The 229,228-nt window shown below is 71.9% G+C and carries 186 protein-coding genes, 3 rRNA genes and 4 pseudogenes (2 of these 193 only partly in view); 115 read left to right on the top strand and 78 right to left on the bottom strand.

The annotated features are described in order from the left end of the window. The 3 genes from wrbA to ACQ9ZG_RS14270 form a co-directional block, all read right to left on the bottom strand. A protein-coding gene (gene wrbA, locus ACQ9ZG_RS14280) for an NAD(P)H:quinone oxidoreductase (RefSeq protein WP_109916368.1) crosses the window boundary here: on the bottom strand, positions 1 to 320 show its 5' portion. 304 nt of this gene lie to the left of the window's left edge; only the first 320 of its 624 coding nucleotides appear in the window; it begins with the start codon at positions 318 to 320; its stop codon lies beyond the left edge, outside the window. A 185-nt stretch (positions 321 to 505) separates the two neighbouring features. Further along, entirely contained in the window at positions 506 to 1,804 is a 1,299-nt protein-coding gene (locus ACQ9ZG_RS14275) for an ion channel protein (RefSeq protein WP_499280618.1), read from the bottom strand. Between the two features lie 323 nt (positions 1,805 to 2,127). Continuing rightward, positions 2,128 to 2,493, bottom strand: coding sequence for a YbjQ family protein (locus ACQ9ZG_RS14270; RefSeq protein WP_018489367.1), 366 nt, complete (start codon positions 2,491 to 2,493; stop codon positions 2,128 to 2,130). 151 nt (positions 2,494 to 2,644) lie between these two features. Here ACQ9ZG_RS14270 and ACQ9ZG_RS14265 point away from each other — a divergent pair, with 151 nt between their 5' ends. After that, a complete protein-coding gene (locus tag ACQ9ZG_RS14265; RefSeq protein WP_499280617.1) occupies positions 2,645 to 3,355 on the top strand; it encodes a DedA family protein in 711 nt (236 codons plus the stop codon). A 124-nt stretch (positions 3,356 to 3,479) separates the two neighbouring features. Here the strand turns inward: ACQ9ZG_RS14265 and ACQ9ZG_RS14260 are convergent, their stop codons facing one another. Together ACQ9ZG_RS14260 and ACQ9ZG_RS14255 are read right to left on the bottom strand one after the other, a co-directional pair. Continuing rightward, positions 3,480 to 5,183: a threonine/serine exporter family protein gene (locus ACQ9ZG_RS14260; protein ID WP_028416107.1), complete on the bottom strand. Its 1,704-nt coding sequence runs from the start codon at positions 5,181 to 5,183 to the stop codon at positions 3,480 to 3,482. Positions 5,184 to 5,359: 176 nt separating this feature from the next. After that, positions 5,360 to 5,854 carry an inorganic diphosphatase gene (locus tag ACQ9ZG_RS14255; protein ID WP_018489364.1) on the bottom strand — a complete coding sequence of 165 codons (495 nt, stop codon included), beginning with the start codon at positions 5,852 to 5,854 and terminating at the stop codon, positions 5,360 to 5,362. 86 nt (positions 5,855 to 5,940) lie between these two features. Here ACQ9ZG_RS14255 and dacB point away from each other — a divergent pair, with 86 nt between their 5' ends. The 6 genes from dacB to folE all read left to right on the top strand — a co-directional run bounded on the left by dacB (position 5,941) and on the right by folE (position 13,645). After that, positions 5,941 to 7,425, top strand: coding sequence for a D-alanyl-D-alanine carboxypeptidase/D-alanyl-D-alanine endopeptidase (gene dacB / locus ACQ9ZG_RS14250; RefSeq protein WP_499280615.1), 1,485 nt, complete (start codon positions 5,941 to 5,943; stop codon positions 7,423 to 7,425). Positions 7,426 to 7,518: 93 nt separating this feature from the next. Then, a complete protein-coding gene (locus tag ACQ9ZG_RS14245) occupies positions 7,519 to 8,655 on the top strand; it encodes a zinc-dependent metalloprotease (protein ID WP_032754581.1) in 1,137 nt (378 codons plus the stop codon). A 187-nt stretch (positions 8,656 to 8,842) separates the two neighbouring features. Then, positions 8,843 to 9,985: a tRNA lysidine(34) synthetase TilS gene (gene tilS, locus ACQ9ZG_RS14240; RefSeq protein WP_028416110.1), complete on the top strand. Its 1,143-nt coding sequence runs from the start codon at positions 8,843 to 8,845 to the stop codon at positions 9,983 to 9,985. 102 nt (positions 9,986 to 10,087) lie between these two features. Next, entirely contained in the window at positions 10,088 to 10,627 is a 540-nt protein-coding gene (hpt, locus tag ACQ9ZG_RS14235; protein WP_032754715.1) for a hypoxanthine phosphoribosyltransferase, read from the top strand. 186 nt (positions 10,628 to 10,813) lie between these two features. Then, positions 10,814 to 12,874, top strand: a complete 2,061-nt coding sequence (gene ftsH / locus ACQ9ZG_RS14230; protein WP_028416111.1) for an ATP-dependent zinc metalloprotease FtsH — start codon at positions 10,814 to 10,816, stop codon at positions 12,872 to 12,874. Between the two features lie 165 nt (positions 12,875 to 13,039). Then, positions 13,040 to 13,645 (top strand): GTP cyclohydrolase I FolE, encoded by a 606-nt coding sequence (folE, locus tag ACQ9ZG_RS14225; protein ID WP_018489358.1) that lies wholly within the window; start codon positions 13,040 to 13,042, stop codon positions 13,643 to 13,645. Positions 13,646 to 13,699: 54 nt separating this feature from the next. Here folE and ACQ9ZG_RS14220 read toward each other — a convergent pair whose 3' ends face one another. From ACQ9ZG_RS14220 to folB, 3 genes are all read right to left on the bottom strand, one after another. Continuing rightward, the gene (locus ACQ9ZG_RS14220; RefSeq protein WP_026237768.1) at positions 13,700 to 14,191 is read right to left on the bottom strand and encodes a DUF3180 domain-containing protein; all 492 of its coding nucleotides are present in this window, start codon (positions 14,189 to 14,191) and stop codon (positions 13,700 to 13,702) included. 82 nt (positions 14,192 to 14,273) lie between these two features. Beyond that, positions 14,274 to 14,885, bottom strand: coding sequence for a 2-amino-4-hydroxy-6-hydroxymethyldihydropteridine diphosphokinase (folK, locus tag ACQ9ZG_RS14215; RefSeq protein ID WP_018489356.1), 612 nt, complete (start codon positions 14,883 to 14,885; stop codon positions 14,274 to 14,276). Further along, positions 14,882 to 15,241, bottom strand: a complete 360-nt coding sequence (gene folB, locus ACQ9ZG_RS14210) for a dihydroneopterin aldolase (RefSeq protein ID WP_019762424.1) — start codon at positions 15,239 to 15,241, stop codon at positions 14,882 to 14,884. Before folB ends, folK begins: the two co-directional genes overlap by 4 nt. Positions 15,242 to 15,525: 284 nt before the next feature. On the opposite strand from folB, the gene ACQ9ZG_RS14205 reads away from it, so the two are divergent. Continuing rightward, positions 15,526 to 16,974, top strand: coding sequence for a DUF7927 domain-containing protein (locus ACQ9ZG_RS14205; protein WP_499280613.1), 1,449 nt, complete (start codon positions 15,526 to 15,528; stop codon positions 16,972 to 16,974). Between the two features lie 16 nt (positions 16,975 to 16,990). Here the strand turns inward: ACQ9ZG_RS14205 and ACQ9ZG_RS14200 are convergent, their stop codons facing one another. The 3 genes from ACQ9ZG_RS14200 to ACQ9ZG_RS14190 are packed head-to-tail and all read right to left on the bottom strand — an operon-like array spanning position 16,991 to position 20,178. Then, positions 16,991 to 17,464: a nuclear transport factor 2 family protein gene (locus ACQ9ZG_RS14200; protein ID WP_109914214.1), complete on the bottom strand. Its 474-nt coding sequence runs from the start codon at positions 17,462 to 17,464 to the stop codon at positions 16,991 to 16,993. Next, positions 17,461 to 18,321, bottom strand: coding sequence for a dihydropteroate synthase (folP, locus tag ACQ9ZG_RS14195; RefSeq protein ID WP_499280611.1), 861 nt, complete (start codon positions 18,319 to 18,321; stop codon positions 17,461 to 17,463). Before folP ends, ACQ9ZG_RS14200 begins: the two co-directional genes overlap by 4 nt. Before the next feature lie 33 nt (positions 18,322 to 18,354). Then, positions 18,355 to 20,178, bottom strand: coding sequence for a phosphatidylglycerol lysyltransferase domain-containing protein (locus ACQ9ZG_RS14190; RefSeq protein WP_109916833.1), 1,824 nt, complete (start codon positions 20,176 to 20,178; stop codon positions 18,355 to 18,357). Positions 20,179 to 20,369: 191 nt separating this feature from the next. Here ACQ9ZG_RS14190 and ACQ9ZG_RS14185 point away from each other — a divergent pair, with 191 nt between their 5' ends. Beyond that, complete coding sequence (locus ACQ9ZG_RS14185) at positions 20,370 to 21,491, top strand: alpha/beta hydrolase (RefSeq protein WP_109916834.1); 1,122 nt, start codon at positions 20,370 to 20,372, stop codon at positions 21,489 to 21,491. 134 nt (positions 21,492 to 21,625) lie between these two features. Here the strand turns inward: ACQ9ZG_RS14185 and ACQ9ZG_RS14180 are convergent, their stop codons facing one another. Further along, positions 21,626 to 22,792, bottom strand: coding sequence for an ABC transporter ATP-binding protein (locus tag ACQ9ZG_RS14180; RefSeq protein ID WP_018489350.1), 1,167 nt, complete (start codon positions 22,790 to 22,792; stop codon positions 21,626 to 21,628). A 191-nt stretch (positions 22,793 to 22,983) separates the two neighbouring features. On the opposite strand from ACQ9ZG_RS14180, the gene ACQ9ZG_RS14175 reads away from it, so the two are divergent. The 4 genes from ACQ9ZG_RS14175 to ACQ9ZG_RS14160 all read left to right on the top strand — a co-directional run bounded on the left by ACQ9ZG_RS14175 (position 22,984) and on the right by ACQ9ZG_RS14160 (position 26,748). Further along, the gene (locus tag ACQ9ZG_RS14175; protein ID WP_084994318.1) at positions 22,984 to 23,790 is read left to right on the top strand and encodes an ABC transporter permease; all 807 of its coding nucleotides are present in this window, start codon (positions 22,984 to 22,986) and stop codon (positions 23,788 to 23,790) included. A gap of 3 nt (positions 23,791 to 23,793) precedes the next feature. Beyond that, positions 23,794 to 24,468, top strand: a complete 675-nt coding sequence (locus ACQ9ZG_RS14170) for an ABC transporter permease (protein WP_028416119.1) — start codon at positions 23,794 to 23,796, stop codon at positions 24,466 to 24,468. A gap of 72 nt (positions 24,469 to 24,540) precedes the next feature. Then, positions 24,541 to 25,506, top strand: coding sequence for an ABC transporter substrate-binding protein (locus ACQ9ZG_RS14165; RefSeq protein ID WP_028416120.1), 966 nt, complete (start codon positions 24,541 to 24,543; stop codon positions 25,504 to 25,506). Positions 25,507 to 25,647: 141 nt separating this feature from the next. After that, positions 25,648 to 26,748, top strand: coding sequence for a hypothetical protein (locus tag ACQ9ZG_RS14160; protein ID WP_168356892.1), 1,101 nt, complete (start codon positions 25,648 to 25,650; stop codon positions 26,746 to 26,748). A gap of 18 nt (positions 26,749 to 26,766) precedes the next feature. On the opposite strand, the gene ACQ9ZG_RS14155 is transcribed toward ACQ9ZG_RS14160, so the two are convergent. Together ACQ9ZG_RS14155 and ACQ9ZG_RS14150 are read right to left on the bottom strand one after the other, a co-directional pair. Further along, entirely contained in the window at positions 26,767 to 27,909 is a 1,143-nt protein-coding gene (locus ACQ9ZG_RS14155) for an NADH-quinone oxidoreductase subunit D (protein ID WP_109914376.1), read from the bottom strand. A 97-nt stretch (positions 27,910 to 28,006) separates the two neighbouring features. Beyond that, the gene (locus ACQ9ZG_RS14150; protein WP_499280608.1) at positions 28,007 to 28,981 is read right to left on the bottom strand and encodes an SAM-dependent methyltransferase; all 975 of its coding nucleotides are present in this window, start codon (positions 28,979 to 28,981) and stop codon (positions 28,007 to 28,009) included. A gap of 96 nt (positions 28,982 to 29,077) precedes the next feature. On the opposite strand from ACQ9ZG_RS14150, the gene ACQ9ZG_RS14145 reads away from it, so the two are divergent. Further along, positions 29,078 to 30,280, top strand: a complete 1,203-nt coding sequence (locus tag ACQ9ZG_RS14145) for a sensor histidine kinase (protein WP_109916374.1) — start codon at positions 29,078 to 29,080, stop codon at positions 30,278 to 30,280. A gap of 62 nt (positions 30,281 to 30,342) precedes the next feature. Continuing rightward, positions 30,343 to 31,017 (top strand): response regulator transcription factor, encoded by a 675-nt coding sequence (locus tag ACQ9ZG_RS14140; RefSeq protein WP_084994338.1) that lies wholly within the window; start codon positions 30,343 to 30,345, stop codon positions 31,015 to 31,017. Positions 31,018 to 31,046: 29 nt separating this feature from the next. Here the strand turns inward: ACQ9ZG_RS14140 and ACQ9ZG_RS14135 are convergent, their stop codons facing one another. Next, positions 31,047 to 32,159: a DUF5937 family protein gene (locus ACQ9ZG_RS14135; protein WP_018489341.1), complete on the bottom strand. Its 1,113-nt coding sequence runs from the start codon at positions 32,157 to 32,159 to the stop codon at positions 31,047 to 31,049. Between the two features lie 104 nt (positions 32,160 to 32,263). Here ACQ9ZG_RS14135 and ACQ9ZG_RS14130 point away from each other — a divergent pair, with 104 nt between their 5' ends. Next, positions 32,264 to 32,458: a hypothetical protein gene (locus ACQ9ZG_RS14130; RefSeq protein WP_028416126.1), complete on the top strand. Its 195-nt coding sequence runs from the start codon at positions 32,264 to 32,266 to the stop codon at positions 32,456 to 32,458. Between the two features lie 84 nt (positions 32,459 to 32,542). Here ACQ9ZG_RS14130 and ACQ9ZG_RS14125 read toward each other — a convergent pair whose 3' ends face one another. Beyond that, positions 32,543 to 33,703, bottom strand: coding sequence for a threonine aldolase family protein (locus tag ACQ9ZG_RS14125; RefSeq protein WP_499280606.1), 1,161 nt, complete (start codon positions 33,701 to 33,703; stop codon positions 32,543 to 32,545). 180 nt (positions 33,704 to 33,883) lie between these two features. Between ACQ9ZG_RS14125 and ACQ9ZG_RS14120 the strand changes: the two genes are divergently transcribed. The 10 genes from ACQ9ZG_RS14120 to ACQ9ZG_RS14075 all read left to right on the top strand — a co-directional run bounded on the left by ACQ9ZG_RS14120 (position 33,884) and on the right by ACQ9ZG_RS14075 (position 42,453). Then, entirely contained in the window at positions 33,884 to 34,834 is a 951-nt protein-coding gene (locus ACQ9ZG_RS14120) for a Rossmann-like and DUF2520 domain-containing protein (protein WP_028416128.1), read from the top strand. Between the two features lie 155 nt (positions 34,835 to 34,989). Beyond that, the gene (gene panC / locus ACQ9ZG_RS14115; RefSeq protein ID WP_499281602.1) at positions 34,990 to 36,159 is read left to right on the top strand and encodes a pantoate--beta-alanine ligase; all 1,170 of its coding nucleotides are present in this window, start codon (positions 34,990 to 34,992) and stop codon (positions 36,157 to 36,159) included. Then, positions 36,156 to 37,847, top strand: a complete 1,692-nt coding sequence (locus tag ACQ9ZG_RS14110) for an L-aspartate oxidase (protein ID WP_109916590.1) — start codon at positions 36,156 to 36,158, stop codon at positions 37,845 to 37,847. The genes panC and ACQ9ZG_RS14110 overlap by 4 nt, the downstream gene beginning before the upstream one ends. Positions 37,848 to 37,960: 113 nt before the next feature. Beyond that, complete coding sequence (nadC, locus tag ACQ9ZG_RS14105) at positions 37,961 to 39,016, top strand: carboxylating nicotinate-nucleotide diphosphorylase (protein WP_109916591.1); 1,056 nt, start codon at positions 37,961 to 37,963, stop codon at positions 39,014 to 39,016. Next, positions 39,016 to 39,813 (top strand): type III pantothenate kinase, encoded by a 798-nt coding sequence (locus tag ACQ9ZG_RS14100; RefSeq protein WP_018489334.1) that lies wholly within the window; start codon positions 39,016 to 39,018, stop codon positions 39,811 to 39,813. Before nadC ends, ACQ9ZG_RS14100 begins: the two co-directional genes overlap by 1 nt. 161 nt (positions 39,814 to 39,974) lie before the next feature. Then, a complete protein-coding gene (locus tag ACQ9ZG_RS14095) occupies positions 39,975 to 40,556 on the top strand; it encodes a hypothetical protein (RefSeq protein ID WP_028416132.1) in 582 nt (193 codons plus the stop codon). Between the two features lie 92 nt (positions 40,557 to 40,648). Next, positions 40,649 to 40,828 (top strand): hypothetical protein, encoded by a 180-nt coding sequence (locus ACQ9ZG_RS14090; RefSeq protein WP_018489332.1) that lies wholly within the window; start codon positions 40,649 to 40,651, stop codon positions 40,826 to 40,828. 132 nt (positions 40,829 to 40,960) lie between these two features. Then, positions 40,961 to 41,368, top strand: a complete 408-nt coding sequence (locus tag ACQ9ZG_RS14085) for a BlaI/MecI/CopY family transcriptional regulator (protein ID WP_019764901.1) — start codon at positions 40,961 to 40,963, stop codon at positions 41,366 to 41,368. A gap of 10 nt (positions 41,369 to 41,378) precedes the next feature. Next, positions 41,379 to 41,948: an amino-acid N-acetyltransferase gene (locus tag ACQ9ZG_RS14080; RefSeq protein WP_084994353.1), complete on the top strand. Its 570-nt coding sequence runs from the start codon at positions 41,379 to 41,381 to the stop codon at positions 41,946 to 41,948. 169 nt (positions 41,949 to 42,117) lie between these two features. After that, positions 42,118 to 42,453: a histone-like nucleoid-structuring protein Lsr2 gene (locus ACQ9ZG_RS14075; RefSeq protein ID WP_018489329.1), complete on the top strand. Its 336-nt coding sequence runs from the start codon at positions 42,118 to 42,120 to the stop codon at positions 42,451 to 42,453. Here the strand turns inward: ACQ9ZG_RS14075 and ACQ9ZG_RS14070 are convergent. After that, complete coding sequence (locus ACQ9ZG_RS14070; RefSeq protein ID WP_099218425.1) at positions 42,432 to 43,037, bottom strand: SCO3374 family protein; 606 nt, start codon at positions 43,035 to 43,037, stop codon at positions 42,432 to 42,434. The two genes, ACQ9ZG_RS14075 and ACQ9ZG_RS14070, sit on opposite strands and share 22 nt — an antisense overlap. A 450-nt stretch (positions 43,038 to 43,487) precedes the next feature. Here ACQ9ZG_RS14070 and ACQ9ZG_RS14065 point away from each other — a divergent pair, with 450 nt between their 5' ends. Together ACQ9ZG_RS14065 and ACQ9ZG_RS14060 are read left to right on the top strand one after the other, a co-directional pair. Further along, a complete protein-coding gene (locus tag ACQ9ZG_RS14065; protein WP_028416136.1) occupies positions 43,488 to 46,016 on the top strand; it encodes an ATP-dependent Clp protease ATP-binding subunit in 2,529 nt (842 codons plus the stop codon). A gap of 1,009 nt (positions 46,017 to 47,025) precedes the next feature. Beyond that, positions 47,026 to 47,715, top strand: a complete 690-nt coding sequence (locus ACQ9ZG_RS14060) for a M23 family metallopeptidase (protein ID WP_028416137.1) — start codon at positions 47,026 to 47,028, stop codon at positions 47,713 to 47,715. Positions 47,716 to 47,992: 277 nt separating this feature from the next. Here the strand turns inward: ACQ9ZG_RS14060 and cseC are convergent, their stop codons facing one another. From cseC to ACQ9ZG_RS14035, 5 genes are all read right to left on the bottom strand, one after another. Beyond that, entirely contained in the window at positions 47,993 to 49,330 is a 1,338-nt protein-coding gene (gene cseC / locus ACQ9ZG_RS14055; protein WP_018489325.1) for a two-component system sensor histidine kinase CseC, read from the bottom strand. Between the two features lie 280 nt (positions 49,331 to 49,610). Further along, entirely contained in the window at positions 49,611 to 50,324 is a 714-nt protein-coding gene (gene cseB / locus ACQ9ZG_RS14050) for a two-component system response regulator CseB (RefSeq protein WP_018489324.1), read from the bottom strand. 18 nt (positions 50,325 to 50,342) lie between these two features. After that, positions 50,343 to 50,993 carry a hypothetical protein gene (locus ACQ9ZG_RS14045; protein ID WP_018489323.1) on the bottom strand — a complete coding sequence of 217 codons (651 nt, stop codon included), beginning with the start codon at positions 50,991 to 50,993 and terminating at the stop codon, positions 50,343 to 50,345. 158 nt (positions 50,994 to 51,151) lie between these two features. Next, positions 51,152 to 51,949: a SigE family RNA polymerase sigma factor gene (locus tag ACQ9ZG_RS14040; RefSeq protein ID WP_499280602.1), complete on the bottom strand. Its 798-nt coding sequence runs from the start codon at positions 51,947 to 51,949 to the stop codon at positions 51,152 to 51,154. Positions 51,950 to 52,107: 158 nt separating this feature from the next. Next, on the bottom strand, positions 52,108 to 53,046 hold the full coding sequence (locus tag ACQ9ZG_RS14035; protein WP_499280601.1) for an HhH-GPD family protein: 939 nt from the start codon (positions 53,044 to 53,046) through the stop codon (positions 52,108 to 52,110). Between the two features lie 242 nt (positions 53,047 to 53,288). On the opposite strand from ACQ9ZG_RS14035, the gene ACQ9ZG_RS14030 reads away from it, so the two are divergent. Next, a complete protein-coding gene (locus ACQ9ZG_RS14030; RefSeq protein ID WP_181398327.1) occupies positions 53,289 to 54,137 on the top strand; it encodes a hypothetical protein in 849 nt (282 codons plus the stop codon). Positions 54,138 to 54,433: 296 nt separating this feature from the next. Here ACQ9ZG_RS14030 and disA read toward each other — a convergent pair whose 3' ends face one another. Together disA and radA are read right to left on the bottom strand one after the other, a co-directional pair. Next, complete coding sequence (gene disA / locus ACQ9ZG_RS14025; protein WP_028416141.1) at positions 54,434 to 55,558, bottom strand: DNA integrity scanning diadenylate cyclase DisA; 1,125 nt, start codon at positions 55,556 to 55,558, stop codon at positions 54,434 to 54,436. A gap of 81 nt (positions 55,559 to 55,639) precedes the next feature. After that, the gene (gene radA / locus ACQ9ZG_RS14020) at positions 55,640 to 57,061 is read right to left on the bottom strand and encodes a DNA repair protein RadA (protein ID WP_028416142.1); all 1,422 of its coding nucleotides are present in this window, start codon (positions 57,059 to 57,061) and stop codon (positions 55,640 to 55,642) included. A 239-nt stretch (positions 57,062 to 57,300) separates the two neighbouring features. On the opposite strand from radA, the gene ACQ9ZG_RS14015 reads away from it, so the two are divergent. Continuing rightward, positions 57,301 to 59,289, top strand: coding sequence for a BACON domain-containing protein (locus tag ACQ9ZG_RS14015; protein ID WP_499280599.1), 1,989 nt, complete (start codon positions 57,301 to 57,303; stop codon positions 59,287 to 59,289). A 65-nt stretch (positions 59,290 to 59,354) separates the two neighbouring features. On the opposite strand, the gene ACQ9ZG_RS14010 is transcribed toward ACQ9ZG_RS14015, so the two are convergent. Further along, entirely contained in the window at positions 59,355 to 60,197 is an 843-nt protein-coding gene (locus tag ACQ9ZG_RS14010; protein ID WP_109917576.1) for a DUF3109 family protein, read from the bottom strand. Between the two features lie 39 nt (positions 60,198 to 60,236). Here ACQ9ZG_RS14010 and ACQ9ZG_RS14005 point away from each other — a divergent pair, with 39 nt between their 5' ends. From ACQ9ZG_RS14005 to ilvD, 4 genes and pseudogenes are all read left to right on the top strand, one after another. Continuing rightward, positions 60,237 to 61,187, top strand: a complete 951-nt coding sequence (locus ACQ9ZG_RS14005; protein WP_109917577.1) for a Ppx/GppA family phosphatase — start codon at positions 60,237 to 60,239, stop codon at positions 61,185 to 61,187. 279 nt (positions 61,188 to 61,466) lie between these two features. Then, positions 61,467 to 62,279 (top strand): annotated as a pseudogene (locus tag ACQ9ZG_RS14000) (sugar phosphate isomerase/epimerase family protein); the annotation flags it as partial. A gap of 215 nt (positions 62,280 to 62,494) precedes the next feature. Continuing rightward, positions 62,495 to 63,118, top strand: coding sequence for a TetR/AcrR family transcriptional regulator (locus ACQ9ZG_RS13995; protein WP_018489313.1), 624 nt, complete (start codon positions 62,495 to 62,497; stop codon positions 63,116 to 63,118). Positions 63,119 to 63,244: 126 nt separating this feature from the next. Next, positions 63,245 to 65,095, top strand: a complete 1,851-nt coding sequence (gene ilvD, locus ACQ9ZG_RS13990; protein WP_028416146.1) for a dihydroxy-acid dehydratase — start codon at positions 63,245 to 63,247, stop codon at positions 65,093 to 65,095. A 536-nt stretch (positions 65,096 to 65,631) separates the two neighbouring features. Here ilvD and ACQ9ZG_RS13985 read toward each other — a convergent pair. Then, positions 65,632 to 67,902 (bottom strand): protein kinase domain-containing protein, encoded by a 2,271-nt coding sequence (locus tag ACQ9ZG_RS13985; protein ID WP_499281601.1) that lies wholly within the window; start codon positions 67,900 to 67,902, stop codon positions 65,632 to 65,634. Between the two features lie 134 nt (positions 67,903 to 68,036). Here ACQ9ZG_RS13985 and ACQ9ZG_RS13980 point away from each other — a divergent pair, with 134 nt between their 5' ends. The 16 genes from ACQ9ZG_RS13980 (at position 68,037) to ACQ9ZG_RS13905 (ending at position 84,765) form a co-directional block, all read left to right on the top strand. Continuing rightward, a complete protein-coding gene (locus ACQ9ZG_RS13980) occupies positions 68,037 to 68,384 on the top strand; it encodes an SH3 domain-containing protein (protein WP_028416148.1) in 348 nt (115 codons plus the stop codon). A 234-nt stretch (positions 68,385 to 68,618) separates the two neighbouring features. Beyond that, positions 68,619 to 69,173: a hypothetical protein gene (locus tag ACQ9ZG_RS13975; RefSeq protein ID WP_084994390.1), complete on the top strand. Its 555-nt coding sequence runs from the start codon at positions 68,619 to 68,621 to the stop codon at positions 69,171 to 69,173. Positions 69,174 to 69,267: 94 nt separating this feature from the next. After that, complete coding sequence (locus ACQ9ZG_RS13970) at positions 69,268 to 70,083, top strand: ABC transporter ATP-binding protein (RefSeq protein ID WP_109916129.1); 816 nt, start codon at positions 69,268 to 69,270, stop codon at positions 70,081 to 70,083. Next, positions 70,080 to 70,847 carry an ABC transporter permease gene (locus tag ACQ9ZG_RS13965; protein WP_028416151.1) on the top strand — a complete coding sequence of 256 codons (768 nt, stop codon included), beginning with the start codon at positions 70,080 to 70,082 and terminating at the stop codon, positions 70,845 to 70,847. The genes ACQ9ZG_RS13970 and ACQ9ZG_RS13965 overlap by 4 nt, the downstream gene beginning before the upstream one ends. Positions 70,848 to 70,956: 109 nt before the next feature. Next, positions 70,957 to 71,766 (top strand): pyrroline-5-carboxylate reductase, encoded by an 810-nt coding sequence (proC, locus tag ACQ9ZG_RS13960; RefSeq protein WP_018489306.1) that lies wholly within the window; start codon positions 70,957 to 70,959, stop codon positions 71,764 to 71,766. A gap of 710 nt (positions 71,767 to 72,476) precedes the next feature. Beyond that, positions 72,477 to 74,002: ribosomal RNA gene (locus ACQ9ZG_RS13955) — 16S ribosomal RNA — on the top strand. 300 nt (positions 74,003 to 74,302) lie between these two features. Beyond that, positions 74,303 to 77,428: ribosomal RNA gene (locus ACQ9ZG_RS13950) — 23S ribosomal RNA — on the top strand. Between the two features lie 78 nt (positions 77,429 to 77,506). Further along, positions 77,507 to 77,623 (top strand): 5S ribosomal RNA (rrf, locus tag ACQ9ZG_RS13945). The 16S, 23S and 5S rRNA genes sit together here, the layout of an rRNA operon. Positions 77,624 to 77,694: 71 nt before the next feature. Then, positions 77,695 to 78,339, top strand: coding sequence for an HAD family hydrolase (locus tag ACQ9ZG_RS13940; protein ID WP_028417342.1), 645 nt, complete (start codon positions 77,695 to 77,697; stop codon positions 78,337 to 78,339). A 162-nt stretch (positions 78,340 to 78,501) separates the two neighbouring features. Next, positions 78,502 to 79,695 (top strand): MFS transporter, encoded by a 1,194-nt coding sequence (locus tag ACQ9ZG_RS13935; RefSeq protein WP_109915730.1) that lies wholly within the window; start codon positions 78,502 to 78,504, stop codon positions 79,693 to 79,695. After that, positions 79,664 to 80,833 (top strand): acetoin utilization protein AcuC, encoded by a 1,170-nt coding sequence (locus ACQ9ZG_RS13930; protein WP_099217698.1) that lies wholly within the window; start codon positions 79,664 to 79,666, stop codon positions 80,831 to 80,833. The genes ACQ9ZG_RS13935 and ACQ9ZG_RS13930 overlap by 32 nt, the downstream gene beginning before the upstream one ends. 148 nt (positions 80,834 to 80,981) lie before the next feature. Then, positions 80,982 to 81,797, top strand: coding sequence for a phosphatase (locus ACQ9ZG_RS13925; protein ID WP_028417345.1), 816 nt, complete (start codon positions 80,982 to 80,984; stop codon positions 81,795 to 81,797). A gap of 128 nt (positions 81,798 to 81,925) precedes the next feature. Further along, the gene (locus ACQ9ZG_RS13920; RefSeq protein ID WP_018489204.1) at positions 81,926 to 82,138 is read left to right on the top strand and encodes a helix-turn-helix domain-containing protein; all 213 of its coding nucleotides are present in this window, start codon (positions 81,926 to 81,928) and stop codon (positions 82,136 to 82,138) included. Between the two features lie 140 nt (positions 82,139 to 82,278). Then, positions 82,279 to 82,377 carry a 30S ribosomal protein bS22 gene (locus ACQ9ZG_RS13915; RefSeq protein WP_003948845.1) on the top strand — a complete coding sequence of 33 codons (99 nt, stop codon included), beginning with the start codon at positions 82,279 to 82,281 and terminating at the stop codon, positions 82,375 to 82,377. A gap of 171 nt (positions 82,378 to 82,548) precedes the next feature. Further along, a complete protein-coding gene (locus tag ACQ9ZG_RS13910; RefSeq protein WP_109915729.1) occupies positions 82,549 to 83,637 on the top strand; it encodes an NAD-dependent epimerase/dehydratase family protein in 1,089 nt (362 codons plus the stop codon). A gap of 15 nt (positions 83,638 to 83,652) precedes the next feature. Next, entirely contained in the window at positions 83,653 to 84,765 is a 1,113-nt protein-coding gene (locus ACQ9ZG_RS13905; protein WP_499280595.1) for a lysophospholipid acyltransferase family protein, read from the top strand. Between the two features lie 147 nt (positions 84,766 to 84,912). Here ACQ9ZG_RS13905 and ACQ9ZG_RS13900 read toward each other — a convergent pair whose 3' ends face one another. The 3 genes from ACQ9ZG_RS13900 to ACQ9ZG_RS13890 form a co-directional block, all read right to left on the bottom strand. After that, positions 84,913 to 86,145, bottom strand: a complete 1,233-nt coding sequence (locus tag ACQ9ZG_RS13900; RefSeq protein WP_109916958.1) for a DUF5667 domain-containing protein — start codon at positions 86,143 to 86,145, stop codon at positions 84,913 to 84,915. Between the two features lie 226 nt (positions 86,146 to 86,371). Next, entirely contained in the window at positions 86,372 to 87,148 is a 777-nt protein-coding gene (locus ACQ9ZG_RS13895) for an ECF subfamily RNA polymerase sigma factor, BldN family (protein ID WP_026237742.1), read from the bottom strand. A 248-nt stretch (positions 87,149 to 87,396) separates the two neighbouring features. Further along, positions 87,397 to 88,365, bottom strand: a complete 969-nt coding sequence (locus ACQ9ZG_RS13890) for an HAD family hydrolase (RefSeq protein WP_028417349.1) — start codon at positions 88,363 to 88,365, stop codon at positions 87,397 to 87,399. Positions 88,366 to 88,545: 180 nt separating this feature from the next. Here ACQ9ZG_RS13890 and ACQ9ZG_RS13885 point away from each other — a divergent pair, with 180 nt between their 5' ends. From ACQ9ZG_RS13885 to hemB, 6 genes are all read left to right on the top strand, one after another. After that, a complete protein-coding gene (locus ACQ9ZG_RS13885; RefSeq protein WP_084997121.1) occupies positions 88,546 to 88,836 on the top strand; it encodes a glutaredoxin family protein in 291 nt (96 codons plus the stop codon). 257 nt (positions 88,837 to 89,093) lie between these two features. Then, complete coding sequence (locus ACQ9ZG_RS13880) at positions 89,094 to 89,861, top strand: redox-sensing transcriptional repressor Rex (RefSeq protein ID WP_018489212.1); 768 nt, start codon at positions 89,094 to 89,096, stop codon at positions 89,859 to 89,861. Next, the gene (locus tag ACQ9ZG_RS13875) at positions 89,858 to 91,378 is read left to right on the top strand and encodes a glutamyl-tRNA reductase (RefSeq protein WP_499280594.1); all 1,521 of its coding nucleotides are present in this window, start codon (positions 89,858 to 89,860) and stop codon (positions 91,376 to 91,378) included. Before ACQ9ZG_RS13880 ends, ACQ9ZG_RS13875 begins: the two co-directional genes overlap by 4 nt. Further along, the gene (hemC, locus tag ACQ9ZG_RS13870; RefSeq protein ID WP_084994411.1) at positions 91,375 to 92,361 is read left to right on the top strand and encodes a hydroxymethylbilane synthase; all 987 of its coding nucleotides are present in this window, start codon (positions 91,375 to 91,377) and stop codon (positions 92,359 to 92,361) included. The genes ACQ9ZG_RS13875 and hemC overlap by 4 nt, the downstream gene beginning before the upstream one ends. Then, on the top strand, positions 92,358 to 94,028 hold the full coding sequence (locus tag ACQ9ZG_RS13865) for a bifunctional uroporphyrinogen-III C-methyltransferase/uroporphyrinogen-III synthase (RefSeq protein WP_084994415.1): 1,671 nt from the start codon (positions 92,358 to 92,360) through the stop codon (positions 94,026 to 94,028). Before hemC ends, ACQ9ZG_RS13865 begins: the two co-directional genes overlap by 4 nt. A 182-nt stretch (positions 94,029 to 94,210) precedes the next feature. Beyond that, entirely contained in the window at positions 94,211 to 95,218 is a 1,008-nt protein-coding gene (gene hemB / locus ACQ9ZG_RS13860) for a porphobilinogen synthase (protein WP_028417354.1), read from the top strand. 6 nt (positions 95,219 to 95,224) lie between these two features. Here hemB and ACQ9ZG_RS13855 read toward each other — a convergent pair whose 3' ends face one another. From ACQ9ZG_RS13855 to ACQ9ZG_RS13840, 4 genes are all read right to left on the bottom strand, one after another. Further along, positions 95,225 to 95,704, bottom strand: coding sequence for a hypothetical protein (locus tag ACQ9ZG_RS13855; RefSeq protein WP_018489217.1), 480 nt, complete (start codon positions 95,702 to 95,704; stop codon positions 95,225 to 95,227). Between the two features lie 18 nt (positions 95,705 to 95,722). Next, positions 95,723 to 96,064 carry a hypothetical protein gene (locus ACQ9ZG_RS13850; RefSeq protein WP_028417355.1) on the bottom strand — a complete coding sequence of 114 codons (342 nt, stop codon included), beginning with the start codon at positions 96,062 to 96,064 and terminating at the stop codon, positions 95,723 to 95,725. 114 nt (positions 96,065 to 96,178) lie between these two features. Next, positions 96,179 to 98,254, bottom strand: a complete 2,076-nt coding sequence (locus tag ACQ9ZG_RS13845) for a serine/threonine-protein kinase (protein WP_499280593.1) — start codon at positions 98,252 to 98,254, stop codon at positions 96,179 to 96,181. Then, positions 98,233 to 99,105: a DUF4253 domain-containing protein gene (locus tag ACQ9ZG_RS13840; protein WP_499280591.1), complete on the bottom strand. Its 873-nt coding sequence runs from the start codon at positions 99,103 to 99,105 to the stop codon at positions 98,233 to 98,235. Before ACQ9ZG_RS13840 ends, ACQ9ZG_RS13845 begins: the two co-directional genes overlap by 22 nt. 247 nt (positions 99,106 to 99,352) lie before the next feature. On the opposite strand from ACQ9ZG_RS13840, the gene ACQ9ZG_RS13835 reads away from it, so the two are divergent. Next, on the top strand, positions 99,353 to 100,030 hold the full coding sequence (locus ACQ9ZG_RS13835; RefSeq protein ID WP_109916838.1) for a DNA alkylation repair protein: 678 nt from the start codon (positions 99,353 to 99,355) through the stop codon (positions 100,028 to 100,030). Beyond that, positions 100,027 to 100,626: a dihydrofolate reductase family protein gene (locus tag ACQ9ZG_RS13830; RefSeq protein ID WP_109916839.1), complete on the top strand. Its 600-nt coding sequence runs from the start codon at positions 100,027 to 100,029 to the stop codon at positions 100,624 to 100,626. The genes ACQ9ZG_RS13835 and ACQ9ZG_RS13830 overlap by 4 nt, the downstream gene beginning before the upstream one ends. A 34-nt stretch (positions 100,627 to 100,660) precedes the next feature. Here the strand turns inward: ACQ9ZG_RS13830 and ACQ9ZG_RS13825 are convergent, their stop codons facing one another. The 4 genes from ACQ9ZG_RS13825 to ACQ9ZG_RS13810 form a co-directional block, all read right to left on the bottom strand. Beyond that, positions 100,661 to 100,903: a DUF397 domain-containing protein gene (locus ACQ9ZG_RS13825; protein ID WP_109916840.1), complete on the bottom strand. Its 243-nt coding sequence runs from the start codon at positions 100,901 to 100,903 to the stop codon at positions 100,661 to 100,663. Between the two features lie 58 nt (positions 100,904 to 100,961). Then, positions 100,962 to 101,204, bottom strand: coding sequence for a DUF397 domain-containing protein (locus ACQ9ZG_RS13820; RefSeq protein ID WP_109916841.1), 243 nt, complete (start codon positions 101,202 to 101,204; stop codon positions 100,962 to 100,964). Then, positions 101,201 to 101,986 (bottom strand): helix-turn-helix domain-containing protein, encoded by a 786-nt coding sequence (locus tag ACQ9ZG_RS13815; protein ID WP_109916842.1) that lies wholly within the window; start codon positions 101,984 to 101,986, stop codon positions 101,201 to 101,203. The genes ACQ9ZG_RS13820 and ACQ9ZG_RS13815 overlap by 4 nt, the downstream gene beginning before the upstream one ends. A 171-nt stretch (positions 101,987 to 102,157) precedes the next feature. Further along, a complete protein-coding gene (locus ACQ9ZG_RS13810; protein WP_109916843.1) occupies positions 102,158 to 102,871 on the bottom strand; it encodes a DUF4232 domain-containing protein in 714 nt (237 codons plus the stop codon). 197 nt (positions 102,872 to 103,068) lie between these two features. Here ACQ9ZG_RS13810 and ACQ9ZG_RS13805 point away from each other — a divergent pair, with 197 nt between their 5' ends. After that, positions 103,069 to 104,628 carry a helix-turn-helix domain-containing protein gene (locus ACQ9ZG_RS13805; RefSeq protein ID WP_499280589.1) on the top strand — a complete coding sequence of 520 codons (1,560 nt, stop codon included), beginning with the start codon at positions 103,069 to 103,071 and terminating at the stop codon, positions 104,626 to 104,628. A 130-nt stretch (positions 104,629 to 104,758) separates the two neighbouring features. On the opposite strand, the gene ACQ9ZG_RS13800 is transcribed toward ACQ9ZG_RS13805, so the two are convergent. Continuing rightward, entirely contained in the window at positions 104,759 to 105,910 is a 1,152-nt protein-coding gene (locus ACQ9ZG_RS13800) for an acyl-CoA dehydrogenase family protein (RefSeq protein WP_499281600.1), read from the bottom strand. Positions 105,911 to 106,011: 101 nt separating this feature from the next. Next, on the bottom strand, positions 106,012 to 107,907 hold the full coding sequence (locus ACQ9ZG_RS13795) for a CoA transferase (RefSeq protein WP_499280588.1): 1,896 nt from the start codon (positions 107,905 to 107,907) through the stop codon (positions 106,012 to 106,014). 304 nt (positions 107,908 to 108,211) lie between these two features. Here ACQ9ZG_RS13795 and ACQ9ZG_RS13790 point away from each other — a divergent pair, with 304 nt between their 5' ends. Continuing rightward, positions 108,212 to 109,474, top strand: coding sequence for a phospholipase D-like domain-containing protein (locus ACQ9ZG_RS13790; RefSeq protein ID WP_109916267.1), 1,263 nt, complete (start codon positions 108,212 to 108,214; stop codon positions 109,472 to 109,474). A gap of 106 nt (positions 109,475 to 109,580) precedes the next feature. After that, entirely contained in the window at positions 109,581 to 110,021 is a 441-nt protein-coding gene (locus ACQ9ZG_RS13785; RefSeq protein ID WP_018489230.1) for a GvpU-like protein, read from the top strand. A 73-nt stretch (positions 110,022 to 110,094) separates the two neighbouring features. Here ACQ9ZG_RS13785 and argS read toward each other — a convergent pair whose 3' ends face one another. Next, positions 110,095 to 111,876 (bottom strand): arginine--tRNA ligase, encoded by a 1,782-nt coding sequence (gene argS / locus ACQ9ZG_RS13780; protein WP_109916268.1) that lies wholly within the window; start codon positions 111,874 to 111,876, stop codon positions 110,095 to 110,097. Between the two features lie 138 nt (positions 111,877 to 112,014). Here argS and lysS point away from each other — a divergent pair, with 138 nt between their 5' ends. Further along, positions 112,015 to 113,772 (top strand): lysine--tRNA ligase, encoded by a 1,758-nt coding sequence (lysS, locus tag ACQ9ZG_RS13775; RefSeq protein ID WP_099217681.1) that lies wholly within the window; start codon positions 112,015 to 112,017, stop codon positions 113,770 to 113,772. A gap of 80 nt (positions 113,773 to 113,852) precedes the next feature. On the opposite strand, the gene galU is transcribed toward lysS, so the two are convergent. The 5 genes from galU to ACQ9ZG_RS13750 form a co-directional block, all read right to left on the bottom strand. Continuing rightward, complete coding sequence (galU, locus tag ACQ9ZG_RS13770) at positions 113,853 to 114,758, bottom strand: UTP--glucose-1-phosphate uridylyltransferase GalU (protein ID WP_018489233.1); 906 nt, start codon at positions 114,756 to 114,758, stop codon at positions 113,853 to 113,855. A 91-nt stretch (positions 114,759 to 114,849) separates the two neighbouring features. Next, entirely contained in the window at positions 114,850 to 117,147 is a 2,298-nt protein-coding gene (locus ACQ9ZG_RS13765) for a bifunctional glycosyltransferase/CDP-glycerol:glycerophosphate glycerophosphotransferase (protein WP_109916269.1), read from the bottom strand. A 297-nt stretch (positions 117,148 to 117,444) separates the two neighbouring features. Continuing rightward, positions 117,445 to 118,935: a DUF2637 domain-containing protein gene (locus tag ACQ9ZG_RS13760; protein WP_109916270.1), complete on the bottom strand. Its 1,491-nt coding sequence runs from the start codon at positions 118,933 to 118,935 to the stop codon at positions 117,445 to 117,447. A 182-nt stretch (positions 118,936 to 119,117) separates the two neighbouring features. Further along, positions 119,118 to 119,960, bottom strand: a complete 843-nt coding sequence (locus ACQ9ZG_RS13755) for a DUF3558 domain-containing protein (RefSeq protein ID WP_109916271.1) — start codon at positions 119,958 to 119,960, stop codon at positions 119,118 to 119,120. A 194-nt stretch (positions 119,961 to 120,154) separates the two neighbouring features. Beyond that, positions 120,155 to 121,024: a hypothetical protein gene (locus ACQ9ZG_RS13750; RefSeq protein WP_109916272.1), complete on the bottom strand. Its 870-nt coding sequence runs from the start codon at positions 121,022 to 121,024 to the stop codon at positions 120,155 to 120,157. Between the two features lie 184 nt (positions 121,025 to 121,208). On the opposite strand from ACQ9ZG_RS13750, the gene ACQ9ZG_RS13745 reads away from it, so the two are divergent. Then, positions 121,209 to 122,402 (top strand): RtcB family protein, encoded by a 1,194-nt coding sequence (locus tag ACQ9ZG_RS13745; RefSeq protein ID WP_109916273.1) that lies wholly within the window; start codon positions 121,209 to 121,211, stop codon positions 122,400 to 122,402. A 105-nt stretch (positions 122,403 to 122,507) separates the two neighbouring features. On the opposite strand, the pseudogene ACQ9ZG_RS13740 reads toward ACQ9ZG_RS13745, so the two are convergent. Both ACQ9ZG_RS13740 and ACQ9ZG_RS13735 read right to left on the bottom strand, forming a co-directional pair. After that, positions 122,508 to 123,437: pseudogene (locus tag ACQ9ZG_RS13740) on the bottom strand (hypothetical protein). Positions 123,438 to 123,614: 177 nt separating this feature from the next. Further along, a complete protein-coding gene (locus ACQ9ZG_RS13735; protein ID WP_109916274.1) occupies positions 123,615 to 124,373 on the bottom strand; it encodes an SDR family NAD(P)-dependent oxidoreductase in 759 nt (252 codons plus the stop codon). 249 nt (positions 124,374 to 124,622) lie between these two features. Here ACQ9ZG_RS13735 and ACQ9ZG_RS13730 point away from each other — a divergent pair, with 249 nt between their 5' ends. Together ACQ9ZG_RS13730 and ACQ9ZG_RS13725 are read left to right on the top strand one after the other, a co-directional pair. Beyond that, entirely contained in the window at positions 124,623 to 125,246 is a 624-nt protein-coding gene (locus tag ACQ9ZG_RS13730) for a hypothetical protein (RefSeq protein ID WP_499281599.1), read from the top strand. An 18-nt stretch (positions 125,247 to 125,264) separates the two neighbouring features. Then, the gene (locus tag ACQ9ZG_RS13725) at positions 125,265 to 125,972 is read left to right on the top strand and encodes an AAA family ATPase (protein ID WP_028417377.1); all 708 of its coding nucleotides are present in this window, start codon (positions 125,265 to 125,267) and stop codon (positions 125,970 to 125,972) included. A gap of 106 nt (positions 125,973 to 126,078) precedes the next feature. On the opposite strand, the gene ACQ9ZG_RS13720 is transcribed toward ACQ9ZG_RS13725, so the two are convergent. Further along, positions 126,079 to 126,819, bottom strand: coding sequence for a Mut7-C RNAse domain-containing protein (locus tag ACQ9ZG_RS13720; RefSeq protein ID WP_109916943.1), 741 nt, complete (start codon positions 126,817 to 126,819; stop codon positions 126,079 to 126,081). A gap of 50 nt (positions 126,820 to 126,869) precedes the next feature. Further along, complete coding sequence (locus ACQ9ZG_RS13715) at positions 126,870 to 127,730, bottom strand: AraC family transcriptional regulator (RefSeq protein ID WP_109916944.1); 861 nt, start codon at positions 127,728 to 127,730, stop codon at positions 126,870 to 126,872. A gap of 85 nt (positions 127,731 to 127,815) precedes the next feature. Between ACQ9ZG_RS13715 and ACQ9ZG_RS13710 the strand changes: the two genes are divergently transcribed. Next, positions 127,816 to 128,394, top strand: coding sequence for a TIGR03086 family metal-binding protein (locus tag ACQ9ZG_RS13710; RefSeq protein ID WP_084994472.1), 579 nt, complete (start codon positions 127,816 to 127,818; stop codon positions 128,392 to 128,394). Positions 128,395 to 128,652: 258 nt separating this feature from the next. On the opposite strand, the gene ACQ9ZG_RS13705 is transcribed toward ACQ9ZG_RS13710, so the two are convergent. Next, positions 128,653 to 129,237: a hypothetical protein gene (locus ACQ9ZG_RS13705; RefSeq protein WP_073780093.1), complete on the bottom strand. Its 585-nt coding sequence runs from the start codon at positions 129,235 to 129,237 to the stop codon at positions 128,653 to 128,655. 331 nt (positions 129,238 to 129,568) lie between these two features. On the opposite strand from ACQ9ZG_RS13705, the gene hemL reads away from it, so the two are divergent. From hemL to ccsB, 8 genes are all read left to right on the top strand, one after another. Next, a complete protein-coding gene (gene hemL / locus ACQ9ZG_RS13700) occupies positions 129,569 to 130,840 on the top strand; it encodes a glutamate-1-semialdehyde 2,1-aminomutase (protein ID WP_109916539.1) in 1,272 nt (423 codons plus the stop codon). Then, a complete protein-coding gene (locus ACQ9ZG_RS13695; protein ID WP_028417381.1) occupies positions 130,837 to 131,544 on the top strand; it encodes a histidine phosphatase family protein in 708 nt (235 codons plus the stop codon). Before hemL ends, ACQ9ZG_RS13695 begins: the two co-directional genes overlap by 4 nt. Positions 131,545 to 131,945: 401 nt before the next feature. Beyond that, the gene (gene fes, locus ACQ9ZG_RS13690) at positions 131,946 to 133,583 is read left to right on the top strand and encodes an enterochelin esterase (RefSeq protein WP_499280584.1); all 1,638 of its coding nucleotides are present in this window, start codon (positions 131,946 to 131,948) and stop codon (positions 133,581 to 133,583) included. A 201-nt stretch (positions 133,584 to 133,784) separates the two neighbouring features. Next, the gene (locus ACQ9ZG_RS13685; protein WP_109916381.1) at positions 133,785 to 135,068 is read left to right on the top strand and encodes a polysaccharide deacetylase family protein; all 1,284 of its coding nucleotides are present in this window, start codon (positions 133,785 to 133,787) and stop codon (positions 135,066 to 135,068) included. Between the two features lie 67 nt (positions 135,069 to 135,135). Further along, positions 135,136 to 135,738 carry a TlpA family protein disulfide reductase gene (locus ACQ9ZG_RS13680; RefSeq protein WP_109916382.1) on the top strand — a complete coding sequence of 201 codons (603 nt, stop codon included), beginning with the start codon at positions 135,136 to 135,138 and terminating at the stop codon, positions 135,736 to 135,738. 4 nt (positions 135,739 to 135,742) lie between these two features. Then, a complete protein-coding gene (locus ACQ9ZG_RS13675) occupies positions 135,743 to 136,552 on the top strand; it encodes a cytochrome c biogenesis CcdA family protein (protein ID WP_078562579.1) in 810 nt (269 codons plus the stop codon). Positions 136,553 to 136,556: 4 nt separating this feature from the next. Then, entirely contained in the window at positions 136,557 to 138,563 is a 2,007-nt protein-coding gene (gene resB / locus ACQ9ZG_RS13670; RefSeq protein WP_109916383.1) for a cytochrome c biogenesis protein ResB, read from the top strand. Beyond that, positions 138,560 to 139,645 carry a c-type cytochrome biogenesis protein CcsB gene (gene ccsB, locus ACQ9ZG_RS13665; protein WP_109916384.1) on the top strand — a complete coding sequence of 362 codons (1,086 nt, stop codon included), beginning with the start codon at positions 138,560 to 138,562 and terminating at the stop codon, positions 139,643 to 139,645. Before resB ends, ccsB begins: the two co-directional genes overlap by 4 nt. Before the next feature lie 109 nt (positions 139,646 to 139,754). On the opposite strand, the gene ACQ9ZG_RS13660 is transcribed toward ccsB, so the two are convergent. Then, positions 139,755 to 140,093 (bottom strand): PLD nuclease N-terminal domain-containing protein, encoded by a 339-nt coding sequence (locus tag ACQ9ZG_RS13660; protein ID WP_109916385.1) that lies wholly within the window; start codon positions 140,091 to 140,093, stop codon positions 139,755 to 139,757. A 201-nt stretch (positions 140,094 to 140,294) separates the two neighbouring features. On the opposite strand from ACQ9ZG_RS13660, the gene ACQ9ZG_RS13655 reads away from it, so the two are divergent. Then, entirely contained in the window at positions 140,295 to 141,752 is a 1,458-nt protein-coding gene (locus ACQ9ZG_RS13655; protein ID WP_028417388.1) for a menaquinone biosynthesis decarboxylase, read from the top strand. Continuing rightward, positions 141,749 to 142,672, top strand: coding sequence for a menaquinone biosynthesis prenyltransferase MqnP (gene mqnP / locus ACQ9ZG_RS13650; RefSeq protein ID WP_109916386.1), 924 nt, complete (start codon positions 141,749 to 141,751; stop codon positions 142,670 to 142,672). The genes ACQ9ZG_RS13655 and mqnP overlap by 4 nt, the downstream gene beginning before the upstream one ends. 145 nt (positions 142,673 to 142,817) lie before the next feature. Here the strand turns inward: mqnP and ACQ9ZG_RS13645 are convergent, their stop codons facing one another. After that, positions 142,818 to 143,450, bottom strand: a complete 633-nt coding sequence (locus tag ACQ9ZG_RS13645) for a rhomboid family intramembrane serine protease (protein ID WP_018489272.1) — start codon at positions 143,448 to 143,450, stop codon at positions 142,818 to 142,820. Between the two features lie 121 nt (positions 143,451 to 143,571). On the opposite strand from ACQ9ZG_RS13645, the gene ACQ9ZG_RS13640 reads away from it, so the two are divergent. After that, positions 143,572 to 144,255, top strand: a complete 684-nt coding sequence (locus ACQ9ZG_RS13640; RefSeq protein WP_028417390.1) for a UbiX family flavin prenyltransferase — start codon at positions 143,572 to 143,574, stop codon at positions 144,253 to 144,255. A gap of 16 nt (positions 144,256 to 144,271) precedes the next feature. Here the strand turns inward: ACQ9ZG_RS13640 and ACQ9ZG_RS13635 are convergent, their stop codons facing one another. After that, entirely contained in the window at positions 144,272 to 144,418 is a 147-nt protein-coding gene (locus tag ACQ9ZG_RS13635) for a hypothetical protein (protein WP_181398304.1), read from the bottom strand. Positions 144,419 to 144,539: 121 nt separating this feature from the next. Here ACQ9ZG_RS13635 and ACQ9ZG_RS13630 point away from each other — a divergent pair, with 121 nt between their 5' ends. From ACQ9ZG_RS13630 to ACQ9ZG_RS13560, 15 genes are all read left to right on the top strand, one after another. Then, complete coding sequence (locus ACQ9ZG_RS13630; RefSeq protein WP_028417391.1) at positions 144,540 to 144,995, top strand: Lrp/AsnC family transcriptional regulator; 456 nt, start codon at positions 144,540 to 144,542, stop codon at positions 144,993 to 144,995. Between the two features lie 91 nt (positions 144,996 to 145,086). Continuing rightward, positions 145,087 to 146,250: an aminofutalosine synthase MqnE gene (mqnE, locus tag ACQ9ZG_RS13625; protein ID WP_018489276.1), complete on the top strand. Its 1,164-nt coding sequence runs from the start codon at positions 145,087 to 145,089 to the stop codon at positions 146,248 to 146,250. A 107-nt stretch (positions 146,251 to 146,357) separates the two neighbouring features. Further along, positions 146,358 to 146,894, top strand: a complete 537-nt coding sequence (locus tag ACQ9ZG_RS13620; protein ID WP_109916387.1) for a GNAT family N-acetyltransferase — start codon at positions 146,358 to 146,360, stop codon at positions 146,892 to 146,894. A 131-nt stretch (positions 146,895 to 147,025) separates the two neighbouring features. Continuing rightward, positions 147,026 to 147,319: a DUF4229 domain-containing protein gene (locus tag ACQ9ZG_RS13615; RefSeq protein WP_026237753.1), complete on the top strand. Its 294-nt coding sequence runs from the start codon at positions 147,026 to 147,028 to the stop codon at positions 147,317 to 147,319. Positions 147,320 to 147,721: 402 nt separating this feature from the next. Then, positions 147,722 to 149,113, top strand: a complete 1,392-nt coding sequence (locus ACQ9ZG_RS13610) for a dicarboxylate/amino acid:cation symporter (protein ID WP_109916388.1) — start codon at positions 147,722 to 147,724, stop codon at positions 149,111 to 149,113. A gap of 387 nt (positions 149,114 to 149,500) precedes the next feature. After that, complete coding sequence (locus ACQ9ZG_RS13605) at positions 149,501 to 152,959, top strand: amino acid adenylation domain-containing protein (RefSeq protein ID WP_499280581.1); 3,459 nt, start codon at positions 149,501 to 149,503, stop codon at positions 152,957 to 152,959. Next, positions 152,956 to 159,117, top strand: a complete 6,162-nt coding sequence (locus ACQ9ZG_RS13600) for an amino acid adenylation domain-containing protein (RefSeq protein WP_499280579.1) — start codon at positions 152,956 to 152,958, stop codon at positions 159,115 to 159,117. The genes ACQ9ZG_RS13605 and ACQ9ZG_RS13600 overlap by 4 nt, the downstream gene beginning before the upstream one ends. Next, positions 159,114 to 160,664 (top strand): class I adenylate-forming enzyme family protein, encoded by a 1,551-nt coding sequence (locus tag ACQ9ZG_RS13595; protein WP_499280578.1) that lies wholly within the window; start codon positions 159,114 to 159,116, stop codon positions 160,662 to 160,664. The genes ACQ9ZG_RS13600 and ACQ9ZG_RS13595 overlap by 4 nt, the downstream gene beginning before the upstream one ends. Beyond that, positions 160,661 to 163,828: a non-ribosomal peptide synthetase gene (locus ACQ9ZG_RS13590; RefSeq protein ID WP_499280576.1), complete on the top strand. Its 3,168-nt coding sequence runs from the start codon at positions 160,661 to 160,663 to the stop codon at positions 163,826 to 163,828. Before ACQ9ZG_RS13595 ends, ACQ9ZG_RS13590 begins: the two co-directional genes overlap by 4 nt. Further along, positions 163,821 to 164,093 carry an MbtH family protein gene (locus ACQ9ZG_RS13585; RefSeq protein ID WP_084994509.1) on the top strand — a complete coding sequence of 91 codons (273 nt, stop codon included), beginning with the start codon at positions 163,821 to 163,823 and terminating at the stop codon, positions 164,091 to 164,093. The genes ACQ9ZG_RS13590 and ACQ9ZG_RS13585 overlap by 8 nt, the downstream gene beginning before the upstream one ends. Further along, positions 164,090 to 164,374, top strand: a complete 285-nt coding sequence (locus ACQ9ZG_RS13580; RefSeq protein WP_028417398.1) for an acyl carrier protein — start codon at positions 164,090 to 164,092, stop codon at positions 164,372 to 164,374. Before ACQ9ZG_RS13585 ends, ACQ9ZG_RS13580 begins: the two co-directional genes overlap by 4 nt. Further along, entirely contained in the window at positions 164,367 to 165,992 is a 1,626-nt protein-coding gene (locus tag ACQ9ZG_RS13575; RefSeq protein ID WP_499280574.1) for a condensation domain-containing protein, read from the top strand. The genes ACQ9ZG_RS13580 and ACQ9ZG_RS13575 overlap by 8 nt, the downstream gene beginning before the upstream one ends. Continuing rightward, positions 165,989 to 168,067, top strand: coding sequence for a N,N-dimethylformamidase beta subunit family domain-containing protein (locus ACQ9ZG_RS13570; protein WP_499280573.1), 2,079 nt, complete (start codon positions 165,989 to 165,991; stop codon positions 168,065 to 168,067). Before ACQ9ZG_RS13575 ends, ACQ9ZG_RS13570 begins: the two co-directional genes overlap by 4 nt. A gap of 123 nt (positions 168,068 to 168,190) precedes the next feature. Next, positions 168,191 to 168,841 (top strand): TetR/AcrR family transcriptional regulator, encoded by a 651-nt coding sequence (locus tag ACQ9ZG_RS13565; protein ID WP_026237756.1) that lies wholly within the window; start codon positions 168,191 to 168,193, stop codon positions 168,839 to 168,841. A gap of 178 nt (positions 168,842 to 169,019) precedes the next feature. Then, a complete protein-coding gene (locus tag ACQ9ZG_RS13560; protein ID WP_109914174.1) occupies positions 169,020 to 170,813 on the top strand; it encodes an acyl-CoA dehydrogenase family protein in 1,794 nt (597 codons plus the stop codon). 176 nt (positions 170,814 to 170,989) lie between these two features. Here ACQ9ZG_RS13560 and ACQ9ZG_RS13555 read toward each other — a convergent pair whose 3' ends face one another. Beyond that, entirely contained in the window at positions 170,990 to 171,880 is an 891-nt protein-coding gene (locus ACQ9ZG_RS13555) for a MaoC family dehydratase (RefSeq protein ID WP_499281598.1), read from the bottom strand. A 5-nt stretch (positions 171,881 to 171,885) separates the two neighbouring features. After that, the gene (locus ACQ9ZG_RS13550) at positions 171,886 to 173,334 is read right to left on the bottom strand and encodes a 3-oxoacyl-ACP reductase (RefSeq protein WP_499280571.1); all 1,449 of its coding nucleotides are present in this window, start codon (positions 173,332 to 173,334) and stop codon (positions 171,886 to 171,888) included. A 109-nt stretch (positions 173,335 to 173,443) separates the two neighbouring features. On the opposite strand from ACQ9ZG_RS13550, the gene ACQ9ZG_RS13545 reads away from it, so the two are divergent. Then, positions 173,444 to 174,745, top strand: a complete 1,302-nt coding sequence (locus ACQ9ZG_RS13545; protein WP_109916044.1) for an acetyl-CoA C-acetyltransferase — start codon at positions 173,444 to 173,446, stop codon at positions 174,743 to 174,745. 77 nt (positions 174,746 to 174,822) lie between these two features. Continuing rightward, positions 174,823 to 176,742 carry an AMP-dependent synthetase/ligase gene (locus ACQ9ZG_RS13540; protein ID WP_109916043.1) on the top strand — a complete coding sequence of 640 codons (1,920 nt, stop codon included), beginning with the start codon at positions 174,823 to 174,825 and terminating at the stop codon, positions 176,740 to 176,742. A 73-nt stretch (positions 176,743 to 176,815) separates the two neighbouring features. Here ACQ9ZG_RS13540 and ACQ9ZG_RS13535 read toward each other — a convergent pair whose 3' ends face one another. Further along, the gene (locus ACQ9ZG_RS13535) at positions 176,816 to 178,228 is read right to left on the bottom strand and encodes a phage baseplate protein (RefSeq protein WP_109916042.1); all 1,413 of its coding nucleotides are present in this window, start codon (positions 178,226 to 178,228) and stop codon (positions 176,816 to 176,818) included. A gap of 457 nt (positions 178,229 to 178,685) precedes the next feature. On the opposite strand from ACQ9ZG_RS13535, the gene ACQ9ZG_RS13530 reads away from it, so the two are divergent. Continuing rightward, complete coding sequence (locus ACQ9ZG_RS13530; protein ID WP_109916040.1) at positions 178,686 to 178,967, top strand: hypothetical protein; 282 nt, start codon at positions 178,686 to 178,688, stop codon at positions 178,965 to 178,967. Between the two features lie 131 nt (positions 178,968 to 179,098). After that, positions 179,099 to 179,719 (top strand): TOPRIM nucleotidyl transferase/hydrolase domain-containing protein, encoded by a 621-nt coding sequence (locus tag ACQ9ZG_RS13525; RefSeq protein WP_499280569.1) that lies wholly within the window; start codon positions 179,099 to 179,101, stop codon positions 179,717 to 179,719. 16 nt (positions 179,720 to 179,735) lie between these two features. Here the strand turns inward: ACQ9ZG_RS13525 and ACQ9ZG_RS13520 are convergent, their stop codons facing one another. From ACQ9ZG_RS13520 to ACQ9ZG_RS13505, 4 genes are all read right to left on the bottom strand, one after another. Further along, positions 179,736 to 180,341, bottom strand: coding sequence for a hypothetical protein (locus ACQ9ZG_RS13520; protein WP_109915451.1), 606 nt, complete (start codon positions 180,339 to 180,341; stop codon positions 179,736 to 179,738). Further along, complete coding sequence (locus tag ACQ9ZG_RS13515) at positions 180,328 to 181,626, bottom strand: DUF7224 domain-containing protein (protein ID WP_109915450.1); 1,299 nt, start codon at positions 181,624 to 181,626, stop codon at positions 180,328 to 180,330. The genes ACQ9ZG_RS13520 and ACQ9ZG_RS13515 overlap by 14 nt, the downstream gene beginning before the upstream one ends. After that, positions 181,623 to 182,396, bottom strand: coding sequence for an ATP-binding cassette domain-containing protein (locus ACQ9ZG_RS13510; RefSeq protein WP_181398240.1), 774 nt, complete (start codon positions 182,394 to 182,396; stop codon positions 181,623 to 181,625). The genes ACQ9ZG_RS13515 and ACQ9ZG_RS13510 overlap by 4 nt, the downstream gene beginning before the upstream one ends. Positions 182,397 to 182,460: 64 nt before the next feature. Beyond that, positions 182,461 to 182,805: a hypothetical protein gene (locus ACQ9ZG_RS13505; protein WP_146225697.1), complete on the bottom strand. Its 345-nt coding sequence runs from the start codon at positions 182,803 to 182,805 to the stop codon at positions 182,461 to 182,463. A 586-nt stretch (positions 182,806 to 183,391) separates the two neighbouring features. Between ACQ9ZG_RS13505 and ACQ9ZG_RS13500 the strand changes: the two genes are divergently transcribed. Further along, the gene (locus ACQ9ZG_RS13500; RefSeq protein WP_109915448.1) at positions 183,392 to 184,267 is read left to right on the top strand and encodes a M23 family metallopeptidase; all 876 of its coding nucleotides are present in this window, start codon (positions 183,392 to 183,394) and stop codon (positions 184,265 to 184,267) included. 92 nt (positions 184,268 to 184,359) lie between these two features. Here the strand turns inward: ACQ9ZG_RS13500 and ACQ9ZG_RS13495 are convergent, their stop codons facing one another. Genes ACQ9ZG_RS13495 through ACQ9ZG_RS13485 form a run of 3 tightly spaced genes read right to left on the bottom strand, consistent with a single transcriptional unit; the run spans position 184,360 to position 185,593 of the window. Next, positions 184,360 to 184,878, bottom strand: a complete 519-nt coding sequence (locus ACQ9ZG_RS13495; RefSeq protein ID WP_109915447.1) for a hypothetical protein — start codon at positions 184,876 to 184,878, stop codon at positions 184,360 to 184,362. After that, entirely contained in the window at positions 184,875 to 185,192 is a 318-nt protein-coding gene (locus ACQ9ZG_RS13490; RefSeq protein WP_258312162.1) for a hypothetical protein, read from the bottom strand. Before ACQ9ZG_RS13490 ends, ACQ9ZG_RS13495 begins: the two co-directional genes overlap by 4 nt. Positions 185,193 to 185,230: 38 nt before the next feature. After that, positions 185,231 to 185,593, bottom strand: a complete 363-nt coding sequence (locus tag ACQ9ZG_RS13485) for an ATP-binding protein (RefSeq protein WP_109915446.1) — start codon at positions 185,591 to 185,593, stop codon at positions 185,231 to 185,233. Positions 185,594 to 185,827: 234 nt separating this feature from the next. Between ACQ9ZG_RS13485 and ACQ9ZG_RS13480 the strand changes: the two genes are divergently transcribed. Together ACQ9ZG_RS13480 and ACQ9ZG_RS13475 are read left to right on the top strand one after the other, a co-directional pair. Continuing rightward, the gene (locus ACQ9ZG_RS13480) at positions 185,828 to 186,697 is read left to right on the top strand and encodes a helix-turn-helix domain-containing protein (protein WP_165273151.1); all 870 of its coding nucleotides are present in this window, start codon (positions 185,828 to 185,830) and stop codon (positions 186,695 to 186,697) included. A 48-nt stretch (positions 186,698 to 186,745) separates the two neighbouring features. After that, a complete protein-coding gene (locus ACQ9ZG_RS13475) occupies positions 186,746 to 186,916 on the top strand; it encodes a DUF397 domain-containing protein (protein ID WP_309076623.1) in 171 nt (56 codons plus the stop codon). 526 nt (positions 186,917 to 187,442) lie between these two features. On the opposite strand, the pseudogene ACQ9ZG_RS13470 reads toward ACQ9ZG_RS13475, so the two are convergent. The 4 genes and pseudogenes from ACQ9ZG_RS13470 to ACQ9ZG_RS13455 all read right to left on the bottom strand — a co-directional run bounded on the left by ACQ9ZG_RS13470 (position 187,443) and on the right by ACQ9ZG_RS13455 (position 192,859). Beyond that, a pseudogene (locus ACQ9ZG_RS13470) lies at positions 187,443 to 188,209 on the bottom strand (IS5 family transposase). A 747-nt stretch (positions 188,210 to 188,956) separates the two neighbouring features. Beyond that, positions 188,957 to 189,722, bottom strand: a pseudogene (locus ACQ9ZG_RS13465) (transposase). 105 nt (positions 189,723 to 189,827) lie between these two features. After that, positions 189,828 to 192,575: a S1 family peptidase gene (locus ACQ9ZG_RS13460; protein WP_146225696.1), complete on the bottom strand. Its 2,748-nt coding sequence runs from the start codon at positions 192,573 to 192,575 to the stop codon at positions 189,828 to 189,830. After that, positions 192,572 to 192,859: a trypco2 family protein gene (locus ACQ9ZG_RS13455; protein WP_109915443.1), complete on the bottom strand. Its 288-nt coding sequence runs from the start codon at positions 192,857 to 192,859 to the stop codon at positions 192,572 to 192,574. The genes ACQ9ZG_RS13460 and ACQ9ZG_RS13455 overlap by 4 nt, the downstream gene beginning before the upstream one ends. Before the next feature lie 263 nt (positions 192,860 to 193,122). Here ACQ9ZG_RS13455 and ACQ9ZG_RS13450 point away from each other — a divergent pair, with 263 nt between their 5' ends. Next, positions 193,123 to 194,049: a hypothetical protein gene (locus tag ACQ9ZG_RS13450; RefSeq protein WP_109915442.1), complete on the top strand. Its 927-nt coding sequence runs from the start codon at positions 193,123 to 193,125 to the stop codon at positions 194,047 to 194,049. A 55-nt stretch (positions 194,050 to 194,104) separates the two neighbouring features. Here ACQ9ZG_RS13450 and ACQ9ZG_RS13445 read toward each other — a convergent pair whose 3' ends face one another. Together ACQ9ZG_RS13445 and ACQ9ZG_RS13440 are read right to left on the bottom strand one after the other, a co-directional pair. After that, positions 194,105 to 194,764 carry an MSMEG_1061 family FMN-dependent PPOX-type flavoprotein gene (locus tag ACQ9ZG_RS13445; RefSeq protein ID WP_109915441.1) on the bottom strand — a complete coding sequence of 220 codons (660 nt, stop codon included), beginning with the start codon at positions 194,762 to 194,764 and terminating at the stop codon, positions 194,105 to 194,107. Positions 194,765 to 194,878: 114 nt separating this feature from the next. Next, the gene (locus tag ACQ9ZG_RS13440) at positions 194,879 to 195,733 is read right to left on the bottom strand and encodes a helix-turn-helix transcriptional regulator (protein ID WP_109915440.1); all 855 of its coding nucleotides are present in this window, start codon (positions 195,731 to 195,733) and stop codon (positions 194,879 to 194,881) included. A gap of 287 nt (positions 195,734 to 196,020) precedes the next feature. On the opposite strand from ACQ9ZG_RS13440, the gene ACQ9ZG_RS13435 reads away from it, so the two are divergent. Together ACQ9ZG_RS13435 and ACQ9ZG_RS13430 are read left to right on the top strand one after the other, a co-directional pair. Further along, complete coding sequence (locus ACQ9ZG_RS13435) at positions 196,021 to 196,755, top strand: SDR family oxidoreductase (RefSeq protein ID WP_109915439.1); 735 nt, start codon at positions 196,021 to 196,023, stop codon at positions 196,753 to 196,755. Between the two features lie 55 nt (positions 196,756 to 196,810). Beyond that, the gene (locus ACQ9ZG_RS13430; RefSeq protein ID WP_109915438.1) at positions 196,811 to 197,305 is read left to right on the top strand and encodes a nuclear transport factor 2 family protein; all 495 of its coding nucleotides are present in this window, start codon (positions 196,811 to 196,813) and stop codon (positions 197,303 to 197,305) included. Positions 197,306 to 197,307: 2 nt separating this feature from the next. Here ACQ9ZG_RS13430 and ACQ9ZG_RS13425 read toward each other — a convergent pair whose 3' ends face one another. From ACQ9ZG_RS13425 to ACQ9ZG_RS13410, 4 genes are all read right to left on the bottom strand, one after another. After that, a complete protein-coding gene (locus ACQ9ZG_RS13425; protein WP_109915437.1) occupies positions 197,308 to 197,826 on the bottom strand; it encodes a nuclear transport factor 2 family protein in 519 nt (172 codons plus the stop codon). A gap of 289 nt (positions 197,827 to 198,115) precedes the next feature. After that, positions 198,116 to 199,240, bottom strand: coding sequence for a glycoside hydrolase family 43 protein (locus ACQ9ZG_RS13420; protein WP_109914574.1), 1,125 nt, complete (start codon positions 199,238 to 199,240; stop codon positions 198,116 to 198,118). A gap of 359 nt (positions 199,241 to 199,599) precedes the next feature. Then, entirely contained in the window at positions 199,600 to 200,760 is a 1,161-nt protein-coding gene (locus ACQ9ZG_RS13415; RefSeq protein ID WP_499280564.1) for an NAD(P)H-dependent flavin oxidoreductase, read from the bottom strand. A gap of 26 nt (positions 200,761 to 200,786) precedes the next feature. Continuing rightward, entirely contained in the window at positions 200,787 to 201,437 is a 651-nt protein-coding gene (locus ACQ9ZG_RS13410) for a flavodoxin family protein (RefSeq protein WP_499280563.1), read from the bottom strand. A gap of 122 nt (positions 201,438 to 201,559) precedes the next feature. On the opposite strand from ACQ9ZG_RS13410, the gene ACQ9ZG_RS13405 reads away from it, so the two are divergent. Continuing rightward, positions 201,560 to 202,165: a TetR/AcrR family transcriptional regulator gene (locus ACQ9ZG_RS13405; protein ID WP_109917416.1), complete on the top strand. Its 606-nt coding sequence runs from the start codon at positions 201,560 to 201,562 to the stop codon at positions 202,163 to 202,165. Positions 202,166 to 202,243: 78 nt separating this feature from the next. On the opposite strand, the gene ACQ9ZG_RS13400 is transcribed toward ACQ9ZG_RS13405, so the two are convergent. Next, on the bottom strand, positions 202,244 to 203,293 hold the full coding sequence (locus ACQ9ZG_RS13400) for an aldo/keto reductase (protein WP_109917417.1): 1,050 nt from the start codon (positions 203,291 to 203,293) through the stop codon (positions 202,244 to 202,246). A gap of 191 nt (positions 203,294 to 203,484) precedes the next feature. Then, on the bottom strand, positions 203,485 to 204,825 hold the full coding sequence (locus ACQ9ZG_RS13395) for a peptidase (RefSeq protein ID WP_499280561.1): 1,341 nt from the start codon (positions 204,823 to 204,825) through the stop codon (positions 203,485 to 203,487). A 665-nt stretch (positions 204,826 to 205,490) separates the two neighbouring features. Between ACQ9ZG_RS13395 and ACQ9ZG_RS13390 the strand changes: the two genes are divergently transcribed. From ACQ9ZG_RS13390 to ACQ9ZG_RS13365, 6 genes are all read left to right on the top strand, one after another. Continuing rightward, positions 205,491 to 206,408, top strand: a complete 918-nt coding sequence (locus ACQ9ZG_RS13390; RefSeq protein ID WP_018490036.1) for an LLM class F420-dependent oxidoreductase — start codon at positions 205,491 to 205,493, stop codon at positions 206,406 to 206,408. Between the two features lie 11 nt (positions 206,409 to 206,419). After that, entirely contained in the window at positions 206,420 to 207,217 is a 798-nt protein-coding gene (locus tag ACQ9ZG_RS13385; protein WP_109916565.1) for an SDR family NAD(P)-dependent oxidoreductase, read from the top strand. A 166-nt stretch (positions 207,218 to 207,383) separates the two neighbouring features. Then, positions 207,384 to 208,508, top strand: coding sequence for an LLM class flavin-dependent oxidoreductase (locus ACQ9ZG_RS13380; RefSeq protein WP_084994577.1), 1,125 nt, complete (start codon positions 207,384 to 207,386; stop codon positions 208,506 to 208,508). Positions 208,509 to 208,711: 203 nt separating this feature from the next. Then, positions 208,712 to 210,451: an N-acyl-D-amino-acid deacylase family protein gene (locus ACQ9ZG_RS13375; protein WP_109916566.1), complete on the top strand. Its 1,740-nt coding sequence runs from the start codon at positions 208,712 to 208,714 to the stop codon at positions 210,449 to 210,451. Further along, positions 210,448 to 211,914, top strand: coding sequence for an aldehyde dehydrogenase family protein (locus ACQ9ZG_RS13370; protein WP_499280560.1), 1,467 nt, complete (start codon positions 210,448 to 210,450; stop codon positions 211,912 to 211,914). Before ACQ9ZG_RS13375 ends, ACQ9ZG_RS13370 begins: the two co-directional genes overlap by 4 nt. A 239-nt stretch (positions 211,915 to 212,153) precedes the next feature. Then, a complete protein-coding gene (locus ACQ9ZG_RS13365; protein WP_109916002.1) occupies positions 212,154 to 213,734 on the top strand; it encodes an APC family permease in 1,581 nt (526 codons plus the stop codon). Between the two features lie 106 nt (positions 213,735 to 213,840). Here the strand turns inward: ACQ9ZG_RS13365 and ACQ9ZG_RS13360 are convergent, their stop codons facing one another. Continuing rightward, positions 213,841 to 214,569, bottom strand: a complete 729-nt coding sequence (locus tag ACQ9ZG_RS13360) for a siderophore-interacting protein (protein ID WP_109916004.1) — start codon at positions 214,567 to 214,569, stop codon at positions 213,841 to 213,843. Positions 214,570 to 214,694: 125 nt separating this feature from the next. Here ACQ9ZG_RS13360 and ACQ9ZG_RS13355 point away from each other — a divergent pair, with 125 nt between their 5' ends. Next, positions 214,695 to 217,940: a GNAT family N-acetyltransferase gene (locus ACQ9ZG_RS13355; RefSeq protein WP_499280558.1), complete on the top strand. Its 3,246-nt coding sequence runs from the start codon at positions 214,695 to 214,697 to the stop codon at positions 217,938 to 217,940. Positions 217,941 to 218,082: 142 nt separating this feature from the next. On the opposite strand, the gene ACQ9ZG_RS13350 is transcribed toward ACQ9ZG_RS13355, so the two are convergent. Beyond that, positions 218,083 to 218,538, bottom strand: coding sequence for an SEL1-like repeat protein (locus ACQ9ZG_RS13350; RefSeq protein WP_032755462.1), 456 nt, complete (start codon positions 218,536 to 218,538; stop codon positions 218,083 to 218,085). A 139-nt stretch (positions 218,539 to 218,677) separates the two neighbouring features. Between ACQ9ZG_RS13350 and ACQ9ZG_RS13345 the strand changes: the two genes are divergently transcribed. From ACQ9ZG_RS13345 to ACQ9ZG_RS13325, 5 genes are all read left to right on the top strand, one after another. Beyond that, a complete protein-coding gene (locus ACQ9ZG_RS13345; RefSeq protein WP_109915302.1) occupies positions 218,678 to 219,523 on the top strand; it encodes an LLM class F420-dependent oxidoreductase in 846 nt (281 codons plus the stop codon). Between the two features lie 150 nt (positions 219,524 to 219,673). Next, positions 219,674 to 221,158: a peptidoglycan D,D-transpeptidase FtsI family protein gene (locus ACQ9ZG_RS13340; RefSeq protein WP_026237879.1), complete on the top strand. Its 1,485-nt coding sequence runs from the start codon at positions 219,674 to 219,676 to the stop codon at positions 221,156 to 221,158. A gap of 215 nt (positions 221,159 to 221,373) precedes the next feature. Then, positions 221,374 to 222,501, top strand: coding sequence for a PQQ-dependent sugar dehydrogenase (locus ACQ9ZG_RS13335; RefSeq protein WP_109915301.1), 1,128 nt, complete (start codon positions 221,374 to 221,376; stop codon positions 222,499 to 222,501). Between the two features lie 413 nt (positions 222,502 to 222,914). Beyond that, positions 222,915 to 226,406: a hypothetical protein gene (locus tag ACQ9ZG_RS13330; protein WP_109915300.1), complete on the top strand. Its 3,492-nt coding sequence runs from the start codon at positions 222,915 to 222,917 to the stop codon at positions 226,404 to 226,406. A 127-nt stretch (positions 226,407 to 226,533) separates the two neighbouring features. Further along, positions 226,534 to 229,128, top strand: coding sequence for a bifunctional FO biosynthesis protein CofGH (locus ACQ9ZG_RS13325; RefSeq protein WP_109915299.1), 2,595 nt, complete (start codon positions 226,534 to 226,536; stop codon positions 229,126 to 229,128). 54 nt (positions 229,129 to 229,182) lie between these two features. On the opposite strand, the gene ACQ9ZG_RS13320 is transcribed toward ACQ9ZG_RS13325, so the two are convergent. Continuing rightward, positions 229,183 to 229,228 carry the 3' portion of a hypothetical protein gene (locus ACQ9ZG_RS13320; RefSeq protein WP_258312146.1) on the bottom strand. 356 nt of this gene lie beyond the right edge of the window, so only the last 46 of its 402 coding nucleotides appear in the window; the start codon falls outside the window, past its right edge; the stop codon is at positions 229,183 to 229,185.

Raw genomic sequence — 229,228 nt, 5'->3', positions numbered from 1 at the left:
TGCCAGAGCCCGCCGAGCGTGTCGATGAACTGCTTGAGCTGCGCGGTGACGTTCCCGTACCGGGTCGGCGTACCGAAGACCACCGCGTCCGCCCAGACCATGTCGTCCGGCGAGACCTCGGGGACGGAGGCGGTCGCCTCGGCGTTGGCGGCCCAGGCCGGGTTGGAGTCGATGGCCTCCTGCGGGGCGAGTTCCGCCGCCTTGCGCAGCCGCACCCGCGCCCCGGCACGCTCGGCGTCCTCGGCGATGGCCCGGGCGATCGTGGCGATGGTGCCGGTGGACGAGTAGTAGATGACGGCGACGTTGACGGGCGTGGACATGCGGGGACCTCCGTCGGAACAGCGACAGCGCTGCATATGCGCACATTTCGGTACGCATCAGACGATACGGAGGTTCGCGAGGTCCGGCGCGCCGGACGGAGCCACCCGCTCCCGTACGCGTACGCCTTCCCCTTCCGTACGCGTACGCCTTCGATTCCCGGTACGCGTACGGGGGCCGGGAAGCCTCACCGCAGCGCCCGGCCCTCCCGGTCCAGCTGCATCTGGGCCCGCCCGGTCACCAGCAGCCAGGCCGGCAGGGTGGCGGCGCAGAGCAACGGCAGCACGGACGCGTCGCTGACCATCACCGCCGCAGTGAACAGGCTCACCCACCCCTGCCGGGTCACCGCGAGCAGCACGCCCAGCACCCCGCAGGAGACGGCGAGCGCCGGCGGCACGGCGTCGACCAGGGCGTGGGCGCAGAGTCCGAGCGCCACGCCCGCGAAAACCGCCGGGAAGATCCGCCCGCCCCGGAAACCGCAGGCCGCCGCGACCACCACGGCGGCCATCTTCACCACCGCCATCACCGCGAACTCGCCGGCCGACCACCCGTCCGGGTCCCCGGCGATCTCCTTGACCTCGTCCAGCCCCTTGAAGAGGGTGAGATGGCCGCCCAGCGCCCCGAGCAGCCCCAGCCCCAGCCCGCCGAGCGTCAGCGCGAGCACCGGGTACCGCAGCGCCCGGAAGGCCCGGTGCGCCCACGGGAACGCGTACACCGCCAGCAGGCCGAGCACCGCGCCCGCCGAGGCGATCAGCAGGGCGGCGAGGAGGTCGCCCCAGTGCGGGCCCGAGTAGGCGGGGAGCGAGAGGTCGAAGCTGGGCTCCGCGATCAGCGACATGGTCAGCGCACCGGCCGTACCGGAGGCGAGCGGGGCGAAGAGCCGGTCCCAGAACGCCCCGGGGCCCGGCTGCGAGGCCAGCGTCTCGGAGAGGATCAGCGCGGCGGCGACCGGTGTGCCGAAGAGCGCCCCGATCGTCCCGGCCGCCGCGAGCGCCACCCACAGCTCGGCCGGTGCGCCGGGCGCGGCCCGCCGGCCGAGCCAGTAGGCGAGCGCGATGTTGGCGGCGGTGATCGGGTTCTCCGGCCCGAGGCTCACCCCGCCCGCCAGCGCGAGCACGGTCACCAGGAGCAGCCCGGGGACGATGCCCGGCCGCATCGGGGCGTCCACCAGCCCGGTGGTGGCCGGGTCGGGTCCGCCGTGCCCGGGGACCGCCCGCAGGACCAGGCCCACCGCGAGACCGGTCGCGGTGAGCATGACGATCATCCAGAGCGAGGAGAACCGCCCCACGCCGAGCGCGTCGGGCAGGGTCTCCCAGAGCACGTCCTGCAGCTGCTCGGCCAGCAGGCTGACCCCCAGCAGGATCAGCGCGCAGACCACGCCGACGGCGACGGCGGGCAGTACGAGCAGCGCCAGCCGCCGGGAGGGGGCGGCGGCGGGGTGCGGGGCGGCGGGGGACGGGGGCGCGGAGGGTTCAGAGGCAGCCACCGGCTCACCATAGATTCACAAGGTTCGCGAAACGGGCATCACGCCTTCATGGCGGCCCGGATGGCGCCACCCCTGCCGAGCCGCTCCCGGCCGCCGTCACGCCGAGCGGCTCCTGGCCGCTGTCACGTTGAGCGCTCCGCGCCGCCGTCATGCCGAACCGCGCCCCGCTGCCTCACGCCGAGCGTTCCCGGCAACCGTCACGCCGACCCGCGCCCCACCGTCACGCCGAACGTTCCCCGCCACCGTCACGCCGAGCCGCGCCCGGCCGTCACGCCGAGCCGCGCCCGGCCGTCACGCCGAGCGGCTCCCGCCCCCCGGGGGCGTCACACCTTGCTGATCACCGCCGCCGTCCCGTACGCGCAGACCTCCGTCCCCACGTCCGCCGCCTCCGTGACGTCGAACCGCATCATCAGCACCGCGTTGGCGCCCCGCGCCCGCGCCTGCTCCACCAGCCGCTCCATCGCCTGGTTGCGGGTCTCGACCAGGGTCTTGGTCAGACCCTTCAGTTCGCCGCCGATCATCGACTTCAGCCCGGCGCCGATCTGGCTCCCGAGGTGGCGCGACCGCACGGTCAGTCCGAAGACCTCGCCGATGATCTGCGTCACCTGGTAGCCGGGTACGTCATTGGTGGTGACGACCAGCACGTCCGCCTGGGCGGTCTGCCCGCCGCCGAATTCCTCAATGCCCATGTTTGTGGCACCTCCTGGGATCAGCTTCCGCCCGCTTCGCAGGATGCGCATTCCCGCTGTGCGCCACTGGAACCCAGGGCGTTCACCGGGCGTTGGTAGCTTGGGTTGCTACGCAGCCGCCATCGCACACATCATCCTGGAGCCCGGACCCTTGAATACGCTTGCGCTCGGCCCGAGCTGGCTGGACCCGGACTATCTGCTCAACACGTTCGGCCTCCCCGGCCTCCTTCTCATCGTCTTCGCCGAGTCCGGACTCCTGATCGGCTTCTTCCTGCCCGGCGACTCCCTGCTCTTCACCACGGGGCTGCTGGTCACCACCGGACAGCTGAAGTACCCGCTCTGGCTCGTCTGCACCCTGATCGCCATCGCCGCGATCCTCGGCGACCAGGTCGGCTATCTCTTCGGCCGCAAGGTCGGTCCGTCCCTCTTCAAGCGCCCGGACTCCCGCCTCTTCAAGCAGGAGAACGTGGAGAAGGCCCACGTCTTCTTCGAGAAGCACGGCCCGAAGTCCCTGGTCCTGGCCCGCTTCGTGCCCATCGTGCGTACGTTCACGCCGATCATCGCGGGCGTCTCCCGGATGAACTACCGCCTCTTCGTGATCTACAACATCGTGGGCGCGCTGCTCTGGGGCGTGGGCGTCACGGTGCTCGGCGCGATGCTCGGCAAGATCGACTTCGTGCACGAGCACATCGAGAAGATCCTCATCCTGATCGTGCTGCTCTCCGTGCTGCCGATCGTGGTCGAGGTCCTGAAGGCCCGCAGCCAGAGCAAGAAGGCCGCGGCGGCCGAGGCCCTGGCGGGCGGCCCCGACGGCCCGCCGGCCCCCCCGGCCACCGGCCGCGGCCGCCACGCCAAGCGCTGACCCTCCTGGCGTCCGTTCCCGCAGGAGATCCGTACACGCAGCAGAGGAGCCCCTCCCCGCACCGGGGAGGGGCTCCTCCCGTACGGCCACGGGCCACCGGCCCGGTCCCGTACGGACGAAGGGGTCAGAACCCCCGGGTCCGCTTCGCCGCCCGACGGCGCTCCCCGCCGACCGACCCCGGCGCCCCCATGAACAGCCGGGAGATCTCGCTCCCCAGGTTCACCCCGATCGCGATGGCCAGCGCGGTCGCGACCGCCGTCGACAGCGAGGTCAGCCCCCGGGTCACATCGTTCTGGGCCACGCCCAGCAGACCGAAGTACGTCGCCGAACCGGGCAGCAGCGGACCGATCGCCGCCGTGATGTACGGCAGCGAGGAGGTGAACCGGTAGCGCGAGAACAGCTGGCCGAACAGGCCCACCAGACCGGCCGCCACCGCCGTCGCCGCGACCGGCGAGATCCCCCCGGTCCGGGCCATCGCCCCGAAGATGATCCAGGCCACCCCGCCGTTCAGGGTCACCGCCAGCACCGTCGAGCGCTCCTGCTGGAGCAGGACCGCGAAGGCCAGGCTCAGCCCCATCGCGGCCAGAATCTGCAGCGCCGGCTCGTTGTACGGCGTGAACTGCGCCTCCGGGTTGAGCTGGGCGCCCAGCTGCACCCCCAGGTACAGGACGATCAGCACGCCCGCGACGATCCCGATGAAGAAGTACATGACCTCCAGCAGCCGGGCCGCGGCGGTGATGTAGTAGCCGGTCAGCCCGTCCTGCACCCCCGCCACCAGGGCCCGCCCGGGCAGCAGCGCGAACAGCCCACCGGTGATCACCGCTGAGGGCCGGACGTCCGTGGAGTGGGTCAGCGTCAGCGCCACCCCCAGCGCGGCGGGCGGCATCGCGGCCACCGTGAACTGGTAGAACTCCGGCAGCCCGCGCCCGGCGCACAGCCACGCCAGCCGGTCGCCCAGCATCGCGCCCGCCGCCGCCACGAGGAAGACCAGCACGCCGCCGCCGACCAGCACGGAGGCCGAACCGGCCAGCAGCCCGGCGGCGGCCGTCAGCACCCAGCCGGGGTACGGGTGCCGGTTCCTGCGGATCTCCGCCAGCCGCCGGTAGGCCTCCTCCAGGGAGATCTCGGTGTCCTCGCTGGTGATGTCGTCCACCAGCCGGAAGACCGCCGCCAGCCGGGTGTAGTCGGTGCCCCGGCGGCGTACGGTACGGCTCGCCGTCACCGGGTCGTCGACCAGCGACGGCTGGTGCGAGATGGACAGCAGCGTGAAGGTGACCGTCGGCTCGCTGCGGTCCAGCCCGTACGAACGGGTCACCGCGAACATCGCCGCCTCGACGTCCTCGGCCCCCTCGCCGCCCGCCAGCAGCAACTCCCCGATACGGAGCGTCAGGTCGAGCACGCGCGGCACGGCGGGGCCCGTGTCGTCGTCCGTGCGCTGGATCGACTCCGGGGCCGGGCGCTCGGTCACCGGCATCCGCAGCATCGTGCGCATCCGGTCCTGCCAGGGCGCCTCCTTGGTCAGCTTGACCATCGGAATGCCCTGCGCCGGGGTGAACGCGGGCGGCGCCTGCTGGGCCCGGTAGGTCTTCGGCGGGGTGAAAGCGGAACTCAGCGTGTCGGAGGGGGAGCCGCCCCCGGACCCGCCGCCGGAACCCTGCGTACCACCCGGCTCGGGGTGCACCCCGGTCGGGATCGCGAACTCCGACGTCGGATGGTCCTCCTCGGGCGGCGGCACCGGCTGCATGGTCCCGGCAGGCGGGGCGAAAGCGCTCCGTGCCTCGTCGGACTGGGGCTTCTGGTCCTCCGGACCGCCCGATTCCGCCACCACTCGACCTCGCTCCTCCTCGGCTGCTCCTCCGGGCGCACGTCTGCCCAGTATGGCCACGGACATGGCCACCGCATGACGGGCGGGGGCGGACACGGGAACGGGCGGCACACCCGTGAAGGTGTGCCGCCCGTTCCCGTACGGCCGTCCGGCTCACAAACGGAACCGGAAGAGGGACGTCAGTGCTTGCCGCCCTGGGCCTCAAGACGCTTGTACGAGGCCTCGATCTCGGCCTCCGCCTCGGCGCGGCCGACCCAGTCGGCGCCCTCGACGGACTTGCCGGGCTCCAGGTCCTTGTAGACCTCGAAGAAGTGCTGGATCTCCAGACGGTCGAACTCCGACACGTGGTGGATGTCGCGCAGGTGCTCCACACGCGGGTCGGACGCCGGGACGCAGAGCAGCTTGTCGTCGCCGCCGGCCTCGTCCGTCATCCGGAACATGCCGATGGCGCGGCAGGTGATGAGGCAGCCGGGGAAGGTCGGCTCGTCCAGGATGACCAGCGCGTCCAGCGGGTCGCCGTCCTCGCCGAGGGTGTTCTCGACGAAGCCGTAGTCGGCCGGGTAGCTGGTCGAGGTGAAGAGTCGACGGTCCAGGCGGATCCGACCGGTCTCGTGGTCCACCTCGTACTTGTTCCGCGAACCCTTCGGGATCTCGATGGTGACGTCGAACTCCACGGGTGGCTCCTCCATGATCAACACATACGACTGGTGGTTAAGTGTCCCCCACGCAGAAGAGTGCTCGCGAAAGGGGCTGGTCAACGGTGGCCGAGCCGGTGGAAGAACCGTCGAACCGCCCGTCGGACCCGTGGGGCCGGATCAAGAACCTGAAGAGCAAGCGCAACGGGTCCAACACCTGGCAGGTCGTCGCAGGCTCCGCCGTGCTCGGCCTGGTCGTGGCCACCGGCGCCGTCCTCGCCGCCGGTCCCTGGGACAACGGTCAGCGTAAGGCCGAGCGGCAGCTCGCAGCCGCCGAGCACCCCACAGGTGGCGTACATCACGGTCGCAGGCTCCCCGGCGCCCCCGAACCGGCCCCCAGCGCCCCCGCCGTCCTGGGCGCGCTCGACACCGTCACCCGTTCCGCCCCGCAGGATCCCGCGAGTCTGCGCACCGCCCTCGCCCCGCTCATCGGCGCACCCGAACTCGGCACCCGGGTCGCCGCCTCCGTCGTCGACGCCGCCACCGGCGAGCAGCTGTACGGGCGCGGCGCGGCCACCCCGATGACCCCGGCCTCCACCGTCAAGATCGCCACCGCCACCGCCGCGCTCTCCGCCCTCGGCCCGGACCACCGCATCGCCACCACCGTCCGGCTCTCCGAGGACGGCCGCACCCTCACCCTCGTCGGCGGCGGCGACCCCACCCTGGACACCGCCGCCCTGCGCTCCCTGGCCACCGCCGCCGCCAAGGCCCTGGGCGGGGACGGCGAGGACCCCGTACGGCTCGCCTACGACACCTCCCGCTACACCGGGCCCGTACGCCACCCCATCGGGAAGAACCCCAACATCGCGCCGGTCACCGCCCTGATGGTCGACGAGGGCCGGCTCGACGATAGCGACCGCGGGCCCGCCGACCGCAGCAAGGACCCGGCCGGGGACGCCGCCCGCGCCTTCGCCGCCGAGCTGACGGCGGCGGGCGTCACGGTCGGGGGCGAGCCCCGCGCGGCCCGCCCGGCCGCCGGGTCCCGTACCGTCGCCACCCACCACTCCGCCCCGCTCTCCGCCCTCGTCGAGCGCACCCTCACCAACAGCGACAACGACATCGCCGAGGCCCTCGCCCGGCAGACCGCCATCGCCAAGGGGGAGAGCGCCGACTTCGCGGGCGCCCGCCGGGCCGTCACCACCGAGCTGAAGAAGCTCCAGGTGCCGACCGCCGGAGCCCGCCTCGCGGACGGCAGCGGACTCGACCGCGAGGGCCGGGTCACCCCGGCCCTCCTCACCACCCTCCTCGCCCGCGCCGCCGACCCCGAGCGGCCCGGACTGCGCCCCGTCCTCACCGGTCTCCCCGTCGCCGGTTTCACCGGCACCCTCAGCACCCGCTACCAGGACGGCACCGGCACGCCCGGCCTGATCCGCGCCAAGACCGGCACCCTCACCGGCGTCAACTCGCTCGCCGGAACCGTCGTCGACCCGCAGGGCCGGCTGCTCGCCTTCGCCTTCCTCGCCTCCGGCTCCACCGCGCCCGCCGACGCCGAGGCCTCCCTCGACGCCCTGGCCGCGGCACTCACCGGCGCGGGAGGAGCGGCGGGCTGAGGCAGGACGATCACGGGTGCCGGGGAGCCCCCGGCACCCGAAGAGCCGTCCAACACCCCACCACCGGGCGACCCCCTCACGTACGGTTGACGCATGACGAGCATCGGTGGTGCAGGGATGGTCGACTGGAACCTCGCGGTCGCGACCGCGACCCGACTGGTCCGGCCCGGACCCGAGATCAGCCGCGAGGACGCCCGAGCCGTCGTCGCGGAGCTGCGTCGGCACGCCAAGGCCTCCGAGGAGCACGTCCGCGCCTTCACCCGGATGATCCCCGAGGGGACCGAACCGGAGGACACCCCCGTCCTGGTCGTCGACCGGGCGGGCTGGATCAAGGCCAACGTGGCGGGCTTCCGCGAACTGCTCCGCCCGCTGCTCGCCAAGATGGAGAGCCGTCGCCCCGGCGGACCCGGCGGTGCCGTTGTCGGCGCGGTCGGCGGCAAGGTCACCGGCGTCGAGCTGGGCATGCTGCTCTCGTTCCTCGCCTCCCGGATCCTCGGCCAGTACGAGACCTTCGCCCCCGCCACCCGGGAGCTGCCCGGCTCCGCCGAGGGCGGCGGACGGCTGCTCCTGGTCGCCCCGAACATCGTCCACGTCGAGCGGGAACTCGACGTCGACCCGCACGACTTCCGGCTCTGGGTCGCCCTCCACGAGGAGACCCACCGCACCCAGTTCACCGGCGTCCCCTGGCTCCGCGACCACCTCCGGGGCGAGATCCAGACGTTTCTCGACGAGACGGACGTCGACCCGATGACCTTCCTGGAGCGGCTCCGCGAGGCCGCCCAGTCCCTCTCCGGCGCGGGCCGCCCCGAGGGCGAGAAGGGCGAGGACGGCGGACGCAGCCTCGTCGACGTCGTACAGACCCCCGCCCAGCGCGAGGTCCTCGGCCGCCTCACCGCCGTCATGTCCCTCCTCGAAGGCCACGCGGACTACGTGATGGACGGCGTCGGCCCCGAGGTCGTCGGATCCGTGGCCGAGATCCGCGAGAAGTTCCAGAAGCGCCGCGCCCAGGGCGCCGGCCGACTCGACCAGGCGCTGCGCAAGCTGCTCGGCCTGGACGCCAAGCTCCGCCAGTACAAGGACGGCGAGAAGTTCGTACGATCGGTCGTCGACGAGGTCGGCATGGACGGCTTCAACCGCGTCTGGACCTCGCCCAACACCCTCCCCACCAAGGCGGAGATCGCCAAACCCGCGGAGTGGGTCGCAAGGGTGCACCGCAAGGCGGAATCGTGACCCTTTTCCGGCCCACGTCCGGGAATCTGCCCTCCAATCACCCATCCGAGGGACCATGAGGGCATGGGAAGGCGTGCAATGCTCGATGAACAGCTTGCCTCTGTCACCATCGACGCACTCTGAGTGACGGGACTCACGCGTTCCGGCGCTCGGCGCTCCTCCCGAAACTCCACGAAGGGCACCGGACATGGGTCCCCATCCTGCGGTCGCGGCGATACGCCTGGCGGTCCGCCGCGTACTCCACGACGTCCTCACCGAACTCCACCGCCACGACGGCCACGGCGCTTCCGCCCCGGAGCCCCGGCGCACCACCGCGTCCGTCCCGGCCCTCGCCCCCCGCTACGCCGAAGTCGGCAGCCCCGGCCTCCCCGACCGGCCGGCCCTCGCCGACGGGCCCGCCCCCTCCGGCCGGACGGCCGCCCCGCTGGTCCTCGTCGCCTGCTCCGGCGGTGCCGACTCCATGGCGCTCGCCTCGGCCCTCGCCTTCGAGGCCCGCAAGCTCGGCGTCCGGGCCGGCGGCATCACCGTCGACCACAACCTCCAGCCGGGATCCGGTCTCCGCGCCGCCGAGGTCGTCACCCGGCTCGCCGCCATGGACCTCGACCCCGTCGAGGCCGTCGCCGTGCACGTCGGACGCGAGGGCGGCCCCGAGGCCGCCGCCCGCGACGCCCGCTACGCCGCGCTGGACGCCGCCGCCGAGCGCCACGGAGCCGCCGCCGTACTCCTCGGCCACACCCGCGACGACCAGGCCGAGACCGTCCTCCTCGGCCTCGCCCGCGGCTCCGGCATCCGCTCGCTCTCCGGCATGGCCGCCGCCTCCGGACCGGCCGGCCGCTACCGCCGCCCCTTCCTCCAGCTCGACCGGCAGACCGCCCGCAAGGCCTGCCTGGTCCAGTCGATCCCCGTCTGGGACGACCCGCACAACATCGACCCCGCCTACACCCGCTCCCGCCTCCGCCACGAGGGCCTGCCCGCCCTGGAGAAGGCGCTCGGCAAGGGCGTCGTCGAAGCCCTCGCCCGGACGGCCCAGCTCTCCCGCGACGACGCCGACGCCCTCGACACCTGGGCCGCCGAGGCGGAGCGCTCCGTACGGGACGAGAGCGGCCAGCTGGAGTGCGCCAAGCTCTACGTCCTGCCGCCCGCCGTGCGCCGCCGGGTGCTGCGCCGGGCCGTCATCGAGGCCGGGGCGCCGGCCGGCTCCCTCTTCGCCCGCCATCTCGAAGAAGTCGACCGCCTGATCACCGGCTGGCGCGGCCAGCGGGCCATCAACCTGCCCGGCCGCGTCGAGGCCCGGCGGCAGGGTGGCAGACTGGTCATTCGGCAGAGCTGACGCGCGAGCGGCACAAACGCAGGCGAACAGCCGGGCCGGGCCCCGGGGGCGCACCCCCGGGGCCCGGCAGGCGAGAAAGAGACGCGGGTGAACGAGAAGGACATGGGCAGCGACCTCCAGTCGGTGCTCCTCACCAAGGAAGAGATCGACGCGAAGCTCGTCGAGCTGGCCGCGAAGATCGACGCGGAGTACGCGGGCAAGGACCTGCTGATCGTCGGCGTCCTCAAGGGCGCGGTGATGGTCATGGCGGACCTGGCGCGCGCGCTGTCCACCCCCGTCACGATGGACTGGATGGCCGTCTCCTCGTACGGGGCGGGCACCCAGTCCTCCGGTGTCGTGCGGATCCTCAAGGACCTGGACACCGACATCAAGGGCAAGCACGTCCTGATCGTCGAGGACATCATCGACTCCGGCCTGACGCTGTCCTGGCTGCTGTCCAACCTGGGCTCCCGGGAGCCGGCCTCGCTGGAGGTCTGCACCCTGCTGCGCAAGCCGGACGCCGCCAAGGTCGCCATTGACGTGAAGTGGATCGGCTTCGACATCCCCAACGAGTTCGTCGTCGGCTACGGGCTGGACTACGCGGAGAAGTACCGCAACCTCCCCTTCGTCGGAACGCTCGCCCCGCACGTCTACGGCGGCTGACCGCCGGGGAACCCTTGCGGCCCGCGAGCCGTTGAAGCTGCGAAAGCGGGTTTCTCCGCCGCACGCAGCGGTCGCGGGCCTCCATGCTGGGGTACCGTCCGAAGAGCACTCTTTTCAAGCAGAGCTTTCCCACACAGCAGCATTTACCTACGGGCAGGAGGGACGGGGCGTCTTCGCTCCGTATGGATGGACGTGAAGCGATACTTCCGTGGGCCGGTCATGTGGATCGTGCTGGCCGTCCTCGCCGTGGTCGTGTTGATGCAGGTCGTCGGCTCGTCGGGCGGCTACAAGACGGTGGACACCGCCAAGGTGATCCAGGCGATCAGCAAGGACCAGGTGGAGCAGGCCAAGCTGACCACCGGTGACGAACAAATCCTCAAGATCGAGCTGAAGAAGGGCCAGAAGCTGGCCGGCGAGTCCGGCACCAAGTTCCAGGCGAGCTACATCGGCAACCAGGGCGTCCAGCTCGCCGACACGCTCCAGCAGAAGTTCGAGGCGGGTGACATCGAGAAGGGTTACACCGTCTCGCCGTCGAAGCAGTCGCCCTTCATCTCGATCCTCCTCTCGCTGCTGCCCTTCGTCCTGATCGTCGTCGTCTTCCTGTTCCTGATGAATCAGATGCAGGGCGGCGGCTCCAAGGTCATGCAGTTCGGCAAGTCCAAGGCCAAGCTGATCACCAAGGACACCCCGAAGACGACCTTCGCCGATGTGGCCGGGTCCGAGGAGGCCGTGCAGGAGCTCCACGAGATCAAGGAGTTCCTCCAGGAGCCGGCGAAGTTCCAGGCCGTCGGCGCCAAGATCCCCAAGGGCGTCCTGCTCTACGGGCCGCCCGGTACGGGCAAGACGCTGCTCGCCCGTGCCGTCGCCGGCGAGGCCGGGGTGCCGTTCTACTCGATCTCCGGCTCCGACTTCGTCGAGATGTTCGTCGGTGTCGGTGCCTCCCGGGTCCGCGACCTCTTCGAGCAGGCCAAGGCCAACGCCCCGGCGATCGTCTTCGTGGACGAGATCGACGCCGTCGGCCGCCACCGCGGCGCCGGCATGGGCGGCGGTCACGACGAGCGCGAGCAGACGCTCAACCAGCTGCTCGTCGAGATGGACGGGTTCGACGTGAAGGGCGGGGTCATCCTGATCGCCGCCACGAACCGCCCCGACATCCTCGACCCCGCACTCCTGCGCCCGGGCCGCTTCGACCGGCAGATCGCCGTCGACCGCCCCGACATGCAGGGCCGCCTGGAGATCCTCAAGGTCCACCAGAAGGGCAAGCCCGTCGCGAAGGACGTCGACCTCGGCGCCGTCGCCCGCCGCACGCCCGGCTTCACCGGTGCCGACCTGTCGAACGTGCTGAACGAGGCCGCGCTCCTGACGGCGCGCAGTGACAAGAAGCTCATCGACAACGAGAGCCTCGACGAGGCCATCGACCGGGTCGTGGCCGGTCCGCAGAAGCGGACCCGGATCATGTCCGAGAAGGAGAAGAAGATCACCGCGTACCACGAGGGCGGACACGCCCTGGTCGCGGCGGCCTCTCCCCAGTCGGACCCGGTCCACAAGATCACGATCCTCTCCCGCGGCCGCGCCCTCGGTTACACGATGGTGCTCCCGGAGGAGGACAAGTACTCCACGACCCGCAACGAGATGCTCGACCAGCTGGCGTACATGCTGGGCGGGCGCGCGGCCGAGGAGCTGGTCTTCCACGACCCGACCACCGGCGCCGCCAACGACATCGAGAAGGCCACGGCCACGGCCCGCGCGATGGTCACGCAGTACGGCATGACGGAGCGGCTCGGCGCGATCAAGTTCGGCGGCGACAACTCGGAGCCCTTCCTGGGCCGCGAGATGGGCCACCAGCGCGACTACTCGGAAGAGGTCGCGGCGCTGGTCGACGAGGAGGTCAAGAAGCTCATCGAGACCGCCCACAACGACGCGTGGGAGATCCTCGTCGAGAACCGCGACATCCTCGACGCCCTCGTGCTCGAACTCCTGGAGAAGGAGACGCTCAACAAGGAGGAGATCGCGGAGATCTTCGCCCCGATCGTCAAGCGTCCCGCCCGCCCGGCGTGGACCGGATCCGCCCGGCGCACCCCGTCGACGCGGCCCCCGGTCCTCTCCCCGAAGGAGCTGGCCCTCACCAACGGCGCCTCCACCGCCAACGGCTCGGCCACCCCGCCGGAGATCGCCCCGACGACGGACCTCACCAAGGGCGTCACTCCCACCCCGGAGCCGCACCCCGAGGAACGCCCCGAGAGCTAGCCCCTTCCTCCCGCTCTGCTGAGACCTCCGTCACGGAGGCCCCGCCAGGCTCGGAATGGATGCCGCGCCCCCCAGGTTTTAGCCTGTGGGGGCGCGGCTTTTCCGTATGCCTGCGATGTCCACGTGCGAACCGCGCACGGGGCAGCACAGAGGAACGAGGCACAGATGACCGACCCGGTGACGCTGGACGGCCAGGGACCGATCGGCGAATTCGACGAGAAGCGGGCCGAGGCGGCCGTACGCGAACTCCTCATCGCCGTCGGCGAGGACCCGGACCGCGAAGGCCTGAGGGAGACACCGGGGCGGGTGGCGCGGGCGTACAAGGAGATATTCGCGGGCCTGTACCAGCAGCCCGAGGACGTCCTGACGACCACGTTCGACCTGGGCCACGACGAGATGGTGCTGGTCAAGGACATCGAGGTGTTCAGCACCTGCGAGCACCATCTGGTGCCGTTCAGGGGCGTCGCGCACGTCGGCTACATCCCGGCGGCCACCGGCAAGATCACCGGCCTGTCCAAGCTGGCCCGCCTGGTCGACGTCTACGCCCGCCGCCCGCAGGTCCAGGAGCGGCTGACCACCCAGATCGCCGAGTCCCTCATGGCGATCCTGGAGCCGCGCGGCGTCATCGTCGTGATCGAGTGCGAGCACATGTGCATGTCCATGCGCGGTATCCGCAAGCCCGGCGCGAAGACCCTCACCTCGGCCGTACGCGGCCAGCTCCGCGATCCCGCGACGCGCGCCGAGGCGATGAGCCTCATCATGGCGGGCTGAACCCGCCTCGTACCGCCACCGCCACCGACCACGGAGGCACGGGCCCGGACCGCTCTACGCGGCCGCCGCCCCCGTGCCGTCGTGGTCGGTGTCGCCGTTCTCGGGGAGGCGGCAGACGCGCTCCAGGAAGAAGGCGGCGGCGATGACGCCGATGCCCGCCACCACCGCCGCGCCCGCGTAGATGGCCTGGTCGCGGCGGGGCGGGACGTCGAGGAAGGAGAGCAGGAAGACGCCCGTGCCGCCGTACATCCCGGCGACCAGGGCGGTGACCAGGGCGCTCGCCTGGCCGAAGACGACCGCTCGCGCGGCCATCAGCGGTTCGACGGCCTTGGCGCCGGGGCGGCGTTCGCGCTGGGCGCGGAGGCGGGCCCGGAGGGAGAGGGCGGTGGCCAGCAGGATCACCGCGATCACGGCGAGCACGATGGAGGCGGCCAGCGGGACGCTCGGGAGCGTGCCGAGGGAGTCCCAGAGGCGGGCGCCGCCCCAGGAGAGGACGCCGGCGGCGGCGAAGAGGCCCACCAGCACCCCGAGCCGTAGTTGCTTCACCGCGTGAGCCGCCCTTCGTCGCCTGTTCGCCTGTCGCCTGGTGCCGGCTGCTGTCTCAGCTCGTGCCCGTCGAGCCTAACGATTACTCCGGCAGGCGCAGTTCCAGGTCGGCGCGGTGCTGGACGCCTTCGCGGCCGACGCCCGTGAGCAGGTCGGCGACCGGGCCGGCGCCGGGGAGCTGGGCCTCGGGGTCCATGTCGTGCCAGGGGGCGAGGACGAAGGCCCGCTCGTGGGCGCGGGGGTGGGGGAGGGTGAGCACCGGGTCGTCGGAGAGGACGTCGGCGTACGACACGATGTCGACGTCGATCGTGCGCGGGCCCCACCGCTCCTCGCGGACCCGGTCGAAGGCCTCCTCGACGGCCTGGCCGCGCTCCAGCAGGGAGGCGGGCGGCAGCGTGGTCTTCACGAGGATGACCGCGTTGAAGTAGGACGGCTGGGAGTCCGGGGCGACGCCCCAGGGCTCCGTCTCGTAGACCGGGGAGACGGCCTTGACCCGCAGGCCCGGGGTGTCCTCCAGCGCGTCCACGGCACCCTGGAGGGTCTCCAGCCGGTTGCCCAGGTTGGAGCCGAGGGCGATCACGGCCATCTTGGGGTTGGAGAGGGTGATGTCGGCGGCGTCCACCTGCTTGACGACGGCGGTGGGCACCGGCTGTACGGTCGGGTCGCTCTGCCCCTCCGTGGAAAACGCGGTCATGCTCGGCTCCGGGTGATGGTGATGGTCACGTCGTCGAAGGGGACGGTGATCGGTGCGTCCGGCTTGTGCACCACGACCTCGACCTCCTGGACCCCTTCGTGCTTCAGGCACCGCTGGGCGATGCGCTCGGCGAGCGTCTCGATCAGATCGACCGGCTCGCCCGTCACCACCTCGACGACCTCCTCGGCCACCACGCCGTAGTGCACGGTGCGGGCCAGGTCGTCGGTGGCTGCCGCGGGGCGGGTGTCGAGGCCGAGCACCAGGTCGACGATGAAGGTCTGGCCCTCTTCCCGCTCCTTGGGGAAGACGCCGTGGTGCCCACGGGCCTTGAGGCCGCGCAGCGCGACACGATCCACGCGAATCACTCCTGCTGTCGTTGGTCCAAGGGCGTCCGGCCGCGTGCGGGCGACGGGACGCTCCTTCCGAATCTACCCGCGCACACCGACAGCCCTGCTCCGTGGGGGGCCGCGGTCGGGCCCCTCCGGGGGTGATACCCGCCGGAGGGGCTGTGCACCTGTGCGAGTGAAGCCGGTCTTCACCCCGCGTACCGCGTGGGAGGCATACAGCAGTTCGGCCCGGTGCCGACGGAGGCGCGCCGACGCGCCGACGACAAGACGGAGGTCTGATGAGGCGGAATTCGATGTCTCCCGGCAGGGGGCGGTTGCTGGGTGCGGCGGTCGCTCTCGCGCTCGCGGTGACGGCGTCCGGCGGGGCGGCGGTGGCGGCGGGGCCGTCGGCGGGGTCCGGGCAGGTGACTGGGGCGGCACTCGCGGAGTGCCCGCCGGGCCCGGTGTGGGCCAACACCGGCGGCGCCGACCCGCAGCTGGTGCAGTACAGCCCCGACGGGGACGTCCTGTCCTCCGCGCCGCTCGCCCGCGACTACGGAGACATCGCCTTCGGCCCGGACGGATCGACGTTGTACGGGGTCAACTTTCCCGGGGCCGACATGACCACGCTCTACACCATCGACACCGTCACCGGTGCCGAGACGGCGTCGGTGCCGGTCACCGGGCCGCTCGACGATCTGCGGGTGTCGGAGGGGAGCTCCGCCGTCAACGGTCTGACCGCGCGGGCGGACGGCATGCTGATCGCCGGGTCCTTCGTCTCCGCGCAGATCTTCCTGATCGACCCGGCGACCGGGGTGAGCAGCCTGTACCCCGCCTCGTTCCCCGCCGGGTTCGTCTCGGCCGGTGACTTCCTGACGCTCGACGACGGGGACGTCCTGGCCTTCGCCACGGCGGCGGGTTCGGCCGCCGGCGACCCGTCGGCGGTCTTCCGCATCCATCCGGACAACACCGTCACGCAGATCGGCACCGTGCCGCAGGTCTTCGGCGGGGCCCTCTCGGGCGGCAGCGTGTACGGCTTCGGGTCGAACGGGGACATCTACCGGCTCACCGACGTGCCGACGGAGGCCTCGACCGCCCCGCTGCCCGTCACGGTGGTCGAGGCGACCGGCAACGGCTTCTACGGCGCGACGGCCGTTCAGGACGCCGGGGAGTGCCCCGAGCCCTCGTACACGGTCGAGAAGTCGGCCTCGTCCGCCGGGCCGGTGAACCCCGGCGACACCCTCACGTACACCGTGACCGTGGTCAACACCAGCACGGTGACGGTCAACGCCGACTTCACCGACGATCTGGCCGGAGTGCTGGACGACGGCCAGGTGGTGCCCGGCTCGGTCACCGCGTCGACGGGGACGGCCGCGCTCACCGGCACCTCGCTGAACTGGAGCGGTGTCCTGGCGCCGGAGGGCACCGCGACGGTGACCTACCAGGTGCGGGTGGACGACCCGGCCACCGGTGACCGGGTCCTGCGGAACACGGTCACCCCGACCTCCGAGGGCGGTACCTGTGTGGCGGAGGGCCGCTGCGCGGTCGAGGTTCCCGTCGCGGACGACTGCGACAAGCCCCACAAGCCGCATGGGAACCACAAGCCCCATGAGAACCAGAAGCCGCATGAGAACCAGGAGCCGCACGGGGCCCACACCCCCCACGCGGCCTTCAAGCCCTTCAAGCCCTTCAGCGGCGATCTCTTCGCCGGGAAGCCGCTGACCGTGCCCGGCGTCCCCGGCCTCCCGGCACGGAACCGCTGAGCCGCCGGCCATCGGGTCAGGAGGACGGCTCCTCGTCGTCCTCCTCGCCGGTCTCCGCCAGGACGGGCGAGCCGTGGTGCGACCAGAGCTTCCAGCCGTCGGGCGTGCGCCGGAACACGTTCGTGGCGACCACCAGCTGGCCGACCAGCGGGCCCAGGGCGTCGCCGTCCTCGGCGGGGCCGCCGCTGAGGATGTTCTCGGTGCAGGTCACCAGGGCGGTGTCGCCGGTCATGGCGACGCTGACGTCGGTCAGGAAGAACTGGATGTACTCGGTGTTCGCCATGATCAGCGCATAGCTGCGGAGCACGTCGCCCCGGCCCGTGAGCACCGGCCACCCCGGGTGGACGCAGGAGATGGTGAGGTCCTCGCCCGGCAGCCAGAGGCCGGAGAGGGCCTCGTGGTCGCCGCGCTCCACCGCCTCGTAGAACGCGGTGTTGGCCGCCTCCACCTCCGCGATGTCGGCGGCGGCCCGCGCGTGCTCCTCGTTCACGCGGCTCCCTCGACGGCGCGGGCGACCCGTACGGCGTCGGCGGTGGCCCCCACCTCGTGGACCCGGACCGCCCAGGCCCCGGCCCGGGCGGCGAGGGCGGAGACGGCCGCGGTCGCCGCGTCCCGTTCGCGGGCGGGCGGCGGGGTGGCGCCGGGCCCGGCCAGCACATGGCCGAGGAAGCGCTTGCGGGAGGCGGCCACCAGCAGGGGCCGGCCCAGCGCGTGCAGCTCCTCCAGGCGCGCGACGAGGGCCAGGTCGTGCGGGGCCAGCTTCGCGAAGCCGAGGCCCGGGTCGATCACCACCCGGTCCGGGTCGAGTCCGCCCGCGACCACCGCGTCCATCCGCTGCCGCAGCTCCGCGAGGACCTCGGCGACCACGTCCTCGTACACCGCGAGGCTGTTCATCGACTCGCTGAAGCCGCGCCAGTGCATCACCACGAACGGCACCCCGGCGGCGGCGACGGCCGGGATCATGTCCGGGTCCGCGAGGCCGCCGCTCACATCGTTGACCAGGACGGCCCCGGCCGCGACGGCCTGTTCCGCGACCCGGGCGCGCATGGTGTCCACGGAGACGGTGACGCCCTCGGAGGCGAGCCCCTTGACCACCGGGACGACCCGCCGCAGCTCCTCGGACTCGTCCACCCGGGTGGCGCCCGGCCGGGTCGACTCACCGCCGACGTCGACCAGGTCGGCGCCCTCGGAGACCAGGTCCAGGCCGTGCTTGACCGCGACCGTTGTGTCGAACCAGCGGCCCCCGTCGGAGAAGGAGTCGGGCGTCACGTTGACGACGCCCATGACCGCACAGCGGTCCCACTCCGGCAGCCCTCGGACCGTGCCCCGCGCGCGTGTCGTACTCATGCCACCAGCGTAGGCGCCCGTCCGGTCCGCCCGTCACGCCGCGCGTACCTCGTGCTCCTGGGCCGTACGCAGCGTGTGACCGCAGGGACGCCGGGCGCGCGAGCGGAAGGGGCGGGGCAGCGAGAAGTTGACGAACCCCTCCGCCTGCATCGCCGCGATCCCGATCCGGGGCAGGTCCCGGCTGGAGCGGAAGACCATGAAGCGCGGCTCCCAGCGCGGCCGGAACTTGGCGTTGAACTTGTACAGCGACTCGATCTGGAACCAGCGCGAGAGGAAGATCAGCAGCCCGCGCCAGCAGCGCAGCACCGGTCCCGCGCCGAGCCGCTCGCCACGGGCCAGGGCCGAGCGGAACATCGCGAAGTTCAGCGAGACCTGCCGGACGCCGAGCTTCCCGGCGGCCTGGAGCGAGGCGACGATCAGCAGCTCGTTCATACCGGGGTCGGCCGAGCGGTCGCGGCGCATCAGCTCCAGCGACATCCCGTCGCGCCCCCAGGGGACGAAGTGGAGGACCGCCTTCAGGTCGCCGTGCGGGCCGTCCTCGGAGCCGGGCAGGTGGGCGGTGGCTATCACGCAGTCGCCGTCGGCGGGGTCGCCGATCCGGCCGAGCGCCATGGAGAAGCCGCGCTCGGTGTCGGTGCCGCGCCAGTCGGCGGCGGCCCGGCGGATGCGCTCCAGCTCGGTGGCGCCGATGTCACGTGCCCGCCGGACCCGGGTCTCGTAGCCGTTGCGTTCGATGCGCCCCACCATCTGGCGGACGTTCCGCATGGCCCGCCCGGCGAGCGAGAAATCCGCGACGTCCACCACCGCCTCGTCGCCCAGCTCCAGGGCGGTGAGCCCGGTCTCGCGGGTCCAGACCTCACCGCCGCGCTCGCTGCACCCCATCACGGCCGGGGTCCAGGAGTGCGCCTTCGCCTCGTCCATGAACCGCTCGATCGCGCCCGGCCAGGCCTCCACGTCCCCGATCGGGTCCCCGCCGGCCAGCATCACCCCGGAGACGACCCGGTAGCAGACGGCGGCCTTGCCGCTGGGGGAGAAGACGACGGCCTTGTCGCGGCGGAGCGCGAAGTGGCCGAGCGAGTCCCGCCCGCCGTGGGTGGCGAGCAGCGCCCGCAGCCGGCTCTCGTCGTCCTCGGTGAGCCGGGCGGCCGGGTGCTCGGGCCGGAAGGCGAGGTAGATCGTCGTGACGGCGGTCAGCAGGCCGAGCGCGCCCAGCGAGTACGCCACGGTCCAGCTGGTCGCCCCCGCGTAGTCGACCGGCCCCTCCACGCCGAACAGGCCGTACAGCACGTGCTGGAGCCGGTCCGCGATGGACGGGTCACCGACGACCCGGCCGGGGTGGACGGAGACGATGACCAGGCCGAGCGCCAGCGAAGAGGCCCCGAGCAGCACGAAGTTGGCCAGCGCCCGCCAGCGGCTGCGTGGGTCGGGCAGCGCGCGGAACTGGTCGCGGTGGCGGATCAGGAGCGCGCAGAGCGTCAGGGAGACCAGTACGCCGACGATCGAGTGGCGGTACGCGAACTGCGCCACGGCCCCCGCCGGGAGCAGCACCACCGCCGCCCGCCAGGCCCGCCGCTTGTGCCGCTTCAGCCCGTGCGCGAGCAGGAGCAGCAGGATGCCCGCGCTCAGCGAGAGCGCGGCGGCGAACGGGCCGAGCGCCCCGGGGAGCACCTCGGCCAGGGAGTGCATCCGGCTGTGCCGGAAGCGCGGGAAGACCCCGGCCGCGACGTCGATCAGCCCGACGACGGTGCAGGCGGTGCCGACGACCGCCGGCACCGATTCGGGGCGGGGACCGCGCAGCAGCCGCCGCAGACGTGGTGGAACCGACACCGATTTATCCCCATCTACCGTGACAGACATCGCTTCCCGTGGCTCCAGATGAGATTGCAGAGATTTCTTCGGTCCGCCGGCGTGGCCCTACGGACGATGTGCGCTCTGTAGGACGGGCGTTGGATGGCGAGGGTTCATCCACATTCCGGAAATTTCCTGCCCACCCGGTGCGGAGAGCGCCCGCCGGGGGCGTCGATGAGAACGTGGAGAGAAGCTCACTCATGGGTCTCACCAGCAAGGTGGTTCTGGCGGTCGCGATCGCCTCGGCCGCGGCGTTGTTCGCCGCCACGGTCTGGCTCTGGCCACGCCTGGCCCGGCGGAGCGCCGCGGCCGTGACGGGCCGGGTGGGGCTGCTGCTGGCGACCCAGCTGACGCTGTTCGCCGCGGTCGGCCTGGCCGCCAACAACGCGTTCCTCTTCTACGGTTCCTGGGCCGACCTCCTCGGCCAGGAGCAGGAGCTGGGCGTGGTCACCGACCACCGGGACGGGGCGGCCGGCTCGCGCCACATGACGCGGATCGGCACGCAGAAGCCGGACGTCCCCGGCGGCGGGGTGCCGTCGGCGGGCGGGCGGATCGACCAGGTGGTGATCTCGGGGCGGCGGTCGGGCATCGAGTCACCGGCGTACGTCTACCTCCCCCCGGAGTACTTCCAGCCCGCCCACGCCGACCGGACCTTCCCGGCGGTCGTGGTGCTGACCGGCTACCCGGGGACGGCGGAGAACCTCCTCAAGGGCCTGCACTACCCGCGCACGGCGCACGAGCGGGTGAAGGCGGGCACGGCGCAGCCGATGATCCTGGTGATGCTGCGGCCGACGGTGGCCCCGCCCCGGGACACCGAGTGCGTGGACATCCCGAAGGGGCCGCGGACGGAGACGTTCTTCGCGGAGGACCTCCCGGAGGCGGTCGCGCAGACGTACCGGGTCGGGAAGCAGGCCCGTAACTGGGGGATCATCGGCAACTCGACCGGCGGCTACTGCGCGCTGAAGATCGGCCTGCACCACACGGACCGGTACGCGGCGAGCGCCGGGCTGTCGGCGTACTACAAGGCGGCCGAGGACCCGACGACCGGCGACCTGTTCCACGGGAACCAGGCGCTGCGGGACCGGGCGGACCTGATGTGGACGCTGGAGAACCGGCCGCCGTCCGGGGGGTCGTTCCTGGTGACGACGTCCAGGAAGGGCGAGGGGAACCTGAGGAGCACGATGGCGTTCATCGGCAAGGTGAAGGCGCCCGCGCGGGTCTCCTCGATCGTGCTGGAGAGCGGCGGGCACAACTTCACGACCTGGCGGCGGGAGATCCCGCCGGCCCTGGAGTGGCTGAGCGCGCGCCTCAGCGCGCGGTGACGCCCCCGGCCGCGCACGGAGGTCTCCGCGCGCGGCCACCGTCTCCCGCTCTCGCCCCGGCGTGCGGTGGGGTCCCGGGCGCCCCGGCTCTGGGGCCGGGCGTCCGCGCGGCAGGCGGCAGTCCGACGACGGTCCTACGCCGTGGCCACCGTCTCCACCGCCACCTCCGCGCGCGGCAGCGCCTGGGCGTCGGCGTCGATCGAGCGGCGCAGCGCCTCGTGCAGCCGGGCGGGGGTCAGGACGCCGAGGAACCGGCCCTCGCCCCCCTCGTCGATGACCGCGATCCACCCGGCGTCGTGCTGGAGCATGGTGGCGAACGCCTGCTTCAGCGGGGCGCCGAGCGGGAGCCAGGCCTCCATGCGGCGGGCGTGCTCCCGTACGGAGGCCGTGCCGTCGGCGGGGGTGTCGGCCGGGATCCAGCCGTGCAGGTTCTCCCGGCCGTCCAGGACCACCGCCCAGCGCGCGCCCTCGGAGCGGAGCCGGGCGGTGGCCTCCGCGAGGGTGTCGTCGAGGTGGACGACCGGGGGCCGGTCGAGGTCGCTCTCCTCGATCGGGGTGACCGAGAGCCGCTTGAGCCCCCGGTCGGCGCCGACGAAGTCGGCCACGTACGGGGTGGCGGGGGCGCCGAGGACGGTGGCGGGGGAGTCGAACTGCTCGATGCGGCCGTGCCCGTAGACGGCGATCCGGTCACCGAGGCGGACGGCCTCCTCGATGTCGTGGGTGACGAACAGGACGGTCTTGCGGACCTGGGCCTGGAGTTTCAGGAATTCGTTCTGGAGCCGCTCGCGGACCACCGGGTCGACCGCCCCGAAAGGCTCGTCCATCAGCAGGACGGGCGGATCGGCGGCCAGGGCGCGGGCCACACCGACGCGTTGGCGCTGTCCGCCGGAGAGCTGTTCCGGATAGCGGTCCCCGTATACGGAGGGGTCGAGTCCGACGAGGTCGAGGAGTTCGGCGGCGCGGGCGCGTCCCTTTCCGCGTTTCCAGCCCAGGAGGTGGGGGACGGTCGCGGTGTTCTCCAGGACGGTCTTGTGCGGGAAGAGGCCCACCTGCTGGATCACGTAGCCGATACGGCGGCGGAGTTCGACGGGGTCGATGGCGGATATGTCGTCCCCGTCCAGGAATATCGTGCCCTCGGTCGGTTCGATCAGCCGGTTCACCATCTTCATGGTGGTCGTCTTGCCGCAGCCGGAAGGTCCGACGAGCGTGACCAGTTCGCCCTCGGCGACCTCGAAGGAAAGGTCGTCGACGGCGGTGGTGCCGTCCGCGTACCGCTTGGTGACGTGCTCGAAACGGATCATGGGTCCCCATTGTGGCGGGCGTTTCGTGAAGGGCGTGTTGCCGGAATGCGACAGCCTCCGCGATTGTCAGTGGTCGAGGATAGGCTCGCCAGACATCCGTTCGACATCGGGCGCGACGGGGAACACGGCGGAACGCGCCGCGGAATACGGGCGCCACGGGGCATCACAGGGAATCGGGAGGTGGGGGCCGGATGGCCGGAGCGAACTGCCTGGCGACGAACGACTGGATCTGCGGCGAGTATCTGCGCTCCCGCAGCCAGGAGTTGACCGACGCCACCGTGCAGCACATCGGGATCACCGTGGTCTCGGTGCTCATCGGGCTCGCGGTCGCCTTCCCGCTGGCGCTGCTCGCCCGCCGGGGCCGCGGCTTCGCGGGGCCGGTGCTCGGGCTGACGACGGTCCTCTACACGGTGCCCTCGCTGGCGATGTTCTCGCTGCTGCTGCCGCTGTTCGGGCTCTCCGCCGCGCTCGTCGTCACGGGCCTGGTGCTCTATTCGCTGACCATCCTCGTGCGGAACATCCTGGCCGGTCTCGAAGCGGTCCCCCAGGAGGCCAAGGAGGCTGCCCGGGGCATGGGGTACGGGCCGTGGCGGCTGCTGTGGGAGGTGGAGCTGCCGCTCGCGCTGCCCGCGCTGATGGCGGGGCTGCGCATAGCCACCGTGTCGACGGTCGCGCTGACCACGGTCGGTTCGCTCGTCGGCAAGGGGGGCCTCGGCAATCTCATCGAGGACGCGCTGCCGAGCTTCTTCAAGGCCCAGGTGCTCACCGCCTCCGTGCTCTGCGTCCTCCTCGCGATCACCGCCGACCTGCTGCTCCTGGGCCTTCAGCGGCTGCTGACGCCCTGGACGCGTATACCGGCGGCGACGGGGGAGACGCGTACGGGCGGCGTGGGCGGGCCGAAGGGCTCGCCCGGTGCTCCGGGCGGTGCCGCAGGCGGTCCGGGCGGTTCCGGCGGTCCGGCGGGGATACCCGCCCCGGCGAAGGTGGAGGCGGGCTGACCCGTGGGAGTCATCGGCGACGCCTGGACCTGGCTCACCACCGGGACCAACTGGTCGGGCGACGGCGGCGCCGCCCAGCGCCTCGGCGAGCATCTGTTCGTGAGCGGGGCCGCCCTCGCGGTGGCCTGCGCCATCGCCCTGCCGATCGCCCTCTGGCTGGGCCACATCGGCAAGGGCGGCGCGCTCGCGGTCAACATCTCCAACGTGGGGCGGGCCGTCCCGGTCTTCGCGGTGCTGGCCCTCTTCATGCTCACGCCCCTGCGCAACTCCGGGTACTGGCCGACGGTCATCGCGCTGGTGCTCTTCGCCGTACCGCCGCTGCTGACCAACGCCTACGTGGGGATGCGGGAGGTGGACCGGTCCGTGGTGGAGGCCGCCCGGGGCATGGGGATGTCCGGCGCGCAGCTCTTCGTCCGGGTCGAGCTGCCGCTCGCCTACCCGTTGATCATGACCGGACTGCGCTCCGCCGCCGTCCAGGTCGTGGCCACCGCCTCGATCGCCGCCATGGTCGGCCTCGGCGGCCTCGGCCGGATCATCACCGCCGGGTTCAACACCTACGACACCGCCCAGGTCTTCGCGGGCGCGGTCCTGGTCGCCGCGCTGGCCCTGCTGGTGGAAGGGGCGCTGGTGGCGCTGGACCGGGCCCTGTCCCCGCTGCGCCGCCGCCGGCCCGCCTGAGCACGCACCCCGCGCCCCACCCCCCACTTCTTCAACTGGTCACTTTTCCTCTGTTCGGACGGAGAGCAACACATGAGCAGGACCTCGCGGATAGCCGGAGCGGTCATCGGCATGGTGGCGCTGGCAGGGTCGTTGGCGGCCTGCGGCGGCGACACCCTGGAGCAGGAGGGGAGCGGCTCCTCGGGCGGCGACGGCAAGAAGGGCTCGCTCGTCGTCGGCTCGGCCGCCTTCACCGAGTCCAAGGTGCTCGCCGAGCTGTACGCCCGGATCCTGGGCGACGCCGGATACAGCACCTCGGTCACCACGGTGAAGAACCGTGAGCTGTACGAACCCTCCCTGGAGAAGGGCGAGATCGACGTCGTCCCCGAATACGCGGCCACCATCACCGAATTCCTCAACGCCAAGGTGAACGGGGCGGACAAGGCCCAGAACAACCCCCTCGCCTCCCCCGACACCGCCGCCACGGTCGCCGCCCTGGAGAAGCTCGCCGGTCCGCTGGGTCTCAAGGTGCTCCCGGCCGGTAAGGCCGTCGACCAGAACGCCTTCGCGGTATCCGAGGAATTCGCCGCGAAGCACAACCTCAAGACCCTTTCCGACCTCGGGAAGTCGAAGCTCAAGGTGAAGATCGCGGCGGGCGACGAGTGCGAGGTGCGGCCCTTCTGCGCACCCGGTCTGAAGAAGACGTACGGCATCGACGTGACGGGTATCGACCCCAAGGGCGTCGGCACCCCGCAGTCCAAGCAGGCCGTCCGGGACGGCAAGGTCGAGCTGGTCCTGACGACGACCACCGACGCGGTGCTGGACGGGCTGGTGTTCCTGGAGGACGACAAGAAGCTCCAGAACGCCGACAACGTCCTGCCGGTCCTCAACGCCGAGGACGCGGGTGCCCCGGAGATCGCCGCCGCGCTGCAGAAGCTCACCGACGCGCTCACCACGGAGGATCTCGCCGAGCTGAACCGCAAGGTCGACGCCGAGCGCGCGAAGCCCGCCGATGTGGCCAAGGAGTATCTGGAGTCGAAGGGTCTGATCGAGAAGTAGGCGCGGCCCGGCCGCGGTGTGCTTGATCGACGGCTTTTTCGATCAAGGAACAGGGGGTTTCGGGGGGCCGTCGGGTAACCACCCGGGAAAGATTGCCGGGCGGCCCCCCAAGTAGCGCGTACACACGGTAAATTTCAGGCCATGCCACGAGGACGCCACCGCCATTCGCCGCCCCTTCACAGAATCCTGCCGCCCTCCGTGGTGGCGGGAGTGTCGGTCGTCGGCGCCACCGGCGCCTGGTTCCTGGCCGAACCCCTCGTGCTGCGCGGTCTGGTGGCCGCCGTGGCCGCCGCCGCGCTGACCGGCGCGTACCTGATGCGCAGCTGGGACCGGGCCGCGGGGCTGCGGGTCGCCGAGCTGACCCGGGCCCGCACCCGGGACGAGTGGCGGGCCGAGGAGCGCATAGCCGAGCTGGAGCAGGACCTGGAGGAGTCGCGCGAGCTGCGCACCCGTCTGGAGACCAAGCTCCGCCGCAAGCGCGTCGAACTGGCCGGACTGCGCGGCGAGCACGCGGGGCTGCTCCGCCGGTACGCCAACGCCGAGACCGAGCGGGCCAGCGCGCTGGAGGGCCGCAGGCAGCTCGCCATCGAGTCGTCCGCCCCGGCCCCCGAGCTGACCGCCGGACGGTCGACGCCCACCCCGGACGCCTACCGCCGCGCCGACGAGGCCCTGCGGAACCTCAGCCGTAACGCCGCCCGCCAGGAGGCCCGCCGCGCCGCGGAAGTGGCCCAGCAGCTGCTCGCCTCGAAGCAGGCCGCGAAGAAGGACCCGGCGCAGGGTCCGGAGAAGCGCGCGGAGGGGGAAGGCCCGCAGGGGAAGGACGCGGCGGCCACCGGGGCGGACGAGCACCGCCAGAGCCGCCCGTCGACCGCCCCGCCCGCCCCGGCCCCGCAACTCCCGGCCCCGGCCCCCGCCTCCCCGCTCCCGGCCTCCGCCGCACCCGTCCACGTACCGCGTACGGTCCCCGCCGCCTCGGCCGTCGTGCCGTACGCGGCGGCCCGCCGCCACCTGGTCCCCCAGGGCAGCTTCGACTTCTTCGGCACGCAGAACGGCCAGAAGGCGAAGGCCGCCATCGAGTCCGTGCAGAACGAGGACCTCGCGGACGTCGTCGGCGAGGAGGCGCTCGCCGTCCACCGCACGGGTGCGGCGCAGCACCGGGCCGTCGGCAAGGTCATCGACCTCACCGCGCACGACGAGACCGAGCAGATCGACGTGGCGGAGCTGCGCGGCGCGGTCTCCTGAGGAACCCGCCGGCCGCTCCTACTTGTCGATGTCCCCGACGACGAAGAAGAGCGAGCCCAGGATCGCCACCATGTCGGAGACCAGCGTCCCCGGCAGCAGTTCGGTGAGCGCCTGGATGTTGTTGAAGGACGCCGAGCGCAGCTTCAGCCGGTACGGGGTCTTCTCGCCCTTGGAGACCAGGTAGTAGCCGTTGACGCCGAGCGGGTTCTCCGTCCAGGCGTACGTGTGGCCCTCGGGCGCCTTCAGCACCTTGGGCAGCCGCTGGTTGACCGGCCCCGGCTCCAGCCCGGCCAGCCGGTCCAGGCAGGCGTCGGCCAGCTCCAGGGAGTTCAGGGTCTGCTCCAGCAGGCATTCGAACCGGGCCAGGCAGTCGCCCTCGGACCGGGTCACCACCTCCAGGGTGTCCAGCAGCTCCCCGTAGGCGAGATACGGCTCGTCGCGCCGCAGGTCGAAGTCGACGCCCGAGGCGCGCGCGATCGGCCCCGACACCCCGTACGCGTGCACCGCGCCGGCGGAGAGCACGCCGATCCCGCGGGTACGGCCCCGGAAGATCTCGTTGCCGAGGACCAGGTCCTCGTACACGTCCATCCGGGAGCGGACCGAGGCGACGGCCTCGCGGACCCGGCCGGTCCAGCCCGCCGGGACGTCCTCCTTGAGCCCGCCGACCCGGTTGAACATGTAGTGCATCCGGCCGCCGGAGACCTCCTCCATCACCGTCTGCAGCTCCTCGCGCTCGCGGAAGGCGTGGAAGACCGGGGTGATGCCGCCGAGTTCGAGGGGGTAGGAGCCGAGGAACATCAGGTGGTTGAGGACCCGGTTCAGCTCGGCGAGCAGCGTCCGCGTCCAGACCGCGCGCTCGGGGACCTCCATGCCGAGCATCCGCTCGACGGCCATCACGACGCCCAGCTCGTTGGAGAAGGCGGAGAGCCAGTCGTGGCGGTTGGCGAGCATGACGATCTGCCGGTAGTCGCGCGCCTCGAAGAGCTTCTCCGCGCCCCGGTGCATATAGCCGATGACCGGCTCGGCGTGCTGGATCCGCTCACCGTCCAGGACGATCCGGAGCCGGAGCACGCCGTGCGTGGAGGGGTGCTGCGGGCCGATGTTCAGCACCATGTCGGTGCTCTCCGCCGCGCCGCCGATGCCGATGGTCGTCTCCGTCATGGGGCCAGTATTCCCTGCCCGGCCCCGCGGCAGGGGCGGTCACCCGGTCCCGCCGTCACCCCCTCGCCGTGCGCTCACCCGCCCCTGCCCCCAGGGGTCACCCCACCCGGTGCAGCAGCCACCCGAAGTCGCCCAGGCCGCCGCGCGCGGTCAGCTCGGCCGCCTCGCCCGCCGCCGCCAGCGCCCGTACGTACGCCGCCGGGTCGGAGGCGGCCAGGGCGAGCGCCGGGCGCTCCCCGGAAACCCCCAGCCGCCCGAGCGCCGTCCGCTGGTCCGTCAGCTCCACCGCCCCCGGGCCCGCCCCCGCCGCGCACGCGTCCAGCGCCACATGGGCGGTCAGGTCGCAGGAGCCGTCCGGCACCGGGCGCACCTCCCGCCCGCTCCGGAAGCCGGTCAGCGTCCCGAACGGCGGCCGTTCGCCGCGTACGTGCGCGTAGTCCACCGCCACCGCGAGCCCGGCCTCCAGCGACCCCACCGCCCCCGCCCACGCCGCGTCCCGGGGCCGCCCGATCTCCGCCCGCTCGCCCGGCGCCGACAGCGGCCACCACCGCTCCAGCCACTCCGCGTCCGCCCCGGTCACCGGCGCACCCAGCCGCTCGGCCCCGTCCGAGGTCCGCACCCGGACGTACCGGGCGACCCCCTCCCCGTCCACCTCCGCCACCTCGACCGGCACGTTGTCCAGCCACTCGTTGGCGAACAGCAGCCCGCGCACCCCCCGGGGCGGCTCGGCGCACCAGCGCACGCGCGGGTCGAGCCCCGGCGGACGGGCGGCGACCTCCACCCCGTACGGGATCACCTCCAGCCCCTCGGGGGCGGCGGCGAGCACCCCGGTCAGCAACTCACCGCGCCCCGCGCCCACATCGACCAGCGCCACCGTCCCCGTGCCCAGCTCCGCCGCGGTCGAGGCCAGCAGCCGGGCCACCGCCCGGGCGAAGAGGGGTGAGGCGTGGACCGACGTACGGAAGTGGCCCGCCGGCCCCTCCGGGCTGCGGACCGGGCTCCGGTAGAAGCCCTCGTCCCCGTAGAGCGCGGTCCGCGCCGCCGCCCGCCATCCGCGCCACTCCTCCGTCATGTGGGCAAGTCTCCACCTTGGGGAGTACGGTCCCAGGATCTGGATCGGCCCTCCGGTTGACCCGGGCACCTATCCGCTGTCCTTACGCTGGGCTACGTGCAGCGCCTCTACGATTTTCTCCGCAGACACCCGACGGGCGTCGACGTCTTCTGGGCGGTCGTCCTCCTCGGGCTCTCCGGCATGTCGCTGGCGTCGGGCATGTACGACGCCGGGCGCGAGGAGATCGTGGCGATCCCGGTCGCGTTCGGGCTCTCCACGGTGGTGGCCCTGCGCCGGCGGCTCCCGGAGAAGATGCTGCTGCTCGCCATCGCGGTGGGGCTCTGCCAGCTGCTCTTCGACGTCCGGCCGGGCATCGGCAACTTCGCGATGCTGGTGATCACCTTCACGGTGGCGACGATCGGGGAGCGCTGGGCCTCCCGGCTCGCCCTGGTCTGCTCCCTGAGCGCGGCCGCCCTGTCGCAGCTGCGCTGGGAGGCCGAGCCGGGCGGCTCCTGGCCGCAGCAGGTCTTCGTGACGGTGATCATGACGGTGCCGTTCGTGCTGGCCTGGGTGATGGGCGACTCGCTGCGCACCCGGCGGGCCTACTTCAGCCAGCTGGAGGAGCGGGCCGCCCGGCTGGAGCGGGAGCGCGAGGCGCAGTCCAAGGTCGCGGTCGCCGCCGAGCGGGCCCGGATCGCCCGGGAGCTGCACGACGTCGTCGCGCACAACGTCTCGGTGATGGTGGTCCAGGCCGACGGCGCGGCGTATGTGATGGACACGGCCCCCGACCAGGCCCGGCAGGCGCTGACCACGATCTCCTCCACCGGCCGGCAGGCGCTGGCCGAGATGCGGCGGCTGCTGGGGGTGCTGCGGACGGGGGACGCCCCGGAGAGCGGGGAGTACGTCCCGCAGCCCGACGTGGAGCAGATCGAGGAGCTGATCGAGCAGGTCCGCAGGACGGGCCTGGCGGTGGACTTCAAGGTGGAGGGCACCGCCCGTCCACTGCCGAGCGGCGTGGAGCTGACCGCGTACCGCATCGTGCAGGAGGCCCTCACCAACACCCGCAAGCACGGCGGCCCGGACGCCGGGGCCAGCGTCCGGCTGGTCTACTTCGACGACGGCCTCGGGCTGCTGGTCGAGGACGACGGCCGGGGCGCGGCGCACGAGCTGTACGAGGACGGCGGCGCGGACGGGGCCGGGCACGGGATGATCGGGATGCGGGAGCGGGTCGGCATGGTCGGCGGCACCCTGGACGCCGGGCCGCGGCCCGGCGGCGGCTTCCGGATCAGCGCGCTGCTGCCGCTGAAACCGGCCGAGTAGCATCCCGCCCCACCCGTTCCCGGCGACTTCTCGCCACCCATACAGGACAGGACACAGACCCCATGGCCATCCGCGTGATGCTCGTCGACGACCAGGTGCTTCTCCGTACGGGCTTCCGCATGGTCCTGGCCGCCCAGCCGGACATGGAGGTGGTGGCGGAGGCCGGGGACGGCGCCGAGGCGATCGAGATCCTGCGCTCGACGGCCGTGGACGTGGTGCTGATGGACGTCCGTATGCCCCGGCTGGACGGGGTGGAGGCGACCAGCCGGATCTGCGCGCGGCCGAACCCGCCGAAGGTGCTGATCCTGACGACGTTCGACCTGGACGAGTACGCCTTCTCCGGGCTGAAGGCGGGGGCCAGCGGCTTCATGCTCAAGGACGTGCCCCCGGCCGAGCTGCTCTCCGCGATCCGCTCGGTGCACAGCGGTGACGCGGTCGTCGCGCCCTCCACCACCCGTCGGCTGCTCGACCGGTTCTCCCCGATGCTGCCCAGCAGCGAGAAGGAGCCGAGGAACAAGCACATCGAGAAGCTCACCGAGCGCGAGCGCGAGGTGATGCTCCTGGTGGCGCAGGGCCTCTCGAACGGCGAGATCGCCTCCCGCCTGGTCCTCTCCGAGGCCACGGTCAAGACCCACGTCGGCCGCATCCTCACCAAGCTGAGCCTGCGCGACCGGGTCCAGGTCGTCGTCCTCGCCTACGAGACGGGGCTGGTCCGCGCGGGCGGCGGCGCGGGCTGACCCCCCCCCGGGGGGGCGTGGGGCCCGGCTCACCGCAGCACGCCCTCCAGGAAGTCGCTGCCCAGGCGGGCGACGACCGTGACGTCCAGCTGGTGCAGTACGTAACGGCCCCGGCGGCGCGTCGTGATCAGCCCCGCCTTCTTGAGCACCGACAGATGCCGGGAGACCTCGGGCGCGGTGATGCTGTGCGACTCGGCCAGTTCGCCGGTGGTGTACGGGGAGCGGGCGAGGTTGCGGCACAGCCGCATCCGCATCGGGTGGGCCAGGGCCTCCATCCGGCGCTGGAGCAGCTCCACGGAGGCGGGGGTCGGCAGGTCGGGCATCCGGACCGGGTAGTGGAGCACCGGCCGCCAGCCGGGGGCGTGCAGCACCATCAGATGGGGCCAGCCGAAGGTGCTGGGCATCAGGGTGAGGCCGGAGCCGACGTCCGGGTCGACGGCGGTGGTGCGGCCCTCGGCCAGCTTGTCGACGGTGATCCTGCCCGCCTCCTCGTCCACGGTGAGCGCGGCGGAGACCGCCCCGACCGCCTCCGCGAGGCCCTTGTGCCGCAGCAGCTCCGTCTTGTGCCGGGCGTCCGCGACCAGCTGGACCGAGACCCGGCGCCAGGTGTCCGCGAAGAACGCCTGGTCCAGGTCCTCGAAGAGCCGCCGCAGCCAGCGGCGTACGGGAGCGGGGTCGGCCAGCAGCCGCTGGGTGAAGTCCACCTGGCGCGGGCCCCGGGCGGCCGCCATGTCCAGGGCGCGGGTCCGCATCGCCGGGTCCGAGAGCGGGGATGCGGCGCCCGCCCCGTACACACAGCTGCAGGTGAACTCCAGGGCCGCCGTCACGAACCGCTCGTCGTCCAGCCGGTCCAGGAGGTCCAGGTCCTCCGCCAGGGTCGCCCCGGTCCGGCCGTCGCCCCCGCGGATCCCGGCGAACGGCATGAAGACGTCCGAGAAGGTGTTCCGCCAGAGGAACTCCGCCTCCATCAGCCGGTCCGCGAGATCGGGCTCCAGCCCGGCCGCCGTCGCGGTGGCCCAGCCGTGCACCCCGGGGTGGTGCCCCGGCTCGGAGAGCGCGTGCAGGGCGACGCCCAGCTCGGCCAGGGGCGAGGTCGCGAATTCGATGCGGTCGGGGGTCAGGCCCGCGATGTCTATGTGCACGCTCACCCGTCCATGGTGCGGGTACGGGGACCGGGCCGTCGTTCCGTTTGACGGTGGCCGTCAATCAACGCGCGGACCCGCCGTGACCTGCGCACGCTGGATGCATGGACGCCATCCAGCAGCACATGCTCGACACCTACCGCGCGGCCCGGCTGGGCGAGCCCGCCCCGCCCCCGCCGGGCCGCCACGACCGCAGGACCCTGCGCGACCTCTACCGCCACTGGCTGACCCACCCGCCGACACAGGACAGGCCGGTGCGGGGATCGAGGCCGGGGAGATCCAGCCCGTCCGGTGCTTGAGGCCGGGGAGATCCAGCCAGTCCGGCGTTTGAGGACGGAACCCGAGGGCGGGGACCGTCCACTCGGCAAGGCCCCGGCAACCCCCTACGCCGGTAGCAGCTCCACGAACCCGGCCACCGCCTCCCGCACGTCCTCCGCCGACCACTCCAGCCCCGCCCCGGCGACCGTCACCTCCGTGACCGACACCCCCGGCGGCAGCCCGGCCGCCCCCGGAGCCCCCTCCGACCAGCTCCGGAAGAGCGTCACGCCGGTCTCCTCCGCCTGCCGCAGCGACGCCTCGTCCAGCACCCCGGCCCCGTACGGCAGCCAGACCTGGAACTGGTGCGTGTGCGGCGGCTCCGGGTTGACCCGGAACCACGGCACCCCGGCCGCCGCGAACCCCTCCGCCATCGCCCCGGCCACCACCTTCGCGTGGGCCACGTACGACGGCAGCCGGGGCAGCTCCCGGTCCAGGCCGATGAGGGCGGAGAGCGCAGCGGGGTACTGCTGGAAGAGCTGCCCCCCGTACCGGTGACGCCACACCCGGGCCTCCTCCACCAGCGCCGAGGGCCCCGCCAGCGCCGCCCCCGACAGCCCGTCGAGCGACTTGTAGAAGGACACGTACACGCTGTCCGCGAGCCCCGCGATCTCCTCCAGGCCCCGCCCGAAGTGCGGACCGCACTCCCAGAGCCGCGCCCCGTCCAGGTGGACCACCGCGTCCCGCTCCCGGGCCGCCGCCACGGTCGCCTCCAGCTCGTCCCAGGTGGGCAGCGCGAACCCGGCGTCCCGCAGCGGCAGCTCCAGCATCAGTGTGCCGAACGGCTCCGGGTGGTCCCGCACCTCCTGCGCGCTCGGCATCCGGGGCGCGGAGGTCGGGTGGACCGTGCGCAGCCCGCTCACGGCCGCCAGCGCCCCCTGCTCGTGCAGCTCCGGGTGGGCCAGCGGGTGCAGCGCCACCGTGGCGTCGCCCGTCCGCCCCGCCCAGCACCGCAGCGCGACCTGCTGGGCCATGGTCCCGGTCGGGAAGAACGCCGCCGCCTCCGTCCCCAGCAGCCCGGCCACCCGCCGCTCCAGCTCCGCGACGACCCCGCCCCCGTACACATCCACCGCGCTGTCCGGATCGTGTACGGAACCGGCCCCGGCCGCCAGCGCCGCGAGCCCCTCGCCCACCGTGCCGTCCGTGGACCGGCGGGCCAGCACCCGGTGGGATCCGCGCCAGGCGGCGAGTCGGCGCCGCCGCTGCTCCTGCTCATCGATGGCTGTCATGGGACGATCATCCCCCGGACCCCGCACGGCACGCCCGTGTGTTTCTCCGACCGGTCCGCCCCGCCCCGCGGAGTTATCCACAGGCTGTGGGCGGCGGGCGTGCTCCGTCGAAACGCTGGCGTAGCATGCAGAGAAATCGTCCGGTACCCCCCGCGGACTGGAACGGAAGGCCATCGCCGCGTGAATACGACAGTTCCGAAGGAACCCCTCGACGCGAGGGACCGCCCCGCCCGCCTCACCGTCGGCGTCGTGGGAGCGGGCCGCGTCGGTCCCGCACTCGCCGCCGCGCTCCAGCTGGCCGGCCACCGCCCGGTGGCCGTCTCCGGGGTCTCCGACGCCTCCCGGCGCCGGGCGGCCGCGCTTCTCCCCGATGTGCCCGTCGTGACGCCCGCCGAGGTGCTGGCCCGCGCCGAGCTGGTCCTGCTGACCGTCCCCGACGACGCGCTGCCGGGGCTGGTGGAGGGGCTCGCGGAGACCGGGGCCGTACGGCCGGGACAGCTCCTCGTCCACACCTCCGGGCGGTACGGGGCCCGGGTCCTGGACCCCGCGCTGCGGGCCGGGGCCCTGCCGCTGGCGCTCCACCCGGCGATGACGTTCACCGGCACCTCCGTCGACGTCCAGCGGCTCGCGGGGTGCTCCTTCGGGGTCACCGCCCCCGATGAGCTGCGGCTCGCCGCCGAGGCGCTGGTCATCGAGATGGGCGGCGAGCCCGAGTGGATCGCGGAGGAGTCCCGTCCGCTCTACCACGCGGCTCTCGCCCTGGGCGCGAACCACCTGGTCACCCTGGTAGCGGAGGCGATGGAGCTGCTGGCCAAGGCCGGGGTCACCGCCCCGGACCGGATGCTCGGCCCACTCCTCGGCGCCGCCTTGGACAACGCCCTGCGCTCCGGCGACGCGGCGCTGACCGGCCCGGTGGCCCGGGGCGACGCGGGCACGGTCGCCGCCCATGTCTCGGAGCTGCGCGCCCACGCCCCCCAGATGGTCGGCGGCTATCTCGCGATGGCCCGCGCCACGGCCGACCGGGCCCTGGCCCACGGCCTGCTCAAGCCGGAGCTGGCGGAGGACCTGCTCGTCGCCCTGGCCGACCAGGAGAGCCGGCCGGGCTCCACCGGACCGGGGGAGACCCGATGACGACCACCGGGCACGACCCCCAGGACGCGGACCCGACGGACACGGCAGGCCTGACGGGTGCCACGGTCTCCCGGGACGCGGACACGACGGGTACGGCAGGCCTGATGGGTGCCGCGGTTCCCCGGGGCGCGGGCACGACGGGCCCGACGGGTGCCATGGTCTCCCGGGGCTCGGACACGACGGGCGTAACGGTCCCCCGGGACGCGGACACGAGGGGCACGACGGGCGCCGCGGTCTCCCGGGGCTCGACCCCCGAGGCCTCCGGAGATCCGGACACCGAAAGCCACACCGCCCCCGCCCCCGCCCCTGCGCCCGCCACCGCCCTCCTCCGCACCGCCGCCGAGCTGGACGCGCTGCCCCGTCCCGCCGGGGCCGAGCGGGTCGTCGTCATGACCATGGGCGCCCTCCACGAGGGGCACGCCACCCTCGTCCGGGCCGCCCGGCAGGCGGCGGGTCCGGACGGGCAGGTCGTGGTGACCGTCTTCGTCAACCCGCTCCAGTTCGGGGAGGCGGCCGACCTCGACCGCTACCCGCGCACCCTGGACGCCGATCTGGCCACCGCCTCCGCCGCGGGCGCCGACGCGGTCTTCGCCCCCGGCGTGGACGAGGTCTACCCCGGCGGCGAGCCCCAGGTCCGGATCACCGCGGGCCCGATGGGCGAGCGGCTCGAAGGGGCCTCCCGCCCCGGCCACTTCGACGGCATGCTCACCGTCGTCGCCAAGCTCCTCCACCTCACCCGCCCCGACGAGGCGCTCTACGGGCAGAAGGACGCCCAGCAGCTCGCCCTCATCCGCCGCATGGTCCGCGACCTGAACTTCCCGGTCCGGATCACCGGCGTGCCCACCGTCCGGGACGCGGACGGCCTCGCGCTCTCCAGCCGCAACCGTTTCCTCTCCCCGCAGGAGCGGCACACCGCCCTCGCCCTCTCGCACGCCCTGTTCGCCGCGCGGGACCGCCTCGCCGCCCAGCAGGCCCTGCACGAACGCGCCCTGGCCACCGCCCCCGGCTCCGGCGCCGACCGGGCCGCCGGGCTCAACCGGCTCGGTGAGGCGCGGGCCGCCGCCGACGCCCAGGCCGTGGCCCTGGCCCGGCCCAACGGGGCGCCCGCCGCCGTCCGGGCCACCGCCCGCGCGATCCTGGACGAGGCGGCGGCCCGCGACCGGCACCCGCTGGTCCTGGACTACCTGGCGCTGGTGGACCCGGCGGACTTCACCGAGATCCCCGACGACCGCGAGAGCGGGGAGGCGGTCCTCGCCGTCGCCGCCCGGGTCGGGGAGACCCGCCTCATCGACAACATCCCCCTCACCTTCGGAGCCCTCACGTGACCGGAATACGGCTGACCGCCCCCGCCCCCGGCTGGGCCATCGACGCGGACGTCGTGGTGGTCGGCTCCGGGGTCGCCGGTCTCACCACCGCCCTGCGCTGCGCCGCCGCCGGCCTGGACACCGTGGTCGTCACCAAGGCCCGGCTCGACGACGGCTCGACCCGCTGGGCCCAGGGCGGCATCGCCGCCGCGCTCGGCGAGGGCGACACCCCCGAGCAGCATCTCGCCGACACCCTGGTCGCGGGCGCGGGCCTCTGCGACGAGGAGGCCGTACGGACCCTGGTCACCGAGGGCCCCGACGCCGTCCGCAGACTGATCACCACCGGCGCCCACTTCGACACCACCGACAGCGGCGACATAGCGCTCACCCGCGAGGGCGGCCACCACCGCCGCCGCATCGCCCACGCGGGCGGCGACGCGACCGGCGCCGAGATCTCCCGCGCCCTGGTCGAGGCGGTCCGCGCGGCCGCCCTCCGCATCATCGAGAACGCGCTCGTCCTGGACCTCCTCACCGACGCCGAAGGCCGTACGGCGGGGGTCTCGCTCCACGTCATGGGCGAGGGCCAGCACGACGGCGTCGGCGCGGTCCGGGCCCCCTCGGTCGTCCTCGCCACCGGGGGCATGGGCCAGGTCTTCTCCGCCACCACCAACCCGTCGGTCTCCACCGGCGACGGCGTGGCGCTGGCGCTCCGGGCCGGGGCGGAGGTCTCGGACCTGGAGTTCGTCCAGTTCCACCCGACGGTCCTCTTCCTCGGCGCCGACTCCGAGGGCCAGCAGCCGCTGGTCTCCGAGGCGGTACGGGGCGAGGGCGCCCACCTCGTCGACGCCACCGGCACCCGCTTCATGCTGGGGCAGCACGAGCTGGCCGAGCTGGCCCCGCGCGACATCGTCGCCAAGGCCATCACCCGGCGGATGCACGAGCACGGCACCGAGCACATGTACCTCGACGCCCGGCACTTCGGCGCGCGGATGTGGGAGCAGCGCTTCCCCACCATCCTGGCCGCCTGCCGGGCCCACGGCATCGACCCCGTCACCGAGCCGGTCCCGGTCGCCCCCGCCGCGCACTACGCCTCCGGCGGCATCCGCACCGACCTGCGCGGCCGCACGACCGTCCCCGGTCTGTACGCCTGCGGCGAGGTCGCCTGCACGGGCGTGCACGGGGCCAACCGGCTGGCGTCGAACTCCCTCCTGGAGGGCCTGGTCTTCGCCGAGCGCATCGCCGCCGACATCGCGGAGACCCGCCCGCCCCGTACGGAACCGGCCGAGGCCCCCGGCGACGCGGACGCCCCCGTCCCGCTGCTCGCCCCCGAGGCGCGTACGGCGATCCAGCGCACCATGACCCGGGGCGCCGGAGTCCTCCGCTCCGCCGAGAGCCTGGCCGCCGCCGCCGAGGAGCTGGAGGCCCTGCACCGCAGCGCCGCCGCCGACGCGGACGACCCCGAACCCAAGGTCGCCGTCCCCGGCGTCGACACCTGGGAGGTCACCAACCTGCTGCTGGTCTCCCGGGTCCTGGTCGCCGCCGCCCGGGAGCGCGAGGAGACCCGCGGCTGCCACTGGCGCGAGGACCGGCCCGACCGCGACGACGAGCACTGGCGCCGCCACCTGGTCGTCCGGACCGCCGCCGACCGCACGCCGGTCGTCCGCCGTACGGAGACCGCCGCATTCCCGCCCGTACGCCCGGCGGATTGACCAGACTGCTGAACGGAAGCAGCCGCACCGGAACAGCGGCCGCCCCCGGACAGCAGCCGCAGCCGAACAGAGAAGCACCCGCACCACCCGCCACGCCCCGAGGAGCCGCAACCGTGTCCACGCCCGAAGAGAATCCGCGCCCCACACCCGTGGACGTACCGCTGATCCGGGTCGGCGCGCCCGCCCCGTCCGCGCCCTCCGAGGGCTGCGGCGACGACTGCGGCTGCGGTGACGGCTACGACGCCGACGCCCTGGAGTGCGGCCTGGACCCGGGTCTCGCCCTGCTCCTCGCCGAGGCGGGTCTCGACCCCGTCCAGGTCGAGGACGTCGCCCATGTGGCGATCGAGGAGGACCTGGACGGCGGGGTGGACGTCACGACCGTGGCGACCGTCCCCGAGGACGCCGTGATCACCGGTGACTTCACCGCCCGCGAGGCCGGGGTGGTGGCCGGGCTGCGGATCGCGGAGGCGGTGCTGTCGATCGTCTGCACCGAGGAGTTCGAGGTCGAGCGGCACGTCGAGGACGGCGAACGCGTCGCGCCCGGCCAGAAGCTGCTGACGGTCACCACCCGCACCCGGGACCTGCTGACCGGCGAGCGCAGCGCGCTGAACCTGCTCTGCCGCCTCTCCGGCATCGCCACCGCCACGCGTGCCTGGGCGGACGTGCTGGAGGGGTCGAAGGCCCAGGTCCGCGACACCCGCAAGACGACGGCGGGGCTGCGCGCGCTGGAGAAGTACGCGGTGCGCTGCGGCGGCGGCGTCAACCACCGGATGTCGCTCTCCGACGCGGCCCTGGTCAAGGACAACCACGTGGTCGCGGCCGGCGGGGTCGCGGAGGCGTTCAAGCGGGTCCGCGCCGAGTTCCCCGACCTGCCGATCGAGGTGGAGGTCGACACGCTGGAGCAGGTCCGCGAGGTGCTGGACGCGGGCGTCGACCTGATCCTGCTGGACAACTTCACCCCGGCCCAGACCGCCGAGGCGGTGGCCCTGGTCGACGGCCGCGCGAACCTGGAGTCCTCCGGCCGCCTCACGCTCGACTCGGCCCGCGCCTACGCGGACGCGGGCGTGGACTACCTGGCCGTCGGCGCGCTCACCCACTCCTCGCCGATCCTCGACATCGGCCTGGACTTCCGCGAGGCATCCACCACCAGCGACGGGGCCGAAGCCTGATGCTGCTCACCATCGACGTCGGCAACACGCACACGGTCCTCGGCCTCTTCGACGGCGAGGAGATCGTCGAGCACTGGCGGATCTCCACCGACGCCCGCCGCACCGCCGACGAGCTGGCGGTCCTGCTCCAGGGGCTGATGGGCATGCACCCGCTGCTCGGCATGGAGCTGGGCGACGGCATCGAGGGCATCGCGATCTGCGCGACCGTCCCCTCGGTCCTGCACGAGCTGCGCGAGGTCACCCGCCGCTACTACGGGGACGTGCCCGCCGTCCTCGTCGAGCCCGGCGTCAAGACCGGCGTGCCGGTCCTGATGGACAACCCCAAGGAGGTCGGCGCGGACCGCATCATCAACGCGGTCGCCGCCGTCGAGCTGTACGGGGGACCGGCGATCGTCGTCGACTTCGGCACCGCCACCACCTTCGACGCGGTCTCCGCGCGCGGGGAGTACACGGGCGGGGTCATCGCCCCCGGCATCGAGATCTCCGTCGAGGCGCTCGGCGTCAAGGGCGCCCAGCTCCGCAAGATCGAGCTGGCCCGGCCGCGCAGTGTGATCGGCAAGAACACCGTGGAGGCCATGCAGTCCGGCATCGTCTACGGCTTCGCGGGCCAGGTCGACGGGGTGGTGGCCCGGATGAAGAAGGAGCTGACCGCCGACCCGGACGACGTCACGGTCATCGCGACGGGCGGCCTTGCTCCGATGGTGTTGGGGGAGTCCTCCGTCATCGACGAGCACGAGCCGTGGCTGACGCTGATCGGGCTGCGCCTGGTCTACGAGCGGAACGTCTCCCGCGCGTAAGGGGTGCGGCGCGGGACCCCGGCGTACCTGCGGGAAGGGCCGGGGCGGGGCCGGACCACCGCTCTCGGCCGCGCCGCGCCACCGGCAGCCAGTTAAGAGGATTTTGTCCATTTAGCACGTATTGTCGCGTCATGCCCACGCCCTACGGTTCACGAGGCGGCATGGCGTTCAGCGCGGACGAGCTGCGGGTGCTCCGACGTGCCCTCGCCATCGCCCTCCACCCCATGCCCCTGTCCGACGAGGACGTCCAGGACTGCCTGCGGCTCGCGGGCTCCGTGGACGAGGCGGTCGGGGAGGCTGGCCGGCTGCGAGCGTTCCTCCTCGCCGACCTGGCCCGCTACCGCGACGCCCTCCCCGGCTCCGTCACCGGCTATCTGGAACTGCTCCAGGACGCCCTGGCGGCCGGATACGACCCCCGCCCCGACGATCTGGCGGCCCTGCGGGCGCTCCGCGGCAGACCTGCCGCCGCGGCCCTCCTGGAGCGCTGCCAGATCCTCGCGGAGCGCTCCGTACGGGCCCGGCTCGCCGGCCGCACGCCCGCCCCGGCGGCCCCCGCTCCGCGCGGCCGGCTGCTCGCCCTCCCCGGCGGCCGGGTGGCCGACCGGGAGCCGGACCGCCCCAAGGCCCCGGCTCCGGGCCGTACACCTGCCCCGAAGCGCCCGGTGCCCACGCCCGGCGAGGTCTTCCCGCCCCGCCGCCGCCCCACGCCGCCCCCGGCGGAGGAGGAGCGCGCCGCGGGCTGATCCCCGCCCCTTGCACGCCCGGACGCGGCGGCCTCCCGAAGAGACGGGAGGTCGCCGCGTCCCGCCGTCCGGGGCTCGCTACTCTGGACGGCATGGACTACGTATCCGCGCTCGTGCCCCCCGTGGTGATGGCCATCTTCTTCATCGGTGTGGTCGTGACGATCGTCAAGAGTCAGGGCGGTCCGAACAAGACCAAGGAGGACGACGCCGTGGACGCGGCGATGGCGCGCGCGGAATCGGTAAAGCAGACCGCTCGTCCGGAGAACGCCTGACGGCTGCGGCGGCCCCTCCGCACCGCGGAACCCGTCGCCCGCCCCTCGGAGCGCACGGCTCATCGGAGTCGTGCGCTCTTTTGGCTCCGTAAATAACCAGCCATTCGGGACATCTAGCACTAAAGTGATCCCGTGCCCCGCCAATTGGGAGAGCTGGAAGACGCCGTGATGACACGCGTCTGGCAATGGAACCGTCCGGTCACGGTGCGGGAAGTCCTTGAGGACCTCCAGCAGGAACGGTCCATCGCCTACACGACCGTGATGACGGTAATGGACAATCTCCATCAGAAGGGCTGGGTCCGCAGGGAAGTGGACGGCCGGGCATATCGATATACGGCCGTCTCCACCAGGGCCGCCTACTCGGCCGCACTGATGAACGAAGCCTGGTCCCAGAGCGACAACCCGGCCGCCGCCCTTGTCGCGTTCTTCGGGATGATGTCGCCCGAGCAGCGCGAAGCACTTCAGGACGCCGTTCGTATGGTTTCCCCGGGCCCCGTGGAGACCCCGGCCGATGACACGGAGTCCGAGAGCGGGCGATAGCGTCGGGGCCATGTCCTCCGAGCAGCCGCAAACCGAAGCGGATACCGACTTTCATACCGACCCGTCGGTAAATAAGCCCGCCATCACCGTCCGCCGCGCCAGGACCGGTGATGTGCCATCCGTACGCCGCCTCCTCGACGGGTACGTGTCCGGTGGCATCCTGCTCGACAAAGCCACCGTCACCCTTTACGAGGACATCCAGGAGTTCTGGGTCGCGGAACGCGACGAGGACGCCCGGGTCGTCGGCTGCGGCGCTCTCCACGTGATGTGGGAAGACCTCGCGGAAGTCCGGACCCTCGCCGTCGACGCCGGCATCAAGGGGGCCGGGGTGGGGCATCACGTACTGGAGAAGCTCTTGCAGACCGCCCGTTGGCTCGGGGTCCGCAGGGTTTTCTGCCTCACCTTCGAAGTGGACTTCTTCGCCAAGCACGGGTTCGTCGAGATCGGAGAGACACCGGTCGACACCGATGTCTACAGTGAGCTGCTGCGTTCCTACGACGAGGGTGTCGCCGAGTTCCTCGGTCTCGAACGGGTGAAGCCGAACACCTTGGGCAACAGCCGGATGCTTCTGCACCTGTGATGCGCGGATGAAGCACTCAAGCCGTGCCCTCATCCCCGCATCCCTATGTCCGAATCGCGCACGTTTCCCGTGTTCTCGCGCTCCTGAACCTCTCCCGGGGGTTTGTGTTTTCCGGAGAAAAGCGGTTTCCTTTCCGCGTACTCCCTTTTCTTCGATGAAAGGAAATCCCGTGGCACAGAAGGTTCAGGTCCTTCTTGTCGATGACCTCGACGGTGTCGAGGCGGACGAGACCGTGACGTTCGCCCTCGACGGCAAGACCTACGAGATCGACCTCACCACGGCCAATGCGGACAAGCTTCGCGGTCTTCTCGAGCCCTACACCAAGGGTGGCCGCCGCACCGGTGGCCGCGCCGCGACGGGCCGCGGCAAGGGCCGCGCCGTCTCCGGTGGCAACAAGGACACCGCGGAAATCCGCCGGTGGGCGCGGGAGAACGGCCACAACGTGAATGACCGCGGCCGCGTTCCCGCCGAGATCCGCGAGGCTTACGAGAAGGCCAACGGCTGATCCGACGCACTGCCGTCACGCAGCCCGGCCCGGGCACGCGACAACCGGACCCGATGGCACTCCGTCGCCGCCGCGTCCACCAGGCGTACGAGATCGGGGGCATCCCCACCGCTCCCGAAGCCCGCGAGAGCGGGAAGCGCCGGCCCGGGCGGAAGCCCCGGCTCGGGGGGCCGCAGCCACAGAGCGGCCCCCGGCGAGCCCGCACCGCCCCGGAGCGCCGGAGCGGTGATGCGGCCCCCGGCGCCCAGGGCGGTCAGATCGGGCGCGACGGGACCCCATTCCAGCCAGTCGAGCAGCCCCGGCAGCTCGTCGGCGCCGCCCGGGGCGACCAGCAGCCCCATCCGGTCACCGCTCAGCAGCACCGGCCCGGTCCGCACAGGGCGGCGCAGCAGGGCACGGCCCGCCTCGGCGGGAAGCTCCAGCACGTCGAAGCGGACCCCGGTGAGCAGCCGCACCGGAGCGCGCCCCTCGGTCGCCCAGCCGAGCTTCCGCTCGTACCAGCGGGCGAGAGCGGCGGGCCCGGGACCGAAGGAATCCGGACCGGTGCCGGGTGACGATCGGGGCGGCGGGACGGGGAGGGCCATGTCCGATGAACCCCCGAAGCGACAGCGAAGTTACGCACCGTCCCTGAATGGACACTTTGCGTCCCTTTTTCCGGGGCGCGCGGGAGTGTTCGGCAGCGCAAGGTTGTTCGCCCGTAGCGGAGGGAACCGGGGCGCGCCGCATGGACTGTCAGTGATTGCGGGTAAGACTTTCCTAGTGGGAAGGGGCGACACGCAGGCCGAGGCGTCTCACGTTCGCCATCGGCGTACTGGCGATAGGGGTATCTGCCTGGCCTGCGGGAACATCGTCTCGCACCATCGGGTTGGAGCAGTTGTCAGCTGTTCGGCAGTAAGAATCCCCGCCCGGTGCGGGGTGATCCGGACGGATGTCGGCAGTTGGAATGAGCTGTCCCGTCCTGCGGGACTAGCATGCGGAAGGACTGGGAGGGGACCGACCCCTCACTGACCGACCGCTCTGAGGAGCGATTAACGATGTTCGAGAGGTTCACCGACCGCGCGCGGCGGGTTGTCGTCCTGGCTCAGGAAGAAGCCCGGATGCTCAACCACAACTACATCGGCACCGAGCACATCCTCCTGGGCCTGATCCACGAGGGTGAGGGTGTCGCCGCTAAGGCCCTGGAGAGCCTCGGGATTTCGCTCGAGGCGGTCCGCCAGCAGGTGGAGGAGATCATCGGGCAGGGCCAGCAGGCTCCGTCCGGGCACATCCCCTTCACTCCGCGAGCCAAGAAGGTCCTGGAGCTGTCGCTCCGCGAGGCCCTTCAGCTGGGCCACAACTACATCGGCACCGAGCACATCCTGCTCGGCCTGATCCGCGAGGGCGAGGGCGTCGCCGCCCAGGTCCTCGTGAAGCTGGGCGCCGACCTGAACCGGGTCCGGCAGCAGGTCATCCAGCTGCTTTCGGGCTACTCGGGCGGCAAGGAGACGGCGGCCGCGGGCGGCCCCGCGGAGGGCACGCCCTCCACCTCCCTGGTGCTCGACCAGTTCGGCCGGAACCTCACCCAGGCCGCTCGTGAGTCCAAGCTCGACCCGGTCATCGGGCGCGAGAAGGAGATCGAGCGGGTCATGCAGGTGCTGTCCCGCCGGACCAAGAACAACCCGGTCCTCATCGGCGAGCCCGGCGTCGGCAAGACGGCGGTCGTCGAGGGCCTGGCCCAGGCGATCGTCAAGGGCGAGGTGCCCGAGACCCTCAAGGACAAGCACCTCTACACCCTGGACCTCGGCGCCCTGGTCGCCGGTTCGCGGTACCGGGGTGACTTCGAGGAGCGCCTGAAGAAGGTCCTCAAGGAGATCCGCACCCGCGGCGACATCATCCTGTTCATCGACGAGCTGCACACGCTGGTCGGTGCGGGTGCCGCCGAGGGCGCCATCGACGCGGCGAGCATCCTCAAGCCCATGCTGGCGCGAGGCGAGCTGCAGACCATCGGTGCCACCACGCTCGACGAGTACCGCAAGCACCTGGAGAAGGACGCGGCCCTCGAGCGCCGCTTCCAGCCGATCCAGGTCGCGGAGCCGTCGCTGCCGCACACCATCGAGATCCTGAAGGGTCTGCGCGACCGTTACGAGGCCCACCACCGGGTCTCCATCACGGACGAGGCCCTCGTCCAGGCCGCGACCCTGGCCGACCGGTACATCTCGGACCGCTTCCTGCCGGACAAGGCGATCGACCTGATCGACGAGGCCGGATCGAGGATGCGCATCCGCCGGATGACCGCGCCGCCGGACCTCCGCGAGTTCGACGAGAAGATCGCGGGCGTCCGCCGCGACAAGGAGTCGGCCATCGACTCCCAGGACTTCGAGAAGGCAGCCTCCCTCCGCGACAAGGAGAAGCAGCTGCTGGCGGCGAAGGCCAAGCGGGAGAAGGAGTGGAAGGCCGGCGACATGGACGTCGTCGCCGAGGTCGACGGCGAGCTGATCGCCGAGGTCCTGGCCACCGCCACCGGCATCCCCGTCTTCAAGCTGACGGAGGAGGAGTCCTCCCGTCTGCTGCGCATGGAGGACGAGCTCCACAAGCGCGTCATCGGCCAGAAGGACGCCATCAAGGCCCTCTCGCAGGCGATCCGCCGTACGCGAGCCGGTCTGAAGGACCCGAAGCGCCCCGGTGGCTCGTTCATCTTCGCCGGTCCGTCCGGTGTCGGTAAGACGGAGCTGTCCAAGACGCTCGCCGAATTCCTCTTCGGCGACGAGGACGCGCTGATCTCCCTCGACATGTCGGAGTTCAGCGAGAAGCACACGGTTTCCCGCCTCTTCGGTTCGCCCCCCGGCTACGTGGGCTACGAGGAGGGCGGCCAGCTCACCGAGAAGGTGCGCCGCAAGCCGTTCTCCGTCGTCCTCTTCGACGAGGTCGAGAAGGCCCACCCCGATATCTTCAATTCCCTGCTCCAGATTCTGGAGGACGGTCGCCTGACCGACTCCCAGGGCCGGGTCGTGGACTTCAAGAACACGGTCATCATCATGACGACCAACCTCGGGACCCGGGACATCTCCAAGGGCTTCAACCTGGGCTTCGCCGCCCAGGGCGACGTCAAGACCAACTACGAGCGCATGAAGGTCAAGGTCAACGAAGAGCTCAAGCAGCACTTCCGGCCGGAATTCCTCAACCGTGTCGACGACACGGTGGTCTTCCACCAGCTGACCGAGGAAGACATCATCCAGATCGTCGACCTCATGCTCGCCAAGGTCGACGAGCGGCTCAAGGACCGCGACATGGGCATCGAGCTCAGCTCCGAGGCCAAGTCGCTCCTGGCGAAGAGGGGCTACGACCCCGTGATGGGCGCCCGGCCGCTGCGCCGGACGATCCAGCGTGAGATCGAGGACGTCCTCTCCGAGAAGATCCTCTTCGGTGAGCTGCGCCCCGGTCACATCGTGGTCGTCGGCGTCGAGGGCGAGGGCGACGACGCGAAGTTCTCGTTCCGCGGCGAGGAGAAGTCGGCCCTGCCCGACGTCCCCCCGATCGAGCAGGCGGCAGGCGGCGCCGGCCCGAACCTGTCGAAGGACGCGTGACGCGGATGTAGGGCGTGAGCCCGAGCGCGTGTGAGGGGCTGCCCCGGAATCGGCTTTACGGCCGGTCCGGGGCAGCCCCTTTTCCGCGTGCTCCATCGTGGCCTCCCTGCGGACGGACCGGCTCATGTACCGGGGGCCCCGCCACCGAACCTTGCCACCGAACCCGCCGTCGATCCGTTGCTGTTGCTGTTGCCCGGTCGGCCCGTTGCCCCGTTGCCCCGTTGTCCTCCGGGCCGATCTCCGGGCCGATCGCCCACGCCTCCCCGGGCGCCGCGTTCCGCGGGCTCAGGGCGAAGGCAGCCGTGCGCGTACGGCCCTGTACCCGGGTCGTGCCCGTTCCCGCACGCGCCTCGGTCCCCAGGCCCTCCCCTTGCCGCCCGCCTCGGCCCCTCTTGCGCGGTTCGCGGGGGACTCCATCCGGATGTCCCCGACCGCGAAGGCGAGCAGGCGGTCCGGGGCCCGCGAAAGCCGCCTCCACCAGCCCGTTACGGAGGGATTCGACGGCGGCGGGCGGCTCGATGCCGTCCGGGACAGGGGGTGTTTCCGGCGGTCCTGGCGGTCCCTCCGGGCGCCGTCCCCCTTCCCGTCAGCGCAGTGACGTAGCGGGCCGAAGGTCCCGAATCGGAAGGACCTAGGTCCCACCGGCGGTGACAAGGCGCACAGGCCGAAACAGGCCTACTACCCGGGGCCGTAGCCGGTGCCCGGCCCGGTGGAGGGACCTTCGCCCCGGCGGGCGGGCGCCCCGCCCGCGCTTCGGGCGATACGGCCCGTTCGCGGCGCCATGTCCGGGAAAGTGCCCGCAGAACAGCGTTTAAACCTCGTTCGGGTGAGGGATTTCGTCGCCTCCCCGAGGCCCCGAAACAGGACAACCGAGACGAATTCCCGGGCCCCTCTCTACGGCTTTTCTTCGTAGATGGGGTGTTTGAGCACCGGCGGGGGTGCGGGTTACCAAGGTTGAGCAAGCCCGGACAGCACGCCGGGTCCACTCACCTTCGGAGGACTTCACCGTATGAAGCGCGCAACGAACCAGCTCACCAACCGCCCGTCCGCCTCCCGCATCCGCGGCGCCGTTCTGGCCGCCGGCCTGGGGGCGTCCGTGGTGCTGGGTGCTGGCACGGCGTTCGCCTCGGGCACCACCGGTACCGCCGCCCTCGCCGCGGGCACCACCGCCGAGTCGGTCGCCCAGCAGGCCACCGCGCAGAGCAAGGCCGCCGTCAAGAAGGCGTCGGACGCCAAGAAGAAGGCCGAGGACAAGAAGAAGGCGGCGAAGAAGAACGCCGCCTCCTGGAAGTCCCCGGTCAAGAAGTACACGCTGACCGCCAGCTACGGCACCGGCGGCGCCCGCTGGGCCGCCAAGCACTCCGGCCAGGACTTCGCCGTGCCGGTCGGCACCCCGGTCTCGGCCGTCCACACCGGCACCGTCGTCAAGGCCGGCCCGAACGGCGCCGGCGACGGCCCCGCGTACGGCAACGCCGTCGTGATCAAGCACGCCAACGGCAAGTACTCGCAGTACGCGCACCTGTCGAAGGTCAACGTCAAGATCGGCCAGAAGGTCAAGACGGGCCAGAAGATCGCCCTGTCCGGCAACACCGGAAACTCCAGCGGCCCGCACCTGCACTTCGAGATCCGCACCACCCCGAACTACGGCTCGGCGCTGAACCCGGCCGCGTTCCTCCGCTCGGTGCACGTCTCCATCTGATCCGGCCGGCGTAACCGCGCGGTCCGCAGCCGGAGACCAGGCGCCCAGCGCCGCCCGGCGGCCGCGCAGCACAACCGAAGAGCGTTCAGTGGACCCGTTACACCCCGGTACCCGGGGCGTGCGCCCGGGTCACCCGACCGACGGCGACGTCGAGGACAGCCTCATGGCTCACTCCTCGGGGTCGCCGTCGGCGTTGCCGGACGCCCTCCGCGGACGCGCCCTCCGCAGACGCGCCCTCCACGGTCGCCCTCCACGGCCGCGCCCTCCACAGGCGCTCTCACGCCTGCGGCTGCCGCTCCTCCGCGCTCCGCAGCGTCGGGAAGCTGCCCGTGTTCGTCGGCGCGTGCTCCGGCAGCCACAGCACCGCGATCGCCCCGCCCGTGCCCTCCGCCGCACCCGAGGGCGCCGCGTTCCGGAAGGTCAGCCGGGCCCCCAGGACCCGTGCCTGGCCTGCCGCGATCGTCAGGCCCAGGCCGTGTCCGTGCCCGGCCCGGTCCACCGACCCCGTACGGAACCGGCTCGGCCCGTCCCGCAGCAGCTCCTCCGGGAATCCCGGACCGTGGTCCCGCACCCGGACCACCCGGCCCTCCACCGTGACCTCCACCGGCGTGGAGCCGTGCTTGGCCGCGTTGCCGAGGAGATTGCCGAGGATCCGCTCCAGACGGCGCGGGTCCGTGGAGACCCACGACTCGTGCACCACCCGCACGGTCACATCCGGGTCCAGCAGCCCGATCCGGCGGCTGACGAACTCCCCGAGCGGCAGCTCCTGGAGCTCCGCCCGCTCCGAAGCGCTGTCCAGGCGGGCCACCTCCAGCACGTCCTCGACCAGCGTCCGCATCGCCTGGGCCCGGTCCCGTACCAGCTCGGTCGGGCGGCCCGGCGGCAGCAGCTCGGCCGCCGTGAGCAGCCCGGTCACCGGGGTGCGCAGCTCATGGGCGATGTCGGCGGTGACCCGGCGCTCCGCCTCGATCCGCTCGTTCAGGGCGTCGGTCAGCGCGTCGACCGCCCGCGCCAGCTCGTCCGTCTCGTCCCGCACGACCCCGCCGACCGCTTCGCGTACCCGGACGTCGGTCTGGCCCTGGGCGACCAGGCCCGCCGCGGCCGCCGCCTTGCGCAGCCGGCGCGAGAGCTGGCCGCCGATGAGGACGCCGAGCGCGCAGCCGCCGAAGACGACCGAGACCGAGCCGATGATCAGCGCCCGGTCCAGGTCGTCCATGATCGTGGCGGACCGGTCGGCGAACCGGGTGTGCAGCGAGAGCACGTCCCCATTGGCCAGCGGGACGGCCGCCCAGACGTCGGGCACCCCGTCGGGCGTCTCGGCCACATGGGTGGCCCGCCGGTTCTTGCGGACCTCGTCGCGGAGGCTGGGCGGGATCGCCGGGTCGTTGAGCTTCGCGCCGAACTTCGGCAGGTTCTTCTGCGTGCTCGCCGCCTCGTAGAACCGCTGGGCACCGAGGAGCCGCTCCAGCTGTACCTCGCGGGCGTTCTCGATCATCGAGACCCGGGCCGCGTTGTGGACGACGAGGCTCAGCGCCACCGCGATGAGCGCGCCGACCGCGGCGATGGCGATGCTGATCTTCCAGCGGACACCGGTCCGCAGGGCCAGCCGCTTCATACGCCCCCCACCGGCCGCTCCGTCCGTATCCGCATGCGTTCCGTCCCCGTGGCCAGGCGCGGCCGCGCAGTGTGCAGCCGCCCCGCCCCCGCTGTCCGCCCTGTCCCTGCAGCCGGTCCCGCTCCTGCAGCCGGTCCCGCTCCTGCAGCCGGTCCCGCTCCTGCGGCCCGTTCCACTCCTGCGGCCGGTTCTGCTCCTGCGACCCGTCCCGCTCCCGCAGCCGGTCCCGTCCCCGCAGCTCGTCCGATCCCCGCGGCCCGTTCCATCCGCGCCGCCCGTCTCATCCGCGCAGCTTGTAGCCGAAGCCGCGGACCGTCTCGATCCGGTCCTGGCCGATCTTCGTGCGCAGCCGCTGGACGTGGACGTCCACGACGCGGGTGTCCCCGCCCCAGCCGTAGTCCCAGACCCGCTCCAGGAGCTTGTCGCGGGAGAGCACGGTGCCGGGCGCGGCAGAGAACTCCAGCAGCAGCCGCATCTCGGTGGGCGTCAGCGCCACCTGCTCGCCGCCGCGCCGGACCTCCATGCCCTCCGTGTCGACCTCCAGGTCGCCGAAGACCAGCACCCCGGCCAGCCCCTCGGCCTCCCCTTCCGTGCCGCCCTGGCCCGTCCCCTCCGGACCGGCCGCGTGGCCGAAGCGGCGCAGCACGGCCCGGATGCGGGCGACCAGGACCGCGCCGTCGAACGGCTTGGTGACGTAGTCGTCGGCCCCGGCCTCCAGGCCGAGCACCACGTCGATGGAGTCGGCCCGCGCGGAGAGCATGATCACGGGCACGGTCGACTCGTCCCGGATACGGCGGCAGAGGCTCACTCCGTCGAGCCCCGGCACCATCACGTCGAGCAGCGCGATGTCCGGCCGGTCGGCCCGGAAGGCCTCCAGGCCCTGGAGCCCGTCGGGCATCGCGGTGACCGTGAAGCCGACCCGTTCCAGGGCGAGCTGGGTGGCCTCACGGATGACGTCGTCGTCCTCGACGAAGAGGACGTGGGTCTCGGCCATGGGGGTTGGGTCTCGCTTTCAGTTCCCGCTCGGTCCGGGCCGCCGGCCCGGTTCCGACTGCGGGGGCAGGTCGTCGTCCGTCGCGTCGACGGGGCTGCTGAAGTCGTTGTGCACCCGGTCGTGCTCGGTGAAGCGCTCGTCGGTCCAACGGTAGGTGACCACCTCGGAGCCGGACGGGGAGGTCATCGGGTCCTCGGCCTGGTAGATCTGCGTCGTCACCACCAGGTCGCCGCGGTCGATGGTGCCGTAGACGGCGGGCACCTCGACCGTGAAGACGTTCTCGTACGAGCCGTCCTCGCGGGCCCGGTAGACATACGTCCCGAGCCCCACCGAGTCGGCGCAGCTCATCACGTTGACCAGGACGTCGGCGGACCGGCCGCCGGTCATGGAGCCGTAGGAGGTGTCGACGGGGTAGGCCTTGCCCGCGCAGGGCTCCAGGACCTCCCGGACCTCCTTGCCCACCTTGGGGTCGGCCTTCAGGAGCCGTACGGCGTCGACCCGCCGGACCGCCGGGGCGGTGCCGGAGGGGGCGGAGCGGGGGGAGACCTGGGCGACCGGCTGGCTGCCGGCGGGGCCCTCGTCGCGGGTGCCGGTGCCGCCGGTGGCGCAGCCGACGCAGAACAGCCCGAAGGCGGCGAGTCCGGCCAGGGCCGTACCACTCGCCGCCATACCTGCCCGGAACCCACGGTTCCGTCGGGGTCTGCCGGGGGCGCCGCCGTCGTCGGCGCTCGTCCCGCCGGTGCGGCCCCCGAGGCCCGTACCGGCTCCGGCTCCGCTGCCGCTCCGGGGTGCCCCGCGGTCTCCGCCGGTCCCGTCGCTACTGGCTGTCAGGCCGCGCACCGCTCCCGCCCCCGCTCGTCGTGACGCCCGCCGTGGAGCGCCGGTGTGTTGGCCCGCGCCGCCGTCACGGAGGTGACCGACGCCGGGGCGGCGGAGGCCTTCGACCGCTGGGCCGGGACCCGGCCGGAGGGAGTGACGGGCGCCGCGCCCCGATGACTACCGGGACGGCCCGCGGCCTGCTGATGGTTCCCGGGCCGGCTCACGGCCTCCCGGTGGTTCCCGGTCCGGCCCGCGGTCTCCGGGCGACCGCCGGTCCGCCGCCCGTGCTCGCGGGCGACCGCCTCGCGGCTGGTCAGCTCACGGCTCTCCAGCTCCTGCCGCAGCCGGGCCAGCGCCCGGTGCAGCGTGCTCTTGACCGTGCCCGCCGACATCCCGAGAGCCGCGGCCGTCTCCTCCGTACTCATCTGCTCCCAGTGTCGCAGCACGACCACGCTGCGCTGCTTCGGAGCCAGGATCCCGAGGACGTCCATCAGCAGCGCCCGGTCGGCGCGCTGCTCGCTGCCGTCGTCGACGCTCGCGTCGGGCAGCTGCTCGGTGGGCACCTCGTCCAGCTTGCGCGCCCGCCACCACTCCGTACGAGTGTTGATCATGACGCGGCGCAGATAGGCGTCGGCCAGGGACTTGTCGGCGATGCCGTCCCAGCGGCCGTACGTCCGCACCAGGGCGGTCTGGAGCAGGTCCTGTGCGTCGACGGGGTCGGGGACCAGACGCCGTGCGCTCCGCAGCAGCGCCTCCTGCCGTGTGCGTACGTAGTCCTCGAATGCGAGCACCTCGCCCTGCGCCATGACAACCGCCTCCGTCCCCGTTGGATCCCCGTGTACTGCTGTCGGAGACGCTACGGAGGCGTTGTCACGAGGTTGTGCGGAGCAGCCGTAGGCGGATGCACGGCTGCCCATCGGTTGTGTAACAGCGGGGGGCGGGTACGGCCCCGGGGCCGTACCCCTCAGGTCAGCGGCAGCCGGTACCGGCCGTCCGCCAGCGGTTCGACCAGCCCGTCCGCGACCAGCCCGTCCAGCGCCCGGGCCCGCTGCACCGGCTCGTCCCACACCGCGTCCAGCGCGGACTGGGGGACGGGGGTGAGCGCGTCCCGCAACACCGCGAGCAGCCGCCCGCGCACCTGCCGGTCGGTCCCCGCGTACGTCTGGCCCTTGCGCGGCGGCCCCTCGTGCGCGGGCTTCCCGGCCAGCCGCCAGGCGCACTGGGCGGAGATCGGGCAGCGCTCACAGCTCTCGTTGCGGGCGGTGCACACGAGCGCGCCCAGCTCCATGGTGGCCGCCGCCCACTTCGCCGCCCGCTCGTCCGCCTCCGGCAGCAGGGCCCGGGCGAGCTTGCGCTCGGCGGCGGTGGTCGCGTTCGGCGGGTACTGGATGCCGTTCGCGGCGCGGGCGAACACCCGGCGGACGTTCGTATCGAGTACGGCGTGCCGCTGCCCGTAAGCGAACGAGGCCACGGCGGCCGCCGTGTACTCCCCGATCCCGGGCAGCGCCAGCAGCTGGGCGTGCTCGCTCGGTACGTCACCGCCGTGCCGTTCCGTTATCGCCTGCGCGGCCCCGTGCAGCCGCAGCGCGCGGCGCGGGTAGCCGAGCCGGCCCCAGGCGCGGACCGCCTCCCCGGGCGCCTCGGCGGCCAGGTCGGCGGGGCGGGGCCAGCGGGCCAGCCACTGTTCGTAGACCGGGAGGACCCGGCTCACCGGGGTCTGCTGCAGCATGAACTCGCTGACCATCACGCCCCAGGCGCCCGCCTCGGGGCGGCGCCAGGGGAGATCGCGGGCATGCTGCTCGAACCACCCGATGACGGGGGTGTGGAGAGAGTCGGCGGTGGGCGTCTGCGGCCCCTGGGGCGAGCGGGGCGTCTGGGAGGAAGTCGAAGTCATGGCAGTCATGGCACTGACGATCCTGGCACGGAAGCGGGGAAGGGCGTCACGGGTGCGGGGGTGTCGGCCCGCGCGGCTGCCCCGAGAGGCGGGAACGCCACCCGTTCTGTCCCCTGGGACCGGGTCCCCGCGACCGGCCGCCGTGGTGATCATCGGCAGAACTTGATGATGATCGGCAAAAACTGTGACCGGAGCGGCGGGTGGGGGTCGGGACCGCTTCGATCTCTCGTAGAGTTCGACCCGTGGGATCTATGCGCAATCCGGTCGGTCCGCTTCCCTCCAGCATCTACTGGCGCCGAAGGGCGGTAGCGGGGCTTCTGGTTGCGCTGCTCGCGGCGCTGATCGCCTGGGCCGTCACCTCCGTCAACGGCGGCGGGACGAAGGACGACGGCAAGCCCGGCGGCTCCGACCCGGTCGAGTCGATCACTCCCGGTCCCGGCAGCTCCGGCCCGAGGATCACCCAACGGCCGGGCGGGCGGGACGAGTCGGAGGACTCGGAGGGTTCCGAGGGCACGGGCGGCTCCGGCGGCGGCAGCGGCGACACGTCCGGCGCGGGCTCGGAGGGCGACTCCGGCTCAGGATCCGGATCCGGCGGTACGTCAACAGGCGGTGCGGACACGGCCGGTGCGGGTGACGGTGGTACGGGCTCCGGCGGCTCCACGGCCGGCCGGCAGGTCCCGGCCAACTCCCCGCTCCCCGAATGCAAACCGGGCGCACTGGAGTTGACCCTGCGCACGAAGGTCAGTTACGGCCCCGACGACCGGCCCAAGTTCGAGATCATCGCCCGCAACACCTCGTCGGCGGCGTGCAAGACCGACCTCGGCCCGAAGAACGTCGTGCTCACGGTCACCGAGGCCAGCGAGGACAACGACGACGTGATCTGGTCCTCGAAGGACTGCCCGGCGGCCCCGGGCCCGCTCTTCTTCCAGGTCCCGGCCGGTGCGACGATCGTGCACACGGTGGACTGGAACCGGGCCCGCTCCGCCCCCAACTGCGCCACCCCGCCGCCCGGCAAGGCCGCCCCCGGCACGTACCTCCTGGAGGCGAAGGCCCCGGACACCCCGCTCCGCCGGGCGTCGTTCGTCCTGAAGAAGGACTAGCCGCACTTCCCGCCGGTCCGGCGGGCCACTCCCAGCCCGCCCGCAGCACTTCCAGCCCGTTCGCACCACTTCCCGCCCGTCCGGCGTTTGAGGACGGAACCGTGCACGTGGTTGGGCGTCGCCTTCACGGGCCCGGGTGAGCCGGGGGAACCTCAGCCCGTCCGGCGTTTGAGGACGGAACCCTGTACGTGGGCGGGCGTCGCCCTCACGGGACCGGGTGAGCCCTGTGCGTACCGCCCGCCTCGGCCGAGGCTGCCGTCCTCACACGCCGGACGGGCCGGGTGGGTGCGGCCGGCTCAGACGTACCGTTCCAGGATCGACGACTCCGCCAGCCGCGAGAGCCCCTCACGCACGCTGCGCGCCCGCGCCTCGCCGACTCCGTCCACGGTCTGGAGGTCGTCCACGCTCGCGGCCAGCAGCTTCTGCAGGCCCCCGAAGTGCTCCACCAGCCGCTCGATGATCGCCCCCGGCAGCCTCGGCACCTTCGCCAGCAGCCGGAAGCCGCGCGGCGAGACCGCCGAGTCCAGGGTCTCCGGCGAGCCGCTGTACCCCAGCGCCCGCGCCACCACCGGCAGCTCCAGCAGCTCCGTGTGGCTGAGGGAGTCCAGCTCCGTCAGCGCCTCCGCCACCGTGCGCGACCGTTTCGCCGTCGGCTCGGGCACATAGTCCCGGACCACCAGCTCCCGCTCCGGCTCCACGCCCGCGATCAGCTCGTCCAGCTGGAGCGAGAGGAGCCGGCCGTCGGTGCCCAGCTCCACCACGTACTCCGCGATCTCGGTCGCGATCCGCCGGACCATCTCCAGCCGCTGCGCCACCGCCGTCACGTCCCGGACGGTGACCAGGTCCTCGATCTCCAGCGCGGAGAGCGTGCCGGCCACCTCGTCGAGGCGGAGCTTGTACCGCTCCAGCGTGGCGAGGGCCTGGTTGGCCCGGGAGAGGATCGCGGACGACTCCTCCAGGACCCGCCGCTCCCCGTCCACGTACAGCGCGATCAGCCTCATGGACTGGGAGACCGAGACGACGGGGAAGCCGCACGCCTTGGAGACCCGGTCCGCCGTGCGGTGCCGGGTGCCCGTCTCCTCCGTGGGGATCGAGGCGTCCGGGACCAGCTGCACCCCGGCCCGCAGGATCTTGGTGATGTCCTTGTCGAGGATCAGCGCCCCGTCGAGCTTGCACAGCTCCCGCAGCCGGGTCGCGGTGAACTCCACGTCCAGCACGAACCCGCCGGTGCACATCGACTCGACGGTCTTGTCCATGCCGAGGACGATCAGCCCGCCGGTGTTGCCGCGGAGAATGCGCTCCAGGCCGTCCCGCAGGGCCATTCCGGGCGCGACCGCGCTCAACGAGGCGCGCATCAGCGCTTCGTTGCCGGTGCCTTGGCCGGACTTTCCGGGCGCTGCCGCCCGGTCGTTGGCTGCCACTGCACTCCTCCGGTCAACAGGTTTGCGGTGCCCTTGCGTCCCCCATGCCGTGTCCACGGGCGGGCGAGACCAGGGCAAAGTCTACCGGCGCGCGTTCTCATCCTGACGAGGCTGCGGCGCCTCCTGACGAGACCGGCGCGGGAGGACCCGCAGAGCATCCCCCATGTCGGCGACTTCTGTGACCTTCATACCCGAAGGAACCCGCCCCGGGTCGGTCGGCACCAGGGCGTGGGTGAAGCCGAGGCGGTGGGCCTCCGCCAGCCGCCGCTGCACCCCGGTGACCCTTCTGACCTCGCCCGCGAGCCCCACCTCGCCGATCGCCACCAGGTTCTTCGGGAGCGGGGTGTCACTGGCGGCGCTGGCCAGCGCCAGCGCGACCGCGAGGTCGGCGGCGGGCTCGGTGAGCTTCACGCCGCCGACCGTCGCGCTGTAGATGTCCCGCTTGCCGAGCGCGCTGATCCGGCCGCGCTGCTCCAGCACGGCGAGCATCATCGAGACCCGGGAGGTCTCCAGACCGGAGGTGGTGCGCCGGGGCGAGGGGATCTGTGAGTCGACCGTGAGCGCCTGCACCTCCGCGACCAGGGGCCGCTTGCCCTCCAGCGTCACCGTGAGGCAGGTGCCCGGGACGGCGACGTCGCGCCGGGTCAGGAAGAGGCCCGAGGGGTCGGCGAGGCCGGTGATGCCCTCGTCGTGCAGCTCGAAGCAGCCGACCTCGTCGGTCGCCCCGTAACGGTTCTTGACGCCGCGCACCAGGCGGAGCCGCGCGTGCCGGTCGCCCTCGAAGGAGAGCACCACGTCCACCAGGTGCTCCAGCAGCCGGGGCCCGGCGATCGCGCCGTCCTTGGTGACATGGCCGACGAGCAGCGTGGCCATCCCGCGCTCCTTGGACGCCCGGATCAGCGCCCCGGCCACCTCCCGGACCTGGGCCATCCCGCCGGGCGCGCCGTCGATCTCGGGCGAGGCGACCGTCTGCACCGAGTCCAGGATCAGCAGCGACGGCTTGACCTCGTCCAGATGCGCGAGCACCGCCGAGAGATCGGTCTCCGCCGCGAGGTAGAGGTGGTCGCTGATCGCCTTGATCCGGTCGGCCCGCAGCCGGACCTGGCTGGCGGACTCCTCGGCGGTCACATAGAGCGTGCGGTGGTCGTCGCTCGCCGCCTTGGCCGCCACGTCCAGCAGCAGCGTCGACTTGCCGACGCCCGGCTCACCGGCCAGCAGCACGACGGCCCCCGGCACCAGCCCGCCGCCGAGCACCCGGTCCAGCTCCCCGACGCCGGTCGAGCGCGCCGTGGCCGTACGGCTGTCGACCTGGCCGATCGGCAGCGCGGCGGTGGAGACCCGCCCGGCCGCGGTCGTGCGCACGGCGGGCGCGCCGCCGAACTCCTCGACCGTCCCCCAGGCCTGGCATTCGGGGCAACGGCCGAGCCATTTGGCGGTGGTCCAGCCGCACTCGGTGCAGCGGTAGGACGGCCGGTCCTTCGCGGATTTCGTACGGGCAGCCATGGCGTCACCGTATCGGTGGGGTCCGACAACGCCGCGCGCGCAGGGCGGGAACGCGGCCGCGCAGGGCCGGGAATCCGGGCGGAGAGGGGGCGCGGGGGCTCCACGCACAGAGGGCGCACGGAAGCATCGGGGGCGGAATGCGTGGCCCCCCACCCCTTTCGAGGGATTCGTTCACCCGTAAGGATTAAATGTCCTCAAGGGGCGCCAAGGGGGCGTACTCCTCTGCCTACGGTCGCCGGGTGACGAGCAGCAGGCTGCAGACCTCCACGCACACCACCGGCGCACACCGGGCGCACCGGCGAGCACCGCACGCCTCGGCCCAGCGCCCGGCCGCACGTTACGAGCCGTATCTCGACGGACTCTTCACCTACTGCCTCTCCGTGCTCTGCGACCACGACGCGGCGACCGAGGCCCTCGGCGCGGTTCTGGCGGTGGCCGAACGGCACGAGGCCCGGTGCCCCGAGGGCGAGGAGGAACGTACATCCTGGCTCTACGCCCTGGCCCGCTGGATCTGTCTGCGCACGCTCACCGCGCGCAGGCGCGGCCGCCAGGCCCACCGCAGGCCGTCGGCGGCGGCCGGAAGCACGTCACCGGCCGGGTGCCCACCGGCAGCCCTCACCACCGAGGGCACCGGAACCACGGGCTCCGGAACCACGGGCTCCGCCGCCACCGGCCGCTCCGCCGCCACCGACGTCTCCGCGGCCACCTCCATCGCCGGGACCGCTCCCCACCCCACCCGTACCGGCCCGCACGCCGACCCCCGCCCGGTCCCGCCCACCACCCCCGAGGACGCCGCCGCCCCCGCCCCCGCCGAGTCCCCGGCCGCCGAGGCGCGCCGCCGGGAGCTGGCCACCCTCGCCTGGCCCGAGGCCGCGGGCACCACCCCGGAGCAGCGCGAGGCGCTCGAGCTGGCCGTACGCCACCGGCTCACCCCGCGCGCCGTCGCCTCCGTGCTCGGCCTGGAACCGGCCGCCGCCCGCGAACTGCTCGCCGCCGCGGCCTGCGAGGTCGAGCGCACCCGGGCCGCGCTCACCGTCGTGGAGACCGCCGGCTGCCCCACCGTCGCCGGGCTCACCGGCGACCACCGGGTGCTCCTCTCCGCCACGCTCCGCCGTGAACTGGTCCGGCACGTCGACGACTGCCCCCGCTGCCGCCGCGCCGCCGAACGCGTCGACGCCGCAGGGCCCTGGCCCGGGGCCACCGTCACCCCGGTCACCGCCCGGCTGCCGCTCGTCGAGGCCCCGCGCCCCTCGGTCCACGTCGCCCTGGTCCAGGCCCGCCGCTCCCGTGCGGGCCACCCGCGCTTCGGCCGTACCGGCTATCCGCTCGACCCCAAGGACGACGCCGCCCGCCGGGACCGGCTGCGCGCCCGGGTCGTGACGACGACGGTGGTCGCCACCGTGGTCGCCGCCCCCGTGATCGCCCTGTGGGCCGCCTACCGGGGCGCCCCGCTCACCGGCGAGGGCCACGACGGCTCCAAGGTCACCGCCACCGAGATCGAGGGTGCGGGCGAGCGGACCGACGACCCGGGATCGGCCTACGAGAAGGCGGGCAGCGCCCACCCCGGCGACCGGCGCGGGGTCCACTCCCCGGACGTCACGGCCGAGGTCGTCAGCGTCGGCGGCGACCGGGGGAGCGCGGGCCGCCTGACCGTCACGGCCAGGACCTCCGGCGCGCTCACGACGATCACGCTGACCGCGTCCGCCCACGGCCCGGTCGACTGGACGGCCGCCACCGACGCGCGGTGGCTGCGCCTCAGCCGTACGGCGGGCACGCTCGCGGCCGGCCGGTCCACCACCGTCACGGTCGCCGTCGACCACGCGGTGGCCCCGCGCGGCCCGTGGCGGGCCCGGATCGCGCTGGACCCCTCGGGCTCCGCCGTGATCATCGAGGGCCGGGGCACGACCACCCCGCCCACCACCACCGACCCCACCCGCCCGGGCCCCGGCACCCCCCGTCCCACGGACCCGCACCCGACCGACCCCGGCCCGACCGATCCGGGTCCGGGTCCGGGGCCCGGACCTGGACCCACGGACCCGGGCCCGACCGATCCCGGCCCCACGGACCCGGGTCCGAGTCCGACCGACCCGGGCCCCACCGACCCCGGCCCCACGGACCCGACCCCCACCGACCCGGCCCCGACCGACCCCACGGACCCACCGGACCCGGACCCCACGGACCCGCCCCCGACGGACCCGGCCCCGAGCGATCCGACGCCGACGGACTGACGACGCAGACCCGCTGGCTTCCGCGCACCCGAGGGTTTCCGCGCACCCGAGACCCTCCGGGCCCCTCAGCTCTCCGGGTCCGCCGGATGCGGGGCCATCGGCAGCAGCGAGGCCAGCCGCTCCTCGCACAGCTCGACGAGCCGGTCGTACCCCTCCTTGCCCATCAGCTCGACCAGCTCCGGCCGGTAGGAGACGTACACCGGCTCCCCGGCCCCGTGCGCCGAGGTGGCCGACGTGCACCACCAGTGCAGGTCATGGCCGCCCGGACCCCAGCCCCGGCGGTCGTACTCCCCGATCGTCACCTGGAGCACCCGGGTGTCGTCCGGCCGGTCGATCCAGTCGTACGTACGCCGTACCGGAAGCTGCCAGCAGACGTCCGGCTTGGTCTCCAGCGGCTCCTTGCCCTCCCGCAGCGCCAGGATGTGCAGCGAGCAGCCCGCCCCGGCGGCGAAGCCGGGCCGGTTCTGGAAGATGCAGGACCCCTCCCAGCGGCGCGTCTGGCGTTCGCCGTCCTCGTCGACACCGACCCAGCCCGTCTCCGTGCCGACGTCGTGGAACTGCCACAGCTCCGGGGTGAGGCGTGCCACGTGTCCCGCGACCCGTTTCTCGTCGTCCTCGTCGGAGAAGTGCGCGCCCAGCGTGCAGCAGCCGTCGTCGGCGCGGCCCGCCTGGATGCCCTGGCAGCCGCTGCCGAAGATGCAGGTCCAGCGGGAGGTGAGCCAGGTCAGATCGCAGCGGAAGACCTGCTCGTCGTCGCCCGGGTCGGGGAACTCCACCCAGGCCCGTGCGAAGTCGAGGCCCTTCTCGTCGGACGGATCGGGTCCGTTCGCCTCCGGCCGTGCTGCCTGCTTGTTCGACTTCTGCTTCTTCGTGGCTTTGTCCTGCTTAGCCTTTTTCGTCTTTGGCACGCGCCCAGAGTAAGTCGCGCGGCGCAGTAGCGTTCCCGTATGAGACTCGGAGTCCTCGACGTGGGATCGAACACGGTTCATCTGCTGATGGTCGACGCCCACCCCGGCGCCCGCCCGCTGCCCGCCCACTCGCACAAGGCGGAGCTGCGGCTCGCCGAACTGCTCGACGAGGGCGGCTCGATCGGCCCGCTGGGCGTGGACCGGCTCGTCTCGACGATCGCCGACGCGGTCCAGGCCGCCGAGGACAAGGGGTGCGAGGACGTGCTGCCGTTCGCCACCTCCGCCGTGCGCGAGGCGACCAACGCGGACGAGGTCCTGGAGCGCGTACGGGTCGAGACCGGGGTCGACCTCGCCGTCCTGAGCGGTGAGGAGGAGGCGCGGCTCACCTTCCTGGCCGCCCGCCGCTGGTTCGGCTGGTCGGCGGGGAAGCTGCTGGTCCTGGACATCGGGGGCGGTTCGCTGGAGATCGCCTTCGGGATCGACGAGGAGCCGGACACGGCCGTCTCCCTCCCGCTCGGCGCGGGCCGCCTCACGGGCGCCTGGCTGCCGGACGACCCGGCCGACCCCGAGCAGGTCCGGGCGCTGCGCCGGCACGTACGGGCCACCATCGCGCGGACGGTGGGCGTGTTCAGCCGCTCCGGCCGCCCGGACCACGTGGTCGCCACCTCCAAGACGTTCAAGCAGCTCGCCCGGATCGCCGGCGCCGCCCGCTCCACCGAGGGCCTCTACGTGCAGCGCTCGCTGAGCCGCCGGGCCCTGGAGGAGTGGGTGCCGAAGCTGGCCGCGATGACGGTGGAGGAGCGCGGCCGGCTGCCCGGCGTCTCCGAGGGCCGTGCCGCCCAGCTGCTGGCGGGGGCGCTGGTGGCGGAGGCCGCGATGGACCTGTTCGGGGTGGAGGAGCTGGAGATCTGCCCGTGGGCCCTGCGCGAGGGCGTCATCCTGCGCCGCCTGGACCACCTCCCGGTGGAGCGGGCCGCACTGCCGGGGTGACGTACGGCGGGAGCCGCGACACCGGCCGGGCCCCTTGGACACCGGCCGGACGGCTCGTACGCCGGCCGACCGGCATACGGGGCGGCAGCGGGCGGGGGCACGGCCCGACCGGCATACGGGGCGGCAGCGGGCGGGGGCACGGCCCGGCAGGAGTGCGGGGGCAGCGGGCCGCACTGCCGGGGTGACGTACGGTCACCGGCCCATGGCCCTGATCACTTTCCGCCAGGGCCCCTCCGCCTTGCGCACCGGTGCCCGTAGGCTGTCCAGGTGGCAGAACCAGTGGTGCGCATCCCCGATGCGAAGGTCGCCCTGTCTACGGCCTCGGTCTACCCCGAGTCCACCGCGACGGCCTTCGAGATCGCCGCGCGTCTGGGGTACGACGGCGTCGAGGTCATGGTCTGGACCGACCCCGTCAGCCAGGACATCGAGGCCCTGCGCCGGCTCTCCGACTACCACCAGGTCCCGATCCTGGCGGTCCACGCCCCCTGCCTCCTGATCACCCAGCGGGTCTGGTCCACCGACCCGTGGGTCAAGCTCCAGCGGGCGAGAGCCGCCGCCGAGAAGCTGGGCGCCTCCACCGTCGTGGTGCACCCGCCGTTCCGGTGGCAGCGCAACTACGCCAAGGACTTCGTGACCGGCATCTGGCGGATGGCGGACGAGACGGACGTCCGGTTCGCCGTCGAGAACATGTACCCGTGGCGCTACCGGGACCGCGAGATGCTCGCGTACGCCCCCGACTGGGACGTCACCAACGACGACTACCGGCACTTCACGGTCGACCTCTCGCACACCGCGACCGCCCGCACCGACAGCCTCGCCATGGTGGACCGGATGGGCGACCGGCTCGCCCACGTCCACCTCGCCGACGGCAAGGGGTCGGCCAAGGACGAGCACCTGGTGCCCGGCCGGGGCGACCAGCCGTGCGCGGAGCTGCTGGAGCGGCTGGCCCGTACGTCGTTCGACGGCCATGTCGTCATCGAGGTCAACACCCGCCGAGCGATGTCCTCCGCCGAACGCGAGGCCGACCTCGCGGAGGCCCTGGCCTTCACCCGCCTCCACCTGGCCACGTCCGCGACGACGACGGCCGCCCCGGGCGCACCTCTCCGGGCGTCCTCCGGCCGTGCCGCCCCTGCCCCGGCCGCTCCCGACCTGGCCTCCTCCACCGACCCGGCCGTCACCTCCGTCCAGGGCCCCGCCGACCCTGCCGCGTCCTCCGTCCAGGGCCCTGCCGACCCTGCCGCGTCCTCCGACCAGGGCCCTGCCGACCCTGCCGCGTCCTCCGACCCGGCCCCCGGCACCCGCCGCCCGTGACCGACGACGCCCCCGCACCCGCCCCCCGCCGCCGGGGCCGCCCCTCCCGCAAGGCCGCCGCCGACGGTCCCGACACCCGTACGCGGATCCTGCGGGCGGCCCGTACGGAGTTCGCGGAGCGGGGCTACGACAAGACCTCGATCCGGGGCATCGGCAAGGCCGCCGGGGTGGACGCGGCCCTCGTCCACCACTACTTCGGCACGAAGGACGAGGTCTTCGCCGCCGCCGTCGAGCTGACCTTCGAACCGGCCCTGGTCCTCCCCGCCGTGGTGGGCGGCCCGCCGGAGGCGCTGGGGGAGCGGCTGGCGCGCTTCTTCCTCTCCGTGTGGGAGGACCCCGGCACCCGTACGCCCCTGCTGGCGATCCTGCGGTCGGCGGTCACCCACGAGGCGGCGGCCAACGTCCTGCGGGACTTCGTGCTGCGGCGGCTGCTGGAGCGGATCGCGGCCGAGCTGGACGTGCCGGACCCCACCCTCAGGGCCGAGCTGGCCGCCTCGCAGATGCTGGGCATCGCGATGCTGCGGTACGTGGTCCGCGCCGAGCCGCTCGCCTCGGCGGAGCCCGAGGAGATCGTGGCGATGGTGGCGCCGACGCTCCAGCGATACTTGGGCGGGGTCTGACAGCCCCGTCCGGCCCGGCGACCACCCACCGACCGCCGTGTCCCGTATTCCGGACAGCCTGTCCAGATCTTGGATTCGGGGCGTACGCTCGAAAGACAGTCTTTTCTGCCGAAGGAGCGAGCGACGATGCCCCAGCTGAGGTCCCGCACGGTCACCCACGGACGCAACATGGCGGGCGCGCGCGCCCTTATGCGCGCGTCGGGCGTAGCGAGCGCGGACATCGGCAAGCCGATCGTCGCGGTCGCCAACTCCTTCACCGAGTTCGTCCCCGGCCACACCCACCTCGCCCCGGTCGGCCGGATCGTTTCCGAGGCGATCCAGGCGGCGGGCGCGGTCCCGCGCGAGTTCAACACCATCGCCGTGGACGACGGCATCGCGATGGGCCACGGCGGCATGCTCTACAGCCTGCCCTCGCGCGACCTGATCGCCGACTCCGTCGAGTACATGGTCGAGGCGCACTGCGCGGACGCGCTGATCTGCATCTCCAACTGCGACAAGATCACCCCGGGCATGCTGATGGCCGCCATGCGCCTCAACATCCCGACCGTCTTCGTCTCCGGCGGCCCGATGGAGGCCGGCAAGGCCACCCTCGTCGACGGCACCGTGCGAAAACTCGACCTGGTCAACGCGATCAGCGACGCCGTCGACGAGTCCATCTCCGACGAGGACATCCTCCGCATCGAGGAGAACGCCTGCCCCACCTGCGGCAGCTGTTCCGGCATGTTCACCGCCAACTCGATGAACTGCCTGACCGAGGCCCTCGGCCTCTCCCTCCCCGGCAACGGCTCGGTCCTCGCCACCCACACCGCCCGCAGGGCGCTGTACGAGAACGCGGGCCGCACGGTCGTCGACATCACCAGGCGCTACTACGAGCAGGACGACGAGACGGTCCTGCCCCGTGCCATCGGCACCCGCGCCGCGTTCGACAACGCCATGGCGCTGGACATCGCCATGGGCGGCTCCACCAACACGATCCTCCACCTGCTGGCCGCCGCCCAGGAGGCCGAGCTGGCCTACGACCTGGCCGACATCGACGCCGTCTCGCGCCGCGTCCCGTGCCTCTCCAAGGTCGCCCCGAACGTCGCCCCCGGCGGTACGTACTACATGGAGGACGTCCACCGCGCCGGTGGCATCCCCGCCCTCCTGGGCGAACTGCACCGCGGCGGCCTGCTCAACGAGGACGTCCGCTCGGTCCACTCCGACACCCTCGCCGAGTGGCTGAAGAACTGGGACGTGCGCGGCGGCTCCCCGTCCGCCGAGGCCGTCGAGCTGTGGCACGCGGCCCCCGGCTGCGTCCGGTCGGCCACCGCCTTCTCCCAGTCCGAGCGGTGGGACACCCTCGACCTGGACGCGGCGGGCGGCTGCATCCGCGACGTCGAGCACGCCTACTCCAAGGACGGCGGCCTCGCCGTCCTCAAGGGCAACCTGGCCGAGGACGGCTGCGTCGTGAAGACGGCCGGGGTCGACGAGTCGATCTGGACCTTCGAGGGCCCGGCCGTCGTCTGCGAGTCCCAGGACGAGGCCGTCGACAAGATCCTCCGCAAGGAGATCACGGCGGGCGACGTCGTCGTCATCCGTTACGAGGGCCCGCGCGGCGGCCCCGGCATGCAGGAGATGCTCTACCCGACGTCCTTCCTCAAGGGCCGGGGCCTGGGCAAGGTCTGCGCCCTGGTCACCGACGGCCGCTTCTCCGGCGGAACGTCGGGCCTCTCCATCGGCCATGCCTCGCCCGAGGCGGCCTCCGGCGGCACGATCGCCCTCGTCGAGAACGGCGACCGCATCCGCATCGACATCCCCAACCGCTCCATCGAGCTCCTGGTCGACGACACCGAACTGGCCACCCGCCGCACCGCCCTCAACGGCGTGTACGCCCCCAAGAACCGCGAACGCAAGGTCTCGGCCGCCCTGCGCGCGTACGCGGCGATGGCGACGAGCGCCGACCGAGGCGCGGTCAGGGACGTCACGAAGCTGGGCTGACGCCTTGGGGGAGCCGCCTCCGGCTCCCCCAAGGCCCGCCCTTCCCCCCGCCGCTTCCTCCCGCGCGCCCGCTCTCCGGCTCCCCGCTCCGTCGGCGACTGGGCCGACCCTTCCCGTTCTTCGGGGGCCTTCGTGCTCCCGCCCGGTCAGCGGCTGGGCAGTCCGTCAGCTCCTCCGGCGCGCCCCAGCCGCTGCTCGATCAGCGGCTGGGCCTGCCGTTCAGCCCCTCCGAAGCGCTGGCCTCCCCGGTGTCTGGCCCACACGTTCAGCCCCTCCGGAGCGCCCGCGTCTCCGCCTTCCCCTCCGGCGGCTGGGCCCGCACTTTCAGCCCCTCCGGCGTTTGAGGAGCGGGGTCCGGGGCGGAGCCCCGGGGGTAACCCGCGCCGGGCCCGCTCCCCGGCAGACCCGAGAGGGCCTCGCCCCCAAGGCGCGCCCGAACCGTGCGGAGGCGAGCACCCAGGGCGGCCCGCGCCCGGCAGAGGCAGAGGCAGGACTCCCACCCCCAGCCCCCGAGACCCGGCGCCAAGGGCGCCCCCTCACCAACCCCCCGGCGCCAGCCCGTCCACAGCGAAGACCGACCCGTCCGGTGCCGTCCCCACGACGGCCCGCCCCGCCGTCACCGGGGCGGGCAGGTCGGAGGCGTACGTCAGCTTCCCCCCGCTCAGCCGCGCCCGGGTCTGCCCCACCACCGCCCCCCGGTCCGTGTCCACGGCCAGCAGCCGACCGTCCGAGGCGGAGAAGTACAGGTGCCCGCCCTCCCCGAGCACCGGCGCGGACCCCCGCCCCACCCCGGTCTCCAGCCGCCACAACTCCCCGGCCCCGCCGGAAGCCTTCGCCCCGGCCCCGCCGGAAGCCTTCGCCCCGGCCCCGCCGGAGGCCTTCCCACCGGCCCCTGCCCCGGCTCCCGCGTCCGCCCCCGTGTCCATGGCCAGCAGCGACCCGCCCCGGGCCAGCAGATACGCCGCGTCCCCGGCCATCGCCACCTGCGGCTCGTCCATCCGGAAGGGCAGCGCGATCCGGGTGGCCGCCCGCTTCCCGGGCGCGTACCGCACCAGCGCGACGGTCTCCGCGTCCCGGTTCATCGCCGTGAGCACCAGCTCCCCGGCCCCGGCGGTGGAGACCGGGGTCAGCATCCCGTCCAGCCGCCGCTGCCACGCGACCCGGCCGCTCGTCGCGTCCACGGCGGTGACCAGGGTGGAGCCCCCGCTCGCCGCGTGCTCGACGGCGTACGCGAGACCGGACGCCTCGTCGTACAGCCCGAAGTCCGGCCGGGTGTGCCCGGCGAGCGCCCGCTCCCACCGCTCGGTCCCGCTGCCGCCGTCCAGCGCCGTCACCGTGCCGTCGTCCGCGACGACCAGCAGCGTGGAACCGGCGGCGAAGGCGGACCCGGGGCTCGCGGAGAGGCCGGTCTCCCGGACCGGTGCGCCCTTGACCGGGTCGTACGCGCGCAACTTCCCGTCCGGCCCCGCCGAGAGCACCACCCCGCCCGAGACGACGGGCGCCGAGGCTTCGCGGAGGGCGGTGTTCCGGTCCGACCAGAGCACCCGCCCGTCGGCGGGATCGATCCGTACGGTCCCGGTCCCGTCCACCGCGCAGTACAGGGCCGCGCCGACCCCGGCCGAGGAACAGACGGGGGTGGCGTTCCCGGAGGTCCGCACCACGGTGCTCCACGGCGAGAACGCCTCCGCCGGACCCGACTCCGTACCCTTCCCCTCGGTCATACGCCCCGGAGCCTCCGCGGCCCCACCGCCACCGCCGCCCCACAGCGCGAACCCCCCGGCGCCGACGCCCGCCACCACCAGGAGCAGCGCGGCCGCCACCACCAGCCGCCCACGCGACCCTCCACGCCCCCAGCGCCGCCCCGGAAGGCCTCCGCGTACATGCGTGGCGTCCTCGGCCCCCTCCCGCTCGCCGCCCGCCACCGCCGTGCCCGTGACCGCCACCGCACGCCGCTGAGCCGGTATGAACGCGGCGGCCTCGTACGACGGCGGACGCAGCTCCGCCATCACCTCGTCCGGCGTCGGCCGCGCGGCCGGGTCCTTCGCCAGGCACCGCCCGACCAGCTCCGCGAGATCCTCCGGCACCCCGCTCAGATCCGCCTCGTCGTGCACCACCTGGTACGCCACGATGTACGGGCTGTCCGAGTCGAACGGCCCCCGCCCCGTCGCCGCGTGGACGAGCACCGCCCCCAGCGCGAACACGTCGGCGGCCGGCCCCACCTCACGCGGCCGCTGGAACTGCTCGGGCGCCATGTAGGGCGGCGAGCCGATCAGCTTGCCGGTCTCGGTGCGCAGATCACTGTCGTACGGGCGGGAGATGCCGAAGTCGATGACCTTCGGGCCCGCGTCGGAGAGCAGCACGTTGCTCGGCTTGAGGTCGCGGTGGATGACCCCCGCGCGGTGGATGTCCCGCAGCGCCTCGGCCAGTCCGGCGGTCAGCCTGCGCAGCTCGGCGGGGGCCAGCGGCCCGTTCCGCTTGACCTGCTCGGCGAGGGTCGGCCCGGGGACGTACAGGGTGGCCATCCAGGGCCGTCCGGCGTCCGGGTCGGCGTCCACGACGGGTGCGGTGAACGCCCCGCTCACCCGCCGCGCGGCCGCCACCTCCTGCCGGAACCGGGCCCTGAACTCGGGGTCCGCCGCATACGGCCGGTGCACCACCTTCACCGCGAGCTGGAGCCCGGAGGCGGAGCGCGCCAGATGGACGACACCCATGCCGCCCGAACCGAGACATGCCTCAAGGCGGTAGGTACCCGCGTATTCCGGAAACTCCGCTTCCGGATGCGCTCCGGTCCCTGGCAGCGGCGGCATCGCCCACCCCCGTGTTGTGATGCGCAAGCGCGACGCACGGAGCCTAGTCGATGGTGCGTGCGAGTGGCGCGGGGCTTGTTAGCCTGCGCGTCGTACGGCTTCGTACGCATCGTTTCTCGACGGGGGAGGCCCTCATGGGCGCTGACGAGCAGACCATCGAACCGCCGGCGGAGAGAGCCGCGGAGGCACCCGAAGCGGTGACCGCCCCGGCCGCGACCGCGGCGACCGCCTCGCTGCGCAAGTACCCGATCGCCCCCGGCTACCGGGTCAACGTCCGCTCCGGCCCCGGCACCGGCTACCGGATCGTGCGCACGCTCCCGCTCGGCATGAAGGTCCCGATCTACTGCCAGAAGCCGGGCGAGCGGGTCACCGGCCCGTACGGCACGTCGAACCTCTGGTGCAACATCGCCAACGGCGAGTTCGTCTCGGACACGTACGTCTACACCGGCAGCGACGGCTACGTGGCCCCCCGCTGCGACTGAGGACACCACGATCCCGGCGGGCCCACGGGATCACCGGTCCGGGCGGGCCCACGGGATCACCGGTCCGGGCGGGCCCACGGGATCACCGGTCCGGGCGGGCCCACGGGACCACCGGTCCGGGCAGGCCCACCCGGACCGCACCAGTCCCCGGCCACCGCCCGACGTCTCACACAGGCCACAGGCCGACGCCCCACGCTCCGCCACCTCACCCCCCGCCCGGGGATAATCGACCCCGTGAGCGAGAACAGCGAAGCACCCGGAACCCCGCCCGCCGCCGCAGCGACCGGCTCCGGATCCGGCGGCGGCGCCCCCACACCCCCCGGCCCGCAGCCCGAGCCGATCCGCTTCTTCGGCACGACCTGGGTCGACCACGACGGCGGTTACGGGCTCCGCCGCGCCGGCGTCGCGGCCGGTTCGCTCGCCGCCGCCGTGGGCAGCTGCCTCGCCCTGCGCTTCGCCTATCAGGGCCTGGCGATCGCCGAGGTCGACAGCATCGTGGGGATGCTGGTGATCGTGATGTTCGCGGTCTGCAGCGCCATCGCGTTCCGCAAGACCTGGGAGTCCTTCGGCGCCCGCCCGAAGGACCCGGCCCGCGAGGACAGCCTGCGCGGCCTGAAGTCGATCGGCTTCATCGGCTCGCTGCTCGCCTACTTCTTCCGCTCGCTCATCGAGGCCCCGGGCGAGAAGCTGCACCGCGCGGAGTACGAGAGCGCCCGTACGCAGTTCGAGAAGCGCCGCGCGACCCGCACCGGCAACCCGGCGGCCCGCAAGCGCCCCAAGCGCCGCTGACCGCACACGCCACCGACCGCACCGCCCCACACCACCCGCTCCACATCACCGCGCCCCCTTGACGGGCGGCCTCCTCGGGTCTCTAATTCATCACATGGTGAATTACGACTCCGGGGAAACACACCCACCCCCGCACCCCGCGCAACCTCCGCCCCCCACCATCGAGGCCCGGGGCCTCACCGTCGTACGAGGTGACCGCACGGTCCTGCGCGGCCTCGACTTCACCCTCGAACCCGGCACGATCACCGGCCTCCTCGGCCCATCGGGCTGCGGCAAGACCACCTTGATGCGGGCGGTCGCCGGCACCCAGGCCAAGGTGACGGGCACGCTCACCGTTCTCGGCCACCCCGCCGGAGCCCCGGCCCTGCGCCCCCGCATCGGGTACGTCACCCAGGCGCCCTCCGTCTACACGGACCTCACCGTCCGCCAGAACCTCGACTACTTCGCGGCCGTCCTCCACCCCGGCCGCGCCCACCGGGAGACCCGCCGCACCGCCGTCACCCGCGCCGTCCAGGACGTCGACCTCACGAGCCACGCCGACGTCACGGCCGGTGCGCTCTCCGGCGGCCAGCGCAGCAGGGTCTCGCTGGCGGTGGCCCTGCTCTCCACCCCCGACCTGCTGGTCCTGGACGAACCGACGGTCGGCCTGGACCCCGTACTCCGCCGTGACCTGTGGGACCTCTTCCACCGCCTGGCCGCCGACCGGGGCGCCACCCTCCTCATCTCGTCCCACGTCATGGACGAGGCCGAACGCTGTCACCGCCTCCTCCTGATGCGCGAGGGCCGCATCCTCGCCGAGGACACCCCCGAGGCACTCCGTACCCGCACCGGCACGGAGACGGTGGAGGCGGCCTTCCTCCACCTGGTCGACGAGGCGGCAGCCAACCAAGGGAAGGAGCCGCGGCCATGACGGCGACGGCGACCGCAACCAGTCCCCTCTCCCTCTCCCGTACGACGGCGACAGCCGCCAGGGTCCTGCGCCAGCTCCACCACGACCCGCGCACCATCGCCCTGCTGCTGCTCGTCCCGGTCCTGATGATCACGCTGCTCCGGTACGTCTTCGACGGCGCACCCGGGACGTTCGACTCGATCGGCGCCTCGCTCCTCGGCATCTTCCCGCTGATCACGATGTTCCTGGTGACCTCGATCGCCACCCTGCGCGAACGCACCTCGGGCACCTTGGAGCGCCTCCTCGCCCTCCCGCTCGGCAAGGGCGACCTGATCGCCGGGTACGCCCTCGCGTTCGGCGCGGTCGCCGTTGTCCAGTCCGTCCTGGCCACCGCCGTCTCGGTCCGGCTGCTCGGCCTGGACGTCACCGGCTCACCGTGGCTGCTCCTGCTGGTCGCGCTGCTCGACGCCCTGCTCGGCACGGCGCTCGGCCTCTTCGTCTCGGCGTTCGCCGCGTCGGAGTTCCAGGCGGTCCAGTTCATGCCGGCGGTGATCTTCCCGCAGCTCCTGCTCTGCGGCCTGTTCGTCCCGCGCGACCGGATGCACCCGGTGCTGGAGGCGATCTCGAACGTCCTGCCCATGTCGTACGCCGTCGACGGCATGGACCAGGTCGTGCGCCACTCCGACCTCACCGGCGCCTTCCTCCGGGACGTCGCGGTCGTCGCGGGCAGCGCCCTCCTGGTGCTCTGCCTGGGCGCGGTCACCCTCCGCCGCCGCACCCCGTGAGACGCCTCCGCACACCCGGGGACCCCGGTGCGAGGATGACGGCGCACGGCAAGACGACGGCCACGCATCCGACGCGCCACGGCCCCAGCACCGCCCGGAGGGTGAACACATGACCCAGACAGTCGCAGTCCTCGGTACCGGAAAGATCGGGGAGGCCCTCCTCAGCGGCATGATCCGGGCGGGCTGGCGACCGGCCGACCTCCTGGTGACCACCCGCCGCGGCGACCGCGCCGAGGAACTGCGCACACGGTACGGAGTCGAGTCGGTCGGCAACGCCGAGGCGGCGAAGGCCGCGGACATCCTCATCCTGGCGGTGAAGCCGCAGGACATGGGGAAGCTCCTCGACGAGCTCGCCCCGCACGTCGGCACCGACCGCCTGGTGATCAGCGCCGCCGCCGGCATCACCACCACGTTCATCGAGGAGCGCCTCACCACGGGCACCCCGGTCGTCCGGGTCATGCCCAACACCCCGGTCCTCGTGGACGAGGGCATGTCCGTCATCTCGGCCGGCAGCCATGCCACCGGCGCCCACCTCACCACCACCGAGGAGATCTTCGGCGGCGTCGGCAAGACCCTGCGCGTCCCGGAGTCCCAGCAGGACGCGGCCACCGCCCTCTCCGGCTCGGGCCCCGCCTACTTCTACTTCCTGGTCGAGGCCATGACCGACGCGGGCATCCTGCTCGGCCTGCCCCGCGCCCAGGCCCACGACCTCATCGTCCAGGCCGCGATCGGCGCCGCCGTGATGCTCCGCGACAGCGGCGAGCACCCGGTCAAGCTCCGCGAGGCCGTCACCAGCCCGGCCGGCACCACGATCAGCGCCATCCGAGAGCTGGAGAACCACGGCGTACGGGCCGCCCTCATCGCCGCCCTCGAAGCCGCCCGCGACCGCAGCCGCGCCCTGGCCTCCGGCAACGGCTGACCCCCGCCCCGGCCGGGGGTTGACACGCCCCGGCCGGAACCGTAATGTGCTCCGAGTTGTCCGACGTGAGCGCCGACCCCGGTCGGTCCCCGGACAACCATTCCGCAGTGACCACGATCAGCGAGCGACTCCGTGTCGCCTGCTTTTTCGTGCGCATTCGCGAAATGAGGAATCCGCGTTCGAAGGGACGCACCCCGATTAGCGTCGGGGCGCAGGATTCCGCTAAAGTCTCACTCGTCGGAACGGCCCAACGGCCGGGATGGCAAGCCCCGCTGACTGGAAGTCAGGCCCGAAAGGATCTGATAGAGTCGGACTCGCCGGAAAGGGAAAAGCGCGAAAGCGAAGAGCCCTGGAAAGCGAGGAGCAGGACCCGCTTCGACCGGGATCGGACGCTGGAAAACGTCTGATAGAGTCGGAAACGCAAGACAGCAGGACAAAGAAGTAAATGAAGGGAAGCGCCCGGAGGGCCCCGGTGATACGGGACCGAAGGAAGCGTCCGTTCCTTGAGAACTCAACAGCGTGCCAAAAGTCAACGCCAGATATGTTGATACCCCGGCCTGCTTCGGCAGGTTGGTGGTTCCTTTGAAAAGTCCTACGGCCACCGTGTGGTGGTGGTAGGCGATACACAGCGAGGACGCTGTGAACGACGGGTCTTATTCCGACCTTGTTGTTCCGCTCTCGTGATGTGTGCACCCGATTACGGGTAAACATTCACGGAGAGTTTGATCCTGGCTCAGGACGAACGCTGGCGGCGTGCTTAACACATGCAAGTCGAACGATGAAGCCTTTCGGGGTGGATTAGTGGCGAACGGGTGAGTAACACGTGGGCAATCTGCCCTTCACTCTGGGACAAGCCCTGGAAACGGGGTCTAATACCGGATAATACTTCTGCCTGCATGGGTGGGGGTTGAAAGCTCCGGCGGTGAAGGATGAGCCCGCGGCCTATCAGCTTGTTGGTGGGGTAATGGCCTACCAAGGCGACGACGGGTAGCCGGCCTGAGAGGGCGACCGGCCACACTGGGACTGAGACACGGCCCAGACTCCTACGGGAGGCAGCAGTGGGGAATATTGCACAATGGGCGAAAGCCTGATGCAGCGACGCCGCGTGAGGGATGACGGCCTTCGGGTTGTAAACCTCTTTCAGCAGGGAAGAAGCGCAAGTGACGGTACCTGCAGAAGAAGCGCCGGCTAACTACGTGCCAGCAGCCGCGGTAATACGTAGGGCGCAAGCGTTGTCCGGAATTATTGGGCGTAAAGAGCTCGTAGGCGGCTTGTCACGTCGGATGTGAAAGCCCGGGGCTTAACCCCGGGTCTGCATTCGATACGGGCTAGCTAGAGTGTGGTAGGGGAGATCGGAATTCCTGGTGTAGCGGTGAAATGCGCAGATATCAGGAGGAACACCGGTGGCGAAGGCGGATCTCTGGGCCATTACTGACGCTGAGGAGCGAAAGCGTGGGGAGCGAACAGGATTAGATACCCTGGTAGTCCACGCCGTAAACGTTGGGAACTAGGTGTTGGCGACATTCCACGTCGTCGGTGCCGCAGCTAACGCATTAAGTTCCCCGCCTGGGGAGTACGGCCGCAAGGCTAAAACTCAAAGGAATTGACGGGGGCCCGCACAAGCAGCGGAGCATGTGGCTTAATTCGACGCAACGCGAAGAACCTTACCAAGGCTTGACATATACCGGAAAGCATCAGAGATGGTGCCCCCCTTGTGGTCGGTATACAGGTGGTGCATGGCTGTCGTCAGCTCGTGTCGTGAGATGTTGGGTTAAGTCCCGCAACGAGCGCAACCCTTGTTCTGTGTTGCCAGCATGCCTTTCGGGGTGATGGGGACTCACAGGAGACTGCCGGGGTCAACTCGGAGGAAGGTGGGGACGACGTCAAGTCATCATGCCCCTTATGTCTTGGGCTGCACACGTGCTACAATGGCCGGTACAATGAGCTGCGATGCCGCGAGGCGGAGCGAATCTCAAAAAGCCGGTCTCAGTTCGGATTGGGGTCTGCAACTCGACCCCATGAAGTCGGAGTTGCTAGTAATCGCAGATCAGCATTGCTGCGGTGAATACGTTCCCGGGCCTTGTACACACCGCCCGTCACGTCACGAAAGTCGGTAACACCCGAAGCCGGTGGCCCAACCCCTTGTGGGAGGGAGCTGTCGAAGGTGGGACTGGCGATTGGGACGAAGTCGTAACAAGGTAGCCGTACCGGAAGGTGCGGCTGGATCACCTCCTTTCTAAGGAGCATCTAAGTCCCTTTCGGGGGATTCAGAGCCACTACGTCGGCAAATGTTCGACGGTGGTCAGCTCATGGGTGGAACGTTGACTATTCGGCACGGTTGGCACGGTTTCGTTAGTACTGCTTCGGCGTGGAAAACGGGATCGGGTTGATTGTGTCGGGCACGTTGTTGGGTGTCTGAGGGTGCGGCCGTTTGGTCTGCCTTCTGATCCGGTCCCAGTGAACTTGCCCCTGTTGGGGTGGGGTGGTGGGTGGCTGGTCGTTGTTTGAGAACTGCACAGTGGACGCGAGCATCTGTGGCCAAGTTTTTAAGGGCGCACGGTGGATGCCTTGGCACCAGGAACCGATGAAGGACGTGGGAGGCCACGATAGTCCCCGGGGAGCTGTCAACCAAGCTTTGATCCGGGGGTTTCCGAATGGGGAAACCCGGCAGTCGTCATGGGCTGTCACCCGCTGCTGAACACATAGGCAGTGTGGAGGGAACGAGGGGAAGTGAAACATCTCAGTACCCTCAGGAAGAGAAAACAACCGTGATTCCGGGAGTAGTGGCGAGCGAAACTGGATGAGGCCAAACCGTTTACGTGTGATACCCGGCAGGGGTTGCGTATGCGGGGTTGTGGGAGTTCTCTTTCACAGTCTGCCGGCTGTGAGGCGAGTCAGAAACCGTTGGTGTAGGCGAAGGACATGCGAAAGGTCCGGCGTAGAGGGTAAGACCCCCGTAGCTGAAACATCAACGGCTCGTTTGAGAATCACCCAAGTAGCACGGGGCCCGAGAAATCCCGTGTGAATCTGGCGGGACCACCCGCTAAGCCTAAATATTCCCTGGTGACCGATAGCGGATAGTACCGTGAGGGAATGGTGAAAAGTACCGCGGGAGCGGAGTGAAATAGTACCTGAAACCGTGTGCCTACAAGCCGTGGGAGCGTCGCTGGCAGCACTTGTGCTGTCAGTCGTGACTGCGTGCCTTTTGAAGAATGAGCCTGCGAGTTAGCGGTGTGTAGCGAGGTTAACCCGTGTGGGGAAGCCGTAGCGAAAGCGAGTCCGAACAGGGCGTTTGAGTTGCACGCTCTAGACCCGAAGCGGAGTGATCTAGCCATGGGCAGGTTGAAGCGGAGGTAAGACTTCGTGGAGGACCGAACCCACCAGGGTTGAAAACCTGGGGGATGACCTGTGGTTAGGGGTGAAAGGCCAATCAAACTCCGTGATAGCTGGTTCTCCCCGAAATGCATTTAGGTGCAGCGTCGTGTGTTTCTTGCCGGAGGTAGAGCACTGGATAGGCGATGGGCCCTACCGGGTTACTGACCTTAGCCAAACTCCGAATGCCGGTAAGTGAGAGCGCGGCAGTGAGACTGTGGGGGATAAGCTCCATGGTCGAGAGGGAAACAGCCCAGAGCATCGACTAAGGCCCCTAAGCGTACGCTAAGTGGGAAAGGATGTGGAGTCGCAGAGACAACCAGGAGGTTGGCTTAGAAGCAGCCACCCTTGAAAGAGTGCGTAATAGCTCACTGGTCAAGTGATTCCGCGCCGACAATGTAGCGGGGCTCAAGCGTACCGCCGAAGTCGTGTCATTCCAGCATGTACCCCCAACGGGGGCTGGGATGGGTAGGGGAGCGTCGTGTGCCGGGTGAAGCCGCGCCGGAAGGCAGTGGTGGACGGTTCACGAGTGAGAATGCAGGCATGAGTAGCGATACACACGTGAGAAACGTGTGCGCCGATTGACTAAGGGTTCCTGGGTCAAGCTGATCTGCCCAGGGTAAGTCGGGACCTAAGGCGAGGCCGACAGGCGTAGTCGATGGACAACCGGTTGATATTCCGGTACCCGCTTTGAAACGCCCAGTACTGAATCAGGCGATGCTAAGTCCGTGAAGCCGGCCCGATCTCTTCGGAGTTGAGGGTAGTGGTGGAGCCGATGAACCAGACTTGTAGTAGGTAAGCGATGGGGTGACGCAGGAAGGTAGTCCAGCCCGGGCGGTGGTTGTCCCGGGGTAAGGGTGTAGGACGCACGGTAGGCAAATCCGTCGTGCATATAGTCTGAGACCTGATGCCGAGCCGATTGTGGTGAAGTGGATGATCCTATGCTGTCGAGAAAAGCCTCTAGCGAGTTTCATGGCGGCCCGTACCCTAAACCGACTCAGGTGGTCAGGTAGAGAATACCGAGGCGTTCGGGTGAACTATGGTTAAGGAACTCGGCAAAATGCCCCCGTAACTTCGGGAGAAGGGGGGCCACGCCTGGTGATCGGACTTGCTCCGTGAGCTGGGGGTGGCCGCAGAGACCAGCGAGAAGCGACTGTTTACTAAAAACACAGGTCCGTGCGAAGCCGTAAGGCGATGTATACGGACTGACGCCTGCCCGGTGCTGGAACGTTAAGGGGACCGGTTAGCTGCTCTTCGGGGTGGCGAAGCTGAGAACTTAAGCGCCAGTAAACGGCGGTGGTAACTATAACCATCCTAAGGTAGCGAAATTCCTTGTCGGGTAAGTTCCGACCTGCACGAATGGCGTAACGACTTCTCGACTGTCTCAACCATAGGCCCGGTGAAATTGCACTACGAGTAAAGATGCTCGTTTCGCGCAGCAGGACGGAAAGACCCCGGGACCTTTACTATAGTTTGATATTGGTGTTCGGTTCGGCTTGTGTAGGATAGGTGGGAGACTGTGAAGCGGCCACGCCAGTGGTTGTGGAGTCGTCGTTGAAATACCACTCTGGTCGTGCTGGATGTCTAACCTGGGTCCGTGATCCGGATCAGGGACAGTGTCTGATGGGTAGTTTAACTGGGGCGGTTGCCTCCTAAAGGGTAACGGAGGCGCCCAAAGGTTCCCTCAGCCTGGTTGGTAATCAGGTGTTGAGTGTAAGTGCACAAGGGAGCTTGACTGTGAGACCGACGGGTCGAGCAGGGACGAAAGTCGGGACTAGTGATCCGGCAGTGGCTTGTGGAAGCGCTGTCGCTCAACGGATAAAAGGTACCCCGGGGATAACAGGCTGATCTTCCCCAAGAGTCCATATCGACGGGATGGTTTGGCACCTCGATGTCGGCTCGTCGCATCCTGGGGCTGGAGTCGGTCCCAAGGGTTGGGCTGTTCGCCCATTAAAGCGGTACGCGAGCTGGGTTTAGAACGTCGTGAGACAGTTCGGTCCCTATCCGCTGTGCGCGTAGGAATATTGAGAAGGGCTGTCCCTAGTACGAGAGGACCGGGACGGACGAACCTCTGGTGTGCCAGTTGTTCTGCCAAGGGCATGGCTGGTTGGCTACGTTCGGAAAGGATAACCGCTGAAAGCATCTAAGCGGGAAGCCTGCTTCGAGATGAGTATTCCCACCTCCTTTGAGGGGTTAAGGCTCCCAGTAGACGACTGGGTTGATAGGCCAGATGTGGAAGCCCTGTGAGGGGTGGAGCTGACTGGTACTAATAGGCCGAGGGCTTGTCCTCAGTTGCTCGCGTCCACTGTGTTAGTTCTGAAATAACGAACGGCCGTGTTTATGTCCGGTGTTCATAGTTTCATAGTGTTTCGGTGGTCATTGCGTTAGGGAAACGCCCGGTTACATTCCGAACCCGGAAGCTAAGCCTTTCAGCGCCGATGGTACTGCAGGGGGGACCCTGTGGGAGAGTAGGACGCCGCCGAACAATTTTTGTGGGAAAGCCCCGCACCGTATGGTGCGGGGCTTTTCTGCGTTCTGAACGTCTAGGGTCGGACCATGCGCTACGAACTGGTCATCTTCGACAACGACGGTGTGCTCGTCGACAGTGAGCCCATCGCCAACACCATCCTGGCCGGCTACCTCACCGAACTCGGCCACCCCACCTCGTACGAGGAATCGCTCCGCGACTACATGGGGGCCGCCATGCACCGGGTGCACGACCTGGTGCAGGAGCGGAGCGGTGAGAAGCTGCCCGCCGACTTCGAGAGCACCTACTACGCTCGCACCTTTGCCGCCTTCCAGGAGGAACTGGCCGCGGTGGACGGGGCCGAGGAGCTGCTCGGCAAGCTCGTCGCCGACGGTGTCGACTACTGCGTCGCCTCCTCCGGAAGCCACGAGAAGATCCGGGTCGGGCACCGGAAGACCGGGCTGGACCAGTGGTTCGAGGAAGAGTGGATCTTCAGCTCGGAGGATGTCGGGCGGGGCAAGCCGGCGCCGGACCTGTTCCTGCACGCCGCCGAGCGGATGGGCGTCGCTCCGGAGCGGTGCGTCGTCATCGAGGACAGCCCGCTCGGCGTCGAGGCGGCCCGGGCCGCGGGGATGGACGTGTACGGGTTCACCTCGATGATGCCCGCCGACCGGCTGACCGGAGTGACCGGGTACTTCTCGGACATGTCCCAACTTCCGGAACTGCTCGCCTGATCCATCTACCCACGGGTAGAGCGGGGGCTTACGCTCGCCGCCATGACAGACGCGGGCATGACACGTCCGGGCGGGGCGGACTGCGGTGGGACGGACTCCGGCGGTGCCGACTCCGGTCGTGCTGACTCCGGCGGTGCGGGCGTCGGCAGAACCGATCCGGCACTGCGGCGCGGCAGGGTCGCTCTGGCGCTGAGCTTCGGTGTCCAGGGGGTGGCGTTCGCGCTCCTGGTGACGCGCATACCCGCCCTCCAGGACCAGTACGGGATATCCGACGGGCTGCTGCCCGCCTTCCTGGCCGCCGTTCCGATCCTGGCCGGCGTCGGCAGCGTACTCACCGAGAAGGCGGTCACCCGGGTGCGGCCGGGGACCGTTCTGCGGTGGGCCCAGCCGCTCGTCCTGCTCGCCCTGCTCGGGGCGGGAGCCGGGCGGGAGATGTGGCACGTCGCCGTCGCGCTCGGCGTCTTCGGGCTGGCGGTCGGGGCGCTCGACGCCTCGATGAACATGCTGGGCGTCAGCCTTCAGCGGGCGTACGGGCGGAGCATCATGCTCGGGTTCCACGCCGCGTTCAGCCTCGGCGGGATCGTGGGGGCCTCCCTGGCGTGGGCCGGGGCGCGGTGGGAGCTGTCGCTGTTCGTCTCGTACCTGCCGGTGGTGGCCGTGCTGCTGCCCGCCGCGCTGGTGGGCAGCCGGTGGTACACGGAGGGGAGAGGGAAGGCGCCGGAGCCCGGCGGTGACGGTAGCGGCGGGGCGGGTGGGGCGCTGTCCTTCAAGCTGCTGCTGCCGCTCTGCCTGGTGATGTGCTTCGCGTACATCGGTGACTCGACCGTCTCCAACTGGAGTGCCAAGTACCTCCAGGACGTGCTCGGCAGTTCGGAGCAGCTGGCGACGGTCCCGTACAACGTCTACATGGTGACGACGCTGCTGGGGCGGGCCGTCGGGGACCTCGGGGTGCGGCGGTTCGGGGCGGTGGCCGTGGTGCGGGCCGGGAGCCTGCTGGCGGCCGGGGGGTTCGCGGTGGTGGCGGTGGCGCCGGGTGCCTGGGTGGGGATGGCCGGATTCACCCTGCTGGGGCTCGGGCTCTGTGTGATCGTGCCGCAGACCTTCGCGGCGGCGGGGCGGCTCTTCCCGGGGAACAGCGACGCCGCCGTGGCGCGGCTCAATATCTTCAACTATGTGGGATTCCTGGTGGGTTCGCCGCTGGTGGGGGTTCTGGGCGACGCGTGGAGTTATCGGGGCGCCATGCTCGTGCCGATGGTCCTGGTGCTGGTGACGCTGGTGTATGCCCGCTCGTTCGCGGCGGAGGGCGCCCGATACGGTGGCGGGCATGAGCGGCCGCGCACAGCTGATGTGGGATGACGCAGTTACGGGTTACGACTTCGGGGAGAGCCACCCCATGGACCCGGTCCGGCTGGCCCTGACGATGGGGCTGGTGCGGGCGTTCGGGCTCGATGAGGCGGTGGAGGTGCGGGGCGCGAAGCCCGTGGGGGACTCGACCCTGCGGCTCGTGCACCGGCAGGACTACGTCTCGGCGGTCCGGGCCGCCTCGGCCGATCCCCGGGCGGCCGACCAGGCGTACGGGCTGGGGACGGTCGACGACCCCGCCTTCGCCGGGATGCACGAGGCGTCGGCGCTGATCGCCGGGTTGTCCGTGGGGGCCGCCGAGGCCGTGTGGCGGGGCGAGACCGATCACGCGGTGAACTTCACCGGGGGGCTGCACCACGCCATGCCGGGGGCGGCCGCCGGGTTCTGCGTCTACAACGACCCGGCCCTCGCCATCGCGCGGCTCCTGGAGCTGGGCGCCGAGCGGGTCGCGTACGTCGATGTGGACGTCCACCACGGGGACGGGGTGCAGGCCGCGTTCTGGGAGGACCCCCGTGTGCTGACCGTCTCGCTGCACGAGCACCCGCGCACGCTCTTCCCGCAGACCGGGTGGCCGGAGGAGACCGGGTCCGGGGCGGGCGAGGGCTCGGCGGTGAATCTGGCTCTGCCCGCCGGGCTCGGGGACGCCGGGTGGCTGCGGGCCTTCCACGCCGTCGTCCCGGAGCTGATCGCCGACTTCCGGCCCCAGGTGCTCGTCACGCAGCACGGGGCCGACACGCACTTCGAGGACCCGCTGGCCCATCTCGCGGTCTCGCTGGACGCGCAGCGGGCGGTCATGGAGTCCTGCCACGAGCTGGCCCACCAGTACGCGGACGGGCGGTGGGTCGCGCTCGGCGGGGGCGGGTACGCGGTGGTGGACGTCGTACCCCGGTCGTGGACGCATCTGGTCGGGATCGCCGCGCACGCGCCCGTCGACCCGGAGACGGTGGTGCCGCCGTCATGGCGCGATCTCGTCTACGCCCGTACGCGGCAGCTGGGCCCCGGCCGGATGACCGACGGGCGGACGCCCGCCTGGCAGTCCTGGGAGGACGGGTACGACCCGGCGGACCGGCTCGACCAGGCGGTCATCGCGACCCGCAAGGCGGCCTTCCCGCTGCGGGGGCTGCTCGCCTGAGCTGGCGTACGGGCCCGCATCCGCGTACCGGGCCTGGACCGGCGTACCTGCATACCGGCGGGGGCATTGTGCCGGGCGGTTACGCCAACGGTGGGGTGAAAGCGGGAATCCGGCCGCCCGGCCGGTGCGATACGGCAGCATCCGTGGGGTGTTGAGCACCGGGGCGTTGCGCGCCCATCTGCTGGCGGCCCGGCTGGCCGGGCCCGTGGCCACCTCGCGCGAGAACAGCCTGCGCAGCTACCGGCTGTTCGCCGCGCGTGATCCGCGGGTGCTGCTGGGGCTGACCCCCGAGCGGACCTGGGACGAGCCCGAGGTCCTGCGGCTGATGGCGGAGCGGTGCGGGGTCTCGGCCGATCCCGCGCATGTGTCGGGGCCGGACGCGATCGACCCGGAGCGGACGGTGGCGGCGCTGGACGCGTTCGCTGAGCGGCTGGGGCGGGTGGCGGCGCTGCGGGCGCCGGTGCTGCTGGGGACCGGGCATCCGCACCGGCTGCTGGGCTTCTACGCCGGGCTGGCAGACGCCTTGTCGGCGGCAGGGTGCGCTGTTCTCACCCCGGCGCAGGGGAGATGTATCGACATAACGACCCGGTTCGGCGTACGCACGTACCGTCTCGACTACGTACGGGGGGTCGCGCTGGTCCGTGAGCCCGGGGGGCGGCCCTCAGGTGGTGAAACCGGCGCACACACGCATTCGCCGTTACCGGTCCGGGTGGCGCTCCAGGACGCGGCCGAGCGGTACGGGGTGCTTCCGGAGTTGGTGGTCGGCGACCATGGGTGGGTCTGCGGCGCAGGTCAGCTCGGTATCGAGGCGATCGGACCGGCGGATACGGACGATCCCGCGCTCTTCGTGGGCGAGGCCGAAGGGCGGGTTTCGGTCGCCGTGCCGCTCGACGACGGGGTCCGCTCGCACTACTACCGGCCACTGACGCGCTATGTGCTCCACCGGGCAGGCCTGTCCTCGTAGCCGCCCGGTCGCCCCTCCTCTTCCCCACTCGCATCACCCGCCCCTAATCTGGGGAGTGAGCGCACAGCGACGAAGAGTCACCGGAGGGGAAGCCGGTGCGCGTCCGGTGCGGAAGGTACAGGTGGGTCATGGCTGCTGACAGCGAAAGGCCTCTCAACGAGGTCAGGTTTCTGACCGTGGCGGAAGTCGCCTCGGTCATGCGAGTGTCGAAGATGACCGTGTACCGCTTGGTGCACAGCGGTCATCTGCCGGCGATCCGGGTGGGCAGGTCCTTCCGGGTGCCGGAGCAAGCGGTTCACGCGTATCTCCGCGAGTCCTTTGTGGGGGTGGAATCGGCCTGAGGCCCTGAGGACAGGCCTCGGACGCCTGGGGTTTGCCCTCGGATTACGTCCCTCACGCGGTGGCGGGTAGGCTAGGCCGACGTAGGTCGTGTGGGCCCAGACGCCCCGCACCAGTGAAGAAGAAGTGAGCGAGGGTAGTCGTGGGCTCTGTTATCAAGAAGCGGCGCAAGCGGATGGCCAAGAAGAAGCACCGCAAGCTGCTCAAGCGCACGCGCGTTCAGCGTCGCAACAAGAAGTAGGCGAACGCAGTTCGTGAGATCCGCAGCCCTCCCGCCGTTCCGGCGGGAGGGCTGCGGTGCGTTTCGGGGCACGGGGTCGTCACAGGACGGCGTCCACCCGCTACGGTGACGGCCAGGGAAGTTACCGCGGGAAGCAGGTCTCGTTTCCCGGTCCGAGGGAAGGCGCGGGTCGTGGGGAAGGTCGTCCTCGTCACAGGAGTGGCCCGGCAGCTGGGGGGCCGCTTCGTCCGGCGCGTCCAGCGGGAGCCGGGGGTGGACCGGGTGATCGCGGTGGACGCGGTGGCGCCCGCGCATCCGCTGGGGGACGCGGAGTTCGTGCGCGCGGACATCCGGCAGTCGGCCCTGGCCCGCATCCTGGCCCGGCACGCCGTGGACACGGTCGTGCACCTGGACGTCTCCGGCAAGGCGCTCGGCGCCGGCGGCCGTACGGGGATCAAGGAGACCAACGTCATCGGCACCATGCAGCTGCTCGGTGCCTGCCAGAAGTCCCCGACCGTGCAGCGGCTGGTGGTGAAGTCCAGCACCAGCGTGTACGGGTCGGCGCCCCGCGATCCGGCGGTGTTCACCGAGACCACTCCGCCCAAGTCGCTGCCGAGCGGCGGGTTCGCGAAGGACGCGGTGGAGGTCGAGGGGTACGTACGGGGCTTCGCCCGGCGCCGCCCGGACGTCGCGGTCTGTGTGCTGCGGTTCGCCAACATCCTCGGGCCGCGGCCGGACTCGCCGCTGGCGGACTACCTCTCGCTGCCGGTCCTGCCGACCGTCTTCGGCTACGACCCCCGGCTCCAGTTCGTGCACGAGGACGATGTGATCGAGGTCCTGGGGATCGCCGCGCGCGAGCCCCGGCGCGGGACGCTGAACAGCGGCACGTTCAACATCGCGGGGGACGGGGTGCTGCTGCTCTCGCAGTGCTCGCGGCGGCTGGGGAAGCCGACCGTGCCGGTGCTGCTGCCCGCCGTGACGTGGGTCGGCTCGGCGCTCCGCACGATCGGGATGACCGATTTCTCGCCGGAGCAGATCCGGCTGCTGACCCATGGCCGGGTGGTCTCGACCGTGCAGATGCGCGAGACCCTCGGTTTCCGGCCGGAGTTCACCACGGCCGAGACCTTCGCGGAGTTCGCGCGGAGCCGGGGCCCCGGACTGCTGCCGCCGGAGACGGTGGGCAGAGCGGTGGACCGGCTGGCGGAGCTGCCGCTGCCGGGGGGTGCCGGAGCGCGGAAGCGCGGGGCCGGTGCGGTAGAGACGATTCACGGCGGCAGGTAGAGGAGCGCGGTCACGATGGCGGACGCCAAGGTCATTCCGTTCGACGACGACCGTTCGCGGTCCGGTGGCGGCTCGCGTCCGGCCCGGCGCCGGACGGGGGCGGCGGGTTCCGGGGCCCGGGGCGACGGCTCCTCGGCCGCCGTGAGCGCCCTGCCGGGCGGCCGGCTCCCCGAGCCGCCGGAAGGCGCTCCGGAGGTCCCGGAGGGGGCTGTGGCGGGGGCTCAGCAGCCTCGGCAGCCCCAGGAGGCCCAGGAGGCGGCGACCTCCCCCGCGGATGAGGCGGGCGGCGGTGGCTGGGACCGGCGGATCGCGGGCGGGCTCGCGTTCCTGCGGCGGCGGGTCACCGGCGAGTACGAGGTCGACGAGTTCGGCTACGACAAGGAGCTGACCGACCAGGTCCTGATGTCGGCGCTGCGTCCGCTGGCGGAGAAGTACTTCCGGGTCGAGGTGAAGGGCGTCGAGAACATCCCGTCGGAGGGCGGGGCGCTCATCGTGGCCAACCACTCCGGGACGCTGCCGCTGGACGGGCTGATGCTCCAGGTCGCGGTGCACGACCACCACCCGGCCGAGCGCCATCTGCGGCTGCTCGCCGCCGATCTGGTCTTCCATCTGCCGGTCGTCAACGAGCTGGCGCGCAAGGCCGGGCACACGCTGGCCTGTGCGGAGGACGCGCAGCGGCTGCTGGAGCTGGGCGAGATCGTCGGGGTGATGCCGGAGGGCTTCAAGGGGATCGGGAAGCCGTTCGGTGACCGGTACAAGCTCCAGCGGTTCGGGCGGGGCGGGTTCGTCTCGACGGCGCTGCGGGCGGGGGCGCCGATCGTGCCGTGCTCGATCGTGGGCGCCGAGGAGATCTACCCGATGATCGGCAACGCGAAGACGCTGGCCCGGCTGCTGGGCTTCCCGTACTTCCCGATCACGCCGACCTTCCCGTGGCTCGGGCCGCTGGGCGCGGTGCCGCTGCCGACGAAGTGGACGATCCAGTTCGGTGAGCCGATCCCGACGGAGGCGTATCCGCCGGAGGCGGCGGAGGACCCGATGCTGATGTTCAACCTGACGGACCAGGTACGGGAGCAGATCCAGCACACGCTGTACAAGCTGCTGGTGCAGCGGCGGTCGGTCTTCTTCTGAGCCGCGCCTCTTCCGGGCCGCGCTTCTTCCGGGCCGCTCCGGTTCCGGGCCGCGCTTCTTCCGGCCCGCTGCCGATTCCGGGCTGCTCCGAGGTGTGCGGAGGGGCCGGTACGCGGAGTGCGTACCGGCCCCTCCCCATGCCCGTGGTTACGGCTTGGGCTTGAGGTTCTCCCCGTCGATGCCCAGGCCCGGCAGGAGGCCGGGGAGCAGCGGCGGCAGGGTGACGTCCGGGGCGGGGCGGGGCGTGGTGCTGGGCCGGTCTTCCGGGGACGGCTGGGTGAGCCCGTCGGTGGGAAGGTCGTCGAGCAGTCCGTCCGTACCGCCGCCGAGGAGGCCGTCGGCCGGGGCCGAGCCGGAGGGGTCGGAGGAGTCCGACGGTCCGGAGGGCTTCGGTGCGGTGCTGGAGTCGGCGCTTCCCTCGGACTGGGAGGGGGGCGCGGGGGAGGGGCCGTCGGTCCTGGGGGAGCCGGGGGCCGGGGTGGTGGTGTCGGAGCGCTCGGTGCTCTCCTTGCCGCCGCCCGGGGGGCGGGGGAGGAGGGACTGGAGCGGGGCGACGTCGTCCTCTATGGCTTCGAAGACGGAACTCACCTGGTCGCGGATGTCGGTGAGCTGGACGGGGAGCCGGTCGCTGAGGCTGCTCCAGGTGGCGCGGTGCGAGCGCGAGAAGGTGTCCAGGGCCTGGATGGGGCCGATGGAGCCGTCGCGCTGGTAGGCGGAGTGGAGGAGGCGGTGGCCTTCGGAGGCGTCGTGCGACATGCCGTTGAGCGCGCGTCTGACGGCGCCGAGGGATTCGTGGTCCAGCTCTCCGGCGCGGCCGCGCTCCATGAGTCTGCGGGCCTCGTTGAGGCGGGTGGAGGCCTGGTCGAGATAGGCCTCGCCGCGGTCGGTGTCGCCCTTGGTCATGCCGAGGCTGATGTCCTCCATCCCGCGCTTCAGCCCGTACAGCGAGTCACCGGGCAGGGCGTCGGAGCTGGCAGCGGCCACTCCGCCGAAGGCGCCGGCCGCCACACCCACGGTGAGGCCGCCGGCGGTGAGCCCCTTCGCCCAGCGGGAGCGGGGACGCAGTCTGCGCAGTGGAGAGGCCCGGTGGGCCCCCTTGCCCCGTTGCACGGGCACCGTAGGGCCCGTCGATGCGCCGCCCTCGGCGAACATGGCCTCCATGGCGGCGACGAGCTGGGCTCGCTGCACCTCTTTGACCTCGGGGTCCAACTGCGGCTTCGGTAGCTCACCGAGGCCGTTCGCCAGGGCCAACAGCGGTCCGCGGTCGGCCTGGTCGGCCGGCTCCTCGGGCTGTACGGCCGCCGCACCCTGGGGCGTCTGCTCCTCCAGGGCCTGGGCGAAGGCGTTCGCCCGCCGGTGTGCCGAAACGTTTGCGATCACTGGCGGCACCTCCTCTCGTCATGACGGTCGACTCCCCTGGCGGTCCGGAAGTTGCACACCTTGAGCGTTTCCACTCGATGGAGTGAGTGGCGACGGACATGGGGTGACGGCAGGGGGCCTGCAACCGGCACAACGAGTGGCGCGGCACTTGGGTTACGCACGAAAGATGATCGGACCAGTGCGTGAGGGGACGGTCACTCACCGGCGCCGGATGCGCCGGTTCCGGTCAGCGGGCGTCGTCCGGCAGCAGCCGGGCGAGCGTCCGTACGGCGCGGTACTGCAGGGTCTTGATCGCGCCCTCGTTCTTCCCCATCACCCGGGCCGTCTCGGCGACCGAGAGGCCCTGCAGGAAGCGGAGCGTGACGCACTCCTGCTGCTGCGGATTGAGCCGGCGCACGGCCTGGAGCAGCGCGGCGTTGGAGAGGGACTCCAGGACGGAGTCCTCGGGGGAGCGCTCCACCTCGTTGGCGTCGAGCATCTCACCGGTGGTCACTTCCAGTCGGAAACGACTGGATTTGAAGTGGTCCGCGACCAGGTTGCGAGCGATCGTGACCAGCCAGGCGCCGAAATCGCGGCCCTGCCAGGTGAACGTGGAGATCCGGCGGAGCGCGCGCAGGAAGGTCTCGCTGGTGAGGTCCTCCGCGGTCGCCCTGCCGCCCACGCGGTAGTAGATGTACCGGTACACGGTGTCGCTGTACTGGTCGTAGAGGCGGCCGAAGGCGTCCGCCTCACCGGCCTGGGCGCGCTCGACGAGATCCATCATGCGCGCGCTGTCGCTGTCGGCCGTGGGACGGCGGACGGTCGACGTGGCCGAGGCCGCGCGGGTGCTGCGTCTTCCGACCGCCGCACTCCGCTCGGCCATCGCGTAGCAGGGGCCGACAGGTGCAGGGGTGGCAAAGGCGGGGACGGCGTACGCGGTGGGGACGAAGCCGCGCAAGCGGTCGATGACCGATGCACGCAGCGTAGCCAGGCCCGAGGCGTCAACCCCGACGTGTGGGTACACGGGACTCCCAGAGGCAGAGCTTCCATCACGAGCAGTTCGAAAAACGTCACTCGTCGTAGCGAGCGGCGGTCTCCGTGATGCGTCTGAGGAGAATAACGCTTCGTGCAGGCGGCACTACACCCAGTTGTCTAAATCACCGATTACGTCGTTTCTTGCATCGCTAAGTGATGCAACGGGTAGCGCATAGTGATCAGTTATTGATCGAATTGCTTCGTGATCTGTCGATCTGCCGCCCCTGCGGCGGTGGTTCAGCGGCGGCGTCGGTGCAGCGCGAGAGCGGCGGCCGTACCGCCCGCCAGGGCGCCGACCCCGGCCGCGGCGGGGATGCCGACCTTGGCCGCCTTGCGGCCGGTGCGGTAGTCGCGCAGCCGCCAGTCGCGGGCGCGGGCGTGCTTGCGGAGCTTGGTGTCCGGATTGATCGCGTAGGGGTGGCCGACCAGCGAGAGCATCGGGATGTCGTTGTGCGAGTCGCTGTAGGCGGCGCACCGCTCCAGGTCCAGCCCCTCGGCCGCCGCCAGGGCGCGTACGGCCTCGGCCTTGGCGGGGCCGTGCAGGGGCTCGCCCACCAGGCGGCCGGTGTAGACGCCGTCGACCGACTCCGCGACGGTGCCGAGCGCGCCGGTCAGGCCGAGGCGGCGGGCGATGATGGTGGCCGTCTCGACGGGGGCGGCGGTGACCAGCCAGACGCGCTGGCCGGCGTCGAGGTGGGCCTGGGCCAGGGCGCGGGTGCCGGGCCAGATGCGGTCGGCCATGTACTCGTCGTAGATCTCCTCGCCGATGGACATCAGCTCGGAGACGCGGTGGCCCTTGACGATGGAGAGCGCGCTGTCGCGGGCGTCCTGCATGTGCTCGGGGTCCTCGACGCCGGCCAGCCGGAACCAGGCCTGCTGCCAGGCGAACCGGGTCAGCTCGCGGCGCTCGAAGAACTTCCGCTTGTACAGGCCCCGGCCGAAGTGGAAGATCGCGGCGCCCTGCATGACGGTGTTGTCGAGGTCGAAGAAGGCGGCGGCGCGGTCGTCCCCGGCGACCGGGAAGGCGGGCTCCTCGGGAGCCTGCTCGGGCGGTTCGCCGGGGGTCTCTTCGGGGGTCCCGGTCAGAAGGGCGGACTCGTCCTCGGCCGAGGTCTTGCGTGCGGCCTCGGCCGCGGCCTCGCCTGCCAGGACGCTCCGTGCAGTCGCGGAACGCCTACGGGGGGTGAGCCATCCAAGAGCGGCCATGCGGTGAGCATAGCCAGTCCGTCCGTACCTGCCCGACCTGCCGGGATGCGACGGCGTGAACTCTGCGGGGCCGAACCGTTAATCGGGCGATACCGGGCGGTCCGGTGCCGGGCGGGCGATGCCTAGTTACTAGGCATCGCAGGCCCAGTAACTAGGCATCGTGGGCGCAGAATGGAGAGCATGAGTCCGCTGCTGCGCCGTACGAAGAAGAAGCCCGCCGACCGGGTGGTCACCCTGGTGGGGAAGCCCGGCTGCCATCTGTGCGAGGACGCCCGGGCGGTGGTCGGCGCGGTCTGCGCCGAGACCGGGGCGTCATGGGTGGAGAAGGACATCACCGAGGACGAGGAGCTGTACAAGGAGTACTGGGAGCAGATTCCGGTGGTGCTGATCGATGGCGAACAGCACACGTTCTGGCGGGTGGACCCCGCGAGGCTGCGCAAGGCGCTGGGGGCGGACGTGAAACTCGGTTAACATCATGGGCGTTTTGAGTGGTCTCGGGGGAGTGGACGTGAGGAGTGTGTACCGCTTTGCCCCCTTCGAGGCTGCAACGGGATGATGCGGTCCTTGGTTCCGGGATCGCGCGGGGAATGTGCGTGACCCCGGTCACTTTGACCGGACAAAACGGACACCATCTTTGTGCACGCGTTCACAAAGACATAGCCTGCATTCGACGGGGCGGTCTTGGGACATACGGCCGCCTGCAGCCCCGCTCATCCCGCAGGAGCACCGTGGCAACTGGCCGAACACACCGACCGGCGACCCGTAGCCGAGGAATTCCCGAGGCCACCGTCGCCCGGCTTCCGCTGTATCTGCGCGCCCTCACCGCGCTCTCCGAGCGATCCGTACCCACGGTCTCCTCGGAGGAACTGGCCACCGCCGCCGGGGTCAACTCCGCGAAGCTCCGCAAGGACTTCAGCTACCTGGGCTCCTACGGCACCCGCGGTGTCGGGTACGACGTCGAGTACCTCGTCTACCAGATCTCCCGCGAGCTGGGCCTCACCCAGGACTGGCCGGTCGCCATCGTCGGCATCGGTAACCTCGGCGCGGCCCTCGCCAACTACGGCGGCTTCGCCTCCCGCGGCTTCCGGGTCGCGGCGCTGATCGACGCCGACCCCGCCATGGCCGGTACGCCGGTGGCCGGGATCCCCGTCCAGCACACGGACGACCTGGACCGCATCATCAGCGACAACGGTGTGTCCATCGGGGTGATCACCACCCCGCCCGGCGCCGCCCAGCAGGTCTGCGACCGGCTCGTGGCCGCCGGGGTGACCTCCATCCTGAACTTCGCGCCGACCGTTCTCTCGGTGCCCGAGGGCGTCGACGTGCGCAAGGTCGACCTCTCCATCGAGCTGCAGATCCTGGCCTTCCACGAGCAGCGCAAGGCCGGCGAGGACGCGCCCGCGGAGGGCGAGGACCCCGAGGCCCCGCCGATGCGTGCCACGCCCGCGAGCCGGAAGGGACCCGACGGGGACATGCCCGCCGTGATGCCCGCATGAGCCTCCTCGTCGTCGGACTGAGCCACCGCAGCGCCCCCGTCTCCGTACTGGAGCGGGCCTCCCTCGCTGCCGACACCCAGGCCAAGCTGCTCCAGGACACCCTCGCCGCGGAACCCGCGACCGAGGCCGCCGTGCTGGCCACCTGCAACCGCATCGAGCTGTACGCCGACGTGGACAAGTTCCACGCGGGCGTCGCGGAGCTGTCCACCCTGCTCGCCCAGCACAGCGGCGTCGGGCTGGAGGAGCTGACTCCGTATCTCTATGTGCACTACGAGGACCGGGCCGTCCACCACCTCTTCTCGGTGGCCTGCGGACTGGACTCGATGGTCGTCGGCGAGGGCCAGATCCTCGGCCAGATCAAGGACGCGCTCGCCCGCGGCCAGGAGCTGCACACCGCCGGGCGGCTGCTCAACGACCTCTTCCAGCAGGCCCTGCGGGTCGGCAAGCGCGCCCACAGCGAGACCGGCATCGACCGGGCCGGGCAGTCGCTCGTCACCTTCGGGCTCCAGCAGCTCGCCGCCGGGGCCGATCCGGGGCTCTGGGCCCAGGGCAAGCGCGCCCTGGTGATCGGCGCCGGCTCGATGTCCTCGCTGGCCGCCGCCACCCTGGCCCGTACCGGCGTCGCGGAGATCGCCGTCGCCAACCGGACCCGGGCCCGCGCCGACCGGCTGGTCGAGATCCTCCGGCAGGGCGACGACACCACCGTGCGCGCCCGGGCCGTCGAGATGTCCGCGGTCGGTGACGAACTGACACGTGCCGACATCGTGGTCTCCTGCACCGGCTCCACCGGCCTCGTCCTCACCGCCGACACCCTCGCGGACGCCCTCGGCACCACCCTGGACGCCCCGGCCGAGGCCCCCGCCGTCGCCCTCGCCCCGATCCCGGCCCCGGCCGACGTCGACCAGCACGCCGCCTGGGTGGAGAACGGTTCCGCCACCTCCGCCCCGCAGGCCCCGGCAGCCCCGGCCGCCGCACCGCGCCGCGTCACGCTGCCCGCGCAGTCCACCGGGCCGGTGAAGCTCGCCCTGCTCGACCTCGCCATGCCGCGCGACATCGACGGCGCCGCCCACCGCATCGACGGGGTCCGCCTCGTCGACATCGAGTCGCTCGCGGACGCCTCCGCCGACGCGCCGATGGCCGCCGACGTGGACCGGGTCCGCACGATCGTCGCCGACGAGGTGGCCGCCTTCGGCGCCGCCCAGCGCGCCGCCCATGTCGCCCCGACCGTGGTCGCCCTGCGCACCATGGCCGCCGACGTGGTCGCCGGCGAGATCGCCCGGCTGGACGGCCGCCTCCCCGACCTGGACGAGAAGCAGCGCGCCGAGATCACCCAGACCGTGCGCCGCGTCGTCGACAAACTCCTGCACGCGCCCACCGTGCGGGTCAAGCAGCTGGCCAGCGAGCCCGGCGGCGCCGGGTACGCGGACGCGTTGCGCGAACTCTTCGACCTCGACCCGCAGACGGTGGCCGCCGTCTCCCGGGCCGACCTGAACGACCCGAATAGAGGGCGGTCATGACCGACAACTCAACGCCGGACGCGCGGAGCGCCGCGCCGCTCCGGCTGGGCACCCGGCGCTCCCAACTGGCCATGGCCCAGTCCGGCATGGTGGCCGAGGCGGTACGCGAGGTGACCGGGCGCGCCGTCGAGCTCGTCGAGATCACCACGTACGGGGACGTCTCCCGCGAGCACCTGGCGCAGATCGGCGGCACCGGTGTGTTCGTCGCCGCCCTGCGCGAGGCGCTCCTGCGGGGCGAGGTGGACTTCGCCGTCCACTCGCTCAAGGACCTCCCCACCAGCCAGCCCGACGAGCTGGTGCTGGCCGCCGTGCCGCAGCGCGAGGACCCCCGCGACGCCCTGGTGGCCCGCGACGGGCTGACCTTCGAGCAGCTGCCCGACGGTGCCCGTGTCGGCACCGGCTCGCCGCGCCGCATGGCGCAGCTCAACGCGCACGCGCGCTCCCACGGCCTGCGGATCGAGACCGTCCCCATCCGGGGCAACGTCGACACGCGGATCGGGTTCGTGCGTGACGGGGAGCTCGACGCGGTGGTCCTCGCCGCCGCCGGGCTCAGCCGTCTCGGCCGGACCGGCGAAGTCACCGACTTCCTGCCGGTCGACACCGTCCTGCCCGCTCCCGGCCAGGGAGCACTGGCGATCGAGTGCGCCGCGTCCAGCGCCGACCTCGCCGCCGCGCTCGCGGAACTCGACGACCCGTACACCCGGGCCGCCGTGACCGCCGAGCGCGCCCTGCTCGCCGCCCTGGAGGCCGGCTGCTCCGCACCCGTGGGTGCGCTGGCCGACCTCCTGGTCGACGGACAGGTTGTCAACGAACTGCGCCTGCGCGGAGTCGTCGGTACCACCGACGGTTCCTCGCTGGTACAGCTGTCCACCACCGGTCCCGTCCCCACGTCGTACGACGACGCGGCGGCCCTCGGTCGCGAACTCGCGGCCGAGATGCTCGCCAAGGGTGCGGCCGGTCTTATGGGGGAGCGAGCACTTTGAGCCCCACCGGCCCCGCCGCATCCGACTTTCCGCCCCTGTCCCCCCAAGGTCAGGTCACCTTCCTCGGCGCCGGTCCCGGCGACCCGGGACTGCTGACGCTGCGCGCCGTCGAGGCGCTTGCGAGCGCGGACGTCCTTGTCGCCGAGCCCGATGTGCTCGATGTCGTTCGCGGCCATGCGCGGGCAGGCGTGAGCACGCCTGAGCTGACGGTTGTTGACGTGGCGTCAACAGCCGCCGGAGTACCCGTTCTCAGGGATGCGGCCAATCTTGTCATGGAGGCTGCGAAGGGCGGCAGGCGGGTGGTCCGTGCCGTGGCGGGCGACCCGGGCCTGGACGGGGACGCGGGCGCGGAGATGCTCGCCTGCGCCGCCGCCGGGGTGCCCTTCGAGGTCGTCCCGGGCGTGGCGAACGCCGTCGGCGTGCCCGCGTACGCCGGAGTGCCGCTGCGCGACGCGCAGGGCGCCGACGTCCGCTTCGTCGACGCGCGTACGGCCACCGACCGGTGCTGGAGCGAGGTCGGCGCGAGCGACGCGACCGCCGTCGTCTCCACCACGCTGGACGCGGTCGCGGCCGCCGCCGGTGAGCTGGTCTCGGCCGGGCGCAAGCCCGACACCCCGCTCACGGTGACGATCGCGGGCACCACCACCCGCCAGCGCACCTGGACGGCGACCCTCGGGACGATCGCCCAGGTCTTCAAGCAGGCCAAGGTGCTCCCCTCGCCGGAGGGGCACCGGCCGGTCATAGCCGTGGTCGGTGAGCGCAGCGCCGCCGCCCAGCGCGACCAGCTGGCCTGGTTCGAGTCGAAGCCGCTGTTCGGCTGGAAGGTGCTCGTCCCGCGCACCAAGGAGCAGGCCGCCTCGCTCTCCGACCAGCTGCGTTCGTACGGTGCCGTGCCGCACGAGGTCCCGACGATCGCCGTCGAGCCGCCGCGTACGCCCCAGCAGATGGAGCGCGCGGTCAAGGGCCTGGTCACCGGCCGCTACGAGTGGATCGCCTTCACCAGCGTCAACGCCGTCAAGGCGGTCCGGGAGAAGTTCGAGGAGTACGGTCTCGACGCCCGGGCGTTCGCCGGGATCAAGGTCGCGGCCGTCGGTGAGCAGACCGCCGCCGCCCTGGTCGACTTCGGTGTGAAGCCGGACCTGGTGCCCTCCGGTGAGCAGTCCGCCGCCGGGCTGCTGGAGGACTGGCCGCCCTACGACCCGGTCTTCGACCCGATCGACCGGGTGTTCCTGCCGCGCGCCGACATCGCCACCGAGACCCTGGTGGCCGGGCTGATCGAGCTGGGCTGGGAGGTCGACGACGTCACCGCCTACCGCACGGTCCGCGCCTCGCCGCCGCCGGCCGACACCCGCGAGGCGATCAAGGGCGGCGGCTTCGACGCGGTCCTGTTCACCTCGTCCTCGACCGTCCGGAACCTGGTCGGCATCGCGGGCAAGCCGCACAACGTGACCGTCATCGCGTGTATCGGCCCGGCCACCGCGAAGACCGCCGAGGAGCACGGCCTGCGCGTGGACGTCCTGTCCCCGGAGCCGTCCGTGCACAAGCTCGCCGAGGCGCTGGCCGCCTTCGGCGCGCAGCGGCGGGACGCGGCGAAGGAGGCCGGTGACCCGGTGACCCGGCCGAGCGAGCGCCGCCCGGGCGCGCGCAGGCGCCGGACGACGACGTAGCGGAGTTACGGCGGTGAACGGGCCCGGTCGCTTCGGCGGCCGGGCCCGCTGCCGTGGGCGGGGCGGTGTCGTCGGGTGCCGTTGCCGTGGGCGGGGCGGTGTCGGCGGGTGCCGCTGCGGGGGTGTCTTTGCCGGTATCGGTGTCGGTAAGACCGTGCTGCGTACGGGTCTATCGTCGAAGGATGACTGCGTACGGAAACTTCCCCGGCTCCCGCCCCCGGCGGCTGCGGACGACCCCGGCGATGCGGCGGATGGTCGCCGAGACCCGGCTCGACCCGGCGAACCTGATCCTCCCCGCGTTCGTCCGGGAGGGCATCGACGCCCCGGTCGCCATCTCGGCCATGCCCGGTGTGCACCAGCACACCCTGGACACCCTGCGGAAGGCGGCCGTCGAGGCGGTGACGGCCGGGGTCTCGGGGATCATGCTCTTCGGGGTGCCGGAGGACGCGAAGAAGGACGCCCGGGGGACGGCGGGCACCGACCCGGACGGGATCCTCCAGGTCGCCCTGCGGGCGGTGCGCGAGGAGGTCGGGGACGACCTGGTCGTCATGTCGGACCTGTGCCTGGACGAGTACACCGACCACGGGCACTGCGGGGTCCTCACCGACGACGGCCGGGTGGACAACGACGCGACCCTGGAGCGGTACGCGGAGATGGCCCAGGTCCAGGCGGACGCCGGGGCCCATGTGGTGGGCCCCAGCGGGATGATGGACGGTCAGGTCGGCGTGATCCGGGACGCCCTGGACCAGACCGGCCACGAGGACGTGTCGATCCTCGCCTACACCGCGAAGTACTCCTCCGCCTTCTACGGCCCCTTCCGCGAGGCCGTCGGCTCCTCGCTCACCGGCGACCGCAAGACCTACCAGCAGGACCCGGCCAACGCCCGGGAGTCGCTGCGGGAGCTGGCGCTCGACCTGGCGGAGGGCGCCGACATGGTCATGGTGAAGCCCGCCGGACCGTATCTGGACATCCTCGCCAAGGTCGCGGAGTCGGTGGACGTGCCGGTCGCGGCGTACCAGATCAGCGGCGAGTACGCGATGATCGAGGCCGCCGCCGAGAAGGGCTGGATCGACCGGGACAAGGCGATCCTGGAGAGCCTGACCGGGATCCGGCGGGCCGGGGCGCAGATGATCCTCACCTACTGGGCGACCGAGGTCGCCCAGTGGCTCGGAGCGCCCGGCAGGAGCTGAGAGTCCTCAGGGGCCGCCGGCTCCGGCCTCCTGGAGCCGGTGGGCCTCCATGATGGAGAAGCGGGCGCTGTCCCGGACGAGCGGGTCCTGGTCCGCGCGGGCGGTGGAGTCCAGGGCCATCGCGACCAGCGGGTCGGAGGTGTAGGGCGCCAGGGACATCGCCGCGTACTGGCGGACGAGGTCCTCCTCCGGCTCCCGCAGGGCGGTGAGCAGGGCGCGGCCCGCACGGCGGCGGAGGTCGGGGTCGGCCGGGGGCCAGACCCGCAGGACGGTGGCGCTCTCGACGCGGGCGAGGTCGTACTCCTCGGCGTCCGCGACCACCGAGACGAGGAACGGCAGCGCCTGCGCGTTGGCGTCCAGCTCGGTGATGATCTCGCGCTTGCGGTCACTGCCCGGGGGCAGCGACCGGTACTCGGCTATCAGGCGCTCTGCGGCTTCGGCCGCTGCGGTGGCAGCTGCCGTGGTCGGGGGGTGTGTGTCGTTCATGGGGGTGGACACTTTCTGTCAGGGCCAGTCGACCAGTGCCATGAATGCTACGAAAGTGACCATCGTGGTGGCAGGTGCGGCCAGGGACAGGCCCACGCGGCGGCCCGTGTTGCGGACCTGCCAGGGCATGGCCCAGCTCGCGACCAGCACCATCAGGGTCAGCAGCAGGCCCACGCAGAGCACGGTCCACGCCGGGGCGAAGCTCGCGTCGAAGCGGGCGGCCTCGGCCCCGTCGCACGCGTCGCACGCCATCGGGGTGAGCCCGCCGATGAAGAGGGCGACGAGCCCCATCGGCAGCGTGACGAGCGTGCAGACCAGCGGGGCGATCCAGGCACGGGGGTCGCGTGTGGTGTCGGGCATGCGTACGAGTGAACCGTGCGGGGACGGGGCCCCGCATGAGTACGGGGACTCAGTCGGGGCTCGGCCGGCCGCCGGGCGTTCGTGTCGGTGCCGTGGGCTCTCCGGCCCTCCTGTTCAGTCCGTTCCCGCCGTTCTCGCTGCGAGCCAGGCGCGGGCCCCGGTCAGCTCGCCGTCCGTGAGGGGCGGGCGGACCTGGTCCGGGTGGCGCGTGACGTAGTGCTCCCGGGCCGCCTTCATCCCGATCGCGCGGGCCTCGGCGGGGAGCCGGGGGTCGTCCGCCACCTCCTGGGCGCGCCGCCACCAGCTGTGGCTGCGCGGGTCGACGGCGTAGTGCCAGAGGGGCTGGGCGGGGTCGGCCACGCCGATCAGGACCCGGTGCAGGACGTACTCCCGGACGCCGGGCTCCCCGATCAGCCGCTCGGCCACGAGCAGGGGGTGGGTGCCGTCGAGCCGGGCGCGGAGCAGGACCCAGGTCATCAGGTGGCCGGTGTCGTGGCCGCCGGAGACCACGAACTCCCACAGCTCGGCGGCCTTCGCCTCGTCGGGGGCGCCGAGGTGGGTGAGCAGCCGGAGGGGATCCTTCCAGAGCGGCTTGGGCTTCGCCCACCAGGCCAGCAGTTCGTCGGCGGCCGGGTGGGCCAGGTCCTGGGCGAGACAGGTGAGGGTGACCAGGGGGTGGCGCCACTCGGTGTAGGTGGTGCGGTACTGCTTGGCCAGCTCCTTCTTCCAGCGCGGCAGGAGGGCCCGGACCTCCGCCTCGCCCGCCGCGCCGTGGGCGTACAGCAGCTCCAGGCAGAAGGCGATGCCCTGGACGCCGGTGGCGGGGTCGGCCACTTGGTCCCGCAGCCACCCGGTGTCGGCTGGGGAGAGCGTGCGGTAGCGGTGCCAGAGGTCCCCGAGCGCCCCTTCGTAGCTGGTCAGGTCCGGGCCGGTGCCCGCCAGCAGCTCGTCGCGGACGGCCTCGTACCGGTCGGCGGCGGCCAGCGCCTCGGCCGCTTCGGGGCCGGTGGCGCGGGCGGCGCGCTCGCGGACATGGGCGACCTGGTCGTACGCCGCCCGTGCCGCCGCCACGCGCAGGGGGCGGGGCAGCCGGCCGTCCGTGGTGAGCCGGACGGCGGTGAGGGCGGCGGCGGACCGGGCCAGCTCCTGGTCCGCGTCCGGGTGGGCGGTGCGCCACTCCTCCGTCACGGCGGTGCGCACCGCGCCCAGCAGCGCGGCCCGGACGGTCTCCCGGTCGGGCAGCTCCGCGCAGAGCGCCCGGGCGGCGGCGTACGGGTCGGGTTCGTGGAGCGTCCGGTACGTACGGAACCAGGCGCGGACGGCCTCGTCGTGACCGGCGAGCACCAGGGCGCGCAGGGCGTCCAGGGCCCGTGGGGAGGGGTGCTCGGCCAGGGTGTCGGCCGGGGCCGGGCCGAGGGCGGCGGCCAGCTCCCAGGCCTCCTCGCGACCCTGGCGCAGCAGCGCGTTCAGTACGGGCCACCAGCCGCGCCACGCGGCCGGCCGCCCGGCGTACTCCTCCTGCCCGGCGGCCAGCAGCCGTGAGGCCTCCTCGGGCGTCAGCGCCTGCCGCAGCTCCAGGGCGGTGGCGAAGCGGTCGGTGGCGGTGACCGGGTCGGTGGCGGCGAAGGGGCCGGCGGCGGTGACCGGCCCGGTCGGTCCGGCCAGGCGGTCGTGCAGCCAGCGCTCCTCGGGGCCGGTGAGCGGGGAGGCGGGGTGGCCGTGGCGGTCGGCGCCGATCCGGTCGAGGAACTGGCGCACGCCTGCCTCGTCCTGCGGGTCGGGCAGCCCGTCGGGGTCCGTCGCCGTGACCCGGTCCAGCTCGAACGCGCCGCGCGGCCCGTTGCCGACGAGCCGGTAGCCGTCCGGGCCCGGCCCGAGGCCCCCGGCGACCGTGGCGTGGTCGCCGCCCCAGTGCAGATACAGCGGGCCCCGGAGCGCGCCGGCGCGGTCGAAGGCGGCGTGGGACTGCCAGTGCCAGTACGCGAAGGAGGCGCGCCCGGTGATCCCCCGGGCCGCGAACAGCTCGGCGGCGTCCTCGTGGCCGTCGGACTGGGTGTAGCGGCTCCGGGTGGGCGGGGGCAGGGCGACGAAGTCCGCGCCGCCCAGCCCGCGCCACCACTTCTTGATCCGGGTGAGGTCCGAGCGCTCTCCGGCCCCGCGGTCCGAGGTCAGTCCCACCAGAACGACCACACTTCCTGGTCGAGCAGCCGCTTCTGCGCGTAGACCTCCAGGTCGTACGGCGGGGACTGGTCGATGTTGTCCGGGCAGAACGCGTAGTGCTCGGCGGCGAGCGCGCGGGCCTCCTCCGGGGTGGTCGGCGGGCGCCCCACGGAAACGATCATGGTGTCGAAGCCGAGCGCCACGACGCGGGCGTCGTACCGGTCCTCCCAGGAGCGGAGCACCGCGCAGAGCCGGGCCACGTCGTTCTCGTGGTTCATCGGTCCCGACCAGCCGATCGACGCCGGTATGTCCGCGCTGCGGCGGGCCGGGACGAGCGCCATCCGGGCCCCGCCGAGCCAGCTGTCCGGGTCGGCGGTGATCACGCCCGCCAGGCCCGCGGCGGCCTCGTCCGGGTCCTCGCCGGACTCCGCCGCCGGGGCCGGGGCGAGACCGGGCCAGGAGCCGCGGCCGTCCTCGTCGCCGGAGCCGGCGGCGGTGACCCCGGTGCCGGAGCCCGCGGCGGCCTCGGAGCCGGAGCCGTCGGAGTCGAGGTCCACCTCCTCGTGCGCGTAGTCCGTCCAGTACCCCGCCAGCACCTCGTCGGCGTCGTGGTCGCCGGGATACGACGTGCCGCCCGGGTGCAGGTCCCACGCGTCGGGCCACTGGTCGCGCGCGCCGCCGGTGACCAGCACCGGCAGCAGCCCCAGCCGCCGCCCGGCCGTGCGCAGGACCGTCCAGTCGCGGGGCGCGGCGGGCCCGTCCGCGTACCAGAGCAGCGGTTCGTGCCAGGGGCCGTCCAGCGTCCCGTCCACCAGGGAGCCGGGCGGGAGATCCAGGCCGGAAGAGGCCAGATCGGGCAGGGGGTTCGGAAGCGTCGCCATGAACCAGACCTTAGGCGGCCCCACTGACAACGCCTTGTGCCGGAGCACGCGGAGACCACGCCCGATGCCGGAGCGCGGAGGCCACGCCCGGGCGCCGAGGCGCTGAGGCCATGCCCGGGTCGCCGGAGCGAGCGCGCGGGGCCTCGCGCCCGGTCCCGGAGCCCGGAGGACAACGCCTTGCGCCGCCGAGGTGCGCAGGCCGCCACCCGCTCTAGGCTGGACCCACGTGTGGACGACGGGAGACCCGATGGCCGGGACAGCGGTGGCGGAGGTCATGGCCGAGCTGGCCGGACTCGACGATCCGAAGACGCGCGCAGTCAACGAGCGGCACGGCGACGACCACGGCGTCCACCTCGGCAAGCTCCGCGCCGTCGCCAAGCGGCTGAAGACGCAGCCCGACCTCGCCCGCGAACTCTGGGCCACCGGCGACACCGCCGCCCGGCTCCTGGCCGTCCTGGTCTCCCGGCCGAAGGCCTACGGCCGGGACGAGCTGGACACCATGCTCCGCGAGGCCCGCGCCCCCAAGGTGCACGACTGGCTCGTCAACTACGTCGTGAAGAAGAGTCCGTACGCCGAGGAACTGCGCCTCGCCTGGACCGCCGATCCCGACCCGGTGGTGGCGAGCGCCGGATGGGCGCTGACCACCGAGCGGGTGGCGAAGAAGCCCGAGGGCCTCGACCTCGACGGGCTGCTGGACACCGTCGAGGCGGAGATGAAGGGCGCCCCGGACCGTCTCCAGTGGGCGATGAACCACTGCCTGGCCCAGATCGGCATCCACCACCCCGAGCGCCGCGCCCGTGCCGTCGCCATCGGGGAGCGGCTGGAGGTGCTCAAGGACTATCCGACCCCGCCGAACTGCACGTCCCCGTACGCACCCGTCTGGATCGCCGAGATGGTCCGGCGACAGGAAGGAACCCCCTCATGAGCCACTCCACGGACGGCTCCGGGCCCCGCCCCGCCAGGATCATCACGTCCATCTCGCTCTCCCTCGACGGATTCTTCGAGGGGCCCGACCACGACATCGACTGGCACACCGTCGACGAGGAGCTGCACCAGCACTTCAACGACTACTTCCGGACCATGGGCGGCTTCGTCGAGGGGCGCGTCACCTATGAGCTGATGGAGGAGTTCTGGCCGACCGCCGATCAGGACCCGGCCAACGAAGGTGTGATGGCCGAATTCGCCGGCATCTGGCGGGACATGCCGAAGTTCGTCTTCTCCCGGACGCTGGAGAGCGTGGGGCCGAACGCGACCCTGTTCCACGAGGTCGACCCCGAGCAGGTGCGCGGTCTGCGGGACGCCGCCCGGGGGGATTTGGCGGTCGGCGGGGCGGACCTTCTGGAGTCGTTCCGGCGGGCCGATCTGATCGACGAGTACCGGGTCTACGTCCACCCCGTCATCCTCGGCCGGGGCCGCCGCTTCTTCCGGGACAGCGAGGAGCGGCAGAGGCTCCGGCTGGTGGAGACCCGGACCTTCGGGAACGGGGTTGCGATGCTCCGTTACGAGACGGTCCGGGGATGAGGCTTACGGTGATGGGCAGGGGCAGCGACGGGGGTCAGGCGGTGGCCGCGTAGGCGGCGAACGCCGACCAGGCCTGGGGTGTGACGGTGAACGTCGGGCCCTCGGTGTCCTTCGAGTCGCGGACGTGGACGGCGGCGGGGTGCGCGGCGATCTCGACGCACTGCCCGCCTTCGTCGGAGCTGTGGCTCGACTTCTGCCAGTGGTAGGCGACTTCGACGCATGCCCCGCCTTCGCTGCCGCTGTAGCTCGACTTGAACCAGTTAAGTGCTGTGCTCATGTCTCTCCCAGTGAACGGGCCGGCAAGCGCAGGGTCTCAGAAGGGGTGACGGCGGTCGTCAGGCGGTGGCCGCGTAGGCGGCGAACGCCGACCAGGCCTGGGGTGTGACGGTGAACGTCGGGCCCTCGGTGTCCTTCGAGTCCCGGACGTGGACGGCGGCGGGATGCGCGGCGATCTCGACGCAGGCCCCGCCTTCGTCGGAGCTGTAGCTCGACTTCCGCCAGTCGTACGCGACTTCGAGGCACTGGCCGCCTTCGTCGCCGCTGTGGCTCGACTTGAACCAGTTCAGTGCGGTGCTCATGTCTCTCCCAGTGAACGGGCCAGCAGGCGCAGGGTCTTGAAAGGGGTGAGCGCCTGGGCTCGCAGCATCGCATATTTCTGGGCGAGGATGCTGATCTCGTTCCGGTCGGAGATCAGGTGGCTGCCGCGCTGGGTCTCGGTGTAGGCGATGTGCTGGTGGTCCGGTGTCTCCAGGAGGGTGAAGGGGCCGTTGAGGCCCGCGTGGGCCGTGCTGTCGAGCGGGAGCACCTGGAGGCAGACGCCCGGGAGTTGGGCCACCGCCTGGAGGTGGCGCAACTGCTCCCGGTGGTCCTCGTCCGACGTCAGTTTCATCATCAGCACCGGCTCCCAGATCACCATGCTGATCGTCGGCGGCTTCTTCCGGTCCAGGATCTGCTGGCGTTGCAGCCGCGTCGCCGTGTGCGTCTCGATCTCCTCCGGGCTGTACACGGGGATCCTGTTGCGGAACACCGCGTCCGCGTACGCCTTCGTCTGGAGCAGGCCCGGGATGACTTGGTTGTCGTACCAGGAGAGCGCCAGCGCCTCGTGCTCCATGTTGAGGTAGTGCTCGGCCCACAGCGGGATCAGGTCGAACTCCGGCATGTTGTCGACCGCCGTCGACAACGCCCCCTTGGTGTCCAGCAGATCGTCGACCGTCTCCGCCAGATCCGGTACGAGCGAGCGTCTGCCCTGCTCGATGGAGGCGATCGTGTCCTCCTGTACGCCTGCTGCCAGGGCCAGTTCGGCCTGGGTCATGCCCGCCTCGGTGCGGAACCGGGCCAGGAGCTTGCCCACGAGCTTCATCGTCGACGCGTTCTTACGCTGTCGCTTTCTGGGGTGCATACGGTTCCCCCTCCCACCCCGGAACCCCCTTCACGCCTGCGCGACCCGTACAACAAATCTGTACGGGTCGCGCGGTGCTACGGCACGTCAGGTGCTGGCCAGCGGTGTTCCGGGGGGTGAGTCCCCAGGGGGTCAGAACGTGAGGGCCGTCGCCCGGTCCGACTGCCAGTAGGTGACGAAGCCGTTCCCGTCCCAGGACGTCTCGGCCGGGAGCTTCAGCGTGGCGGGCTTGTCGTAGGTGGAGCCGTTCCGCTTGGCGAAGAACACCCTCAGGTTCTTGCTCTTGTACAGCTTGCTCTGGCCGGGCTCGCCGGTGAGGCCGATGCCCGCGTACGCCTCCTCGCCCGGCGCGAGCGTGACGACCGCCTGCGGCTTGCTGTCCTCCAGGATCGGGAAGACGGACTGGGCTCCGTCGAAGCCGAGATGCGGTGCGTAGTAGGCGTCGCAGAGGCCGGAGCCGGTGTTCTTCAGGGTGAGCAGCAGGTGGTTGATCGGGCGGGAGACCTGGGTGACCGTCACCCGGGTGTTCGCCGTCGTGCAGGCAGTGCGGGCCGCGGAGGCGGCCGGGGTCGCCTTGGTCGCCTGCGGCGCCTTGGTGGTGGCGCTGTGGGGCGCGGTGTTCTCGCCGGAGGAGGCCGGGGCCTCGGGGGACGCGGAGGACTCCGGCGTCTCCGACGCGGCGGGCCCCGGGGTGGCGTCCGTGCCCGTCGCCGCCGGGGTCGAGGCGGCGGCGGGGGCCGGGCCCGCGCTCTTCGTGCCCTCGTTCCCGGCGCAGGCGGTCAGCGAGAGGGCGGCCACGAGTGCGGTGGCGGCGAGCGTGGTGGTGCGGAAGCGGTGGGTGCGCATGGCGGTGGTACTCCCCGTGTTCGGTGGTGCGGACGGTGCTGTGGATCGGTCGGTCCGAGCTTGTGGCGTGGCCGGTTCCGGACGCAACGCCCGGCGAACCATTGGGGATGCCGGAACGTCTACGCATACGGTGACCTGCGGGAATTCCGCGTCCCTGGAACGCCGTTCCGGGACGGACCAGGGAGGGGAACGCCGTCGTGGCGACGCCGGAGGCCGAGCATTTCGCGGCCCTGCTGAAGGAACTGAAGGGCCGTTCGGGGCGTAGCTACGGGGTGCTCGCCGGAAGACTGCACGTCAGCACGTCGACCCTGCACCGCTACTGCAACGGGGACGCGGTGCCCAACGAGTACGCCCCCGTCGAGCGGTTCGCCCGGCTCTGCGGCGCGAGCGGCGACGAGCTGGTGGAGGTGCACCGGCGGTGGATCGTGGCGGACGCGGCCCGGCGGAGGCCTCCGGGGGCGGCGGTGGGCGGGAGGGTCACGGAACCGGCCGCCCAGCAGCAGACCGCTCCGGAACCGGTCGCTCCGGTGTCTGCGGCCGAGCACGGGACCGGGACGGGTACGGGGACCGGGACCGGGCCCGGCGCTGTGCCTGGGCCCGTACCGGGGAGTGGGCCCGCGCCCACCCTCGTACCGGAGACCGGGCCCGCGCCTGTACCGGCAGCCGGGCGCGCGCCCGCGCCCGCTTCCGTACCGGAACCCGAGCCCGCGTCCGCGCCGGCCGCCCTCGTCACCGGCCCGCCGCCGCCCGCCGGTGACGGACGTGGCCGCCCGGCCCGCTGGTCCCGGCTCTCCCGGCGTACGCGGGTCCTGATCGCCGCCGCCGGGGTCGCCGCCCTCCTCGTGCCGACCGCCGTGGTCGCCGCCGATCTCGCCGGGTCGCGGTCCGGGGGTGCGGCCGCCGCTCCGGACCGGGGCGCACCGGAGGGGGACGCGCCCCTCGCGCCCCCGGACCGCACCCCGGCCACGCCCCCCTCCTCGCCGTCCCCGGGCTCCCCGTCCTCCCCGGGCGCTTCCCCGTCGTCGCTGTCCTCGTCCTCCGGTACGCCGTCGGCCGGGTCCTCGGAGAGCGGGGGCGGGCCCGCGAGTTCCGGTTCCGGTGGGGGAGGGGCGGAGGGCGGTGGTACGGGGCTCGGTGCGCCGCCCGCCGTCACCATCTCCTCGTACAACTGGGACGAGCCCTGCGGCCAGTTCTATCTGCTGGACCGGGGGCCCAAGGGGGTCTCCCCGCCTCCCCCGCCGCAGGACCGGCGGGCCTGGGCCGAGTCGTACGGCGGGGTCGACGCCGGGAACATGCTGCTCCAGCTGACCGTGCAGGGGACCTCGCGCGAGGCGGTCGTCCTGAAGGGCCTGTACGTGCGGGTGCTCTCCCGCAAGGCGCCGCTGCCCTGGTCGGCGTACCTCATGGGCAACGGCTGCGGCAGCGGCATCGCGCCGCAGACCTTCGCCTCCGACCTCGACACGCGGCACCCCATCATCACGCCCGTACCGGGGACGCAGGGCGACCGTTCGATCCCGGCCAGGCCCTTCCCGTTCAAGGTGACCTCCGAGGACGTGGAGGTCTTCAACCTGGACATGAAGGCCGTGGGGTACGACGTGACCTGGTACCTGGAGCTGAGGTGGAGCAGCGGCGGGCGTGAGGGGATGCTGCGGATCGACGACCACGGGAAGCCGTTCCGGACGAGCGGGATGCGGGGGCGCCCGGCGTACACGTACGGCAACGACGAGGTGAAGTGGGAGCCGTACGAAAGCGGTTGAGCCCTGGGTGCGGTCGGGTGCGGTCAGGTGCGCCGGTCGGCGGGCGGTCCGGGCGGTGGCCCGGTGGGAGGGTCCGGCCGCTGTCCATGGCAGCGGCCGGACCCCGTTCGGGTGCCCGTCCGGGCGTTCCTCATGCGGGGGACGCGCCCCAGCGGCGGAGGTCGAACGTGGGGTGCTGGGCGGCCGCGTTGGCGTCCCGCCAGATCCGCTGGACCGGCGCGTCGTCGTAGATCACGGCCGAACCGGACGCCTCGTACACCGCGTTGACCACCTCGCGGCACCGCGTCCCCGCGTACGCGATGTCCCGGCGCATCCGGGCCCGCTCCTCGGCCGTCCCGCCCGGGGTGCCGGAGACGGCGAGCGTCTCCAGGTCGGCCAGGAGCAGCGCCCGTGCGGTGTCGACGGTGGCGGTGAGCGCGGCCGTGTCCAGCCGGGCGCCGCCGCCCGGACCCGCCGAAGAGCCCGTGTAGGCGTCCAGGGCCGCCCGGGCCGTGCCCAGGAGGACGCCCGCGAGCGCCACCGTGCCGACGGCCGTGAACGCCATCCGGTACGGGGCCGTCCGGGGGCGGCCGTAGGGCGCGGGTGCGACGGGGTCCAGGGCGGTCAGCGGGAGCACGCGGTGGTCGGGGACGAGGAGTTCGGGGACCGTGAACGAGCGGCTGCCCGTGCCGCGCAGACCGCTCGTGTGCCAGTCGTCGATGGGGACCGTCCGCTCCTGCGGGATGAGGACGAGGTGGGGTTCCGGTTCGGCGCCCGGCGCGGGCGGGGCGCTCACCTCGGCGACGATCCACTCGGCGTGGTCGATGCCCGAGCAGAAGCGGCCCCACATCCCGCGCAGCAGATAGCCGCCCGGGACGCGCTGGGCGGGCGGGCCGGAGAGGCGGAGCTGGAGGGCGATCCGGCTGGAGGGGGCGGCGAAGACCTCCTGGCGGGCCTCCAGGGGGAACTGCGCCACGATCCAGGTGTTGCCGCCCATGACCGCGCGCAGCCAGCCGGCCGACGCGCAGCTCCGGGACAGCTCCTCAGTGGTGCGGAGCGCGGTGGCGAAGCCGTGTCCGCCGCCGCCCCAGACGCGCGGGGTCAGGACGTCGAAGAGGCGGGCGTCGTCCAGGAGGCGGACCGCCTCGGCGGGCAGGGTGCGCAGCCGGTCGGCCTCGGCCGCGTACGCCGCGAGCCGGCGCGCGACCGCGCGGGCGGCGGCCACCGCGTCGTCGTGGGAGAGGGCCGGACGGGGGTCGTCGTCGGTGGCGTACGGGAGGGGCGTGGCCGGTGGCCCGGACACGGCAGTGGCCGTGGCAGCGGTGGTGGCGGTGGCGGCTGCGGGGATGGTCGGTACGGGGACGGTGGGTGCGGTGGCTGTCGGTACGGGGGCGGTGGCGGCGGTCACGAGAAGCTCCAGGGGGGTGTGGGGCGGGCGTAGCCGTCGTGGGTGAAGTACGGGGAGAGCGCGGGGTCCTGGGGGAGCGCGGCCAGGTCGGTGATGACCGCGCGGGCGGGGACGCCGGCCGCGTGGAGCCGCTTGAGCCAGGTGGCGGTGGGCGCGGTGGCGAGTTCTGCGGGGGTCACCCCGGCCGCCGGGCCGACCGCGATCAGGCCGTCGGCGGTGGGGGCGACGAGACCGGCGGGCGCCGGAGGGGCCCCCGCCGGGTCGTCCAGGCCGCGCAGCAGGGGCCGCAGCAGCACCCGGGAGGCGCCGAGCAGGGAGGTGTCGACGCGCAGCCTGCCCGTCGCCGCCCCGGACTCCCGGGCGAGCAGGGCCGCCAGGACGGATTCGGCGGCGAGCTGGCCGCCCAGCAGGTCGAGCACGGTGACCAGGGAGGGGGCCGGGTTCCCGTCGGGGGTCCGTACGGTGTCGGCCACGCCCGACCACGCCTGGACCATGGGGTCGGTGCCCGGCGGGCGGGGGCCGTCGGGGGCGCGGTCCCAGGCGGAGGCCCAGGCGTGGACGAGGCCGGGGCGGGCGCGGGCCAGGTCCTCCTCGTCGAGCCGGAGCCGGGCCGCCTCGCCGGGGGCCCAGGTGTGCAGGAAGACGTCGGCCTCCGCCACGGTCTCCGCGACCGCCCGGCGGCCCGCCGCCGTACGGATGTCGATCTCGCGGACCTCCTTGCCCGCGTTGAGCGCCGCGAACCGGGCGGAGACCCCGCCCGCCAGGGGTGCCGCCCCGCGCGCGGGGTCGCCGCCCGGCTGCTCGATCCGGATCACGCGGGCCCCGAGCGCCCGCAGGACGGAGGTGGCCAGCGGGCCCTGGAGGTGGCGGGTGGACTCGACGACGGTGAGGCCGGTGAGGGGGAGCGGGAGGGAGCCGGGGCGGGCGGCGCGGCGGGGTGCGGGGTGCGGGGCGCCGGGGTCCCGGGGGAGTTCGCGCAGCTCCCAGGGGTCGTCGTCGTACCGTACGTCGCTGTCGGCGCGCCGGTCCGCGAGGGTGCGCAGGGCGCAGATGCCCATCCCGGTCCGCTCGGCGAGGAGCTGGAGGTCGGCGAAGCGGTGGCGGCCGGCGCTCTGGGCGAGGGTCGTGATCAGCGGGGAGGCGGCGCGGGCGGGCCGGGCGGAGAAGGCCCGCCAGCTGTTGGCGATGTCCTTGGCGGGGGCGCCGACCGCCCGCCAGAAGTCGCGCCAGGGCTGGACCGCCAGGGCCTCCACCTCGAACCGCACCCCGTCGGAGGAGGTGAACGGGGGGCGGGCGGCCCGGCGGTAGGGCGGGCTGGGGACCTCCTCGGGCTCCTCGCCGGCCGTCGCGGCGGCCACGTACGGCCCGAGCGAGAACAGGGCCGCCCGCACCACGCTGACGCGGGCCGAGCGGACGGGGGTGCCGCGCAGGCCGGAGAGGGCGGCGGCCAGCAGGGCCTGGGAGGCGGCGACTCCGCCGAGGGTGGAGAGGAGGTCGACGCCGAGGGGGCGCGGGCCGCCGTTGGCGCGGCCGTGGAGGGCCATGAGGCCGGTGGCCGCCTGGGCGGTGGTCTCGTCGAAGGGCGTCGGGTCGCCGGTGGGCCAGCCCCGCAGGGTGAGATCGGTGCCGGGGGCGGAGTGCGGTCCGCCGAGGCCGATGACGGTCTCCGGGCCGGGGGTGGCGTACCGGTCGCGGACCGGGCCCGTGCCGCCGCCGTGCCAGGGGCCCGAGCCGGGGCCGAACCGGGCGCCGAGCCGGGTGAGGTGGTCGCGGACGATCCCGGTGGCGGTGGCGAGAGAGGCGGGCGGGGCGGGCGGCAGGTGGATCAGGTGGCCGTCGAGCGGGAGGGTGTCGCCGGTGGTGAGCGGGGCGAGCGGTGGCGCGGACGTCAACGGGTCCTCCGGGAGGGTGGGTGTCCGGGGGCGGGGCGGCGCGTTTCGGACGACCGGAGACGAGCCGTTACTTAGGTTAGGCTAACCATACTCACCCCGGAGGCGAGGTGAAGGGTTTCGGCCGGATCGGGCCGCGTGGCGGGGGAGTTCGGGCCTCTCGGGCCTGTCCTGGGGGCCGAAGGCGTACGGGGGGCTGAGCCCGGCCCGTACCGAGGAGTACAGTCTCCGACGCCCTCACCAGCCCACCCCGGCGGGGCACCGCTCCGAACGGTCGGCGGCCCGCCCCTACCACCCCAGGTGACCGATGTCCGGTATAGCCGAAGCCTCCGAACAGGCCGAGCGGGATCCCAGCGACGGCGAGCGGAGCACGCCCGCGCGGACGCCGGAGGCGGCGCTCGACCCCGACGTCTGCGCGGAGCGCTCCCAACGGCTCAGACGCAGACTGGAGCGGCTGATCGGCATCGCCGCGACCGAGGGCAACGCGCTCCTCCCGCTCCGCAACGGCGACCAGATCTTCGGCGCGATGCTGAAGGCGATCCGCACCGCCGAGCACACCGTCGACATGATGACCTTCGTCTACTGGCGCGGCGACATCGCGCGGGAGTTCGCCGAGGCGCTCGCCGAGCGGGCCCGCGCCGGGGTGCGGGTGCGGCTGATGCTCGACGGCTTCGGCTCCCGGCTGATCGAGAAGGACCAGCTGGCCATGATGGACGAGGCCGGCGTGACGGTGGCCTGGTTCCGCAAGCCGCTCTACCTCTCGCCCCTCAAGCAGAACCACCGCTGCCACCGCAAGGTCCTCATCACCGACGAGACCACCGCGTTCACCGGCGGCGTCGGGATCGCCGAGGAGTGGTGCGGCGACGCGCGCAACGAGCACGAGTGGCGCGACACCCACGTCCAGGTCCGCGGACCCGCCGTCGACGGCCTGGCCGCCGCCTTCGCCCAGAACTGGGCCGAGTGCCAGGACGAGCTGTTCGACGAGCACGACCGGTTCGTCCCCAGCGACCAGCACGGCGACGCGGTCGTCCAGGTGGTGCGCGGCTCCTCCTCCTTCGGCTGGCAGGACATGCAGACCCTGATGCGGGTCGTCCTGGAGTCCGCCGAGGAGCGCATCCGCCTCACCACCGCCTACTTCGCCCCCGACGACTACTTCACCGCCCTGCTCTGCGCCGCCGCCCGGCGCGGGGTGGAGGTCGAGATCCTGCTGCCGGGGCCGCACACCGACAAGCGGGTCTGCCAGCTCGCCGGGCAGCGGCACTACGAGGAACTCACCGCGTGCGGGGTGAAGATCTACCAGTACCAGCCCACGATGATGCACACGAAGACGGTCACCGTGGACCGGGTCGCCTCGCTCATCGGCTCCACCAACTTCAACCGGCGCTCCCTCGAACACGACGAGGAGGTCATGCTCGCGGTCCTGGACTGCGACTTCACCGACGCGCTCGACGCCGACTTCGACGAGGACCGGGAGAAGAGCGTCCGCATCGAGCGCGGCCGGTGGAAGCGGCGCGATCTCGTCCAGCGGGCCAGGGAAGCGGCCGTCGTGCCCATCCGCCGGTTCCTCTGATCCCGCCGGACCCGGCCCATGGGGCGTGTGCCCGCGCCTTCACCGGGCAGGCGGTGAGCACGGCCGTCGTACGCCATTGGTCGTACGCCATTGAAGGGAAGGGCCCATGAGCGCCACCGCCGAGACCTCGCCGGCACCGTCCGCCGCGGTGATCACCGAGCCCCTGCCCGATCTCCAGCTCCAGCTGCTCATCCAGCTCCTGGACGAGGACCCGCGCGCCGGTCTGCCCATGACCCTCACCCACCCGGGCGGACTGCTGCACGGCGACGCGATCGGGCACGAGCAGTGGAAGGCCGAGTGGGCCAGGTCGCTGCGCCAGGTCGAGGGCGAGGGCGCCAACCTGCTCGCCGAGTTCCCGGAGACCGTCGACCAGGGCGTACGGGAACTGCGCGCGGAGGAGCACGCGTCGGGGGCGGCCCGGCTGCCCCGCTGGATCCACCTGCGGGACGTCACCCTCGTCTCCGGGGCCATGACGCCCGTCTCCCTGCCGCTGTGGCGCGGACGCCTCTCCGACGTGTCGGGGTGGGCGCTGGGCCGCCCGCAGTGACCTGACCCGTACGTACACGTCGGCCCCGGCACCCTCGCAGGTGCCGGGGCCGACGTACGTACGGCTGGTGGCGTCAGAGGCGGCCGGGGGTCCGGATGCCGAGCAGCTCCATGCCCCGGTGCAGGGTCCGGGCGGTGAGGTCCACCAGGAAGAGCCGGTTCTCGACCACCTCGGGCGCGTTGTCCGCGCTGAGCACCTGGCACTGGTCGTAGAACGTGGTCAGGTGGGACGCCAGCTGGTACAGATACGCGGCCAGCTTGTGCGGCTCGTAGCCGGACGCGACCTCCGCGAGCACCTCGCCGAACTGGTCCAGGTGCAGCCCGAGCGCCCGCTCGGCCGGGGCCAGCGCCAGCTCCGGGTGGGCGGCCGGGACCGCGTCGCCCGCCTTGCGCAGGATCGACTGGATCCGGGCGTAGGCGTACTGGAGGTAGACCGACGTGTCGCCGTTGAGCGACACCATCTGGTCCAGGTCGAACTTGTAGTCCCGCACGGCGGAGGTCGACAGGTCGGCGTACTTCACGGCGCCGATGCCGACGTACCGGCCGTTCTCCACGATCTCGTCCTCGGACAGGCCCACCTTCCCGGCCTTCTCCCGCACGACCGCGGTGGCCCGCTCGACCGCCTCGTCGAGCAGGTCCTCCAGCCGGACCGTCTCGCCCTCACGGGTCTTGAACGGCTTGCCGTCCTTGCCGAGGACCGTGCCGAAGGCGAGCTGCACGGCCTTGACGTCCTCGTTCAGCCAGCCCGCCCGGCGGGCCGTCTCGAAGACCATCTTGAAGTGCAGCGACTGCCGGGCGTCGACCACGTACAGCAGGGTGTCGGCCTTGAGGTTCCGCACCCGGTCGCGGATGGCGGAGAGGTCGGTGGCCGCGTAGCCGTAACCGCCGTTGGTCTTCTTCACGATGAGCGGGACCCGGTTGCCGTCCGGGCCCTTCACATCGTCGAAGAAGACGCAGAGCGCACCCTCGGAGCGGACTGCGACACCCGTCTCCTCCAGGATCCGGCAGGTCTCCTCCAGCATGTCGTTGTAGCCGGACTCACCGACGATGTCCGGGTCGCGGACCTCCATGTCGAGCTTGTCGAAGACGGAGTGGAAGTAGATCTTCGACTCGTCGACGAAGCCCTGCCACAGCTCCAGCGTCTGCGGGTCCCCGGCCTGGAGGGCCACCACCCGGTCCCGGGAGCGCGCCTTGAACTCCTCGTCGGCGTCGAACAGGGCGCGCGAGGCCTTGTAGACCCGGTTCAGCGTCGACATGGCGGCCTCGCCGTCGCTGGCGCCGCCCTCGTGCTTCAGGGCGCCCGGGTGCTCGATCAGATACTGGATGAGCATGCCGAACTGGGTGCCCCAGTCCCCGATGTGGTGGCGCCGGACGACGTCCTCGCCGGTGAACTCCAGGATCCGGACCATCGCGTCACCGATGACCGCCGACCGCAGGTGGCCGACGTGCATCTCCTTGGCCACGTTGGGCTGGGCGTAGTCGATGACGGTGGTGCCGGCGGCCGGGTCGACCGGGACGCCGAGGCGGCCCTCGGGGTCGGCGGCGCGGGCGGCCAGCGTCTCGACGATCGCCCGGTCCGCGAGGGTGATGTTGAGGAAGCCGGGGCCGGAGACCTCGATGTCCTTGATCAGCTCACCCGCCGGGAGGGCGGCGGTGACCCGGCCGGCCAGCTCCCGGGGGTTGCCCTTGAGCTTCTTGGCGAGCGCCAGGATGCCGTTGGCCTGGAAGTCGGCCCGGTCGCTTCGGCGCAGCAGCGGGTCCGCGGTGCCGGCATCCGGCAGGGCTGCCGTCAGGGCGTCCGCCAGCTGCTGCTGGAGCGTGGAAGCGAGGGAGGGGACCGAGCCGTGCTCAGGCATGGGACGGGCTGCCGTTTCCGTAGGGGTACAGGGGATTCGGTCCAGTATCCCACGGGGTGCAAAGCCGTTTTCGCGCTACGGGGGGTAGCTGGGAGAATGGTCGGTAACCCACTGGGAACCGACAGACGAGAGAAGGACGTGCCGACCGTGGCCGAGAGTCAGACCAGCACCGAGACCGACTGGGTCTCCCGCTTCGCGGACGATGTCATCGCCGAATCGGAGCGTCGTGCGCCTGGCAAACCGGTCGTCGTCGCCTCGGGCCTCTCCCCCTCGGGCCCGATCCACCTCGGCAACCTCCGCGAGGTCATGACCCCGCACCTGGTCGCGGATGAGATCCGGCGCCGCGGGTACACCGTGCGCCACCTGATCTCCTGGGACGACTACGACCGCTACCGCAAGGTCCCGAACGGCGTCCCGGGCGTGGACGAGTCCTGGGCCGAGCACATCGGCAAGCCGCTGACCTCGGTGCCCGCCCCGGCCGGATCGGCGTATCCGAACTGGGCCGAGCACTTCAAGGCCGCCATGTCGGCCGCCCTGGACGAGCTGGGCGTCGAGTACGACGGGATCAGCCAGACGGAGCAGTACACCGCCGGGACCTACCGCGAGCAGATCCTGCACGCGATGAAGCACCGCGCCGACATCGACGCCGTCCTCGACCGCTACCGGACCAAGAAGGACCCGGCGGCGGCCAAGGGCGGCAGGAAGCCGCAGCAGAAGAAGGTCGACGAGGCCGAGCTGGAGGCCGCCGAGGGCTCCGGCGCCGCCGCCGAGGACGACGGCAGCGGCAACAGCGCCGGCTACTTCCCGTACAAGCCCTACTGCGGCAACTGCGAGAAGGACCTCACCGTCGTCACCTCCTACGACGACGACACCACCGAGCTGAACTACACCTGCTCGGCCTGCGGCTTCGCCGAGACGGTCCGGCTGAGCGAGTTCAACCGCGGCAAGCTGGTCTGGAAGGTCGACTGGCCGATGCGCTGGGCGTACGAGGGCGTGATCTTCGAGCCCAGCGGCGTCGACCACTCCTCGCCCGGCTCCTCCTTCGTCGTCGGCGGCCAGATCGTCCGCGAGGTCTTCGACGGCGTGCAGCCCATCGGGCCCATGTACGCCTTCGTCGGCATCTCCGGCATGGCCAAGATGTCCTCCAGCAAGGGCGGGGTCCCCACCCCGGCCGACGCGCTGGAGATCATGGAGGCGCCGCTGCTGCGCTGGCTCTACGCGCGCCGCAAGCCCAACCAGTCGTTCAAGATCGCCTTCGACCAGGAGATCCAGCGGCTGTACGACGAGTGGGACTCGCTGGTCCGCAAGGTCGAGGACGGCACGGTGCTCCCCGCCGACGCCGCCGCGTACGCGCGGGCCGTCCGCACGGCGGCCGGGGAGCTTCCGGGCACCCCGCGCCCCCTCCCGTACCGGACGCTCGCCTCGGTCGCGGACATCACGGCCGGCGCCGAGGACCAGACGCTGCGCATCCTGACCGAGCTGGACCCGGAGAACCCGCTGACCTCGCTGGACGAGGCGCGTCCGCGGCTCGACCGGGCCGAGAACTGGATCACCACCCAGGTCCCGGCCGAGGCCCGCACCATCGTCCGCGACGAGCCCGACAAGGAGCTGCTGGGCTCGCTCGACGACCAGGGCCGCGACTCGCTGCGCCTCCTCCTGGAGGGGCTGGACACGCACTGGTCCCTGGACGGGCTCACCACGCTCGTCTACGGCGTGCCGAAGGTGCTGGCGGGGCTGGAGCCGGACGCCAAGCCGACGCCCGAGCTGAAGGCCGCCCAGCGGTCGTTCTTCGTGCTGCTCTACCGCCTGCTCGTCAGCCGTGACACCGGGCCGCGGCTGCCCACGCTGCTGCTCGCGGTGGGGGCGGACCGGGTGCGCAGGCTGCTGGGCGCGTAGGACCCCGCCGTACGTGCGAAGGGCCGCCGCCCGGGATCCCCTCCCGGGCGGCGGCCCTTCGCCGTGCGGTGCTTGTGGTGTCAGCCCGCCGCGGCCTCGTCCTCGTCGACGAAGGTCCGCAGCCAGGAGCGGAACTCCGGCCCCAGGTCCTCGCGTTCGCAGGCGAGCCGGACAATGGCGCGCAGGTAGTCGCCCCGGTCGCCGGTGTCGTAGCGGCGGCCCTTGAAGACGACGCCGTGCACCGGGCCGCCGATCTTCTCGTCCGCGGCGAGCGCCTGGAGGGCGTCGGTGAGCTGGATCTCGCCGCCGCGCCCCGGCTCGGTCTGCCGCAGCACGTCGAAGACGGCCGGGTCCAGGACGTACCGGCCGATGACCGCGTAGTTGGACGGCGCGTCGGCCGGGTCCGGCTTCTCGACCAGGTCGGTGACCTTGACGACGTCGCCGTCCTCGGTGGTCTCCACGGCGGCGCAGCCGTACAGGTGGATCTGGGAGGGCTCGACCTCCATGAGCGCGACGACGCTGCCGCCGTGCCGCTCCTGGACCTCGATCATGCGGGCCAGCAGCGGGTCGCGCGGGTCTATGAGGTCGTCGCCCAGCAGCACGGCGAAGGGCTGGTCGCCGACGTGCGGGGCGGCGCACAGCACGGCGTGACCGAGGCCCCTGGGGTCGCCCTGGCGCACGTAGTGCGTGGTCGCCAGCGAGCTGGACTCCTGCACCCGTGCGAGCCGGTCGGCGTCGCCCTTCTTCTGGAGGGCCGACTCCAGCTCGTAGTTGCGGTCGAAGTGGTCCTCCAGGGCGCGCTTGTTGCGGCCCGTGATCAGGAGGACGTCCTCCAGACCGGCGGAAGCGGCCTCCTCGACCACGTACTGGATCGCCGGCTTGTCGACGACCGGCAGCATCTCCTTCGGGGTCGCTTTCGTGGCCGGCAGGAACCGGGTGCCCAGGCCCGCGGCAGGGATGACGGCCTTGGTGATGCTGGTGTGCATGATGTGGATTCCCCGAGGTGTGGTGGAGATGGGCGCGCACCACGGCGCCGCCGTAGCCGAGCGGCATCCATGGTGCGCGTGGGAGGGTCGGTCAGGTGGTGACGCGGTCGCCGCTCGCCTGTGCCGGGATGAGCACGGCGGCCCCGACCGCCTCCGGCGCGGGTGCGGGGGTGCGCTGGTCGAGGGGGATGACCGCCGGGGTGGCGTCCTGCCCCAGGAAGACCTTGCGTACGACACGCTCGGCGGCGTGGCCGTCGTCGAACTGGACGAAGCGCTTCCGGAACGCGGCGCGCAGCTCGGTGGACCGCTCGTCCTTCCAGGCGCCGCTGCGGAAGACCTCGATGAGCTGGTCCTCGTCGGTCGCCGTGGCGCCCGGGGTCTGCCCCGGCTCCTGGGAGAGCAGGTCGAAGTAGACGCCGCGGGCCTGGCTGTAGACCTCCCAGTCGTCCACGTAGGCGACGATGGGCCGGTCCAGGCAGGCGTAGTCGAACATGATCGACGAGTAGTCCGTGATCAGCGCGTCGGCGGCCAGGCAGAGATCCTCCACCACCGGGTACGCGGACACGTCCTTGATCAGACCGCGGTCCTGGAGGGCCTGGAGCTGCGGGTCGGCGTTGTGGAGGTAGTGCGCGCGCACGAGGAGGACGTGGTCGGGGCCGAGTTCACGGCTCATCCGCTCCAGGTCGATCCGGGGCACGAAGCCCTTCTGGTAGTCGCGCACCGTCGGGCAGTACAGCAGGGCGGTCCGGCCCTCCTCGATCCCCAGCTCGGCGCGGATGCGCGCGACGTCCTCGGCGGTCGCCCGGAAGTAGACGTCGTTGCGCGGGTAGCCGGAGTCGATCGGCTCGAAGGCGCAGGGGTAGACGCGCTCCCAGATCTCCGTCGAGTACTGGTTGGCGGAGAGGCTGTAGTCCCAGCGGTCCACCCGTTCGAGCATCTTGCGGAAGCTCATGCCCTTCGCGGCGGCGGGGAACCGCTGCTGGTCGATGCCCATCTGCTTCAGCGGCGTGCCGTGGTGGGTCTGCAGGTGGACCTGCCCCGGCCGCTTGACGACCTCGTTGGTGAAGTTGGCGTTGTTGACGAAGTACTTGGCCCGGGCGATGACCTCCCAGTAGCGGGGCGAACGCTCCACCACGTGGTCGACCCCCGCGGGCACGTTCTTCTCCTCGCCCGGGCGCACGATCCATACGCCGTGGATGTGCGGGGCGAGCTCCTTGGCCTTCTCGAAGATCGCGGCGGGGTTGCAGGTGACGCCGCGGTTCCAGTAGGCGCTGTAGACCGCGAGGTTCTCGTCGATCGGGCGGCGCAGGTGCATCTGGTAGAGCTGGTCGTACGCCTTCCGGCCCAGCCGGGTCCTGACCTTGGCGGCCCGCTTGCGCAGCTTCGTCCGGGCGGTGCCAGCGAAGACGGCAGCCGCGTACGCGGAGTAGGAGCCGCGCTCCAGGAGATCGAACCGCAGCCCGGTCCCGCCCTGGGGCTTCTTGAAGCCGACGGGCTTGAACCGCTTGTACTGCTCCGACGCCCGCTTGAAGAAGGCGGGGCGGTCCTGGGGAAGGACGCGGTTCTCGCGGGCGAGGGTGAACAGGAAGTGGTTGGCCATGCGCTGGAACAGCAGTGCGCGTACGGGTTCGAGGTGCGGCCGCTCGTCGAGGAAGTCGAAGAGGCGGGCGTACTGCTCGAAGATCCCGAAGTGCTCGCGCCCCGGGGTCCGCATCGAGTTGCCCTGGCGCCGCTGCCGGTACCGCACGCAGACGTGGTCCAGGCCCGCGACGGTCTCCGCGGTGAGCATGGTCTTGTAGACCATCAGCGCGTCTTCGTAGATGCCGTCGGTGAAGGTGAACCCGTTGCCGACGTAGAACTCGCGGCGGTACACCCGGTTCCACACCACGGCGAACATCGTGAGGTACTCGGGCCGCTCCAGGGCCGTGAACACGTCGGTTCCCGCCGAGGCGAGCAGCTCGCCGGCGGCACTGACCTGCACACGGTTCGTCCAGTACGTACGGACGTGGTCGAGGAGCAGGATGTCCGGGTCCCCGACCCGCTCCAGCCGGTCGGCGACGGCCTGCAGGGCGCCCTCGGCCAGGGTGTCGTCACTGTCCAGGAAGAACAGGTAGTCCCCGGACGCACGCTGGACACCGAGATCGCGGGCCTTGCCTATGCCCCGGTTCTCGTCGAGGTGGACGGGGCGCACCCGGCTGTCCCGTGCCGCGTATTCGTCGAGTATGCGCCCACAGGAATCCGGGGAGTGGTCATCGACGGCGATGATCTCGAAGTCGGTGAACGACTGCTCCAGGATGGAGTCCAGACACGCGCGCAGGTAACCCTGAACCCGGTACACAGGAACGACAAGGCTTATCCGGGGGTTCGCCGGGTTCTGCGTGTGACTCATGCGTGGGGCTTCCTTGGGAGTGGGGGGAGCCGCACACGACTCCGCACCTCATATAAGCACATAAGCTATATAGGGCTATTACGGGGTTACAGGGTGCAGAAGGAGTGGCCCCCTTCCGGGATTCGGCCGATATGGCCTGGTGAAGGGCGCAGCCGACACCAATTACTTGACCCGCGTGCCCGCGGGATGGTTGCACGCGCTTGATGAACGTGATGTACACCATGCTAATCAAGGGTGTCGCCCGGGTGGCGCACGGCCGTACGTCAGCGGTACGCCACCGTGTGCGCCGGCCGTACCTCAGGCGCTCTGGTCGGCCGTCGCCTGCGCCGGGACGTACGCCTTCCTGAACTCCGGCATCAGACGCTGGAGAAGCTCGGTCGAGCGGGGGTGCCGTACGTTGCGGGTGTCCGCGAGGTGGATGTCCAGGATCTCCACGCTCGGGTACTGACCCTCCTGGTCCGTGTACGAGGTGAACACCTCGAAGGCCAGATCGGCGTACTCCGCGTCCTCCTGCGGCCACTCCTCCAACTGCGGGGCCTCCTCGGGCCCGGGGTCCGGGACGCGGGCCGCCTCGGGCGCCTGCGCGCTGACCTGGGGCCGCTCCTCCTGGACCCGGGGCCGCTCCTCCTGGCGGGGATGCGGGACCGCGCCGATCGTGCCGACGTCACCGAGCGGGCGGGTGCGGCCGGGGCCCAGGGGGACGGCGGCGGGCGTGGGCTCCAGGCCCTCGGTGTACTCCGGGTCGTACGCGCTGGAGTGCGGGCCCTCCGGCAGCTTCTGGGCGGCGAACCAGGGGCTTTCATGGGTGGGCGGTGCCTGGGGGGTCTCCGGGACCTGTGAGGATTCCGGGGCGACCGGGACCCCTGGGGCGGCGGGGGCTTGGGCGGTCTGCTCGGCGGGGTGGTGCTGCTGTTGCTGGGGTGCCTGCTTCTGGAGCGACGGGGGCTGCTGCTGCTCCGCCTGGGCCTGCGGACCCGGCTGCGGCTGGGCCTGGATCTGCCCCTGCTGTTCCCGTTCCCGCTCCTGATCCTGCCCGGGGTCGTACGACAGCTCCGGCCGCTCCGGCAGTCCGGCCTTCGGGGCGGGCGGCAGCAGAGCAGGTTCGATACCGGCGGCGGCGAGCCCGGCCGGGGCGGTCTCGGCGAGCGGGACGCCGTACTTCGCCAGCCGCAGCGGCATCATCGACTCGACCGGGGCCTTGCGGCGCCAGTTGCGGCCGAACCGGGCCTGGAGGCGCGCCTGGTAGATCAGCCGCTCCTGTTCGAGCTTGATGACCTGCTCGTAACTGCGCAGCTCCCACAGCTTCATGCGCCGCCACAGCTTGAACGTCGGTACGGGGGAGAGCAGCCAGCGGGTGAGGCGCACGCCCTCCATGTGCTTGTCCGCCGTGATGTCCGCGATCCGGCCCACCGCGTGGCGGGCGGCCTCCACGGAGACGACGAACAGGACCGGGATCACCGCGTGCATCGCGGTGCCGAGCGGATCGGGCCAGGAGGCGGCCCCGTTGAACGCGATGGTCGCGGCGGTCAGCAGCCACGCGGTCTGGCGCAGCAGCGGGAACGGGATCCGCATCCAGGTGAGCAGGAGGTCCAGGGCGAGCAGGACGCAGATGCCCGCGTCGATGCCGATCGGGAAGACCAGGGAGAACTGGCCGAACCCCTTGGCCTCGGCCAGCTCGCGCACGGCCGCGTAGGAGCCCGCGAACCCGATCGCCGCGATGATCACCGCACCGGCGACGACGATCCCGATGAGTATCCGGTGCGTGCGTGTCAGCGGTATGGCGGCCACCGGCGCTCCCCTCCCCGACTTCTTCTCTCCCGGACCGGCATCCATGTCCGGCGCTGGCACAGCCTGGCACATGTGTGCGAGTTCCGTTGCGCGGGGAGGGGGAGGCCCGGCCCTCGGCGGAGGGTCGGGCTCCGGAAGAACGCCGTACGGCCTGGGAGTTCGGCCGGCCGGGCCCGCTCAGGTCACGACTTGGGCGTGGCCTCGGCGTCGTCCTTCTTCGCGTCCTTGTCGCCGTCCGACTTCTCGTCCTTCTTCTCGTCGGACTTGCCGTCCGACGGGCCGTCGGACTTCGAGGCCTCGGCGGTCCTGCCGACCGCGGCGACCGCTTCCTTCGCCGCCTTCTGGGCGTCCTTGAGGATGTCGGCGGCGGACGGGGTCTTCGCCCCCGCGAAGCCCGCGCCGTTGTACGTCAGGGTGACGACGACATTGCCCGTACGGGCGACGACCGTGCTGTTCTCGAACTTCTCGTCCGACTTGTCGAGGCCGTACGTGATCGCCGTCGCCTCGTCGCCGATGCCGGCGGCGTCGGCGGTGGCGACCTTCTGCGCGCCCTCGGTCGCCTTCTCCTTGGCGACCTGCTTCGTGTAGTCCTCGGCGGCGCGGTCGGCCCCGCTGCCCAGGGACTGGTCGGAGTCGAAGCGGGTGAGGGCGACGGAGAGCCAGCGGTACTGCGAGCCCTTGACGCCGTTGTCCTTGAGACCGTTCCACGAGCAGCTGCCGCGCACCGAGAGATCGCTGGAGCGGCCCGCCGTGCCGCCCTTCTTCTTGGCGTCGGGCACCAGGTCCTCGATCGTGCCCTTCCCGATCGAGGAGCAGGGGTCGGGCAGGTCACCGAACTTCGCCGGCTCGACCGCGGGCTTCGTCGGTTCGGTGGAGGCGGCGCCGGACGACGAGGAGTCCGCACTCTTCTTGGCGTCGGACCCGGAGCCGGAGCCGGAGTCCGAAGAGCAGCCGACGGCGACGAGCATCACCGGAACGGCGGCGCAGGCGAGGATGCGGGACAGGCGCGGAGCTGAACGGTGCATGGTTCCTTCACTCGGATGGCACGGAGGTCTCGGTCGTGGAGGCTCGGTCGGTACGTCTGTGTCGGCATACATGTGGGGGTAGGTGTCTGCGTCGGTACCTCTCTGCCGGTACGTCTGCAGGGGAGCCACGTTACGACGGACGACGGTTTCCCGGCGCCCCGGTCACCGAGGGCCTCCGGCTCCGCGGAGCGGCTCTACCCGCTGATCGCCTCGGCCAGCTTCCGGGCCAGTGACCGGGCCTTTTCCTGCAGTTCCCTGCTGTCGGGCACCTTGGTGACGAGGGCCGGCTGCTCCCCGTACCGGACCGTCACGAGCACGTTCGATGTGCGGAATACCACGCTCACCGTGCGGTGCTGTGCGGTGGAACCTGCCCGAGTGAGGAGATCGTCCAGAAATGCGGCATCTCCGAGTCCGTCGAGCACTCGCGGCCGCAGGTCCTCGTCACCGCTGCCGGAGGGGCCCGGGGCGCCGGAGGTGGAGGTGGACGGGGAGGGCGGGGCGGAAGAGGAGGAGGAAGACGAAGAGGCGGAGGGGTCCGTCGCGTCCTGGTCGTCACCGGGCTTCGGTGTCCCCTTCTCCCCTCCTCCCGCGCTCGCCGTCGCGCCCTTGCCCTTCTCCGGGGTGCCGCCGCCCGTCCCCGGCAGTTCGGCCGCGTTCTCCTTCTTCACGTACAGGGCGCGGGCGCGGTCCTCGTCGCTGACGGCGGGGTCGTACGACACGACGCGCTCGAAGTCGATCGTCAGGTTGCGGGAGGAGTCCGGCGCGGTGGACTTCCAGCTGCAGCCGACCTTGCGGTCGGTGTCGTACGTGATGGTCGCCGCCCCCCGCAACGCCTTCTCCTGCTGCTGCCGGGAGAGCTGGGCGATGCCCGGCAGCAGGTCCTTGAGCGTGGCGTCCGGCACGGCCCGGCAGGGTGCGGGCAGGGTGCGGTACTTGCCCGGGGGTGCGGTGGTCACGGCGGGGTTGCCCGGCTTGCTGTCGGCGTCGCTCGCGCCGCCGCCGGAGCCGGCACTGCAGCCGACCGCGAGCGCCGCGAGGAGTGCGACGCCGGGTACGTAGGCCATGTGTCGCACCGTCCCAGGCTCCCTTCGGTACGGAAAAACGTGTTGCCGCCGAGAGGCGGCCGATGGACACAATGTGTATCGCACGCGCCGCTGTGAATGCCGGTCGGCCGACTTGTTTGCCGACCTTGGCACCGGTTTTGCGCTTTCAGTCTTTTCGGGGGAATCGCGGGGGAATCGAGGAGCTATGTCGTACGTAGAGGTGCCGGGGGCGAAGGTCCCCATCCGGATGTGGACCGATCCGGCGTCCGTCGAGGACGTGGCGATGCAGCAGCTGAGGAACGTCTCCACGCTGCCGTGGATCAAGGGTCTCGCCGTCATGCCGGACGTCCACTTCGGCAAGGGGGCCACGGTCGGTTCGGTGATCGCGATGCAGGGCGCGGTCTGCCCGGCCGCGGTCGGGGTCGACATCGGCTGCGGGATGTCCGCGGTCAGGACGTCCCTGACGGCGAACGATCTTCCCGGCGACCTGTCACGGCTGCGCTCCAAGATCGAGCAGGCCATTCCGGTGGGCCGCGGGATGCACGACGAGACCGTGGACCCGGGACGGCTGCACGGGTTCCCGACGGCGGGGTGGGACGACTTCTGGGGGCGGTTCGACGGGATCGCGGAAGCGGTCAGGTTCCGTCAGGAACGTGCCACGAAGCAGATGGGAACGCTCGGATCGGGCAACCACATGATCGAGTTCTGTCTCGACAGTGACGGGAGCGTGTGGCTGATGCTGCACTCCGGTTCCCGGAACATCGGCAAGGAACTGGCCGAGCACCACATCGGGATCGCGCAGAAGCTGCCGCACAACCAGGGCGTCATCGACCGGGACCTGGCGGTGTTCATCTCGGACACTCCGCAGATGGCCGACTACCGGAACGATCTGTACTGGGCTCAGGAGTACGCCAAGTACAACCGCGCGATCATGATGGCGCTCTTCAAGGACGTGGTCCGCAGGGAGTTCAAGAAGGCGAAGCCGGTCTTCGAGCAGGAGATCTCCTGCCACCACAACTACGTGGCTGAGGAGCGGTACGACGGCGCCGACCTGCTGGTCACCCGTAAGGGAGCGATCCGCGCGGGCTCCGGTGAGTACGGCATCATCCCCGGCTCGATGGGCACCAGCTCGTACATCGTCAAGGGTCTCGGCAACGAGAAGGCGTTCAACTCGGCCTCCCACGGAGCCGGTCGCCGGATGAGCCGGAACGCGGCCAAGCGCCGCTTCACCGTGCGGGACCTGGAGGAGCAGACGCGGGGCGTGGAGTGCCGCAAGGACTCCGGCGTCCTGGACGAGATCCCGGCCGCGTACAAGCCGATCGAGCAGGTCATGGAGCAGCAGCGCGACCTGGTCGAGGTGGTCGCGAAGCTCAAGCAGGTCATCTGCATCAAGGGGTGAGCTACTGAGGCGCTGCGGTGAGGGGCCCGTCGTCGTGGGGCGGCGGGCCCCTCACCGCCCTTCCAGGCGTCTACAGGGCGGTTCCCTCACCGTCCTCCAGGGCGTCTACGGGCTGGGCGGCAGGTCCTCGGGGCGCCGGACCTGTCCGGTCCTGAGCCGCCAGAGACGTACCGAACAGGAGGCCTCACTGCGGCCCAGCTCGGCGGCTGCCGCGTTGGTGTCCTCCGAATTCAGCAGAGTGCGGTCCTCCCATGGCTTCCAGCGGCGGCCCGGCGGACGGACACGCATGGTCGCGGGACGCTCTCAGGAGGCCAGGGACGCGGCCGCCGTGCTCTTGCGGGCGAGGGAGAGGCAGTCCGGGTAGTAGAGGTGCGCGGCCAGCTGGACCGCCGCCTCCTTCGCGTAGACGACGTTGTAGACCCCGTCGCGGGTGTTGCGCCCGATCCGGCGTGCGGTTCCCGTGACCGCTTTGGCGTACCGGCAGAGGTAGGCGCCGACGGCGGCGCTCGCGGTGGTCAGCGAGACGAACGGCAGCCCCTGTCCCGTGTAGCCGATGGATCCGTCCGCGTCGACGATTCCGCGCAGATAGTCGCGGCGGGAGAACTCCACCCGAGGTGGGGTGATCCTCTTCGACTTCCGGCCGTAGGGGAGCCCCAGATCGTTGACCTTTGCCCTGGCCTCCCGATCGCAGAGAGTCCAGACGGCGGAGTGGTGCCGCTCCGCGAAATTCGTGGACCGTACGCGCTCGGTGATGCTGCTGTTGTACGGAGTCAGCTGCTGGAACTCGCGGAGGATGGCGATGTCCCGCACGTTGATCTCGACGGAGAGACGGCCTTTGTGCCCGGTGCCTGACGCGAGATGCCCGTCGGCCTGGAGGAAGCCGAACATGTAGGCGTAACGCGGATCTTCGAGATCCATGAAGGCCGGGACAGGGCGCGGCGTCGGTGAGCCTGCTGACGCGGATGGTGGGGGTGGGGCGGGTGCGAGAGCGCCGATGTCGAAGAGCGCGGGCGCGTTAGGGTCGTGTCCAGCCACGGGGAAGCCCTACTTCCTTGGTGGTGAGGCCCTCGGCCGGGACGGGAATCCTGGCCGGGGGCTGCTCTGCGTTCGTTGCGAACGACCCTAGGCAGCGGTTTCGGCGACCGGGCGGGTGATCGACGCTGATCACCCGTACGAGTGGCCGACAGGGTTGCGTGGCAGGGGCGGGACGCCTCAGAGCACGCGGTGGACCTTCGAGTTGGAGGCCTGGGCGCGGGGGCGGACCACCAGGAGGTCGATGTTGACGTGGCTGGGGCGGGTGACGGCCCAGCCGATCGTGTCGGCCACGTCCTCGGCGGTGAGGGGGGCGTCCACGCCCGCGTAGACCTTGGCGGCCTTCTCGGTGTCGCCGCGGAAGCGGGTGGTGGCGAACTCCTCGGTCTTGACCATGCCGGGGGCCACCTCGATCACGCGGACCGGGGTGCCGACGATCTCCAGGCGCAGGGTCTCGGCCAGGACGTGTTCGCCGTGCTTGGCGGCCACGTAGCCGCCGCCGCCCTCGTAGGAGGAGAGTGCGGCGGTGGAGGAGAGGATCACGACGGTGCCGTCGCCGCTCGCGGTCAGGGCGGGGAGCAGGGCCTGGGTGACGTTGAGGGTGCCGATGACGTTGGTCTCGTACATCCGGCGCCAGTCGTCCGGGTCGCCGGTCGCCACCGGGTCCGCGCCCAGTGCGCCGCCCGCGTTGTTGACGAGGAGGGCCAGCGAGCGGAAGGCGGTGGCGAACTCGTCGACGGCCGCGCGGTCGGTGACGTCGAGGGTATAGGCCGTCGCCTCGTGGCCGGCCTCGACGATTTCGGCGGCGAGCGCCTCGATGCGGTCCTTGCGGCGCGCGGTGAGGACGACCCGGAAGCCGGCCGCGGCCAGCGTGCGGGCGGTCGCGGCGCCGATGCCGCTGCTCGCGCCGGTGACGACGGCGATGGGGGTGGCGGTCATGGCGATCTCCTCGGGCAGTTGATCGGTAACGGGAAAAGGATAGGCAGCCGTTGCCCGCCCGGTCTGCCCCGCCTCCACGGAGCGGACGGAGCGGGGCGGAGTGGGCGGGGCGGGGCGGGCCGCACCGGGGCGGGGGCTCCGCCGTGGGCTGTGCGGGTGGGGGAGAGCGCGTCGGACTCGTCTTTTAATAGGGTTAATCGCCCTTGTCGGTATCTTCCGGCCATGGGACTGACGCGTAGAGGACTGCTGATGCCGTTGTCCGCCGCCGCGGCGATGGCGGCGACGATGACCGTACTGGTGGCGGCCGCCGTGCCCGAGGCCGCCGCCTCACCCGAGACCCGCCGCGAGGCCCCGGCCGGCCGTGCGGCCCCGGGTGCCCCTGTCGCCCCGGGTGCCCCTGTTGCCCCGGCCGCGGAAGCCGTGCCGGTCGGGGACGTCGCTCCGGCTGCCGGATCGGTGGACGCCGTACCCGCCGCTCCCGCTCCGGCTCCCGCGGCGGATCTCACCCACCACGGGTACGTCTCCGTCGGGGGCGATCACGTCGCGATCCGCATCCGGAGCGAGAACCTGGGCCCCTCCGACGTCGCCGCCTCGACCGTACGGCTGCGCTTCTCCGAGCCGCTGGCCGTGCGCCAGGAACTGCCGCACGGCTGCCTCCGGAGCGGCCGGGCCACCGTGCTCTGCGAGACCGGCGCGCTGCGGTCCCGTGGCGGGGCCCGGCAGACCGCGCTCGACCTGCGGCTGGCGGGCGGCCACGACGAGGTCGTCGTACGGCTCGACACCGTCTGGAACGGCGGGGTGCGGGACGCCGACCGCACGAACGACGCGCACGAGGTGCTCGCGCCCGCCACGGGAGATGCGTACGCCTTCTGAACCGGTGATCATGGTGCGGTGATCGTCGAACGCGCGTATGCCCATGTGGATTCCCCCGATCCGGGGGAGTGGCCCTGGTCGGTGCCGTGTGTACGGCAGTTCCTCGGCGAGGGGCTGCGGTTCGAGGCCCCGGTGACCTTTCTCGTCGGGGAGAACGGTTCCGGAAAGTCCACGCTGGTGGAGGCGCTGGCGGAGGGGTTCGGGCTGGACAGCTACGGCGGCTCGGCCGACTGGAAGTACGCGACCTCGCGGGGCAAGTCCCTCCTCGGCGAACGCGTCCGCTTCGACGCCGCGCCCCGGGGCCGGCGCATGGCCTACAGCCGGTCCGCGCGCAAGGGGTTCTTCCTCCGGGCGGAGACCGCCCTCGACGCGCTGGAGCGGGAGAGCCTGGCACCGGACACCCGCAGCCACGGCGAGGGGTTCCTCGCCGCCTTCCGGGAGAAGTTCGTGGTGCCGGGGCTGTACGTCATGGACGAGCCGGAGGCCGCGCTCTCCTTTGCCTCCTGCCTCGAACTCCTGGGACACATCGACCAGTTGGTGAAGGCGGGCGGCCAGGTGGTGTGCGCCACCCACTCACCGCTGCTGACCGCGCTGCCGGGCGCGGACATCGTGCAGGTGGGAGAGGACGGGATGGAGCGGGTGCGGTGGGCGGACCTGGAACTCGTCGACCACTGGCGCCGCTATCTGGCCGACCCGCAGGCGTACCTCCGCCACGTCCTGGGCTGACCGGCGGCCAGGCGCACCTCCGCCGCGCCCTGGGCCGGCCGACCCGCAGGCGTACCCCCGCCCTGCCCTGGACTGACAGCCGCCCAGCCGCACCCGCCGCACCGTCCTACGTCTGCGCCGCCGCGCCGCCGAACTCCCGTACCGCCTCCGCGACGATCGCCTCCAGATGGCCGTGGTGTGCGCCCCGCCAGTACACCCGGTCGCACGCCGTGCACTGGGCGAACACGTCGTACGCCTGTTGCGTGCCGTGTTCCAGCAGATCGCTCACCGCGTCCTTGTCGGCCCGGGCCAGCGTGCCGTTGCAGGCCGTGCAGCGGGTCCACGGGGCGAGGGCCGGGGCGAAGCGGCCGAGGACGTCCCGCAGCTGCTCCTGGGGGCGGTCGCTGTAGACGTACGCCCCCGCCCAGATCTCCCGCCGGCGCAGCAGCCCGCGGTCCCGGGAGAGCAGGACGCGCCGCTCCCGCGCGGAGAGGGCGGCGAGCGCGGGGTCCCCGATGTCCTCGCTCTCGTACGCCGTGTCCAGGCCCAGCAGCCGCAACCGGCGGGCCAGCGTGCCGAGATGGACGTCCAGGAGGAAGCGGAGCGGGGCGCCGGGGACCCCCTGGGGGCGCTCGACCGCGGTGACGTCGACGTGCTCGCCCGGTCCCGGGATGTGCGAGCGGTCCGCCGGGGCGCCGTCCACCAGGAGCGTGCCGGCCTCGGTGAGCGGGATGCCGAGGGACTCGATGACATGGCCGAGGGTGGAGGCGCCGTCGGTGGTGAGCGGCGTGCGGCCCGCGCGACGCTCATGGGGGACGAAGAGCCGCAGCTCAGGGGCTACTTCGAGGGTGATCTCGGGTCCGTTCACCCGGCCAGGATGCCACCGGGGAGCGGCGGACTGCCAGGGAATTGGGGCGCCTACGGAGGCGGTGGCGGGGCGAACGCCGTCGGGGGGACGCCCACCGTCGCGGTGAAGTCCCGCACCAGGTGGGCCTGGTCGCTGTAGCCGAGATCGGCGGCCAGCCGCGCCCAGTCCACGGCCGGGTCCGACTCCGCCCGCTCCAGCGCCTCGTGGATCCGGTAGCGGAGGATGACCCACTTGGGGCCCACCCCGACGTACGCGGCGAAGAGCCGTTGCAGCGTCCGGGGGGAGAGGCCCGCGTCCCGGGCGAGCTGCCCGGTCCGGCGCACCGAGCGGTCCGTGCGCACCCGGTCGACCAGCTCCATCGCCAGCGCGGCCTGCGGGTCCGGGCGGGGTTCCAGGGCGAGCAGGCAGGCGTCCAGCGCGGCGACCCGGGCGTCCTCGTCGTCCGGGTCCAGGACCGCGTGGAGGTCCGGCGGGGTACGGAGCACCTCGGCGGCGTCGACCCGGCGCCCCGTCAGCTCGCTCAGTGCGTGCTCCGGCGCGAACGGGCGGAAGCCTCCTGGCCGGAACTGCACCCCGCAGACCCGGCCGCGCCCGGCCAGCTTCCGGGTGAAGAGCCCGAGGGCGATGCCCGCCACCTCGGCGTACCCGGCCCGTTCCCGGTCCGCCTCCCCGGCCTCGTACCGCTGCGCGACGAGGTTGACCGACGGGTGCGGGACGACATGGGCGGCGTACGGCTGGTCGAGCCGCCAGTCGATGAGCCAGTAGTGCTCCAGGTACGGGCGCAGCGCGGGGGCGGGTTCGCGGCGGCGGAAGCGTACGTGCGTGAACAGGTCCGGGGCGTCCACGATGCCCCGGGTGTCCCGACGCGGTCCGGGGCCGTGTTCGGGGCCGGGGCCCGGTCCGGTGGCCATGGTGCTGATCCTAGAGGGCGGTGCTCCGGCCGGCCTGTCGCGTTTCTTCAAGACGCGGGCGGTCCGGAGGGGGAGCGTGGGATCCATGACCCAGAAGATCAGTGAACTGCTGGAAGCCGCCGCGGCCCGGGCGCTGCCCGTGGTGCGCGGCATCGACGACGCGCAGCTGGCGAACCGTACGCCCTGCGCCGAATACGACGTACGGGCGCTGCTGAACCACCTGTTCCTGGTGGTCGTGAACTTCCAGGCGCTCGCCGCCCGCGAGGAGGCGGATTTCGGCCAGGAGCCGGATTTCGTGGCGGACGGCGACTGGCGGGCCCGGTTCGAGGAGGAGACCGCCCGTCTGGTGGCCGCGTGGGACGCGCCCGGCGCCGAGGAGGGCACGACGGGGCAGATGGGGATGCCGGCCCGGACGGTGGGGCTGATGGTGCTGGGCGATCTGACCGTGCACCCGTGGGACCTGGCGCGGGCGACCGGCACCGACTTCGTGCCCGCCCCCGAGGTCGTCGGGGAGGTGGGCCCGGGGCTGGCCGCGCTGGCCCCGCAGGGCCGGGAGATGAAGGTGTTCGGCGAGCCGGTCCCGGTGGGCGCCGACGCCACGGCCTTCGACCGACTGCTGGGGCTGACGGGCCGCGACCCGGGGTGGCGGCCGGACGCGGGGTGAGGGGGCGGGGTCGGACGCGGGGTGAGGGGGCGGGCCGGCGGGGAGCCACCGGGCCACCCAGCCGCAGGAGCCACGGGGGCGCGGGGCCGTCGGCCGGCGAACCGCTGGACCGCCGACTCGCGGGGACCCATCGGGCCGCGGGGGCCACGGGCTCCGTCCGCGCCGCCCGGCTGTGCGAGCCGCCGGGGCACGCTCCAACGGGACCCGCCGCGCCGCCGGATCACGGGACTCGCCGCGCCGCCGGTCCGGTGCTCTTCGTCAGGGCCAGACCAGGCAGTACGCCTGATGTCCCGCGTCGTGCAGGCGGTGGGAGAAGTCCTGCCACTCGTGGAGCAGCTGGTAGACGTTGAACGCGTCGCGCGGGCCGCCGCGGTCGGGGACCGTGGACCAGATGAAGGCCGCCGCGCCGACCGACTCCTCGCCGACGCCGCGCAGCGGGTCGACCACGGTCATGGGGAGCTTGACCACCGCGTAGTCGGGGTGGAGGACGACCAGCTCCAGCGGGGGGACCTTGTGCAGGGGTATGCCCTGGATGCCGGTGAGGACCATGGCGGCCACCGTCTCCGGCTTGATCTTGGTGAACATGCCGCCCATGCCCAGCTCGTCGCCGCCCAGCTCCTCCGGGCGCATCGAGATGGGTACGCGTGCGGCGGTGGCCCCGTCCGGGGCACCGAAGTACTTGTAGGTCACCCCCATCCCGCCCCCGCTCCTGGTCCCGGGGGGCGGTGTGCTCTCCGCGCCCCTGCTCTGGGCCCGCTCGGCCCTGCGCCGGTGCCGCCCTCGCCGGGCAGGCTCGGGCCCCAGGTCGTCGGTCCCTTCGCCCACTCCGCCACCGCGATGCATATCTCATCCACCCGACTACTTCTTAGGAGGCACAGCCCCCGCCGCGCAACCCGATCATCGTGTCAGTGACCTCCCCCGCGGGCGTGCGGTGAAACACCTGTCCGCAAGACCGTCCGTGCCTCTGACACCATGGCATGTGTGAGCTTTCCCTGTGTCGCCCCAGTTTCGCAGACGTGAGGGGGCCGACGCTCTTCCGTGATACGAGGGGAGCGCGCTCCCTGCTCACCGGTGGCCGGGACTACCTTGGATTCTCCGGCCCGGCCTCCCGATACCCGAACCGCAGATCAGGACCAAAGTGGCGTATTCATACGAAGCCCCAGTTTCGCAGTCGCTGTTCGACCGGGCGTCCGTCGTGACGCCCGGCGGCGTGAACTCACCCGTGCGTGCCTTCCGGGCCGTGGGCGGTACGCCCCGGTTCATGGTGTCCGGCACCGGTCCGTACCTCACCGATGCCGACGGGCGGGAGTACGTCGACCTCGTCTGCTCCTGGGGGCCGATGATTCTCGGCCACTCTCACCCGGAGGTCATCGCCGCCGTCCAGGAAGCGGTCGCCCGCGGCACCTCCTTCGGTACGCCGGGTGAGGGCGAGGTCGCGCTCGCCGAGGAGATCGTGGCGCGGATCGAGCCCGTCGAACAGGTGCGGCTGGTCTCCTCCGGCACCGAGGCGACGATGTCCGCGATCCGGCTGGCCCGCGGCTTCACCGGCCGGGCCAAGGTCGTGAAGTTCGCCGGCTGCTACCACGGCCACGTGGACGCCCTGCTCGCCGCCGCCGGCTCCGGCCTCGCCACCTTCGGGCTGCCCGACACCCCGGGCGTCACCGGCGCCACGGCCGGGGACACCGTCGTGCTGCCGTACAACGACCTGGACGCCGTGCGCGCGGCCTTCGCCGCACACCCCGGCGAGATCGCCTGTGTGATCACCGAGGCCTCGCCCGGCAACATGGGCGTCGTCCCGCCCGCCGACGGCTTCAACGCCGGGCTCAAGGAGCTGTGCGCGGCCGACGGCGCCCTGTACATCTCCGACGAGGTCATGACGGGTTTCCGTACGTCGAAGGCCGGCTGGTACGGCGTCGACGGCGTCCGCCCCGACCTGATGACCTTCGGCAAGGTCATGGGCGGCGGCTTCCCCGCCGCGGCCTTCGGGGGCCGTGCCGACGTGATGGCGCACCTCGCCCCGGCCGGCCCGGTCTACCAGGCGGGCACCCTCTCCGGGAACCCGGTCGCCACCGCCGCCGGGCTGGCCCAGCTGCGGCTGCTGGACGACGCCGCGTACGCGAAGATCGACGCGGTCTCCGCCGAGCTGCGCACCCTGGTGGGCGACGCGCTCACCAAGGAAGGCGTCGCGCACACCGTCTCCTCGGCGAGCAACATGTTCTCCGTCTTCTTCACCGACCAGCCGGTGCGGAACTACGAGGACGCCAAGCGGCAGGAGGCCTTCCGCTTCACCGCCTTCTTCCACGCGATGCTGGAGCAGGGCGTCTATCTGCCGCCCTCGGCCTTCGAGTCCTGGTTCGTCTCCACCGCCCACGACGAGCGGGCGGTCGAGCGCGTCGCCGCCGCCCTGCCCGCCGCCGCCCGCGCCGCATCGGAGGCCACCGCATGAGCAACGGAAGCAACGGGAACGCGGGCCGCGACGAGCAGCTGACCGTGGTGCACCTGATGCGCCACGGCGAGGTGCACAACCCGGACGGCGTGCTGTACGGGCGCCGCCCCGGCTACCACCTCTCCGAGCTGGGCCGGCAGATGGCCGACCGGGTCGCGGACCACCTGGAGAAGCGCGACATCACCCATGTCGTCGCCTCCCCGCTGGAGCGCGCCCAGGAGACGGCCGCGCCCGTCGCCAAGTCGCACGGCCTGGACCTGGCCACCGACCCCCGGCTCATCGAGGCCGCCAACGTCTTCGAGGGCAAGACCTTCGGCGTCGGTGACGGGGCGCTGCGCAAGCCGGACAACTGGAAGCACCTCACCAACCCGTTCCGGCCGTCCTGGGGCGAGCCGTACATCGAGCAGGTCGTCCGCATGATGGGCGCGCTGGACGCGGCCAAGGACGCGGCGCGCGGCCATGAGGCGGTCTGCGTCAGCCACCAGCTGCCGATCTGGATCGTCCGCTCCTTCGTGGAGCGCCGCCGGCTCTGGCACGACCCGCGCAAGCGGCAGTGCACGCTGGCCTCGCTGACCAGCTTCACCTACCGGGGCGACACGATCGTCTCCGTCGGCTACTCGGAGCCCGCCCGGGACCTGGTGCCCGCGCATCTGCTGGCGGGGGCCAAGCCGGTGAAGGGGAAGTCGAAGGCCTTCGGCGCGTAGGCCGCCGGCCGCCGTACGCGGGTGCCGTGATCAGACGGGACGCGGGTGCGGTGACCATACGGGACGCGCGTGCCGTGAACATACGGGACCGACCGCCACCGCGGTCGGTCCCGTTCCCGTTTCTCCTCCATGGCAGGCCCCACATGGCGGTGCGTTAGATTAGGTTAGCCTAAGCTAAGTTCGCTGTGACGAGAGCGGTGGAGCAATGACGCGTACTGCCCCGGCCAACGCCCCCGACCAGAGACCGGCACCGCGCTCCGGGCCGGTGAGGCGGCACGCCGATGAGTGACTGTCCGCCCCTCGAAGGCCGTACGGCTCCGGGTGACCCGGCGGGCCTCACCACCCCCGTAACTGCGGGACATCCCGCAGACCCCGCGCCTCCGGCACATCCCGCAGACCCCATGGCCCCGGCGAGCGCCACCGATCTCACCGATTCCACCGACCTCACCGATTCCGTCGACCTGTTCGGCCCCACCGGCCTCCCGGATCTGACCGGTCTGGACGCCACCCCCCGCCCTGTCACCGGCCCCCGCGTGGCCCGGCTCGCCCGGCAGCTCCAGAGCGCCCGGGACGCCGCCGCCCGGGACGCCCTCACCGAGGCCTTCTGGGCCGAGGCCGCCCGGAGCGGCACCCCACTCGTGGAGGAGCTGGACGACGCGCCCGGCCACCGGGCCGTCACCTTCCTCTGGCGCGGCCACCGCGCCACCCGCCGGGTCCTGCTGCTGGCCCGGGGCATCACTGACCGCGACCGGCTCGCGGACTCGCTGCTGCACCACCTGCCGGGCACCGACATCTGGTATCTGGGCCACCGGCTCCGCGCCGACCACCGCGGCTCCTACCGGATGGTGGCCGACATCTCCGCCGGGGCCGTCCCCGTCGATCCCGCCCTGCTCCAGCGGCGGCTGCTGGCCCTGCGGGCCCACGCGGGCGCCGACCCGCTCAACCGGGACCGGGTACCGGCTCGTTGGCGCGATGCGGAGGACTCGGTCTTCGCCCTGCCCGCCGCCCCACCCCAGCCCTGGACCGGCAGCCCGCATGCCGATGGCCCGGGGTCAGGTGCCCCGAGTTCCGATGTGCCGCCTCCCGGCAGCCTGCCTTCCGGCGGTCGGCGCTCCGGTGTCCCGCTCGCCGTCATCCCGCGCGGCACGGTCGAGCGGCACACCCTCGCGGCCGGTGTCCTGGGGGCCGAGCGGGACGTCTGGGTCTACCTGCCGCCGGACGCCGTCCCGTACCGGCCGGCGCGCGGGCCCGGGGAGCGGGACGGCCACCGGCTGCCCCTGCTGGTGCTCTGCGACGGCGACATGTGGTTCGGGCGGCTCGGCCTCCGGGACACGGTGGACGCGCTGATCGCGGACGGGGTCCTTCCGCCGCTGGCGGTCCTCGCCCCGGACGCGGTCGGCACCGCCACGCGCCGACTGGAGCTGGGCGGGCGGGAGAGCTACGTCTCCTTCCTGGCCGACGAGGTGGTGCCCTGGGCGAGTGCCCGGTGGCCGCTGACCGGGCGGCCGGAGCGGACGGTGGTGGCCGGGCAGGGGCTCGGCGGGATGACCGCGCTGTACGCGGGCCTCACCCGGCCCGAGCGGTTCGGCGCGGTCGTCGCGCAGTCGCCCTCGCTCTGGTGGCGGCCGGGACTGGAGCCGGGCACCGTCGCGCCGGACGCGGTCGGCACCCCCTGGCTGGCCACGCTCGCCGCCGGGCTGCGCGACGGACTCCCGTCCGGGCGGGACGGGGTGCGCGGGGCCGTCGTCCACTTCGACGTCGGCCTGCACGAGGGAGCCCTCGCCGAACACACCGAGGCCCTCCGCGCGGTGCTCCGGGCCCGGGGGCACCGGGTCACCCGCACCGTCCACAACGGCGGCCACGACTACGCCTGCTGGCGGGGGCTCCTGGTCGACGCCCTGGTGGAGCTGGTGGGCACGGGGGCCGGCGCGAGCACCGGTCCGGGGGCCGGTCCAGGCATCGGCACCGGCACCGCCCTTGACGTGGCCGCGGCAGGGTCCCAGGGTGGAAGCGGTCCGGCCCGCGGCTCGGCCGGGTAACCCTGAGGGTTCCGGGCGGCCCCCGGGCCCGGCCTGCCCGGAGGGCGCCCGCCGGCCCCGTACCCCTGCCCGCGGTGCCCCGCCGCAAGGTAAAGCGTAAAGAAAGTCCCCAATTGCACGGAACCTTCGTGTTGCCCAAGGCCTCTCACTCTTCAGCAGTTTGTATGGCCTTGAGATAAAACGACCGCAGATGGGGACGGCATGCGCGACATCAATCGAAGGGGACTGCTCGGCGCGGGGCTCGGCACGGCGGCGGCGATCGGACTCGCCGGTTGTGGCTTCTCCGGTTCCTCCGGCTCCGCCCAGGGCGGCGGCGACAAGGGTGACACCGGCAAGGGGGAGACCGGCAAGGGGGACGCCGGGGACGGCGGCACCGGCGGCGGAAACGGTTCTTCGAAGAGCGAGGCCCGCCTGATCGGTGACGGCTCCACCGCCGACACCGGGAAGCAGCCCCACCAGCCCGATGCCCCCGTCCGGCTCGAACCCGGCCAGACACCCCCGCAGTTCGTGATCTTTTCCTGGGACGGGGCGGGTGAGGTCGGCAACGGCCTCTTCCCGCGCTTTCTGAAACTGGCCAAGGATCACGACGCGGCGATGACCTTCTTCCTCTCCGGGCTGTATCTGCTGCCCGAGTCGAAGAAATCCCTCTACCGTCCCCCGAACAACCCCCGCGGCGCCTCGGACATCGGCTATCTCACCGATGGTCATGTCAAGGACACGCTGAAGTACGTACGTCAGGCCTGGCTGGACGGCCACGAGATCGGCACCCACTTCAACGGGCACTTCTGCGGCGGTTCGGGTTCCGTCGAACGCTGGACCCCCGCGCAATGGCAGAGCGAGATCGATCAGGCTGTGTCCTTCGTCACGGAATGGCGGACCAACACCGGCTGGAAGGACGAGGACCCGCTCCCCTTCGACTACCGAAAGGAGCTGATCGGCGGACGCACTCCCTGTCTGCTCGGCCAGGACAATCTCCTGCCCACCGCGAGCAAACTCGGGTGGCGCTACGACGCCAGCTCACCCGGCGGCCGCCAGATGTGGCCCGTCAAGCGCGGTGGCGTCTGGGACCTGCCGCTCCAGGCCATGCCGTTCCCCGGCCATTCCTTCGAGGTTCTCTCGATGGACTACAACATCCTCGCCAACCAGTCGAAGAATTCGACCAAGGGCATGCCCTCGCGTTATCCGGGCTGGCGCAAGCAGGCCACCGGGGCCTATCTCGCCGGATTCGAGCGCGCCTACACGACGAATCGCGCACCCTTCTTCATCGGCAACCACTTCGAACAGTGGAACGGCGGTATCTATATGGACGCCGTGGAAGAAGTGATCAAGAAGACCGCCGGTAAGAAGGACGTACGGCTCGTCTCCTTCCGGCAGTTCGTCGACTGGCTCGACGTACAGGATCCCGCCGTCCTCGCCAAGCTCCGTACCCTGGAGGTCGGACAGTCGCCCGCAGGTGGCTGGAACTCCTTCTTTAAACAGGCTTGACAAGGGGCTTTACGGGCACCGAGGGGGGTGCGAGAGATCCCCGGAACTGCCATGCGAAACTTTTCACATGAGCTTTGGCCGCGCATCCCGACGCCGCACCACCCTGCTCGCCGCCGTCGCCGTGGCGGGTGCCCTGACCCTCTCCGCGTGCGGGGACGGCAACAAGGCCCAGGGCGGCGGGAACACCAACTTCATCACCGGCACCGGGGGCATCGCCACGGTCCCGAAGGGGGAGCGGCCCGACGCTCCGAAGCTCCAGGGCGAGAGCCTGGAGGGCAAGCCGCTCGACCTCGCCGACTACAAGGGCAAGGTCGTGGTGCTCAACGTCTGGGGCTCCTGGTGCGGCCCCTGCCGGCTGGAGGCCAAGTACTTCGCGCAGGTCTCCGAGGAGACCGCCGACCAGGGCGTGCAGTTCCTCGGCATCAACACCCGGGACGCGCAGCGGGACCCCGCCGTGAACTTCGAGAAGGACTACGGGATCACCTACCCGAGCTACTTCGACCCGATCGGCAAGCTCATGCTCCGCTTCCCCAAGGGCACCCTGAACCCGAAGGCCATCCCGTCCACCGTGGTGGTCGACCGGGAGGGGAAGATCGCGGCCCGCACGCTCCAGTCGCTGGACGCGGACCAGCTGCGGAAGATGATCGCCCCGATCATCGCGGAGAAGTGACCCGGTGATCCCGCTCGCCGCCCTCCCCGGGAGCACCCTGCTCGCCGGGCCCGACAGCCCCGTCACGCTGGCCTCGTACAACGACACCGTCGTGAGCGGGGCCCTGCTGCTGGCGGTGCCCATCGCCCTGCTGGCCGGGCTCGTCTCCTTCTTCTCGCCCTGCGTCCTGCCGCTGGTCCCCGGCTATCTGAGTTACGTCACCGGGGTCAGCGGCACCGACCTGGCCGAGGCCCGGCGCGGCCGGGTGGTGGCGGGCGCCGCGCTCTTCGTGCTCGGCTTCACCGTCGTCTTCGCCTCCACCGGGGCGCTCTTCGGCTACTTCGGCAACGAGCTCCAGCTCCACGCCGACGTCCTGAACAAGGTGCTCGGCGGTCTGATGATCCTCATGGGGATTTTTTTCATGGGGCTCCTGCCGGGGGTGACGCAGCGCGAGTTCCGCCTCCACAAGAAGCCGGTGGCGGGACTGGCGGGCGCGCCGCTGCTCGGGGCCCTGTTCGGGATCGGGTGGACGCCGTGCATCGGCCCGACGCTCTCCTCGGTGCTGTTCCTCTCCGCCGAGAGCGCCACCGCCGGGCGGGGGGCGATACTGACCGTCGCGTACTGCCTCGGGCTCGGCGTCCCGTTCATCCTGGCCGCCGTCGCCTTCCGCAAGGCGCTCGGCGCGTTCGGCTGGGTCAAGCGCCACTACGCATGGGTCATGCGGATCGGCGGCGGAATGATGATCGTGACCGGCATCCTGCTGCTGACCGGCGTGTGGGCCACGCTGATGCAGCACATGCAGGGCTGGTCCAGCGGCTTCGTTGTGGGGATCTGAGTTCATGAGCAAGGCGAACAGCAGCACGGACACGGGCGCCGACGGGCGTACGGACGCCTCCGCGCGCCAGGACACCGGTGCCGGAACGCGTACGGACACCGGCGCCGGAACGCGTACGGACACCGGCGCCGACGAGCGCGCGCAGCGGCGGGCCGACCGCGCGGCCGGTGAACGGCTCTCCACCGCACCCCGCGAGGAGGGCTCCGAGCCCGGCAGCGGGAGCGGCGGGGGCGTTCCCGCCATGGGGGTGGTCGGCTGGATCCGCTGGTTCTGGCGCCAGCTCACCTCGATGCGGGTCGCGCTGATCCTGCTCTTCCTGCTCTCCCTCGGCGCCATCCCCGGCTCGCTGATCCCGCAGACGAGCGTCGACGACTTCAAGGTCCAGGAGTTCAAGGACCAGCACACCACCCTCACGCCGATCTACGAGAAGCTCCAGCTCTTCGACGTCTACAGCTCGGTGTGGTTCTCCGCGATCTACATCCTGCTGTTCGTCTCCCTCATCGGCTGCATCGTCCCGCGCACCGGCCAGTTCGTCGGCCAGCTCCGCTCCCGCCCGCCGGGCGCCCCCAAGCGGCTGATCCGGCTGCCCGCGTACACCACGTGGCGCACCGAGGCCGACCCCGAGCAGGTCCGCGAGGCGGCCCTCGGGGTGCTGGGGAAGCGGCGGTTCCGGGCGCACACCGTGGGCGACGCGGTCGCTGCGGAGAAGGGCTTCCTCCGCGAGGCCGGGAACCTGGTCTTCCACGTCGCCCTGATCGTCATGCTGGTGGCCTTCGCCACCGGGCAGCTCTTCAAGTCCGAGGGCGGCAAGCTGGTCGTCGAGGGCGACGGCTTCGCCAACACGCTCACCCAGTACGACGACTTCAAGTCCGGCTCGCTCTACGACTCGGACACGCTGGCACCCTTCAGCTTCGTCATGGACAAGTTCGTCGGTACGTACGAGGAGAGCGGCCCGCAGCGCGGCACGCCCCGGACCTTCGAGGCCCGCGTGACGTACAACGAGGGCGCCGACGGCCCCGACCGCAAGGCCGTCATCCGCGTCAACGAACCCCTCGTCGTGGACGGCACCAAGATCTATCTCATCGCCCACGGCTACGCCCCGGTCGTCACCGTCCGGGACGGCAAGGGCAAGGTCGTCTCGCGCAACGCCGTCCCGCTGCTGCCGATCGACAACAACATCACCTCCACCGGCGCGATCAAGGTGATGGACGGCTACCGCGACAAGAACGGCGAGAAGACCCAGCTCGGCTTCAAGGCCTTCTTCGTGCCCACCTTCGCGGGCCACGGCAAGGGCGAGATGTTCTCGCAGTTCCCCGGCGCGGAGTTCCCGGTGCTGGCGCTCAGCGCCTACCACGGCTCCCTCGGGGTGGACTCCGGGCTGCCGCAGAACGTGTACCAGCTCGACACCTCCAAGATGGAGGAGTTCAAGGACGAGAACGGCGAGCTGCTCAAGAAGATGCTGCGCCCCGGCGAGAGGCTGGACCTCTCCGACGGGGAGGGCTCGATCACCTTCGAGGGCATCGAGGAGTGGGCCAGCTTCCAGATCTCGCAGCAGCCGGGCAACGGCCTCGCGCTCGGCGGCGCCATCGCCGCCATCGCCGGACTCGCCGCCTCCCTCTTCATCCAGCGCCGCCGGGTGTGGGTGCGGGCGGTCCGGGGCGCGGACGGGGTGACCGTCGTGGAGATGGCGGGCCTGGGCCGCAGCGAGTCCGCGAAGCTCCCCGAGGAGCTGGGCGACCTCGCCGGCGCCCTGCTGGCCACGGCGCCGGTCGCTCAGGAGAAGCCGGGGAAACCGGAGAGCCCGGGGAAACCGGAGAACCCGGAGAACCCGGGCGGGCCGGAGAATCCAGGTGATCCGGAGAAGCCCGGGACGCCGGAGAACGCGGAGGAGCCGGATGCCCCGGCCCCGGCCGACCGGCCCGCCGCCACCCACGAGGACGACGCCACCAACGAGGCCGGGAGCCGGCCCGTACACCCTGCTGAAGCACCTGCCGAAGGGGCTGAGAAGTGAATCTCGCCGCCGCAACCAACGAGAACCTGGCGCAGATCAGCAATGTGCTGATCTATTCGTCCATGGCCGTCTACACCCTGGCCTTCTTCGCGCACATCGCGGAGTGGGTCCTCGGCAGCCGCAGCAAGGTCGGCCGCACGGCCGCCGCGCTGGCCGGCTCCGCCTCCTCCGGCACCCCGGCCGCCGCGGCCCCGGTGGTCGTCCAGGGCGGGTCCACCACCGTGCTGGAGCGGCCGAAGGTCGTCACCCGGGCGGCCTCCGGCACCCGTGACGTGCCCGACGGGCCGGGGGCCGCGGGCGGCTCGTTCAAGGGCGACATGTGGGGGAGGATCGCGGTCTCGATGACCGTGATCGCCTTCGTCGTGGAGGCGGGCGGCGTCCTCACCCGCGCCCTGTCGGTGCAGCGGGCCCCCTGGGCCAACATGTACGAGTTCTCCATCACCTTCTCCACGGTGGCGGTCGGCTCCTACCTGGTGCTGCTCGCGCTGAAGAAGAACGTCCGCTGGATCGGCCTCCCGCTGGTCACCACCGTCCTGCTGGACCTCGGTCTCGCCACGACGGTCCTCTACACCGACAGCGACCAGCTGGTGCCCGCGCTCCACTCGTACTGGCTGTGGATCCACGTCTCGACCGCGATCCTCTGCGGTGCCGTCTTCTACCTCGGCGCGGTCGGCACGATCCTCTACCTCTTCCGCGACAGCTACGAGAACAAGCTCGCCTCCGGTGGTACGCCGGGGAAGTTCGCCACCTCCGTCATGGAGCGGCTGCCCTCCGCCTCCTCGCTGGACAAGTTCGCGTACCGGATCAACGCGGCGGTCTTCCCGCTCTGGACGTTCACGATCATCGCGGGCGCGATCTGGGCGGGCGACGCCTGGGGCCGCTACTGGGGCTGGGACCCCAAGGAGGTCTGGTCCTTCATCACCTGGGTCGCCTACGCCGCCTATCTGCACGCCCGCGCCACCGCCGGGTGGAAGGGCCGCAAGGCCGCCTACCTGGCGCTCATCGCCTTCGCCTGCTGGCTGTTCAACTACTACGGCGTGAACATCTTCGTCTCCGGCCTGCACTCCTACGCCGGGGTCTGAGTCCTTCGGGGCCTTCAGGAGCCCTGAAGGACATCGACCGCACGCACAGCGCCCCCGGACGGTTCTCCGTCCGGGGGCGCTCCACTGCGTACGCCGGTGGCCTCGCGGCTCAGGAGGCGGGCGGGATCTTGTCGTCCGGGCCCTTGCCGCCCTCGCGGCGCTCCTGCTCCTCGCGCTCCTGGTCCTTCAGCGAGTTCAGGAAGTCGGGGTTGTCGTCCGGGGCCACCCACTGCTGCCGCCGGCTGCGCTGCCATCCCGCCGGGCCCGTGCCACCGGCCGCGTTCTGGCGGGTCTTGCCCGCGACGAGCCAGACGACCGGGCCGACGATCCAGAACAGCAGGATGATGAAGACCCAGGCGATCTTCGGCAGATGCTTGGTGTCCTCCTCCGAGGTGTTCAGGCAGTCGATGAACGCGTAGATCGTCAGAGCCAGCGGAACGATGAACATCAGGGCTCTCAACATGGTGCGTCCCCCAGTGAGTGGTGGTGGGGCTCGGTGTTTCCCCGGTGTCGCGGCCAGGGTACCGGCTCGTCACCTTCGATCCCCGGCCCGGAGCAGCACTTTCCGGGCAACCGTCCGGACTTTCGGGGTGCGGTGGCGGGGGAGCCCCGGCGGGGCGGCGCGGACGGGGATGACAAACTGGACCGCATGGCTTACGAGGATCTCCGCTCCCTGCTCCGGGCTCTTGAACGCGATGGTGATCTCAAGCGCGTCAAGGCCGAGGTCGACCCCCACCTGGAGGTCGGCGAGATCGTCGACCGGGTGAACAAGGCGGGCGGCCCCGCCCTGCTCTTCGAGAACGTCAAGGGGTCCTCGATGCCCCTCGCCATGAACGTCTTCGGCACCGACCGGCGGCTGCTCAAGGCGCTCGGGCTGAAGTCCTACGGCGACATCAGCGACAAGATCGGCGGGCTGCTCAAGCCGGAGCTGCCGCAGGGCTTCGTCGGCGTGCGGGAGGCCTTCGGCAAGCTGGGCTCGATGGTCCACGTGCCGCCGAAGAAGGTGAAGGCCGACGACGCGCCCGTCCAGGAGGTCGTGCTGAAGGGCGACCAGGTCGACCTGGACGCGCTGCCCGCGCTCTTCACCTGGCCCGGTGACGGCGGCTCCTTCTTCAACCTGGGCCTCACCCACACCAAGCACCCCGAGAACGGCGTGCGGAACCTGGGCCTCTACCGCCTCCAGCGCCACGACAAGCGCACGATCGGGATGCACTGGCAGATCCACAAGGACTCCGCCAACCACTACCAGGTCGCTGCCCGGCGCGGGGAGCGGCTGCCCGTCGCCATCGCCTTCGGCTGTCCGCCCGCCGTGACGTACGCCTCCACCGCCCCGCTGCCCGGGGACATCGACGAGTACCTGTTCGCCGGGTTCGTCCAGGGCAAGCGGATCGAGATGGTCGACTGCAAGACCGTGCCGCTCCAGGTCCCCGCCCAGGCCGAAGTGGTCCTGGAGGGCTGGCTGGAGCCGGGCGAGATGCTGCCTGAGGGCCCGTTCGGGGACCACACCGGCTTCTACACCCCGCAGGAACCGTTCCCCGCACTGACCATCGACTGCGTCACCATGCGCAAGCGCCCGCTGCTCCAGTCCATCGTGGTCGGCCGTCCGCCGACCGAGGACGGGCCGCTGGGCCGGGCCACCGAGCGGTTCTTCCTGCCGCTGCTGAAGATCATCGTGCCGGACATCGTGGACTACCACCTCCCCGAGGCGGGCGGCTTCCACAACTGCGCGATCGTCTCGATCGACAAGAAGTACCCGAAGCACGCCCAGAAGGTGATGAGCGCGATCTGGGGCGCGCACATGATGTCGCTGACCAAGCTGATCGTGGTCGTCGACGCCGACTGCGACGTCCACGATCTGCACGAGGTGGCCTGGCGGGCGCTCGGCAACACCGACTACGCCCGCGACCTCATGGTCACCGAGGGCCCGGTCGACCATCTGGACCACGCCTCCTACCAGCAGTTCTGGGGCGGCAAGGCGGGCATCGACGCCACCCGGAAGCTGCCCACCGAGGGGTACACCCGGGACGGCGGCTGGCCGGAGATGGTCGAGTCCGACCCGGAGACGGCGGCCAAGGTGGACCGCCGCTGGAAGGAGTACGGGCTGTGAGCAGCGCGGCAGAAGCGGCCGGGACGGTCTCCGGCTCCACGCCCGCCGGCAGCAGGGTCAAGTCCTTCCTGCGGCTCGTGATGATCGAGCACTCGGTCTTCGCGCTGCCCTTCGCCTACATCGCCGCGCTGACCGCGATGTTCCGGCTGGACGGCACGATCCACTGGGGCGTCCTGCTGCTGGTGACGCTCGCGATGGTGGGGCTGCGGACCTTCGCGATGGCCGCCAACCGGATCATCGACCGGGAGATCGACGCCCGGAACCCCCGCACGGCCGGGCGGGAGCTGGTGACCGGGGCGGTGTCGGTGAAGTCGGCGTGGACGGGGGCGCTGGTCGCGCTCGCCGTCTTCCTGGGCGCCGCCGCGCTGCTCAACCCGCTCTGCCTGGTGCTCGCGCCCGTCGCGGTGGTGCCGATGGTGGTCTATCCGTACGGCAAGCGGTTCACCAACTATCCGCACGCCATCCTGGGGCTGGCGCAGGCCATCGGGCCGATCGGCGCCTGGCTCGCGGTGACCGGCAGCTGGTCGTGGGACGCGGTGATCCTGGGGCTGGCCGTCGGCATCTGGATCGGCGGCTTCGACCTGATCTTCGCCTGCCAGGACGTGGCCGCGGACCGGGCGCACGGGGTGCTCTCCTTCCCGGCGCGCTTCGGCATCCCGGCGGCGCTCTGGGGCGCGCGGGTCTGCCATGTGGTGACGACCGGGCTGCTGGTCTGGTTCGGCCTGGCGACGGACGCCGAGGTCTTCTACTGGATCGGCATGGTGGTCGTCGCGCTGGCGTTCGTCTACGAGCACCGCGTGGTGCGGCCGCACGACCTGTCCCGGCTGAACCGGGCCTTCTTCACCGTCAACGGCTTCATCGGGATGGCGCTCTTCGCCTGCGCGCTCCTGGACCTGCTGGTGCGCGGCCTCACCCCGTAGCGCGGTCCCGCCCGGTGGCAAGGCCGCACACCGTGGCACGGCCTCACGCCGTGGGGCGGCCTCGTGCCGTGGCCCCGTGGGTGCCGGGGCCCTCACCTCGGAGCGGGCCCACCGGTGTTTTTTACGGCCGTAAAAACCTCGCGGCTCAGACCGTGACCAGGTTGTCCGGGCCCCGGCGTGCGGGCGGGCGGCGGAAGAAGAAGGCCGCCGCCACCCCGCCCAGCAGCCCGAACAGGTGCCCCTGCCAGCTGACGCCCGAGTCGGTGGGCAGGACGCCCCAGAGCAGCGAGCCGTAGACCACGGCGACGCCGATGCCGATGAGGACGTCCCAGGGCCTGCGGTCCACGAAGCCGCGCACCAGCAGATAGCCCAGCAGCCCGAAGACCACGCCGGAGGCGCCGAGCGTCACGGTGAAGGCCGGGGCGGTCAGCCAGACGCCGAGACCGCTGACCACGATGATCGTCGCGACGACGGCGGCGAACCGGCGCAGTCCGCCGAGGGCGGCTATGAAGCCGAGGACCAGCAGCGGGACGCTGTTGGAGGCGACGTGCTCCCAGCCGCTGTGGAGGAAGGCGGCGGGCACCACATCGCGCAGCTCCGCCACCTCGCGCGGGCTGATCCCATAGGTGTCCAGCGCGTTTCCGGTCAGGACGTCGATGCCTTCGAGCAGCCAGAGGAGAGCCACCCAGCTCACCATGACGATGCCCGCGGTCAGCGCGCGTGCGCTGCCGGACATGGTGGAGTTCGTGTCGCGGCCGGTCGTCCAGTAATCGCCCATGGTCTGCCCCTGCCCCCGGGTTGCCCGTCATCCGTTGAACGTCCGGGGCCGCCGCCCGGTTCCGGGTGCGGGGCTCCGGGGCGTGCCGGATAGGCTCGCAGATGTGGAATCCGGGACTTCAGTGACTCATCAGCAGCGGCGGCCTTGGATTGTCGGGGTCTCCGGCGCCTCGGGGACCCCGTTCGCCGCCGCCGTCCTGCGCGGACTGCTGGCGGGCGGCGAGAGTGTGGACCTGGTGGTGAGCCGGGCCTCGCGGCTCACCCTGCTGGACGAGACCGGCATCGCCTTCCGGGACGCGCACTGGCGCGAGGACCTGCGCTGTTGGCTGGAACGCGGCGCCGACGGGAAGCCGGACGCCTTCGCGGTGGGCGACGCGGAGCTGGAGCGCGTACGCCACTGGCCGGCCGGTGATCTGGCGGCGGGGCCGTCCTCCGGGTCGTACCCGGCGAAGGGGATGCTCATCGTGCCGGCCTCGACGGCCTGTGTGGCCGGGGTGGCGCTCGGGCTGTCGAAGGACCTGCTCCAGCGGGCCGCGAGCGTGACGCTCAAGGAGCGCCGGCCGCTCGTCGTCGCGGTGCGCGAGACCCCGCTGAGCGGCCAGACGCTGAAGCAGATGGTGGCCCTGGACGAGGCGGGCGCGGTCGTGCTGCCCGCCTCTCCGGCGTTCTACGCGGGCGCGACGCACATCCAGGACCTGGTGGACTTCGTCGCGGGGCGGGTGCTGGACGCGGCCGGGGTGGAACACCGGCTGTACCGCCGCTGGGAGGGAGAGCTCGGTGGCGGCTCCCGCAGCCCCGAGGGCTGAAGGAGGTGCGCGCGGGTCAGCGCTTCTTGGCGGCGCGCGGCGCGCGGGTCTTGTCGACGCGGTGGGCGGCGGCGGGCTGGTGGGCACGCGAGCGGTTGGCCAGGTCCTGCAGCTCGCGCATCCGGGCGTAGGCCATCTCGATCGTGTACACGGTGAAGTTCACTCCTGAAGATTCGAAAGCGTTTCTTGGATGTTCTAGAAGATTTGCAGGGTGTCGGCCCTGCATGCCTTAGATTCTACACGTAGACTCGCGGTACTGCTGAACAATGGAAGGTTTCAGTCATATGGACGCGGTGGACAGGCAGCTCATCCAGGCCCTCAGGGAGAACGGCAGGGCCTCGTACGCCGAGCTGGGGCGGCTCGTGGGGCTCTCCGGGCCCAGCGTCACCGACCGCATCAACCGGCTGGAATCCGCCGGTGTCATCACCGGCTACCGCGCCACCGTCGATTCGGCCTCGCTCGGCCTCGGCGTCACCGCGCTGATCGGCATCTCGCTCTCCGACGCCGCCGACCACGAGGACGTGGCGCACCGCCTCAAGGACCTCGCGGAGATCGAGGACTGCTGGTTCATCGCGGGCGACGACTCCTACATGCTCAAGGTGCGCGTCGGGGACGTGGACGGCCTGGAGAAGACGATCCGGCGCCTGAGCGGTACGAAGGGCGTCTCCCGGACCCGTACGACCATCGTGCTCTCCACCAAGTGGGAGAACCGGGTCGGGGAACTTCCCGAGGAGTCGTAGGCGCGGAACGCCGCGAAGGGGGCCCCTCCCGGCCGGTGGGCGGGGGAGTACGGTGGGCGGGTCTGTTGTACGGAGGAATGGAGGCGGCCAGGTGGACGCGGGACTCAAGCGCGAGCTGGAGCAGAAGGTCCGGGCCGGCGAGCGGCTGACCCGCGAGGACGGTATCGCGCTGTACGCGTCCGACGACCTGGCCTGGCTCGGCGGACTGGCCCACGAGGTGCGCACCCGCAAGAACGGTGACGTGGTGCACTTCAACGTCAACCGCCACCTCAACATGACCAACGTGTGCACCGCCTCGTGCGCGTACTGCTCGTTCCAGCGCAAGCCGGGCGAGAAGGACGCCTACACGATGCGCATCGAGGAGGCCGTCGGCCTGGCCAAGGCGATGGAGGGCGAGAACCTCACCGAGCTGCACATCGTCAACGGGCTGCACCCCAACCTCCCCTGGCGCTACTACCCGCGCTCGCTCAGCGCGCTGAAGGAAGCCCTGCCGGACGTGGCGCTCAAGGCGTTCACGGCGACGGAGATCCACCACTTCGAGACGATCTCCGGGCTGAGCGCCTCCGAGATCCTCGACGAGCTGATCGAGGCCGGTCTCGAATCGCTGACCGGCGGCGGCGCGGAGATCTTCGACTGGGAGGTCCGCCAGCACATCGTCGACCACAACACCCACTGGGAGGACTGGTCGCGCATCCACCGCCTCGCGCACGAGAAGGGGCTCAAGACCCCGGCGACGATGCTGTACGGGCACATCGAGGAGCCCCGCCACCGCGTCGACCACGTGCTGCGGCTGCGTGAGATGCAGGACGAGACCGGCGGCTTCCAGGTCTTCATCCCGCTGCGCTACCAGCACGACTTCGTCGACATGAAGGACGGCAAGGTCCGCAACAGGCTCCAGGCGCGCACGACGATGGCGACCGGCGCGGAGGCGCTGAAGACCTTCGCCGTCTCCCGGCTGCTCTTCGACAACGTGCCGCACGTCAAGGTCTTCTGGGTGATGCACGGCGTGCAGACCGCGCAGCTCGCGCTCCAGCACGGGGCGGACGACATGGACGGCTCGGTCGTCGAGTACAAGATCACGCACGACGCCGACGACTTCGGTACGCCGAACAAGCTCGGCCGCGAGGACCTGCTCGACCTGATCCGCGACGCCGGGTTCCGGCCGGTGGAGCGGAACACGCGGTACGAGATCCTGCGCGAGTACCCGGGCCCGGACGCCGGTCTGCGCGAGTCGCCGCAGCCGATGCGGGTCTGACCCCCTCCCCCCTCCGCACGACGAAGCCCCGGCCGCTGTCCCGGCCGGGGCTTCGTCGTACCGGAACGGGGTTGAGCCGGCGGGTTGGTAATAGTTACTCTCGCATCATGGCACTTACATTCGAGCTGGATCCCGACTTCACCCCCGCCCTCCGCGACGGCATCACCACCCTGTGGGCCGATGTCACCAACGCCGGCGGAGCCGTCGGGTTCGTGCCGCCCGTCACCCCCGAGGAGATCCGCCCCGATCTGCTCAAGCATCTCGTCGCCATCGAGAAGGGGCAGGTCAGGCTGCTGGTCGGGCGGGACGCGGGCGGTGCGGTCGCCGCCACCGCCTTCCTCACCCTCAACGACCACCGGCTGATGCGCCACTGGCTCTGGCTCTACACCGTGATGGTCCACCCCCGACACCAGGGCCGGGGGTACGGCCGCGACCTCATGGCCGCCGCCGCCGACGCGGCCCGCTCCATCGAGGGCATCGAGGCCATCCGGCTCACCTGCCGGGGCGGCACCGGCAACGACCGCTTCTACGCCGCCTGCGGCTACAAGGAGGTCGGCCGGATCCCCGGGGCGATCCGGGTCGCTCCCGGCGACGACCGCGACGACATCGTCATGCTGCTCCCGCTCGGCCCGGCGGTCCGCTGAGCCCCGGCGGCCCGGCAGCCCCCGGGCCGTGGGCCGGCAACCCCCTGAACCGAGAGAATTCGGGCCGTGCTTCACTGGACGGGCAGGAGTGTGTGAAGAGACCGAGAGACCACGGGAAGAGAGGGCCTGCCGTGTCCGTTGCCAAGCCGAGCGCGATGATCCGGTACACGGCGTTGCGTCTGCTGATCTTCGTCGGCTGCTTCCTCGTCGCGGGCGTCGCCGTCCACTTCGGTCTGATCCCCGCCGGCCTCGGCGGCTCCAACATGGTCTGGGTGATCCTGCTCGGCCTCGTGCTCTCCGCCCCGCTCAGCTACGTACTGCTGCGCAAGCAGCGTGACGAGATGTCCCAGCAGATCGTCTCCACCGTCGACCGGACCAAGGCCCGCCTCGACGCCAACCGGACCCGCGAGGACGCCGTTCAGTAAGGTTCCTCACACCCGCCGAGAGCCCCGGACCGGAGCGCACCGCTCCCGTACCGGGGCTTCGGCGTTTCCGCGCCCCCGGTCCGGCGTTCCTCCGGCCGCCGGGACGGTTTGCCCCATGTCTCATGGTCAAAGAAAGGCTTTGAGGTTCTCAAAGTTCAAGTGTTAACGTGTTCGACATGACGACAGCAGTGCGCCTCCACCCTGCCCCGGGCATCCCGCTCGTGGCGCGCCTGCACGTCGATCTCTGCCGCTGTATGTCCGCGGTCTGTTGCCGCAACGTCTGATACGGCATCATGCAGCGGCGCCGCCCTCGGCGCGGGCGCCGCGACCCCGTCCCCGTTCCACCGCACGTCCGTACGTCTGTCCTCGTACGTCCCGATGCGTCCCCACTGGAGTGTGTCCGTGTCCGCGAATTCCGCGTCCGCCGCCCCCGAGGCCGAGCAGCCGTCCACCGGCTCCGGCCCCGGTTCACGTATACCCAAGGTCCCCTTCTGGGCCCAGATCGTCGCCGGTCTGGTCCTCGGTGCCCTGCTCGGCTGGCTCGCCCGCAGCCAGGACGTCTCCTGGCTCGTCACCACGCTCGACAAGATCGGCTCGATCTTCGTCCAGCTGCTGAAGCTGGCCGTCGCCCCGCTGGTCTTCTTCGCGATCCTGGTGTCGATCACCAACCTCCGCAAGGTCAACAACGCCGCCCGGCTGGCGACCCGCACCCTGCTCTGGTTCATGATCACGTCGCTGATCGCCGTCGCCATCGGCCTCCTCATCGGCCTGCTGACCAACCCCGGCTCCGGCACCGGCCTGACGCCCAAGGACGGCGAGCTGCCCTCCCGCACCGGCAGCTGGATCGACTTCCTGACCGGCATCGTGCCGACCAACGTGATCACGCCGTTCGCCGAGCTGAACGTGCTCCAGATCGTCTTCATGGCGGCCGTCGCCGGTATCGCGGCCCTCAAGCTCGGTGACAGGGCCCAGCCGATCCTCACGCTCAGCCAGTCGGTCCTGGAGCTGCTCCAGAAGGCCCTGTGGTGGGTCATCCGCCTCGCCCCGATCGGCACCGTCGGTCTCATCGGCTACGCCATCGCCGACTACGGCTGGGACCTGATCGGCAAGTACGCCACCTTCACCGCCGACGTCTACATCGGCTGCCTCCTGGTGATGTTCGGCGTCTACCCGCTGCTCCTGGCCACCCTCGCCAAGGTCAGCCCGCTCCAGTTCTTCAAGGGCGCCTGGCCCGCGATCCAGCTCGCCTTCGTCTCCCGCTCCTCGGTCGGCACCATGCCGGTCACCCAGCGGGTCACCGAGCGCCTCGGCGTCCCGAAGGAGTACGCCTCCTTCGCCGTCCCGTTCGGCGCGACCACGAAGATGGACGGCTGCGCCGCGATCTACCCGGCGCTGGCGGCGATCTTCATCGCGCAGATCTTCGACGTCCAGCTGGGCATCGGCGACTACATCCTCATCGCCTTCGTCTCGGTCATCGGCTCCGCCGCCACCGCCGGTCTCACCGGCGCGACGGTCATGCTGACCCTGACCCTCTCCACCCTGGGCCTCCCGCTGGAGGGCGTCGGCCTGCTGATGGCCATCGACCCGATCCTGGACATGATCCGCACCGCCACCAACGTGGCCGGCCAGGCGCTGGTCCCGGTCATCGTCGCGGCCCGCGAGAAGATCCTCGACCACGACAAGTACAACTCGGCCTCGGCCTCCCCGGTCGACGCGTTCGGCCCGTCCGAGGACGCCGCCCGCGACGGGGTCCACGACAGGGAGCCGAAGTCCGCGGTTCCGGCCACCGCCTAGCGGTAGCCGCGACGGCGGCGCGTCTCCCGGAGCGCCCCTGGTCCACCTCGCGAGGTGGACCAGGGGCGCTCCGGTGTTCTCGGGGCCCGGGGTGGGCAGTTCTGGCCAGGGAGCGGTAGGGGGAGAGGGGGAAATGCCGGATGCGTGAGGCTTTCGGTCGGGCCTTCGCGCCGGTACCGGCCACTTCTCGGTGGTCCAGACCATTGACTCGACCCCCGGCCTCCTCCTAGCGTGTCGCTTGCCGACGGCCGATGCCGCCGGGGGTTCCGGAACACTCCGTATCCGCCCCCTGACGTGCCATCTGACGGTTCGTCGGCAACTCCGTCCGGTGCCGCGCGCTGTCTTCGGCGTGCCGTCCCGGCGTTGGCAACAAGGGGGCGGCAACACGTGGTCGACAGAGCAGCAGGCGGAACCGCGGTCACGGTCACGGGGGGCCTCACGCCGAGCCATGGGCAGGAGAGGCTCTGGTTCCTCCACCAACTCGACCCTCTGGACGCGGCGTACACCATCCCGCTGGTGCTCCGGCTGACCGGAGACCTCTCCGTGCCCGCCCTGACCGCCGCGTTCGAGGGGACCGTCGCCCGGCACGAGTCCCTGCGCACCCGCTTCCCGGACGTGGACGGGCGACCGGTCGCCGTCGTGGACCCGCCCGGACCCGTGGCGGTGGAGACCATCGACCTCCGCGCCCGCCCCGGGGACGCCGAACCGCTGCTGGCCGAGCGGACGAACGGCGCCTTCGACCTGGCCGGGGGCCCGCTCCTGCGGATCACCCTGCTGCGGACCGCCGACGACGAGCACCTGCTCTGCCTGGCCCTCCACCACATCGTCGCGGACGGCTGGTCGCTGAACCTCCTCCGTACGGAACTCGCCACCCGGTACGCCGCCCACCTCGCCGGTCACCCCGTCGAGCTGCCCGAGGTCCTGCCGTACACCGAGTACGCCCGGCGCGAGCGGGAGGCCGCGGGGGGCCCGGAGGCCGAGGCGGCGCTCGCCCACTGGCGGGAGCGGCTCGCCGACGCCCCGGTGCTCGACCTGCGGCCCACCGTGACCGTGCCGGTGTCGGAGCCGGGGGAGGAAGCGGCCGGAGCCGGGACCGGTACGGGAGGCGGCGCGGGCGGAGAGCGGACCGGGGGCGGCGCCTTCCACACGCGGCGGATCGCGGGGGCCCGCGCGGCCGTCGACGCACTGGCCAAGGAGCGCCGGTGCACGCCCTTCATGGTGCTGCTCGCCGCCTACCAGGTGCTGCTGCACCGCTGGACCCGCCAGGAGGACTTCTGCGTCGGCGTACCGGCGGCGGGCCGGGGCGAACCCGAACTGGAGGAGGTGATCGGCTACTTCTCCACCACGCTCGTGCTCCGCGCCGAACTGGCCGGTGAGCCCACCTTCGGTGAACTCCTGCGCCGGGTCCGCCGCTCCTCCCTCACCGCCTTCGCCCACGACCGGGTCCCCTTCGAGCGGCTCATCGACGCCCTCGGCATCGAACGCCGGCTCGGCTCCAGCCCGCTCTTCCAGACCCTGCTGACCGTCCACACCCAGGACGGAACCGGCGGCGGAGAAAGGGAGTTCGCGGACCTGAAGTGCGCCGACGCGGACGGCGGCCACACGGCCAGCAAGGTCGAGCTGATGCTCGACCTGCGCCGCGAGGGCGACGACCTCGTCGCCGTGTTCGGCTACCGCACCGACCTCTTCGACGCCCCCTGGGCCGCCCGGCTCGCCCGCCACTTCGAGATCCTGCTGCGCGGCGCGCTCGCCGCCCCCGACACCCCGGTCTCCGAACTGGAACTGCTCGCCCCGGCGGAGCGCGACGAGCTGCTGGCCCTCGGCACCGGGGCCCCCGCGCTGCCGCGCGATGAGGCGCCGGTGCCGGTCGCGCTGGCCCGCGCGGTGGAGCGGCACGCGGAGCGGACGGCGGTGCGCGCCCCCGAGGGGGAGCTGACCTACCGGGAGCTGTGGGACGCGGCCGGGGCGCTCGCCGTGCGGCTGCGGGGCGCCGGAGTGCGCGGCGGCGACACCGTCGGGGTCTGCCTGCCCCGCGGTACGGCGGCGGTCACCGCCCTCCTGGGCGCCTGGCGGGCCGGGGCGGCCTATCTGCCGCTCGACCTCGACCACCCGCGCCCGCGGCTGGAGTTCATGATCGAGGACACCGCCGTACGCGTGGTGGTCGCGGACCCCGCCGCGGAGGAGACCGCGTGGCTGGGGGAGCGCGTCACGGTGGTGGCGCCCCCGGCCGCTCCCGGCCGCGAGGAGGGCGGTGCCGGGTACGGGGGGAGCGCCGGGCGGGAGGACGGCCCCGGGGGCGGGGGCTCCGGGAACGGGGACGGGGACTTCGGGGGCGGGGGCGGTGCGGCGGTCTGTGACCCCGGCTGGCAGGCCGGGCCCGGTGACCCCGCGTACGTCATCCACACCTCCGGCTCCACCGGCAGGCCCAAGGGCGTCGTCGTCCCGCACCGGGCCCTGGCCGCCCGGATCGCCTGGATGCGGGCGGACTACGGGATCACGGCGGCGGACGAGGTGCTCCAGTTCGCCTCGCTGAGCTTCGACACCCACGCCGAGGAGGTCTTCCCCGCGCTCACGGCCGGGGCCACGCTCACCGTGGCCGGGCCCGGCGCCACCCTGCCCGACCACCTCGCGGCCGGGCGCGGCGACCGGATCACCGTCCTGGACCTGCCGACCCCGTACTGGCACCGGCTCACCGACGATCTCGCCGCCGTCGCCTGGCCGCCCGGCCTGCGCCTGCTCATCCTCGGCGCCGACCAGGTCCAGCCCACCGCCGTCGCCGCCTGGCGGGCCCGTTTCGGGGACACCGTACGGCTGGTCAACTCCTACGGCCCCACCGAGACCACGATCATCGCCACCACGGCCGAGCTGGGCCGCGCCGACGCCGTACGCCGGCCGCCCGTCGGCGGCCCGGTCGGCTCCACCACGCTGACCGTCTGCGACCCGGCCGGGCGGCTGATGCCGTACGGAGCCCCCGGCGAACTCCTCGTCGGCGGCGCGGGCGTGACCCTCGGCTACGGCGGCCGCCCCGGCGCCACCGCGCGCGCCTTCGTCCCCGACCCGTTCGGCCCGCCCGGCTCCCGCCGCTACCGCACCGGGGACCTGGTGCGCTGGCGGCCGGACGGGCAGCTGGAGTTCCTGGGCCGCATCGACGACCAGGTGAAGGTGCGCGGCTACCGCGTCGAGCCCGGCGAGGTGGAGACGGCCCTGCTGGCCCTGGAGGGGGTCGGCGGCGCGGCGGTGATCGTCCGGGAGGACGCGCTCGTCGCCTACGTGGTCCCGGCGTCGGGCGCGGGCCCGGCGGCTGCGGACGCGGAGGGCCCGGTCCCGGCCTCGGCTCCGGGCGCGGCGGCCCCCGCGCTGTCGCCCGCCGGGGTGCGGGCCGCACTCGGGGCGCGCCTGCCCGCCTATCTGGTGCCCAACTCCGTGGTCGTCCTGGACGCCCTTCCCCTGACCCCGAACGGCAAGCTCGACCGCCGCGCCCTGCCCGCCCCCGACCGGCGGCCCGATCTGGGCGGCGGTTACGTGGCCCCGCGCACCGACGCCGAGGAGCTGGTGGCGGAGGTGTGGGCCGAGGTGCTGGGGCTGGACCGGGTCGGCGCCCTGGACGACTTCTTCGACCTCGGCGGCCACTCGCTCCTCGCCACCCGCGTACTGGCCCGGATCCGCGCGGCGGCCGACCTGGTGGTCCCCCTGCGCACGCTGTTCGTCCACCGCACCGCCGAGGCGTTCGCCCTCGCGGTGGAGGAACTGCTGCTGGCCGAGATCGAAGCCCTGACCGACGAGGACGCCGGGCGCCTGCTCGCCGCCGAGTCCGCACCGCAGAGAAACGGAACGACGACGGCATGAGCAGCAGCAGTACGGACCGCTTCCCCGGCCTTCCCGACGACACCGGGACGGATACCGGAGACGGCGACAGACCGGCCCCCGCGGACGGCCCCGCCCACGAAGGAGGCGCCGCTCCCGCGGCAGGTACGGACCCCGCAGGCGGTGGGAACCCCGCTGGGGATACGGACCCCGCAGGCGGTGGCGGTGGGAGCCCCGCTGGAGACACGGACCCCGCCGGGAGCACGGCCTCCGCCAGGGGTACGGCACCCACGGGTGGTAGCGCCTCCGTCGGCAGCACGGACGCCTCCGACGGCGAGGGATCCGCCTCCACAGGGTCCCGGCCCGCCGCCTCCCTCTCCGACGCCAAGCGGGCCCTGCTCGCCCAGCGGCTGCGGGGCGGCCGGGCGCGGGCGCGGACCGCACAGGCGGTGGCGCGGCGGCCGGAGGGCACCGTCCCCCCGCTCTCCTTCGCGCAGGAACGCCTCTGGTTCATGGAGCAGTTCGCGCCCGGCACCGCCGCGTACAACATCCCCGTCGCCCGCCGGCTGCGCGGCCCGCTCGACCTCCCCGCCCTCCGCCGTGCCCTGGACGCCGTCGTCGCCCGCCACGAGACGCTGCGCACCCGCTATCCGGCCACCGACGACGGCCGCCCGGTCCTGGAGATCGCCGAGCCCGCCCCCTTCGACCTGCGCACCGCCGACGCGGAGGACGAGGCGCACGCGGCCCGGCTGGTGGACGAGCTGGGCGCCCTCCCCTTCGACCTGGTCACCGGCCCCCTGATGCACGGCCTGCTGGTCCGCCTCGCCGCCGACGACCGCGTCCTCCTCCTCGTCGTGCACCACAGCGTCAGCGACGGCTGGTCCAGCGAGGTGCTGGTCTCCGAGGTGCTGCGCGGCTACACCGCGTACGCCGCCGGAGGCGCCGACCCGCTCCCCGAACTGCCCGTCCAGTACGGCGACTTCGCCCTCTGGCAGCGCGAGCGGCTGACCGGTGGCCGGCTGGAGGAGGAGGTGGCGTACTGGGCCCGGGAGCTGGCCGACGTACGCCCCCTGGAGCTGCCCACCGACCGCCCCCGCCCCGAACGGCAGACCTTCGAGGGCGCCGGATACGGCTTCGACATCGACGGTGAGCTGCTGGAGCGGCTCACCGCCCTCGGCAAGGCGCAGGGCGCGACCGTGCACATGGTGCTGCTCGCCGCGTTCCAGGTGGTGCTGTCCCGGTTCGCCGGGCAGCGCGACTTCGCCGTCGGCTCACCCGTCGCGGGCCGCCCCGAGCCCGAACTCGAAGGCCTCATAGGGATGTTCGTCAACGTCCTGGCGCTGCGCGCCCGGCTGGACGGCGACCCCGCCTTCACCGAGCTGGTCGGGCGGACCCGGGAGACCTGCCTGGAGGCCTACGCCCACCAGGAGCTGCCCTTCGCCCAGTTGGTCTCCGAGCTGAACGTCGAGCGGGACGTCACCCGCTCCCCGGTCTTCCAGGCCGTCCTGGCGATCCAGAACTACGCCTCGGCCGCCGACGCCACCGCTGGTGGTGAACTCCCTCTGGAGGTGGAGCCGTTCGGGCTGCACGCCGCCGGGACCCGGTTCGACCTCGAACTCTTCCTCATGGAGGGGGAGGGCGGTCTGCGCGGCGCCTTCAACTACAACACGGACCTCTTCGACGAGTCCTCGATCGCCCGGATCGCCGCCCACCTGGGCCGGTTCCTGCGCGCCGCCGCCGACCGGCCCGACGAGCCGGTCTCCGCCCACGACGGCCTCGACCCGGCCGAGCGGCACCGGCTGCTCACCGAGTGGAACGACACGGCCGTCGAATCCGCCGGACCCTTCGCATTCGCCGAGGCATCCGGGGGCGGCGACGGCACCGAGACCCTGACCGCGCTCATCGCCGCGCAGGCCGCCCGTACGCCGGACGCCGTCGCCGTCGAGTTCGGCGCCGGCTCCCTCACCTACGCGGAGCTGGACCGGGCCGCCGACCGGATCGCCCGCCGGCTGACCGGCGCCGGGGCCGGGCCCGGCACCCTGGTGGCGGTCAGCGCCGAGCGTTCGCTCGACCTGGTCGCGGGGCTCCTCGGCGTGCTCAGGTCCGGTGCCGGATACACCCCGCTCGACCCGGAGTACCCGGCCGAGCGCCTCGCCTTCATGCTGGCCGACAGCGGCGCCGGGATCCTCCTCACCCAGCGGGGGCTGCCGGTGCCCGAGGGGTGCGCGGCGCGCGTCCTGCTGCTCGACGACGAGGACGGGCAAGAGGGTTCGTACGAAGGCGAGTTGACGGCCCCGGGCGCCGACGACATCGCGTACATGATCTATACGTCGGGCTCCACCGGCCGCCCCAAGGGCGTGCCCAACACCCACCGCTCCATCGTCAACAGGCTGCGCTGGATGGCCCGTACGTACGGAGTCGGCCCCGACGACCGCGTCCTCCACAAGACCCCGACCGGCTTCGACGTCTCGGTCTGGGAGCTGTTCCTGCCGCTGATCACCGGGGCCCGGCTGGTCGTCACGGCGCCCGGCGGCCACAAGGACGCGGCCCATCTCCGCGACACCATCGCCGGGCACGGCGTCACCCTCGCGCACTTCGTCCCCGCCATGCTCGACGTGTTCCTCGCGGAGGACGACGTCGAGCGGTGCGCCTCGCTGCGGCGCGTGGTGTGCAGCGGCGAGGAACTGGCCCCGCACACCGCCCGCGCGTTCACCACCCGGCTGCCCGGGTGCGCGCTCGCCAACCTGTACGGGCCGACCGAGGCGGCCGTGGACGTGACGAGCTGGGAGTGCGAGGGCGAGCTGGACACCGTCCCCATCGGCGCCCCCGTCGACAACACCCGGCTGTACGTGCTCGACGCCGAGCTGCGCCCGCTCCCCCCGGGCACCCCGGGCGAGCTGCACATCGGCGGGGTCCAGGTCTCCGTCGGCTACCACCGCAGGCCGGGGCTGACGGCCGCGCGGTACGTCCCCGACCCGTACGGCCCGCCCGGCTCCCGCCTCTACCGCACCGGCGACCTGGCCCGCTGGCGGGCGGACGGGCAGCTGGAGCACCTGGGCCGGATCGACCAGCAGGTCAAGATCCGGGGCCAGCGCATCGAACCCGGCGAGATCGAGGCCGCGTTGCGCGCCGAACCCGGCATCACCGCCGCCGCCGTGATCGTCCGCGAGGACAACCCGGGCGACAAGCGGCTGGTGGCGTACCTGGTGGCCGCGGACGGTCCCGCGCCCGCCGGGGAGCCCGCCCCCGAAGGCTCCGCCGCCCCCGCCCCTCGGGAGCCCGACCCCGCCGAGCTGCGCACCGCGCTCCGCCGCACCCTGCCCGACTACATGGTCCCCGCCGCCTTCGTCACCCTGGACGCGCTGCCGCTCTCCCCGAACGGCAAGCTCGACCGCCGCGCCCTGCCCGCCCCGCAGGCCCGCCGGACCGGGGGAGCGCTCGCCGCCCCGGAGACGGAGACCCAGCGGGTGCTGGCCGAGATCTGGGCGGAGATCCTGACACTGCCCGAAGTCGGCGTGGACGACGACTTCTTCGACCTCGGCGGCCACTCGCTGCTCGCCACCCAGGTCATCGCCCGCGCCCGCAAGCGGCTGCCCGAGGTGGGGGCCCGGCCGGTCAGCGTGATGGACCTGTTCACCTCCCGTACGGTCCGTGAACTCGCCGTCCTCGCGGACCTGGACGAGTCCGAGCGCGGCCCCCGCCACCTGCTGCACCGGCTGACCCGCGCCACTCCCGCCGACTCCCGCGTCCTGTCGTACGTCTGCGTCCCGTACGGCGGTGGCAGCGCGGTCGTCTACCAGCCGGTGGCCGACGAACTGCCGCCCGGCTACGACCTGTGGTCCGTCGCCATCCCCGGCCACGACATGGGCGTCACCGAGGAGCACCTGCCCTTCGACGAGCTGGCCGAGAAGATCGCGACGGAGGTACGCGAACGGGTCGAGGGCCCCATCGCCCTCTACGGCCACTGCGCGGTCGGCAGCGCGCTGACCGTCGCCGTCGGCCGCCTCCTCGAAGCGGCCGGCCGGGAGGTCGAAGCCCTGTACATCGGGGCGCAGTTCCCCTTCGCCCGGCCGCGCGGCCGCATCCTCGGACTGCTCAGCCGCGTCTCCGCGCTGGACCCGCTGCTGAGCGACCGCGTCTACTTCAACTGGCTGCGCTCCATGGGCGCCGAGGTCGGTGATCTCGACGAGACCCAGATGAAGTTCATGATCGGCAACATGCGGGCCGACTCACGGGCGGCGGAGGAGTACTTCACCGAGGTCCTGGCCGAGGTGGAGGACGGCGGCGCCCTGCTGCGCGCCCCGGTGATCAGCGTGATCGGCGACCGGGACCCGGCCACCGACTTCTTCGAGGAGCGCTACCGGGAGTGGCAACTCCTGGCGGAGCGCTCGGCGCTGGCCGTCCTCGACGAGGGCGGGCACTTCTTCCTCAAGTACCGCGCCCGGGAACTCGTCGAGATCATCACCCGTACGCACCCGGCCGTGCTGGCCGGTACGGCGGTCCGCGAGCTGCCCCCGCGGGCGGAGGACGGGCCGTGGTGGTTCCACGGGGCGAGCGGCAGGGACCTGCCGGTCGCGGAGACCGGCGGCGCAGGGCCGGAGGAGGCCGAGGCGACGGGCGGGGACGGCCCCGCGGGCGACCCGGCGGAGGCCTCCGCCTCCGGCTCCGACACGGGTTCCGGTCCCGCTGCCGGCCCCGGGACCGCTTCCGGTCCCGCCCCCGGCATGGGGCGCTTCCTGGCCGTCGCGCTGGGCCAGTTGATCACCATCACCGGCTCCGCGCTGACCGAGTTCGCACTGCCCGTGTGGATCTACATGGAGACCGGCTCGATGGGCAAGTACGCCCTCTACGCCGTGATCGGGATGCTCCCCGGCATCCTCGTCGGCCCGCTGGCCGGAGCGGTCGTCGACCGGCTCGACCGCCGCCGGGTCATGCTCGCCGCCAGCGCCGTCGCCGGGTCCACCCAGGCCGCCCTGCTGACGCTGCTGCTGAGCGGGAACCTCTCCTCCTGGCACATCTACGTCCTCCTCGGGATGCTCTCGGTCGCCCTCACCTTCCAGCGGCTCGCGTACGCCTCCTCCGTACCGCAGCTGGTCCCCAAGCGGTACCTCGGTCACGCCAACGGCATCACCCAAATGGCCTTCGGCTTCGCCCAGTTCATCGTCCCGCTGGCCGCCGTGGCGCTGATGGCGGGCATCGGGCTCAAGGGCATCCTCATCCTGGACGTGACCGGCTACGCCGTCGCGATCACGGTGCTGCTGATCGTCAAGTTCCCCAGGACCCTGCCCTGGACGCGGCGCGAGTCGCTGGTGGCCGAGATCAGGAACGGCTTCGCCTACTCCTGGAAGAACCGGGGCTTCCGGGCGATGCTCCTCTGGTTCGCCGCGCTCAACATCTTCCTCTCGCCGCTCTTCCTGCTCGTCACCCCGCTGGTGCTCTCCTTCGACTCGCTGGAGTCGGTGGCCCGGGTCGCGGTGGCCGGAGGCGCGGGCGCCATCCTCGGCGGCATCGCGATGGGCTTCTGGGGCGGCCCGAAGCGGAACCGGATGCAGGGCATGCTGGGCCTGGCCGGGCTGCTCGCGGTGGCGAGCGCGCTGGTCGGGGTGCGGGCGGACCTGTGGATCATAGGGATCGGGGCGTTCGGCATGTCCTGCGCGCTCTCCATGGTCAACGGCGTCTACACGACGATCGTCCAGATCAAGGTGCCGCAGCGCTTCCACGGCCGGGTCTTCGCCCTGAACACCTTGGTCGCCTGGTCCACCCTGCCGATCGGCCACGGGATCATCGCCCCGGCGGGCTCCGCGTTCTTCGGCCCGATGTTCGAGGACGGCGGTTCGCTGACCTCCACGGTCGGCGCCCTCATCGGTACGGGGCCGGGGCGCGGGATCGGCTTCATGTACCTGCTCTTCGGGGCGGCGATGCTGGGCCTGGTCGTGGTCGGCCTGCGCCTTCGGGTGCTGGCCCGCTTCGACCTGGACGTGCCGGACGCGCTGCCGGACGACCTGGTCGGCATCCAGGAGCGCGAACGCCGGGTGAAGGCGGCCCGCGCGAAGAAGGCGAAGTCCGCTTCCCCTGCCGCTTCCGCCGCACCCTCCGCCGTCACCGACAGCAGCCCCGTCACGGACGACGACACCCCCACGCACGACCACACCCCCACGGACGACGACACCCCCGCCCGCACCGTGGAGGCAGCCCGATGACCACCGCCCCGTACCGCGCCCCCGCTCCGGCCCCCTCCCGGATCGGCGGACCCTCCACCCTGCCCGCCCTGCTCGCCCACCGCGCGGGCGCCGAGCCCGACCGGCCCGCGCTGATCTGCGGCCCGCACACGCTGACCTTCGGCGCCTGGTACGCGCGGGCCATGGCCCTGGCCTCCGGGCTGCGGTCCCGGGGGCTGGAGCCGGGGGAGCGGATCGTGCTCCGGTACGGCGGCGGGGACTGGACCGCGTACGCCGTCGCGTACTGCGGGGTCCTGCGCGCCGGCCTGGTGGCCGTACCCCTCTCGGACCGGCAGGCCCCCGCCGTCGCCGCCCATGTCCTCGCGGACAGCGGGGCGTCGGGCGTCCTCCACCCGCCCGGCGCACACCTGCCGGACGGGGTGCTGCCGGACGGGGTGTGGGCGGCGACGGAGGAGGAGGTCGAGGCGGAGGGCGCGGCCCGCACGGCGGTGCTCCGCGCCCCCGACCCCGGCGCCCGGGCCCAGATCCTCTACACCTCCGGCACCACCGGCACCCCCAAGGGCGTCACCGCCACTCACGGCAACCTGGCGCACGGCTGCACGCTCGACGAGCGCCGCCGCCCGCTGCGCCACTCCCGCCACTTCCTGCACGCCTTCCCCGTCGGCACCAACGCCGGGCAGACCATGCTGGTCAACGCCCTCGACTCGGCCGCGACCGCCGTGGCCGCACCGCAGTTCACCCCGGGGCGGTTCGCGCGGCTCATCCAGGAGTACGAGGCGGGCAGCATCTTCCTCGTCCCGTCCATGGCCATCGAACTGCTGAACTCCGCCTCCACCGGCCGGTACGCCACCGACAGCGTCCGGCTCGTCGGTTCGACCGCCGCCGCCCTGCCGCAGCCGGTCGCGCTCGGCCTGGCCCGCGCCTTCCCCCGCGCCCAGATCGTCAACTACTACACCTCCACCGAGGCCGCCCCCGCCCAGGTCACCCTGCTCTTCGACCCCGAACGCCCCGACTCCCCGGGCCGCCCCGCCTCCCTGCGCGACCTGCGCATCACCACCGCCGACGGCACCCCGCTGCCGCCCGGCGAGGCCGGTGAGGTGTGGCTCCGCACCCCGGCCGCCCCGCGCGCCTACCTCGGCCCGGCCGGGGCGCCCGCGCCCGCCGGTGACACGGTCTTCCAGGGCCGGTGGGTGCGGATGGGGGACCTCGGACTGCTGGACGAGGAGGGGTATCTGCACCTGCTCGACCGGGAGCGGGACGTGGTCAAGTCCGGTGCGTACAAGGTCTCCACGATCCAGGTGGAGGACGCGCTGCACGCCCACCCGCAGGTGGTGGACGCGGCCGCGTTCGGCATCCCGCACCCCGTGCTGGGGTCGGCCGTCGCCGCCGTGGTCGTGGTGCGCGGCGAGCTGACCGGGCCCGCGCTGCGCACCTTCCTGCTCGACCGGCTGGCCGCCCACGAACTCCCCTCCCGCCTGCTGTTCCGCCCCTCCCTGCCCCGCAACGAGGGCGGCAAGATCCTCAAGCGCGAGCTGCGCCTGCTCCTGGACGACGAGGCCCTGCGATGACGACGCCCTTCCCCTCCCGCCCGCTCACCCCGGCCCAGCACGGGCTGTGGGTCACCGAACAGGTGCTGGCCCCCGGCGCCGCCCACCACCTCGCGCTCACCGTCCGGTTCCCCGACCCGCCGGACCCGGACGCGCTCGCGGCCCGCTGCGCCCGTCTCCTGGAGCGGCAGCCGGTCCTGTGCTCCCGGGTCGACCCGGACGGGCCCGTACTCGCCCCGGCGACCGGCCCCGCACCCGGACTGCGCCGGCTCGCCTGCGCCGCCGATGGGCTGGACGCACTGCTCGCGGCGGAGAGCGCCCGGCCGTTCGACCTGGCCGAGGGGCCTCTCGTACGGTTCGCGCTGGTGACGGCCGGGACCGGGCTGCCGGTGCTGCACGTCGTCGTCCACCACCTGGTCTTCGACGGCGCCTCCAAGGACGTGCTGCTCGCGGAGATCCACGGTGTCGGGACCGATCCCGGCCTGCCGGACGCCCAGGTGGGCGCGGACGAGCCGGACGGTCAAGCGATCGCCCTGGCAAGGGAGTTCTGGTCGCAGCGCTGGCACGAACCGGCTCCCCCCGTCCTCCCCGGGCTGACCTCCTCCGTACCGGACGCGACCGCCCCCGCGCCCGGCGGGGCCGTCCCCTTCGCCCTCGGCTCCGCCCTCGACGCCCGCCTCACCGAGACCGCCGGGGTCCTCGGCGTCACCCGCTTCGAACTCCTCCTCGCCCTCTGGCACACCCTCCTCTTCCGGTACGGCAACCAGGCGCCCGTCACCGCCCTCGAACTGTCCACCCGCCTCCCCGGCAGCCCCGGGCGCATCGGGCTGTACGTGAACGAACTGCCGGTCTTCACCCACCCGGACCCGGACCGCCCCTTCGCGGACTACGTCCGGGAGGTCCGCGCCGCCCTGCGGGAGGTCTACGCGCACCGGCCCGTCCCGCTCGGCCGGGCGGTCGGCGGCCTCACCCCGCGTACCGCCATCGCCCCGCTCTCGGTCAGCTTCCGCCGCCGCACCGGGTGGGAGGCGGAGGAGGCGCCGGGCGTCACCGTCGACTGGATCGGCTTCACCCACGCCGTACGCAACCTCGTGCACCTCCAACTGGTCGACGGGCCCGACGGGTTGACGGGCTCGTTGCAGTACCGGACCGACGCCTTCGAGCCCGGCGCGCCCGCTCGGATCGTGGGTCACTTCCGTACTCTGCTCGACGCCGTGCTGACCGCGCCGGGAGCCACCGAGGCCGCGCTCGCCGGGCTGCCGCTGCTGGCGGGCGACGAGCTGGTGGCGGCCCTGCGCACGGGCAACGACCTGCCGGCGGCCTGCGCGGACAGCGACACGGTGGTCTCGATGTTCGCGGACCGGGTGGCGGAGGATCCGGGTGCCGTCGCGGTGGTGACGGCGGACGGCGCGGAACTGTCGTACGGCGAACTCCACGACCGGGTACAGGCGTTCGCCGACCAGCTGAGGGCCGCCGGGCTCGGTGCCGGGGATCCGGTGGGGGTGCAGGTCGGCCGGTCGGTGGGCGAACTCGTGGCCGTGCTCGGGGTGTTGACGGCGGGCGCGGCCTATGTGCCCCTGGACCCCGGATACCCGTCCGAGCGGCTGGAGTTCGTACGGTCGGACGCGGGCCTCGCGGCACTCGTGGTGGAGGGCCCGGCGCCTGAGGGGCTTCCGGCCGGGCTGCCGGTCCTGGCCCCCGACGCCGGGGAGGGGGCGGTGCCCGCGTCCGGGGCCGTGCCCGCCTCCGGTCCGGCCGCCGGGGACCCCGCGTACGTCATCTACACCTCGGGCTCCACCGGTCGCCCCAAGGGTGTGGAGATCCCGCACCGGGCGCTGGCCAACCTGCTGGCGACCATGGCGGACCACGTCGAGGCGGGCCCCCGGGACCGCTGGCTCGGGCTCACCTCGCTCTCCTTCGACATCTCCACCGTGGAGCTGCTGCTGCCCCTGACGACCGGGGCGCGCGTCGTCCTCGTCCCCGAGGGGCAGCAGCGCGACGGCGGCGCCCTGGTGAAGCTGATCGACGCCCACGGCGTCACCCATGTCCAGGCCACGCCGAGCAGTTGGCGGCTGATGCTCGCCGCCGGGCTCCACCGTCCGGGGCTGGTGGCCGTCGCGGGCGGCGAGGCGCTGCCGGGGCCGCTGGCGGATGAACTCGGCGCGGTCTGCGGCCGGTTGGTCAACGTCTACGGCCCCACCGAGACGACCGTGTGGTCCACCCTGGCCCATCTCGCCACCGGCGCCCCCGTCACGATCGGCCGCCCGCTGACCGCGACGAGGGCGTACGTCCTCGACGGACGCGGCACGCCCGTACCGGACTTCATCCCCGGCGAACTCCACCTCGGCGGCGCGGGCGTGGCCCACGGCTACCGGGGCCGCCCCGGGCTGACCGCCCAGCGCTTCGTCCCCGATCCCTGGGGCCCGCCCGGCTCGCGGCTCTACCGGACCGGCGACCTCGTGCGCCGGCTCCCGGACGGGCGGCTGGAGTTCGTGGGCCGCCTCGACAGCCAGGTGAAGCTGCGCGGCCACCGGATCGAGCTGGGGGAGATCGAGGCCCGGATCGTGGAGGACGAGCGCGTCTCCCAGGCGGTGGTGGTCCTGGACGGCGGTGGCCCGGGCGGGACGGGTGCCGGGGCCGGTGCGGATGCCCGGCTGGTGGCGTACGTCGTGGGTGCGCGTACGAGTACGGGTACGGGTGCCGGTACGGGAGAGGTCCCGGCGGCCGAGGAGCTGCGCGAGCGCCTCGCGCGCACCCTGCCCGCGGCGATGGTGCCCGCGGTCTGGGTCCCGCTGCCCGCCCTGCCCCTCACCCCCAACGGCAAGGTCGACCGGGCCAGGCTGCCCGAGCCCCCGAGGCTCCGGCCGGACGCCCCGGGGCCGCTCACGGCGACCGGGGAGACGGCCGAGGGCGGGCCGGCGACGGCGGGCGACGGGGTCGGCGCCGTGGTGCGGGAGATCTGGCAGGAGGTGCTGCGGCTGGACGACATCGGCCCCGACGAGGACCTCTTCGACCTCGGCGGCCACTCCCTGACGATCACCTCCATCGCGGCCCGTATCCGCAAACGGCTGGGTGTCGAGGTGCCGCTCGACGTCTTCTTCGACACCCCCACGCTCGCCGGCGTCTCGGACGCGGTGAGCGGACTCCAGCAGACAGCGAGCAGTGAGGAAGAGCGCGATGAGTGACGCGACGGTGTACCAGGTGGTCGTCAACGACGAGGAGCAGCACGCGCTCTGGCCCGCCCGGACGGCCCCGCCCGCCGGCTGGCGGGTGGAGGGCTTCCAGGGCTCGGAGGAGGCGTGCATGGCGCATGTGGACCGGGTGTGGCCGGACATCCGGCCGCTCTCGCTGCGCCGCCGCCTCGCGGAGTCGGCGGACGGACCGGAGCAGGCCTCCCGTCCGGCCGACGGCTCCGGCCCCGCCGCCGTCTCGCCGGTGGTGGACCGGTGACGGCCGGTCCGGAGGCGCGGGCCGTGCTGCGCGGCCGGGTCGCGGAGCTGGTCGCCGGGGCGACCGACGGCGAGGTGACCGAGGCCGAGATCCTGGCGTCGGGCGGCTCGCTGACCGCGCTGGGCGTCACCTCGCTGGCCTTCCTCCGGCTGATCGACACGGTGGAGGAGGAGTTCGGGGTCATCCTGGACCTGGACGGCCCGTTCCGTCTGCTGGACGACCTCGACGGCCTGGTGGACCACATCGGCGAGCTGACGGCGGGCGGCGGGGACCATGGCTGAGGCGCTGGCCGAGGAGACGGGGGCCGGGGGCGGAACCGGCGCCGCCGAGGCGGCCGGCACCGGCCCCGGCCTCGGCCCGGGTTCCGGTTCCGGATCCGGTTCCGCCGTGGAGACCGGGCCCGGATCCGGTTCCGCCGTGGAGACCGGTCCCGGGTACGGCTCCGCCGAGGAGACCGTGACCGTCGGGTTCCGGGGCGACCGCTCCGGCCGGGCGCCGCTGACCTGGGGGCAGCGCGCGATCTGGCACGCGATCCGCCGTACCGCGCCGAACGACCACTACTTCAACATCGGCCGCGTCCTCCCGCTGGCCGACCGGGGCCGCCCCGCCACCGTGGCCGGGGCGACCGCCGCGCTGACGGCCCTGGTGGAGCGCCACGAGTCGCTGCGCACCCGGCTGGAGCTGTCCGCCGACGGCACCGAGGCGGCCCAGGACCTCGCCGCCACCGGCAGCCTCCCGGTCACCCTCGCCCGCGCCCAGGACCCGGCGGAGGCCGAACGCACGGCGCACGCCCTCCTGGACCGGCTCTCCGCCACCCGCTTCGCCTACGCCTCCGAATGGCCGGTCCGGGCCGCCCTGGTGGCCGTCGGGGACCGGGTCACCCATGCCGTCCTGGTCCTCTGCCACCTGGCGGCGGACGGCCACGGCGCGGAGGTCCTCGTACGGGATCTGCGCCTCCTGGTCCGCCGGGGCTCGGCCGGACGCCCGCCCGCCACCACCCCCCTTGACCTGGCCCGGGAGCAGCACGGCGAGACCGGCAGGCGGCGGGGCGCGGCGGCCCTGGAGCACTGGGAGTCGGGGTACCGGGCGGCCCCCGCCACGATGTTCCCCGACCCGGTCGCCGCGCCCCGCGCCCCCCGCTTCTGGACCGGCCGGATCGTCTCGCCCGCCCTGGCCCGTGCGGTCGCCGCGGTCGCCGCCGCCCACCGGGTGAGCGGTTCCACGGTGCTGCTGACGGCGGCGGCGGTGCTGGTGGCGGCGGGTCAGGGCCACCGTACGGCGGCGGTCATGCCGATCGTCGGCAACCGCACGTCCGCCGCCCACCGCGACCTGGTCACCACGCTGTCGCAGGACGGCCTGTTCATCCTGGACACCGGCACGGACTCCGGCACCGGCACCACTCCGGACACCCCGACCTTCACCGACCTGCTCCCCACCGCCTACCGGGCGGCCCTGCGCGCCTACCGGGCCGCCGTGTACGACCCGGCCGCGTGGGACGCGCTCGGCGTGCGGCTGCGTACGGAGACCGGGGCCGAGGTCCACCCGTACTGCTGCTTCAACGACATGCGCCTGGTCGAGCGCCCCGCTCCGCCCGGCCCGGCCCCCACCGCCGCCGAACTCGCGGAGCTGCGCGGCCGGACGGCCTTCGGCTTCCCGGCCACCCAGGAACGGGTCGCCTGCCGCTACTGCCTGCACATCACCGAGGAGGGCGACGCGCTGGCGGTGTCGCTGACGGCGGACACGGCGTACCTGCCGCCGGAGACGGTCCGGGCGCACCTGTACGGCATCGAGGAGCTGATCGTCGCCGCCGCCTCCGGGCGCTCCCTGCCGCTCACCGGGGTGCGGGAACTGCTGGAGACGACGACGACGACGGCGGCGGCGGAGGAGGTACGGGCATGACCGCACAGAGCACGCCGGCGGACGGACCCCCGCCCACCGCCACACCGCCCACCGGACCCCTCCCCACCGGCGAACCCCTCCGCGCCTGGGCCGACCGCACCTCCTGCGTCCAGGGCGGCGAGCTGGCCTTCCACCTGACGGGCGCCGCCGGGTCTGCCGTACGGGTCCGGATCACCGACGCCGTCAGCGAGCAGACCCGGCTCACCGCCACGGTCCGCGCCGCCGACTGGACCCTGGCCGTCCCCGGCGAGTGGCCCAGCTCCCTCTACCGCGCCACCTTCGACGTACCGCTGGAGAACCGCCCCACCACGGACGAGGCCGAACACGAGGTCTGGTTCGCCGTTCGCGCAGCGTTCACCGGACCCGTGACCTCCGCCGGAACCGCGACCCCCGCCGGACCCGCGACCAGCACCGGCACCAGGGCCCCCGCCGGGAAGGCGACCCGCTCCGCCCCCTCCCGCATCCTCGTCTCCATCCCCTTCGCCACCTGGCGGGCCTACACGCACGCCGGACAGCCGCACCGGGGCCTGTACTACTCCGAGCAGCCCTACCGCGCGGCCCGGGTCTCCTTCGCCTCGCCCGGCGGCGGGCCGCCGCCCGAGCGCTGGGAGGAGGGGCTGCTGCGCTGGCTGCCCGACGCCGGTTACCAAGTGGACTTCTGCTCCGGCCTCGACCTGCACGACGGCGACGAACTCCTCTCCCACTACCGCCTGCTGGTGGTGAACGGCCATGACGAGTACTGGTCGATGGAGATGCGCGACAGCGTCGAGAACTTCGCCCGGCGCGGCGGCAACGTGGCCTTCTTCGCGGCCAACACCGCCTGGTGGCAGATGCGGCTGGAGGACGACGGCCGGACCATGGTCTGCCACCGGGACGCGGTCACCGACCCGATGACGGCGACCGACCCGCGCCGCACCACCGTCGAGTGGTCCAGCGCCCCCGTCGACCGCCCCGAGAACGCGATGACCGGCCTCAGCTTCCGCCGGGGCGCGGGCGCCTGGGGCGAGGGCATGGCGGTGATGGGGAAGGAGGCGTACACCGTCCGGTTCGCGGACCACTGGGCCTTCGCCGGGACGGGCCTCACCGACGGCGAACCCTTCGCGCGCGGCGCCCTCGGCTACGAGACGGACGCCTGCGCGCTGGAGTGGACCGACGGGGTGCCGAGGGCGACGGGCGTGGACGGCACCCCCGGCTCCTTCGTCGTGCTGGCCACCGCCGACCTGCGGCACTGGCGGGAGTACGGACAGGGCGGCGCGGCCACGATGGGCGTCTTCCGGCTCGGCGCGGGCACGGTCTTCAACGCGGGGACGATCAACTGGGGCAGCGTCCTCGCGGACGACCCGGTCGCCGACCGCATCACCCGCAACGTCCTGGACCGGCTGAGCGGCGCGGCCCCCGGCGACGGCTGGGACGCGGCGGGCGCCCCGGACGAGGTGCGGGCGCTCGCGGCCTGCGCGTCCGTGCTGTTCGGCGCGGACACCCGGGGCAGGCTGCTCTGCCGGGAGGTGTCCGGCCAGAACCTGCCGTGGCGGCCCGTGGGGCTCGCCCCCGGCGTACGGGCGCTGGCCTCGGCGAGGGAGGCGGCGGGCGGGCTCCCGCTGGAGCTGTACGCGGCGACCGAGGACGGCCGCCTGCTCCGCCGCGACCCGGAGCCGGCCCCCGTACCCGGCGAGGACGGGGAGGAGTGGACGCGGGTGGGGCAGGTGCCCCCGGGCACGACCGGCCTGGCGCTCTGCGACGCGGGGATCTTCGCCGTCACCCCGCACGACGACACCCTGCACTACCTCTCCGCGCTCGCGCTGGACGAGCCGTGGCAGGTGCTGGGGGACGCGGGCGGCGCGATCGCCCTCACCACCCTGAGCTGCCGCCTCTGGGCGGTCACCGCCGACGGCCGGCTGCGCACCCGGCTCCCGGCGGGCCCGTCCGACGGCCCGGTGGCGTTCGCGGACGCGGGGACGGCGGGCCCACCGCCCCACCCCCGTACGACCCTCGCCGCCCACGCCGGGGTGCTGTACGCGACGGCTCCGGGGGCCCCGCTGCGGGTCTGCGGAGGGCCCGCGCTGCCGTCCCGCTGAGGCCTTCCCGTACGACGCCGGAGGGCGCGGCGCCGTACCCTGGGCAGGTGCAGGCGGCAGGGCGGGGAGGAAGTCGGACGTGGGTGCTGACGTGGGTGCTGTGACAGACGCGGGTGCCGTGACATGGGTGCGGTGAAGAGCAGGCGGATGCCCCGTGCCGTGCGGGAGCGGCAGATGATGGACGCCGCCGTCCAGACGTTCGGGCAGCGGGGGTACCGGGCCGCCTCTATGGACGAGATCGCGGAGCTGGCGGGCGTCTCCAAGCCACTGGTCTATCTGTACCTGCACTCCAAGGAGGACCTCTTCTCCGCCTGCATCCGGCGCGAGGCGGAGGCCCTGGTGGCGGCGGTACGGGCCGGCGTCGATCCGGAGCTGCCCCCCGACGGCCAACTCTGGTCAGGACTGCGCGCGTTCTTCACACACACCGCCGAACACCCGGACGGCTGGGCGGTGTTGCACCGCCAGGCCCGCTCGCACGGGGAGCCGTTCATCAGCGAGGTCGTGGTGATGCGCGACGAGATCGTCGCGTTCGTGACGGGCCTCATCGGCGCCGCCGCCCGTGAGGCCCACCGCGACCCCGCCCTCGCGGACCGCGATGTGGCGGGCCTCGCCCAGGCCCTGGTGGGCGCCGCCGAGTCCCTGGCGGGCTGGGCCAATGACACCCCGGGCGTCTCGGCGAAGGAAGCCGCCGCGACCTTGATGAACTTCGCCTGGGCGGGCCTGGAGAACCTGATGCACGCCCGCCCGTGGCAGCCCCCGGCCGACGCGTCGTAGGCAGCCGCCCCTCCCGGAGGCGATGCCGTGGGGGCCCGCGCCCCGCCGCCGCGGGACCGGTTCCTCGCGCGGGGCGGCGGAGGGGCGGCCCGGCGGGCGCCTACCGTGGAGTCGCCCGGTTCAATCGTGTTGATCGTCACTCCGGCGACCGTGCCCGGGCAGACTAGTTTTCTCGGGTGTGACTGCCACTCAGATTCCGCATACCGCACCCGGTTCCCCCACGCCCGTGTCCGCCGCCCTCGCCGACCTGCTCTTCCCCGGTCAGCTGGGCGCGACTCATCGGCGGTGGAGGGACTTCTTCAGCTCCGCCGCGTTCCGTTTCCAGGAGGGGCTGACCCATCGGGAGCGCATAGCCCTGAGCTACGACCGGCTCCGGCTGGTGAACGAGGCCGTAGCGGCTCCACAGGCCCTGGCGGGCGACCCCGTCGATCTCACCGCCCTGCACGAGTGGGCCGGGGTGGTGGACCCGGGCATGGCCACCATCGCCTCCATCCACTACAACCTCTTCTTCGGCAGTCTGGCCGACCACGATCCGGCCGGCCGGGACCTGGGCGAGTACGTCCGCGCGGACCGCATCGGGACGTTCCTGTGCACCGAGGCCGCCCACGGCAACGACGCCGCGAACATGGAGACCACGGCGACGTACGACCGGGCGGCGCGGGAGTTCGTGCTGCACACCCCGCACGCCGGGGCGCGGAAGTTCATGCCCAACACCGGCCCGGCCGGCGGGGCGAAGGGGGCGGTCGTCGCGGCCCGCCTGATCGTCGACGGCACCGACCACGGCGTGCTGCTGTTCCTGACGCCGCTCAGCGACGGCGACGGCAGCCCGCTGCCGGGCGTGGAGGTGAGCCCGCTGCCCCAGACGGTCAGCAGCCCGGTCGACCACTGCGCCACGACCTTCCACCACGTCCGCCTCCCCTTCAGCGCCCTCCTCCAGGGCGACCACGGCCGCCTCACCCCGGACGGTGAGTTCACCAGCGGGTTCGGCAGCCCCCGCCGGCGGTTCCTCCAGTCCATCGGACGGGTCACGATGGGCAAGCTCTGCATGAGCGCCCACAGCCTCGGCGTCATGCGGCACGCCCTCGACGTCGCCATGCGCTACGCCCACACCCGGGTCACCTCGGGCATGACGAACGGCCAGCGCGTGCCGCTCATATCCCACCGCGGCCACCACACCGCCCTGCTCGACGCCACGGCGACGGCCTACGCCGCCACGCTGCTCCAGAGATCGGTCGTGCGGCAGTGGGGCCGGGCGAGCGGTGAGGAGCGCGAGGCGTACGAGCGGCTGACGGCGATATCCAAGGCCTGGATCACCTGGAGGGCCCGAGCGGTCATGACCGAGTGCCGCGAGCGGTGCGGCGCCCAGGGCCTGGTCCAGGAGAACGGCATCGCGCTCCAACTGGCCTCCGTCGAAGGCGCTATCACGGCCGAGGGCGACAACAAGGTCATCATGGAGAAGGCCGGGGGCGAGATGCTGCTCGGCGGCATCGACCTCAAGCCGGAGAGCGAGATCCCGCCCGCCCACCGGGAGTTGACCGACTCTCAGTTCCTCCAGGACCTCCTGGCCGACATCGAGCGCATCTCCCACGGACGGGCGAAGGCCCGGCTCCGGCAGCCCGCCGCATCGCCACTGGCCCGCTGGAACGCGACGGTGACGCCCGCGGTGGCGCTGGCCGACGCCCATGTCCACCGGCTCGCCGCCGAGTGCCTGCTGACCGCCGCCGACCAGGCCCCCTCCGGAGTACCGGCGGACCTGCTGCACGGGCTGCACAGCCTGTTCGCCCTGCGCCGGATCGCCGCCCACAGCGGGGACCTGCTCGCACGCGGCCGGCTGACGGCCGACCACGTCGAGCGCCTGCCCGACGCGGTCGACGCGGTCCTCGGCCTGCTGGAGCCCCACGCGCTGACCCTCACCCACGCCTTCGGCGGGTCCCGGACGCTGCTGAGGACGCACCCGATGCTCCACGCCTGAGCGGCACGACGGGGAGGGCGCCCGACCGGCACGACGGGGAGGCGCCGGCTCCCCGGCCGCCGCACGGCGGCCGGGTCCGGACCGACCCGCCCAGGCGCCGCCCTCGCCGCGCACCCGGGCGGGCTCCGGCTTCGCGCCGCGCCCCCTTCCGGCCCCCCGGGTGGCGGCCATCGGCCTCAGGCCTCCCGCGTGACCGCCCCCGTGAGGTGCACGCGCCCGCCCGGGCCGCGCAGGGCGAAGGCGTCCCCGCCCGGCTCGGCGGCGTGGACGACGGTGGCGGGCAGCAGGACGGGGGCCCTGAAGTCGGCTCGTACCGTACGGAGTCGGCGACCGGCCCCGTCGGACTCCGCCGCCTGCGCCTCGGCCAGACAGCGGGCCACCGTCCACATGCCGTGGGCGATGGCCCGGGGGAAGCCGAAGAGGCGGGCGGTCAGAGGGTGGAGGTGGATGGGGTTGCGGTCACCGGAGACGGCTCCGTACCGCCGCCCGAGATCGCCGGGCAGCCGCCACTCGTGGAGAGCGGGAAGCGCCTCGGCACCGGTCTCCTCACGGCCTCCGCCCGCCGCGCCCTGTGTGGCGTGCCGGGAGAGATATCCGCTTCGCGACTCCCACACCAGCTCCCCGCCCACGCGCGCCTCGGTCACCATGGTGACCTCCGTGCCGCGCCGGTGGGCGGTCAACTCCTTCGCGTACACCGTCAGTTGCATGGGCTCCTCGGCCCGCACCGCGCGGTGGCCGCAGGCCTCGAACCAGGTGTGGACGAGTCCGACGACCGGGAGCGGGAAGCCGCGCCCGGTCATCAGCCGCATGGCCAGCGGAAAGGCCAGGACGTGCGGATACGTGAGCGGAAGCGCTCCCGCTCCGGCCCCCGCCCTGCTCCCGGACTCCGCCCCGCTCCCGGCCTCCGGGAATCCGCAGATGCTCAGGTACGCGGCCAGGGGGCCGGGGGCGGCGGGGGCGGCCGGGAGGGTGAGGCGTTCGGTGGGCAGGGTGGCGTCCGGCCGGCCGGCGCGCCGGAAGGGCGAGGTGACGGCTCCGCGGACGAGGGAGGCGCTGAGGGAGGTCATCGCGTTCACGCCCCCAGCAGGCTCTGGCCGCAGACGCGCAGCACCTGGCCGTTGACGGCGGTGGAGTCGGGCTGGGCGAACCAGGCGACGGCCTCGGCGACATCGACCGGAAGGCCGCCCTGGGACAGGGAGTTCATACGGCGGCCCGCCTCGCGGATGAAGAAGGGGACGGCCGCCGTCATCCTCGTCTCGATGAAGCCGGGTGCGACCGCGTTGACCGTGACGCCGTGGTCGGCGGCGGCGCGCGGGCCGAGCGAGCGGACGAGACCGATGATCCCGGCCTTGCTCGCCGCGTAGTTGGTCTGCCCGGTGTTGCCCGCGATGCCCGCGATGGAGGCGGTGGCGACGATCCGGCCGCCGCGCGTGACGGCCCCGCCCTTCAGCAGCTCGTCGGTGGTGCGGAGCACGCTGTCCAGGTTGACGTCGATGACCGGAGTCCAGCGCTCGGCGGGCATGTTGGCGAGGCGGCGGTCGCGGGTGATGCCCGCGTTGTGGACGAGGACGCCGAGCCCGTCCGGCGCTGCGGCGGCGATGCGGTCGGCGGCGTCGGGCGCCGTGATGTCGAGGGGGAGCGGGGTGGCCCCGAGCCGGGCGGCGGTACGTTCCAGCTCCTCCCGGACCCCCGGCACGTCGAGCGCGATGACCCGCGCCCCGTCGCGGGCGAGCACGGAGGCGACCGCGGCACCGATGCCCCGGGCGGCCCCGGTGACCAGGGCGGTGCGGCCGGCGAGCGGGGCGGCGGGGTCGGTGACGGGCTCGGGGGTGGCGTCGGTCAGCTCGATGACCTGGCCGCTCACGTAGGCGGAGCGGGGCGAGAGCAGGAAGCGCAGGGTGGACGCGGCGCCCTGTGCCGTAGCGCCGCCGCCCGGAACCCGTACCAGCTGAACGGTGGAGCCCCGCCCGATCTCCTTGCCCAGCGACCGGACGAACCCCGCCAACGCCTGCTGGGCGGCGGCCTGGTGGTGGTCGTCGGGGGAGGGGGCCGTACCGAGGACGACGACCCGCCCGCCCGGCGCGAGGGAGCGGACGACGGGGTGCAGGGCGGCGTGGACCTCCCCGAGCCCGGCGGCGGTGGTGACCCCGGTGGCGTCGAGGACGACGGCACCGGGCCGGTCGGCGCGCCCCACGACGGGAAGCCCGACCCCGGCCAGCACCTCCGCGAGCCCCGAGCCCGCCCCGACGGCCGTGCCCGCTCCGGTTCCGCCGTGCGCTCCGGCTCCGGCGTCCGCGCCCGCTCCGGCTCCGGCGTCCGCCCGCGCCCCGGCCCCTGCCTGTGCCCGCGCCCCGGCGTCCGCCCCCGCCCCGCTGCCCGCCGTGAGGTGCAGCAGCGGCCCCTCCAGCCGCGGGGTCTCCGGGGACCAGCGGCGCAGCGGGGCGGGCTGCGGGAGACCGAGGCGGCGGGTGAGGAAGCGGCCGGGTGCTGTGCCGGTGAGGTGCAGATAGCGATCGGCCATTGTCCTGACTCCCTGCTCGGTCGTAGATTTACTACTGAGTAAGGTTACTCAAGAGTCAGGAGCTGGTCGAGATGCAGACCTCAGGCGGGACCGACCCGGGACCCACCGCATGAGCACCCCCACCCCCGAACCCGCCCCCGCCGCTGCCCTCACCCCCGCCCCGGCGGTCCGGCGCGTGGCGGTCATCGGCGGCAGCCGTATCCCCTTCGCCCGCTCGGACGGCCCGTACGCGACCTCCTCCAACCAGCAGCTGCTGACGGCCGCGCTCGACGGCCTGGTGGAGCGGTACGGCCTGGCCGGGCAGCGGGTCGGCGAGTTCGTGGCGGGCGCGGTCCTCAAGCACAGCCGCGACTTCAACCTCGCCCGCGAGACCGTCCTCGGCTCCGCCCTGGACCCGCGCACCCCGGCGTACGACATCCAGCAGGCCTGCGGTACGGGCCTCCAGGCCGTGATCGCCGCCGCCAACAAGATCGCTCTCGGGGTCGTCGACTCGGCCGTAGCGGGCGGCTCCGACACGACCAGCGACGCCCCGCTCGGGGTCAACGACGAACTGCGCCGCATCCTGCTCGCCGCGCGCCGTGCGAAGACGACGGGCGGCCGCCTCAAGGCACTTGCCGCCGTACGCCCCCGCCACCTCGCCCCCGACATCCCGCGCAACGCCGAGCCGCGCACCGGCCTCTCGATGGGCGAGCACGCCGCCCGCACCGCCCGCCGCTGGGGCGTGACCCGCGAGGCCCAGGACGAGCTGGCGGCCACGAGCCACCAGCGCCTGGCGGCGGCGTACGAACGCGGCTTCCTGGACGACCTGGTCGTCCCGTACCAGGGCCTGACCCGTGACCAGAACCTGCGCCCCGCCTCCACGGCCGCACAACTGGCCCGCCTGAAACCGGTGTTCGGCATCTCGGACCCGAACCCCACCATGACGGCCGGGAATTCGACGCCTCTCACGGACGGCGCAGCGACGGTCCTGCTGTCGAGCGAGGAGTGGGCGCGGGAAAGGGACTTGCAGCCCCTCGCCTACCTCACCCTCTACGAGACGGCGGCGGTCGACTACGTGGACGGGGACGACGGCCTCCTGATGGCCCCGGCGTACGCGGTGCCGCGCCTGCTGGAGCGGGCGGGCCTGGGCATCGAGGACTTCGACCTGTACGAGATCCACGAGGCGTTCGCCTCCCAGGTGCTGGCGACCCTCGCCGCCTGGGAGAAGCAGGGCCTGGCCCCGCTGGACCGGACCCGTCTGAACGTGGCGGGTTCGTCGCTGGCGACCGGCCACCCCTTCGCCGCCACCGGCGCCCGGATCGTCGCCACGCTGGCCAAGCTGCTGGCGGAACGGGAGGCCCCGGGACGGGGGCTGATCTCGGTCTGCGCGGCGGGCGGCCAGGGGGTGACGGCGATCCTGGAACGCCCCTGAGCCCATTGGCGATCTGCCGGACGGACGACCCGGCGACGAGACATGTACGACCCCCGCCCGCCACCGAGGAGCCGCAAGTGTCAACGCCGAACACCGCCACCGATCCCACCCCCACGCCCACCCTGGTGGAGCCCACGAAGAAGAGAGACGGGTCCGGCCGGGTCAGGGAGGTCTCCGTACCCGCCTTCGCGCCCCCGGTGCTGCGGGGCTCGCTGGCGGAGATCCCGTTCGACAACGCCCGGGAGGCCCCGGCGGAGGCGGTGCTGAGCCGCAAGGACGCCGAGGGCACCTGGCACGACGTGACCGCCGCCGACTTCGCCGCCGAGGTGCTGGCGGTGGCGAAGGGCCTGCTGGCGGAGGGGCTGCGGCCGGGGGACCGGATCGCGATCATGGCCCGTACGACGTACGAGTGGACGCTCCTGGACTTCGCGTCCTGGGCGGCCGGCCTGGTGACGGTGCCCATCTACCCCACCTCGTCCGCCTTCCAGACCCGGTGGATCCTCCAGGACTCGGGCGCGGTGGCGTGCGCGGTGGAGACGAAGGAGCAGGGCCGCCTGGTCAGCCAGGAGCGCAAGCAACTGGGCGGCCTGGCGCACCTGTGGCAGTTCGACACGGGGGCCATCGGCCATCTCAAGTCGCTGGGCAGGCACATCCCCGACGAGGCGGTGGCGGACCGCCGGGCCGGGCTGGAACCGGACACCCCGGCCACGCTGATCTACACCTCGGGGACGACCGGCCGCCCCAAGGGCTGTGTGACCACCCACGGCAACTTCTTCGCGGAGGTCGACAACGCGATCGAACTGCTGCACCCGGTCTTCAAGTCGGTCTCGAAGGACCCGGCGTCCACGCTCCTCTTCCTCCCGCTCTCCCACGTCTTCGGCCGGATGGTGGCGATCGGCTGCATGCGGGCGCGCGTCCGCCTGGGCCACGCCCCCTCCATCCAGACGGACGACCTCCTGGCCGACCTGGCGGGCTTCCGTCCCACCTTCCTCCTCGCCATCCCGTACGTCCTGGAGAAGGTCTACAACACGGGCCGGGCGACGGCGGAGAAGATGGGCCGGGCGTCGTCGTTCGACCGCGCGGCCCGGATCGCGCAGCGGTACGGCAAGGCGGTCGAGGCCGCCGAACACGGCACGGGCCCCGGTCCGGGCCTCGGCCTGCGGGCGGCCCGCGCCCTCTACGACCCGCTGGTCTACCGCCGTATCCGGGCGGCGCTGGGCGGCAAGGTCCGGTACGTGATCTGCGGCGGTTCCCCGCTGGGCCGCCGGCTGGCCTCCTTCTACGAGGGCGCGGGCATCGGCATCTTCGAGGGGTACGGCCTGACGGAGACGACGGCGGCCCACACGGTGACCCCGCCCCTCAAACCCCGCCTGGGCACGGTGGGCTGGCCGCTGCCCGGTACGTCGGTACGCATCGCGGACGACGGCGAGGTGCTGCTCCGGGGCGGCCAGGTGTTCCGCGGCTACTGGGACGCGGAACGCGCGGAGCCGGTCCCGTACCTCCTGGACGGCGACTGGTTCCCGACGGGCGACCTGGGCACGCTCGACGAGGACGGCTATCTGACGATCACGGGCCGCAAGAAGGACATCATCATCACGTCGGGCGGCAAGAACGTGACCCCGGCCCCCCTGGAGGACTGGCTCCGCGCCCACCCCCTGGTCAGCCAGTGCATGGTCGTCGGCGACAACCGCTCGTACATCACCGCCCTCCTCACCCTGGACCCGGACGGCCTCCACCACTGGCGCCAGATGGTGAAGAAGCAGGACGTGCCGCTGAGGGAGCTGGTCCACGACGAGGAGCTGCGCACGTCCCTCCAGAAGGCGGTCGACGAGGCCAACCGCCTGGTGTCGCGGGCGGAGTCGATCCGGAAGTTCACCGTCCTCCCGGTGGACTTCACGGAGGAGAAGGGCCACCTGACGCCGTCGCTGAAGCTCAAGCGGGCGGCGATCGCGCGGGACTTCACGGCGGAGATCGAGGAGCTGTACCGGCGGAGGTGACGGTGGCGGGGAGGGCGCGGCCCGGTGCGCCCTCCCCACCCTTCCCCGTACGTTCCGCGCTCGTCCGAGACGCTCAGCTGGTGAAGTATCCGGCGTCGAGCCCGACCCAGCCGGTGATTCCGCGTGGATCGTAGAGGTGCAGGGAGCCGTCGGCGAGGATCTCCCAGCGGACGGTGAGAGAGCCGGACACTCCGGCGCCCGTGGTCTGACCGACCATGCCCTGGGTGCGGTTGGGGCGGATGTGCGGCGGGAGGGTGAGGACCTTCTCGCCGTTGGTCCACGGGGCCTTGTCCGCACGGGACAGCCGGAGGTGGAGGTCGATGCGGTTGCCGACCTGGCGGTACTGAGGAACGTAGTTGCCGGAGTTGGGGGTGTAGACGGCGGTGTCGTAGGCCAGGGTGGTCCACGGGACGTGGTCGCCCGTGCCGTCGGTGGTGCTCGTGATGCCGTAGAGGGCCATGCGGCGCGGTCCTGGTTCTTGAGTGGCGAAGCCGAAGACGAGCTGCGGCCCGTCGGGCGTCCGGCGGACGGTGATGGACTCGGTCTCACGGTGGGACAGGCCGAGAGCGGTGGTGTTGAAGCGCCGCTCGATCATCCGGCCGGTGGTGATGTCGTAGACGTTCCACCAGGAATTGCCGGGTGCGGGGTTGGCGGGACCGTAGGCGCTGCCCTCGTTCTGGTAGAGGAGATCGCCGTACAGGCACCATGCCTGGGTGCGGTACAGGACCGGGAAGCTGTACAGCGGGGTGAAGGCGCGGCGCTTGAAGGCCGCGAGGTCGTACACGCGGTACTCCACGGCGCCGGCCGGCCCGTGGCGTACGCCTATCCGACCGTGCTCGACGTCCAGGGACGGGGTGGTGCCGGAGGAGGCCGGGACGGGGTCGAACACCTCGATGAGGGTGCTCCCCGCGTCGACGACGGCGTCGGGCGTGAACGCGATACGGCCGATGCGCTTGCCGTAGGCGAACCCGCTGGTGACGGGGGTGGCGTCGGTCTCCAGCCAGAGCCAGGGCCGGCCGTCGGTGTGCTCGACGCCGAGCCCGCCGCCGTGGCCGACGCCCCTCAGGTACATGACGGCGCGGACGGTCCCGTCGGGGGAGACCTCGTTGATGCAGAGGTCGCCCCGGCGGTCGCGCTCGGCACCGGGTACGGGAGCCTGCTCGTCGGCGAGCTGACGGCCGTCGCTGATGATCTGGGTGGCGTAGGCCAGGCCGGTCACCGGGTCGAAGGCGACCTGCTGATGCACCCTGCCCTGGGTGAGCCGGAGTTCCCTGCCGAACAGGTCGACGGGTTCGGCCCGCAGGTCGAACCGGTTCCGCGCGTGCAGGCTGCTCCCGACCCGCGGTTCGGCCACGGGGGCGGAGGCGAGAGCAGAGGCGGGGGTGAGCCGGTGGCCGGTCGCCTGGGCGGTTCCCGTGGAGGCGACGACCGGAGTCGTGGCCGCGGCGGCCGCGGCGGTCAGGATCGTGCGGCGGGTCAGCGGCATTGCGGCAGCGCCTCGTTGACCGCCTGCGACGGCGTGACCGGGGCATCCCCTGCCGTGGGACGGAGGACGGTGGCCACCGTCGCCTCCGACGAGCGGCGGCACGGTCTTCGGGCGGAATGGACAGTCATCGGTGCGCAAGCCCCCTTCAAGATCACCTGATGTGCAGTTTCGTAATTTTTGCATATGAGTCAGAAGGCGAGGGGTCTGGCCAGGCTCCGCGTACCCGGGAAACCTGTGCGGCGGCGGGGGTGACAGCCCGCCGTCCGAGCAGGGAACTGAGTACCGGGCCGGTGCAGGGGCCGGGACTCGCCCCGCGCTCCCCGCGCACGCGAGGATGCCACCCGGGACAGCTGGGCCGCTGGACGAGAAGACTCTCCCCAAGGCCGCTGAGATCGCCCTGGAGTTCCGCACCGCCTCGGAGAAGCGGGCCGACCAGTGAGGACAGGGGGACGGAGCGATGCCGAAGCAAGCGAGAAGGCGGCGTCGGCAGGACGCCGGGACGCGACGGTCGGCCGCGCGCACCGCGCCGGATGCCGGGCAGTGGGAAGTGGTGCTGGAGACCAGCGACCAGGCGGAGGTGCGTGCGCACCTGCGGCGGCTCCGGGAGTCAGGCGTCGCCGCATCGCTCATCCGGATCGACACGCTGTGCCGGCGTCCGGTGGAGCTGAGCACCTATCGGCTGAGCCGGTTCGTGGGCAAGACCGTTCGTGCGTCGGACGGTGAGGTCTCCAGCCCCTGACGCGAGGCGGGGCGAGGCGGGCGGAGACGGGGCGCCGGCCACCGTAGGGACAACCCAGCGCACGGCCCTCCCGCCCCGCGTGTCACCGTAAAGCGTTACCGTCCCGGCCACCGAGGACGGAGACTCGGACCATGGCTGACATGGAGGCGTTCCGGGAGGCGGTCACCGCGTGGGCGGCGGGCGGGCCGTCCGACCCCGCCCGTGAGCTGGCCGAGCGGCTCTCCGTATGGACCGTCGTTCTCCTGGAAGGCCCGAGCGACGCCGCCGCCGTCGACGCGCTGGCCGAGCGGCGCGGCCGGGACCTGGCCGGCGAGGGCGTCTGCGTGCTCCCGATGGGCGGGGCGATGAGCGTCGGCCGCTTCGCGCCGCTCCTCGGGCCCACCGGCCTGGGCCTGCGCCTCACCGGCCTGTGCGACGAGCAGGAGCGCGGCTTCTACGAGCGGGGGTGGGAGCGGGCCGGAGCGGCGGCGCGGCAGGAGTTCTTCGTCTGCGCGGCGGACTTGGAGGAGGAGCTGATCCGCGCACTCGGCGTGCGCCGGGTCGCGGAACTCATCGAGGCCGAAGGTGACGCGCGTGCCCTCCAGATCTTCCTGCGGCAGCCCGCCCAGCAAGGCCGCCCCCCGATCCAGCAGTTGCGCCGCTTCCTCGGTACGAAGAAGGGGCGCAAGATTCATTACGGCCGCGTCCTCGTCGAAGCCCTGGGCCCCGACGACGCCCCCGCCCCGCTCGACGACCTGTTCGCCTGCCTCTGAGCGTCTGCGAGATCCGTCATCTCCGGGACCAACTCCTTCTCCGCCACGCGGTCGCCGCGTTCACTCCCGCTCCGACAGAGAGAGTGAACGCGGCAAAGGCCCAGGTGAAGGGGTCCCCAGCCGACGTGAACGTCCAGTCCCACCACTGCTGGGGGTACCAGATGAGTGGGAAGGCCGACGCGAGAGGCACGGCCCAACCGAGCTGGTCCCCGAGCAACTTGGCGGACAGCAGGGCAAGGCCGTACCAGATCAGGAGGGAGCGAGCGAAGACCACACCCGCTTCGGCATCGACCGATAGCGCCTCGACGGCGAAGGAGAAGACGCAGACAGTGACTGTCAAGCCGATGCAGTAGAGGCGACGGTACCGATGCATCGCTTGGGTGCCCATCTCCTCGTGGGTCGACATCGCGCTCTTGAGCGCTGCGGCGAGGAAGACGCCTGACATCAGGGGAAGTTCACGCCGGAACGGAACGCCGGTGGTGACGCCCCCGCTGCCGATCGAGGGCAGCCCGATGTGAACCCCGCCGAAGAAGGCGGACAGGACAACGACAGCTCCCGTGCCCACCAGAATGGCTGCCGCGTGGTGGACTCTCGCATAGCGGAGGAAGTCACTCCTGGACATCGGACCTGCACCAGGCGGGGTCCCGGAGGAGATGGCGTCGTTCCTCGGCCAGCCATCTCCCCTGCTCTTCCTCGGATGCACGCGAGACCTGAGCGGCCGCGCGCTGGGCCGCGGCGACACCCTGCATGTGGAGTCCTGCATCGGCGGCTGCCGGATCCCTGTCCATGGAGCGGTACTCGAGCCAGAGGTGGATGTTGTCCATGGCCTGCCAGGCCCGCTTCTCCTCGGGAGGAGGGGTGCAGACCCCTAGCGACTCGTTGAGTACGTGGTCGGCCATCGCGATCGCCGCCGTTCGTACATGGCCTTCGGCGATGTCGAAGCCGCCGTCACCCATGTCGCTCCGCCGCAGGCCGTACTGGTGGAACACGCGGGGCGACTTCAGCCACGCATACGGTGTCCGGTCCAGGCGCAGTGCCATGTGGGCCAGTTCAGGCAGGTACTTACGATGCTCGGGCCATACGCAGACTTGCGGGGCGCCCTCCTCGGCTCGATCGCACACGGGGCTGACCGCGGTCGAGGGGCGCTCGACCCGCAGCTCGCCGACGAGCGGAATGGCAGCGAGTCCCCCCACGGAGAGTACGGCGGACGCGATGGCTACGCCCCGGATCAGCGGCGGCGTCCGGTGGCGTCGTACCTGCCGTCCGGCGCCACCTCGCAAGGGCGGGGCCGTCACGGCCAGCAGAGCGAGGGCGAGTGCGAAGAGCAGTCGCACGGCGACAGGGAGGGGCCGGAGGTGCTGGTCCGGGGGACCTGCCAGAACGTTCAGCTTGAAGGGCAGCGCCAGCATGCTGATGAAGCACCCCAGCGCACTGACGACCGGTGTGAAAGTGGCCGAGGGCCACCAGCGGCCTGCCAGATGACCCACAGCCGCGAAGATGATGAGGGTCGAGGCACCGAGCAGGAGGTAGGAGGGCCAGAGGAAGCCAGGCCCCGCGTCCCTGAACGACACGGCTACGGCGGTCAGGCAGCCGATCGCGTACGCGAGGAACCCCAGCGTGAGCGTGGCCGCGAGCCGCGCGGACTCGATCTGCCAGGCCGGCCGGGCGGCGGCGAGTACGGTCTCAGGCATTCCCGAGCGGGAAGCGCGCCCCGCCTGCCAGGCAGAGACCCCGGCGAGCACGGGACCGAGAAAGAGCGTGACGACTTGTGCTGCCGCGCTTGCTTCGGGCCAGACCCCGATCCAGTAACGGGATCGGCCGAAAAGGACCAGGAGGTCGACGGCGATGAGCACGGGAAGGGCGGTCAGAAGGGGCGAGTGGCGCAGCTCGATGCAGTACGCGTTCATGATGTGTGCCTTGTGGATCCGACCTTGCCGAGCACCGTCATGTAGCCGCGTTCCAGTGGGCTGTCACCGGGAGCTGTGGCTGCGGCGATGTCGGCCAGTTGCTTCGGCGTACCGCTGTGACGGATCTGTCCATCGTTCAGCACGAGGACGGTGTCGCAGGCGGCCCCGACGTCCTCGACCAGGTGGGTGCTGAGGATGACGGCTGTTCCCGAGCGTGCCAGGGACCGGATCAGGTCACGGAAGTCGAGGCGCTGCGCAGGGTCGAGACCGACTGTCGGCTCGTCCAGCAGGAGCAGGGGAGGGGCGCCGACGATGGCCGCCGCGATTCCTGCCCGGCGGAGCATGCCACCGGACAGGGACTTCATGCTGTCCCGTGCCCGGTCGGACAGCCCGACGGCGCTCAAAGCCTCTTCCGTCATGAGCCCGGCCTTCTTCGACGGGACTTCGCGCAACCAGGCGCAGTAGCGTACGAAGTCGGCTACCGAGAAGGCCGGGTAGTAGCCGAACTCCTGAGGAAGATAGCCGATGCTGCGCCGAGCCAGGCGGGCCTGTCGCTCGTTGCCGATATGTCTGCCGAACAGCTCCAACTGCCCGCTCCAGGGCGGAGTTATCGTTGCGAGAGTGCGGAAGAGCGTGGTCTTGCCGGCACCGTTGGGGCCCAGAAGTCCGGTGACGCCGGACTGGATGGAGAGATTGAGCCCGTCGATAATTCTCTGATTGCCGTATCCCTGAGTGATGGAAGTCAGCAGGGCAATGGGGCTGGTGGTCATCGGTGTATTCCCCGGAAAGCGGGATGGGCCCGCAAAGGCTGCGGGCCCATCGTATCGGCTGAGATCAGGTGCCGAGGCCGACGCTCGTCTTGTTGATCTTGAACGTGCACTCGTACGAGTCGAACTTCCCCTGGTAGCCCCACTTGAACGGGCCCTTGAGGCGCTGCTTGTCGACTTCGAAGTTGCAGTCGTAGGTGATCTGGTACTTGCCGCGCGTGTAAGTCGCCTTGGTGCAGTAGCCGTGACCGGCCGTCGAGTACCAGTACCCCCTGCACCCCCAGGACCAGTTCGCCTCGTGGGACGCGCTCGATGTCGGGGCGGCCAGTCCTATGGCGGCGACGGCCATGGCGCCCACGACCGCGCCCTTGGCTGCCCTCGAACCGGTTATCCGCGACGCGATAGAAGTCATTTCTCCCCCCAGAGAAATAAGCGAAAGCGTAAGTGCATCGCCTTTTGAGGCACTCGCGCAGTTCAGGACTCTAACAGTCGTGGATCGCGTCGGCTGCCGACTAATTGAATCGCGAGGTGATACGCCGTGGAGGAATGATGGTGGTTTTGCTCATATTTCTCCTGGTATAGGCTCGAATTTCTTTGTTGATATTCAGCCTTGAGGGTTGAAATAGGTCAAGAGTGCGCCAGTTGCGCTCCTGGCCGGTCGTCGGGGAGGTGCGAGGGGGGTGTGGAGCCTTCTCGGGGCGGCCGGCTGTTCGGGGAACGGTCGTTGGTGATCAATGGTCGGGGTGCCCCGCTCGACGACCTGTTCGCCTGCCTCTGAGCGTCATCGGAGGCCGGAGGTCACGGAGCGCCTCGAACCCCCTCGAACCCTCTCCAGGCGCCTCCTGGTGCCCCTGGACCTGATGCACCCGGCTCCGGGGGCTGTCCACCCGGCCCGGCTTGCGGCACTCTGGTGTCCGTTCAACTCGCGTAGATTCCACGGCACTTCGCGCACCCCGCACCCCACGGCCAGGTTGTCGACCCGGAGGATTCCCCCACCCATGCGTGCTCCGCGAACCCAGAACCGTACGTACGCAACCCGTACGCACCCACGCAGCCGTACGGCGCTCCTCGCCCTGCTGGCGCTCCTCGGCGGGCTGCTCACCGTCGCCACCACCGCGTCCCCCGCCGCAGCCGCGCCCAACTTCAAGGCGCCCTACGGCTGCGGCCAGCAATGGACCTACAGTCACCACTCCGCCGAGGTCAGACGGGCTCTCGACTTCGTCCGCACGGACGGCGGCGCCACCGCCGGCTCCCCGGTCCTCGCCTCGGCCGCGGGCACCGCCTACCGTCACTCGCAGCCGAGCGGGGCGGGCAACTACATCTCCATCGACCACGGCGGCGGCTGGCAGACCTACTACTTCCACCTCAACGCCTTCTCCGTCGCCAACGGGGCCCGCGTCGCCCAGGGCCAGCAGATCGGCACCACCGGATCGACCGGCAACAGCTCCGGCGCCCACATCCACTACGAGCAGCTGCTCAACGGGGTCGGCCAGAACATCGTCATCAACGGCCAGTCGCTCAGCCCGTATCCGGGGTCGTACTACAACAAGTACCTGACCAGCGACAACGGTTGTGGCGGTGGCACCGGCAGGTACTGGGTCGACACCTTCGCCAACGCCACCGGCTACGCAGCCCCCAACACCGCAGACGCACAGGGCATCCTCAACGCCGGTACGAACTACGTCTACTGCAAGGTATGGGGTGCCCGCGTCGGCACGGCCACCCAGTTCAACCACTGGTGGCTCCGCACCGACCTGGACAGCGTCTACCCGGGCAAGAACGGCCGGAACGCCTACGTCTCCGCGTACTACCTCTCCCGCTGGGGTAACGACGAAGCCCGCGACAACAACGGCACCGTGATCCCCAACTGCTGAGCGCGGCACCCCCCCATGACCCCGTGCGCGGGAGGGCAGCGGCGGCTGCCTTCCCGCGCACGGCCTGTGCCGCCCGCATGCGTTCCTCTCCCTCAGAACCGCAGCGCCCCGATCAGCCGCCGGGCGGTGCGGGCGTCGACGGCCCCCAACTCCACGACGCCCGGGTCGTCCTCCCGTACGGAGACGCGCAGCACCCCACCGCCCGTCCCGCCCGGGAAGGCCTGCACCAGCAGATCCCGTACAGCGGCGGCCTCGGGGACGTCCGCCCCCGGCGGCGAAGCCCCCAGCAGCCGCGCCAGCCGTACGGCATCGTCGAGCCGGCAGACGCCCAGCGTGATCCGGCCCTGCCGTACGCGCAGTTCGGGCAGGTCGATCCGGTACGCCTCACAGATCTCCCGCAACGCCCGTGCGGCCTTCAGCGTGCGCTTGGTCCCGGACCGGATGAGCCGCGCCAACTGCCGTGCGTCCGAGGCCTCCAGGTGGTCCAGTCGTACGTGTTCCCCGGCGCCGCTCGTCGCCGCCACCGGCAGCCCGGCTTCCCGGAGGGCGGCACTCAGTTCGGCGGCAGCGGCGTCCCCGGGCGCGGAATCGGCGGAGGTCATGACGGTCATGCGTGGCTCCTGACGGGAGGCTCGATCGGTACGTGGTCGAGAGGGAGAGGGAGTACGGAGACGGGGTACGCGGTCCAGCGCCAGCGGGCGGCCCGGGTGTCCAGCTCGTACGCGTACAACTGGCCCCGTCGCAGCGCCTGTACGGCCACCTCCGCGCTCCGGCGGTCACCGAGCCAGGCCCACGCCCGGTGGAAGGCGTCACGGTCGAGCCGCGGGGTCATTCCTCGTACGGATTCGCGCATCCAGGCGACGGCCGGTCCCGGTGCGGTGGTGACAAGGCCGTCCGGGGCGGGGTGGTACGGGCCGTCGTCCACATCTGCGTGGCACCAATAGGCCCGGGGGAGTGGGGCGTTCACGCCCGTGCGGACGGACGGGAGGTGAGGATCTCGGCCCACACGTCCTTGCTCCCGCGCCCGCTCTCGGTGGCCCAGTCGGGGTCGCACGGCGTGGGCGAGTCGGTGTTGGTGTCCGTCACGGTCACTCGTACGCCGTCGGGGCGGCGGCGCAAGGTGATCGTGCAGTGCGGTGACCCGGTGTGCCGGTCCACGTTGGCCAGCAGCTCATGGGCGCAGAGCGTGACGGAGTCGGCCAGCTCCCGGAACCCCCAGAGGTCGACGTGGGCGCTGACGATGCGCCGCATGATCGCGAGGTTCTCGGGGTGGGCGACCAGGTCCTGGCGGTAGTCGGGCGGGTCGGGCTCGGGGGTGACAGGCATGGCTCCTCCTGTGTGAGGGAAGGGGATCCGGCCCCCATGGCAACGCACGGTTACCGTGTCGATGCCACGAGTGGTGAACAACAGAGTGGACTGCCCCGAGCGCTCATCGCAACTACTTCAGCTGCAAAATTGTAGATTCGCCTGTGTGGGTGAACGCTTGTGCATATAACGGGAGTTGCTAAAACCGGTGAGAAGTGGGTAACACTGAGCCACTTACGTCAGGGGAGGGACCGCATGCCAAGCCACCCGCGCCCAACAGTGCGCCGCCGACGTCTCGGCGCCGAGCTGAAGCGACTCCGTGAGAAGGCCGGAGTCAGCATGGAGGTCGCCGCCGAGCGCATCGGCGGCGACAAACCCAAGATCTCCCGCCAGGAGAACGGCCGTCAGGGCGTCAGCAAGCTGGAGATCGAGGCACTGCTCGCGCTGTACGGGGTGTCGGACGACCGGCTCCGGACGGCGCTGACCACGCTGGCCCGGGAGGGGCGGCGGAAGGGCTGGTGGGCGCAGTACAGCGACATACTTCCGGCGGGCTTCCAGGAGAGGCTGTCGATCGAGTCGGATGCCGCGCGGATTCTCACCTTCCAGTCGATGCTGGTGCCAGGACTGCTTCAGACGGCGGAGTACGCCACGGAAGTGATCCGAGCCGCAGGCAAATCCCAGACCGAGGACCAGATCAAGTCCTACATCGAGGTGCGTGCGAGTCGGCAGGAGATCCTTGCGAGGCCCAACCCTCCGCAGTTCGTCTGCCTTCTCGACGAGGCCGTGCTCCGTCGCGAGGTCGGCGGGCCGGCTGTCATGGTGCGGCAGCTCGACAAGATCATGGAAGTGAACAACCCGCCCAAGCTCACCATCCAGGTGGTGCCCCTTTCGCAGGGTTGGCACGCGGGGGCTGACGGCGCTTTCAACATCTACAGCTATCCCGACCCGATGGACCTCGACGTCGTCAACCTGGACTATCTCGACGGTGCGCTCTACCTGGAGGAGGATCTGCCTGTGGAGCGCTATCAGCTGGCCTTCGATGAACTGCGGGCCGCCGCACTCGCGTCACGACACTCCATGAAGCTAGTCTCGTCCGTGCGGCAAGAGTTCGCGGACAGAGCGTAAAGACGGAGACAGTTGATGGTGCGATATGGCCTGCCGGACAGTGCCTGGGTGAAGTCCTCCTACAGTGGCGACAACGGAGGGACGTGTGTAGAGACCCAGTCGACGCCGGACGGCCGTATCGCCGTGGGTGACAGCAAGGACCGCGTCCTCGGCGCGCACACCTTCGCCCCTGCCCCGTGGCAAGCGTTCGTCACCGCCGTGCAGGACGGCTCGCTCTAGGCGGTCCGGCAGGTCCGGCAGGTCTCTTTCGCGGCTGATCGAGGGGCGTGGGACATGTCCAAGCAGGCGGCTGCTTATGGGACGGTGTTGATGCTTGACGCCGTGTCCTGGTGCAAGAGCACGTACAGCGGCTCGAACAATGGCTGCATCGAACACGCAGCCCTCCCCTCCGGCCATTAAGCGGTCCGCGACACCAAGAACCGCTCCCTGGGCGCCCACGTCTGCACCCCTATCGAGCGGCAGGCCTGCGTCGCCGCCGTGCAGGACGGCCCGCTCTAACTGATCTCTTCAGAACGAGATTCGGAGTCAACTCAAGCAGATGATGCTGCAGGCGAGTCGGACCAGGCCTGGGGCGAGGTCGGCGCGCACCTCGCAGCGGGTTCGGAGTGGTTTGGGATTTCGCTCGGTCCGGAGCCGTGCGGGAGACGCTGCGTCGGGCGATCTTGTGTGCATTGCCACAGGCTTGAAGGATGCGGAAGTACCTGTCCTGGTTGTAGCCGCATTCGGCTGAGAGCTCGTAACACGATCATGTGCGGGTCTTCTTGAGGCGTCGGTAGCAGATCAGGCTGCAGGCGAGGGAGACGAAGGCGTCGTGGAGTTCGGTGCGGCGTTCCCAGGGCACGGCGAGCCGCTTGAACTGGTGGAGCAGGGCGAAGGTCTGCTCGACGACGTAGCGGAGCTTGCCGATGCTCTTGACGTTGGGTGATCCCTTGCGCGAGATGACGGGCAGGATCCGGCGCTCGCGCAGCGCCTTCCGGTTCGGGTTGGAGTCGTAGCCCTTGTCGCCGAGCAGGGCGTCTGGTCGGGCTGCGAGGCCGGCCGGGGCGGGCCGCGACGGGTGGGATGCCGTCGACCAGGGCGAGGGTCCGGGTGACGTCGTTGACGTTCGCCGCGGTCGTGATGACTTTGAGCGGGGTGCCGCGACCGTCACAGATCAAGTGGTGCTTGCTGCCGGTCTTGCGCCGGTCGACCGGCGCAAGACCGGTGTCGGCACCCCCTTTCCCGCCCGGACGTGGGAGCCGTCCGCGCAGGCCCGCGACCAGTCGAGCTCGTCGGCCGACTTCAGTTCGGCGAGCAGGACCCGGTGCAGCTGCTCGAAGACTCCTGCCTTCTGCCACCGGCCCAGTCGGCGCCAGCACGTCTGCCCCGAGCCGAACCCCAACTCCCGGGCAGGAGTTGCCAGGCTATGTCGTTGCAGAGGACGAACAGGATGCCCGGCAGGCAGAGCCGGTCCGGCACCGGCCGAGGCCCTGGAGACCGTTCCGGCCAAGGCGGCAGGAGCGGCTCGATCAGCGCTCACAAGTCGTCGTCCACGATCCACGGCCGAGTACTCACACCATCACGAACGGACGAATCGTCACACCGGTCACGGCCAACCTGCACACTTCAACAAGATCGTGTTATGAGCTCTAAGAGCCACCCGGCCGGTGTCGCGGCGGTGCGCGAAGTCTGCAGATGGAGGGGGACTGCGTCCATCAGAGGCGTCAGCTGGGTTACGTTGTGCCTGTTTCCGCCGGTCAGCGAGACGTGCACCACGTAGTGTGAGTCGGCTCGATGCCCGGCCCGGTGTTGTTGACCAGAGTGCGCGCACCATGATCACACCGCTGGCCCAATGGAGGCATTCCCGTAACCGTGTGCTTCCCGCCATCGCTGACCGTGGGCAGTATTCTCCTGACCTGGAGAAACGAGTGTGCGCGTACGCACTGCCCTCGCGTCGATTGCCCTTTTCGGCAACGCCGGCCTGGCGGCTGCAGCCGACCCCGAGCCGGCCAATCCTTTCCCTCGTCGGTTGACGTGCCCATCGACACCGAGAGCAACGCCGGTACCCCGTTCGACCAATGGGAGTCCCTCGAGTTCGGCGGTGATTTCTCGGGCCCTAAAGAGATTTCTATCCTGACAAAGCTGTTCGATATATCGGATTGCAGGGCGGCTTCAGGCAGTCGTGCGTGCGTGACGATCGGGTCGTGCGGCCCGGTCCTCTGCAGCTGTGTGCGGGATCGCCCGTTAAGGAAAAGAGAGTGGGCCGGGACAAAATGTGCTTCAGAAGTCGTCCCACTTTGTGAGTCTGGGATAGTAGATGAGGGTGCAGGCGAGGAAAGGGTCGGCCTTGCGTTCGTAGCGGAGGTGGAGACAGCGACAGCTAGCGAGCCAGCTTGTGGTGCGCTCTACGGTCCACCGGTGGCGGCCCAGTCGTTGCGAGGGCTCGACTCCTTGGCGTGTGATGCCACATTCGCCTAACCATCGCCACGGGGAGGCGTAGTCGTAGCCCTTGGCTTGGAGTTTGCCAGGGCTTGCGCCGTCGTCCACGGCCTGAGCAGAGCGGCGGGATACTCTTCACGGGCGGGATCAGAGCCTGGCTGTCGCCCAGGTAGGCCCCGAAGGATGTAGGCGGACCCGACCGTTCCGGACCGTTCTGTGATCGGGTGGATCTTCGGGCAGTACTTGCCGCGGTCGACAGGATTCGGACCTGTCAGATCCCCCATTTCAGGGCCGCATGTTCAGCAAGTCGATCACGCACCAGGACCAGTCCAGCTCGCCACGGAGACTGAGTTCGTCGAGGACTAGACGATTGGAGCTAGGCCCGCACCCTGGCCCTCGACCACTCCGAGAACTACCGGCGAGCCGTCGCACTGGACGGACCGAACGACGCCGAGGGCAGCTGCTGTGAGGTGCAACTCCATGTGGCCACGAAGACGATTGCGGCTAGCGCCACCCGGTCGCCGTACCGACGCCGTCCACCACCCTGCGGACGCGAAGGTGTCTCCGGCACCAACCGCTCATGCTCCCCACCACGACTCAACAGAATACCTGGCTACCCAAGTAAAACGCCCTCAAGGGGGGCTTCATCCGTAGCGTGGCACGAGTCCGTATGCCCTGGTGAGATTCTTTCGCCCTGTGTACCGGCTATGGGTCAGGCCGAGGGAGGTTGTTTCCTCACGATCCATTCCTGGAGTTCCTGGTGGCGGAACTGGAATCCAACACCGCTGATAGTCATGAGTCCAGCCTTCTTCGCCCAGTCTAGGAAGGCAGCGAGTCGCCAGGGCAACTCTTTTCGGGCCAGTGTCATCGCTGTGATGTAGCGCAGCCAGGGCACCAGGAAGAAGCCGAATCCCAGAACGAAGCCGAAGCAGCCTCCGAAGAGCGCTCCCATGGTCCACGTGTAGTCCAGCAGCGGGAATACGAGTGCTCCGACGGTGGCGAATCCGCCCGCTCCGAGTAGGTCCAGGGCCCAAAAGAATTCCGGTTGGAAGTTGCCGCTCAGGGTGCGGTCGAGCCCGACTTTGACTTCCATACCCCAGCCGAAAACGGCCGAAGTGACGGCTCCCACGGCGACGCCGGACACCCATCCGAAGGCAAGGGTGACGGCCATGCCGACACCCAGCCCGATAGCGCCCCCGATTTCGATGCCAGACACTATCCGGCGCGGGCCATGACGGGCGCGAAGCCCCTGGGTGCGCCGTTGGGCGAAGGCAAGCAGCGGCCAGTGGGTGGGGGGCATCCATGGCCAGTAGCGAAGCGCGTAGTAGACACCCGCCAGTAGCAGTCCGCCTGTCAGGCACAGGGCCCCTGTCAGACGTCGGCGGGTGACGTCTGACAGCGCCGGCAGGCGGCCTTGCCATAGATCCGTGAAGAATTCCCCAGCGTGACCTGGGCCGCTGATCGTGGCGATGATACAGGCCAGACCGAAGAACAGGAGGGGCACGGTATGGACGAAGAGGTGCGCAATCCGCACGCGCTTTGTCCCTGCGATGGGCCAAATCCGGTTCAGGACCACCTCGCGGCCGGACAGTGGGACACCGTGGACGGTGCCCCGGTTCTGTTCGAGGTGGTGGGCAAGCACGGCGAGCCAACTCATCACCTGCTCCGGGCTCTCCCCGCTAGTCCCCTGGCTGTAAACGCTGTGATATCCGTGTACGGAAGGGACGAACGATGCCAGTAGTTCCCTTTCGACTTCCATGTCGGACGTGTCAGTAGCTACGAGTTGGGCGGGGCTCACGCGGCCGGATGCTGCTGCCCATTCGGCCAGTGTCAGTCTCCATGGGGTGTCGAGACGGCGAGCGGCGACCGACTGGTCTCTGTGCTCGGCCAGGTCCCTGAGTACAGGCTGCCAGTTGACCGGTCTGTTGGTCTCCTGATCGTGTGGTCCTTGGTCCGACTCCAAGCGTTCTTGGATCTGTCGCCAGGTCAGGCGTTCCACTTCCACGACGGAACCCTCCGGTAGAGGGATATCACCGGTCTCCGACTTGGCATCCTTGCGGGTGCGGGTAGCCAGTACAAGAGGGGCGCGTGACCCCCCGTGGATATCGCGATAGCTGTCGAGAGCGCATACTAGGTCACCGAGAACGGAGTCCTCATCAGTGGACGCAGAATTGGCAGCAGAGTCGGGAAGGATCTGGTCCATGCCGTCCAGAACGGGCAAGATCTTTCGTCCGTTGACCAATCTGCGGGCAACACGCCGCGTCACAACAAGATCATTTTCAAGGAGTTGGTCAATGAGCCAGCCCTCGAAGCAATTGGCCAGCGCCTTGGGTCGAGCTTCGGGTGGCATCTGCCGGATTTTCGGACGGGGCGCCCGCCAAGAGGCAAGGTTGAAGTAGACAGGTACTGGATGGCCGGGAATGTCGAGGAGTCTCCGCATCAACCGCAACGCTAAAATCGTTTTGCCTGATCCGCTCGGGCCAGTGATGACCAACCGGCGAGGGTGGAGCGCTAGGTAGTACTCATGGATGAGGTCGTGAGTGATCGGAATGGCCTGTGCTTTGCGTGCTTGCTCCTTGCCGTCCACGGCGCGGCAGTGCACGTCAATCGCTTGGTCTGCTTGTTCGTTCACTCCGTGCCACCCTGCGGTGAACGCCTCGATCTGCTTCGCCATGGCCAGATGCAGAGCGTCTTCCTCCGGCGTGCGAGCGAACGGCGGTGCCGCAACGGCTGCCTCGGGAGTCGAGTCCGGCACGGGATAGCAATGCCCGTCGAGTCCTAAGCGCTGACTCTGCTGGACGAACTCAGGATCATTCCACCAGGCTGATACCGGCACGGCATGAAGTCGTCTGCCGTCGTACATATCGGGGCTGGCGTCCTTGGAGAGCACGCCGACCAGAAGAGGGCCGCAGAACAGCGCGGTTCCCGACGCCCCGCTCCACTGCGAGCTGTTCCACCGCTCAAGCTGCCCTGGCTCGTCGCGCAGGTCTGGGGCTCGTCGGATCGGGCTGCCGATATCGACGGCGAGGATGTTCCGCCGGGGTTGCAAAGTCACGCGTCCCCACAGGTGATCGGAGTGGCGAACTCCGTCATCGGCCCGCCCTTGACGACTGGGGAAGCCCATGCCCGAAACCTCACGGGGTGAGCCGTTGTCGATGCGTCCCCAGTGCACGTTCTTCACGCCCGCCGACGGCACTTCGAACTCGAGGAGTGCGACATCGATTGCTGGATCGGCAGGAACCCACACCACCCGTGCCGGTACCGGTTCGAGCGGAGACATCCCCCAAACGGTGACGTGGCCGGGGTCGCCGTTCGGGTGGTGGACCACATGGCGCGCAGTCAGCACAACCCGGTCAGCGATGAGGTAACCCGTTCCCCACTTTTTGTTTCCATCCCTGAGATCCATGACCGTCTCCACCACCCGGTCCGGACGCGGATGCGCTTCCTGGTGATCTCTCACGAGAGATCCCGGGTGATCTCTTCGATGAAGACATCGTCCTGCGTGCCATTGCTCAAGTCCAGTGGACGCAAGGACAGTTTGATGCGGTGCCCTGCTGCCGAGTCTTCGGTCAGCTGGACCACGCGCAGTTCTGCCGGGCCGTCCGTGGACGCGCCAGCAGAGAACTCGATGTGGAAGTCCAGATCAACGCTGGACAATCCGAAGCGGAAGCGCTCGCCTGTCGCATCCTCGCGTGCCTTCCCGAGCGCCTGGCGCACCCCCGCAATGGCAGCCTCCAGGGTCACCACACTAGGTTGAGTCGGCTCCGACGACATGCGCACCCCCAGATTCGCAGGCTTGGTCGCCTGCCGTGCGACGAAGCGTAGAGTCTAGTAACTCCCGAGTGGGGCAGATCCGTTGAAAAGTGTGGGCAGCAGTTAGATACCATCCAAACTGGCCTCAGAACGATCAGGAGCGGAGTGCCGCCGATACCTTGAAAGACGCTCCGATGTCCGAACTTCTGCCGGATCGCATGTGACGGCCCGGCCGCTGAGGCAGACTGGCGCGCATGTTCGCCCTCATCGCGTACCATGCCGTCCTCGCGACAGGCAGTGCCGTGCCCACCACAACCGCTCCCTGGTGGGGCACCGCCCTGGGCGCCGGCATCGGAGCTATCGGTGCCGGCATCGTTTCGTCCGCTGTCGCTCTCCTCAACAATCGGGCTAGCCGCAGGCAGCTCAAACAGCAGTTGGACCGGCAGGAAGCGATGCTCGACAAGCAGCTCAACGCCCAACGCGAGCAGCACATCTCTCAACTGGAGGCGCAGCTGAGGCAGCACAGCGAGCAACTCCAATCTCAGCAGCAGGACAACCTTGCTGCGTTGAATGCTCAGGCGGAACGTGGACGTCAGGACATCGAAGCCCAGCGGTACCGCGAGACCAATCAGCGGCACGCCGAACGCGAACAATGGCGTCTGGAGGCGCGGCAGAAGACCTACGTGGAGTTCGTCACGGCAGCCGAGAGACTGCGAGACACCGTTGCTGCCCTGTCCCGCGAGCTCAGCGGATCCTTCCCGATCGTCAACGGACTAGAGCCTGGCGAGCTGAGTCGCCTGCACGACACCCGCACGCGGATGCATAGTTTGTACGAAGAGGCCTTCCAGCAGGCACAAGTCGTGCGGCTCGCTGGCCCGCTCGATGTGGCCTCGCATGCCCGGGCCATGAGCCTCGTTATGAACGAATACCTCAACCTCTCGGACGAACGCATTCGCGCAGCTCAGCAGAACAGGCCTTCGGAGGTCCTCCAGGACTGGCATGACTCGATCCGGCGCATGCAGAGCCACCTCGAAGACTTCATCGACGCCGCCTACCTCGTTGTGAACGCCGCTCCAACCGCCTCGTCGACAGTGTCCGTGCCCACGCAACCTGCCAGAGTGCCGCAACCCAGTGGTGTTGCTTCCGGGTCCACCCAGCCGCCTGTGTCCGGCCGCGACTGACATGCGGGGCTGCAGGTTCGGACCTCACAGTATGGCGGCCGCGCCCGCCGCCCCCTCACTCGTACCGGTACTTGAGGGAGTCCGCCTCCACCCGCTCGATGTCCGCGATCGTCAGCTCCGGCATCCGCAGCTGGGCCAGGGTCACTTCGGCCGAGGTCGGCTGGGCGTCCTTCGGCAGCCACTGGTCCGGCTTCCAGGCCGCGCTGCGCAGGAGCGACTTGGGGCAGTGCGGGTAGACCTCCTCGATCCCGATCACCAGCGCGCTGGCCGGCGGCTTGCCCACCGGGGTGAGCTGGGACAGCAGCTCCGGGCGGGTGGAGACGCAGGCGCGGCCGTTGACCCTGAGCGTGGTCGTGCGTCCCGGGATGACGAATAGCAGCCCGGCCCGTCCGGTGTCGATGACGTTCTGCAGGGTGTCCAGGCGCTTGTTGCCGGTCGCGTCCGGTATCGCCACCGTCCGTTCGTCCAGGACGGCGACGAACCCGGCGGGGCCGCCGCGCGGGGAGACATCGCAGTTGCCCTCGGCGTCCGCGCTGGCGATCAGGACGAGTGACGCGCAGCCGATCAACCGCCGTGTCTCGGCAGTCAGTTCTGTCATCTGCTTGCGCAGGGCCGCCGCGCCGGGGAGTTCGTAGGCCTGGCGCAGCGCCTCCTGGTCGGAGACGGCGTCGAGGCGGAGGGCGTCGAAGGCGCTGCCTGCAAGGGGAGTCGTCATGCCGTCGACCCTAGGGCGTGGGCGGCGGATCAGGGACGTGATGCCGCGACGCCGCGCTTCCGGTCACTCGCTCCGACGGCTGCCCGCAGGCGGTGGCTCCGCTGCCGTGGCCGGTCAGCCCCTCCGTTCGGCCGGGGAAGAGGGCGAACGGGCCGAACAGGTGGGGCAGGTGGCGAGCCGGTGGAGGGCGAGGGCGTCGGGGCTGCCGGGTTCCGCCTGGTAGACGATGAGCTCCTGTCCGGGGGCGTCGCGGACGTCGAGGGCCTGGTAGGTCAGGGAGAGCGGACCGGCGCAGGGGTGGTGGAGTTCCTTGGCGGCGCGGGTCTTGCTGTGCACCTCGTGGCTCTGCCAGAGGCGGGTGAAGTGCGGGCTGCGGGGGCCGATGTCCGCCACGAGTTGCCGCAGGCGTTCGCTGTTCCCGTTCTGCCCCTGCGCCAGGCGGAGCTGGCCGACGGCCGTCTCCGCGGCCGTGGCCCAGCGGGTGTAGAAGCTCCGCGCCGCCGGGTCCAGGAAGATCATGCGAGCCAGGTTGTCCAGGTGCCTGAAGGGGCTGTGCAGGGACTGCGCCAGCGCGTTGGCCGCCAGGACGTCGAGGGTGGCGTTGATGACGAAGGCGGGGGCGGCCGGCTGGTTGTCCATGAGCTGACGCAGCCCCGGGCCGACCCGGTCCGTCGCCGGGAAGATGCGGCGGGCGGGTGTCGTGCCGGCCAGTCGGTGCAGATGGGCGTGGGCCTCCGGGCCCAGGCGGAGGGCGTGGGCGAGGGTGTCGACGATCTGTGCCGAGGGGTGGCGCTCCCGTCCCTGCTCCAGGCGGGTGTAGTAGTCGGCGCTGATCCCGGCCAGGACGGCGACCTCCTCGCGGCGTAGCCCCTTCACTCTGCGCAGCCCGGAGAAGGTCACCCCCGCGTCCGCGGGTATGAGGGAGCCGCGGCGGGCCCGGAGGTAGTCGCCCAGCGGGTTCTGGCTCATCGCTCCAGCGTAGGGCCGAGGACGCGGGGCGTGCCTGGGTGCGGTGCACCCAGGCACCGCAGGTCCTGTTCACCCCGGCCGGTGCGGCTCAGTGTGGAGCCCTGCGGTGCGAAGGATCGCCTCCCGCCACTGGAGCGGGAGCCCGCCACCGGAGCGGAACCCCGCCACCGGAGCGGGAGCCCGCCACCGGGGCGGAAGCCACCGTCCCGCTGGGGCCGGACTGTCCGGCTCCGTCGGCATTCCGTGTCCAGCGGATGTCCCTGTGTCTGTCGATGAGGAGCAGCAGCATGACGTATGCCCGGAAGGTCGTCCTGGTCACCGGGGCGAGCAGCGGTATCGGTGAGGCGACCGCGCGTCGTCTCGCCGCCGACGGCCACCGTCTGCTGCTCGGTGCCCGGCGCACGGAGCGGCTCGACGCGATCGTCGCGGAGATCGGCGCCTCCGGTGGAACGAGCGCCGCGCACCCCCTGGACGTCACGGACGCGGCGGACGTGCGGTCCTTCGTCGCCGCCGCGCGGGAGAGGTACGGCCGGGTGGACGTCCTGGTGAACAACGCCGGTGTCATGCCGCTGTCGGAGCTGGGCCAGGGGCGTACCGGGGAGTGGGAGCGGATGCTCGACGTGAACGTACGCGGCGTCCTCAACGGCATTGCCGCCGCGCTGCCCGTCATGCGGGCGCAGCGGAGCGGGCACATCGTGAACATCGCATCCGTCGGTGCCTACGAGGTGTCCCCGACCGCGGCGGTCTACTGCGGGACCAAGTTCGCCGTACGGGCGATCACCGAGGGCCTCCGCCAGGAGTCCGGCGGAGAACTGCGGGTCACCCTGGTCTCCCCCGGGGTGACCGAGTCCGAACTGGCCGACGGCATCACCGATCCGGTGGCCCGGGAGGCGATGAAGAGCTATCGGGCCGTCGCGCTCCCGGCCTCGGCCGTGGCCGGGGCCATCGCGTACGCGGTCGACCAGCCGGACGCGGTCGACGTCAACGAGATCGTCATCCGTCCGACGGGCAGCGCCCAGTAGCCGCCGCCCCCTGCACGTACCGACCATCGCGCGACTCCGGAGAGGAAGGCGGCCCATGCCGCAGACGGACGGAAACGGAAACGGAACACCTGAGCCGGATGAGGGCCTGGAGCGACGGCTCCGGGCCCTGGAGGACAAGGAGGCCCTGCGGGATCTGCTGATGCGCGGCTGGCACGCCCTGGACCGCAAGGACTGGGCGTCCTGGTCGGCCTGCTGGGCGCGGGACGCGGTGCTGCGCTTCGGGCCGTGGGAGGAGATCCACGGCAGGGAGGCGATCGCGGCCAGGGTGCGGGAGGCGGAGGCGCCCTACCCGGCCATGCAGCACCACATCCTCAACCTGCACACCGAGGTGGCGGGTGACCGGGCCGCCGGAGCGGGCTACATGTGGTTCGTCGCCGTGGACGCACCCGGTGCCAGGTCGGAGCCGTACGCGATGGGCGGCCCGTACGCGTGGGAGTTCCACCGCACCGGATCCGGGTGGCTGCTGGCCCGCCAGGAACTGGGCGTGTGGTGGACGAGCGGCACGGACACCCGGGGCGCCTTCCGGTGACGTCAGCGGGCGGCGGTCTGGTCGGGGAGCGGTACGCGTTCGACCAGCTCCCCGACCGCGACCAGGTCCAGGAACGCGCCGACCCGCACCACCCGGTCGCCGCGCAGGGTCATGACCCAGCAGTACTCGTTGTGGTACGCCACGCCGTCGAGGGCGGTCGCGTCCGCTTCGAAGTGGACGACCACGGTGTTCCGTTCGGCCCACATGTCCTGGATCCGCATGAGCAGCGGGGTGGAGAGGCGGTCCAGTACGGGGGCCGACCCCTCGTCCAGGAACTCGCGCTTCCCCCGGTAGGTGCGGCCGTTGACGATCGACCACACGACATCGTCGGCGAGGATCTCGTACACGCTGCCGCCGCTGTTCTGCCGGGCGAAGGCCCGCCGCAGGAGCGCCTTGTTCCGCTCGCGCCGGTCCTCCCGGCCGGGCGGGGCGGCCGCCTGGACGGGGGTGGTGGCGCCGACGAGGGCTGCGGAGGCCGCGAGTCCGCCCAGCAGGGCGGTGCGGCGGTTCGGTCGGTCCATCGTGCGTCTCCTTGCCGGGCGGGGGCGGGGGAAGGTCTGGCCCTCGCCATGCTTCCGGCAGGGGACCTTCACCTACCAGGCCGTGGCCTTCCTGGGTGCGCGGTTCCCAGCCACGGCAGATACCCGAGCCCTGGGGCACCGGATAGCTGGGCCCCAGGGGCCCCAGGGCACCCGAGCCGCCGGGGCCCCGGGCACCCGAGCCCCGGCCTGCCGGCCTCCGCGCCCGGTGTGGCGTCCCGCCCACGCAAGGCCCGTGGCCCCCGAGCTGCCGCACCCGTGCCCGTACGGCTCACTCGAAGAACTTCAGGCTCCACCCCGTGTCCGTGTTCGGCCCCGGGACGTTGGCCCGGGAGTACGTGGTGTTGCCCCACCAGGCGAACGTGCCCGTGTACCAGTGGCGGTTGGCCCAGGAGTACGGGGTGCCCTTCGGGACCGCGTGGAACATCGACGGGAACCTGGGGCCCGCCGGCGGGCTGGTGTCGATGTCGCCGTGCAGCAGGACGAAGGTGTGGTGGCCGGGCCCGTTCACGTACAGCGTCGGGTCCCAACCCGCCATCATCGTCGACCGGTTGGAGCCGAAGAGGCAGCCGTTCGACTTGTACCAGTCCCATACGTACGTGGGGTCGCCGCCCTTGCGCAGCCGCAGATCCGCCAGACAGTACTGCTCGCTCCAGCTGCCGTTGGCCGAATAGACGATGTGCAGCTGGCCGTTGGGGTCCTTGATGGCCTCCGGGCTCTCGTTGATGAACGGGTTGCCCACCACCCGCTCCCAGCTCTCGCGCGGCTGGGAGATGACGTACCGGGCGCCCGTGGGCTGCGTGGGGCTGCTCATCCGGGCGATGTAGAGGTTCTGCTCCACGTTCGTGTCACCCGCCCAGCCCGACCAGACGAACCAGCGCTGCCCCTCGAACGTGAACAGGGTGCCGTCGATCGCCCATTTGCCGTCCGGCAGGGCGAGTTGCGTCTCGGCGCCGTAACCGCTGTCGGGGGCGGCGGAGCTGATCACGAACATGCGGTGCGCGGCGCCCCGGCCGGCCGTGAAGTAGATGTAGTACCGGCCGCCGTCCATCACGATCTCCGGCGCCCAGACCTCGCCCCGGTCGCGGGTGTCCGCCCAGACCTGGCGTGCGGGGGCCGTGGCGAGGCCGTCCGTCGACGACGCCTGCCGTACGGCGATGCCTCCGCCGGTCGACTGCACGCCGATGTACGTGCTGCCCACCCTCAGCACACTCGGGTCGGCGGCCCGCAGGCTCGTCTGGCCACGCGGAGCCAACTCGGCCGCACGTGAGGCGCCTTGGGCCGTGGTGGGGGCGGACAGGAACAGCGTGGCGGTGAGGGTGGCGGCCAGGGCCAGGACGCCGAGGGCGGAGAGGGTGGTGGCGGCCGGGGTGGAAGAGCGGCGGAACGGTCTCATGGGCGGGCTCGCTCCCGTGTGTGCCTCCGAGGGGGGTGGTGCGCGGGCAGGGCGGGCGGGGGTGAGCGGCGGAGGCTGCGGGGTGGGGGGCCGCCCTGTCCGGTGTGCGCTTCCGGTGTTCGCGTATCCGGGGCGTGCGTCCGGGGTGGCTTTCTATCGTTGGAAGAGCGCTCTCACAGCATCCCGGCGGGGGGTGGGGGTGTCAACGAGCCATGCGGGGCCGGATCGTGCGGGGTTGGATCGTGTGGGGCGGGACCGTTCGGGGTGGTGGTCGGCATGGGCGTGCGCTTCCTCGGTGCCGTACCGGTCCTCATCCCGACCACCACCCGTCCCCCGCGCTCGTGTACCTGCCGAAGGGCTCAGTCCGGAGTGCCGGAGGAACCTGAGGTGCCCGGGGTGCCTGAGGCGCCCGGGGTGCCCCGGGTACCCGAGGGGCTCGCGCTCCCCGTCAGCCTGGCCAGGTACTCCCCGGCCGTCAGTGCCGGGCGGGTGAGTGGTGCCGCCTGGCCCGCCCAGAGCGCGGCGAGATCCCGGCGGTCCTGGGCCGCCGCCGCCGTCCGGAGCGGCTGCATCAGCAGGCTCTGGAGCGGGTACGGCGGCACCTCTCCCTCGTACGCCGCCATCTCCCGTACGAAACGGTTCGGGATGCCCCGGGCCGGGCGGCCCGAGTAGAGGCGGGTGAGCACCGTCGTCCGGGCCTCCGGGCTGTGCAGCGCCTCCTTGTGGACGGCCGGTGCGCCGGACTCCGCCGTGGCGAGGAACCCCGTCCCGACCTGTACGGCGTGCGCCCCCAGTGCCAGCGCGGCGGCCACGCCCCGGGCGTCCGCGATGCCGCCCGCCGCGACCACCGGCACCGACACCGCGTCCACCACCTGCGGCACCAGCGAGAACGTCCCCACCAGCGACTCCGCCACCGGCCGCAGGAACGCCCCCCGGTGCCCGCCCGCGTCGCTGCCCGACGCCACGACCACGTCGACGCCCGCGGCCTCCAGCGCCACGGCCTCGTCCACCGTCGTCGCCGTACCGAACAGCACGATGCCCCGCCGTCGCGCCTCCGCCACCACCCGTACCGGCGGCACGCCCATCACGAAGCTGATGACCGGGGGCGCCGAGGCCAGCAGGGCGTCGACCTGGTCGTCGAAGGAAGGGTGGCTCTCCGCGTGCCCTCCGTCGTGGGGCGCCGGGAGGCCGAGTTCGTCCGCGTACGGGATCAGGCGCTCCGCGTGCGGTGCCGCCTCCGCCGCCCGGAAGGAGGACCGCTCGCCCTCCTGCGGGACCCAGAGGTTCACCGCGAACGGCCGCGCCGTCGCCGCCCGCAGCCTGCCGACCACCTCCGTGATCGCGTCGGGCGTCATGATGTGCGCCCCGAACGAGCCCAGCCCGCCCGCCTCGCTGACCGCCGCCGCCAGCGCGACGGTCGACAGCCCGCCGCCGAACGGGCCCTGGACGACCGGGAGCCGGAGGTCCAGCAGCTCTTCCAGCCGCCCCGCTCCCGTACCGCCGGCGCTGCCCGTGCTCATGCCGGCCCCGCTCATGCCGGCCCCGCTCATGCCGCGGCCAGGTGCGCGGCGGCCTCGCGGCCGTGGGCGAGGCGGAGGGCGGTGCGGGCGACCCGGGCGCCGAGGTGGTGTGCCGTACGGAGGTCGGATTCGCCCGGCGCCCGGTCCGGGCCCAGGTCGGCGGGGGACTGGGCCATCGCGCCGAGGAAGCCGCCGAGGCGGTTCGGTTCGTCCGGGGTGCCGGTGGAGGTGTAGAGCCAGCCGGGCAGCAGGCCGAGGGAGACCCAGTGCATGCCGTGCTGGCCGGCCAGGACCGCCATGGAGAGCAGCGTGTTGTCCTTGTTCCCGTTGAGACCGGCCGAGTTGGTGAAGCCCGCCGCGAGCTTGTCCTGCCAGCCGCGCGCCGCCCAGATCGCGCTGCTCGCCTCCGCGAACTGCTGGAAGACGGCGGAGGTGGCGCCCATGTAGGTCGGGGAGCCGAAGACGATCGCGTCGGCCGCCTCCAGGGCCGCCCAGAGGTCGGCGTCGAGCGTGGTCACGTCCCGGAGGTCCGCCGCCGCCCCGGGGACGGAGTCGACGCCCGCCGCGACCGCCGCCGCCTGGCGGGCGGTGTGCCCGTAGCCGCTGTGGTAGGCGATGGCGACGGAGACGGGGGCGGAGGACGTCTCGGATGGTGCGGGTGTCCTGGCTTCGGACATGGGGGCTCCAAAGATCGACGGCGGGCTGGTCCCGCCACCGGTGATGACTCTAGACGACCGGTCAACTAAAAATCACCCCCGGCCCTCCCGGGTGATAGTTGACCGGACGTATACTCGCTGCCATGGGACGTACCAGCACCGCGAAGGAACGACTCGTCGGCGCGGCCGAGGAGCTGATGCGCGGCCGTGGCTACGGCAGCCTCGGCGTCGCCGAGATCTGCGCCAGGGCGGATGTGCGGAAGGGCAGCTTCTACCACTTCTTCGCCTCCAAGCAGGCCCTGACGGTCGCGGTGATCGACGCCTATTGGGACAGTCAACGGGACTGCTGGCATGGTGAGTTGAGCGGCGAGGGTGCTGCTCTGGAGCGACTGGAGCGGCTGCTCGCGGCCATGACCGGGGTCCAGCGGCGGGCGAAGGAGGAGTCCGGCGCGGTCGAGGGCTGCATGCTGGGCAACCTCGCCCTGGAGCTGAGCACCCAGGAGCCGGACGTGCGGGCCAGGCTGGAGGAGGTCTTCGACGAGCAGATCCGCCTCGTGGAGGGCGCGCTCGTCGACGCGGCGGCCGAGGGGTCCATCCCCGCCGGGCGCGCCGGGCGGGAGGCCGCCCAGGCGGTGATCTCCCAGCTGGAGGGGATGGTCCTGCTGGCCAAGCTCAAGAACGACCCGGCCGTCCTGGACGGCCTCTGGCCCCACACCCTGCTGCTGCTCCAGGCCGCCGATCGTTCGTAGGGGCCGCGCGGGTGCCGTAGCTGTCGCAGCTGTCGCAGCTGTCGCGCCCGTCGTGCCTGGGCCGCCGGCCGTGCTGGCCTACGCTCCCGACCTCTCGCCCACCGGCCGCCTGCGCAGCGGGAGTTCGGTGAGGGACGGCGGGGTCCAGGCGCCGTCCGGCGGGTAGACGTCCGTCCCCGGGGGAACGATCGCGTCGATCCGGTCCAGGGTCTCGTCGTCCAGCGTCAGCGAAGCGCCCTTGAGCAGGCTCTCCACCTGGTCCATCGTGCGCGGGCCGATGATCACCGAGGTGACCGCCGGGTGGGCGAGGGGGAACGCGACGGCCAGCTCGGGCAGCGTGGTGCCGATGCTCTCGGCCACGGCCACCAGCTGCTCCACCACCTCCAGCTTGGCGGCGGTGAGCGGGGACGACGGGTCGAAGCGGTGGGGTTGCAGGGCCGCGCGGCCGGTGGACAGGTCGATCGTGCCGCCCCTGCGGTACCTGCCGGTGAGGAAGCCGGAGGCCAGCGGGCTCCAGGTGAGGACCCCCATGCCGTACCGGCGGCAGACAGGCAGCACCGACTTCTCGATGCCCCGGGCGAGGATCGAGTACGGCGGCTGCTCGGTCCTGAAGCGCCCCGACCCCCGCCGCTCGGCGGTCACATGGGACTCGACGATCTCCTCCGCCGGGAACGTCGAGCAGCCGAACGTACGGATCTTGCCCTGCCGTACGAGATCGGTCAGCGCGGACAGGGTCTCCTCGATGTCCGTCGTGTGGTCCGGGCGGTGGACCTGGTAGAGGTCGATCCAGTCGGTGCCGAGGCGCCGCAGGCTCTCCTCGACCTCCTTGACGATCCAACGCCGGGAATTGCCGCCCCGGTTGGGTCCCTCGCCCATCGGGAAATGGACCTTCGTGGCCAGGACGACGTCGTCACGACGGCCCTTGAGCGCTTTGCCGACGATGACTTCGGACTCGCCGGAGGAGTACATGTCCGCCGTGTCGACGAAGTTGATGCCCGCGTCCAGGGCGGCGTGGATGATCCGTACGGAATCGTCGTGGTCGGGATTGCCCACCGCGCCGAACATCATCGTGCCGAGACAGTGGGCGCTCACCTCGATTCCGGTGCCGCCGAGTGTGCGATAACGCATGTCCCCGTTCCTCCCTTTCCCGTTCCCGCGGTTCCGCCGCCCGCTGTCGGACGGCCGTGCTTCGCGGCACTTTAGGACCTGGAGCGCACTCCAGGGCAAGGGAATGGAGAGGGCGGTGAGGAGAGGGCGTGCGTACGGGAAAGGCCCCGCCGCGGTGCGCGGCGGGGCCTTTCCGTTCACGGTCGTACGCCTCAGGCGTCGGCGCCCGCCGTGCGGCGGCGGGTGATGAACACCGCGCCCGCGCCGAGCGCCACGGCCGCGCCGGCCGCCAGGGCGAGCCGGGCGGTGGCGTCGGACGAACCGGTGGCGGCGAGGGTGCCGTTCGTGGTGGTCACCGGGACACTCGAACCCGAGCCCTGCGGGGTCACGCCGGAGCCAGCGGCGGGGGCGGTCGTGCTCGGCTCGGGGGACGGTTTGGTGACGGGCTTGGCCGCCGCCTTGATGGCGAACTCGTTGACGGCGGCGTCGGGCGTCAGGCCGCAGGAGCCGTCCTCGTTGAAGTAGTCACCCGCGATGAAGGTGAGCCCCTGGCCCGCCGGGGCCTTGGCGTCGACGTCCAGGCGCAGCTTGATGTCCGCCTGCTTGCCCTGCTTCAGCGCGCCGATGGCGTCGATGTAGAGGTCGCCGTCGACGTTCTGCCACTTCGGGGAAGCGGCGGTCGACCACTTCAGCTCCAGGTACTTGGCGATGTCCTCGGCGCCGTCCTTGTCGGTGGCGTGGACGCTCGCGTACGTGAGGACCTTCTCCAGGTCCTTCCCGGTGTTGTTGGCCACCCGGACCGAGAAGGTGGTGACGGTGCCGGCGGTGACCGTGTCGGGCAGGCCCGTCACCGTCGTGGTGAGGCCGGGGTCGTCGACGCACTCCTCGCCGCCGCCCTGGTTCTCCTCCTCCTTGGCGCGCTCCACGGCCGCGTCGGCGGCCGCCTTGGCGGCACGGGTCTCCTTCACGGCCTCCCGCGCCTTGTGGAGGACGCGGAACGCCTCGGCCCGCGCGTCCTCCACAAGCTTCTCGGCGGCCTTGGCGTCGGTCTCGGCGGTGAGGTGGGCCGCCGCAGCCTTCTCGGCCGCGGTCGTGGCATCGGCGAGGGCCTTCTCGGCGGCCTTCCGCTCCTCGTCGGGGGTGGTCTCGGTCAGCTTGCCGAGCGCCTCCTGCGCCTCCTTGACCGCCTTGTCGGCGGTGCCCTTCGCCACTGCGGCGTCGTCCGCGGCCTTCCGGGCGGCCTTGGCCTCCACGGCGAGGGGAGCGGTCTCGGAGGTCGCCGCCTGCACCGCCGCCTCCGCGGCCTTCTCGGCGGCGAGGGCCGCGTCGTACGCCTTCCGCGCCTCGGCCGCCGCCTTCTCGAGTTCCTTGAGGGTCGGCTTGTTCTGTGCCTGAGCCTGCTTTTGTGCCTGTGCCTGTGCCTGTGCCTCCGCCGGGGTCTGCGTCTGCCCGGCGGGCTTCGTGTCGGCGAATGCCGGGGTGACGGAGAGTATGACGGCGGGCGTCGTCACGGCGGCGACGACGGCCGTAGCGAGAATGCGGCGAATCTTCACATGGGCCCTTTGGGTTCGGGACGAAGAATGGGGAGCGGCCCTCCCGGCGGCAGGATCACGCGCGGGTGGCCTGTGGTGATGGTATGGCGCACGTGCGAACGTACGGTGGGAGTTTTCCGGCCGGTACGGGCGGACAGGTGGTGCTGTCGACAGACAGAGAGAGCGAAAAGGGACAGTTGCTCTCCGGGGCTGTGCTTTTCCTGTGATCAACACCATGGAAAAGGGATGCCGGGTGGCGTGGCGCCGGTGCACCCGCATTCCCTTCCCTTTATCCGGAGTGCGGCATTCGGGTATCCATGATTCCGCTTATTCGCGGGTTCGCGGGTTTGCGGGCCCCGGCAGGTCCCGTGGGTCGTGTCGGCGTACGTCTGTGGGCGGGCGGGCGGGCGGGCTGGCGGCCGGGCCGCTCCGGTCGTGGTCGCTCCTCTTCCCCGCCCCGCACCCCTTGTCTGATGGTCCGTCAGGTATGACGATGGCGGCTGCCGTGACCCGGGGCGGCGGGGATCGCGCCGGGCCGGACCGAAGGGAAGGAGGCCACCGTGCCGAACCCGGGACCGCAGCCACCACCGCCACCCTCACCACCGCCGCCGCCGTTCTCACCCTCACGGCCGCCCGACGGGAACCAGCCGCTCCGGCCGGTGCCCGGCGGGAGGCTCCCGTACGGGATGCAGCTCCCGATCCAGTCGCAGAGCGCCCTCTACGCCGAACCCTGGGAGGCGTCCGCCGCCCCCGCCGACCTCGCCCGGATCGCCCGGGCCGCCGACCGCTCCGGCTTCGCCTACATCGCGAGCTGCGACCACATCGCCATCCCGCGCCGCCTCGCGGAGGGGATGAGCACGGTCTGGTACGACCCCGTCGCCACGCTCTCGTACCTCGCCGGGATCACCGAACGCGTCCTGCTGCTCAGCCATGTCGCCGTCGTCGGGCTGCGCCATCCGCTGATCACCGCCAAGCAGTACGCCACGCTCGACCACCTCAGCGGCGGCCGGCTGATCCTGGGCGTCGGGGCCGGTCACGTACGGGAGGAGTTCGAGGCGGTCGGGGCCGACTTCGACGGGCGCGGTCCGGTCCTCGACGAGACCATCGACGCGCTGCGGGCGGCGCTCGGGCCGGAGGAGTACCCGGAGTTCGCGGGGGAGCGGTTCTCCTTCGGCGGGCTGGGCCAACTGCCGCGCCCCGCGCAGGAACGGGTGCCGGTCTGGGTGGGCGGCTCCTCGCCCGCCGCCGTGCGCCGGGCCGCCGTGCGGGGGGACGGCTGGCTCCCGCAGGGCGACCCGCGGGACCGGCTGCCCGCGCAGATCGCCCGGGTGCGCGCCCTGCGGGCGGAGGCGGGGGTCGAGGAGCCGATCGTCATCGGCGCGATCACCGAACCGCTGTACGTCGGTGAGCCCGGGTGGCCCGTCGGGCGGCGGACTCTCGCCGGGAAGCCGGAGGAGCTGGCCGCGTCGCTGCGGGAGTACGCGGCGATGGGCGTGCACCAGATCCAGGTGCGGTTCCGCAGCCGGAGCGTGGCCGAACTGACCGACCAGATGGCGGCGTTCGGGGCGGACGTGGCCCCGCACCTCGACCGGTCCGACCAGTAGGGGAGAGCGGCATGGGCAAGCTGGACGGGCGGGTCGTCCTGGTCACCGGGGCGGCGCGCGGGCAGGGCGAGCAGGAGGCGCGGCTCTTCGCGGCCGAGGGGGCGCGAGTGGTCGTCGCGGACGTTCTGGTCGAGCGGGGGGAGGCGCTGGCAGAGGAGTTGGGCGAGGAGTTCGGGGCGGGCCGCGCTCTCTTCGTCCGGCTGGACGTGGGGCGGGAGGAGGAGTGGGCCGCCGCCGTCGCCACTGCGAGGGACGCCTTCGGGAAGATCGACGGGCTCGTCAACAACGCGGGCATCCTGCGCTTCAACGAGCTGGTCAACACCCCGCTGGCCGAGTTCCAGCAGGTGGTGCAGGTGAATCTGACGGGTGCGTTCCTCGGGATCCGGGCCGTCGCGCCGGAGATCGAGGCGGCGGGCGGCGGGACGATCGTCAACACCTCCTCGTACACGGGCCTGACGGGTATGCCCCTGGTGGGCGCGTACGCGGCGACCAAGCACGCCGTCCTGGGGCTCACGAAGGTGGCCGCCGTGGAGCTGGCGGGCAAGGGGGTGCGGGTCAACGCCATCTGCCCGGGGGCGATCGACACGGCGATGAGCAACCCGGCCCGGCTGGACCCGGACGCCGACCTGAGCACCTCGGACGCGGCGCTGGAGGCGTACTACCGGAAGCTCGTGCCGCTGGGGCGGATCGGGCGGCCCGAGGAGGTGGCCGCGCTGGCCCTCTTCCTGACCGCCGAGGACTCCTCGTACATCACCGGGCAGCCGTTCGTGATCGACGGGGGGTGGCTGGCCGGAGTGAGTCCGTTCTGAGCCGGACTGCGCGCGGTGCGGGCACCGTATCTGACGGAGCGTCAGCTATTGACGGGCCGCAGCGGCGGTGGAACAGTCGGTCGCATCACAATCTGACGAAGCGTCAGAAATCTGCCGGGGGGCCCGGCAGGACTACTTCAGGCTTACGTGAGGACGGTGAACCTCCGTGGAATTCGGGCTCTTTGTTCAGGGGTACGTGCCCGCCGCGCGCGCGAAGGCGGATCCCGAGGCAGAGCACAAGGCGCTGATCGAGGAGACCGAGTACGTCATCCAGGCGGACAAGTCCGGCTTCAAGTACGCCTGGGCCTCCGAGCACCACTTCCTGGAGGAGTACTCGCACCTCTCCGCCAACGACGTCTACCTCGGCTATCTCGCCCACGCCACCGAGCGCATCCACCTCGGCTCGGGCATCTTCAACCCGCTCGCGCCCGTCAACCACCCGGTGAAGGTCGCGGAGAAGGTCGCCATGCTCGACCATCTCTCGGAAGGGCGCTTCGAGTTCGGCACCGGGCGCGGGGCGGGCAGCCACGAGATCCTCGGGTTCATGCCGGGCATCACCGACATGAACCACACGAAGGAGCTGTGGGAGGAGACGATCGCCGAGTTCCCCAGGATGTGGCTCCAGGACGAGTACGCCGGCTTCCAGGGCAAGCACTGGTCGCTCCCGCCCCGGAAGATCCTGCCGAAGCCGTACGGGGGCGCGCACCCGGCCATGTGGTACGCGGCCGGGTCCCCGTCCTCGTACGCCATGGCGGGGAAGAAGGGGCTCGGCGTGCTGGGCTTCAGCGTGCAGAAGGTCTCCGACATGGAGTGGGTCGTCGAGTCCTACAAGAACGCGGTCAAGGACGCCGAGCCGGTGGGGGCGTTCGTCAACGACAACGTGATGGTGACCTCCACGGCCATCTGCGCCGAGACGCACGCCAAGGCGGTGGAGATCGCGGTGGGCGGGGGGCTGAACTACCTCCAGTCGCTGCTGTTCCGCTACCACGACACGTTCCCGCGGCCGGAGGGGATTCCGGAGTGGCCGCAGCTGCTGCCGGAGTACACCGAGGAGATCGTCGAACTCCTCATCGCGGAGGAGCTGATGATCTGCGGGGATCCCGGCGAGGTGCTGGAGCAGTGCCGGAGGTGGGACCGGGCGGGGGCGGACCAGCTGAGCTTCGGGCTGCCGATCGGGATCAGTCCCGAGGACACGATGACGACGATCCGGCTGATCGGGGAGCACGTGATCCCGGAGATCGACACGGACCCGGTGCACCGGACCTCGCGGATGCGGGCCGCGGCCGGCTGATCCGCCTGCCCCGGGCCCCCACCGGGGCTCCGCCCCGAACCCCGCGCCCCGAACCCCGCGCCCCGAACGCCGGCGGGGCCGGAACCGGGCGGCGGCTTCCCGGACCGTCGCCCGGCGAGCCGGGGCACGTACCGCGGCCAAGGCGTACGTGCCCCGGCTGTCCCACCGAGCCGAAGAAGGAACCCACCGGAAGGGACTCCGTCATGCTCGACCACCTCATCCGCCGCGCGACCGTCGTGGACGGCACCGGCGGGCCCGCGTACACCGCCGACGTCGGCCTCCGCGGCGGCCGGATCGCCGTCATCGCCGAGCCCGGCACCGTCGCCGAAGAGGCCGTGACCAGCGAGGACGCCGACGGGCTGGTCCTCGCCCCCGGGTTCGTCGACCCGCACACCCACTACGACGCCCAGCTCTTCTGGGACCCGTACGCCACCCCCTCCATGAACCACGGCGTCACCACCGTCGCGGGCGGCAACTGCGGCTTCACCCTCGCGCCGCTCCACCCCGACCGGCCGGAGGACGCCGACTACACCCGCCGGATGATGGCCCGGGTCGAGGGCATGGCCCTCAAAGCCCTGGAGGAGGGCGTCGACTGGTCCTGGTCCGGCTTCCGGGAGTACCTGGACGCCCTCGAAGGGCGGATCGCCGTCAACGCCGGGTTCATGGTCGGGCACTGCGCGCTGAGGCGGTACGTCATGGGAGCGGACGCGGTCGGCGGGCAGCCCACCCCCGCCCAGCTGGACGCCATGCTCGCCCTCCTCCACGACGCGATGGACGCCGGGGCCTGGGGGCTCTCCACCACCCAGTCGTCCACGCACTCCGACGGCGACGGCGAACCCGTCGCCTCCCGGCACGCCCGCCCCGAAGAACTCCTCGCCCTCTCCCGGGCGGTCGGGGAGCACGAGGGGACTCAGCTGGAGGCGATCGTCGCCGGGTGCCTGGACCAGTTCTCCGACGCGGAGATCGACCTCCTGGTCGACATGAGCGCCGCCGCCGGGCGCCCGCTCAACTGGAACGTGCTCACCATCGACGCCGCCGTCCCCGAACGCGTACCGCGCCAGCTGATCCCCAGCGAGCGCGCCCGCGCGGCCGGGGGCCGGATCGTCGCGCTCACCATGCCGATCCTCACGCCGATGAACATGTCCCTCGGCACCTTCTGCGCCCTCAACCTCATCCCCGGCTGGGGCGAGATCCTGGCCCTCCCCGTCCCCGAGCGGATCGAACGCCTCCGCGACCCCGCCACCCGCGCCGGGATGCTCCGCCGCGCCGCCGGCAAGGAGGCCGGGGTCTTCCGGCGCCTCGCGGACTTCGGCCGGTACGTCATCGGAGACACGTACAGCACCGCCAACGAAGGGCTCACCGGCCGGGTCGTCGACGACATCGCGGCCGAACGCGGCCAGGACCCCTTCCACTGCCTGGTCGAGATCTGCGCCGCCGACGACCTGCGTACGGTCCTGTGGCCCATGCCCACCGACAACGACCCGGCCTCCTGGGAGCTGCGCCGCCGCACCTGGGACCACCCGGACGTGCTGCTCGGCGGCTCCGACGCGGGCGCGCATCTGGACCGGATGTGCGGGGCCCCGTACACCACCCGCTTCCTCGGCGACTGCCTGCGCGGGCGCAGGCTCGTGCCGCTGACCACCGCCGTCAGGATGCTCACCGACGACCCCGCCCGCCTCTTCGGCCTGCGCGAACGCGGCCGGATCGAGGAGGGGTTCCACGCCGACCTGGTCCTCTTCGACCCCCAGCGGATCGACGCCGGGCCCGCCACCCTCGTCCACGACCTCCCCGGGGAGAGCCCGCGCCTGGACGCCAAGGCCATCGGGATCGTCTCCGTACGCGTCAACGGGTCCGAGACCCTGCGCGACGACAAGGTGACCGGGGCGGTGCCGGGGACGGTCCTGCGCTCGGGCCGTGACACCCGGACGGTGAGTACGGCGTGAGCGGTCACAGCCCCGGGAGGCTCTTCATCGGCGGCGAGTGGACCGAGCCCGCCGACGGCCACTACGAGGTCGTCGACCCCGCCACCGAGGAGGTCGTCGGCCTCGCCCCCGAGGCGAGCCGCGCCCAGGTGTACGAGGCCGCGGCGGCGGCGAGAGCGGCCTTCCCGGCCTGGTCGCGCACCCGCCCCGAGGAGCGCGCCGCGCTCCTCGACCGCACGGCGGACATCGTCCGGCGCGACTTCGCCGCCCACGCCGAGATCGCCCGGCGGGAGAGCGGGGCCACCGCCTCCACCGCCCGGGGGATGCAGGTCGGGGTCGGCATCGCCCGCTTCCGGCGGTACGCGAAAGGGGCCCTGGAGCCGGTCGAGGAGGCCGTCCCGCCGCAGGTCAACGAGGCCGGGCCGATGGGGAGGGCCGGGATCTTCGGGGCGCTGGCCGTCCGCCAGCCGGTCGGTGTGGTCACCTGCGTCACCTCGTACAACAACCCCTGGGCCAACCCGGCGGGCAAGATCGCGCCCGCCCTCGCGATGGGCAACACGGTCGTCGTGAAGCCCGCCCCGCAGGATCCGCTCTCCGTCTACCGGATGGCCGCCGCCCTCGCGGAGGCGGGCGTTCCGCCGGGCGTGGTCAACGTCGTGACCGGGTCGGGCGCGGCGGCCGGTGAGGCCGCCGTCGACTCCCCGGACGTCGACATGGTCAGCTTCACCGGCTCCACCGCCGTCGGGCAGCGGATCGCGGAGGTGTGCGGGCGCGGGATGAAGCGGCAGCTGATGGAGCTGGGCGGGAAGGGCGCCGCGCTGGTCCTGGCGGACGCGGACCTGGGCTCGGCGGTCGCGGGGATCGGGACCACCTTCTCCTTCTACAGCGGACAGATCTGTACGGCCCCGACCCGCGTCCTGGTCCACCGGTCCCGGTACGACGAACTGGTCGCCGGGCTGGCCGCGTACGCGGACGCGCTCACCGTCGGGGACCCCGCCGACCGGGCCACGGTCGTCGGCCCGGTCATCTCCGCCGCCCACCGCGACCGGGTGGAGGCGTATGTGGAGCTGGGCCGGAAGGAGGGCGCACGGGTGGTCACGGGCGGAGCCCGCCCCGACCGCCCGGCCCGGGGGTTCTATGTGGCCCCCACCCTGCTCGCCGGCTGCACCCCGGACATGCGGGTCGTCCGCGAGGAGATCTTCGGGCCGGTCGTCGTGGTCGTCCCCTTCGACGACGAGGAGGAGGGCGTGGCGCTCGCCAACGACAGCGACTACGGCCTCATCGACTACGTCTGGTCCGCCGACGTGGCCCGCGCGTTCCGGATCGCCCGGCGGCTGCGGTCGGGCGGGGTCGGTGTCAACACGGTCGGGCGGAACATGGAGGCCCCGTTCGGCGGGTTCCGCAAGAGCGGGGTGGGGCGGGACGTGGGCTCGTACGCGCTGCATGCCTACAGCGAGACGCAGGCGATCGTCTGGCCCGGCTGAGACCGTCCGGCCACCCCCGCGGGAAGCGCGCGGGAAATTTTAGAAACGGGTCAAAACGGACAGTGCTGCGATTACCGTACGGCGTCGCCCGCGCGTGACCGCCGTGCATTACAAGGCTTCACGCGCATGTGACCTTGAATTGATGAGGTGTTCACGGGGAAGCGGTCGATGCAACCAAGGGTGAGACGTGGGAGTCTCACGCTCCGGATGTGGATATCGCAGCGCATAACGTCCCTCTCATGACTCAGCTGGACGCGCGGCCTCGGGCCGGAGACACGGTACGGGGAAGTGCCCCGGCCGGCGGTGGTGACGGAGGCGTACGCGGCAAAGGGCTCGGCGGGAACTCCGTCGGCCTGACGGGCAGCGCCGTCATCGGCATCTCCACCGTCGCCCCCGTCTACTGCCTGACCTCGACCCTCGGCTCCACCGCCGGAGAGGTCGGGGTGCAGATGCCGGCCGTCTTCCTGGCCGGGTTCCTGCCGATGCTGCTCGTCGCCTTCGCCTACCGCGAGCTGAACAAGGCCATGCCGGACTGCGGCACCTCCTTCACCTGGACGGTGAAGGCGTTCGGCCCGCGCGTCGGCTGGATGTGCGGCTGGGGCCTGGTCATCGCGACGATCATCGTCCTGTCCAACCTGGCGGGCGTCGCCACCTCGTTCTTCTGGCTGCTGGCGGGCGAGGTCACGGGCAGCCCGTCGGTCGCCGCCCTGGACGACAACAGACTCGTCCACATCGGCACCTGTCTCGTCCTGATCGCCGTCGCGACCGCCATCAGCTACCGGGGGATGACCGCCACCAAGGGCATCCAGTACACCCTGGTCGCCCTCCAACTGGCCGTCCTCGCGCTGTTCGTGACGATGGCCCTGAACAAGGCGGGCAGCGGCGGCGCGGACTTCGCCACCTCGCTCGACTTCTCCTGGTCCTGGCTCAACCCGTTCGCCGTCCAGTCCTTCGCGGCCTTCACGGCCGGGCTCTCCCTCTCCATCTTCATGTTCTGGGGCTGGGACACCTGTCTGACCGCCAACGAGGAGACCACCGGCAGCGACAAGACGCCCGGCCGGGCCGCGCTCATCGCCATGGTCGTCCTGGTCGGCTCCTACCTGGCCACCGCCGTCGCCGCCCAGATGGCCGTCGGCTCCGGCACCACCGGGCTCGGCCTCGCCAACCCGGAGACCGGCGAGAACGTCTTCGCCGCCCTCGCCGGGCCGGTCATGGGCTCCGGGCTCGGCGTGCTGCTCTTCGTCGCCGTCCTCGCCTCGGCCGCCGCCAGCCTCCAGACCACGTTCATCCCGGTGGCCCGCACGGTCCTCGCGATGTCCACGTACGAGGCCATGCCCGCGTCGTACGCCAGGGTCCACCCCCGCTTCAAGACGCCCGGCCGGGCGACGGTCGTGGCGGGCGTCGGGACCGGTGTCTTCTACACCGTGATGACGCTGGTCAGCGAGCACGTGCTGATCGACACCATCTACGCGCTCGGCCTCATGATCTGCTTCTACTACGCGCTGACCGCCTTCGCCTGCGCCTGGTACTTCCGCGCCGAACTCACCCGCTGCGGCCGCGACCTGGTCTTCAAGGGCCTGTTCCCGGTCCTCGGCGGCATCCTGCTCGCCGCGGTCTTCGCCAAGACCCTCTACGACATGTGGGACCCGGCGTACGGCTCCGGCTCCTCGGTCCTCGGCGTCGGCTCGGTCTTCGTGATCGGGGTGGGGCTGCTGCTCCTCGGCGTGGTGCTGATGGTCGCGATGGAGCGCCGCAGCCCGGCGTTCTTCCGGGGCGAGGTGCTCACGAAGGAGACCCCGGCCCTCGTGGTCGAGGACTGAGGTCTCCGGTACGGCGTCGGTCCCGGGTACGGCGTCAATCTCCGGTAAGGCGTCGGTCTCGGGTGCGGCGTCGGTCCTTGGTACGGCGTTGCGCCACGCCGCCCGGCTACGGGCGCCAGTAACCCAGCGCGTTCACCCGGTCCTTGGGCAGGCCCAGCTCCTTGCGGAGGTAGGCCGCCAGGGTCCGGGTGGTCGACGTGTCGCAGGCGACCCAGACGTACGCGTCCGAGTGGTCCTCGCCCAGCAGCCCCGGCAGGGCCGCCTTCACCTCGGCCACCAGGTGCGCCCCGTCCTCGCGGCGCTCCACGTGGTGCAGGGTGTGGTGGGCCTCGTCGAGGCGGAACGGCAGGGTGCGGTCCTCCTCGTGCGCGGTCTCGAACCAGATGGTCGCCGGGGTCGCCGGGACCGCGTCCAGCAGGGAGTTGACCGCGGGCAGCGCCGCCGCGTCACCGATCACGAAGAGCCGCTTCGGCGCCGGGTCGGGCAGCGTGAAACCGGTGCCCTGGAGCGTCGCGTCGATCGTGTCACCGGCCTTGGCCGTCTTCGCCCAGTCGCAGGCAGGGCCCTCGTGGAGGGCGAATTCCAGACTGAAGGTCCCGGCCTCGGGGTCCGGGTCGACCAGAGTGTAGGCGCGCTGATGCGGTTTGCCGGCCTTCTCGAACCAGAGCCGCACCCACATCGTGGGGTGCGCCCCGCCGGTCGCGGCGAGCAGCCCGCCGTCGGTCAGGTGCACCCGGTGGAACCGGTCGGTGACCTGCTCGGCGCCGGTCACGGTGAACGTGAAGTCCCGCCCCCGGAACAGTTTGAGAACGACGCCTTCCCAGCCATGCCCCACGGTGCTCCCCACCCTCTCCTGCTGCCCCGGCCCGCTGCCCTCAGGGTCACTTTGGTTAGGCTAACCTAAATTTCGGGGGCTGGGGAGTGGCCGAAAACCACTGGGAACAGGGGATGGGCAGAGCGATGACGACCGCTGGTGTCGACGGCGAGAGACCGGGTCCGGGCACGTCCGGGGAGTCCGGAGGGGCCGGGGGGTCTGCGGGGGCCGAGGGGATTGGGGGAGCTGGGGGGTCTGCGACCTTCGAGGCCTCCGGGGGTGCCGGGGCCTTCGAGGGCTCCGGGGTCTCCGGGGGCGCCGAGGCCTTCGAGAGCTCCAGGGTCTCGGGGGGCGCCGAGGCCTTCGAGGACTCCGGGGTCTCGGGGGGTGCCGAGGCCTTCGAGAACTCCGGGGTCTCCAAGGGTGCCGAGGCCTTCGAGACCTTCCGGGACGACCGGGGGATACCCCATCTGCGGGCCGGCAGCGCCCTCGCGCTCGCCCGCGCCCAAGGCCACAACGCCGCCCTGGACCGGGCCTGGCAGCTGGAGACCGAGCGCCACCGGCTGCTCGGCACGACCGCCGCGCACCTGGGCGCCGAGGCCGTCGACTGGGACCGGTTCGCCCGGCGGGCCCGGCTCGCCGACACCGCCCGCCGCTGCTACGAGCGGCTGGCGCCCGGGACCGCCGCCTGGGTGCGCGCGTACGTCGACGGGGTCAACGCGGGGCTGCCCGAAGGGGCCGCCCGCGCACCGGAGTTCACCGCCGCCGGGCTCGCCCCCGGCCGCTGGGAGCCCTGGACCCCGCTCGGCGTCTGGCTCTCCACCCACATCCTGTTCGCCGGGTTCCCCACCAAGCTCTGGCGCGAAGAGGTCGCCCGGAGGCTCGGGGACGACCGCGCGACCCTCTTCGCCACCGACGGCCCCGGCACCTCCGGCTCCAACGGCTGGCTCCTGACCGGCGCCCACACCACCACCGGGGCCCCGGTCATCGCGGGCGACCCGCACCGCTTCATCGAGGACCCGGGCGTCTACCAGCAACTCCGGCTCGCCTGCCCCGAGTTCGACGTGGTGGGCCTCGCCGTCCCCGGCGTCCCGGGCATCGCGCACTTCGGGCACGCGGGCGGGGTGGCCTGGGCGATCACCAACGCCATGGCCGACTACCAGGACCTCTACCGGGAGCAACTGCGCCGCACGGCGGACGGCGGGGTGGAGGCCCTCGGCCCGGACGGCTGGTACCGGGCCCACGCCCACACGGAGACCATCGAGGTGGCGGGCGGCGAGCCGGAGCCGGTGGAGGTCGTGGAGACGGACCTGGGGCCGGTGATCATCGGGGAGGTGCCGGGCGCGTCGGATGTGCCGGACGGACCCCATGCGTCGGACGTACCGCGCACGCCGGAGGCGCCCCATGCGTCTGACGCGCCGTACGCGTCGGACGCAGCCCACACGCCGGACGTCACTCACGCGCCGGACGTCACTCACGCGCCGGACGGACCCCACGGGCCCGATGCACCGCACACGCCGGACGGACCCCACGGGGCGGATGCACCGCACACGCCGGACGCACCAGGTGTACGGGGCGACGCCCCCCTCATCAGCCTCCGCTACCCGCCCCGCGTCACCGGGGACCTCGGCTTCGACGTGCTGCCCGCGCTGCTCAGGGCCCGTACGGTCGCCGACCTCGACACCGCGCTGGACGGCTGGGTCGAACCCGTCAACGTGGTCCTGGCCGCCGACACCACCGGGGCCACCCTGCACCGGGTCGCCGGACACGTCCCCGTGCGCCCGTACGCGAACCGGCTCCGGGTCGTCCCCGCGCACGATCCCGCGTACGCCTGGCGCGAGGGCGCCGAGCCCACGCCCCGTACCGAGGTCGACGCCGTCACGGGCACCGCCGTGATGGCCAACGAGCGCGGTCTCGCCGCCCCCCTCGGCATCGAGTTCGCGCCTCCGCACCGGGCCGACCGGATACGGGAGCTGCTGGGCGCGCCCCCGGGCGCGGGAGCGCGTGAGGTCACCGGCCCGCCCTGGTCGGCCGCCGACATGGCCGTCGTGCACACCGACACCCGCCTCGCCTCCTCCCGGCAGCTCCTCTCCCTGCTCGCCTGGGCCCCGGACCTCGGCCCCGCCGCCGAACGCCTCCGGGACCGGCTGCTGCGCTGGGACCGCCACATGGACGCGGACAGCACCGACGCCACCCTCTACTCCCGGCTCCGCGCGGACGTCGTCCACCGGCTGGCCGGCCACCCCGCCCTGCGGCCCGTCACGGGCGAGGCCGACCCCTGGCGCTCGCCCGCCTACCCGCCGCTCTTCCGCCCCTGGCTCGCCGCCGTACCCCGGATCGGCTACGCCCTGGAGACCCTGCTCACCGTCGGACTCCTCCCGTACGAGGAGCGGCTGGCGCTCGTCGCGGCCTCGGCGGAGGCGGTCGCCGCCGTGCAGACCGGGGACGGCCCGCCGCCGTGGGGCGAGGTCCACCGGGTCGCCCCCTGGCAGGCGCTGCCGGACGCGACGCCCGAGGAGGTGTGGCCGGGGCTGGCGGGGGACCACGACTGCGTGCTCTCCACCTCCGGCGTCCCCGGGGTCACCGACCTGTTCGCGCGCGGTCCGGCCGCCCGGTACGTCTGGGACCTGGCCCGCCGTGAGGACAGCCTCTGGGTGGTGCCGTTCGGCGCGTCCGGAGTGCCGGGCTCACCCCACCACCGCGACCAGACCGAACTGTGGGCGAGCGGCCGCCCGGCCCCCGTGACCACGGACTGGAACCTGCTGCACCGCACCGAGGAGACCACCGCCACCATGACCACCACCTCCGGCTCCGACGCCCCCGTCCCCGCCCTGCGCCCCGCCGTGTACGAGCAGAAGGTCGAGGGCTTCGGGGTCGTCCGCCTGGTCCCGGTCGCCCCGGCCGCCGACGAGGAACTGCTGCACGGCTGGGTCACCCAGGAGCGCGCCCGGTTCTGGGGCATGGCCGACCACACCGCCGAACAGGTCCGGGAGATCTACGAGTTCGTCGACTCGCTCCCCACCCATCACGCCTATCTGGCGCTGCGCGACGGCGTCCCGGCCGCGCTCTTCCAGACGTACGAGCCGGACGCCGACCCCGTGGGCGAGTGCTACGACGTCCGGCCCGGCGACTTCGGCATCCACCTGCTGATCGCGCCCGCCGAGGGGGAGGGGGCGGTGAAGGGGTACACGGACTTCCTCCTGACCGCGTTCATCGGGTACGTCTTCAGCGACCCGGCCCGCCGGAGGGTCGTCGTCGAGCCGGACGCCCGCAACGAGAAGGCGCTCGCGCGGATGGTCCGGGTCGGGTTCGAGCTGGGCCCGGAGATCCGGAAGCCGGAGAAGACGGCCCGGCTGGCGTTCCTGACGAGGGAGGCGCTGGGCCTGGCGTGAGGCCCGGACCCGAGGGGCGCAGGCGCGCGGCCTCCGCCGTGGGAGGACCGGTGTGCGAGGACCGGTGTGCGAGGACTGGCGTGGCAGGACCGGCGTGGGCGGACCGGCATGGAAGCACCGCGTCACCCGAAGAGGGGTACGGCTACAGCGGACTCGTCCCGTCCGGGTTGAGTTCGCCGCCCTCCCTGAACAGCCGCCGGGCGACCACGTGTCCGCGCCCGGCGGCCATCCGGAACCACGGTTCGGCGGCCGTCAGCCCCTCGCGCTCCTGGACCAGCCGGCCCAGCTCCCACATCGACTCCACATCCCCGGCCTTCACCGCCTGCCGCAGCATCCGCTCCGCCGCCGCCGGCCGCCCCTGGCTCCGCGCGTCCAGGGCGAGCGTCCGCAGTCCCCGTACGGCACGGGCGTCCCCGGCGGCAGCGGCGGCGGCCAGCGCCTGCGGGTCCGGAGGGCGGCGGTAGCGCTGGGCGACCAGCAGCAGGACACCGGCGACCCACATGATCCAGCTCAGGTTGATCAGCGTGCTGCTGCCCAGGTACACGCCGGTCAGGCTCAGCACCCCGCCCGCGGGCAGCAGGAAGAACCCCAGTCCCATTCCCGTCCCTCCCATCGATCCGTCCGCCGGTCCGGTCCATGTCCGCTCCGTGGCCCAGGCTATGGCCGACATGGTCTCGGATTTCACCGGCGTACGGCTTACCTTGGCCCTTCCCTCAGATGACGGAGGTGCTCTCTTGATGCGGATCGCCACAACCATCTTCCTCACCGACGAGACGGTGACGCCCGTACGCCTGGCGCGCGAGCTGGAGCAGCGCGGGTTCGCCGGGCTCTATCTGCCCGAACACACCCACATCCCGGTGAGCCGCCGTACGCCCTATCCGGCCGGGGGCGAGCTGCCCCGCGAGTACGGCCGTACCCTCGACCCCTTCGTGGCGCTCGGCCAGGCGGCGGCGGTCACCGAGCGGATCGCGCTCGGCACCGGCATCACGCTGGTAGCCCAGCACGACCCGATCGACCTGGCCAAGCAGGCGGCGACCCTGGACCATCTCTCCGGCGGCCGGTTCACGCTCGGCGTCGGCTACGGCTGGAACGTGGAGGAGGCCGCCGACCACGGCGTCGAGTGGTCCACGCGCCGGGAGCTGGTGCGCGACCGGCTGGCGCTGATGCGGGCGCTCTGGTCGGCCGGACCGACGGCGTACGAGGGGGAGTTCGGGTCGGTCGCGGCGAGCTTCGCGTTCCCGAAGCCGGTACGGGCACCGCGCGGCCCGGTCGTCGGCCCGCGCACCCTGATCGGCGGCGCGGCGGGTCCGAAGCTGTTCGCGGCCATCGCGGAGCATGCGGACGGCTGGCTGCCCATCGGCGGCCGGGGGCTGACGGAGGCCCTGCCGAAGCTGCGGGCGGTCTGGGAGGAGGCCGGGCGCGACCCGAAGGACCTCCAGGTGGTGCCGTACGCCGTCCTCCCCGACCCCGGGAAGCTCGCCCACTACGCGGAGCTGGGCATCGAGGAGGTGGTGCTCCAGCTGCCGCCGGCGGGGGAGCGGGAGGTGCTGCGGGTGCTGGACGGCTACGCGGCGTACCTCTGAGGCCCGCCTCTGAAGTCGCACCCGTCCCACGGGCCCGTGCAACCGGGAGCGTCGCCAGGGCATCCTTACTCCCGGGGGATCGTGTACATGGGCGCGGCCCGCACGCGTTTCCGGGCGTGCGGGCGGTGGCCCGGCTGGGTGGGGAGTGGAATGAACAGGCCGTTGCGGCACATAGCCATCTTCTGCGGGCTGCTGGTGCTGGGGCTGCTGCTGCGGGTGAACTGGCTCCAGCAGGTCGACCGGGTGGAGCTGTCCCAGCACGAGCACAACCACCGGGTCCGGTTCGAGCGGTTCGCCACCCCGCGCGGCGACATCATCGTCGGCGGCAAGGCGGTCACCGGCTCGAAGGAGACCGGCAGCAGGGACTACGCCTTCCAGCGCACCTGGAAGGAGGGCCCGATGTACGCGCCGGTCACCGGCTACGCCTCCCAGGCCCAGGGCACCTCGCTGCTGGAGCGCACGTACGACAGCATCCTCAGCGGCCAGGACGACCGCTTCGCCTTCCGGCACGCCAAGGACGTCCTGATGGGGCAGCCGAGGCGCGGCGGCAGTGTGATCACGACGATCGACCCCGACGCCCAGAAGGCCGGCTACAAGGCGCTGACCGATCTGGGCGCCCGGGGCGCGGTCGTCGCCCTGGAGCCGGGCACCGGCAAGGTGCTGGCCCTGGTCTCCACCCCCTCGTACGACCCCGGGGTCTTCGCCGGGATCTCGTTCAAGGAGAGCGACCGCTTCAAGGCGCTCCTCGACGACAAGGCCAAGCCGCTGGCCAACCGCCCGCTGCGCGAGACCTACCCGCCGGGCTCGACCTTCAAGATCCTCACCGCGGCGGCGGCGCTGGAGCACGGGGTGATCTCGGACGTGGACGCCCCGACGAAGGCGGTCTCGCCCTACCCTCTGCCGCTCTCCCGGAACAAGATCGGGAGCGAGGCGGGGGACGCGGTCTGCGACAAGGCGTCGCTGAAGACGGCCATGCAGTACTCCTGCAACAACGTCTTCCTCGATGTGGCCGCCCAGCTGGGCGAGGACAAGATGCGGGAGACGGCGGAGAAGTTCGGCTTCAACGAGGACGTGTACGCGGACGAGTTCGGCGACATGCTGGCCACGAAGAGCCTCTATCCCGAGAAGCTCGACAAGCCCGGCACGGCCCTCACCGGCATGGGCCAGGGCAGCCTGACGAGCACCCCGATGCAGATGGCGATGGTGACGGCGGCCCTCGCCAACGACGGCAAGCTGATGCAGCCGTACATCGTGGAGGAGCTGAAGGGCCCGGACCTCTCCACGCTGGAGACCAACGAGCCGATGGAGAAGGGCCGGGCGGTCTCTCCCGAGACGGCGAGGAAGGTCCAGGAGATGATGGAGCACACCGCGAAGGAGGGCAGCGCGCAGCGCGCCCTGATCGACGGGGTGACGGTCGGCGGCAAGACGGGCACCGCCCAGCGCGGGGTGAACGTGCGCGACGAGGTGCCGTACGGCTGGTTCGTCAGCTACGGCAAGAAGGACGACGGCCGTTCGGTGGCGGTCGCGGTCTTCATCGACCCGACGGACATGGACATCTCCCGCTCGGACATCTCGGGCGGGCGCCTGGGCGCGCCGATCGCGAAGAAGGTGATGCAGGCGGTCCTGGGCAAGTAGGCGTACGGGCTCCTCAGGGGACGGCCCGCCCCGGGATTGGCCGACAATGGGCGGCGCATTGGCCTAGGCCAAGTCGCCTCCGTCCCCGTACCCTCATCCGTAGCCAGTGGCACACGCCCCCCACCCCGGTTGCATGCTGGCGCGGGCACCCCCACCGAACTCTGCCCCGAGCAGCCAGGGTGAACTCCCCCACTCGCCGCCTCCAGGAGGCCACGGTGAAAGTTCGCACCAGAAGCTCGGCGATCATCGGCGCCCTGTTCCTCTCCGTCTCCCTGACGTTCGCCACCGCATCGGCCGACGAGCCCCAGGCACAGCCGGAGGTCGTCCTCACGGAAGTGGCCCGCGCGCAGGGCCCGTCGGCGGGCGCGGCCGGTCCGGACGGCAAGGTCTGGATAGCCGAACGAGCGGGCACAGTAAGGATCTTGGGTGACTACGGCCTGAGCGAGCCGGTGCTCGACATCTCCGCCGAGACCACGACCGACGGCGAACGCGGCCTGCTGGGCGTGGCGTTCGCCCCCGAGTTCACCCACTTCTACATCTCGTACACGGACCTCGAAGGCACCAGCACCATCGACGAGTTCGCCGTGGAGGACGGTGAACCCCTGCCGGACACCCGGCGTACGGTCCTCACGCAGGAGCAGCCGTACCCGAACCACAACGGCGGCGACATCAAGTTCGGGCCCGACGGCTACCTCTACATCGCGTTCGGGGACGGCGGTTCGGGCGGCGACCCGCACGGCAACGGCCAGAACCTCGACACGCTGCTCGGCAAGCTGCTCCGGATCGACCCGCGGGGCGCGGAGCCGTACGCCGTCCCGGCGGACAACCCGTTCGTGGCGGAGGAGGGCGCGAAGGACGAGATCTGGTCCTACGGGCTCCGCAACCCCTGGCGGTTCTCCTTCGACGCGGGCACCGGTGACCTGCTCATCGGTGACGTGGGCCAGAGCGAGTGGGAGGAGATCGACTGGGCCCCCGCGGACAGCGAGGGCGGCGAGAACTACGGCTGGTCCTCGATGGAGGGCAACCACCCGTTCCGGGGCGGCACGGAGCCGGCGAACCACGTGCCCCCGGTCCACGAGTACGACCGCAGCGGCCTGGGCTGCTCGGTGACGGGCGGATTCGTCTACCGGGGCGAGGCGATCGCCGCCCTGGCGGGAAACTACGTCTACAGCGACTACTGCGACGGCACGCTCCGCACCCTGAAGATCGAGAACGGCGAGGTGACGGCCGAGGGCGACCTCGGGGTCCAGGGCGGCGAGGTGATCTCGTTCGTGGAGGCGGGTGACGGGGAACTGTACGTCCTGGCGATCGGCGGCCAGATCAACCGCCTGGACCCGGCGTAGTCAACCGCCTGGCCCCGGCGTAGGAACCCGGGGCCACCCGGCCCCCCTCCGCCCCGCCGGCTCCACCCGGGCCCGGTCCGGTCCCGCCTCCAGCCCTTCCGGCGCTGGAGATGGGACCGGGCTCTCCTCAAGCGCCGTTCGGGCCACGTCAGTCCGTCCTCGAACGCCGGACGGACTGACGTGGCCCGGACGGCGTTCGAGGACGTAACCCTTGCCGGGGCGGGCCCGCACGGGACGTGGTACGCCGGAGAAACCGCAGGGTCCCGCAGGGACTGGCCCCCCGTACGGTTGTGCGATCATCATGTGCGCCCTTCACGCGGCGCTCACAACTCGCCGTGCTCACCGTCCCGCCGCACCATGCCGTCCGCGGAGACCCGGCGCACGCACGCCACCGCTCCGGGGGGAACGGACCCATGCCACGCCACCTGTGGACGACCGCGAGATCCGCGGCGCACACCGCGCTTCTGCTCACGTTCACCGTCCTGCTTTCCCTGCTGGTCCCGGCGGGAACGGCACAGGCGGACACCGTCGCGCCCACCGCCACCACACCCGCGGCGGGGGAGTGCCCCGCATTCCCGCTCTCCGCCTACGGCGAGTCCGCACCGGCCGCGGGCACGGTCACGCTGCCCGGTGGGGGAACGGCCTGCTTCACGCTCACCGTCGAGAAGCCCGGACTCCACCGGATCATGGAGTCGAATACGGGTCGGGGCAGAGTCTCCGTCACCGTCCTCGACGGCGAGGAGCCGGTCAGCTGCGTGGACAAGGCATGGGGCGAGACCGGCTGGTGCTCCCTGGACACCGCGGGCGTGTACACCGTGAAGCTGGACAATTACGGGATCGATCCGGGAACGGTCACCTTCGCCGTCGTGCCCATCGGCACCGAGGAGGGCTGCGCCCCGGCGATCACCCTCACGTGGAACAGCGCCCCCGTCATCTCCACCTCCGCCGGCCCCACAGCTCTCCACTGCGTCCGCATCGCGGCGCGGCCCGGCGACCGGATCACCGTGGACGCCAGCACGGTGAGGTCCGGGCAGGCCTACTCCTGGATCACCGACGGGACCGGCGCCCGGATCTGCCCGCGCTTCCCGGAGGACCGGAGCGACGGCTGCGTCCTGCCCGGTGACGGCCCCTACCGCGTCCTGTCCAAGGTGAGCGCGGTGGAGGGCGGCTTTCCGGGTCAGTACCGGCTGACCGCCCGCCGGATCTCCGATCCGGAGGGCTGCGCCCGCGTCCCCCTCAACACGTACAACTCCGCCCCCACCACCGTGACTCCGGCGACCGGCTGCAAGACCTTCACCGCGCCGCACGCCGGCCGGTACGAGGCGTACGGCGTCGACTCCGCCCGCACGCCGCTCAAGGTGTACGACCGGACGGGAAGGACCGTCTGCGAACCCTGGAACACCTGCGTACTGCCCGCCGGTGACCACGTGGTCTACACCGACGGCGCCACCCTGGTCCTCGACCGCGCCTCGGCCGCCGGCTGCGAGCCCGCCACCCCGGGGCTGTACCGCTCGGCCCTCACCGCGGCCGGTGAGATCGACTGCCTCTCCCTGGCGCTGCCCGAGGGCGCCCGGCTGGCCGCGCTGAAGCCTCTGGGCGGACCGGAACCGCGCCCCGAGCTTTCCCTGTCCGACGCCACCGGGGAGTACGGGTGCGGCGGGGGCAGCCTGTCGTCCGGAACGTGCGAGCTGACCGGCCCGTCGCCGTACCGGCTCCAGGTCTCCACTCGTGACATCGCCCCGCCGACCGGCCCCTACGCCGTCGCGCTGCACCGCACCGACGCGATGAGCGGCTGCCCGGTCCTCCCGGCCGGCGACTTCACCGAGCAGAGCGCGTCGGCCCGGATCACCACGGGTGACGGGGTCTTCTCGCACTGCCTCACCATTCCGGCCGACGCGCACAGCGCGGCGGAGAACATCCAGCTCCGCGCGGAGCCCGGGACGTGGCGCACCGCCGAGTTCACCGTGCTGGACAAGGACGGCCGGACCGTCTGCTCGGGCTACCCCGCGCTCAACAGCTGGGCCACCTGCGCCATGGACCCCGGCGTCGAGCACACCGTGCTCGTCACGGGTCACGACGCGGCCGCCTCGTACACCCTGACCCGCCGCGACATCACCGCCACGGCGAAGGGCTGCTCCCCGAACCCGGCGACCGCGGTCGGCGGTCCGTCCTCGGCCGGCACGATGGCGGCCCCGGGCGACCTGCGCTGCCGCCAGGTGACCACGGCCGATGCCAAGGACGTCGTGCACCTGGATGTCCGGGACGCCCTGGGCACGGCGAACGTCGTGGCCCACGGCGCGGACGGGGCCCCGCTGTGCAACGGGAACGAGGCGTGCGCGGTCACCGGTTCCACCAGCTACCAGGTCCTCGTCACCGTACGGGCCGGGCTGAAGGCGGCCCCCGACTACCGGTTCGACGCCGTCCGGATCGCCACCGCCGCCGGACCGGCCGAGGGCTGCGTGCGGGTGCCGAGCGTCAGTTACGGGTTCGGCCCCTACACCGGCGCCCTCGACGAGACGCGCACCACCTTCTGCGCGGTGCTGCCCACGGCCAACAGCGACCGCTTCGCCATGCGGATCGCCGACACGACGGGTGCCCAGGAGACGGCCGTGCCCGCGCTGTACGACGCGAGCCTCGGCAACGGCTGCGTGCGGTACATCCCCGACGGCTACCGCTGCCATGTGAACGAGCCGACCTCCAAGGAGGTCTCCCCGAGCACACTGGTCCTCTCCCTCCCGGAGACCGCCCCGAAGACCTCGTACACCATGCAGGGGTTCTGCCACGGCATCCGCTGCGGCGTCGACAGGGTCTCCGTCAGCGGGGTGAGCCCGGCCACCGGGACGACCGGCGGCAAGGTGACGGTCAAGGTGACGGGGACGGCCCTGCACGAGAAGGACGTCGTCAGCCTCCGGCTCCGGGAGGGCACCGCGCCCATCGAGTCGACGACCACCGCCGTCTCCGCCGACCGCAAGACCCTCACGGCCGTCCTCGACCTGGCCGGGGCGGAGGTGGGCACCTGGGGCCTCAGCGTCGTCACGCACAACGGGTACGAGTACCAGCGCGGTTCGTTCACCGTCACCAACGCCCCGTTGAAGAGCACCGCGCTCCCGGTGATCGGCGGCCCGGCCAAGGTCGGCGTCAAGCTGACGGCGGGCACGGGTTCCTGGTCGCCGAAGCCGACGTCGTACGCGTACCAGTGGAAGGCGGACGGCAAGGCGATCGCGGGCGCGACGGGGTCCACGTACACCGTCCCGGCCACCCTGCTCGGCAGGAAGATCACGGTCACCGTCACCGCCCGCCGCACCGCGACCCCGGACGGGCAGAGCACCTCGGCACCGGTCACGGTGGCGAAGGGCGACGCACCGAAGCCGTCGGCCAAGGTGGTGGTGTCGGGCAAGGCCAAGGTCGGCGTCAAGCTGACGGCGGGCACGGGTTCCTGGTCGCCGAAGCCGACGTCGTACGCGTACCAGTGGAAGGCGGACGGCAAGGCGATCGCGGGCGCGACGGGGACCACGTACACCGTCCCGGCGAAGCTGCTCGGCAAGAAGATCACCGTCACCGTCACGGCCGGGCTGACCGGCCACCACAGCGGCAGCGCCACCAGCGCTGCGGTCAAGATCGATAAGGGTGACGCTCCCAGGACGACGGCGAAGCCGACGATCTCGGGGAAGGCGAAGGTGGGCGCCAAGCTGACGGCCGGGAAGGGGAAGTGGACGCCGGCGCCGACGTCGTACAGCTACCAGTGGTACGCGAACGGCAAGGCGATCCCCAAGGCGACGGGGGCGAAGCTGACGCTGCAGGCGGCGCAGCGGGGGAAGAAGATCACGGTGAAGGTCACGGCGCACCGCACGGGACACGCGAGCGGCACGTCGACAAGCACCTCCACCAAGGCGACAACCCGCTGACCTATGTCTCCGGGTCCGTCCTCAGGAGTCGGACGGGCCGCGTGGTGCGCCGGGCAGGCCGGGGCGGCGAGGAGCAAACGCCAGGCGGGCTGGTCAGGGCCCCCCGCCCCGCTCGTATGCTCGGAGCATGACCGATTCCGAGCCCGATCCTCAGCACGGACGCCCGACCACCAACGCCATGCGGCGCGCGCTCAAACGTGCCCGGGACGGGGTCGCCCTCGACGTCACCGAGGCCGCCGTCCTGCTCCAGGCACGCGGCGACGACCTGAAGGATCTGGCCGCGTCGGCCGCCCGGGTCCGGAACGCGGGGCTGGAGGCGGCGGGCCGGCCGGGCGTGATCACGTACTCGCGCAAGGTCTTCATCCCCCTCACCCGCCTCTGCCGTGACAGGTGTCACTACTGCACCTTCGTCACCGTCCCCGGCAAGCTCCGCCGCGCCGGCCACGGGATGTTCCTGTCCCCCGACGAGGTGCTGGAGATCGCCCGCGAGGGCGCGGCCATGGGCTGCAAGGAAGCCCTGTTCACGCTCGGCGACCGTCCCGAGGACCGCTGGCCCGAGGCGCGGGAGTGGCTGGAGGCGGAGGGGTACGACGACACCCTCGCGTACGTACGGGCCATGGCGATCCGGGTCCTGGAGGAGACGGGCCTGCTGCCCCACCTCAACCCGGGCGTGATGACCTGGACCGATCTCCAGCGGCTGAAGCCCGTGGCGCCCTCCATGGGGATGATGCTGGAGACGACGGCGACCCGCCTGTGGTCCGAGCCGGGCGGCCCGCACCACGGCTCCCCGGACAAGGAACCGGCCGTACGGCTGCGCGTGCTGGAGGACGCGGGCCGCTCCAACGTCCCGTTCACCACCGGCATCCTCATCGGGATCGGGGAGTCGTACGAGGAGCGCGCCGACTCCCTCTTCGAGCTGCGTAAGACGGCCCGCGCCTACCACGGCATCCAGGAAGTCATCGTGCAGAACTTCCGCGCCAAGCCGGACACGGCGATGCGCGGGATGCCCGACGCGGAGCTGGAGGAGCTGGCCGCCGCCATCGCGGTGGCCCGGCACATTCTCGGCCCGTCGGCCCGGATCCAGGCCCCGCCGAACCTGGTGGACGCCGAGTACGCGCTGCTGATCGGCGCGGGCATCGACGACTGGGGCGGGGTCTCGCCGCTCACCCCCGACCACGTGAACCCCGAGCGCCCCTGGCCGCACATCGACGAACTGGCCGCACGCACAGCCGAGTCGGGCTTCACGCTCCGCGAACGCCTCACCATCTACCCCGAGTTCATCCAGCGCGGCGAACCGTGGCTCGACCCCCGCCTCCTCCCGCACGTCCGCGCCCTGGCCGACCCGGAGACGGGCCTCGCCCGCGAGGGCGCGCTCCCGGCCGGCCTGCTCTGGCAGGAGCCGGACGAGGGGTTCACCTCCTTTGGCCGCACCGACCTGCACGCCACCATCGACACCGAGGGCCGCACCGGCGACCGGCGTGACGACTTCGACGAGGTGTACGGGGACTGGGAGGCGCTCCGCGAGGCGGCGGCCCCCGGCATGGTCCCGTCCCGCATCGACGCCGACGTACGCCAGGCGCTGAGCCAGGCCGCCGACGACCCGACGAAGCTCACCGACGACCAGGCCCTCGCCCTGCTCCACGCGGACGGCCCGGCGCTGGACGAGCTGTGCCGGATCGCGGACGCGCTGCGCCGGGACGTGGTCGGCGACGACGTCACGTACATCGTCACGCGGAACATCAACTTCACCAACGTCTGCTACACCGGCTGCCGTTTCTGCGCCTTCGCCCAGCGCCGCACCGACGCCGACGCGTACACGCTCTCCCTGGACCAGGTCGCGGACCGGGCGGCGCAGGCGTGGGACGTCGGCGCGGTCGAGGTCTGCATGCAGGGCGGCATCCACCCGGACCTGCCCGGCACCGCGTACTTCGACATCGCGCGCGCGGTCAAGGAACGCGTCCCCGGCATGCACGTGCACGCGTTCTCGCCCATGGAGGTCGTCAACGGCGCGACCCGCACCGGTATGTCGATCCGCGACTGGCTGACGGCCGCCAAGGAGGCCGGGCTCGACTCGATCCCCGGTACGGCGGCGGAGATCCTGGACGACGAGGTCCGCTGGGTCCTCACCAAGGGCAAACTGCCCACGGCCACCTGGCTGGAGGTCATCAGAACGGCACACGAGGTGGGCCTGCGCTCGTCCTCGACGATGATGTACGGGCACGTGGACCAGCCCCGCCACTGGCTGGGCCACTTCCGTACGCTGGCCCGACTCCAGCAGGAGACCGGCGGGTTGACGGAGTTCGTCACCCTCCCCTTCATCCACACCAACGCCCCGGTCTATCTGGCCGGCATCGCCCGCCCCGGCCCGACCGACCGCGACAACCGCGCGGTGACGGCGATGGCCCGGCTCCTCCTCCACCCGCACATCACCAACATCCAGACGAGCTGGGTGAAGCTCGGCACGGAGGGCGCGGCGGAGATGCTCCGCTCGGGCGCGAACGACCTGGGCGGCACCCTGATGGAGGAGACCATCTCCCGTATGGCGGGCTCCAGTTACGGCTCGTACCGCTCGATCCAGGACCTGCAGGCCATCGCGGAACTGGCGGGCCGCCCGTCCCGCCCCCGCACCACGCTGTACGGCGAGGTCCCGGCCGAACGCGTCGCGGCGGCCACGGCGTCGGACGGGCACCTGCCGGAGCTGCTGCCGGTGGTGCCGGGCTGAGGGGGCGCAGGCGAGAGGGGGGCAGGGATGGGCGTCCCTGCCCCCGCGTGAGGTCTACGGGCGGCAGCCCTCGGCCTCCATGGCGACGGGCAACTGCGCG

Origin of the sequence: Streptomyces araujoniae, from assembly GCF_050871195.1 — a bacterium.
GTDB lineage: Bacteria > Actinomycetota > Actinomycetes > Streptomycetales > Streptomycetaceae > Streptomyces > Streptomyces bacillaris.
Note: the sequence above shows the minus strand (reverse complement) of the source record. Positions and strands in the feature narration are given on the sequence as shown.

Excerpts from the sequence above, each read along its gene's own strand:
- ACQ9ZG_RS14270 (WP_018489367.1), bottom strand. The coding sequence starts at position 2,493 with ATGGGCATTGAGGAATTCGGCGGCGGGCAGACCGCCCAGGCGGACGTG.
- ACQ9ZG_RS14245 (WP_032754581.1), top strand. The coding sequence starts at position 7,519 with ATGACGAGCATCGGTGGTGCAGGGATGGTCGACTGGAACCTCGCGGTC.
- tilS (WP_028416110.1), top strand. The coding sequence starts at position 8,843 with ATGGGTCCCCATCCTGCGGTCGCGGCGATACGCCTGGCGGTCCGCCGC.
- hpt (WP_032754715.1), top strand. The coding sequence starts at position 10,088 with ATGGGCAGCGACCTCCAGTCGGTGCTCCTCACCAAGGAAGAGATCGAC.
- ftsH (WP_028416111.1), top strand. The coding sequence starts at position 10,814 with ATGGACGTGAAGCGATACTTCCGTGGGCCGGTCATGTGGATCGTGCTG.
- folE (WP_018489358.1), top strand. The coding sequence starts at position 13,040 with ATGACCGACCCGGTGACGCTGGACGGCCAGGGACCGATCGGCGAATTC.
- folK (WP_018489356.1), bottom strand. The coding sequence starts at position 14,885 with ATGACCGCGTTTTCCACGGAGGGGCAGAGCGACCCGACCGTACAGCCG.
- ACQ9ZG_RS14205 (WP_499280613.1), top strand. The coding sequence starts at position 15,526 with ATGTCTCCCGGCAGGGGGCGGTTGCTGGGTGCGGCGGTCGCTCTCGCG.
- folP (WP_499280611.1), bottom strand. The coding sequence starts at position 18,321 with ATGAGTACGACACGCGCGCGGGGCACGGTCCGAGGGCTGCCGGAGTGG.
- ACQ9ZG_RS14190 (WP_109916833.1), bottom strand. The coding sequence starts at position 20,178 with ATGTCTGTCACGGTAGATGGGGATAAATCGGTGTCGGTTCCACCACGT.
- ACQ9ZG_RS14185 (WP_109916834.1), top strand. The coding sequence starts at position 20,370 with ATGGGTCTCACCAGCAAGGTGGTTCTGGCGGTCGCGATCGCCTCGGCC.
- ACQ9ZG_RS14180 (WP_018489350.1), bottom strand. The coding sequence starts at position 22,792 with ATGATCCGTTTCGAGCACGTCACCAAGCGGTACGCGGACGGCACCACC.
- ACQ9ZG_RS14175 (WP_084994318.1), top strand. The coding sequence starts at position 22,984 with ATGGCCGGAGCGAACTGCCTGGCGACGAACGACTGGATCTGCGGCGAG.
- ACQ9ZG_RS14165 (WP_028416120.1), top strand. The coding sequence starts at position 24,541 with ATGAGCAGGACCTCGCGGATAGCCGGAGCGGTCATCGGCATGGTGGCG.
- ACQ9ZG_RS14160 (WP_168356892.1), top strand. The coding sequence starts at position 25,648 with ATGCCACGAGGACGCCACCGCCATTCGCCGCCCCTTCACAGAATCCTG.
- ACQ9ZG_RS14155 (WP_109914376.1), bottom strand. The coding sequence starts at position 27,909 with ATGACGGAGACGACCATCGGCATCGGCGGCGCGGCGGAGAGCACCGAC.
- ACQ9ZG_RS14150 (WP_499280608.1), bottom strand. The coding sequence starts at position 28,981 with ATGACGGAGGAGTGGCGCGGATGGCGGGCGGCGGCGCGGACCGCGCTC.
- ACQ9ZG_RS14140 (WP_084994338.1), top strand. The coding sequence starts at position 30,343 with ATGGCCATCCGCGTGATGCTCGTCGACGACCAGGTGCTTCTCCGTACG.
- ACQ9ZG_RS14130 (WP_028416126.1), top strand. The coding sequence starts at position 32,264 with ATGGACGCCATCCAGCAGCACATGCTCGACACCTACCGCGCGGCCCGG.
- ACQ9ZG_RS14125 (WP_499280606.1), bottom strand. The coding sequence starts at position 33,703 with ATGACAGCCATCGATGAGCAGGAGCAGCGGCGGCGCCGACTCGCCGCC.
- panC (WP_499281602.1), top strand. The coding sequence starts at position 34,990 with ATGGTCTCCCGGGGCTCGGACACGACGGGCGTAACGGTCCCCCGGGAC.
- ACQ9ZG_RS14100 (WP_018489334.1), top strand. The coding sequence starts at position 39,016 with ATGCTGCTCACCATCGACGTCGGCAACACGCACACGGTCCTCGGCCTC.
- ACQ9ZG_RS14095 (WP_028416132.1), top strand. The coding sequence starts at position 39,975 with ATGGCGTTCAGCGCGGACGAGCTGCGGGTGCTCCGACGTGCCCTCGCC.
- ACQ9ZG_RS14090 (WP_018489332.1), top strand. The coding sequence starts at position 40,649 with ATGGACTACGTATCCGCGCTCGTGCCCCCCGTGGTGATGGCCATCTTC.
- ACQ9ZG_RS14080 (WP_084994353.1), top strand. The coding sequence starts at position 41,379 with ATGTCCTCCGAGCAGCCGCAAACCGAAGCGGATACCGACTTTCATACC.
- ACQ9ZG_RS14070 (WP_099218425.1), bottom strand. The coding sequence starts at position 43,037 with ATGGCCCTCCCCGTCCCGCCGCCCCGATCGTCACCCGGCACCGGTCCG.
- ACQ9ZG_RS14065 (WP_028416136.1), top strand. The coding sequence starts at position 43,488 with ATGTTCGAGAGGTTCACCGACCGCGCGCGGCGGGTTGTCGTCCTGGCT.
- ACQ9ZG_RS14060 (WP_028416137.1), top strand. The coding sequence starts at position 47,026 with ATGAAGCGCGCAACGAACCAGCTCACCAACCGCCCGTCCGCCTCCCGC.
- cseC (WP_018489325.1), bottom strand. The coding sequence starts at position 49,330 with ATGAAGCGGCTGGCCCTGCGGACCGGTGTCCGCTGGAAGATCAGCATC.
- cseB (WP_018489324.1), bottom strand. The coding sequence starts at position 50,324 with ATGGCCGAGACCCACGTCCTCTTCGTCGAGGACGACGACGTCATCCGT.
- ACQ9ZG_RS14045 (WP_018489323.1), bottom strand. The coding sequence starts at position 50,993 with ATGGCGGCGAGTGGTACGGCCCTGGCCGGACTCGCCGCCTTCGGGCTG.
- ACQ9ZG_RS14040 (WP_499280602.1), bottom strand. The coding sequence starts at position 51,949 with ATGGCGCAGGGCGAGGTGCTCGCATTCGAGGACTACGTACGCACACGG.
- ACQ9ZG_RS14035 (WP_499280601.1), bottom strand. The coding sequence starts at position 53,046 with ATGACTGCCATGACTTCGACTTCCTCCCAGACGCCCCGCTCGCCCCAG.
- ACQ9ZG_RS14030 (WP_181398327.1), top strand. The coding sequence starts at position 53,289 with ATGCGCAATCCGGTCGGTCCGCTTCCCTCCAGCATCTACTGGCGCCGA.
- radA (WP_028416142.1), bottom strand. The coding sequence starts at position 57,061 with ATGGCTGCCCGTACGAAATCCGCGAAGGACCGGCCGTCCTACCGCTGC.
- ACQ9ZG_RS14005 (WP_109917577.1), top strand. The coding sequence starts at position 60,237 with ATGAGACTCGGAGTCCTCGACGTGGGATCGAACACGGTTCATCTGCTG.
- ilvD (WP_028416146.1), top strand. The coding sequence starts at position 63,245 with ATGCCCCAGCTGAGGTCCCGCACGGTCACCCACGGACGCAACATGGCG.
- ACQ9ZG_RS13985 (WP_499281601.1), bottom strand. The coding sequence starts at position 67,902 with ATGCCGCCGCTGCCAGGGACCGGAGCGCATCCGGAAGCGGAGTTTCCG.
- ACQ9ZG_RS13980 (WP_028416148.1), top strand. The coding sequence starts at position 68,037 with ATGGGCGCTGACGAGCAGACCATCGAACCGCCGGCGGAGAGAGCCGCG.
- ACQ9ZG_RS13970 (WP_109916129.1), top strand. The coding sequence starts at position 69,268 with ATGGTGAATTACGACTCCGGGGAAACACACCCACCCCCGCACCCCGCG.
- ACQ9ZG_RS13965 (WP_028416151.1), top strand. The coding sequence starts at position 70,080 with ATGACGGCGACGGCGACCGCAACCAGTCCCCTCTCCCTCTCCCGTACG.
- proC (WP_018489306.1), top strand. The coding sequence starts at position 70,957 with ATGACCCAGACAGTCGCAGTCCTCGGTACCGGAAAGATCGGGGAGGCC.
- ACQ9ZG_RS13940 (WP_028417342.1), top strand. The coding sequence starts at position 77,695 with ATGCGCTACGAACTGGTCATCTTCGACAACGACGGTGTGCTCGTCGAC.
- ACQ9ZG_RS13930 (WP_099217698.1), top strand. The coding sequence starts at position 79,664 with ATGAGCGGCCGCGCACAGCTGATGTGGGATGACGCAGTTACGGGTTAC.
- ACQ9ZG_RS13920 (WP_018489204.1), top strand. The coding sequence starts at position 81,926 with ATGGCTGCTGACAGCGAAAGGCCTCTCAACGAGGTCAGGTTTCTGACC.
- ACQ9ZG_RS13905 (WP_499280595.1), top strand. The coding sequence starts at position 83,653 with ATGGCGGACGCCAAGGTCATTCCGTTCGACGACGACCGTTCGCGGTCC.
- ACQ9ZG_RS13890 (WP_028417349.1), bottom strand. The coding sequence starts at position 88,365 with ATGGCCGCTCTTGGATGGCTCACCCCCCGTAGGCGTTCCGCGACTGCA.
- ACQ9ZG_RS13885 (WP_084997121.1), top strand. The coding sequence starts at position 88,546 with ATGAGTCCGCTGCTGCGCCGTACGAAGAAGAAGCCCGCCGACCGGGTG.
- ACQ9ZG_RS13875 (WP_499280594.1), top strand. The coding sequence starts at position 89,858 with ATGAGCCTCCTCGTCGTCGGACTGAGCCACCGCAGCGCCCCCGTCTCC.
- hemC (WP_084994411.1), top strand. The coding sequence starts at position 91,375 with ATGACCGACAACTCAACGCCGGACGCGCGGAGCGCCGCGCCGCTCCGG.
- hemB (WP_028417354.1), top strand. The coding sequence starts at position 94,211 with ATGACTGCGTACGGAAACTTCCCCGGCTCCCGCCCCCGGCGGCTGCGG.
- ACQ9ZG_RS13855 (WP_018489217.1), bottom strand. The coding sequence starts at position 95,704 with ATGAACGACACACACCCCCCGACCACGGCAGCTGCCACCGCAGCGGCC.
- ACQ9ZG_RS13850 (WP_028417355.1), bottom strand. The coding sequence starts at position 96,064 with ATGCCCGACACCACACGCGACCCCCGTGCCTGGATCGCCCCGCTGGTC.
- ACQ9ZG_RS13840 (WP_499280591.1), bottom strand. The coding sequence starts at position 99,105 with ATGGCGACGCTTCCGAACCCCCTGCCCGATCTGGCCTCTTCCGGCCTG.
- ACQ9ZG_RS13835 (WP_109916838.1), top strand. The coding sequence starts at position 99,353 with ATGGCCGGGACAGCGGTGGCGGAGGTCATGGCCGAGCTGGCCGGACTC.
- ACQ9ZG_RS13830 (WP_109916839.1), top strand. The coding sequence starts at position 100,027 with ATGAGCCACTCCACGGACGGCTCCGGGCCCCGCCCCGCCAGGATCATC.
- ACQ9ZG_RS13825 (WP_109916840.1), bottom strand. The coding sequence starts at position 100,903 with ATGAGCACAGCACTTAACTGGTTCAAGTCGAGCTACAGCGGCAGCGAA.
- ACQ9ZG_RS13820 (WP_109916841.1), bottom strand. The coding sequence starts at position 101,204 with ATGAGCACCGCACTGAACTGGTTCAAGTCGAGCCACAGCGGCGACGAA.
- ACQ9ZG_RS13815 (WP_109916842.1), bottom strand. The coding sequence starts at position 101,986 with ATGAAGCTCGTGGGCAAGCTCCTGGCCCGGTTCCGCACCGAGGCGGGC.
- ACQ9ZG_RS13810 (WP_109916843.1), bottom strand. The coding sequence starts at position 102,871 with ATGCGCACCCACCGCTTCCGCACCACCACGCTCGCCGCCACCGCACTC.
- ACQ9ZG_RS13790 (WP_109916267.1), top strand. The coding sequence starts at position 108,212 with ATGTCCGGTATAGCCGAAGCCTCCGAACAGGCCGAGCGGGATCCCAGC.
- ACQ9ZG_RS13785 (WP_018489230.1), top strand. The coding sequence starts at position 109,581 with ATGAGCGCCACCGCCGAGACCTCGCCGGCACCGTCCGCCGCGGTGATC.
- argS (WP_109916268.1), bottom strand. The coding sequence starts at position 111,876 with ATGCCTGAGCACGGCTCGGTCCCCTCCCTCGCTTCCACGCTCCAGCAG.
- galU (WP_018489233.1), bottom strand. The coding sequence starts at position 114,758 with ATGCACACCAGCATCACCAAGGCCGTCATCCCTGCCGCGGGCCTGGGC.
- ACQ9ZG_RS13765 (WP_109916269.1), bottom strand. The coding sequence starts at position 117,147 with ATGAGTCACACGCAGAACCCGGCGAACCCCCGGATAAGCCTTGTCGTT.
- ACQ9ZG_RS13755 (WP_109916271.1), bottom strand. The coding sequence starts at position 119,960 with ATGCACCGTTCAGCTCCGCGCCTGTCCCGCATCCTCGCCTGCGCCGCC.
- ACQ9ZG_RS13750 (WP_109916272.1), bottom strand. The coding sequence starts at position 121,024 with ATGGCCTACGTACCCGGCGTCGCACTCCTCGCGGCGCTCGCGGTCGGC.
- ACQ9ZG_RS13745 (WP_109916273.1), top strand. The coding sequence starts at position 121,209 with ATGTCGTACGTAGAGGTGCCGGGGGCGAAGGTCCCCATCCGGATGTGG.
- ACQ9ZG_RS13735 (WP_109916274.1), bottom strand. The coding sequence starts at position 124,373 with ATGACCGCCACCCCCATCGCCGTCGTCACCGGCGCGAGCAGCGGCATC.
- ACQ9ZG_RS13730 (WP_499281599.1), top strand. The coding sequence starts at position 124,623 with ATGCCGTTGTCCGCCGCCGCGGCGATGGCGGCGACGATGACCGTACTG.
- ACQ9ZG_RS13715 (WP_109916944.1), bottom strand. The coding sequence starts at position 127,730 with ATGGCCACCGGACCGGGCCCCGGCCCCGAACACGGCCCCGGACCGCGT.
- ACQ9ZG_RS13710 (WP_084994472.1), top strand. The coding sequence starts at position 127,816 with ATGACCCAGAAGATCAGTGAACTGCTGGAAGCCGCCGCGGCCCGGGCG.
- ACQ9ZG_RS13705 (WP_073780093.1), bottom strand. The coding sequence starts at position 129,237 with ATGCATCGCGGTGGCGGAGTGGGCGAAGGGACCGACGACCTGGGGCCC.
- ACQ9ZG_RS13695 (WP_028417381.1), top strand. The coding sequence starts at position 130,837 with ATGAGCAACGGAAGCAACGGGAACGCGGGCCGCGACGAGCAGCTGACC.
- fes (WP_499280584.1), top strand. The coding sequence starts at position 131,946 with ATGGCCCCGGCGAGCGCCACCGATCTCACCGATTCCACCGACCTCACC.
- ACQ9ZG_RS13685 (WP_109916381.1), top strand. The coding sequence starts at position 133,785 with ATGCGCGACATCAATCGAAGGGGACTGCTCGGCGCGGGGCTCGGCACG.
- ACQ9ZG_RS13680 (WP_109916382.1), top strand. The coding sequence starts at position 135,136 with ATGAGCTTTGGCCGCGCATCCCGACGCCGCACCACCCTGCTCGCCGCC.
- resB (WP_109916383.1), top strand. The coding sequence starts at position 136,557 with ATGAGCAAGGCGAACAGCAGCACGGACACGGGCGCCGACGGGCGTACG.
- ACQ9ZG_RS13660 (WP_109916385.1), bottom strand. The coding sequence starts at position 140,093 with ATGTTCATCGTTCCGCTGGCTCTGACGATCTACGCGTTCATCGACTGC.
- ACQ9ZG_RS13655 (WP_028417388.1), top strand. The coding sequence starts at position 140,295 with ATGGCTTACGAGGATCTCCGCTCCCTGCTCCGGGCTCTTGAACGCGAT.
- ACQ9ZG_RS13645 (WP_018489272.1), bottom strand. The coding sequence starts at position 143,450 with ATGGGCGATTACTGGACGACCGGCCGCGACACGAACTCCACCATGTCC.
- ACQ9ZG_RS13630 (WP_028417391.1), top strand. The coding sequence starts at position 144,540 with ATGGACGCGGTGGACAGGCAGCTCATCCAGGCCCTCAGGGAGAACGGC.
- ACQ9ZG_RS13620 (WP_109916387.1), top strand. The coding sequence starts at position 146,358 with ATGGCACTTACATTCGAGCTGGATCCCGACTTCACCCCCGCCCTCCGC.
- ACQ9ZG_RS13600 (WP_499280579.1), top strand. The coding sequence starts at position 152,956 with ATGAGCAGCAGCAGTACGGACCGCTTCCCCGGCCTTCCCGACGACACC.
- ACQ9ZG_RS13595 (WP_499280578.1), top strand. The coding sequence starts at position 159,114 with ATGACCACCGCCCCGTACCGCGCCCCCGCTCCGGCCCCCTCCCGGATC.
- ACQ9ZG_RS13590 (WP_499280576.1), top strand. The coding sequence starts at position 160,661 with ATGACGACGCCCTTCCCCTCCCGCCCGCTCACCCCGGCCCAGCACGGG.
- ACQ9ZG_RS13585 (WP_084994509.1), top strand. The coding sequence starts at position 163,821 with ATGAGTGACGCGACGGTGTACCAGGTGGTCGTCAACGACGAGGAGCAG.
- ACQ9ZG_RS13575 (WP_499280574.1), top strand. The coding sequence starts at position 164,367 with ATGGCTGAGGCGCTGGCCGAGGAGACGGGGGCCGGGGGCGGAACCGGC.
- ACQ9ZG_RS13570 (WP_499280573.1), top strand. The coding sequence starts at position 165,989 with ATGACCGCACAGAGCACGCCGGCGGACGGACCCCCGCCCACCGCCACA.
- ACQ9ZG_RS13565 (WP_026237756.1), top strand. The coding sequence starts at position 168,191 with ATGGGTGCGGTGAAGAGCAGGCGGATGCCCCGTGCCGTGCGGGAGCGG.
- ACQ9ZG_RS13555 (WP_499281598.1), bottom strand. The coding sequence starts at position 171,880 with ATGACCTCCCTCAGCGCCTCCCTCGTCCGCGGAGCCGTCACCTCGCCC.
- ACQ9ZG_RS13550 (WP_499280571.1), bottom strand. The coding sequence starts at position 173,334 with ATGGCCGATCGCTATCTGCACCTCACCGGCACAGCACCCGGCCGCTTC.
- ACQ9ZG_RS13545 (WP_109916044.1), top strand. The coding sequence starts at position 173,444 with ATGAGCACCCCCACCCCCGAACCCGCCCCCGCCGCTGCCCTCACCCCC.
- ACQ9ZG_RS13535 (WP_109916042.1), bottom strand. The coding sequence starts at position 178,228 with ATGCCGCTGACCCGCCGCACGATCCTGACCGCCGCGGCCGCCGCGGCC.
- ACQ9ZG_RS13530 (WP_109916040.1), top strand. The coding sequence starts at position 178,686 with ATGCCGAAGCAAGCGAGAAGGCGGCGTCGGCAGGACGCCGGGACGCGA.
- ACQ9ZG_RS13525 (WP_499280569.1), top strand. The coding sequence starts at position 179,099 with ATGGCTGACATGGAGGCGTTCCGGGAGGCGGTCACCGCGTGGGCGGCG.
- ACQ9ZG_RS13520 (WP_109915451.1), bottom strand. The coding sequence starts at position 180,341 with ATGTCCAGGAGTGACTTCCTCCGCTATGCGAGAGTCCACCACGCGGCA.
- ACQ9ZG_RS13515 (WP_109915450.1), bottom strand. The coding sequence starts at position 181,626 with ATGAACGCGTACTGCATCGAGCTGCGCCACTCGCCCCTTCTGACCGCC.
- ACQ9ZG_RS13510 (WP_181398240.1), bottom strand. The coding sequence starts at position 182,396 with ATGACCACCAGCCCCATTGCCCTGCTGACTTCCATCACTCAGGGATAC.
- ACQ9ZG_RS13505 (WP_146225697.1), bottom strand. The coding sequence starts at position 182,805 with ATGACTTCTATCGCGTCGCGGATAACCGGTTCGAGGGCAGCCAAGGGC.
- ACQ9ZG_RS13500 (WP_109915448.1), top strand. The coding sequence starts at position 183,392 with ATGCGTGCTCCGCGAACCCAGAACCGTACGTACGCAACCCGTACGCAC.
- ACQ9ZG_RS13495 (WP_109915447.1), bottom strand. The coding sequence starts at position 184,878 with ATGACCGTCATGACCTCCGCCGATTCCGCGCCCGGGGACGCCGCTGCC.
- ACQ9ZG_RS13485 (WP_109915446.1), bottom strand. The coding sequence starts at position 185,593 with ATGCCTGTCACCCCCGAGCCCGACCCGCCCGACTACCGCCAGGACCTG.
- ACQ9ZG_RS13480 (WP_165273151.1), top strand. The coding sequence starts at position 185,828 with ATGCCAAGCCACCCGCGCCCAACAGTGCGCCGCCGACGTCTCGGCGCC.
- ACQ9ZG_RS13450 (WP_109915442.1), top strand. The coding sequence starts at position 193,123 with ATGTTCGCCCTCATCGCGTACCATGCCGTCCTCGCGACAGGCAGTGCC.
- ACQ9ZG_RS13445 (WP_109915441.1), bottom strand. The coding sequence starts at position 194,764 with ATGACGACTCCCCTTGCAGGCAGCGCCTTCGACGCCCTCCGCCTCGAC.
- ACQ9ZG_RS13440 (WP_109915440.1), bottom strand. The coding sequence starts at position 195,733 with ATGAGCCAGAACCCGCTGGGCGACTACCTCCGGGCCCGCCGCGGCTCC.
- ACQ9ZG_RS13435 (WP_109915439.1), top strand. The coding sequence starts at position 196,021 with ATGACGTATGCCCGGAAGGTCGTCCTGGTCACCGGGGCGAGCAGCGGT.
- ACQ9ZG_RS13430 (WP_109915438.1), top strand. The coding sequence starts at position 196,811 with ATGCCGCAGACGGACGGAAACGGAAACGGAACACCTGAGCCGGATGAG.
- ACQ9ZG_RS13425 (WP_109915437.1), bottom strand. The coding sequence starts at position 197,826 with ATGGACCGACCGAACCGCCGCACCGCCCTGCTGGGCGGACTCGCGGCC.
- ACQ9ZG_RS13420 (WP_109914574.1), bottom strand. The coding sequence starts at position 199,240 with ATGAGACCGTTCCGCCGCTCTTCCACCCCGGCCGCCACCACCCTCTCC.
- ACQ9ZG_RS13415 (WP_499280564.1), bottom strand. The coding sequence starts at position 200,760 with ATGAGCACGGGCAGCGCCGGCGGTACGGGAGCGGGGCGGCTGGAAGAG.
- ACQ9ZG_RS13410 (WP_499280563.1), bottom strand. The coding sequence starts at position 201,437 with ATGTCCGAAGCCAGGACACCCGCACCATCCGAGACGTCCTCCGCCCCC.
- ACQ9ZG_RS13405 (WP_109917416.1), top strand. The coding sequence starts at position 201,560 with ATGGGACGTACCAGCACCGCGAAGGAACGACTCGTCGGCGCGGCCGAG.
- ACQ9ZG_RS13400 (WP_109917417.1), bottom strand. The coding sequence starts at position 203,293 with ATGCGTTATCGCACACTCGGCGGCACCGGAATCGAGGTGAGCGCCCAC.
- ACQ9ZG_RS13390 (WP_018490036.1), top strand. The coding sequence starts at position 205,491 with ATGCAGCTCCCGATCCAGTCGCAGAGCGCCCTCTACGCCGAACCCTGG.
- ACQ9ZG_RS13385 (WP_109916565.1), top strand. The coding sequence starts at position 206,420 with ATGGGCAAGCTGGACGGGCGGGTCGTCCTGGTCACCGGGGCGGCGCGC.
- ACQ9ZG_RS13375 (WP_109916566.1), top strand. The coding sequence starts at position 208,712 with ATGCTCGACCACCTCATCCGCCGCGCGACCGTCGTGGACGGCACCGGC.
- ACQ9ZG_RS13365 (WP_109916002.1), top strand. The coding sequence starts at position 212,154 with ATGACTCAGCTGGACGCGCGGCCTCGGGCCGGAGACACGGTACGGGGA.
- ACQ9ZG_RS13355 (WP_499280558.1), top strand. The coding sequence starts at position 214,695 with ATGACGACCGCTGGTGTCGACGGCGAGAGACCGGGTCCGGGCACGTCC.
- ACQ9ZG_RS13350 (WP_032755462.1), bottom strand. The coding sequence starts at position 218,538 with ATGGGACTGGGGTTCTTCCTGCTGCCCGCGGGCGGGGTGCTGAGCCTG.
- ACQ9ZG_RS13345 (WP_109915302.1), top strand. The coding sequence starts at position 218,678 with ATGCGGATCGCCACAACCATCTTCCTCACCGACGAGACGGTGACGCCC.
- ACQ9ZG_RS13340 (WP_026237879.1), top strand. The coding sequence starts at position 219,674 with ATGAACAGGCCGTTGCGGCACATAGCCATCTTCTGCGGGCTGCTGGTG.
- ACQ9ZG_RS13330 (WP_109915300.1), top strand. The coding sequence starts at position 222,915 with ATGCCACGCCACCTGTGGACGACCGCGAGATCCGCGGCGCACACCGCG.
- ACQ9ZG_RS13325 (WP_109915299.1), top strand. The coding sequence starts at position 226,534 with ATGACCGATTCCGAGCCCGATCCTCAGCACGGACGCCCGACCACCAAC.